The 230,686-nt window shown below is 23.4% G+C and carries 260 protein-coding genes, 1 tRNA gene, 3 pseudogenes and 1 riboswitch (2 of these 265 only partly in view); of the genes and pseudogenes, 136 read left to right on the forward strand and 128 right to left on the reverse strand.

The annotated features are described in order from the left end of the window. From AACK83_RS05795 to AACK83_RS05815, 5 genes are all read left to right on the forward strand, one after another. Positions 1 to 371: the 3' portion of a hypothetical protein gene (locus AACK83_RS05795; protein ID WP_338956770.1), read on the forward strand. 646 nt of this gene lie to the left of the window's left edge; the window shows 371 of its 1,017 coding nt (coding positions 647-1,017); its start codon lies beyond the left edge, outside the window; the stop codon is at positions 369 to 371. A 203-nt stretch (positions 372 to 574) separates the two neighbouring features. Next, on the forward strand, positions 575 to 2,299 hold the full coding sequence (ptsP, locus tag AACK83_RS05800; protein WP_422397103.1) for a phosphoenolpyruvate--protein phosphotransferase: 1,725 nt from the start codon (positions 575 to 577) through the stop codon (positions 2,297 to 2,299). An 84-nt stretch (positions 2,300 to 2,383) separates the two neighbouring features. Then, complete coding sequence (locus AACK83_RS05805; protein WP_338956773.1) at positions 2,384 to 2,893, forward strand: glucose PTS transporter subunit IIA; 510 nt, start codon at positions 2,384 to 2,386, stop codon at positions 2,891 to 2,893. Positions 2,894 to 3,000: 107 nt separating this feature from the next. Beyond that, positions 3,001 to 3,954 carry an alpha/beta hydrolase gene (locus tag AACK83_RS05810; RefSeq protein WP_338956775.1) on the forward strand — a complete coding sequence of 318 codons (954 nt, stop codon included), beginning with the start codon at positions 3,001 to 3,003 and terminating at the stop codon, positions 3,952 to 3,954. A gap of 193 nt (positions 3,955 to 4,147) precedes the next feature. After that, entirely contained in the window at positions 4,148 to 4,630 is a 483-nt protein-coding gene (locus tag AACK83_RS05815; RefSeq protein ID WP_338956777.1) for a hypothetical protein, read from the forward strand. Between the two features lie 46 nt (positions 4,631 to 4,676). Here the strand turns inward: AACK83_RS05815 and AACK83_RS05820 are convergent, their stop codons facing one another. The 6 genes from AACK83_RS05820 to AACK83_RS05845 all read right to left on the reverse strand — a co-directional run bounded on the left by AACK83_RS05820 (position 4,677) and on the right by AACK83_RS05845 (position 10,974). Beyond that, positions 4,677 to 7,487, reverse strand: coding sequence for a hypothetical protein (locus AACK83_RS05820; RefSeq protein ID WP_338956779.1), 2,811 nt, complete (start codon positions 7,485 to 7,487; stop codon positions 4,677 to 4,679). Beyond that, positions 7,450 to 8,751 (reverse strand): hypothetical protein, encoded by a 1,302-nt coding sequence (locus AACK83_RS05825; RefSeq protein WP_338956781.1) that lies wholly within the window; start codon positions 8,749 to 8,751, stop codon positions 7,450 to 7,452. Before AACK83_RS05825 ends, AACK83_RS05820 begins: the two co-directional genes overlap by 38 nt. 3 nt (positions 8,752 to 8,754) lie before the next feature. After that, positions 8,755 to 10,107: a phage terminase large subunit gene (locus AACK83_RS05830; protein WP_338956783.1), complete on the reverse strand. Its 1,353-nt coding sequence runs from the start codon at positions 10,105 to 10,107 to the stop codon at positions 8,755 to 8,757. Beyond that, on the reverse strand, positions 10,101 to 10,334 hold the full coding sequence (locus AACK83_RS05835; protein WP_338956785.1) for a hypothetical protein: 234 nt from the start codon (positions 10,332 to 10,334) through the stop codon (positions 10,101 to 10,103). Before AACK83_RS05835 ends, AACK83_RS05830 begins: the two co-directional genes overlap by 7 nt. Next, positions 10,265 to 10,495 carry a terminase small subunit gene (locus AACK83_RS05840; RefSeq protein ID WP_338956787.1) on the reverse strand — a complete coding sequence of 77 codons (231 nt, stop codon included), beginning with the start codon at positions 10,493 to 10,495 and terminating at the stop codon, positions 10,265 to 10,267. The genes AACK83_RS05835 and AACK83_RS05840 overlap by 70 nt, the downstream gene beginning before the upstream one ends. A 161-nt stretch (positions 10,496 to 10,656) precedes the next feature. Further along, on the reverse strand, positions 10,657 to 10,974 hold the full coding sequence (locus tag AACK83_RS05845) for a hypothetical protein (protein ID WP_338956789.1): 318 nt from the start codon (positions 10,972 to 10,974) through the stop codon (positions 10,657 to 10,659). Positions 10,975 to 11,193: 219 nt separating this feature from the next. Here AACK83_RS05845 and AACK83_RS05850 point away from each other — a divergent pair, with 219 nt between their 5' ends. From AACK83_RS05850 to AACK83_RS05945, 20 genes are all read left to right on the forward strand, one after another. Then, the gene (locus AACK83_RS05850) at positions 11,194 to 12,381 is read left to right on the forward strand and encodes an Mbov_0401 family ICE element transposase-like protein (RefSeq protein WP_338956791.1); all 1,188 of its coding nucleotides are present in this window, start codon (positions 11,194 to 11,196) and stop codon (positions 12,379 to 12,381) included. An 844-nt stretch (positions 12,382 to 13,225) separates the two neighbouring features. After that, positions 13,226 to 13,357: a hypothetical protein gene (locus AACK83_RS05855; protein ID WP_338956793.1), complete on the forward strand. Its 132-nt coding sequence runs from the start codon at positions 13,226 to 13,228 to the stop codon at positions 13,355 to 13,357. A gap of 12 nt (positions 13,358 to 13,369) precedes the next feature. After that, positions 13,370 to 13,888, forward strand: coding sequence for a hypothetical protein (locus AACK83_RS05860; protein ID WP_338956794.1), 519 nt, complete (start codon positions 13,370 to 13,372; stop codon positions 13,886 to 13,888). A gap of 134 nt (positions 13,889 to 14,022) precedes the next feature. After that, entirely contained in the window at positions 14,023 to 14,226 is a 204-nt protein-coding gene (locus AACK83_RS05865) for a hypothetical protein (protein WP_338956796.1), read from the forward strand. Positions 14,227 to 14,234: 8 nt separating this feature from the next. Beyond that, positions 14,235 to 14,711 (forward strand): hypothetical protein, encoded by a 477-nt coding sequence (locus AACK83_RS05870; protein WP_338956798.1) that lies wholly within the window; start codon positions 14,235 to 14,237, stop codon positions 14,709 to 14,711. Next, entirely contained in the window at positions 14,701 to 14,994 is a 294-nt protein-coding gene (locus AACK83_RS05875) for a hypothetical protein (RefSeq protein WP_338956800.1), read from the forward strand. Before AACK83_RS05870 ends, AACK83_RS05875 begins: the two co-directional genes overlap by 11 nt. Before the next feature lie 3 nt (positions 14,995 to 14,997). Continuing rightward, the gene (locus AACK83_RS05880; RefSeq protein WP_338956803.1) at positions 14,998 to 15,159 is read left to right on the forward strand and encodes a hypothetical protein; all 162 of its coding nucleotides are present in this window, start codon (positions 14,998 to 15,000) and stop codon (positions 15,157 to 15,159) included. Further along, entirely contained in the window at positions 15,159 to 15,314 is a 156-nt protein-coding gene (locus tag AACK83_RS05885; protein ID WP_338956806.1) for a hypothetical protein, read from the forward strand. Before AACK83_RS05880 ends, AACK83_RS05885 begins: the two co-directional genes overlap by 1 nt. A 144-nt stretch (positions 15,315 to 15,458) precedes the next feature. Next, positions 15,459 to 15,593 (forward strand): hypothetical protein, encoded by a 135-nt coding sequence (locus AACK83_RS05890; protein WP_338956809.1) that lies wholly within the window; start codon positions 15,459 to 15,461, stop codon positions 15,591 to 15,593. Continuing rightward, the gene (locus tag AACK83_RS05895) at positions 15,593 to 15,829 is read left to right on the forward strand and encodes a hypothetical protein (RefSeq protein WP_338956812.1); all 237 of its coding nucleotides are present in this window, start codon (positions 15,593 to 15,595) and stop codon (positions 15,827 to 15,829) included. Before AACK83_RS05890 ends, AACK83_RS05895 begins: the two co-directional genes overlap by 1 nt. Positions 15,830 to 15,840: 11 nt before the next feature. Then, complete coding sequence (locus tag AACK83_RS05900) at positions 15,841 to 16,662, forward strand: hypothetical protein (protein ID WP_338956814.1); 822 nt, start codon at positions 15,841 to 15,843, stop codon at positions 16,660 to 16,662. 16 nt (positions 16,663 to 16,678) lie between these two features. Next, a complete protein-coding gene (locus tag AACK83_RS05905; RefSeq protein WP_281747961.1) occupies positions 16,679 to 16,837 on the forward strand; it encodes a hypothetical protein in 159 nt (52 codons plus the stop codon). Positions 16,838 to 16,871: 34 nt separating this feature from the next. Next, positions 16,872 to 17,063, forward strand: coding sequence for a hypothetical protein (locus AACK83_RS05910; RefSeq protein WP_338956818.1), 192 nt, complete (start codon positions 16,872 to 16,874; stop codon positions 17,061 to 17,063). A 16-nt stretch (positions 17,064 to 17,079) separates the two neighbouring features. Beyond that, on the forward strand, positions 17,080 to 17,460 hold the full coding sequence (locus AACK83_RS05915) for a hypothetical protein (protein WP_338956820.1): 381 nt from the start codon (positions 17,080 to 17,082) through the stop codon (positions 17,458 to 17,460). A gap of 18 nt (positions 17,461 to 17,478) precedes the next feature. Continuing rightward, positions 17,479 to 18,663 (forward strand): hypothetical protein, encoded by a 1,185-nt coding sequence (locus AACK83_RS05920; protein WP_338956822.1) that lies wholly within the window; start codon positions 17,479 to 17,481, stop codon positions 18,661 to 18,663. Positions 18,664 to 18,678: 15 nt separating this feature from the next. Continuing rightward, entirely contained in the window at positions 18,679 to 20,376 is a 1,698-nt protein-coding gene (locus AACK83_RS05925; protein WP_338956824.1) for a hypothetical protein, read from the forward strand. Positions 20,377 to 20,379: 3 nt separating this feature from the next. Beyond that, positions 20,380 to 22,968: a hypothetical protein gene (locus AACK83_RS05930; RefSeq protein ID WP_338956825.1), complete on the forward strand. Its 2,589-nt coding sequence runs from the start codon at positions 20,380 to 20,382 to the stop codon at positions 22,966 to 22,968. Between the two features lie 144 nt (positions 22,969 to 23,112). Continuing rightward, on the forward strand, positions 23,113 to 23,754 hold the full coding sequence (locus AACK83_RS05935) for a hypothetical protein (protein WP_338956828.1): 642 nt from the start codon (positions 23,113 to 23,115) through the stop codon (positions 23,752 to 23,754). Positions 23,755 to 23,758: 4 nt separating this feature from the next. Further along, positions 23,759 to 24,358, forward strand: a complete 600-nt coding sequence (locus tag AACK83_RS05940) for a hypothetical protein (protein ID WP_338956831.1) — start codon at positions 23,759 to 23,761, stop codon at positions 24,356 to 24,358. Continuing rightward, a complete protein-coding gene (locus AACK83_RS05945; RefSeq protein ID WP_338956833.1) occupies positions 24,303 to 26,330 on the forward strand; it encodes a hypothetical protein in 2,028 nt (675 codons plus the stop codon). The genes AACK83_RS05940 and AACK83_RS05945 overlap by 56 nt, the downstream gene beginning before the upstream one ends. 130 nt (positions 26,331 to 26,460) lie before the next feature. Here the strand turns inward: AACK83_RS05945 and AACK83_RS05950 are convergent, their stop codons facing one another. Together AACK83_RS05950 and AACK83_RS05955 are read right to left on the reverse strand one after the other, a co-directional pair. Further along, on the reverse strand, positions 26,461 to 26,802 hold the full coding sequence (locus AACK83_RS05950; protein WP_338956834.1) for a hypothetical protein: 342 nt from the start codon (positions 26,800 to 26,802) through the stop codon (positions 26,461 to 26,463). Positions 26,803 to 26,861: 59 nt separating this feature from the next. Further along, complete coding sequence (locus tag AACK83_RS05955; RefSeq protein WP_338956837.1) at positions 26,862 to 27,161, reverse strand: hypothetical protein; 300 nt, start codon at positions 27,159 to 27,161, stop codon at positions 26,862 to 26,864. 298 nt (positions 27,162 to 27,459) lie between these two features. On the opposite strand from AACK83_RS05955, the gene AACK83_RS05960 reads away from it, so the two are divergent. Beyond that, positions 27,460 to 28,581, forward strand: coding sequence for an Mbov_0401 family ICE element transposase-like protein (locus AACK83_RS05960; protein ID WP_338956840.1), 1,122 nt, complete (start codon positions 27,460 to 27,462; stop codon positions 28,579 to 28,581). Positions 28,582 to 28,804: 223 nt separating this feature from the next. On the opposite strand, the gene AACK83_RS05965 is transcribed toward AACK83_RS05960, so the two are convergent. The 5 genes from AACK83_RS05965 to AACK83_RS05985 all read right to left on the reverse strand — a co-directional run bounded on the left by AACK83_RS05965 (position 28,805) and on the right by AACK83_RS05985 (position 33,427). Beyond that, the gene (locus tag AACK83_RS05965; protein WP_338956843.1) at positions 28,805 to 29,083 is read right to left on the reverse strand and encodes a hypothetical protein; all 279 of its coding nucleotides are present in this window, start codon (positions 29,081 to 29,083) and stop codon (positions 28,805 to 28,807) included. Next, on the reverse strand, positions 29,076 to 29,921 hold the full coding sequence (locus AACK83_RS05970) for a site-specific DNA-methyltransferase (protein WP_338956845.1): 846 nt from the start codon (positions 29,919 to 29,921) through the stop codon (positions 29,076 to 29,078). The genes AACK83_RS05965 and AACK83_RS05970 overlap by 8 nt, the downstream gene beginning before the upstream one ends. 131 nt (positions 29,922 to 30,052) lie before the next feature. Continuing rightward, the gene (locus AACK83_RS05975) at positions 30,053 to 31,150 is read right to left on the reverse strand and encodes a nicotinate-nucleotide adenylyltransferase (RefSeq protein ID WP_338956847.1); all 1,098 of its coding nucleotides are present in this window, start codon (positions 31,148 to 31,150) and stop codon (positions 30,053 to 30,055) included. Further along, positions 31,150 to 32,049 carry a deoxyribonuclease IV gene (locus tag AACK83_RS05980; protein WP_338956850.1) on the reverse strand — a complete coding sequence of 300 codons (900 nt, stop codon included), beginning with the start codon at positions 32,047 to 32,049 and terminating at the stop codon, positions 31,150 to 31,152. Before AACK83_RS05980 ends, AACK83_RS05975 begins: the two co-directional genes overlap by 1 nt. A gap of 19 nt (positions 32,050 to 32,068) precedes the next feature. Further along, positions 32,069 to 33,427 (reverse strand): DEAD/DEAH box helicase, encoded by a 1,359-nt coding sequence (locus AACK83_RS05985; RefSeq protein WP_338956852.1) that lies wholly within the window; start codon positions 33,425 to 33,427, stop codon positions 32,069 to 32,071. A 282-nt stretch (positions 33,428 to 33,709) separates the two neighbouring features. Here AACK83_RS05985 and AACK83_RS05990 point away from each other — a divergent pair, with 282 nt between their 5' ends. From AACK83_RS05990 to AACK83_RS06015, 6 genes are all read left to right on the forward strand, one after another. After that, positions 33,710 to 33,901 carry a hypothetical protein gene (locus AACK83_RS05990; protein ID WP_338956855.1) on the forward strand — a complete coding sequence of 64 codons (192 nt, stop codon included), beginning with the start codon at positions 33,710 to 33,712 and terminating at the stop codon, positions 33,899 to 33,901. A 91-nt stretch (positions 33,902 to 33,992) separates the two neighbouring features. Next, on the forward strand, positions 33,993 to 34,202 hold the full coding sequence (locus AACK83_RS05995) for a hypothetical protein (RefSeq protein WP_338956857.1): 210 nt from the start codon (positions 33,993 to 33,995) through the stop codon (positions 34,200 to 34,202). A gap of 69 nt (positions 34,203 to 34,271) precedes the next feature. Further along, on the forward strand, positions 34,272 to 34,787 hold the full coding sequence (locus AACK83_RS06000) for a hypothetical protein (protein ID WP_338956858.1): 516 nt from the start codon (positions 34,272 to 34,274) through the stop codon (positions 34,785 to 34,787). 217 nt (positions 34,788 to 35,004) lie between these two features. Next, entirely contained in the window at positions 35,005 to 35,289 is a 285-nt protein-coding gene (locus tag AACK83_RS06005) for a hypothetical protein (protein ID WP_338956859.1), read from the forward strand. A gap of 117 nt (positions 35,290 to 35,406) precedes the next feature. Continuing rightward, a complete protein-coding gene (locus tag AACK83_RS06010; RefSeq protein WP_338956860.1) occupies positions 35,407 to 35,553 on the forward strand; it encodes a hypothetical protein in 147 nt (48 codons plus the stop codon). Positions 35,554 to 35,671: 118 nt separating this feature from the next. Next, a complete protein-coding gene (locus AACK83_RS06015) occupies positions 35,672 to 35,836 on the forward strand; it encodes a hypothetical protein (RefSeq protein WP_338956862.1) in 165 nt (54 codons plus the stop codon). 14 nt (positions 35,837 to 35,850) lie between these two features. Here AACK83_RS06015 and typA read toward each other — a convergent pair whose 3' ends face one another. Together typA and AACK83_RS06025 are read right to left on the reverse strand one after the other, a co-directional pair. Further along, positions 35,851 to 37,695: a translational GTPase TypA gene (typA, locus tag AACK83_RS06020; protein WP_338956865.1), complete on the reverse strand. Its 1,845-nt coding sequence runs from the start codon at positions 37,693 to 37,695 to the stop codon at positions 35,851 to 35,853. A 177-nt stretch (positions 37,696 to 37,872) separates the two neighbouring features. Beyond that, positions 37,873 to 38,616: a hypothetical protein gene (locus AACK83_RS06025; protein WP_338956867.1), complete on the reverse strand. Its 744-nt coding sequence runs from the start codon at positions 38,614 to 38,616 to the stop codon at positions 37,873 to 37,875. A 326-nt stretch (positions 38,617 to 38,942) separates the two neighbouring features. On the opposite strand from AACK83_RS06025, the gene AACK83_RS06030 reads away from it, so the two are divergent. After that, positions 38,943 to 39,605, forward strand: a complete 663-nt coding sequence (locus AACK83_RS06030; protein WP_338956870.1) for an FMN-dependent NADH-azoreductase — start codon at positions 38,943 to 38,945, stop codon at positions 39,603 to 39,605. A 97-nt stretch (positions 39,606 to 39,702) separates the two neighbouring features. Further along, entirely contained in the window at positions 39,703 to 40,683 is a 981-nt protein-coding gene (locus tag AACK83_RS06035) for a BspA family leucine-rich repeat surface protein (protein WP_338956872.1), read from the forward strand. A 74-nt stretch (positions 40,684 to 40,757) separates the two neighbouring features. Here the strand turns inward: AACK83_RS06035 and AACK83_RS06040 are convergent, their stop codons facing one another. Continuing rightward, the gene (locus AACK83_RS06040) at positions 40,758 to 42,023 is read right to left on the reverse strand and encodes a rod shape-determining protein (protein ID WP_338956874.1); all 1,266 of its coding nucleotides are present in this window, start codon (positions 42,021 to 42,023) and stop codon (positions 40,758 to 40,760) included. 311 nt (positions 42,024 to 42,334) lie between these two features. On the opposite strand from AACK83_RS06040, the gene AACK83_RS06045 reads away from it, so the two are divergent. The 6 genes from AACK83_RS06045 (at position 42,335) to AACK83_RS06070 (ending at position 46,608) form a co-directional block, all read left to right on the forward strand. After that, positions 42,335 to 43,693, forward strand: coding sequence for a fructose PTS transporter subunit IIA (locus AACK83_RS06045; RefSeq protein WP_338956876.1), 1,359 nt, complete (start codon positions 42,335 to 42,337; stop codon positions 43,691 to 43,693). A gap of 806 nt (positions 43,694 to 44,499) precedes the next feature. Further along, positions 44,500 to 44,838, forward strand: coding sequence for a hypothetical protein (locus tag AACK83_RS06050; protein ID WP_338956877.1), 339 nt, complete (start codon positions 44,500 to 44,502; stop codon positions 44,836 to 44,838). A 146-nt stretch (positions 44,839 to 44,984) separates the two neighbouring features. Continuing rightward, the gene (locus AACK83_RS06055; protein ID WP_338956880.1) at positions 44,985 to 45,449 is read left to right on the forward strand and encodes a hypothetical protein; all 465 of its coding nucleotides are present in this window, start codon (positions 44,985 to 44,987) and stop codon (positions 45,447 to 45,449) included. Positions 45,450 to 45,496: 47 nt separating this feature from the next. Then, positions 45,497 to 45,754, forward strand: a complete 258-nt coding sequence (locus AACK83_RS06060) for a hypothetical protein (RefSeq protein WP_338956883.1) — start codon at positions 45,497 to 45,499, stop codon at positions 45,752 to 45,754. 60 nt (positions 45,755 to 45,814) lie between these two features. Beyond that, positions 45,815 to 46,093, forward strand: a complete 279-nt coding sequence (locus AACK83_RS06065) for a hypothetical protein (RefSeq protein WP_338956885.1) — start codon at positions 45,815 to 45,817, stop codon at positions 46,091 to 46,093. 278 nt (positions 46,094 to 46,371) lie between these two features. After that, positions 46,372 to 46,608 carry a hypothetical protein gene (locus AACK83_RS06070; RefSeq protein WP_338956888.1) on the forward strand — a complete coding sequence of 79 codons (237 nt, stop codon included), beginning with the start codon at positions 46,372 to 46,374 and terminating at the stop codon, positions 46,606 to 46,608. 68 nt (positions 46,609 to 46,676) lie between these two features. Here AACK83_RS06070 and AACK83_RS06075 read toward each other — a convergent pair whose 3' ends face one another. The 4 genes from AACK83_RS06075 to mgtA form a co-directional block, all read right to left on the reverse strand. Further along, positions 46,677 to 47,237 (reverse strand): hypothetical protein, encoded by a 561-nt coding sequence (locus AACK83_RS06075; RefSeq protein WP_338956890.1) that lies wholly within the window; start codon positions 47,235 to 47,237, stop codon positions 46,677 to 46,679. After that, positions 47,209 to 48,915, reverse strand: a complete 1,707-nt coding sequence (locus tag AACK83_RS06080) for an AAA family ATPase (RefSeq protein WP_338956892.1) — start codon at positions 48,913 to 48,915, stop codon at positions 47,209 to 47,211. Before AACK83_RS06080 ends, AACK83_RS06075 begins: the two co-directional genes overlap by 29 nt. Before the next feature lie 217 nt (positions 48,916 to 49,132). Then, entirely contained in the window at positions 49,133 to 50,512 is a 1,380-nt protein-coding gene (locus tag AACK83_RS06085; RefSeq protein ID WP_338956895.1) for a hypothetical protein, read from the reverse strand. Between the two features lie 146 nt (positions 50,513 to 50,658). Continuing rightward, positions 50,659 to 53,382, reverse strand: a complete 2,724-nt coding sequence (gene mgtA / locus AACK83_RS06090) for a magnesium-translocating P-type ATPase (protein ID WP_338956898.1) — start codon at positions 53,380 to 53,382, stop codon at positions 50,659 to 50,661. 424 nt (positions 53,383 to 53,806) lie between these two features. Here mgtA and AACK83_RS06095 point away from each other — a divergent pair, with 424 nt between their 5' ends. From AACK83_RS06095 to AACK83_RS06200, 22 genes are all read left to right on the forward strand, one after another. After that, a complete protein-coding gene (locus AACK83_RS06095) occupies positions 53,807 to 54,109 on the forward strand; it encodes a hypothetical protein (RefSeq protein WP_338956901.1) in 303 nt (100 codons plus the stop codon). After that, positions 54,106 to 54,660: a rolling circle replication-associated protein gene (locus AACK83_RS06100; RefSeq protein WP_422397104.1), complete on the forward strand. Its 555-nt coding sequence runs from the start codon at positions 54,106 to 54,108 to the stop codon at positions 54,658 to 54,660. The genes AACK83_RS06095 and AACK83_RS06100 overlap by 4 nt, the downstream gene beginning before the upstream one ends. Before the next feature lie 186 nt (positions 54,661 to 54,846). After that, the gene (locus AACK83_RS06105) at positions 54,847 to 55,533 is read left to right on the forward strand and encodes a hypothetical protein (protein ID WP_338956906.1); all 687 of its coding nucleotides are present in this window, start codon (positions 54,847 to 54,849) and stop codon (positions 55,531 to 55,533) included. Between the two features lie 207 nt (positions 55,534 to 55,740). Then, positions 55,741 to 56,028 carry a hypothetical protein gene (locus tag AACK83_RS06110; protein WP_338956908.1) on the forward strand — a complete coding sequence of 96 codons (288 nt, stop codon included), beginning with the start codon at positions 55,741 to 55,743 and terminating at the stop codon, positions 56,026 to 56,028. A 49-nt stretch (positions 56,029 to 56,077) separates the two neighbouring features. Next, entirely contained in the window at positions 56,078 to 56,272 is a 195-nt protein-coding gene (locus AACK83_RS06115; RefSeq protein ID WP_338956910.1) for a hypothetical protein, read from the forward strand. Between the two features lie 14 nt (positions 56,273 to 56,286). Beyond that, positions 56,287 to 56,430 (forward strand): hypothetical protein, encoded by a 144-nt coding sequence (locus AACK83_RS06120; RefSeq protein ID WP_338956912.1) that lies wholly within the window; start codon positions 56,287 to 56,289, stop codon positions 56,428 to 56,430. Positions 56,431 to 56,545: 115 nt separating this feature from the next. Then, positions 56,546 to 57,094 carry a hypothetical protein gene (locus tag AACK83_RS06125; protein WP_338956914.1) on the forward strand — a complete coding sequence of 183 codons (549 nt, stop codon included), beginning with the start codon at positions 56,546 to 56,548 and terminating at the stop codon, positions 57,092 to 57,094. Further along, positions 57,084 to 57,383, forward strand: a complete 300-nt coding sequence (locus AACK83_RS06130; RefSeq protein WP_338956916.1) for a hypothetical protein — start codon at positions 57,084 to 57,086, stop codon at positions 57,381 to 57,383. Before AACK83_RS06125 ends, AACK83_RS06130 begins: the two co-directional genes overlap by 11 nt. 1 nt (position 57,384) lies before the next feature. Beyond that, positions 57,385 to 57,684: a hypothetical protein gene (locus AACK83_RS06135; RefSeq protein ID WP_338956918.1), complete on the forward strand. Its 300-nt coding sequence runs from the start codon at positions 57,385 to 57,387 to the stop codon at positions 57,682 to 57,684. Then, positions 57,671 to 57,796 carry a hypothetical protein gene (locus AACK83_RS06140; protein WP_338956920.1) on the forward strand — a complete coding sequence of 42 codons (126 nt, stop codon included), beginning with the start codon at positions 57,671 to 57,673 and terminating at the stop codon, positions 57,794 to 57,796. The genes AACK83_RS06135 and AACK83_RS06140 overlap by 14 nt, the downstream gene beginning before the upstream one ends. Beyond that, positions 57,796 to 57,984 (forward strand): hypothetical protein, encoded by a 189-nt coding sequence (locus AACK83_RS06145; RefSeq protein WP_338956923.1) that lies wholly within the window; start codon positions 57,796 to 57,798, stop codon positions 57,982 to 57,984. Before AACK83_RS06140 ends, AACK83_RS06145 begins: the two co-directional genes overlap by 1 nt. Position 57,985: 1 nt before the next feature. After that, positions 57,986 to 58,186 carry a hypothetical protein gene (locus tag AACK83_RS06150; protein ID WP_338956925.1) on the forward strand — a complete coding sequence of 67 codons (201 nt, stop codon included), beginning with the start codon at positions 57,986 to 57,988 and terminating at the stop codon, positions 58,184 to 58,186. 33 nt (positions 58,187 to 58,219) lie between these two features. Continuing rightward, positions 58,220 to 58,480 carry a hypothetical protein gene (locus AACK83_RS06155; protein WP_338956927.1) on the forward strand — a complete coding sequence of 87 codons (261 nt, stop codon included), beginning with the start codon at positions 58,220 to 58,222 and terminating at the stop codon, positions 58,478 to 58,480. Between the two features lie 12 nt (positions 58,481 to 58,492). Beyond that, on the forward strand, positions 58,493 to 58,861 hold the full coding sequence (locus AACK83_RS06160) for a hypothetical protein (protein WP_338956929.1): 369 nt from the start codon (positions 58,493 to 58,495) through the stop codon (positions 58,859 to 58,861). Between the two features lie 2 nt (positions 58,862 to 58,863). Next, positions 58,864 to 59,067 (forward strand): hypothetical protein, encoded by a 204-nt coding sequence (locus AACK83_RS06165; RefSeq protein WP_338956931.1) that lies wholly within the window; start codon positions 58,864 to 58,866, stop codon positions 59,065 to 59,067. Between the two features lie 2 nt (positions 59,068 to 59,069). After that, positions 59,070 to 59,261 carry a hypothetical protein gene (locus AACK83_RS06170; protein WP_338956933.1) on the forward strand — a complete coding sequence of 64 codons (192 nt, stop codon included), beginning with the start codon at positions 59,070 to 59,072 and terminating at the stop codon, positions 59,259 to 59,261. A 2-nt stretch (positions 59,262 to 59,263) separates the two neighbouring features. After that, on the forward strand, positions 59,264 to 60,322 hold the full coding sequence (locus AACK83_RS06175; protein WP_338956935.1) for a hypothetical protein: 1,059 nt from the start codon (positions 59,264 to 59,266) through the stop codon (positions 60,320 to 60,322). A 9-nt stretch (positions 60,323 to 60,331) separates the two neighbouring features. Then, a complete protein-coding gene (locus AACK83_RS06180) occupies positions 60,332 to 61,180 on the forward strand; it encodes a hypothetical protein (protein WP_338956937.1) in 849 nt (282 codons plus the stop codon). Between the two features lie 221 nt (positions 61,181 to 61,401). Next, positions 61,402 to 61,935, forward strand: coding sequence for a hypothetical protein (locus tag AACK83_RS06185; RefSeq protein ID WP_338956938.1), 534 nt, complete (start codon positions 61,402 to 61,404; stop codon positions 61,933 to 61,935). Positions 61,936 to 62,065: 130 nt separating this feature from the next. Continuing rightward, positions 62,066 to 62,473: a hypothetical protein gene (locus tag AACK83_RS06190; protein ID WP_338956939.1), complete on the forward strand. Its 408-nt coding sequence runs from the start codon at positions 62,066 to 62,068 to the stop codon at positions 62,471 to 62,473. 22 nt (positions 62,474 to 62,495) lie between these two features. Beyond that, complete coding sequence (locus AACK83_RS06195) at positions 62,496 to 63,023, forward strand: metallophosphoesterase (protein WP_338956940.1); 528 nt, start codon at positions 62,496 to 62,498, stop codon at positions 63,021 to 63,023. A 78-nt stretch (positions 63,024 to 63,101) separates the two neighbouring features. After that, the gene (locus AACK83_RS06200) at positions 63,102 to 63,446 is read left to right on the forward strand and encodes a hypothetical protein (RefSeq protein ID WP_338956942.1); all 345 of its coding nucleotides are present in this window, start codon (positions 63,102 to 63,104) and stop codon (positions 63,444 to 63,446) included. Positions 63,447 to 63,502: 56 nt separating this feature from the next. Here the strand turns inward: AACK83_RS06200 and guaB are convergent, their stop codons facing one another. The 12 genes and pseudogenes from guaB to AACK83_RS06265 all read right to left on the reverse strand — a co-directional run bounded on the left by guaB (position 63,503) and on the right by AACK83_RS06265 (position 78,229). Then, positions 63,503 to 64,969 carry an IMP dehydrogenase gene (guaB, locus tag AACK83_RS06205; protein WP_338956943.1) on the reverse strand — a complete coding sequence of 489 codons (1,467 nt, stop codon included), beginning with the start codon at positions 64,967 to 64,969 and terminating at the stop codon, positions 63,503 to 63,505. Positions 64,970 to 64,972: 3 nt separating this feature from the next. Next, positions 64,973 to 66,514, reverse strand: a pseudogene (guaA, locus tag AACK83_RS10625) (glutamine-hydrolyzing GMP synthase). A 200-nt stretch (positions 66,515 to 66,714) separates the two neighbouring features. Beyond that, a complete protein-coding gene (locus tag AACK83_RS06220) occupies positions 66,715 to 68,346 on the reverse strand; it encodes an APC family permease (RefSeq protein ID WP_338956949.1) in 1,632 nt (543 codons plus the stop codon). Between the two features lie 299 nt (positions 68,347 to 68,645). Next, positions 68,646 to 69,650, reverse strand: a complete 1,005-nt coding sequence (locus AACK83_RS06225; protein WP_338956951.1) for a hypothetical protein — start codon at positions 69,648 to 69,650, stop codon at positions 68,646 to 68,648. Between the two features lie 517 nt (positions 69,651 to 70,167). Beyond that, the gene (locus AACK83_RS06230) at positions 70,168 to 72,354 is read right to left on the reverse strand and encodes an ATP-dependent helicase (protein ID WP_338956952.1); all 2,187 of its coding nucleotides are present in this window, start codon (positions 72,352 to 72,354) and stop codon (positions 70,168 to 70,170) included. A gap of 35 nt (positions 72,355 to 72,389) precedes the next feature. Beyond that, positions 72,390 to 73,085, reverse strand: a complete 696-nt coding sequence (locus tag AACK83_RS06235) for an RDD family protein (RefSeq protein WP_252320210.1) — start codon at positions 73,083 to 73,085, stop codon at positions 72,390 to 72,392. Between the two features lie 4 nt (positions 73,086 to 73,089). Then, positions 73,090 to 74,088, reverse strand: coding sequence for a glycosyltransferase family 2 protein (locus tag AACK83_RS06240; RefSeq protein ID WP_338956955.1), 999 nt, complete (start codon positions 74,086 to 74,088; stop codon positions 73,090 to 73,092). A gap of 73 nt (positions 74,089 to 74,161) precedes the next feature. Further along, positions 74,162 to 74,977, reverse strand: coding sequence for a hypothetical protein (locus AACK83_RS06245; protein ID WP_252320214.1), 816 nt, complete (start codon positions 74,975 to 74,977; stop codon positions 74,162 to 74,164). A 442-nt stretch (positions 74,978 to 75,419) separates the two neighbouring features. Further along, the gene (locus AACK83_RS06250; protein ID WP_338956959.1) at positions 75,420 to 75,770 is read right to left on the reverse strand and encodes a hypothetical protein; all 351 of its coding nucleotides are present in this window, start codon (positions 75,768 to 75,770) and stop codon (positions 75,420 to 75,422) included. A 33-nt stretch (positions 75,771 to 75,803) separates the two neighbouring features. After that, entirely contained in the window at positions 75,804 to 76,418 is a 615-nt protein-coding gene (locus AACK83_RS06255; RefSeq protein WP_338956961.1) for a hypothetical protein, read from the reverse strand. A 201-nt stretch (positions 76,419 to 76,619) separates the two neighbouring features. Beyond that, a complete protein-coding gene (locus AACK83_RS06260) occupies positions 76,620 to 77,357 on the reverse strand; it encodes a YhgE/Pip family protein (RefSeq protein WP_338956964.1) in 738 nt (245 codons plus the stop codon). Between the two features lie 50 nt (positions 77,358 to 77,407). Next, a complete protein-coding gene (locus tag AACK83_RS06265; RefSeq protein WP_338956966.1) occupies positions 77,408 to 78,229 on the reverse strand; it encodes a hypothetical protein in 822 nt (273 codons plus the stop codon). Positions 78,230 to 78,316: 87 nt separating this feature from the next. Here AACK83_RS06265 and tpx point away from each other — a divergent pair, with 87 nt between their 5' ends. After that, complete coding sequence (gene tpx, locus AACK83_RS06270; RefSeq protein ID WP_252320221.1) at positions 78,317 to 78,823, forward strand: thiol peroxidase; 507 nt, start codon at positions 78,317 to 78,319, stop codon at positions 78,821 to 78,823. A 76-nt stretch (positions 78,824 to 78,899) separates the two neighbouring features. On the opposite strand, the gene AACK83_RS06275 is transcribed toward tpx, so the two are convergent. The 4 genes from AACK83_RS06275 to AACK83_RS06290 all read right to left on the reverse strand — a co-directional run bounded on the left by AACK83_RS06275 (position 78,900) and on the right by AACK83_RS06290 (position 80,913). Beyond that, positions 78,900 to 79,085, reverse strand: coding sequence for a hypothetical protein (locus AACK83_RS06275; RefSeq protein WP_338956969.1), 186 nt, complete (start codon positions 79,083 to 79,085; stop codon positions 78,900 to 78,902). 20 nt (positions 79,086 to 79,105) lie between these two features. After that, on the reverse strand, positions 79,106 to 80,116 hold the full coding sequence (locus tag AACK83_RS06280) for a DUF1360 domain-containing protein (RefSeq protein ID WP_338956971.1): 1,011 nt from the start codon (positions 80,114 to 80,116) through the stop codon (positions 79,106 to 79,108). Beyond that, positions 80,058 to 80,375 (reverse strand): hypothetical protein, encoded by a 318-nt coding sequence (locus AACK83_RS06285; protein ID WP_338956973.1) that lies wholly within the window; start codon positions 80,373 to 80,375, stop codon positions 80,058 to 80,060. The genes AACK83_RS06280 and AACK83_RS06285 overlap by 59 nt, the downstream gene beginning before the upstream one ends. 373 nt (positions 80,376 to 80,748) lie before the next feature. Further along, on the reverse strand, positions 80,749 to 80,913 hold the full coding sequence (locus AACK83_RS06290) for a hypothetical protein (RefSeq protein ID WP_174481083.1): 165 nt from the start codon (positions 80,911 to 80,913) through the stop codon (positions 80,749 to 80,751). 291 nt (positions 80,914 to 81,204) lie between these two features. Here AACK83_RS06290 and AACK83_RS06295 point away from each other — a divergent pair, with 291 nt between their 5' ends. Then, positions 81,205 to 81,672 (forward strand): hypothetical protein, encoded by a 468-nt coding sequence (locus AACK83_RS06295; protein ID WP_338956975.1) that lies wholly within the window; start codon positions 81,205 to 81,207, stop codon positions 81,670 to 81,672. A 1-nt stretch (position 81,673) separates the two neighbouring features. Here AACK83_RS06295 and AACK83_RS06300 read toward each other — a convergent pair whose 3' ends face one another. The 3 genes from AACK83_RS06300 to AACK83_RS06310 form a co-directional block, all read right to left on the reverse strand. Then, on the reverse strand, positions 81,674 to 82,387 hold the full coding sequence (locus AACK83_RS06300; protein WP_338956976.1) for a sugar phosphate nucleotidyltransferase: 714 nt from the start codon (positions 82,385 to 82,387) through the stop codon (positions 81,674 to 81,676). A gap of 10 nt (positions 82,388 to 82,397) precedes the next feature. Continuing rightward, positions 82,398 to 84,836 (reverse strand): leucine--tRNA ligase, encoded by a 2,439-nt coding sequence (gene leuS / locus AACK83_RS06305; protein WP_338956978.1) that lies wholly within the window; start codon positions 84,834 to 84,836, stop codon positions 82,398 to 82,400. A gap of 459 nt (positions 84,837 to 85,295) precedes the next feature. Continuing rightward, positions 85,296 to 86,414 (reverse strand): Mbov_0401 family ICE element transposase-like protein, encoded by a 1,119-nt coding sequence (locus AACK83_RS06310; protein ID WP_338956980.1) that lies wholly within the window; start codon positions 86,412 to 86,414, stop codon positions 85,296 to 85,298. A gap of 297 nt (positions 86,415 to 86,711) precedes the next feature. On the opposite strand from AACK83_RS06310, the gene AACK83_RS06315 reads away from it, so the two are divergent. Then, the gene (locus AACK83_RS06315) at positions 86,712 to 86,945 is read left to right on the forward strand and encodes a hypothetical protein (RefSeq protein WP_338956981.1); all 234 of its coding nucleotides are present in this window, start codon (positions 86,712 to 86,714) and stop codon (positions 86,943 to 86,945) included. 87 nt (positions 86,946 to 87,032) lie between these two features. Here the strand turns inward: AACK83_RS06315 and AACK83_RS06320 are convergent, their stop codons facing one another. The 22 genes from AACK83_RS06320 to AACK83_RS06425 all read right to left on the reverse strand — a co-directional run bounded on the left by AACK83_RS06320 (position 87,033) and on the right by AACK83_RS06425 (position 100,206). Further along, positions 87,033 to 89,159 (reverse strand): hypothetical protein, encoded by a 2,127-nt coding sequence (locus AACK83_RS06320; protein WP_338956984.1) that lies wholly within the window; start codon positions 89,157 to 89,159, stop codon positions 87,033 to 87,035. Further along, the gene (locus AACK83_RS06325; protein WP_338956986.1) at positions 89,104 to 89,286 is read right to left on the reverse strand and encodes a hypothetical protein; all 183 of its coding nucleotides are present in this window, start codon (positions 89,284 to 89,286) and stop codon (positions 89,104 to 89,106) included. The genes AACK83_RS06320 and AACK83_RS06325 overlap by 56 nt, the downstream gene beginning before the upstream one ends. A 160-nt stretch (positions 89,287 to 89,446) precedes the next feature. Then, on the reverse strand, positions 89,447 to 90,349 hold the full coding sequence (locus AACK83_RS06330; RefSeq protein WP_338956988.1) for a hypothetical protein: 903 nt from the start codon (positions 90,347 to 90,349) through the stop codon (positions 89,447 to 89,449). Positions 90,350 to 90,367: 18 nt separating this feature from the next. Further along, positions 90,368 to 90,490 carry a hypothetical protein gene (locus tag AACK83_RS06335; RefSeq protein WP_255495924.1) on the reverse strand — a complete coding sequence of 41 codons (123 nt, stop codon included), beginning with the start codon at positions 90,488 to 90,490 and terminating at the stop codon, positions 90,368 to 90,370. A 4-nt stretch (positions 90,491 to 90,494) separates the two neighbouring features. Continuing rightward, positions 90,495 to 91,994: a hypothetical protein gene (locus AACK83_RS06340; RefSeq protein WP_338956991.1), complete on the reverse strand. Its 1,500-nt coding sequence runs from the start codon at positions 91,992 to 91,994 to the stop codon at positions 90,495 to 90,497. Then, positions 91,936 to 92,847 (reverse strand): hypothetical protein, encoded by a 912-nt coding sequence (locus AACK83_RS06345; RefSeq protein WP_338956993.1) that lies wholly within the window; start codon positions 92,845 to 92,847, stop codon positions 91,936 to 91,938. Before AACK83_RS06345 ends, AACK83_RS06340 begins: the two co-directional genes overlap by 59 nt. 3 nt (positions 92,848 to 92,850) lie before the next feature. Next, positions 92,851 to 94,548, reverse strand: a complete 1,698-nt coding sequence (locus tag AACK83_RS06350) for a hypothetical protein (protein WP_338956996.1) — start codon at positions 94,546 to 94,548, stop codon at positions 92,851 to 92,853. Positions 94,549 to 94,562: 14 nt separating this feature from the next. After that, positions 94,563 to 95,744: a hypothetical protein gene (locus AACK83_RS06355; protein WP_338956999.1), complete on the reverse strand. Its 1,182-nt coding sequence runs from the start codon at positions 95,742 to 95,744 to the stop codon at positions 94,563 to 94,565. 18 nt (positions 95,745 to 95,762) lie between these two features. After that, the gene (locus AACK83_RS06360) at positions 95,763 to 96,137 is read right to left on the reverse strand and encodes a hypothetical protein (RefSeq protein ID WP_338957002.1); all 375 of its coding nucleotides are present in this window, start codon (positions 96,135 to 96,137) and stop codon (positions 95,763 to 95,765) included. 17 nt (positions 96,138 to 96,154) lie between these two features. Further along, the gene (locus AACK83_RS06365) at positions 96,155 to 96,340 is read right to left on the reverse strand and encodes a hypothetical protein (protein ID WP_174480219.1); all 186 of its coding nucleotides are present in this window, start codon (positions 96,338 to 96,340) and stop codon (positions 96,155 to 96,157) included. 17 nt (positions 96,341 to 96,357) lie between these two features. Continuing rightward, positions 96,358 to 96,546, reverse strand: coding sequence for a hypothetical protein (locus AACK83_RS06370; RefSeq protein ID WP_338957011.1), 189 nt, complete (start codon positions 96,544 to 96,546; stop codon positions 96,358 to 96,360). A 41-nt stretch (positions 96,547 to 96,587) separates the two neighbouring features. After that, positions 96,588 to 96,746: a hypothetical protein gene (locus AACK83_RS06375; RefSeq protein WP_338957013.1), complete on the reverse strand. Its 159-nt coding sequence runs from the start codon at positions 96,744 to 96,746 to the stop codon at positions 96,588 to 96,590. A gap of 15 nt (positions 96,747 to 96,761) precedes the next feature. Beyond that, positions 96,762 to 97,571 carry a hypothetical protein gene (locus tag AACK83_RS06380; protein WP_338957014.1) on the reverse strand — a complete coding sequence of 270 codons (810 nt, stop codon included), beginning with the start codon at positions 97,569 to 97,571 and terminating at the stop codon, positions 96,762 to 96,764. Further along, a complete protein-coding gene (locus tag AACK83_RS06385) occupies positions 97,558 to 97,758 on the reverse strand; it encodes a hypothetical protein (protein WP_338957016.1) in 201 nt (66 codons plus the stop codon). Before AACK83_RS06385 ends, AACK83_RS06380 begins: the two co-directional genes overlap by 14 nt. A 121-nt stretch (positions 97,759 to 97,879) precedes the next feature. Further along, complete coding sequence (locus AACK83_RS06390) at positions 97,880 to 98,125, reverse strand: hypothetical protein (RefSeq protein ID WP_286640816.1); 246 nt, start codon at positions 98,123 to 98,125, stop codon at positions 97,880 to 97,882. Next, positions 98,125 to 98,379 (reverse strand): hypothetical protein, encoded by a 255-nt coding sequence (locus AACK83_RS06395; protein ID WP_338956667.1) that lies wholly within the window; start codon positions 98,377 to 98,379, stop codon positions 98,125 to 98,127. The genes AACK83_RS06390 and AACK83_RS06395 overlap by 1 nt, the downstream gene beginning before the upstream one ends. A 221-nt stretch (positions 98,380 to 98,600) precedes the next feature. Then, positions 98,601 to 98,744: a hypothetical protein gene (locus tag AACK83_RS06400; protein ID WP_338957025.1), complete on the reverse strand. Its 144-nt coding sequence runs from the start codon at positions 98,742 to 98,744 to the stop codon at positions 98,601 to 98,603. Positions 98,745 to 98,747: 3 nt separating this feature from the next. Continuing rightward, complete coding sequence (locus AACK83_RS06405; protein WP_338956663.1) at positions 98,748 to 99,041, reverse strand: hypothetical protein; 294 nt, start codon at positions 99,039 to 99,041, stop codon at positions 98,748 to 98,750. Further along, positions 99,031 to 99,468 (reverse strand): hypothetical protein, encoded by a 438-nt coding sequence (locus AACK83_RS06410; protein ID WP_338957028.1) that lies wholly within the window; start codon positions 99,466 to 99,468, stop codon positions 99,031 to 99,033. Before AACK83_RS06410 ends, AACK83_RS06405 begins: the two co-directional genes overlap by 11 nt. A gap of 3 nt (positions 99,469 to 99,471) precedes the next feature. After that, positions 99,472 to 99,879, reverse strand: a complete 408-nt coding sequence (locus AACK83_RS06415) for a hypothetical protein (RefSeq protein ID WP_338957031.1) — start codon at positions 99,877 to 99,879, stop codon at positions 99,472 to 99,474. A gap of 16 nt (positions 99,880 to 99,895) precedes the next feature. Continuing rightward, on the reverse strand, positions 99,896 to 100,048 hold the full coding sequence (locus AACK83_RS06420; protein WP_338957033.1) for a hypothetical protein: 153 nt from the start codon (positions 100,046 to 100,048) through the stop codon (positions 99,896 to 99,898). A gap of 14 nt (positions 100,049 to 100,062) precedes the next feature. Further along, entirely contained in the window at positions 100,063 to 100,206 is a 144-nt protein-coding gene (locus AACK83_RS06425; RefSeq protein ID WP_338957035.1) for a hypothetical protein, read from the reverse strand. 719 nt (positions 100,207 to 100,925) lie between these two features. Here AACK83_RS06425 and AACK83_RS06430 point away from each other — a divergent pair. After that, the gene (locus AACK83_RS06430) at positions 100,926 to 101,963 is read left to right on the forward strand and encodes an amino acid permease (RefSeq protein ID WP_338957038.1); all 1,038 of its coding nucleotides are present in this window, start codon (positions 100,926 to 100,928) and stop codon (positions 101,961 to 101,963) included. Between the two features lie 25 nt (positions 101,964 to 101,988). Here the strand turns inward: AACK83_RS06430 and AACK83_RS06435 are convergent, their stop codons facing one another. Then, positions 101,989 to 102,237 carry a hypothetical protein gene (locus AACK83_RS06435; protein ID WP_338957041.1) on the reverse strand — a complete coding sequence of 83 codons (249 nt, stop codon included), beginning with the start codon at positions 102,235 to 102,237 and terminating at the stop codon, positions 101,989 to 101,991. Positions 102,238 to 102,308: 71 nt separating this feature from the next. Next, the gene (locus tag AACK83_RS06440) at positions 102,309 to 103,355 is read right to left on the reverse strand and encodes an energy-coupled thiamine transporter ThiT (RefSeq protein WP_338957044.1); all 1,047 of its coding nucleotides are present in this window, start codon (positions 103,353 to 103,355) and stop codon (positions 102,309 to 102,311) included. Between the two features lie 61 nt (positions 103,356 to 103,416). Further along, positions 103,417 to 103,504, reverse strand: a riboswitch (TPP riboswitch). A gap of 203 nt (positions 103,505 to 103,707) precedes the next feature. Here AACK83_RS06440 and AACK83_RS06445 point away from each other — a divergent pair. After that, positions 103,708 to 105,384: a hypothetical protein gene (locus tag AACK83_RS06445; RefSeq protein ID WP_338957047.1), complete on the forward strand. Its 1,677-nt coding sequence runs from the start codon at positions 103,708 to 103,710 to the stop codon at positions 105,382 to 105,384. 156 nt (positions 105,385 to 105,540) lie between these two features. Here the strand turns inward: AACK83_RS06445 and AACK83_RS06450 are convergent, their stop codons facing one another. After that, a complete protein-coding gene (locus AACK83_RS06450; protein WP_338957050.1) occupies positions 105,541 to 105,780 on the reverse strand; it encodes a hypothetical protein in 240 nt (79 codons plus the stop codon). A gap of 78 nt (positions 105,781 to 105,858) precedes the next feature. Next, positions 105,859 to 107,367, reverse strand: a complete 1,509-nt coding sequence (locus AACK83_RS06455; protein WP_338957053.1) for an ATP-binding cassette domain-containing protein — start codon at positions 107,365 to 107,367, stop codon at positions 105,859 to 105,861. 175 nt (positions 107,368 to 107,542) lie between these two features. Between AACK83_RS06455 and AACK83_RS06460 the strand changes: the two genes are divergently transcribed. Next, positions 107,543 to 107,920, forward strand: a complete 378-nt coding sequence (locus AACK83_RS06460) for a hypothetical protein (RefSeq protein ID WP_338957056.1) — start codon at positions 107,543 to 107,545, stop codon at positions 107,918 to 107,920. 190 nt (positions 107,921 to 108,110) lie between these two features. Further along, a complete protein-coding gene (locus tag AACK83_RS06465; protein WP_338957059.1) occupies positions 108,111 to 108,602 on the forward strand; it encodes a hypothetical protein in 492 nt (163 codons plus the stop codon). Positions 108,603 to 108,686: 84 nt separating this feature from the next. On the opposite strand, the gene lon is transcribed toward AACK83_RS06465, so the two are convergent. From lon to AACK83_RS06485, 4 genes are all read right to left on the reverse strand, one after another. Then, positions 108,687 to 111,071 (reverse strand): endopeptidase La, encoded by a 2,385-nt coding sequence (gene lon, locus AACK83_RS06470; RefSeq protein ID WP_338957061.1) that lies wholly within the window; start codon positions 111,069 to 111,071, stop codon positions 108,687 to 108,689. A gap of 260 nt (positions 111,072 to 111,331) precedes the next feature. Beyond that, complete coding sequence (gene tig, locus AACK83_RS06475; protein WP_338957063.1) at positions 111,332 to 112,642, reverse strand: trigger factor; 1,311 nt, start codon at positions 112,640 to 112,642, stop codon at positions 111,332 to 111,334. 15 nt (positions 112,643 to 112,657) lie between these two features. Beyond that, positions 112,658 to 113,419, reverse strand: a complete 762-nt coding sequence (locus AACK83_RS06480; protein ID WP_252319707.1) for a DUF3196 family protein — start codon at positions 113,417 to 113,419, stop codon at positions 112,658 to 112,660. Between the two features lie 36 nt (positions 113,420 to 113,455). Next, positions 113,456 to 113,531 (reverse strand) — tRNA-Arg (locus tag AACK83_RS06485). 283 nt (positions 113,532 to 113,814) lie between these two features. Between AACK83_RS06485 and AACK83_RS06490 the strand changes: the two genes are divergently transcribed. From AACK83_RS06490 to AACK83_RS06515, 6 genes are all read left to right on the forward strand, one after another. Next, on the forward strand, positions 113,815 to 114,285 hold the full coding sequence (locus AACK83_RS06490; protein ID WP_338957067.1) for a hypothetical protein: 471 nt from the start codon (positions 113,815 to 113,817) through the stop codon (positions 114,283 to 114,285). Between the two features lie 195 nt (positions 114,286 to 114,480). Continuing rightward, positions 114,481 to 115,149 carry a hypothetical protein gene (locus tag AACK83_RS06495; RefSeq protein ID WP_338957070.1) on the forward strand — a complete coding sequence of 223 codons (669 nt, stop codon included), beginning with the start codon at positions 114,481 to 114,483 and terminating at the stop codon, positions 115,147 to 115,149. A gap of 233 nt (positions 115,150 to 115,382) precedes the next feature. Further along, the gene (locus AACK83_RS06500) at positions 115,383 to 119,732 is read left to right on the forward strand and encodes a PolC-type DNA polymerase III (RefSeq protein ID WP_338957072.1); all 4,350 of its coding nucleotides are present in this window, start codon (positions 115,383 to 115,385) and stop codon (positions 119,730 to 119,732) included. A gap of 86 nt (positions 119,733 to 119,818) precedes the next feature. Continuing rightward, positions 119,819 to 120,580 (forward strand): Pr6Pr family membrane protein, encoded by a 762-nt coding sequence (locus tag AACK83_RS06505; protein WP_338957074.1) that lies wholly within the window; start codon positions 119,819 to 119,821, stop codon positions 120,578 to 120,580. Between the two features lie 83 nt (positions 120,581 to 120,663). Beyond that, positions 120,664 to 121,098 carry a class II fructose-bisphosphate aldolase gene (locus tag AACK83_RS06510; protein WP_338957076.1) on the forward strand — a complete coding sequence of 145 codons (435 nt, stop codon included), beginning with the start codon at positions 120,664 to 120,666 and terminating at the stop codon, positions 121,096 to 121,098. Further along, positions 121,052 to 121,504: a class II fructose-bisphosphate aldolase gene (locus AACK83_RS06515; RefSeq protein WP_338957077.1), complete on the forward strand. Its 453-nt coding sequence runs from the start codon at positions 121,052 to 121,054 to the stop codon at positions 121,502 to 121,504. Before AACK83_RS06510 ends, AACK83_RS06515 begins: the two co-directional genes overlap by 47 nt. 169 nt (positions 121,505 to 121,673) lie before the next feature. On the opposite strand, the gene AACK83_RS06520 is transcribed toward AACK83_RS06515, so the two are convergent. From AACK83_RS06520 to AACK83_RS06540, 5 genes are all read right to left on the reverse strand, one after another. Further along, complete coding sequence (locus AACK83_RS06520) at positions 121,674 to 122,795, reverse strand: site-2 protease family protein (RefSeq protein WP_338957078.1); 1,122 nt, start codon at positions 122,793 to 122,795, stop codon at positions 121,674 to 121,676. Positions 122,796 to 122,819: 24 nt separating this feature from the next. Beyond that, complete coding sequence (locus tag AACK83_RS06525; RefSeq protein ID WP_338957080.1) at positions 122,820 to 123,833, reverse strand: phosphatidate cytidylyltransferase; 1,014 nt, start codon at positions 123,831 to 123,833, stop codon at positions 122,820 to 122,822. Between the two features lie 34 nt (positions 123,834 to 123,867). Continuing rightward, the gene (locus AACK83_RS06530) at positions 123,868 to 124,410 is read right to left on the reverse strand and encodes a ribosome-recycling factor (protein ID WP_252319733.1); all 543 of its coding nucleotides are present in this window, start codon (positions 124,408 to 124,410) and stop codon (positions 123,868 to 123,870) included. A 136-nt stretch (positions 124,411 to 124,546) separates the two neighbouring features. Next, positions 124,547 to 124,795, reverse strand: a complete 249-nt coding sequence (locus AACK83_RS06535; protein WP_338957106.1) for a hypothetical protein — start codon at positions 124,793 to 124,795, stop codon at positions 124,547 to 124,549. A gap of 156 nt (positions 124,796 to 124,951) precedes the next feature. Continuing rightward, the gene (locus AACK83_RS06540) at positions 124,952 to 125,305 is read right to left on the reverse strand and encodes a hypothetical protein (protein WP_338957110.1); all 354 of its coding nucleotides are present in this window, start codon (positions 125,303 to 125,305) and stop codon (positions 124,952 to 124,954) included. Positions 125,306 to 125,864: 559 nt separating this feature from the next. Between AACK83_RS06540 and nusA the strand changes: the two genes are divergently transcribed. The 5 genes from nusA (at position 125,865) to AACK83_RS06565 (ending at position 130,838) form a co-directional block, all read left to right on the forward strand. Further along, entirely contained in the window at positions 125,865 to 127,040 is a 1,176-nt protein-coding gene (gene nusA / locus AACK83_RS06545; RefSeq protein ID WP_338957112.1) for a transcription termination factor NusA, read from the forward strand. 18 nt (positions 127,041 to 127,058) lie between these two features. After that, positions 127,059 to 127,349 carry an RNase P modulator RnpM gene (gene rnpM / locus AACK83_RS06550; protein ID WP_338957115.1) on the forward strand — a complete coding sequence of 97 codons (291 nt, stop codon included), beginning with the start codon at positions 127,059 to 127,061 and terminating at the stop codon, positions 127,347 to 127,349. A 27-nt stretch (positions 127,350 to 127,376) separates the two neighbouring features. Next, complete coding sequence (gene infB, locus AACK83_RS06555) at positions 127,377 to 129,206, forward strand: translation initiation factor IF-2 (protein ID WP_338957117.1); 1,830 nt, start codon at positions 127,377 to 127,379, stop codon at positions 129,204 to 129,206. A gap of 1 nt (position 129,207) precedes the next feature. Then, on the forward strand, positions 129,208 to 129,567 hold the full coding sequence (rbfA, locus tag AACK83_RS06560) for a 30S ribosome-binding factor RbfA (protein ID WP_252320089.1): 360 nt from the start codon (positions 129,208 to 129,210) through the stop codon (positions 129,565 to 129,567). Positions 129,568 to 129,719: 152 nt separating this feature from the next. Next, entirely contained in the window at positions 129,720 to 130,838 is a 1,119-nt protein-coding gene (locus tag AACK83_RS06565) for an agmatine deiminase family protein (RefSeq protein ID WP_338957121.1), read from the forward strand. 161 nt (positions 130,839 to 130,999) lie between these two features. Here AACK83_RS06565 and AACK83_RS06570 read toward each other — a convergent pair whose 3' ends face one another. From AACK83_RS06570 to alaS, 5 genes are all read right to left on the reverse strand, one after another. Next, on the reverse strand, positions 131,000 to 131,146 hold the full coding sequence (locus AACK83_RS06570) for a hypothetical protein (protein WP_338957123.1): 147 nt from the start codon (positions 131,144 to 131,146) through the stop codon (positions 131,000 to 131,002). Positions 131,147 to 131,405: 259 nt separating this feature from the next. Then, on the reverse strand, positions 131,406 to 132,833 hold the full coding sequence (locus AACK83_RS06575) for a hypothetical protein (RefSeq protein WP_338957125.1): 1,428 nt from the start codon (positions 132,831 to 132,833) through the stop codon (positions 131,406 to 131,408). A 376-nt stretch (positions 132,834 to 133,209) separates the two neighbouring features. Then, on the reverse strand, positions 133,210 to 133,341 hold the full coding sequence (locus AACK83_RS06580; protein WP_338957126.1) for a hypothetical protein: 132 nt from the start codon (positions 133,339 to 133,341) through the stop codon (positions 133,210 to 133,212). A gap of 107 nt (positions 133,342 to 133,448) precedes the next feature. Further along, a complete protein-coding gene (locus AACK83_RS06585; protein ID WP_338957128.1) occupies positions 133,449 to 134,573 on the reverse strand; it encodes a DUF3626 domain-containing protein in 1,125 nt (374 codons plus the stop codon). Between the two features lie 409 nt (positions 134,574 to 134,982). Then, the gene (alaS, locus tag AACK83_RS06590; protein ID WP_338957131.1) at positions 134,983 to 137,709 is read right to left on the reverse strand and encodes an alanine--tRNA ligase; all 2,727 of its coding nucleotides are present in this window, start codon (positions 137,707 to 137,709) and stop codon (positions 134,983 to 134,985) included. A gap of 892 nt (positions 137,710 to 138,601) precedes the next feature. Here alaS and AACK83_RS06595 point away from each other — a divergent pair. The 24 genes from AACK83_RS06595 to AACK83_RS06710 all read left to right on the forward strand — a co-directional run bounded on the left by AACK83_RS06595 (position 138,602) and on the right by AACK83_RS06710 (position 155,774). Further along, positions 138,602 to 138,892, forward strand: coding sequence for a hypothetical protein (locus AACK83_RS06595; RefSeq protein WP_338957133.1), 291 nt, complete (start codon positions 138,602 to 138,604; stop codon positions 138,890 to 138,892). Between the two features lie 338 nt (positions 138,893 to 139,230). After that, positions 139,231 to 140,358 (forward strand): hypothetical protein, encoded by a 1,128-nt coding sequence (locus AACK83_RS06600; RefSeq protein WP_338957136.1) that lies wholly within the window; start codon positions 139,231 to 139,233, stop codon positions 140,356 to 140,358. A 70-nt stretch (positions 140,359 to 140,428) separates the two neighbouring features. Further along, positions 140,429 to 141,118 carry a hypothetical protein gene (locus AACK83_RS06605; protein ID WP_338957139.1) on the forward strand — a complete coding sequence of 230 codons (690 nt, stop codon included), beginning with the start codon at positions 140,429 to 140,431 and terminating at the stop codon, positions 141,116 to 141,118. A gap of 506 nt (positions 141,119 to 141,624) precedes the next feature. Further along, complete coding sequence (locus tag AACK83_RS06610; RefSeq protein WP_338957142.1) at positions 141,625 to 141,945, forward strand: hypothetical protein; 321 nt, start codon at positions 141,625 to 141,627, stop codon at positions 141,943 to 141,945. A 653-nt stretch (positions 141,946 to 142,598) separates the two neighbouring features. Then, complete coding sequence (locus AACK83_RS06615; RefSeq protein ID WP_338957035.1) at positions 142,599 to 142,742, forward strand: hypothetical protein; 144 nt, start codon at positions 142,599 to 142,601, stop codon at positions 142,740 to 142,742. A gap of 14 nt (positions 142,743 to 142,756) precedes the next feature. Further along, complete coding sequence (locus AACK83_RS06620) at positions 142,757 to 142,909, forward strand: hypothetical protein (RefSeq protein WP_338957033.1); 153 nt, start codon at positions 142,757 to 142,759, stop codon at positions 142,907 to 142,909. Between the two features lie 16 nt (positions 142,910 to 142,925). Further along, positions 142,926 to 143,333 (forward strand): hypothetical protein, encoded by a 408-nt coding sequence (locus AACK83_RS06625; protein ID WP_338957031.1) that lies wholly within the window; start codon positions 142,926 to 142,928, stop codon positions 143,331 to 143,333. 3 nt (positions 143,334 to 143,336) lie between these two features. Further along, the gene (locus tag AACK83_RS06630) at positions 143,337 to 143,774 is read left to right on the forward strand and encodes a hypothetical protein (RefSeq protein ID WP_338957028.1); all 438 of its coding nucleotides are present in this window, start codon (positions 143,337 to 143,339) and stop codon (positions 143,772 to 143,774) included. Continuing rightward, positions 143,764 to 144,057 carry a hypothetical protein gene (locus tag AACK83_RS06635; RefSeq protein ID WP_338956663.1) on the forward strand — a complete coding sequence of 98 codons (294 nt, stop codon included), beginning with the start codon at positions 143,764 to 143,766 and terminating at the stop codon, positions 144,055 to 144,057. The genes AACK83_RS06630 and AACK83_RS06635 overlap by 11 nt, the downstream gene beginning before the upstream one ends. 3 nt (positions 144,058 to 144,060) lie before the next feature. Then, a complete protein-coding gene (locus tag AACK83_RS06640) occupies positions 144,061 to 144,204 on the forward strand; it encodes a hypothetical protein (protein ID WP_338957025.1) in 144 nt (47 codons plus the stop codon). Positions 144,205 to 144,425: 221 nt separating this feature from the next. Beyond that, on the forward strand, positions 144,426 to 144,680 hold the full coding sequence (locus AACK83_RS06645) for a hypothetical protein (RefSeq protein WP_338956667.1): 255 nt from the start codon (positions 144,426 to 144,428) through the stop codon (positions 144,678 to 144,680). After that, a complete protein-coding gene (locus AACK83_RS06650; RefSeq protein WP_286640816.1) occupies positions 144,680 to 144,925 on the forward strand; it encodes a hypothetical protein in 246 nt (81 codons plus the stop codon). The genes AACK83_RS06645 and AACK83_RS06650 overlap by 1 nt, the downstream gene beginning before the upstream one ends. 121 nt (positions 144,926 to 145,046) lie before the next feature. Continuing rightward, the gene (locus AACK83_RS06655; RefSeq protein WP_338957016.1) at positions 145,047 to 145,247 is read left to right on the forward strand and encodes a hypothetical protein; all 201 of its coding nucleotides are present in this window, start codon (positions 145,047 to 145,049) and stop codon (positions 145,245 to 145,247) included. Continuing rightward, the gene (locus AACK83_RS06660) at positions 145,234 to 146,043 is read left to right on the forward strand and encodes a hypothetical protein (RefSeq protein WP_338957014.1); all 810 of its coding nucleotides are present in this window, start codon (positions 145,234 to 145,236) and stop codon (positions 146,041 to 146,043) included. Before AACK83_RS06655 ends, AACK83_RS06660 begins: the two co-directional genes overlap by 14 nt. A gap of 15 nt (positions 146,044 to 146,058) precedes the next feature. Beyond that, positions 146,059 to 146,217 carry a hypothetical protein gene (locus tag AACK83_RS06665; protein ID WP_338957013.1) on the forward strand — a complete coding sequence of 53 codons (159 nt, stop codon included), beginning with the start codon at positions 146,059 to 146,061 and terminating at the stop codon, positions 146,215 to 146,217. 41 nt (positions 146,218 to 146,258) lie between these two features. Continuing rightward, positions 146,259 to 146,447, forward strand: a complete 189-nt coding sequence (locus tag AACK83_RS06670) for a hypothetical protein (RefSeq protein WP_338957011.1) — start codon at positions 146,259 to 146,261, stop codon at positions 146,445 to 146,447. Positions 146,448 to 146,464: 17 nt separating this feature from the next. Further along, positions 146,465 to 146,650, forward strand: a complete 186-nt coding sequence (locus AACK83_RS06675; protein WP_174480219.1) for a hypothetical protein — start codon at positions 146,465 to 146,467, stop codon at positions 146,648 to 146,650. A 17-nt stretch (positions 146,651 to 146,667) separates the two neighbouring features. Then, entirely contained in the window at positions 146,668 to 147,042 is a 375-nt protein-coding gene (locus AACK83_RS06680; protein WP_338957002.1) for a hypothetical protein, read from the forward strand. A gap of 18 nt (positions 147,043 to 147,060) precedes the next feature. Continuing rightward, positions 147,061 to 148,242, forward strand: coding sequence for a hypothetical protein (locus AACK83_RS06685; protein WP_338957144.1), 1,182 nt, complete (start codon positions 147,061 to 147,063; stop codon positions 148,240 to 148,242). Between the two features lie 14 nt (positions 148,243 to 148,256). Further along, the gene (locus tag AACK83_RS06690) at positions 148,257 to 149,954 is read left to right on the forward strand and encodes a hypothetical protein (protein WP_338957146.1); all 1,698 of its coding nucleotides are present in this window, start codon (positions 148,257 to 148,259) and stop codon (positions 149,952 to 149,954) included. Between the two features lie 3 nt (positions 149,955 to 149,957). Continuing rightward, positions 149,958 to 151,847, forward strand: coding sequence for a hypothetical protein (locus AACK83_RS06695; protein WP_338957147.1), 1,890 nt, complete (start codon positions 149,958 to 149,960; stop codon positions 151,845 to 151,847). Positions 151,848 to 152,314: 467 nt separating this feature from the next. After that, positions 152,315 to 152,437 (forward strand): hypothetical protein, encoded by a 123-nt coding sequence (locus tag AACK83_RS06700; RefSeq protein WP_255495924.1) that lies wholly within the window; start codon positions 152,315 to 152,317, stop codon positions 152,435 to 152,437. A gap of 18 nt (positions 152,438 to 152,455) precedes the next feature. Next, complete coding sequence (locus AACK83_RS06705) at positions 152,456 to 153,703, forward strand: hypothetical protein (RefSeq protein ID WP_338957148.1); 1,248 nt, start codon at positions 152,456 to 152,458, stop codon at positions 153,701 to 153,703. After that, entirely contained in the window at positions 153,648 to 155,774 is a 2,127-nt protein-coding gene (locus tag AACK83_RS06710) for a hypothetical protein (RefSeq protein WP_338957151.1), read from the forward strand. The genes AACK83_RS06705 and AACK83_RS06710 overlap by 56 nt, the downstream gene beginning before the upstream one ends. 87 nt (positions 155,775 to 155,861) lie before the next feature. On the opposite strand, the gene AACK83_RS06715 is transcribed toward AACK83_RS06710, so the two are convergent. Further along, positions 155,862 to 156,095, reverse strand: coding sequence for a hypothetical protein (locus tag AACK83_RS06715; RefSeq protein ID WP_338956981.1), 234 nt, complete (start codon positions 156,093 to 156,095; stop codon positions 155,862 to 155,864). 296 nt (positions 156,096 to 156,391) lie between these two features. Here AACK83_RS06715 and AACK83_RS06720 point away from each other — a divergent pair, with 296 nt between their 5' ends. After that, the gene (locus AACK83_RS06720) at positions 156,392 to 157,510 is read left to right on the forward strand and encodes an Mbov_0401 family ICE element transposase-like protein (protein ID WP_338956980.1); all 1,119 of its coding nucleotides are present in this window, start codon (positions 156,392 to 156,394) and stop codon (positions 157,508 to 157,510) included. 358 nt (positions 157,511 to 157,868) lie between these two features. Here AACK83_RS06720 and AACK83_RS06725 read toward each other — a convergent pair whose 3' ends face one another. The 11 genes and pseudogenes from AACK83_RS06725 to AACK83_RS06775 all read right to left on the reverse strand — a co-directional run bounded on the left by AACK83_RS06725 (position 157,869) and on the right by AACK83_RS06775 (position 171,091). Further along, entirely contained in the window at positions 157,869 to 159,089 is a 1,221-nt protein-coding gene (locus AACK83_RS06725; protein ID WP_338957154.1) for a hypothetical protein, read from the reverse strand. Between the two features lie 17 nt (positions 159,090 to 159,106). Further along, a complete protein-coding gene (locus AACK83_RS06730; protein WP_338957157.1) occupies positions 159,107 to 161,095 on the reverse strand; it encodes a hypothetical protein in 1,989 nt (662 codons plus the stop codon). Positions 161,096 to 161,545: 450 nt separating this feature from the next. Beyond that, positions 161,546 to 161,830 (reverse strand): HNH endonuclease signature motif containing protein, encoded by a 285-nt coding sequence (locus AACK83_RS06735; RefSeq protein WP_252319983.1) that lies wholly within the window; start codon positions 161,828 to 161,830, stop codon positions 161,546 to 161,548. 88 nt (positions 161,831 to 161,918) lie between these two features. Continuing rightward, on the reverse strand, positions 161,919 to 164,321 hold the full coding sequence (locus AACK83_RS06740) for an extracellular solute-binding protein (protein ID WP_338957159.1): 2,403 nt from the start codon (positions 164,319 to 164,321) through the stop codon (positions 161,919 to 161,921). Beyond that, positions 164,321 to 165,424, reverse strand: a complete 1,104-nt coding sequence (gene potB, locus AACK83_RS06745) for a spermidine/putrescine ABC transporter permease (RefSeq protein WP_338957161.1) — start codon at positions 165,422 to 165,424, stop codon at positions 164,321 to 164,323. Before potB ends, AACK83_RS06740 begins: the two co-directional genes overlap by 1 nt. 1 nt (position 165,425) lies before the next feature. Continuing rightward, entirely contained in the window at positions 165,426 to 166,478 is a 1,053-nt protein-coding gene (gene potA, locus AACK83_RS06750; protein WP_286640486.1) for a spermidine/putrescine ABC transporter ATP-binding protein, read from the reverse strand. 20 nt (positions 166,479 to 166,498) lie between these two features. Next, a complete protein-coding gene (locus AACK83_RS06755; protein ID WP_338957168.1) occupies positions 166,499 to 167,032 on the reverse strand; it encodes an XRE family transcriptional regulator in 534 nt (177 codons plus the stop codon). A 287-nt stretch (positions 167,033 to 167,319) separates the two neighbouring features. Beyond that, positions 167,320 to 167,826, reverse strand: coding sequence for a hypothetical protein (locus AACK83_RS06760; protein WP_338957170.1), 507 nt, complete (start codon positions 167,824 to 167,826; stop codon positions 167,320 to 167,322). 182 nt (positions 167,827 to 168,008) lie between these two features. Then, positions 168,009 to 169,011, reverse strand: a pseudogene (locus tag AACK83_RS06765) (NAD(P)-dependent oxidoreductase). Between the two features lie 29 nt (positions 169,012 to 169,040). Beyond that, positions 169,041 to 170,252: an AEC family transporter gene (locus tag AACK83_RS06770; RefSeq protein ID WP_338957172.1), complete on the reverse strand. Its 1,212-nt coding sequence runs from the start codon at positions 170,250 to 170,252 to the stop codon at positions 169,041 to 169,043. Between the two features lie 182 nt (positions 170,253 to 170,434). Beyond that, positions 170,435 to 171,091, reverse strand: a complete 657-nt coding sequence (locus AACK83_RS06775; RefSeq protein WP_338957174.1) for a hypothetical protein — start codon at positions 171,089 to 171,091, stop codon at positions 170,435 to 170,437. 710 nt (positions 171,092 to 171,801) lie between these two features. Between AACK83_RS06775 and AACK83_RS06780 the strand changes: the two genes are divergently transcribed. From AACK83_RS06780 to AACK83_RS06875, 20 genes are all read left to right on the forward strand, one after another. Continuing rightward, entirely contained in the window at positions 171,802 to 171,945 is a 144-nt protein-coding gene (locus AACK83_RS06780; RefSeq protein ID WP_338957035.1) for a hypothetical protein, read from the forward strand. A 14-nt stretch (positions 171,946 to 171,959) separates the two neighbouring features. After that, positions 171,960 to 172,112 (forward strand): hypothetical protein, encoded by a 153-nt coding sequence (locus AACK83_RS06785; RefSeq protein WP_338957033.1) that lies wholly within the window; start codon positions 171,960 to 171,962, stop codon positions 172,110 to 172,112. Positions 172,113 to 172,128: 16 nt separating this feature from the next. Next, a complete protein-coding gene (locus tag AACK83_RS06790) occupies positions 172,129 to 172,536 on the forward strand; it encodes a hypothetical protein (protein WP_338957031.1) in 408 nt (135 codons plus the stop codon). 3 nt (positions 172,537 to 172,539) lie between these two features. Next, a complete protein-coding gene (locus AACK83_RS06795) occupies positions 172,540 to 172,977 on the forward strand; it encodes a hypothetical protein (RefSeq protein WP_338957028.1) in 438 nt (145 codons plus the stop codon). After that, entirely contained in the window at positions 172,967 to 173,260 is a 294-nt protein-coding gene (locus AACK83_RS06800; protein ID WP_338956663.1) for a hypothetical protein, read from the forward strand. Before AACK83_RS06795 ends, AACK83_RS06800 begins: the two co-directional genes overlap by 11 nt. A gap of 3 nt (positions 173,261 to 173,263) precedes the next feature. Further along, a complete protein-coding gene (locus AACK83_RS06805; protein ID WP_338957025.1) occupies positions 173,264 to 173,407 on the forward strand; it encodes a hypothetical protein in 144 nt (47 codons plus the stop codon). Between the two features lie 221 nt (positions 173,408 to 173,628). Further along, positions 173,629 to 173,883 carry a hypothetical protein gene (locus AACK83_RS06810; RefSeq protein WP_338956667.1) on the forward strand — a complete coding sequence of 85 codons (255 nt, stop codon included), beginning with the start codon at positions 173,629 to 173,631 and terminating at the stop codon, positions 173,881 to 173,883. Next, positions 173,883 to 174,128 carry a hypothetical protein gene (locus AACK83_RS06815; RefSeq protein ID WP_286640816.1) on the forward strand — a complete coding sequence of 82 codons (246 nt, stop codon included), beginning with the start codon at positions 173,883 to 173,885 and terminating at the stop codon, positions 174,126 to 174,128. Before AACK83_RS06810 ends, AACK83_RS06815 begins: the two co-directional genes overlap by 1 nt. Before the next feature lie 121 nt (positions 174,129 to 174,249). Beyond that, positions 174,250 to 174,450, forward strand: a complete 201-nt coding sequence (locus AACK83_RS06820) for a hypothetical protein (protein ID WP_338957016.1) — start codon at positions 174,250 to 174,252, stop codon at positions 174,448 to 174,450. Beyond that, positions 174,437 to 175,246, forward strand: a complete 810-nt coding sequence (locus tag AACK83_RS06825) for a hypothetical protein (protein WP_338957014.1) — start codon at positions 174,437 to 174,439, stop codon at positions 175,244 to 175,246. Before AACK83_RS06820 ends, AACK83_RS06825 begins: the two co-directional genes overlap by 14 nt. Before the next feature lie 15 nt (positions 175,247 to 175,261). Continuing rightward, on the forward strand, positions 175,262 to 175,420 hold the full coding sequence (locus AACK83_RS06830; protein WP_338957013.1) for a hypothetical protein: 159 nt from the start codon (positions 175,262 to 175,264) through the stop codon (positions 175,418 to 175,420). Positions 175,421 to 175,461: 41 nt separating this feature from the next. Further along, positions 175,462 to 175,650 (forward strand): hypothetical protein, encoded by a 189-nt coding sequence (locus AACK83_RS06835; protein ID WP_338957011.1) that lies wholly within the window; start codon positions 175,462 to 175,464, stop codon positions 175,648 to 175,650. Between the two features lie 17 nt (positions 175,651 to 175,667). Continuing rightward, positions 175,668 to 175,853, forward strand: a complete 186-nt coding sequence (locus tag AACK83_RS06840) for a hypothetical protein (RefSeq protein ID WP_174480219.1) — start codon at positions 175,668 to 175,670, stop codon at positions 175,851 to 175,853. A 17-nt stretch (positions 175,854 to 175,870) separates the two neighbouring features. Next, positions 175,871 to 176,245, forward strand: coding sequence for a hypothetical protein (locus AACK83_RS06845; RefSeq protein ID WP_338957002.1), 375 nt, complete (start codon positions 175,871 to 175,873; stop codon positions 176,243 to 176,245). An 18-nt stretch (positions 176,246 to 176,263) separates the two neighbouring features. Further along, on the forward strand, positions 176,264 to 177,445 hold the full coding sequence (locus AACK83_RS06850; RefSeq protein WP_338957176.1) for a hypothetical protein: 1,182 nt from the start codon (positions 176,264 to 176,266) through the stop codon (positions 177,443 to 177,445). Between the two features lie 14 nt (positions 177,446 to 177,459). Beyond that, positions 177,460 to 179,157 carry a hypothetical protein gene (locus tag AACK83_RS06855; RefSeq protein ID WP_338956996.1) on the forward strand — a complete coding sequence of 566 codons (1,698 nt, stop codon included), beginning with the start codon at positions 177,460 to 177,462 and terminating at the stop codon, positions 179,155 to 179,157. A gap of 3 nt (positions 179,158 to 179,160) precedes the next feature. Beyond that, a complete protein-coding gene (locus AACK83_RS06860) occupies positions 179,161 to 181,512 on the forward strand; it encodes a hypothetical protein (protein WP_338957178.1) in 2,352 nt (783 codons plus the stop codon). 4 nt (positions 181,513 to 181,516) lie between these two features. After that, positions 181,517 to 181,639: a hypothetical protein gene (locus AACK83_RS06865; RefSeq protein ID WP_255495924.1), complete on the forward strand. Its 123-nt coding sequence runs from the start codon at positions 181,517 to 181,519 to the stop codon at positions 181,637 to 181,639. 18 nt (positions 181,640 to 181,657) lie between these two features. Continuing rightward, positions 181,658 to 182,905, forward strand: coding sequence for a hypothetical protein (locus AACK83_RS06870; protein ID WP_338957148.1), 1,248 nt, complete (start codon positions 181,658 to 181,660; stop codon positions 182,903 to 182,905). Beyond that, positions 182,850 to 184,976: a hypothetical protein gene (locus tag AACK83_RS06875; protein WP_338957151.1), complete on the forward strand. Its 2,127-nt coding sequence runs from the start codon at positions 182,850 to 182,852 to the stop codon at positions 184,974 to 184,976. Before AACK83_RS06870 ends, AACK83_RS06875 begins: the two co-directional genes overlap by 56 nt. Before the next feature lie 87 nt (positions 184,977 to 185,063). Here the strand turns inward: AACK83_RS06875 and AACK83_RS06880 are convergent, their stop codons facing one another. After that, complete coding sequence (locus tag AACK83_RS06880; RefSeq protein ID WP_338956981.1) at positions 185,064 to 185,297, reverse strand: hypothetical protein; 234 nt, start codon at positions 185,295 to 185,297, stop codon at positions 185,064 to 185,066. Positions 185,298 to 185,593: 296 nt separating this feature from the next. On the opposite strand from AACK83_RS06880, the gene AACK83_RS06885 reads away from it, so the two are divergent. Further along, positions 185,594 to 186,712 carry an Mbov_0401 family ICE element transposase-like protein gene (locus tag AACK83_RS06885; RefSeq protein ID WP_338956980.1) on the forward strand — a complete coding sequence of 373 codons (1,119 nt, stop codon included), beginning with the start codon at positions 185,594 to 185,596 and terminating at the stop codon, positions 186,710 to 186,712. A gap of 574 nt (positions 186,713 to 187,286) precedes the next feature. Here the strand turns inward: AACK83_RS06885 and AACK83_RS06890 are convergent. Beyond that, positions 187,287 to 187,538: a hypothetical protein gene (locus AACK83_RS06890; RefSeq protein WP_338957180.1), complete on the reverse strand. Its 252-nt coding sequence runs from the start codon at positions 187,536 to 187,538 to the stop codon at positions 187,287 to 187,289. 175 nt (positions 187,539 to 187,713) lie between these two features. Then, complete coding sequence (locus AACK83_RS06895; RefSeq protein ID WP_338957182.1) at positions 187,714 to 188,316, reverse strand: hypothetical protein; 603 nt, start codon at positions 188,314 to 188,316, stop codon at positions 187,714 to 187,716. A 513-nt stretch (positions 188,317 to 188,829) separates the two neighbouring features. Between AACK83_RS06895 and AACK83_RS06900 the strand changes: the two genes are divergently transcribed. The 3 genes from AACK83_RS06900 to AACK83_RS06910 all read left to right on the forward strand — a co-directional run bounded on the left by AACK83_RS06900 (position 188,830) and on the right by AACK83_RS06910 (position 192,870). After that, positions 188,830 to 190,380: a hypothetical protein gene (locus tag AACK83_RS06900; RefSeq protein ID WP_338957184.1), complete on the forward strand. Its 1,551-nt coding sequence runs from the start codon at positions 188,830 to 188,832 to the stop codon at positions 190,378 to 190,380. A 91-nt stretch (positions 190,381 to 190,471) separates the two neighbouring features. Continuing rightward, positions 190,472 to 191,482, forward strand: coding sequence for a hypothetical protein (locus tag AACK83_RS06905; protein ID WP_338957186.1), 1,011 nt, complete (start codon positions 190,472 to 190,474; stop codon positions 191,480 to 191,482). 26 nt (positions 191,483 to 191,508) lie between these two features. Then, the gene (locus AACK83_RS06910) at positions 191,509 to 192,870 is read left to right on the forward strand and encodes a Sapep family Mn(2+)-dependent dipeptidase (protein WP_338957188.1); all 1,362 of its coding nucleotides are present in this window, start codon (positions 191,509 to 191,511) and stop codon (positions 192,868 to 192,870) included. 52 nt (positions 192,871 to 192,922) lie between these two features. Here AACK83_RS06910 and AACK83_RS06915 read toward each other — a convergent pair whose 3' ends face one another. Both AACK83_RS06915 and AACK83_RS06920 read right to left on the reverse strand, forming a co-directional pair. Continuing rightward, a complete protein-coding gene (locus AACK83_RS06915; RefSeq protein ID WP_338957190.1) occupies positions 192,923 to 193,180 on the reverse strand; it encodes a hypothetical protein in 258 nt (85 codons plus the stop codon). Next, complete coding sequence (locus tag AACK83_RS06920) at positions 193,146 to 193,946, reverse strand: hypothetical protein (RefSeq protein WP_338957192.1); 801 nt, start codon at positions 193,944 to 193,946, stop codon at positions 193,146 to 193,148. Before AACK83_RS06920 ends, AACK83_RS06915 begins: the two co-directional genes overlap by 35 nt. 239 nt (positions 193,947 to 194,185) lie before the next feature. Between AACK83_RS06920 and mnmA the strand changes: the two genes are divergently transcribed. Both mnmA and AACK83_RS06930 read left to right on the forward strand, forming a co-directional pair. Beyond that, positions 194,186 to 195,301, forward strand: coding sequence for a tRNA 2-thiouridine(34) synthase MnmA (gene mnmA, locus AACK83_RS06925; protein ID WP_338957195.1), 1,116 nt, complete (start codon positions 194,186 to 194,188; stop codon positions 195,299 to 195,301). A gap of 298 nt (positions 195,302 to 195,599) precedes the next feature. Further along, positions 195,600 to 195,872, forward strand: a complete 273-nt coding sequence (locus tag AACK83_RS06930; protein WP_338957197.1) for a hypothetical protein — start codon at positions 195,600 to 195,602, stop codon at positions 195,870 to 195,872. A gap of 73 nt (positions 195,873 to 195,945) precedes the next feature. Here AACK83_RS06930 and AACK83_RS06935 read toward each other — a convergent pair whose 3' ends face one another. The 4 genes from AACK83_RS06935 to AACK83_RS06950 all read right to left on the reverse strand — a co-directional run bounded on the left by AACK83_RS06935 (position 195,946) and on the right by AACK83_RS06950 (position 200,575). Further along, positions 195,946 to 196,419, reverse strand: a complete 474-nt coding sequence (locus tag AACK83_RS06935) for a hypothetical protein (RefSeq protein WP_338957199.1) — start codon at positions 196,417 to 196,419, stop codon at positions 195,946 to 195,948. 186 nt (positions 196,420 to 196,605) lie between these two features. Then, the gene (locus tag AACK83_RS06940) at positions 196,606 to 197,478 is read right to left on the reverse strand and encodes a hypothetical protein (RefSeq protein WP_338957202.1); all 873 of its coding nucleotides are present in this window, start codon (positions 197,476 to 197,478) and stop codon (positions 196,606 to 196,608) included. Between the two features lie 222 nt (positions 197,479 to 197,700). Further along, complete coding sequence (locus AACK83_RS06945) at positions 197,701 to 198,558, reverse strand: hypothetical protein (protein WP_338957204.1); 858 nt, start codon at positions 198,556 to 198,558, stop codon at positions 197,701 to 197,703. Positions 198,559 to 198,814: 256 nt separating this feature from the next. Continuing rightward, positions 198,815 to 200,575, reverse strand: a complete 1,761-nt coding sequence (locus AACK83_RS06950; RefSeq protein WP_338957206.1) for an APC family permease — start codon at positions 200,573 to 200,575, stop codon at positions 198,815 to 198,817. 342 nt (positions 200,576 to 200,917) lie between these two features. Here AACK83_RS06950 and AACK83_RS06955 point away from each other — a divergent pair, with 342 nt between their 5' ends. Further along, on the forward strand, positions 200,918 to 202,411 hold the full coding sequence (locus AACK83_RS06955; protein ID WP_338957208.1) for a YfcC family protein: 1,494 nt from the start codon (positions 200,918 to 200,920) through the stop codon (positions 202,409 to 202,411). 73 nt (positions 202,412 to 202,484) lie between these two features. On the opposite strand, the gene AACK83_RS06960 is transcribed toward AACK83_RS06955, so the two are convergent. Then, positions 202,485 to 202,949, reverse strand: coding sequence for a hypothetical protein (locus tag AACK83_RS06960; protein WP_338957210.1), 465 nt, complete (start codon positions 202,947 to 202,949; stop codon positions 202,485 to 202,487). Between the two features lie 405 nt (positions 202,950 to 203,354). On the opposite strand from AACK83_RS06960, the gene AACK83_RS06965 reads away from it, so the two are divergent. Beyond that, entirely contained in the window at positions 203,355 to 204,287 is a 933-nt protein-coding gene (locus AACK83_RS06965) for a hypothetical protein (protein WP_338957213.1), read from the forward strand. Between the two features lie 117 nt (positions 204,288 to 204,404). Here the strand turns inward: AACK83_RS06965 and AACK83_RS06970 are convergent, their stop codons facing one another. Together AACK83_RS06970 and AACK83_RS06975 are read right to left on the reverse strand one after the other, a co-directional pair. Further along, the gene (locus AACK83_RS06970) at positions 204,405 to 204,947 is read right to left on the reverse strand and encodes a hypothetical protein (RefSeq protein WP_338957215.1); all 543 of its coding nucleotides are present in this window, start codon (positions 204,945 to 204,947) and stop codon (positions 204,405 to 204,407) included. Continuing rightward, positions 204,880 to 205,131, reverse strand: coding sequence for a hypothetical protein (locus AACK83_RS06975; RefSeq protein WP_338957216.1), 252 nt, complete (start codon positions 205,129 to 205,131; stop codon positions 204,880 to 204,882). The genes AACK83_RS06970 and AACK83_RS06975 overlap by 68 nt, the downstream gene beginning before the upstream one ends. Before the next feature lie 397 nt (positions 205,132 to 205,528). Here AACK83_RS06975 and AACK83_RS06980 point away from each other — a divergent pair, with 397 nt between their 5' ends. Continuing rightward, positions 205,529 to 206,104 carry a hypothetical protein gene (locus tag AACK83_RS06980; RefSeq protein WP_338957219.1) on the forward strand — a complete coding sequence of 192 codons (576 nt, stop codon included), beginning with the start codon at positions 205,529 to 205,531 and terminating at the stop codon, positions 206,102 to 206,104. Here AACK83_RS06980 and AACK83_RS06985 read toward each other — a convergent pair. The 8 genes from AACK83_RS06985 to AACK83_RS07020 all read right to left on the reverse strand — a co-directional run bounded on the left by AACK83_RS06985 (position 206,097) and on the right by AACK83_RS07020 (position 211,110). After that, positions 206,097 to 206,714, reverse strand: coding sequence for a ribonuclease HII (locus tag AACK83_RS06985; RefSeq protein WP_338957221.1), 618 nt, complete (start codon positions 206,712 to 206,714; stop codon positions 206,097 to 206,099). The genes AACK83_RS06980 and AACK83_RS06985 overlap by 8 nt on opposite strands. Continuing rightward, positions 206,704 to 207,606 (reverse strand): ribosome biogenesis GTPase YlqF, encoded by a 903-nt coding sequence (ylqF, locus tag AACK83_RS06990; protein ID WP_252319417.1) that lies wholly within the window; start codon positions 207,604 to 207,606, stop codon positions 206,704 to 206,706. The genes AACK83_RS06985 and ylqF overlap by 11 nt, the downstream gene beginning before the upstream one ends. Before the next feature lie 85 nt (positions 207,607 to 207,691). Then, a complete protein-coding gene (rplS, locus tag AACK83_RS06995) occupies positions 207,692 to 208,057 on the reverse strand; it encodes a 50S ribosomal protein L19 (RefSeq protein WP_252319419.1) in 366 nt (121 codons plus the stop codon). A 3-nt stretch (positions 208,058 to 208,060) separates the two neighbouring features. Next, entirely contained in the window at positions 208,061 to 208,822 is a 762-nt protein-coding gene (gene trmD / locus AACK83_RS07000) for a tRNA (guanosine(37)-N1)-methyltransferase TrmD (RefSeq protein ID WP_338957232.1), read from the reverse strand. Further along, positions 208,815 to 209,330 (reverse strand): ribosome maturation factor RimM, encoded by a 516-nt coding sequence (gene rimM / locus AACK83_RS07005; protein ID WP_252319423.1) that lies wholly within the window; start codon positions 209,328 to 209,330, stop codon positions 208,815 to 208,817. The genes trmD and rimM overlap by 8 nt, the downstream gene beginning before the upstream one ends. 1 nt (position 209,331) lies before the next feature. After that, the gene (locus tag AACK83_RS07010; RefSeq protein WP_338957234.1) at positions 209,332 to 209,559 is read right to left on the reverse strand and encodes a KH domain-containing protein; all 228 of its coding nucleotides are present in this window, start codon (positions 209,557 to 209,559) and stop codon (positions 209,332 to 209,334) included. 43 nt (positions 209,560 to 209,602) lie between these two features. Then, positions 209,603 to 209,977, reverse strand: coding sequence for a 30S ribosomal protein S16 (gene rpsP / locus AACK83_RS07015; RefSeq protein WP_308699597.1), 375 nt, complete (start codon positions 209,975 to 209,977; stop codon positions 209,603 to 209,605). 260 nt (positions 209,978 to 210,237) lie between these two features. Further along, on the reverse strand, positions 210,238 to 211,110 hold the full coding sequence (locus tag AACK83_RS07020; protein ID WP_338957240.1) for a hypothetical protein: 873 nt from the start codon (positions 211,108 to 211,110) through the stop codon (positions 210,238 to 210,240). Positions 211,111 to 212,212: 1,102 nt separating this feature from the next. Between AACK83_RS07020 and AACK83_RS07025 the strand changes: the two genes are divergently transcribed. Both AACK83_RS07025 and AACK83_RS07030 read left to right on the forward strand, forming a co-directional pair. After that, complete coding sequence (locus AACK83_RS07025; protein WP_338957242.1) at positions 212,213 to 213,190, forward strand: hypothetical protein; 978 nt, start codon at positions 212,213 to 212,215, stop codon at positions 213,188 to 213,190. A gap of 181 nt (positions 213,191 to 213,371) precedes the next feature. Beyond that, a complete protein-coding gene (locus AACK83_RS07030; protein WP_252320582.1) occupies positions 213,372 to 213,716 on the forward strand; it encodes a hypothetical protein in 345 nt (114 codons plus the stop codon). Between the two features lie 66 nt (positions 213,717 to 213,782). Here the strand turns inward: AACK83_RS07030 and lpdA are convergent, their stop codons facing one another. The 17 genes and pseudogenes from lpdA to AACK83_RS07120 all read right to left on the reverse strand — a co-directional run. Further along, positions 213,783 to 215,279: a dihydrolipoyl dehydrogenase gene (gene lpdA / locus AACK83_RS07035; protein WP_338957249.1), complete on the reverse strand. Its 1,497-nt coding sequence runs from the start codon at positions 215,277 to 215,279 to the stop codon at positions 213,783 to 213,785. Positions 215,280 to 215,295: 16 nt separating this feature from the next. Further along, positions 215,296 to 216,597, reverse strand: a complete 1,302-nt coding sequence (locus AACK83_RS07040; RefSeq protein ID WP_252320586.1) for a dihydrolipoamide acetyltransferase family protein — start codon at positions 216,595 to 216,597, stop codon at positions 215,296 to 215,298. Between the two features lie 30 nt (positions 216,598 to 216,627). Then, entirely contained in the window at positions 216,628 to 217,668 is a 1,041-nt protein-coding gene (locus tag AACK83_RS07045; RefSeq protein WP_286642632.1) for an alpha-ketoacid dehydrogenase subunit beta, read from the reverse strand. A 2-nt stretch (positions 217,669 to 217,670) separates the two neighbouring features. Next, on the reverse strand, positions 217,671 to 218,828 hold the full coding sequence (locus tag AACK83_RS07050; RefSeq protein WP_252320590.1) for a thiamine pyrophosphate-dependent enzyme: 1,158 nt from the start codon (positions 218,826 to 218,828) through the stop codon (positions 217,671 to 217,673). A gap of 363 nt (positions 218,829 to 219,191) precedes the next feature. Then, positions 219,192 to 219,632, reverse strand: a complete 441-nt coding sequence (gene msrB, locus AACK83_RS07055; RefSeq protein ID WP_338957257.1) for a peptide-methionine (R)-S-oxide reductase MsrB — start codon at positions 219,630 to 219,632, stop codon at positions 219,192 to 219,194. A gap of 29 nt (positions 219,633 to 219,661) precedes the next feature. Then, positions 219,662 to 220,857 (reverse strand): annotated as a pseudogene (locus AACK83_RS10630) (NADH-dependent flavin oxidoreductase). 1 nt (position 220,858) lies between these two features. Continuing rightward, positions 220,859 to 221,896: a lipoate--protein ligase gene (locus AACK83_RS07070; protein WP_338957261.1), complete on the reverse strand. Its 1,038-nt coding sequence runs from the start codon at positions 221,894 to 221,896 to the stop codon at positions 220,859 to 220,861. A gap of 37 nt (positions 221,897 to 221,933) precedes the next feature. Further along, positions 221,934 to 222,302 carry a hypothetical protein gene (locus AACK83_RS07075; protein ID WP_338957263.1) on the reverse strand — a complete coding sequence of 123 codons (369 nt, stop codon included), beginning with the start codon at positions 222,300 to 222,302 and terminating at the stop codon, positions 221,934 to 221,936. Positions 222,303 to 222,341: 39 nt separating this feature from the next. After that, entirely contained in the window at positions 222,342 to 222,797 is a 456-nt protein-coding gene (locus AACK83_RS07080) for a prolyl oligopeptidase family serine peptidase (protein ID WP_338957266.1), read from the reverse strand. A 159-nt stretch (positions 222,798 to 222,956) separates the two neighbouring features. Then, complete coding sequence (locus AACK83_RS07085) at positions 222,957 to 223,406, reverse strand: hypothetical protein (RefSeq protein ID WP_338957268.1); 450 nt, start codon at positions 223,404 to 223,406, stop codon at positions 222,957 to 222,959. 257 nt (positions 223,407 to 223,663) lie between these two features. Then, the gene (locus AACK83_RS07090) at positions 223,664 to 224,110 is read right to left on the reverse strand and encodes a hypothetical protein (protein ID WP_338957270.1); all 447 of its coding nucleotides are present in this window, start codon (positions 224,108 to 224,110) and stop codon (positions 223,664 to 223,666) included. Positions 224,111 to 224,625: 515 nt separating this feature from the next. Continuing rightward, the gene (locus AACK83_RS07095; RefSeq protein ID WP_338957272.1) at positions 224,626 to 227,211 is read right to left on the reverse strand and encodes an endo-beta-N-acetylglucosaminidase; all 2,586 of its coding nucleotides are present in this window, start codon (positions 227,209 to 227,211) and stop codon (positions 224,626 to 224,628) included. A 6-nt stretch (positions 227,212 to 227,217) separates the two neighbouring features. Next, the gene (locus AACK83_RS07100) at positions 227,218 to 228,096 is read right to left on the reverse strand and encodes a hypothetical protein (RefSeq protein ID WP_338957274.1); all 879 of its coding nucleotides are present in this window, start codon (positions 228,094 to 228,096) and stop codon (positions 227,218 to 227,220) included. A 32-nt stretch (positions 228,097 to 228,128) separates the two neighbouring features. Further along, positions 228,129 to 228,782, reverse strand: coding sequence for an ABC transporter ATP-binding protein (locus tag AACK83_RS07105; RefSeq protein ID WP_338957277.1), 654 nt, complete (start codon positions 228,780 to 228,782; stop codon positions 228,129 to 228,131). 2 nt (positions 228,783 to 228,784) lie between these two features. Next, a complete protein-coding gene (locus AACK83_RS07110; protein WP_338957280.1) occupies positions 228,785 to 229,513 on the reverse strand; it encodes a hypothetical protein in 729 nt (242 codons plus the stop codon). 88 nt (positions 229,514 to 229,601) lie between these two features. Next, positions 229,602 to 230,594: a lipoate--protein ligase gene (locus AACK83_RS07115; protein ID WP_338957282.1), complete on the reverse strand. Its 993-nt coding sequence runs from the start codon at positions 230,592 to 230,594 to the stop codon at positions 229,602 to 229,604. Between the two features lie 7 nt (positions 230,595 to 230,601). Continuing rightward, on the reverse strand, positions 230,602 to 230,686 hold the 3' end of the coding sequence (locus tag AACK83_RS07120) for an alpha/beta hydrolase (protein ID WP_338957284.1). It continues 1,052 nt past the right edge of the window; 85 of the gene's 1,137 nt are visible here — the last part of the coding sequence; the start codon falls outside the window, past its right edge — the gene reads right to left on this strand; its stop codon occupies positions 230,602 to 230,604.

The raw sequence follows: 230,686 nt of genomic DNA on the forward strand, positions 1-230,686 counted from the left end.
GAATTCAATTTAAAGAAACATTTCCAAAATTAGGAATGGTATTATCAGCACTTGGTGTAACTAGTTCTGATTTATATAATTTAACAAATAAAATGAAACCAGCTTTTAAATTAATATATAAGCAAGAAGAGCAACAAAAGATTATTGATGAAGTATTATCTGAATTACCAAATATAATAAATCAAGCAAATGGGAATGCTGCTAGTGATGGAAGAGATTTTCTTACTAGAAGAATAAATGGTCATATTAATAATATTAATGAATGAGATGAAAATGATGTGCAAGATATAAATAACTCAGATAGAGAATATCTTATTCCTAATAATAATCGTAATCATGATCGTTCTCTTATCCAATGCGTAACTATCTAATTATATTAATATAGTGAAAAGATTCCTACTTTTAATGAAATTAAAAGTAGGAATTAACATATATGAAAATATTTAAAAATATTAAAATCATTTTTATTTACAAAAAGTTTAAATTATAATAAATATTTTATACAATATTTCATTTTTTTTATTATAATTTAGTAGACTATTAATAAACATATTTTATAAGGAGTGAAATATATATAATGTTAAAAATGAAAGGTATTGGTGCTAGTAATGGCATTGCTCTAGCCAAAGCATTAATCTTAAAACATGAAACTATCAAAACTAATCCTAAAAAAATTAATGAAAAAGAAATAGAAGGAGAAGTTAAAAAGTTACATGATGCCTTAAAAATAGCAGGTGATGAAATTAAACAACTCATCCAAAATACAACAAAAACTTTAGGTGAAGAAAAAGCCGCTGTTTTTGAAGCTCATTTTTTAGTAACAACTGATCCAGTATTAATTGAAGATACTGAAAAGTTAATTAAAGAAGAAAAATATAATGCTGCTAATGCTTTAGAAAGTACTGCTAATAAAGCAATTGCAACATTGCAAGCAATGGATGATGATTATTTTCGTGAACGTGCTGCTGATGTTATTGATGTTCGTGATCGAATTTTACGTAAAATTTTAAATATTAAAACTATTGATTTAAGTGCAATTAAAGAAGAAACAATTATTGTTAGTCATGATCTAACACCTTCAGAAACAAGTCAATTGAATCCTAAATTTGTTAAAGGATTTTTATGTGATATTGGTGGTAGAACTTCTCATGCAGCAATTATGGCTCGTAGTCTTGGTATTCCAGCAGTTCTTGGGTTAAAAAATGTTACTACAAAAGTAAAAAATAATCAATTTTGTGTATTAGATGGTAATACTGGTGAAATTGAAATTGATTTAAATAGTAGTGAAAAAAATAAATGAGTTGCTAAACAAAGCGCATGAATTGAAGAACAAAAAGAATTATTAGTATTTAAAGGTAAATTAACTAAAACCAGTGATAATCATGAAGTAAAGTTAGAAGCAAATATTGGTTCACCCAAAGATATGATTAAAGCAATTGAATATGATGCACAAGGAGTAGGACTTTTTAGAAGTGAATTTCTTTATATGGAAAGTAGTGATTTTCCAAGTGAAGATATTCAATTTGAAGAATATAAAAAAGTATTGTCTGCTACTAAACATAAAGTTGTTATTAGAACTTTAGATATTGGTGGTGATAAAGAATTATCATATTTAGATTTATCAAAAGAAATGAATCCTTTCCTTGGTTATCGTGCCATTCGTTTGTGTTTAGATCGTAAAGATATTTTTAAAACTCAATTACGTGCTTTAATTCGTGCTTCAGCTTTTGGTAAATTAGCTATTATGTTTCCAATGATTGCCACTGTTGAAGAATTTAAAGCAGCTAAAGCATTATATGAAACTTGCAAAAAAGAATTAATTAAAGAAAAAGTTAAAGTTAGTGATGATATTCAAGTTGGAATGATGATTGAAATTCCAGCAGCAGCAGTTAATGCCGAAATATTTGCTAAATATGCAGATTTCTTTTCAATTGGAACTAATGATTTAATTCAATATAGTTTAGCCGCTGATCGTATGTCAGAAAAAGTGTCTTATTTATATCAACCATATCATCCATCAATTTTACGTTTGATTAAGATGACAATTGATGGTGGGCATAAATATAATCGTCCTGTTGCCATGTGTGGTGAAATGGCTGGTGATAAAATTGCTGTTCCACTACTAGTTGGTCTAGGGCTAGATGAATTTTCAATGTCTGCATCTAGTGTTTTAGAAACTAGAAAAATTATTAGTACTTTAAATAAAAAGGATACAGAAATATTAGCATCAAAAGCATTACAATGTGAAACCAATGAAGAAGTTAAATCATTAGTAGAAAAATTTTTATCAAAAAAATAAAAATATTATTTATTTTTAAAGTTACATTATTTAATGTTAAAATTATAAACATCTAATTTACATAATTTTGAGGAGAATCTACATATGTTTTTCAAGAAAAAAAAACAATTACCTTTATTAATTTATGCGCCAGTTACTGGTAAAGTTATTAACCTTAGTAAAGTTGAAGATCCAGTATTTGCTCAGGAAATGTTAGGGACTGGTTTTGCTATTATTCCTGAATATAAAGATAAAGATGGAGTTGAATTTGTATCACCATTTGATGGAAAATTAGCAACAGTATTTAATACAGGACATGCTTATGGTATTAAAGATGTAAATACAGGTATTGAATGTTTAGTTCATATTGGTATTGATACTGTTGAATTAGCTGGTAAGGGCTTTTATATTAAAGTTGAACAAGGTAAACCAATTAAAAAATCAGAAGTAATGGTAGTTGCTAATTTACAAGAAGTTAAGAATAAAGGTAAAAAAGTAACAACACCAATTGTTTTCACTAATGAAACAATGGAAGGTTATGTTGTAAAGCAAGTAGTAAAAGATGATGAACAAGTAACGGTTGGTCAATTAATTGCTGAAGTCACTAAGAAATAAATATTTTTATTAAAACAAAACCTTAAATGGTTTTGTTTTAATAAAAACAAAATTAATTTGATAAAATATTAGTAAGTATTTATATATTATTGGAGGTATCATTTATTATGGATAATTTTTGGCAACATTATTGATGAGCAGTACTTATTGTAGTTTTAGCTATGTTAATAATACTTTATATTTTATATAGAATTTATCAAATTTTCCATATTGATTATCACTGAGAACTGAATCGTCATTTTCCACAATGAAGTAATGAGGGAATCATTACTAGGGATAACTATTTTTTACATACTGAATTTAAATTTGTTGATAATAGTAAATATATTATTATTGGTATTCATGGTATGGGTGCCTCTTTAACAGACTTTAAAACAGCTGCTAAGTTTTTTACTAAACATGGTATTTCATTTTTAAGTTTTGATCAACGAGGTTGAGGAGAAAATGAAAAATGAAAATATCATACTTTAGGAACAACTATTAAAGATATTATAACGGTTTTGAATGAACGTTATCCTAATAAAAAAATTTTATTAATGGGTGAATCATTAGGTTCAGCATTAACAGCATTAGCAATTAAAAGATTACCAAAAATGATTGATGGTGCAATTTTAACTAATTTTGTTACTAAGAAACAAATATTTAAAATAAAACCTTCATTAGTTTGTCATGCAATTTGAGGATTTCTATTTTATAAACATCATCCATTACCTATTACTTTTGATATGGAAACAATTTCTATTAACTCTAATTATATTAAAAAAGGGAAAATTAGAGCAATGACTAATATGAAATTTACATTATTATTTTCTTTACAAGCACAAAAATTAAGTAAACAAGTACCAAAAAATCTTAATAATGCTAAATGTCCGGTTTTGATTGTTCAATCTGCAAAAGATATATTTGCCGATTTTGATAAAATTGAAAAAAATAATAAACGTTGAAGACAGGGGATAACTTATAGTTTTTATGAAGAAGGTAATCATGCGATTTTAAATGAACCCAATATTAATATTATTTTAGAAGATGTTTTAACTTGAATAGAAAAAGAACATATATAATGATTATTTATGTTATTAGATCAAAAAAATAATTAGAAAATTTAAAAATAGTAAATAATAGTTGATTGAGTAATTTTTACTTTATAGTTATAATAGTATTTATAATTTAATAATTGTTCATACCTAGTATAGTAATTTAACTATACTAGGTTTTATTAAATTAAAATTATATGTGAAAAGGAAGATAAAAATTATGAATATTATTGCAGATCAAAAAGAATTAATGAATAGAATTGAAGGTTTATTAGAAGAAATTGAAAATAAAATTGAAGTAGAAAGAAGAATTGATAAAACTAAAAAAGAAATATTAGGTGATATTTCAGATTCTGTAGGTACTCCTGCCTATATGCAAACAGCTGGACTAGTACAATATATTAAACAACAATTAAACGAGGAGAAGTCAAAAACAAATCCTAATATTAAACAATTAATGTCAATTATGTCAGAACTTAATGAAGTAAAAGAAAAAATAGATGTCACAGGTAAAGAGCATAATTGACGTAATGCTAGAAAATATCAAACATCTAATAATCCTGAATTTTTAAAAAGAATTGAAAAGCTTAAAGTTGAGTGTTTAGAAATTCACGAAGAATATTTAATTAATAATTCTAATCAAATGGCAGAAAACCAATCATCAGCATCTAATCAAAGTACTGTAAGACAACATTCATTGTAAAAATAGTGCCTTAATTAAGGCATTATTTTTTATATATTAATTTTAATTATTTTTTAAATTGAAAACTAATATTATCTAAATCAATTGCTAAACTACAACCAGCAATTAAATTTGGTGATGAAGTAACACGTGCATTTCATTGATAATAAATATTATTATCATCATGGTATACATAAAGATCAATAATTGGAAGTTGAATAATAAGATCAGAAATTGCTACAACATTATAAGGATTTTGTAGTTCATATTTAATATTTTTATTAATTAAAGAAGCAGTTTGAGTTGGGTGTAATCCATCATTTTGAGAATTATTTACATTAAATATTCAATTATTATTACTATCATTATGATTTCCAGAATTATTATTATAAGTATTATTATTATCTTGAAAAAGAGCAGTATCATTTTGATTATCTGGTAAATTACCAATATCACTTAAATTTATTTTAATAGGTGTAATTCAATTTTTAGAATTAATATAATCATCACTTACAGTTGTTAATCTTCATTTAGTATTCATATTAAAATTAAAATTAAATGTTATACTTTCATAATCTTCTTTTAATTTATCAACATTATCATAACCATATTGATTTACATAAATACCAATACTATTATGAAATTTACCTTTAACATCTTCTAAAGTATGTGGTCTCATTTGATAAGTATCTTTTGAAGTGTTAAGAGTACTATTAATATCATTATTAATTCCATACTGACTTTGATTACTTAAATCAATAAATATAGGATGCGCTCTTTCTATTAATGGTGGTGGTTGTATTACTTGTGGATAATTAAATGGTTGGTCAAATTTAAAAGTATTATTTGCTAAAATAAATGTATTTTGAATTAATCTACTATTATTACTTGCTTTACCAACTGTTTGATAAGTACCACTTCAAATACTAAAATTATCATTAACAGCACCATTTCTATTATCTGGCATTGAATAAAATGTTATTTTAAAATTACTTTTACCAACAACTTTAATATCAATCATATCAATTGCTCATTTAACAATATTTGTATTATTAAAATTTGGAGCATTTAATAATGGAGTTGAACTATCTTCTTTTGCTAATAATGAAATTGTATCTTTACCACCAGCACCATTTTGAACTAAATTTACAGTATCATAAATTCCTTGTGAAGAAATACTTCCATCATTAATATCAAAATTTTGTAAATTAATCATATCAGTTAAATTAAATGTAAATGATGTCATATGACTTGCTGTTCCAGCAACTGCTTGTATAGCATCTGGAGTATCATTTCTAAATACATCTAATGGAATTAATGCTGGATTAGTACTTTGTGAACTATATAATAATGTTGTATAAAAATTATATAATTCAGCAGAAATTAAGCCATTTATATAAGGAAATTGAGGTATTAATAAATTACTTGATAATTTAGCACCAATATCTAAACCACCAACAAAAGCATTCATAAATGAGCCAAATATAGGTATTGTATTAAGATTAATTTTAATTGTTTCTCGTACTGTTAACGATATTTCACTAATAGGATTATAAATAAAATAATGTAATGCATTAATAGTATTTAATTGCTTAAATTTATTATTATTCATATTATAATGAGTATTACCAATAAATTTTTTATTATTTTTATTATAATATTGAAAATATGGATTACCAGCAGTTGCATAATTATAATCTTCAATTTCAGCACCATTTAAAAAATTATTATCTCAATAATTTACTAATCTATTTGAAACATCAACTTTATTAGTATTTTTAGTTTTTTCAACATTAGTTCTTAAATGACCTTCATAATGTTTAGTTGCACCATCATCATAATTTGGAGAAATTACTTTTTGTCAATCTTGATAACTATCCATAACTGATTGTCCTTGAACAGTTAAAACATAATTAGTTTCTGGTAATGCTTGAAAACTTACTGGGTCATAAGTTGAACATTGATATTGTCATGGAAATAATAATTTACTTGGATATTGTCTATATTTATGCTGTTTAGTATTAATAGGATTATTATCAATATCTCTACCTCATAATGCTATACTAATAGGTTTTACTGAACCATAAAAAGAAATTTGACAATGAGTAACTGGTAATGGTGTTAAATAATTATCATCTAAAACAATATTATTATTTTCATCTAATGCTGGTAATGCTACTGGGTCACCGGGCGCACCTAATTGCACATATTGATTAATTGCTAATCCACTATGTGCTAATTTATCATTTAATGAACTAAAAGTACATTGAATATAAGCCAATTCTTTATTTTCTGGATTATAAGTTTTAGTTGCAACTTCAAGAATATATCATTGTCTATCAACTTTAATTGATTTATCAGTATTTATAACTTTATTAATTTCTGGAATCATATAAAGTTTATAAAGATTTGAAACAATATTATTAATAAAATTAAAATTCTTTTTTTCATTTGGAATATTAATAACTACATTTTTAATTGCTTGTTCTTGAATAAAAGCATTATTTGCTGGAGTTGCTGAATAAGTAATACCTAATTGGTCACTTACAATATTTCCATAAAATACATCACCAATTTGTAATTGTTTATATGCTTCATCTGGATTATCTTTATTTTGAATAGGAAAATAAGAGTGGTCTCATACTGCTTGTATGGCTTCTCTACCAGTAAAAATTTTACTAAATGAAGTATAATCATTAGGAATACTAGTTGGTGGTTTATATCCCGTTTCTGTTGAATTTATAGCACCTAAAATAATAGTAAAAGGACATACACGAAATTGTAAATCTTTATTTTGTGTAAAATCTTTTTCAATTTCACCAGTTGATTTTCAAACCGTTTTAATTAATTGATGATTCTGTTTTGGTGTCATTCCCATTCTTAGTTTCTCCTAAAAAAGTATTATTAAATTCAATTTCTTCTTTTTGATATTTTCTATTTTCATCAATAATTTGTTGTGCTTCTTCTTCACTAACACCATATCTTTTAACTATAATTCTTTTAATATTAGTAATTCCTAATCTTAATTCTGCTTCATCAATTTCAAGTGATTTTAATCTATCTGTAATAGTATTTTCTTTAATTTCAAATGTTCATTTAGATTTATCACCATCTAATCCCATTAATATAAAACATCTTTGAAATATTTCATTTCAATCACTTTGATTTAAAGTTCTTTTAATTCTTGTAGTTTCCATATCTCTTGAATTAGTAATTAATACTTCTGCTTCAGTTTTTTGACTTGTAGTATCATTTACTGGACTATATCCACTACCTTCAAATGCTTTATCAATAATAAATTGTATAAATTCAGCATATTTATCTAATATTGGACTACCTTGTAAAATAGCAATTGGTGGTGTTCCACTAGTACTTCCTAAACTTCTTAAATTTGCTTGTAAAATAAATTTACCTATTAATTTTTTTAAATCAAAAGCAGTTTTAGATTGATTTATCTCTTGTTCAGTAATATCTAAAAATACACGAGTAACATTAAATTCAAGTTCATGGTCAATTGATTCAAATGTTTTATTTAATAATTCTTGTAATTTTTTAATTGGAGTCATATCTGGATAATAATCACCAATAACTCCACCAAAAAAATTCTTTTTAGGTAAATTTTGCATAAATTTAACTGGAATAATACCTAAATTATGATTTTCTATTAATGGTAATTGTAAATCTTTACTTATCTTTTCTTGTAAACCATCTAAAGTAACATAATCACTTGTAAAATATCTAATTATTTGATTTTGAGTATATGTTGTTTTAACATAAATACTTTGGTCATCATACTGTACTCTTGACCATGTTGATGCACTATATTCAGTTTCTAATACTCTTGCAACTCTTGATTGAGCATATGGCTGAGCAAAATTTAATGATATTCTACCAGTTTTACTTTTATCAATTTGAACAATACTATAACCATAACCAGATTTAATATGACAATCTTGATAAAACAAACTATCAAAATTATTTCATTCTTTTATTTTTTCAATTGCTCTTTTATATTCTTCATGTTCACTTGTTAAAGTATAACCATTACCCCATAATAATTTACTTGCATGATTTGCTATTATTTCTTGAAGATTAATCATACATCACTTAGGAATTAATATTTCAGTATTATGATTATTCATATGTTACTTCCTTTCAAAATAAGGATTTATATTTGCACTTAAATTTCTAATATATGGCTCAATTGCATAATCAAATGCATCACGTAAATGGTCATTACCCGCTAATGGTATTTGTTTAATACTTTTAGGGTCTCATACAGCCAATCTAAATTCATCTAATAATGCTTGTGCATTCATACTAATATTTAAGCGTTCTGATGCCATTAAAGCCACATTCTTACCTATTCTAAACTCAAGTCTTAATTTCACACAATCTTTAAAATATAGCCATGAATTAACTTGATATTTAATTGCTGTATCATTAAGCATTTCAATAAATGTATAATTACTAAAATCACAATATACAGTTAAACCATATTCATATAACAAATTATTTTCTTTTGCTAATTTAATATAAAACTCTACTACTAATCTTGCTAATTGTTTATTATCATATCTAACTAACTTATTTTCTATTTTTAAACAATCAATAACATTAACAAATTTAAAATTATAATCAAAACCTATTAATACACATGCTAAAGCATCATCTTTAAACCCATAATCTAATCCAGCACTAAATCTATAACTTGGTTGTAATAAGCGAGATATCTTATGAATAAGATGTGAATATATACCACCAGATTCATAACCTACTAAACCATGACTTCTTACTCTTGCAGATATTGGGTCTAGAACTTCTATTTCTAATAATTGTTGTTTATCACTATCTTTTAAATGAGTATTTAATTTTCAATTTTGATAATGATAAATAGTATTATCAATAATAATAAATTGTTCATATTCATTAATAATTTGCTTTTCATTTTGAGGACAAGCATTTATAGTTTTTTTAATAAATTCATTTAAAATACTTCAAGGATTACAACTTTCAATTTCTAATAATTGATTTGCACCACGAATAGCATCTTTTAAATCTTGATAATCATTTTCAGTAATTTCATATCTTTCATCACTTCATATAATTACATAATCATATAAATAATTACTTGCTAATCCAGTTAATTTAACATTACTATTATCTTGTGAATGTAAATATTTACAAGTTATTTTACTACCATTAAATTCAATAGTTTTTTTAGTTTCACTAATAATAAAATTAATACTAGGATATGTTGCTCTAATAATTTGTTTTAATTCTTGTCAACTATCATTTAATTGTTTTGACATATTACGAATTAAATAAGCATGAATATTAATATTATCTAACATTAATAAAATACCAAGAAATTCAATTTCACTAAATGTTTTACCAGATTTACGACTACCTAATTGTTTAATTTTATTAATATTTAAAGGTTGTTTTAAATACATTCTTTTAGCAATATCTAATAAATAACCAAAATTACTTAACATTTATTCTTACCTTTATTTTCTAAACTAATTGCTATAGGGGTGGTATTATCATTATTTTTAATATCAATTTTTGTTGATAAATGATATTTATTAACATATGCTCTTTCTAAATATCATGAAGAATTAGAAGAGTGTGACTTTAAATATCTTTGTAAATTTAAGTGTTCAATTTGAGAATGCGCTCAATTAATTTGTTGTAAAAAAGTATTTCTCTTTTTTCTTTTCATTTTTTTAAAGTATTTTCAGTTATATCTAAATAAATTAACATTCCTAATTTAGTAGGTATTTCATCAAAATCTTTACAATGAATAAAATAATTTTCTAATGATTCTTTTAATTTTGTAGCATCATTAAAAATTGTTCTTATTTTTATTTTTTCTTCTTGCACATAAAAATCTCCTTTCATATGCTTTAAAAACGCAAAAATTTATGCTATAATTAATATAATATTTAAGTTAAAACTTCCGCGTAATAACTTATTAACTTTATTAATTACTTCATATATTTTTTTATTTAATTTTTATAATATAATTATAACAAAAAATAGCATTATACTACTATTTTTTTATTTCTTTTCTTAAATTTAAAATTAAATTTAAACAATTTCTTAATTTTATTTCCTAAACCTTTTCAAAATTTATATTCGGGATGTTGTGATTTATACATAATCATAGCACCAATAATATTTAGAGAAATAGTAAACAATACAATTCCAAAAGGATTACTTTTTTCACATAACTCTCATCCTAAATTAATTAAATGAAGAGCAAATGCTATTCATGCTAAGGATAAAGGAACTAACATAATATAAAATACAGTCATAGGTGGGTCTACTTCTTTTATTTCAGTTAACAATAAATAATCCATTTTTATTTTCCTTTTCTATTTATATTTTCCTTTATTGTACATTATTTTATTAAAAAAGAAAAGATAACTAATAAAAGTTATCTTTTAAACGTAAATAGAATTTTCAAGTTATTAAACGTTTGTTAATATTATACTCTAAAACCAAACATTTTTCAACAATATTTTAACAAATTTGTTAGAATAGTTAGGACAAAAAATCAATAGAAAGGTGTCGAAAAAATGTTTAGTTTTAAAGAATTTCTAAAATCTGAAATCACTAATATTTTAGCAAAATATTTTCAAAAAATCCATGATTTTGATGAATATTTTTTTCAAAATAGAAATAAAAATCAATATAAAATTGATTCAAGAGTTAATAGAACAGTAAATACTCCAATTGGAATAGGAACTTTTAGACAAAGAGTTTATTGAGATACAATTAATAAACAATATTATTATCCAATTTATGAAGAATTTGGTATTAAAAAAAGAGCAAGAATTACTAATGATTTATATTTTGATATATTAGATAATTTAATTGAAAATTTAATAAATAAAAAAGGTTATTTTAATATTCAATCAGAATTTAAATATACTTCTTTTTCTAAAAATCTTATTTCAAGAATTTTTAAAAATGCAAAAATTGCAAAATGAATACCAGAAGAAAAATTTAAAGTATTAGATAATGAAAAATTAAATATATGTGCAGATGATGCTTATATAACTTGTTGAGATGAAAATGGTTTAAAACAACAATATTGTTGTAGACTTTTAACTTATAATTTAGGAAGAAAAGAAATTTATTCATATAGAAATAAATTAGATAAGAAAATAACTTCATTTATGTTATTTAAAACTAATAATGCACCAAAACAAGAAGAATTACATAATTTTACAATACAAACTATTAATAATCATTATGATATTAAATTAAATATATTTGCTATTAATTGAGAATATAATAATTATAATTTAGTAGTTGCTGGTGATGGTGCATTATGAATTAGAGCAATGGCTAGTTGATTAGGTTGTTATTATATTTTAGATAAATATCATGCTTTTAGTTATTTATGAAAATCTTTTGTTAATGTTCGTGGTAAACATCAAAAGAAAGCACTTGATTGAACAAAGTATTTAGATGTAACAACTACTTTTTCAAATGGTAATTATAATGGATTAATTACTATTTTAGAAAATAATCATAATAAAGTTACTAAAAAAACTTATAATTATTTTAAAAATAATGAACAAGGAATTATTAATCAAAATGCTGATTGAAATATTGGATGTTCTGCAGAAAGTGATGTATATCATTTTTTAAAATCTTTAACTAATGGAGCAAAAATATATAATTATCAAACATTAAATAATATGTTAATAGCAAAAGCAAATTATTTAAATTATAGAAGTTATCTTAATAGTACTTAAATTAATACAATTTAATATTTTTAAAAACTAATTTTAAGATTAGAATTTTTGTGTTATTTAAATGTAATTTTGTAATTATATTTTTTAACATTTTTAAAATTTATGGTATAATTTAATTAACAAATCATAGAATTTTCAAGTTATATTGTAAATGTTATTGAATTCTATGGGTTAAACTTATACGTCCTTGTCGTTACGAAATAATTTATTATCATATTAGTAACTTATTTCCAAAAATGAATTATTTGAAAAATAATGAAAATTAGACAAAATTACTCTCTTTTCTTAAAACATTAAATTTATATTTTATATTCGACGTATTTAAAAAAAATAAAATATACATTTTGTAAGTTAAATTAAAATTATCAACAAGGAAAAAGACAAGAAATAATCTTGTCTTTTTTTGTAATTGTAAAATTTTAAAATTTTTAATAACAATCTTTAGCACTATTATCAACACGTGTTAGGGAACTAAAAAAGTGAACTACAACACAGTTGTTAAAAATAGTAGCTAGCATGTGGACTTGCATGGATAAATAAAAAGTGGAGTGATACCTAATAAAATATACTAACCATTAATGGTAATTCTTGGGGTGGGAGCGAATTGGAAACTAGTATATATAGACCTGTTGTAGGGACCCATTGTATTAATTCTATTCTTTATTTAACCAACCTTGCCACTCCCCAGTGAGCAAGTGTTGGTTTTATTTTTTATTTATTTTAAAAAATTTTTTTGGGCGAGAAAATAAATTTCAAACTTGTAAAAAAAATTGAGCGGGACCGGTTCAATTAAAATATTAATTTGCTAAACACAAATTAAATAAATATTGAATCGAATGCCTCAATGTTTTTTAAAATTTCACAATTTATTTTTGAGCCCAGTTTTCATGGAATGAATAAAACGAATAGTAGTAGTATTAATAATCTAAATATCAAAATATATGTTCTTTATGCTAGAAGCAACAGAACATATTAGGAAAGGATTATTATGCAAATAGAATTTAAAAAAGAACAAATTGTTAAAGATAAACCACAATCTATTCTTATTGATTATGTTGAATATAAATTATCACTTCCAAAATGAATGATTAAAAATAATTCTTTTATTGTTGATAACAGTTACACATATTGAGTTTTTAATTTAGAAAATATTAAAAGAGAATTAAGTGGTAATGAATTAATAAAATTATTAGAACCATATATTAAAGACCAAAAAATAACTGTTAATAAACCAATTACTCCAAAAGAATATTATCTTAATGATATAAAACTTGAACCATTAACATTTTATGAACAGCATAATAGTTGATTTATGGGTGAAATAACTGATAACAAAACTAAAATTACTAATCCTTGTTTTAAATATAACATTACGTGAGAAGAAAACAGAAAAGGTTTTAAAATAAATAATCCATATAAGCATAATGATTTAGCAATTAATTATATAGTTACTTCTTATAAGGAAATTTCAAATCATAATGAAAAAGTATTTTTGTTGAACATGTAAACAAAATAAATTAGATTATTTATTCTTTAATACTAATGATATAAAAACAAGAAAATATTTTTTAAGAGATAAAAATAGTAAAGCAATTTGTTATGACTGTATTTTAAATATTAAGTTAATTAGGAGGTATAAATATGGATAAAGAATATTTAACTAAAAGAGAAACGATTTGCATACCAGACAGTGATGATATTGAATTTAAAATAGGGCTAATTAAACTGATTGATGATTTAAAAAAAGATAATTTAGTTTGTGGTCATAAAGAATTTATTGAAGAATGTAAATATTGTTGATGTAATTGTGATTTAGAAATTATTAAAACGGTTATTAGAGGTTAACTTAATTAATGCAATATGACTTAATTATTGGAATTGACCCTGCTGGAATTGGTAATAATGGAATGGTTATATATTCAAGTGAAACTAATAATATTGTTTTTAATGAAACATTTAATACATTAACTGTTTTATGAACTAAAAATATGTATAAAGAAAAATTGCAATTAATTAAAGAAAAATTTATTGATAAAAAAATATTAGTTATTGTAGAAAATTTCTTTTTAAGTTCAAAACAATTATTAACTAATCCATTATCAACACCTAAAATTATTGATGCATTAATGGTATTAGTTCAAGATGTTTTTAACTGAGATTATTTCGAAAATCACCCAAAAAATAAAAATAAAATAACAGATTATAAAGGAAATATAAAATTAACAAAACATGAACAAGATGCTTATAAGCATATTCAATATTATTTAAAAAATCATAAGAAAATATTGATTTTTGATAATTATTTAAGGAATTCTAAAAATGAAAGATAAAGAAAATTATGTCAAATTAAAAGTAAAACTGAGTAACACTATTGAAGCAAAATATTACGAAAAAGGTAATAAGGAATTATATTATAGTGTTCGTGGTCAATGAAATGGATTAAATTATGTTACTTTAATTTTTAATAACCCAAAACTTTATAGACGCTGTATTTTATTAAACAAAAATGATGAAATTTTAGTAACTGGTCAAATCTTTAACACTTTAAACATTCCTAAAAATCGTGCATTTTGTTCAATCAATGTTAAATGATTTAAAAAATGAAAAGAGTAAAAAATGATATTATGAAAAATTTTATTGATAATACCAATATTAATAACATCTATAACACTAATAATAATTTTAATAATTATTATTAAAGAATTAAAAAATGAATATAAAGTATTAAAAATATTAAGTGAAATTGCTAATCAAATTAAAAATAAGGAGAAAAAATAATGATTAAACAAAAATTAATTGATTATATTGAAGAGGAATGAAATATTAATGTACATCATTGTGATTGTTGTGATTATTCTTATGAAAATGATAAACCAGAAAGAATTATGAAATTACTTGAATTAATAAGAAATGGAGAATTTGATAATGAGTAATAATAAAAATGAATTAAAAATTCCTAATTTTATTAAAAGTAATAAAGAATAATAAATGTGGTTATGGTAGATTTTATGCACATAAATGTAATAACTTTTGTAAACAAAAACAAAATAAAAGAGTTAGAAAAGAAAAGTTAAATTATGAATAAAGAAAAATTAATTATTTCTATGAAAGAAAGAATAGATTTATTAAATAATTCATTAATAGAATATTCATCCAAACTTTATGAGTTAGAAAACTGAATTATAAGACTTGAAAGAGGTGAATTTGACTAATGATAATATTACCTACTTTGTTTGAAAATAAAGATGAAATTGAAATATTATCACCATTTCCAAAAGCAATTCATACAAGTAATGATATTAAAGCAATTATTTTAAGACAATACCCAAATGTTAAATCCAAACACATAATTGTTTCTGACCCAGAAAGTAATGTTGCATTAATAGTTGGTGATAATGATTTTTATCAAGGTTGAATTAAAGTAACAATTAAAAAATTAGAAAATTAAAGGAGAATAAAATGCCAAGTATAGAAAATCAATCAAATTATACTTTAACTAAATTAATTAGAATTGGAATAAGTCCAATTTGTGCAATGATTGGTACAAGTGCTTATTATGGTCAAGTGATTGCAAATCCAGTATTAGGTTCAATTAATAGTTTATTATTTGGTAAAAAATTAGGTTTAGATATTTGAAATTTAAATCAAAGACCAAATACTAAAACTAAATTAATTAATAGTAGTAAAAAAATATTATTAGGTTTAGGAACAATTGGATTAGCAAATTATAGTAAATGAACAAAGAATAATATTACTCCAATTATTCCAACAACACCAATGCCAATAACTACTACAACTACAACTGAGGGTCCTCCATGATTACTATTAAATAAACAAGAAAATCAGTCATTAATGGATTGAGATACATATATTAGTTTAAATGCTTATGGTATATCAAATCTTATTAGTGGATTAACTGAGTTAATACCTAATAAATTTGAAACAATAAGAAAGATTTGTAATATGGCAACTGGTGGATGTTTGATTTCAAGTGGTGTAGCAATGGGTATAAATAATGATTTTAATAATGCTTATGCAGTACCTACCATAATTGCTGGTGCAAGTGAAATAATCCATAATTTATTACCTATTGAAATTAATCATGATACTGAAATGCAAGAAACTTCATTTACAAATGAAACTGCAAATCTTATTAATGATAATAGATTCACAATTAATAGTGAAACAACTAGTCAATATGGTAGTGATAATATGAGCGAAGTTCCATTAAATCATGATAATGCTTCACTAAATTGAGATTATAATCACATGAGTTTATAAAGGAGGTGAATAATTTATGAATAAAGAAAAATTACTTGAATATTATAATAATGAAATTCAGACATATAAAGAGAGAATGGAACAATTAAATAAAGAAATTGCCTTATTAGTAAGCATTATAAGTAATTCAAAATCTATGATTGAAAGAATTAATGGTGGTCAATTTGATGAATAATTAAAAAATAAATAATTGAAAGGAAAATATTGAAATGAAAGAATTTTTACATGAATTAATAATTATTGGAACAAGTGTTGGAACATTAATTTGCAGAGAAATTATTGTTTTATTAAAAAGATTTATCACAACTCCAAAACATATTAGAAGAAATAATAAAGTGATGAAACATCAAAAAAAATTAGCAAAACTTAATGAAAAAATTAATGGAAAAGAAAATAAATAATAAAGGTGTGATTTAAATGTTAGAAAATGAAACTAATGTTGAACAAAATACTGAACCTTTAACTGAAAATAATAATTTACAACAAGAGCAAGAAATTAAGATTGTTGAATTAGAAAATAAGTTAAATAAACTTAATCAAGAAATTAAAGAAAAAGAAATAATTAATATATTTAAAAAATATCAAGTTAAAAAAGAATTTTATGAATTTTTAAAATTTAAAACTAATAATTTAGAAAATTCAAAAAAAATTGAAGAAACTATTAAAAAAATAATTAAAGAACAACCAGTATTTAAAGAAACAATTAATACAGGTGGCAATAAACAAATAATTATTAATAATAAAACAAATGATAAAGAAAATTTTTTAATTAATTATAAAAAGAAAAATTATTTATAAACGAAAGGAAGAAATAAAATGTCAGTACCATTTAATCAAAATTTAGATAATACAGAGAGATTAGTAGAAGCACCAGAATTTATAGAGTTTTTTAAAATTTCAAATAGTCCATGGGCAAACTTTTTCCCTACTGAAATTGTTGATTCAGTAAATATTGAGTTTATTGTTAAAAAACCAAAAAAACCGGAAATAAAAATTATTGCTTGAGATGATAAAAGTAAAAGATATGAATTACCATATGTTGATACAGATAAAATTAGTAAAAAAATAACTAAAAAATATCTTGTAGGAGAAATTATTGCAGATGTAGATTTAAATGCAAATAATGGACAAAATTTATTAGATAGCATGCAATATGAAGTTGCAAATGATTTAGCAGATAAATTAGCAATTGATGATACACAAGCAATTGCAAAATCTGCTACTAAAATAGATATTGAAGATACAACGCCAATAGGATATTTAAAATCAATGTTATCTGCTTGAAATACTTTGTTTCAATTTAGAAACATTGCAAATAGTAAATTTTTTATTACTAATGGTCTTTATGATAGTTTAGTTTATTTAGCAGATAATAAAGGTTTAATCACCGATAATCAGTTAGCGCAACAATTACGTTTAAATGGAAATAATTTATATGTAAAAGGTGTATTATGTGAAATCGTTCTTGATGACTATATGATTTTTACTAATGATAAAAATGAACAACAACTAATGACTTTTGTTTTAGCAACACCAAGAGCAATGAAAAGATACATGTTAGAAAGAACAATTATTTATGTAGACTTTATTAAAGATGATAAAGCAGGAAGAGCATATAAAGTTGCTGGTGAAGTTGTTGGAGAATCAATACCTTATATTTCCAATAATGAAACAACATCAAGATGAATGTTATGCGGAATTATTAAAGCAGAGAAAACTGATTTAAAAACTAAAATTACAAATTTAACAACTGATATTACTGCAAATGTTAATAACAATAATAGTGAATTAAATACACAAATAAAAAGTACTAATGAACTTAAATCATTAAATCCTAATTTAACAAATCCAACTATTAAATATTTTAGTGATGCACAAGGTAAAACTAATGTAAGTAATCAAAAACAAAAAGCAGGTGATTTATATATAACTATTACTGCAAATGTTAATGATTTAAATTATAAAGGAACAACAAATCCAATTAAAATAACTCTTAAATAAAGGAAATTAAATGCCATGCCAATTGGTACAACTAGTACAGCAATACTTTTAAACATAAATAAACCAAAACATACTAGAACAAGTAACCAACAAGAAAATAAAAGTTTTTGATGAGAAATTTTAGAAATGATTGGTGTACAAGTAATTGCAGTAGCACTTGCTCCTTTTACTGGTGGATTAAGTGAAAGTGTAGCCCTTGGATTAGGTGCAAGTGATTTTATTGCAAGTACTATTAATTTTGGTATTTATGCTACAACTGATTTTACTATTAATCAAGTTTATGATTATTTAAAAGGAAATGTAACAAAATTAAATACTTTCTTAAATTTATTATCTGCATTTGCTGGACTTAATAAAATTAGTCGTGGTTATCGTACTACTAAATTTATTAAACTAGCACAAGAAACTAAAACATTAAAACAAGTTGGTATTAAAGAAGCCAAAAATTTACAAGAAGTTATTAGTCAAGTAAGTGGAAAAGAAATTTTAACAGATAAAATTATTGGTAATAAACGTTATTTAATGAATTATAGTTTTACTCCTAATCGTGAAACAGTATTACGAGATTTAGGTTATGTTGCTGAAAGACAATATAAAAATAATTTTCAAAAATTAGAAGCACAAGAATTAAAAGATTATTTATTATTACAAAATACATTAATAAAATTAAGTCCACAATTAACTCCTAAATTTAAAATTAAAGATATTGAAAAAGCAAATAACTTTTTAAAAAAATTTAATACTGATTTAAAAAAAGTACTATCTATGAACCAACATGATTGATTAAATTTAGTTCATACAATACATTCAGAAAATAGATATGGAAAAACTTTAATTTTAGATTTACAAAAAATTCGTGCTAATTCTATTAAATTTAATTTTAAAAATAATGTTATTCATCAACTTGTTTTAAAAGCAAATCAAAGTTTTAAATATTTTGATATTAGATTTTATTTAAAAAAAGGTTTAAATAAATTTTGAAAAGATACACCATATTTTGAAAAAATAAGAGAAAGTATATATAAATTACAAGAAAAATTTGAAAAGTTAGAAAAACAAGCATTTGAAAAAATTAATAAATTAAAAGAAAAAGCAACTGATTTATTTACTAGTGCAGAAAAAAGAGCAATTAAACATGCACAATTAATTCCATTAAATTCACCAGTATTTATGGGTTGTAAAATTCAACCTTTGTCATTAGATAAATGTGCAATTACTATTTATCATCGCAATACTAAATATAAACCAATTACAGTTGTTGATAGTATTCTTAAAGCAAAAACTTTTGTTACTCAAATACATCCATTTCATTGATATCGTTGATATAGTGGTTGATACATTGGTTATGGTATTAATCGTAATAAATGATTAAAAGCAATAGCATTTGCTCCACCAGTGGTACAACAAGTAATTAGAGATAGTTTTAAAGTATATAGAGAAATATTTAGAATAATAAGAACTTATCATAAAGTAGTAAATGTTATTAATAACCCTATTGAAAATATTAATAAATCATTTAAAAGTGTTGGTTTAAAATTTTCAGTTAATACTTTATTTGGCACTGGACTATTACATCATTTAAAAAAATTTGCATATAGTCAAGTTGTAGAAAAGGGTAAGAAAAAGTTGCAAAAAGAAATTGAGCATATAACACATAAAAAAACAAAAAAACATACTCATCATTATAAACAAGCATTTTTTAAGGAATGATAAATTATGATTAATAAACTTTGAACTGATGTCAGTCTTGAAAATTATAATAACTGATATCCATTAACTGGAAAAATTACAGAAACGCCACAGCAATACATACAAACATGACCTAATGTTAATGATTGATTTAAAACTTTTGCTATTCGTGCTCAAAATGTTATTAATGCTTATCTTGATTTTATTTTATCTAAATTTCCTTTTGATAGTTTTAAAGATGAATTAATTAAAGAAACATTAAGAGATATGGTTTATGTAATGGTTGAACATTGAGTATTTAATCGTACACCAATTGAATTTAATGTTGATGCTACTATTCAATTTAATAATGGTAGTCAATTTAGTGCAAGTAGTACTCCTACGATTAATGTTTGAGATTTAGCACCTAGTAGAATGAAAATATGAGCAAGATTAACAGAATTAAAACAAATATTTTCAAGTTATAATGATGATGAAATAGATATTGAAAAAATTGACTTAAAAGCATTTTATACTAGAAATCAAGTTGATGAATTAATTGAACAACAAAAAGAATTTACATTATCAAAACAAATTAAATTATATGATGATTTAGTTGATGATAATGAAAATGAAATATATAGAGGTCCTGTTAGTAAATTTGTTAATAAAGGTTATGTTGCAACAGATTATGATAAAGAAACTGAAACAATGATTTTAGATTGACCAGATGAAATTGGAACATTAACAACAGAAGCATTACAAAATAATCCACAAATTGGTGATTATACACATGCACCAACTTGTGATTTTTCTGCTAAACAACAAAAACGAATTACTACAAATGAAAATAATATAACTAAATTGAATGATGAATTAACTAAAACTAATGAAAGTATTGATGATATTAAAAATAATTGATTTAATATTGAAACTAGTCCATTATGAAAGAAAATTAATAATGATGATTTTTATTTAGATAAATGAACTATAATTCTTTGAGTAATTGATTTACAAGATAAAAATGATAAAAAAATAGTTAATACTCTTAAAAAAGAAATAAAATTTTTATTAAATAACAATGAAAGTTATAATACAAAATCAATCATTCAAATAATATCATGAGAAGAAATGACAACAGTAGCAGATGCTACTAGAAGCGTAACTTTATTTTATGATTATAGTACAAAAAAAATTTTATTCGAAGTTTCTCCTACTCCTCCAACAATAGAATTTAATACAAATGTAATTAATCAAATTGAAGTATATCAATATCAAGGAACTGGAATACCAACTGAATTTATAACAGAAGAAGGTACTGAACGTGATTATTATACAAAACTAGAAACTAATAATTTATTAGATAAAAAACAAAATAAATTAATTGCTGGTACTAATATAACTATTAATGAAAATAATAAAATTAGTGCTTCTGCTGGTAGTTCAGTTGATGAAAATAGAATATTTAATAATAAAGATGATAAAGAGAATACTACAAGATTAGTTAATGAAGTTATTAAAACTAATGTTGGTGGTAAAACTTTAATTTATAGAAATAATCCAGTTATAACTGATGATTTAGATATTCCAAATAAGAAATATATAGATGATAAAATACCTAATTTAGATAATTATTACATAAAAACAGAAGTAGATAAAAAATTAGAAGATACAGAAAAAAAGTTTCCAGTAGCATTTCAAATAAATGCTGTAAGTCAAAAAATTCCTAATTTAGAAACTACTAATAAAACTATTGGTGGTGCTATTAATGAATTAAAAGAAAAAATACCTAATTTATCTGATTATTATAATAAAACTGAGATAGATAAAAAATTAGCAGATTTTAAAATTATTAAATGAAAAGTAATAGGTAATAGAATTGATGATAAAACATGAAAAATTACATATGCACCATTATATCAATATATTTATCGAATATTTGTAACATGAGAAGTTGCAAATGAAAAACCATTAGACCAAGGTTATCAACAAGTTATATTTTTTAAATCACCAAGAGTAACGGGTACTGGTAATTGAAGAATTGCTTCGGGAAAAATTGGTAATAGTGATGCTACATTAAATATTAATTTTGATAATACAAATTGAACTTTAACTTTAAATGGTGGTAATGGTGGAGCAATTATTAATTTTGAAGTATTAGAACAAGCAGATGATAATGTTTATCAAATTAATAGTAAAACATTAAATATTATTTCACCTGAAAAAATTGATATAGAAAAACCTATTAAAATTAATTCATATAGTTTAGAAACTAATGAAATTAGAGAAAATGAATGAGATATTGAATTAAAAAATAATCCAACACCAAATATTCCACAATGAAAAGAAGTAGGAACAAGAGAAAAAAATAAATGAGATAATTGACAAATTACTTATGATTTTCAAGAGAATAAACATTATAGAGTTTATTATTCTTGAAGTATATATAATCCAGTTTATACTATTCAAGAATTTATTATAACTGATAAAAAAATTGCTGGTGTACAAATACAAACCTTTAATGATAGTGCTAATATAGTAATTTTATCAGTTCAACATGTAAAATGGATTACTATTTATACTGGAAAAGGTAATTTAAAAGGTAATGTATGAAAATTAGAAGAATTACAGGAGTAATATTATTTTTTTTAAAATTATAAAAATTATTTTAGGTTTAATAGGAGTAATTTTATCATCAGCAACAGCAGGTTTAATTATATTTATCATTGTAAAAATCATATTAAAAATTAATCAAATATTTTAAGAAAGGTGGTGAATATTATGTTAGGTAAATTTTTTAGAAAAGATAAAAGTAATATTAGTGATAATCAAAATGAAAAAGTAAAATTTTTAAATAATAAAAATAAAAGTACTCATGCTTCAATTTTAAATTATTTTGGTTTTAATGATTTTAATCATGAAACTTATTTCACTGATTTTGTAGCAGAAAATAATGCTAATTTATATAATGCTCCATTAGATATTAATAATGAAACTATTAAAAAATACTTAATTCAGCAAGAATTTTATAGAAAAAATTGAAATTCTATTTTTAAATTAAGCAAATTAGGAATTAGTGGTTATTTAATTTATATTGCTAATGATGATTTATATTTTCAAGTAGTAGATATACAACAAAGAGTTTATGATATTGGTGGTAAATTAATTCAATGTACTATTTTTTATGATAGTTATCAACAAAATGCACAAACTGTAAGATTATTTGAAATTTATACATTAAATAATGAACAAGTAATAATTAATCGCTCAATTTATAGTATTAGTGATAATAAAAAACAATTTCCATTAGATTTTAAATCATTTATTAATAATCCTAATCTATTACAAGAACAAACATTAAATATTAATTATATACCAATATCAATTATGCGAAATAAAGCAAATGAGTTAGCAGTGTGATAAAGTAATGGATAAAATTAAAGCATTAGATGTTATTTATGAACAAATTGTTTTAGATACCATTTTAAATTCACCTAAATTTATATTTAGTCAAACTTATGGTAATGTTCAATCAACATTAGAAGAAGCAGTAAGAACATTAGTTACTAAAAACTATATATTTAAAAGTGGTGGAGATAATAATGAACAAAACGAAAATATCAATATGACAAATAGTAATTTTAAAGGTAAAAATTTAACTGATATATACGATTGAAATGTTAATGAAATATTTAAACGTTGTGGTATTCATATACCAAGTCAAAAGAAATCTGCACAACAATCAGTTCCCGAAAGTACAGCTGTAAATATTTCAACTATTAATTATATTGAACAAAAATTATGACAATTTAATATTGATATTCTTAAATTTATTCAAATATTAGTAAGTGTTGATAAAGACTTATTAAATAGTAAAACCTTTAATATTAATGATGAACAAGAAATTAATAACTTAACAGTTAAATTAAAATTATTTAATCCCGAAAATAACCAATTAATAGGAGAGAACAATGGAAAACAACAACAAACCACAAACGAAGTTTCCACAGAAACAGAAACAAACTAAACTTAATCAGGCAGAAGTAGAAAATGATTATTTAATTGATAATATTCCTTATGATTTTACTAATATGATGAGTGCTACTAGTGACCCAGATATTAATAGAGCATACGATGAATTTAAAAAAAGAACTATATATATTTATGAAATTGAACGTTTATTTAAAAATAATGAAAATAATAGTTTAAGATTTTCAGCAAATACTATTAAAATAGGTTTTATTGATATTGATAAAGTATTAAAAACTATTGCAGTTGAAACATCAGACTTTACTATGCAATTAAATCAAAGAGCTAGCACAAATATTAATGATAATACTATTGAATATAGTATGACTGATATTAAAAATTTAATATTTCAAGAAATAAATTTATTAAATCAATTTAAGTTATATGCAGTATCTATTAATGAACCATTAACTGAAAATAATATTGATAACTTATATATAATTAATAATTATTCACAACCTTATCAAAATCCAAAAACAAGAAGTACTAAAAGTATTACTATTATTAAAATTAAAGATTTTAAAACAAGAGATGGTTATCCCATTATTATTAAATTACAAAAACCATTAGATAAAGATACAAAAGTTATCGGTTTAAAAATTAAAGCCCCTAGAAGCATGATTTTCGATAATATAAAGGTACTTGGTGAAGTTGACAATATGGAAGTATACCCAAAATTATTTGTTAAAGATAAGATAGCATTTCCCCTATTATCAATGCCTATTGAAACTCAACCAAAAGTTAGAATATTACAACAATGATTTAGTGAACAAATATTACCTTGACATTTAGCAAAACAATTTATAGAACAAGAAAAATCAGTTTTAGATTTAATTGCTATTGGTGGTGGAAGTGAAACAAGAAAAGAAATTATTAATAATGCAAGAGTAACTAATGCTAAAATTGGTTATGATGTTACTAAAAATTCAAAAGTATGACCATTATCTGATGAACTAGAATTAAAAGATACAAAATTAGAGTCATGATTTTTAGCAGGTAACTATAATTTATTTATTTCTACAACTAATAAATTTCATGATGTTGAACTAGAAATAAATGATAAACCACCAATTGATAGTTTACAACAACTATTATTAGACATGTTAAGTTACACATATAATTATAATCGTAATTTTGATGGAGCATCATTAGACCCAACAAAATCACCAAATAAAATGGACATGTTAAGAGGAAAGTTTGAAAATCAAAAACCCGATGAAGTAATAACTAATTTATTTAAGCAATGAAAATTAGATTATCCTAATTATATTAATTTAGAGCAAGTGAAAATATTTAAACAACTAATTATTATGTTATCAAATAATATTTATTCAAGTATGTCAATTAATAAAGGTTTAAATGATGATAATAAAATATTGTTACCTTATTATTTTGAATTAAAATCAAATCCAATACATCCTACTAAGGAAGATATTTGACAATTTAAAAATGCAAAAGTGATTTTAAAATCAGCATATTTTGATTTTACAGATATAAATAACATTAAACTAAAAAATAATGATATTAGTCAAAATGAATTATTTAAACTAGATAATAATCAATTTAATTGATTATCTATTACAAATGAATTAGAAAGTAATAATATTCCATCATTAATTCCAGCAGATTGAACACTAGGTAATGGAGAATATGGTAAATATTTTACAAGAGCAATTATTGATAAAAATAAAATTAAAAATGCTTTAAATTTATATGGTTCAAATAAATCTCAATTATTTTCTAAATTAGAATTTTATAAAGAAATTATAAAAATTGATAATAATAATGAATTTGAATTACAAATTGAAAATCCGATTAATAATTTAAATCGGATTGAAATTAGTGGGATATTTGGTGCTGGTAATTATAATTTAATTTTAATAACAGATAAAGAAGAAATAGACTTAAAAAATATTAATTTATTTGATAAATATAACGAAAATATTTCTTATATAAATTTAGAAGTTTAATTATCAAAGTAACCTTTTCAATATTTTCCATTTCATTTAATATCTACATCATGTAACTTTTTATTTGAGCAGTATAAAGAATAATAAGAACCATTATACATATTAACTCATATTGGAGCATTACATAATACTACTGTATGGTCTGGTTTTTCATAAGAATTAAATTTGTTATTTTCATGGGTAAGCAGCCCCCCATGATTAATCCTATTGTTCCAGTTGTAGCACCAGTTAGTGCTAATGCTAATGTTATTTTACTTAAATTTGCTTTTATTCATGTTTTCATAATAAATTTCTCCTTTTTATTTTTTCTTAATTTTTCAGAAGTTTTTAATCATTTTGGTAATAATTCATGTTCTAAATTAATTGCATGATTTTCACAAAGAAAAAGACTAAATGTTGTTGATTTTAATTCTAATAAAACAATATTACTTCATTTGTTATTACAATTTTTACTTTGACAAACAACATTCATTTTTCAAAATCTTTTTTAAAGATTTTAAATTAGTTACAACTTTTAATGATTTTCCTTTACTATTTTGCATTTAAATTCTCCCTTTTTAAAATTTCTTTTCCTGTTTGACTAAAACTAACTTTGGGATTTATTTTTTTATTTTCTTGGTGAATAAACTCTGCTGCTTTTAAATTAACAAATTCTGTATGTAATTTTGGATATTTTCTTCATTTTTCTATTGTTGCATTTGGAATTCATTGATTACCAATAAAATCTGTAAATTTAATATTATGCTCATTACAAAAAATATCATATTTTTTATTAAAAAATTCTTTTCTTTTATTACAATTTATTATTAAACATTTATTTATTTTGCTCATTTAATTACTCCTTTTTTCCTTGATTTTACTTATAAATTGTACTATTTTTGATTATTTTTACAAGTATGCTTTTAAACTCAAAATAATGCCTAAATTAAAGGTGTTTATTTTGTGATACCTATACTATTAATTATATTGAAATTGTTTGTTATATTTTAAATATGAAAGTGGTTTTTTAAATAATTTTTATTTTATTTAAAATTACACTTATATATTTATATAATAATTAAGTAAATTAATTTTTTAAATATATTTACAATAAATTTAGATTTTTTTAAAATAGTTAGGAGAAGTAAATGTGAATTTTAATTATAAATGAAATTTTAGAGAACAAAGTGCAAAAATTGATAAATTAGTTTTAGAACATATAACAAAAAAATGAGAAAAATGAGATTGAAGAATAAAAAATACAAGAGATAAAAAGAAATATAAAATTGTTGATTATCAATATCGAACAAGAAAAATAATGTATGGATTAGTAACTTATAAAAGAAGAATTTATGAATATTTTGATGAAAAATTACAAAAATGAGTTCGTGTTTGTTTAGTTGATGAATGACTAGAATTACCTAAATATAAAAGAATTGGTGAAGATGTTGAACAAACTATTATTGAATATTTTGCTGATGGAAAAAGATATCATGATATTTGTGCTATTTGTAAAAAAGCAGGTATTAGTGTTAGTACTGTTCATAGAGTTTTTAAAAATTTAGAAGTAATTGAAGCAAATCCAGTAAAAGTAAAATTAGAAAAAAATCAACCTATTTTTGTAGCAATTGATGATGGACATCGAAAGTTTTGAGATTTTAAACGTAAAGGTATAAAACACTCTATGAGATTAATAACAACATATACAGATAATATTAATCATAAAGTACAAAATAAAAGAGTAAAAGCAATTATTAGACCAACAAGAACAGCAATTGGAGTTAAAAAAACTGCTGAATTTGTTAAAGAACATTGTCAAAAATTTTATGAAAATGTTGAACAAGCAAAAATAATTATTTGTGGAGATAGTGCTGGATGAATTAAAGATGTAGCAGATTATCTTGGTGCTGAGTTTGTTTTAGATAAATTCCATTTAATTAGAACATTATATCTTGGTATAATGGCGGGAAATAAAGGAAAATATTGAAGTGAATATAATAATTGTAAAGATTTCATTAATAATGGTCAATATGAACAATTAATTGATTATTTATATAAAGAATTAGATAATCATAAAAAGTTAAAAAAACAATATTTTAAAAATAATAAAAAAGGTATTGTTAATCAAGGTGCAAAATGAAATATTGGTTGTTTTACTGAAACAAATATTTGACATGTTTTAAAAGAAATGATTGTTAATAGAACATATAGTATTTTTATTTATATAAAAATGGTTATTTTTAAATGTAATCAAATAAATTTAAAAACATAATTTTACTTATTTTAAAATAAAAAATTAAAAAAACTTATTAAATTAAAAGTTAATAAGAATTTTTGTTATATATTTATGTTAATTAAATTATTAAAATGTTTTTATAATTTATAAAATTGAGTATTTTAATTGTAATATTTTTAAATTAGTAGTAAGATAAATTTACAATTTCATAAAAATCCAAATTATTTCTTGTCTAAATTTATAATAAGACTACAACGATTTAATTTATTCCGGATTTTTGATAATCTCCCAACAAGTTTCAGTTTAAATTGTGGTGTTTTTCTAAATAAACATAGATTGCATGTTTTTTGAAAATATTAGCAACATGTTCTCCCATATAAAACAATTCAAATGCATCATTTCTTTTTAAATTGTGAATTCCAATCATATTTTTAATTTCATAATTTTCCTGTTTTTTAAAAAATGAATATAACTCTTTTTCTCCTTCAAAAGCGAGACCAGTTTTTGTATTTGCACCACCTATTCCATTTTTAACCATTATTATCATCCAATCTTTTTTTTGCTAGATTAAAATATTCAATATTATTTTCAATTCCTATGAAATTTCTATTGTGTATTTTACATGCAAGACCAGTTGTGCCACTGCCCATAAACGGATCTAAGACAATATCATTTTCATTAGTACAAGCAATTATAATTCTTTTTAAAAGATCTAATGGTTTTTGTGAAGGATGTTTACCATAAATTTTTTCAAATGGTTTAGGGGTGGTTATTGCTCAAACACTTCGCATTTGCTTATCTTCATTCTTAAAATTATCTTCTTCTCATTTAGAATATTTCATATCTTTGTAATTAAAAACATGTTTAGAATTACTATCTTTTTTTGCTCATATTAATGTTTCATGACTAGCAGTAAAATTTCTACAACCAATATTAGGTGTACAATTAGGTTTGTATCAAACTATGTCATTAAGAATGTGAAAATTTAGTTCTTGTAAAATAAAACCACAAATATAAATAGAATGATAAGTTCCAGTAATTATTAAAGTTCCATTTGGTTTTAAAATTCTTTTGCATTCTTTAATTCATTTTTGATGAAATTTATAATTTTCAAGAAAACCTTTACTTTTATCTCATTCACCTTTATTAACAGATGTTCTTTTGCCAGCGTTAACACTATAACCATTATTTGATAAAAAATAAGGTGGATCGATAAATATAAAATCAACTAATTCATTTTTCATTTTTTTCATTTCAACAAAACTATCTCCAAAAATAAGATTTATTTTTTTAACTTGATTTGAATTTGAATTATCTATTTTAAGTTTAATTGTTTTTCCATTTTTGGTTTCTAATTCTTTACTCACTAAACTCATTATTAGTACTCCTTAGTTACAATTATTTGTTTATATTATTACAATACTATTTAGTTTATTATACTTCCCTTTTCTTTAATATTATATATTAAATAATTAATAAATAAGTATTTTACTGTAGATACTATTTGTTAATTTTTATTACTTCACGTTTCATATATTGTTAAAAACTTATTATTTAATGGTTTTTTTTGTTCTAGTAAATGCTTTTTTAAAATTTCTAGATAGTATTTAAAAGCAACAGTTAAATCTTGGAAGGCAAGTTTTCTTAATTCTTCAACATAATAATGGTTACGTTCAATTGATATTTTATCTGCTAATAATACTATTAATTCTAAAGGTTTCATTTCAGTTGCACCAGTAGTATGTTTAGCAATTGCATGAAGAACTAAATCATCATGGTACTGATAATGATTTTTTAAATACAATGCTGCTACATAACCATGTCAAATTGGAAATGGTTCTTGTAAAATTTCTTTATTATATTTTGTTAAAAATTTAGTCATTTTATTTTTACTTCATTGTTTGCAAAGGTCATGATAAGTTCCTGCAATTAGGGCTTTATTAGCATCTTCGTTATAATGGATTGCTAATTTAACAGCCATTTTACCAACATTAATACAATGTTCAGTTCTATTGTTATCCAAATTTGCTTTTAAACGCTCATAACTATATATTAAATTATTGTTAATATAATTATTAATTTTTATATCAATTTGATTAATAATTTCACCATTTCTAATTTTGGCAGAGCTAATATCACTACTTGGTCGAACTACTAAATTTTGACACTTGTATTTTGACATTAGTTCTAATGTTTTACGATAATGAGGGCGATTAACAACAATAATTTTAACTAAATTAATTAACTGTTCAATTCCTTGTCATTTATTTAAGGTATATAAATTATCAGAACCGATAATAAAAAAGAATTTGTGATTTGGATAGTTTTCAATAAAGTAGTTAATAGTATTAATAGTATAACTAGGTTGTTTACTTGTTAGTTCATAATCATTTAATTTTATTCAAGAATAGTTTTTAATAACTAAATTAATCATATCGACTCTTTGTTGATCGCTGGCACTGACACTGTCTTTTAACGGATTTTGTTTTGTTGGTAAAATTCAAACTTCATCAAGTGAAAGTTTATGATAAGCTGTATTTGCAATGTTTAAATGTTGATTATGAAATGGATCAAAAGTTCCACCAAAAATGCCAATTCTTTTCATTATTTGCTAGTTCCTAATGATTCTAAAATTTCTTTATTATATTTTTTTGTTCTTATCATTTTAATTTCATGTAAATAAGGTGGATGTCCATTAATTCATGGCGTTTCTAAAATTTTTATTTTAGTAAGCAACAATGGATGATAAATAATGTTAATTAAAGTTTGAAAACCAAGGTAACCCATTCCTAAGTTAGCATGACGATCTTTATGAGCATTGATTGGGTTTTTAGAATCATTAACATGAATAACTAATAATTTATCTAATCCAATAAGTTGATCAAATTGTTGTATTACTTGTTCTAAATTATTATTAAGATCATAACCAGCATCAGATAAGTGACAAGTATCTCAACAAACACCAATTAGTTCGGGTCTTTTTACATTATTAATAATATATTGAAGTTGTTCAAAAGTAGTTCCTACTTCACTACCTTTTCCTGACATTGTTTCCAAAGCAATTTTTACAGTTTGTTTTTCTAAACATGCTACATTTAGTCCTTTAACAATTTGATCTAAAGCAGTTTGTGGTAAAGCACCAACAGCGCTACCTGGATGTAAAACCAAAGTTTTAATGCCAATATCTTGACAGCGAATTATTTCTTGTCGTAAGAAATCTACTGCTAATTGATAAGTACTTTTATTAATACTATTAGCCAGATTAATAATATAAGGAGCATGAACAATAAGATTATTAATATTAATATTTTTTTCAATTAGTTTTTCTGTAAATTCTTTAATAAATAATGCTTTGGTTGGTTTACGAATTGTATTTTGTGGAGCACCTGTATAAAACATAAACGTATTTGCATTATAACTTAGAGCTTCTTCAAGAGCACCTAATAAATATTTTGGTGCTTTCATTGAAACATGAGATCCAATAATTAATTTGTCATTTTCCATCTTGCTTCCTCTTCCATTATTAATTTTCATCAAAAAGTTTTTTTCTTCTTGCAATTGCTTGTGTTTTTTTAATTTTCTTAATTGATGCTTTAATGTGTTGTTTTCTTGTTTCTTTTTTTATTGCTTCTAAATCTTTATTAAATTTTTTCTTATAACCAGGAGTTACATTTTTATTTTTTTTAAAGCGATTAATAACATATTGCTCTTCTTTATTTCTTTCTATTTTTCGTTTATGAGCAATGATGTTGTCATTAGTAATTTCTGGTAGTAACTTATTATCTTTAATTTTATAGTATTCTATTGGAACGTTTAAATTTTTTAACTTATGAATAGTAGAATTATCACTCTTATCATAAAATACATAAGAAATACCTGAATAGTTAGCTCGTCCTGTTCGCCCTGCTCGATGAAAATAATATTCTAGATTATTTGTCGGTAATTGTAAAGAGATAACATGAGATACCCCTTCAATATCAATACCACGTGCTGCGATATCTGAACAAACAACATATTGATATTCAAAATTTTTAATACGTTTAAAAGTTTGAGAACGTTCTCGTGCTGGTAATCCACCATGTAAGATTGCTACTTTTTTATTTTCTTCAATTAAGACGTTTGCAATTTCTTCAATATTTTCTTTGTTATTAACAAAAATTAAACATAAATAAGGATCAAACATTGTTAATAATGATTGTAGTTGTTTTTTACTATCTTGATGATGACGATTAATAAAAATATGTTGAATTTTTTGAGATTTGTTATCAATACTAATTGTAGTAGCATTAGTAATATATTTTTTTAATCAAGTAACTAGTTGGGGTAATATTGTTGCTGAAAAAGTCATAATTTGAGTATTTTTATTCATTTTAGTAATTAAAAAATCTAAATCTTCCATGAATCCCATATCAAATAACATATCACATTCATCAATAACTAAAGTGTTAGTAGTAGTAATTGCTAACATATTAAGTTCATATAAACGTTTTAATCTAGTTGGAGTGCCAATTACAATTTGTGGTTGATTATTACTTAAATTATTACTTTGACGAATAATATCTTTGCCACCCATTAAACAAGCAATGCTAATATTTTGATCTTTGATTAAAGCTTTTAAAAAATTGAACGTTTGTTGAGCAAGTTCACGAGTAGGTGTAATAATAACTGCTTGTGTTACTTTTAAAGTAACATTACAATTATTTAAAATTGGAATTAAATAAGTATGAGTTTTACCACTACCAGTAGCACTTTTAATAATTAAGTTTTTATTAGTTAATGCTAAAGGAATGATTTCGGTTTGGACTGGTGTTGGATTAATTAGTTTTTCTTTTTTTAAATTTTCAATTAGTCATGGTTGTAAATTAAATTGTTGAAATGACATACGTTCACCTTTTTCTTTAATGCAATATTAATATTTTATCTTATTTTTACTAAGTTCTTTAAAAAATAAGATAAAAAACTTTATTAAAAGTAATAATAATTACTATTTTAATGTTTAAGATTATTAATTTTCAAAAAATAAAAAAATACATCAGTAATTTATACAACTAATTGTTTATCTAAATTTCTAATCTAATAAAAGTAAAATGTCAATAGATTATTTTTAATCATGTAAAATTAACTTAGAAAAAATTTAAGGGCTTAGAAAAGAGGTTTGTAATTTATGTCAGAAGAAGATGAAGAAGAAAAGAAAAAGAAGAAGAAATCAACAAAAATTATTGCTGGTCTTATCGGCTCTGTAGCTTTAATTGGAGCCACCATTGCTGGTGGTATGACAGCTATTGCTGAAACAGAAGGAGAAAAAGAAGAAGAAGAGGAAGAAAAAAATAAAAAAATCAAATGGTTCGATCTCTAAACAATCATCAATTAGTGATAATAAACGAATTTTAGCAGTAATTTTAAAAAGCAAAACAAATTTGCAATTAAAAACTGAAGACAAATTGAAAATGACAAGTCCAGAAACTGTAAAGGAGGTTATTAAAGAGAGACTAATTGAAAGTAATCCACAATCAAATTTAATAAAAGAAAAAATTATTTTAGGTAATTTAAAATATAATAATATGAACATTAAACCAGCTACTTTAACAGTTGAAATGACTTATGATGACCCTTTAGTTATTGGAAGTGTAATTTTAAATGTAATTTATCCAAAATAAAAGATAAGAAGAACTTGTTTATAAAATGACGCAAATTTATATATTAAGAAAATTTAGGGGGTTATTTATATGCAAAATAATTTAAATATAATGTTTTTAGTTAATTGATCAGATTTTTCAATAAAGGACTGAATAATCATAGGATTATCAATATTATTATTAATAATAACTTTTATTTTTATTTTAGTTATTTTTCTTTTTAAAAGAAAAAGATTTAAGTTTAAAATAAACAATATTATAAGTGATAATTTAGTAAAAATAGGTAAAAATAATTATAAATTTTCAAGTAGAAATGCTTTTATACTCTTTAATGAAATTAAATCAATAATTTTAGATAAGCGTTATAAGTATTTTTATAAATTTAAAAAGAGATATAAAGATGGTAGTTTAAATAATGAACTTTTTGATATAGTTCAAAAATATTATTTAAAAAACGAAAAAGAATTAAAGAAAAAACCAAAACCTTTATTTGAAAATAAAAAAAATGATAAACCCAGTGATGCTGTTAATAAAAAAGATGATAAAAAAGTTAAATTTGTTTTTGATGATCAAGAAATGACAGTAAAAATTGAAGAAGATAAATAAAACTACTCAACTGAGTAGTTTTATTTATTTATAACTATTTTTTATCTTTTAAAAATATGTATAAAAATTTAACACCAAATATTCTAGATATTATGATATAATTCTTTAAACTTAATTTAAGTTTTCAACTCATTATTTTATTTTTTAAAGTATATATAAATTAATTGCTGAAATTAAAGAAGAAATAAAACTTCCAGAAGGATTTGAAGAAAGAAAAATGTACCATGCTTGAGTACAAGAACCACTTTGCAATGTTTTAGATACCACTTGATATCATGAAATTGATATAAAAACTCAAAATATTGAAAAGAGATTAAAAAATAATATTAATAAAACTAGTTTAAAAGAAATCAAAATAGAATTGGAAAAAATAACAAAAGAAATTGATCAAAAAAATGGTTGAGATATAGAAAAAGATAATAATTTTATTGATGAAATAAATAAAATAAGTTTATCAATCCAACATAAAACTAAAATTAATAATAAATTTATAGCAAAATAAAAATAGTTACCAAAATGGTAACTATTTTTCTAAATTAAAAAAGATGATAAAATCAAGAACATAAACTTAATATAAGTTTATAAATACACTATTTATTTTAAAAAGGAAATATAAAATATGGATATAATTTTAGAGAATAACAATAACGAAAAAACAAAAAATGAATCTATTTTTGTACCTTCTCCCGCTATTTTTGTAGAAATTTCATTTGAAAACATTAAAACTAAAAAACAAAAACATGCAGAAAGACAAAAAAATATTTAGAAAAAAATAAATCAAATCCTGAATTTATTAGAAAAAAAGAGAAGGAGAAAAAAGACGGAGAAAAAAATATATTGAAAAGAAAAAAAATAAAGAACTTATTGATAAGCAAATTCAATTAATGATTAATGAAGTTAATAACTTTGCTAATTATGAAACAATACAGATAGAAGATATATTGCAAGAAAATCAAAAAATTCTGTCTTTAAATGATATTATTGATATTGAATCAGAATATTGAGTATCTACAGTTAACTGTGTAAATTATAATCCTTTTAATCTTTAAAAAAATCGTAAGTATTACTTACGATTTCTATTTTGTTTACGTTCATTTTCAGTCAAGAATTTTTTACGCATACGAATATTTTGTGGTGTTACTTCAACTAATTCATCGCTAGCAATAAATTCTAAAGATTCTTCTAAACTAAAAATAGTTGGTGGTGTTAATCTAACAGCTTCATCATTACCTGAACTTCTAGTATTTGTTAATTGTTTTGCTTTGCAAGGATTAACATCTAAATCTTTATCACGATTACTTAAACCAATAATCATTCCTTCATAAACTTTAGTTTGTGGTTTAACAAATAAAGTACCACGTTCTTCTAAAGAATTTAAAGCATAAGGTAATGTTGTCCCTGTAATCATACTTACTAGAACGCCATTTCTATTATTATTAATTTCGCCTTTTAATGGTTCATATGTAAGGAAACTACGAACCATAACACCAGTTCCGCGAGTAATATTAACGTATTGACGACCAAATCCAATTAATCCTCTTGTTGGAATATGAAAAATAATTTTATCACGAACATTATCAGAATCCATATTAGTCATAATACCTTTTCTTAGATTTAAATTATTAATAACAGTACTACTATATTCAGTAGGATGATTTAAAATAATTTCTTCGACTGGTTCAGTGGTGTGTCCTTTTTCATCTTTTTTAAATACTACTTCCGGTTTAGAAATACCTAATTCAAAGCCTTCGCGACGCATATTTTCAATTAAAACAGATAAATGTAATTCACCACGACCAAAAACTTTAAAACCATCAGCATTACTTCCAGATAATTGTTCTATTTTTAAACCAACATTAGTTTCTAATTCTCTTGTTAAACGTTCTTTAATTTTATTACTAGTTACTAGTTTACCTTCAGTTCCAGAAAATGGTGAATTATTAACAAGGAAATTCATTGACATTGTTGGAGCCTGTATTGTAATTGGTTCCATTGGCACAACATTATCTTTATCACAAATAGTATTACCAATTGTTATATTTTCAATACCCGCTATGCAAACAATATCACCAGCAACAGCGTTTTTAACAGCTACTCGTTTTAATCCTTGATAAACAAATAAATATTTTACTTTAGCTTTTCTTTTTAAATCATAATCATCAACAACAATTATTTCTTGTCCTTCAGAAATAGTACCTTGAAATAATCTACCAATTCCAATTCTGCCAATAAAACTATCATAATCTAATGAACTAATTTGCATTTGTAAAGGCTCATTATATTTTACTAATTTAGAAATTTTAGCATGTTTAATAATTGTTTCAAATAATGGTTCTAAATTTTCACTTGGTTGATTTAATTCATATTGGGCAATACCTTGTTTAGTAATTCCATAAAGTGTTGGAAAGTCTAACTGTTCATCATTTGCATTTAATTCCATAAAAAGTTCTAATACTTCATCTTTTACTTCTTCAATTCTTTGGTCTTTTTTATCAATTTTGTTAATCATTAAAATTGGATTTAAGTTATGTTCTAGTGCTTTTTGCAATACAAAACGAGTTTGTGGCATTGGTCCCTCAACACTATCAACTAGTAAAATAACACAGTCTACTGTTTTCATAATTCTTTCAACTTCAGAGGAAAAGTCAGCATGACCAGGTGTATCAATAATATTAATTTTTGTATTACCATGCATGATTGAACAATTTTTAGAATAAATAGTAATTCCTCGTTGACGTTCTTGATCATTACTATCCATTATTTGTTCAACAATAACTTGGTTTTGATGAAAAATATTTGATTGCTTTAATAAAGCATCAACTAATGTTGACTTTCCAACATCGACGTGTGCTATCACTGCAATATTAATAATTTTTTGTTCAGCAGAAACTTTTTCTTGTTCAGACATTTTTCATTCTCCGTTATTCTTAAATTTTGACATTATATAAATTATACGCAATATTTTTAAATTTAGTAAAATAATTAAAAAAATAATTTATTTAAAATGATTTTTTTGACATATAATAATTATTTAAATCTTATGATTTGTGATTTTTTTTCATTTTCATGAGTTTTATTTCTATATTTACTTTTTTCAATTATTATTTAAAAAATTATTTTGTTGTATTTGTTCGGTTAATAAATATGTTTGTATATCATTAAAATTATTTGTATATATAAAACTACTACTAGGTTTTGATATTTTTATTTCGATAAATAAACTGTCTTTAGTGTGTGTTTCTAATGTATTAGTATAATGTTTTTTATTAATTAAAGATGTGTTAATTTTTGTTGTTAATTCTCATATTTGATTTTTATTTGGTAATGATAAATCTAATGGTTCTTGTTGCAGTCTTTGTTTTTTACTTGATAGTGATAAATCTAATGGTTTTTCATTTTTTAATTGTTCTGAAAATTGATGAGATATTGTAAATAAATATTGTAATTCTTCATCTGTTATGTTTTCTTGATTTATTAATTCACCTACAAATAAATTTAATTCACTTAATATTTCAAATAATTGTTGAGGTTCTTTTTTATATTTATTAATAAAAAAACTAAATTTTTTTATTTGTGCTAAATATTTGTTTAAAATTTTATTTAATTTCTTTTTTATCTTTTTGTTTTTATTAAATTTTCTTTGAATTTTATTTCTGTATTTTCTAATATTTTCTAATTCTAAAAAATATTTTTGTTGTTTATATAAATCATTATTGATACTTGCAATTGCATTAGTTATTTCAGAAATTTTAAATTTGTAATTAATTAAAGTACTAATTTTTAAATTTCTATTCATCAATTCAAGTAATTTTTGTCTTCTTTCATTCATATTTTTGCCTCTTTCTATATTTTTGATAGTCTAATCTCAAATTTCTTAATAATTATAATTTGTGTACAAATACTAAAATTTCTATAATAACTACTTATATCTATTTTTTAGAATTAATATCTATTTAATTTAAAATTTTTCTATAAACTTTTTTAAAAGTTTTACACACTTTAATGATAACACTTTATAGAAATTGATAAAATTATAATAAATATTTCATTTTTTTATAAAACTATATTTTTATTTATTATTTTTTAAAAAATAATAAATAAAAACTGATAAAATCAAATTATAAAGTTATTTTAGATATTTCGGAGGCAAAAATAATGGCAAATAAAATATTAGTAATTCGTTCTTCTATGATTAAAAAAGAACTATCTTATTCTGAAAGTTTAGTATCTCGTTTTGTTAAATATTATCGTGAATTTCATCCAGAAGATTCAATAATTGAATTAGATTTAAATCAAATACCAATGGCAAGTATTACTATTACGCAAAAAAACTTTACTTCATATTTTAATGAAAAAGATTCTGATTATTATATTAATCAACTAAAAAATGTTAATAAAGTTATATATACAACACCAATGACAAATTTTAATGTTACTAGCATGACAAAAAATTATTTAGATCACATCTTAGTTGCTGGTAAAACTTTTGATTATAAATATACCAAACAAGGTGAAGCTAGAGGATTATTACCACATTTAAAAGTTCAAATTTTGGCGACACAAGGAGCACCATATGGCTGATATTTATGAGGTAATCATGCAACTTATTTAAAAGGGACATGAGAATTTGTAGGTGCTAAAGTAGTAGAACCAATTCTTATTTGTGGTACTAAGGTTCAAGAACTTCATCAAAATGATGCTAATTTACTTATTGGTTCTAAAATATTAGCAAAAGGTGGAGGTTTGTCAGCATTAGGGCCAGAAAAAACGATGGATAAATTTGAACAGTATATTAAAGAAGCAGCAAAAAAGTTTTAACTTTAAAAAATATAATTTTTGTGAATTTGTCTTCAAAAAGTAGTAAAGTAAAATTGACTTCTTAAATAAAGTCAAAATAAAATAGAAGGATGGAAAAATGAAAAAAATATTAACAGCATTAAGTGTTTTAACATTTGCATCAACTATAGGAAGTTTAACTGTAACTGTCTTAAACACAAGTTCACAAAAAAATGATGTTTTAAATAATAAAACTCAACAAGACACTATTTACATTGATGAAAATGGCAAAAAAGTAATAACTAATAAGCATAATCTATCAGATATAAAAACTACCAAAATTACTCAAATTGGATTTTATAAAAATGATCAGGGAGAAATTCAAGTTGTTAATATGCCAAGAACAATTAAAGAAGTTCCAGAACAATTACCACCAGAAATAACTTCTTTGAGTTATATGTTTACTCATACAACATCATTTAATCAAGATTTATCAAAATGAAATGTATCTAATGTAACAAATATGAGTTGAATGTTTTCCGCTGCAAATGCATTTAATCAAAATTTATCATCTTGAGATACTTCAAATGTAACAAATATGAGTTATATGTTTGCTGATGCGACATCATTTAATCAAGATTTGTCAAAATGAGATGTATCTAATGTAACAAATATGAACAATATGTTTAGTAATGCATGAGTATTTAATCAAGATTTATCAAAGTGAAATACATCAAACGTAATAGATATGAGTTGAATGTTTTGCAGTACTTTAAAGTTTAACGGTAATATTTCAACTTGGGATACTTCAAAAGTAAAAAATATGAGTTGAATGTTTTCCGCTGCAAATGCATTTAATCAAAATATATCAACTTGAGATACTTCAAAAGTAAAAAATATGGGTTGAATGTTTTCATGCGCTTTTTTATTTAATGGAGATATTTCATCTTGAGATACTTCAAATGTTACGAATATGAATTTAATGTTTGCTCATGCTTTAAAATTTAATCAAAATTTATCAAAGTGAAATGTATCAAATGTTATGAAATACGAAAGTTTTTCTTTTGATTCAGGACTTCATAACTCAAAAAAATTACCAAAGTTTAAAAAAAATTTTTAATAATTTAAAATACTAATTTAAAAATAGTGCTGATTAGCACTATTTTTAAATTAATTTAAGATTTTTATAGTTTTTTATCCTAAATCTTCGTCCTTTATTAGAATTTCACGATTAGGATTTTGTTCAATTATTAATTGTTTGTAAATTGTATCACGATATTTTACACAACCATCAATAACATTATCTAAAGGATTTAGAGCAGTCCGCACTTCAAAAAGATCTCCTTCATATTTTTGACGCATTGGTTTTGTACCTTTTTCAGTTTTAACTTCAATATAATATTCTTTAGCTAATTCTTCTTGAATAAATTTATCAACTTTTTTAATATAAGCTCCACCACCACAAATTGTGATTCCCTTACCTTTTTTCTTTAAATCACTAATACTTCCAGCAGCCTTGTCACCAGCAGTTCTTAGTACTCTGCGAATGGCTGGAATAATATGTTCTTTGAATTGAACTTGCATAACATTTTCACGAATTTCTTCTGGTGTAATTTCAATAGTTTTAGAAATTGACATTGTTTCTCCTGGTTGAGAATTTAATCTAGGTAATGAAAAACCCGAAATTGTGTATGGTTTTTCATCTTGATATTTCATAAGTGAGCCAATATTTTTAATAACATCTTCAGCTTCTTTTATTCCAACTTTTAAGGCATGTTTTTTTATAATATATTCTTGAACTTTTTGTATTAAATAGTCACCAGCACAATGTGTTGTATATGAATATAATATTGAATTATTACTAATAATAGCAACATCAGTACTGCCACCACCAATATCAATACACATAATTGCACTTCCAAAAATATCTTGCCCTGAACCTAAGGCTGCCATTTTTACTTCTTCTTGTACAAATCCACGGAGTGCTCCTAAACGATATACAATATTTTCTAAAGCTTCTTTTTGTACTGAATTAATTTCACTTGGTGTTGCCATCAACACAATCAAATTACGATTTTTATCTAATTTTTCATGTTTTTTTATAGAATTGTTATTAATTTCTTTTAAATTTTTAATTTCAAGTCTGAAATCTTGAAAAATTTTAGTAAGAATACGTTGTAAAGCATCTGGATCAGCAATATTACCATCACGAACTGGACGTTTAATAATAACGTTTTCATTTGTTTTGTCAGTTAAAGCCTTAGCCTCTTCACCGTAAAGAATTCTATTTTTTTCATAGTCTTCAGCTAAATAGGTTGGAGCATCATATCTAAGACCTATATTAATATGTCTAGCTTTAAAGTTTTCTGTTCCGATATCTAAAGCTAATCATTGATAATCAGTTATTGATTTAAGTTTGTTATTTTTCTGATTTAAATTTTCTTTTCTTGTTTTAAACATTTCTCTAATTTTCCCTTTCTTTAAATACTTAAATTTTATTAAATTTTATCTAAATTAATTTTACATTATTTTATAAATAAGTTATTTATTTATATTAATTTATAAGGAAATATGGGATTAATGTTGATAATTTTTATTTATTATATTTTGTTTAAAAAACAGCAAAAACTTTGAAGTATGTAATATATCTAATTTTATAAATATTAAATTTAATTGAATAAATAGTTAAAAATATATTTTAATTATCTGAAAAAATCTCTGGTTTTTATTAAAAAAAGGAGATAAAATAATCATTGGAAAGGAAGGTAAAATTGAAAATAACTAATGATTTATTAAACAACTCACATATTATTTTTGAATCTAATATTAAAAATCAAATAGAAGCACTAACTAAAATTACTGATTTGGCATTTTCATTAGGTTATATTACTAATCGTGATGAATTACTAAAAGCATTTCTTGCTCGTGAACAAGAATCATCAACAGGTTTTGAAGGTGGAATTGCAATTCCACACGCTAGAATTAAATCAATTAAAAAACCTGCAATTCTAATATTATGTAATAATAATGGTGTTGACTGAAAAGCAATAGATGGACAATTAACAACTTTTATTATTGCTTTAATAATTCCTGAAACACAAGCAAAAAATTTACATTTAGATATTTTAAGTACACTTGCAATTAAACTTGTAAATGAAGATTTTCGTAAAAAATTAAAAAATGCAAAAAATTCACAAGAAATAATATCGCTTATTAATGATGAAACAGTTAAAAATAGTACTAAAAAAGAAATAAAAACAATGAAAAATAAGGAAACAAAAAAAATTATTGGAGTTTCTTCTTGTACAACTGGAGTAGTTCATACTTACATGTGTAAAGAATTATTAGAAACCGCAGGAAAAGAACTAGGCTATCAAGTACATATTGAATGTCAAGGTCAAAAAGGACCAGAATATGTACTAACAGAACAAGAAATTAAAGAAGCGGATGTCGTTATTTTAGCAACAGATGTTGCAATTGACTTAGAACGTTTTATTGGTAAAAAAACATATACTTGTGGTACAAAACCAGTAGTTAAAGATGCTAAACAAACTATTAAAGAAAGTTTAACAAAAGCAAAAATATACGCTGAACCTAATGGTAATAGTGGTGATTTCATTTTAAATGCTTCGAAAGGTAAACCAGCAATTTTAAAACATTTATTAAGTGGAGTATCATATATGATACCATTTGTTGTTTTTGCTGGTTTAATTTTTGCTATTGTTGGTGGTATCGCAAAAGGTACTTTTGGTAATGGATTTGAATTTAAAAATTCATGAGAAGAACAACTTGTTTGATTAAAAACAAATCCACCAGGAGTTAATTCTGGATTAATTGGTGGTACAACGCTAATGCATGTATTAATGATTATCAATAACATTGCTGGTATTGGCTTTACATTGATGATACCAATCATGGGCGCTTATATTGCTTATTCAATCGCAGGACGTCCCGGTATTGCTCCAGCAATGATTATTACATTTTTATTAGTATCACCCCTGGTACGGGAATGTGATTTGGATGAGGAGTATTTAATCTTACTGCTAGTTCTAAAATTGATGCAAGTCAACCTTTTCAGGGTAACGCTAATGTTTCATGAACATTATTTGGTGCTCTTTATGGAGGACTAATGGCTGGTTATTTAGTTAGATTTGTAAATTCATGAAAAGTACCAAAATGATTATTACCAATTATGCCAATTATTATTATTCCTGTTTTTTGTACAGCAATTATTGCAATTCCAACCGCTTTCTTTTTAGCAGCACCGTTTGGATATGTAATGGGTGCATTGGATTATGGTTTAAGTTGAATGGGGTTACATCCAAATATAGGGTTTTTAGTTGGATTATTATTAGGAGCAATGGTTGGATTTGATATGGGTGGTCCAATTAATAAAACAGCTGTTCTTGTTGCAACATCATTAATGGTACAAGATGGTGGTCGATTAATGGGACCAGTAGCAGCAGCGATTCCGATTGCACCATTGGGTTGTGCATTAACATCAACAGTATTTAGTCGTAAATTATTTACAAAACAAGAACAATCATTAGGGTGAAATGCCTGATTATTAGGGTTTATGGGAATTTCTGAATCTGCTATTCCATTTGCAGTGAGAGATACATGAAGAACAATAGTTGCTAATGTTATTGGTAGTGCTGTTGCGGGTGCTTTAGCATTTGGTTTTGGTGTACTTGGTCATGTTGGGGCTTGAGGTTCTTTTATTATTGCTTTATTTGGTGGTGTTACTAATATTGATGGTAGTTATATTGGTATTTTATGATATGCAGTAGCTATTATTATTGGTACGGTAGTACAATCTATTATTTATACTTCACTTTTATTGCAAAAGCAAGGATTATATAGATCTTCAATTTTAACGTTATTAAATAAAATTGGAATTAAAACTAAAAATAAAAAAAGAAAATAATATTAATATATGAATAATAAAAAAAATTGATGATTTGAAAATCAATATAGTCGAAGTTCAATAACTATTGATGATAAAAAAATAACTATTTATCATAAAGGATTAACAACTTTTAGTTTAAAAAAACAAACTAAAAATATTATTATGATTAATAATATTAATTATTTAGTTCTTAGAAAGCCAACTTTTTGACAGTGTGGGTACCTTTATTTTGTTTTAAAAAATGAAATTGAAAAAACTAATAATCAAGAAATTTTATTATCTAATTTATGTATAGCCTTCAAACGAAAAAATGAATTTAAAGAAGCAGAAGAAATTAAGAGTATTATTGATAATTTAACTATTTAAACTAAAAAAAGCATTTTAATTGACACATTAAAAAAAATAATTTACAATTCTAATTATAATTTAATAGATGTCCAATCCTAATATAGATATTTCTCTATATTAGGATTTTTATTAAATTAAAATATTTGAAAGGAAGATTAAAAGATATGCCTAAAAATATACAAAATATACAAATGACAGAAAAAGAATATAAAAATTTTAAAAATTATAAAAAACAAAAAGCAATTCAAGAAGAAATGATATTAAAAACAAAAAGTACAGCAAAAAAAGCGGGGAAAATTGCTATTAATCCTGCGCCAACAATAGGTGGTACGTTGGGGTTTTTAGCGGGTGGATTTGGTGCAGGACTTACTGATAATAATTATAATACTATTTTTGATATACCTGTTGCAATTTCTTCAGGTGTTGGTGGTGCAATAATTGGATCTGTTGTAAAACAAAATTACAAAGCTAATATTGCTGAAAAAAAAGCAAAACGACAAGAAAAATTACAATACATGCTATTAGAAAATATAAATAATTCATCAGATTCAGAATCCGAAGAAGAATCAGAACAAGAATTTGAACAAAACAAAGAAAATAGTTTGTATACTGATTTTGAAAAAAAATAACATTAAAAGAAGAAGCAATAAAAAAGAGAGAACTTTTATTACGAAACATGAAATTAGATGCAAAATTTCAAAAGCAAGAACAACAATTAAAAGAATTGAGTATTCAAAATAATTCAGTCGATGATATTCTTACAAAAGAATTAGCAAACACATTATCTACTGTTCCTATGACTTTTGCTACTTTAAATAAGGGTAATCCTATTTCTCAAGATGTAATAAATGCTGCTAATTTAATGTCTATAAGTCCATCTTCAAAACCTGTTGCTGATAAACAAGAAAACCAAAAACCTCTTATTTCTATGTAATATCATATACATTAATGAAACAAATAATAAAATCAGATATAGTTTAAAGGAGGATTACTTATGCATTTTGATCCTATCGAAGACTTGTTTAATGATTTAGGTTCACAGTTTCAGTCTTTTGGAAATGATACTGAAACTTTATTTAATAATTTTGGTGATAATATAAGTTCAGAATTTGAAGTATTTACAAAAGATTTAAATACTAATTTTCAATCTTTTAGCAATGATGCAAGTAATGTCTTTAATGATCTAGGTAAGGAGCTTCAATCTCTGGGTAATGAGATTAGTGAAGGTTTTCAAATTGTTAGTAATGATGTAGAATTTTTTTTAATGATCTAGGTAAGGAGTTTCAATCTCTGGGTAATGAGATTAGTGAAGGTTTTCAAATTGTTAGTAATGATGTAGAATTTTTTTTAATGATCTAGGTAAGGAGTTTCAATCTCTGAGTAATGAAATTAGTGAAGGTTTTCAAACATTTGTTCATAATTTTGAAACTGCCTTTAAAGATTTTGGTAATAATATAAAAACTTTTTTTAATAATATTGGTAATAATATTGAATCATTTTATAACGGTATTACTTCATTTTTTTTTAGGAATTGAAAATTTAATTAAAATTATGCCCTATGCAATTGGTGGAGTAATTGGATCAGTTATAGCATTTAAGATTTATAAAGCAAGAAAGTCAATGTTAAAAAATGAAAGAATAAGAAAAATATATAAAATTTGTAAAAATCAAGAACTAAATAATGATATTAAAAATGTTAATTTTGATAAATTAAAACCAGTAGTAAATAATACAAAACTTACAACAAGTAAATCAAAAAAGTTTACTAAAAAAATTTTAGTAAAATAAAAAATAAAATGCACCGTAATTAGATTATAAAATCAATATGGTGCATTTTTCATTTTAAAATATAAATTTTACTTAACTTCACTAAAGTAGTCATCCATTTTAAAATAATCAATACTATGATCAAAAGTTGATGAATAAATGATTTTAAAATTTAAAGAAATGCGATGTTCTTTATTTAATTCATCAACTTTATTATTTAATTTCTTTTTAATTCTTTTGATATTTCTAATATTACGATCAGTTTCTCTTCTAATATTAAATACAAAAAAACATTTAATTTTGTCAAAAGAAATTTCATGTTTTTTATCAATATTATGTTGAAAACAAATAAAGGTATCAGTAAATTTTTTTGATAAATCATTAATAATGTCTTCATGAAAATGTTTTTGAATTTTAAATTCAATGAATAAAAATTCATTTCTTTTATTATAAGTGATAGCATCAATTGATTTAATACCACGTGAATGACTACAACATAAAAGTTTAAGATTATCACCATCAATTGCATATTCTTCAGATTCTGAAGAATATGTTTTAGAAGCAGTACTATAAGATAACAAACGAAATGTTTTTTTATTTTTTTTATAAATAAATATTAAATTATTTTTTAATGTCTCATTTAAATTCATATTCGTCTAACTCCCTATATGGATAACTTAAAGCTTCATTAATGTGATCTAAACTATTCTCTTCAATTATACAAGAATCAAAATTTTTATCTTTGTTAATAAAATTATATTTAAAATTTAAGTTTTTAAAGTCACGACTTGCTAGTGAAGTTATTGTTTCAAGAATATATGGACTATGTGTTGAAATAATTAATTTAAAATTAATTATTTTAGCAATATTTAATAATAGTTTAGTAAATAAATATTGTCATTCTGGATGAATATAGGCTTCAGGTTCATCAATAATTACTAAGTTACCTTCTTTAAAAAAGTCACTTTTAACCATTTCTTTAAATGATTCAATAATTTTTAATCCACGTGAGGAGTTAGCAAGTTTAATAGTAATACCATTCTTAGTTAAACTACCATTTTCAAAGTTAATTTTATTTTCATTACCAAAATAGTTTTCAAGTTCTTGATTAATTTTTTGTTTAATTAATACTAATTTCAAATTACTATACTGTTCAATATTTTTTTGAATATTAATTTTATTTTTAAAATCATCTAAGTAGTGACACTTTTTAAATTTGAAAATGTTATTTAATGATAATTTTAATTTTTCACTCTCTAACATATATGATGATTGTTTTTTACTAAGACTTTCTTCAATCATTAAATTTAAAATTTGGTCAGTATCACTAATATAAGTAGCATCAATTATTGGGTTTTCAATAATATTTTCTAAGTAATTAAACTCATGTTCTAAAGAAAATTTATTATTTTCATTAATATTAATTGTTAAACTTTTGTTATTGTCTAAACTAAGTTTTAAATAACTATCTTTATTATTATATTTTTTATTTCTTAAGTTTTCACCATGAAAGTTTTCACGAAGAATATTAGCCATTAAATATGAAATGATATCAGTATCTTTATTATTAAATAATTCTAAGGTTTGTAAAATATCATTATTAATAATATTAATTGTATATTTAATAATTTTAATTTTGTAACTATCTTTATTAGTATCTAATTCAATTCTTTGTAATGTTTTGGTAATTAAATCATCATTTATTTTTAGCAATTGATGATAGTCTGTTAATAAATTAATTCAAAAATTATTAAATTTTTCAATTTTATAATTAAAATTTGTTATTCATTTTTGCATAAATGTTTTATTATTTAAATTAATATTATTATAAATAGATTCAATTTCTTTAAATAAAGCACTTTCTTTTTCACTACTATTAAAATTTGTTTCAAAAAAATTACTACCAGTATTTTCAATTTGTGTAAAATTATCTTCAGCAAAGTTAAAAAAATTCTTAATTATTTCTGACTTAATATCACTAGTAGCAATTTTTACCATTGCAAAAACTAACCTACTTAAGTAACTTTTACCAGTGTCATTAACACCAGCAATAATAGTAATATCGCCAATATTTAAAGAAGTATCATTAAAAGGACCAATATTTTGACTTATATAACATACGTATTTTGGTGAATATTCTAAAATATGATATATGCTGGTTGTAGCTAATATTTGAAATCCATTTCTTTCTATATTTTCAAACTTTAACATTGTTTGATTACGCATATGAGAATGATAATCACAAAAATCTATGAGAATTAAACCAGAAATTATAAGTAAAATAGTTAAAATAAATAATAATATTGTTATTATTTGTATTTTTTTCATTTCTTTTTACTCCCTTAAATCTAATATAATAAAGAAAATTAATATATATTTTGAAAAATAAAAATATTTTTATTTATACAACGTAACAATATTAACAAATTTAATTAACTTTACAATAATTTTTATCTATTTTTATAAATAATACGGAAACTATTTACTATTATTTTGCAGTTATTTTTATTAAAATATTAATTTTTAAGAAAAGTTTTAGCAGTAGTTATGCAATTGATAACTTTCTTCTTTTTTTGCTATCATTTTTTTCTGTATTTTCTAATTTACGCTTTTCTTTGTTAACTTCTTCTTTTGTTAATCATTCTTTTACTTTATTAAAATCTGTTTTCTTTTCTTCTGATCAATTTGTATCATCTTCATCTAATATTGCATCTAGGTATATCTTAAAAATTGCTTTTTCATTATCAGATAAATTTTGATCAGTTTGATATTTTTTGAAATTATGGATAACAGTTACTCGTTGTTCTAAAACATCTTTTTGTAATTCATTAAAATTAGGACAATTTGGAAGTTTTTTAATAGATGTTATAATTTTTGAATCAACATATGATAAATCATCTAACATACTATCTACTTCTTCTTTTATCTCATTATCAAAAAGATAATTTTTATTTTTAAAAGGATTACTATCTATTTTGTTAATATCAGTTAATACACTATTAACCAAATAATTAGTAACTTCTTTTAAGTTATATTTAATAGTTAAAGTTCATCAAGTTAATCCTTCTCTAGTTATGTAATTATTATAATTACATTCATTTGTTATTAAGAAATCAATAATCATCATTTCAATTTGATTTTGATTTCTTGGTAATTGATGTAATCAATCAATTATCATATCTTCAAATTTAAAAGGTTTTTCATTATTTTTATTTTTAATATCAAAATTAATTTCTAAATCACCATTTTCATTTTTTAATAGTAGTGTTCTTATAATTTTTTTATTATTACTTTTAATTGCTCTATGTAATATAGTGTTATTAAACTCATCAATAGGTGTATTAATATTAAAATGAGAATTATTTTGAAAATCATTAACTAATTCACGAATTTCTTCATTTGTCGGATATGCATCATCTTTATTAATCTCTTGTATTAATAATTTGCAAAATGGGGTTTCATTTTGCAAATTTACTAAATTGGGATTAACTTGTGAATTATTAATTAGTTGTTTTGATATATTTTTAAACTCTCCTCCAAGTTTTCAGTCTACAATATATTGTTTCATAATTGCTAAATGTAAGGGTGAATTTCCTTCAATATCTTGTTGATTTAAAAAATTTTTATCATTTTTTTTAAAATTTATTAATCAATTAATAAGTTTTATTTTATTAGTTGTAAATTCTATTAATTCACTTGAAGTTTCTCAACCTTCCTCATGTGGATCATAGTTATATTCATCTTCTATTTCTGCTCCTTCATCTAAATCTAATAAAAAACTATTATGAAGGGCATTTCTATTGTTATTATCTAAACTAATAACTTCCTCATCACTAATGTTTGGATTATTCATAAAATCTTCAATAATAGAAAATTGAATTCTTTTCTTTTGAAATTGATCAATAAGGTAATTTAATGTTAGCATACTTTTATCTGTTCCTATCTATAATATGAAATTCCTGTTACTTTATTAAAAGTAACAGGAATACAAAAACTTTCTTTAGTTTTACATTTATTTGTATCATAATTTTAAAAAAATCCAATACATTTTTCTTAAAATTAAAATTTAGTTTATAATCAGCGTTTATTAACCTTTATATATATCATTTTTAATAATTGACTAGCAATGAAATAAACAATGACAACACCAGCTAAATAAGCATAAAAAATTAAAGGAATTGGTGTTAAACCAATAGTAGCTCCTAATTGTGTATATGGAATACTAATGCCAATAATAGTAATTATAATTGTTGTTAAAAATAACTGATGAGATGGCATACTTTGAATAAAAGGTACCTTAGAAGTTCGTAATAATTGTACAATTAATGTTTGTGAAGTAACTCCTAAAATAAATCATCCAGTATGAAATAATGATTGTTGATATATGCCAGCATCACTATTAGGATCTACATTAGCAAAATTGGCAAAGATATGTAAACCATATCCTAAAAATAAAAAGGTGGTTATATCAAATATTGAACTTAGCCGTCCATTCCAGAATGCAAAAGGTAAAATACTTTTTGCATTTCATTTTTGTGGTTTTTTAATAAAGTCTTCATCAACCCTATCTCAAGGAATTGCTAATTGAGAAATATCATATAATAAATTTTGTAGTAAAATTTGAATTGCCATCATTGGTAAAAAAGGTAATCAAATTGAAGCAATTAAAATACTTAATGAATTACCAAAATTAGAAGAAATAGTAATTTTAATATATTTTAAAATATTACCAAAAGTATTTCTGCCACTAATCACTCCTTGTTCTAAAACATCTAAATCTTTTTCTAATAAAATAATATCAGATGCTTCTTTGGCAATATCAGTAGCACTATTAACAGATATTCCAACATCAGCGTGATGCAAAGCAACAGCATCATTAATACCATCACCTAAAAAGCCAACAGTGTGACCATTTAACTTTAAAATATCAATAATTCTTGATTTTTGTAATGGATCCATTTTCGCAAAAATAGTAGTTTTATTTACTAATGCTTGTAAATGTTGATCATCCATATCTTCAATGTCACTACCTAATAAAGGAATTCCTGGCTCTAATCCCACCTTTTTACAAATTGCTTTAGTAACAATTTCATTATCACCAGTCAAAATTTTAACATCAATTCCGTGTTGATTAAGAGTTGTTATTGCTTTAATAGCACTAGGTTTAGGTACATCTAAAAAACCTATATATCCTAATAAAACTAAATTAGATTCATCTTCTATTTTAAAAACTGTTTTGTCACTAGCAAAATCTTGATAGCCAATTGCAATTACTCGTAAACCATCATTATTTAATTCCGTACTTAATTTTAAAACATTTTCTTTAATTTTATCAGTTAAGGTAATTACTTTCCCTCCAATTTCAACTTTAGTACAAATTTTTAATATTTCTTCTACTGCTCCTTTGCAAATTAAAGTATTATTAATTTTATCTTTTGAAACTACTATTGACATTCGTCTTCTTATAAAATCAAAAGGTATTTCATCAATTTTACGATAGGGCATTTCAACTATTTTATTATGATGAGCTTTAATGTGTTGGACAATTGTTTTATCAATATTATTTTTTAATCCAGTTTGTAAAGAACTATTTAAATATGCCATTTCTAAAACTTTGTTTGATTCAACACCTTCTGGAACTAAGTGTTTAACTAACTCAATTCTATCCTCAGTTAAAGTACCGGTTTTATCAGTGCATAAAACATCCATTGCACCAAAACTTTGAATACTAGTTAAATTTTTAACAATTACTTTTTTATGTGATAATCTAATTGCACCTTTTGCTAAGTTAGCACTAACAATCATTGGCAGCATTTCGGGGGTAATACCAACAGCAACTGATATTGAAAATATTAACGCTGTTAAAATATTATTTTTAGTAATTACATTAACAATAAATATTAATGGTACCATTACACACATAAAACCAATAAGAATGTAGGTAACTTTTTTAATACCTTTACTAAAACTAGTAACAGGACGTTTACTAGTTACTGCACTAGCAATTGATCCAAAATAAGTATTAACACCTGATGCAATAACAATAGTAATAGCACCGCCCGAAACAATACTAGTACCCATAAAACATATGTTTTCTAATTCTAGGATACTACTTTTTTTATTATCATCTTTAGTATTAATAGCATGTTTTTCAACAGGAAATGTTTCACCAGTTAGTGCTGATTGATTAATAAATAGATCGGTTGAAACTAAAATTCGAACATCAGCAGGAATCATATCACCAGAAGATAAGAAAATAATATCACCTGGTACTAAATTTTCAATTAATACTTCTTTTGTAAAATTGGCAACACTATTTAAAGCATTAAAATCAATTTTTTTATTTTTATTACTAAATCGAAAAACACTGGCTGTTGTTTCAATTAATTGTCGTAATTTTTCTGAAGATTTATAGGAACGATAATCTTGAAAGTAAGATATAAAAACACTCAAAATAATCATTACTAAAACAATAATAGCACTGTACAAATCAACATTTTTATCAGTATTAGTATCAGTAATACTGTAACTAATAAAATTATAGATAACTATTATCATTAAAACAATAATAAAAGGATTAAAAATATTGTGCATTAATTTTTTGTATCAAACAAATCGTTTATGAGAAAAAACATTTTTACCATATTTTTTAAGTCTGTCTTCTACTTCTTCCTTTTTTAATCCGTACATACTACCATCTAATTGTTGGATAACTTCTTCTTTCGATAGTTGCGAAAATTGTTTAAACATGGTTGTTGTTTTTTGTTCTATATGCTTCTTTTTAAAAAATTGCATTATCAACCAACCTTTCTTCAAACGTATAATTTAATTGTATACTAAAATCAAAAGAACTTTATTTTAGTGAATAAAGTTCTTAAAACTACCAAATATTTAAGAATAATATTCTTCTATTTTCAATAAAAAATTTGTATTATTTTTAAATACAAATTATTTATATCAAAAATAGGAGTAAACATCAATGATTTAAAAGGAGTTGAAATATAATTATAAATCTTCTAATCAATTTTCTATATTTATTAATCAAATATGATAGTATTTAGTTAAACTTGATTAAGTAACACAATTCACCGCAAGATAATTTAATTAAGTAACACAATTCACCGCAAGATAATTTATTAATTATTTTATTTTTTATGTTATGATTATTTTGTTATTAAATTATATAAAATAAAAAAAGATACTTGCAGGTGTTTTATATATGTGTGTTCAAGATAATTTTTATATTAAAAAAATTTATTATGGTGCTTATGTTAAGAATGTAATTTTACCTATGAGTGCTATATTAAATAATAAGCGTAATGAAGTTGGTATTAAAAATTTAGGTATTAATGATAAAAAGTTACGTAATAGTACTATTCGTACTAAAACAAAATTAATACATAAAGCATATCATAATTTTTATAATTCAAAAGTTTTAAGTTTTGTTACTTTGACTTATAAAGATAATATGCAAGATATTAATAAAGCAAACATGATATTGCTATATTTTTTAAACGTTTAAAACGTTGATGAAATGACCCTAAACGTGCTAAATATTTAGGTCAATTAAAATATATGTATGTTTATGAATATCAAAAACGTGGTGCTATTCACTTTCATATATTATTTAATAGAAAAATACATAAGAGTATGTTGCCACAATGATGACTATTTGGTTTTAATGATGTAAGAGTTGTTCAAAAAGGTACTAATGAAAATATAGTTAAGTATTTAAGTAAATATGTTGTAAAAGTACAAAATGATATAAAATCTCAAAATCAATATGATTTAAGTATTCGTGCTTATGCCTTTTCTCGTAATTGTTCTAATCCAAAAGTGATTAAAGGTCAAAAAATAATGTTATATCAACGTTTAATTGATGCTTCTGTTAATGCTTTACATACACAATTTTTTAAAAAGAAAATTGATAATTTAGGTCGTACTATACTTTTTGGTGGAAGTTTTGATACCACCGTTTTCGGTGATAATTTTAAAGATTATGATGAATATGTTTCAATTGATAGTATTAGGTTTAGAAATGCAATTAAGCGTGTACCAAGAATTTTACATTAACGAATTTTTTTAAAATTATTATTAAGTAATAAAATCATTAATTTTTTGAAAAAACATATAAATTTTATGAATTAGTAGTTTATATTTATTTTAAAATATTTAATTTTATGAAAAGTATTTAAAAATTTAAGTATTAATGATAAAATAATACTTTAAAAATAATTAAGAAAGTAAAATTATATTGTAATGAAAGCTGTTTTTTATTTAATTATTGGTGCTTTTATATCTAGTTTAGTTGGAATATTTTTTTCTGTTATTGCTAATTGATTTAAAAATAAAATGTTTTTGGTCAATTATTATATAAAAAGTAAAGAAGTATATTTTAACATTGAACAATTAAATTATATAGCAAATACTTATGCGAATGAATTATTAAAAATATTTAAAGATAATGAAATAATAATCACACATATAAAAAAACAAATTGAGAATTTAAAGTTAAATTTTAAGTTCTCAAGAGAATTTTTAATTATATGTTTTTGAAAAGATTATTCAAACATGATTAATCCATTTGGTAGTAACTATGACGATGAATATAGAAAGTTATGAAGTAAGTTTGAAAAAAAACTTAAAGAAAAATATTTTCTAAAATATGATGTTGTTATGTATATTAAAAATTCAGACTTTGAACAATATAGATTAATTAATATTTTAAAAGAATTTATAAAATATTCTAACTTTAATACTAAGTTTAAATATTCAGAGGAGTTAGAAAATATTTTTATTAAATGAGAACGTTTTATTAATGATAATGATGTAATTGATTTATATAAAAATTATAGTAATAAAAAATATAATAAAAAAATGGAAAAAATAAAACATATGTTTCTTTTAAAGAAGAAAATGTATAAAAAAATTAATAAATGGATTTAAAAAATTATTAAGAAAATACTTGTATATATATATATATATATATATAATGATTATTAGCAAATACATAAAGTTTTTACCTGCAAGTAGGCTTTTTGTTTTTGCTTTTTTTATTGTAAATTTTATTTTTTATGTTATATTATAAGTAATAATGTTTTATTACCGACATTATTAATCTAATCAGAAATGATTTACTTGCAGGAGGTTAAGATGTATTTTTTATGTCAATTGACAAAAATTAGAAGTAATGAAGTAATTAAAGATGAAAAAAGTGGTAAGTTCAAAAATTATGATGTACTTACTTTTTCGCCGTTTTATGTTACTGATAAAGGTATTAAAATATCAACTGGTGAAAAATCTAAGGATAAATGAGTTTTACATGATAGTGAATTATTTACTAAACTTTCTAAAATGAATTTAAGTCTTGGTTCTTATTATGATGTTGAAATAACATGAGAAGCAAAAATTATTGACATACATAATTTAAAAACTAAATAGTTATTTATTATAGGGTAATTGTTAAATAATTATTTAAAGGATTTAATTTATGTCAAAAATTAATAATTGTGCTTGTGAACAACATTTTCATTTAGCAATGTATGTATGCAAACTTTGTGACCAAGTAATTTGTCCTAAAAGAGTTTTACAAAATTTATATACTGGAAAATATTATTGTCCAAATTGCATATTAGATATTGCTTTGGTTAAACAAAAAGAACAATTACAACAAAAAGAAAATTAAGGTGGTACATAAAAGTGCAAGATTTAGAAAAACGTATTGAAGAATTAGAAATTATTGTTAATGATTTAGTTAAATTTCAAACTTTACTTTTACATTTTTTTAATTATCTTGGTAAAGATGAAGAGAAATTTAAAAATAATATTAAACGTTTAAAGTAATATTTTAAAAAAAACTAAATAGGGAGCATATATATACTTTTTTGTGTACTTTGCTCCCATGTTATACAAATTAGTATAAATATGCTCCTTATTAAATAAGTAAGGAGTTTTATTTATGCCTAATGAGTTAGAACAAACTAGTAATTATACTTTAACTAAAATTTTAAGAACTGGATTAAGTCCATTAAGTGCTATGGTAGGTGTTAGTGCTTATTATGGTCAATATTTAAAAGACCCAATTTTAGGTTCTATTAATTCTTTGTTATTTAGTAAAAAGTTAGGAATTGATATATGGAATATTAATCAAAGACCAACTACTAAAAATAAAGTTATTAATAGTTATAAAAAGATATTTTTAGGTTTAGGAACAATTGGTTTAATTAATTATGCTAAGTTTGTTCAGTATGTAGATAAGTCTGTGTCTTTATTAAGAGATGAACCATGTTTTTGACCACCTTGCCCTACTGAACCACCAATTCCTACTCCAGTACCAACACCTAAGCCAATAGTTGATAAGGCTTTTGTAGATTGAGATACTTATATATCTTTAAATAGTTTTGGTATAGCAAATGTTATTAGTGGATTAACTGAATTAATACCTAATGGATTTGAAACTATACGTAAAATAGCGAATATGGGTACTGGTGGTTGCTATGGGTATTAATAATGATTTTAATAATTATTTTGCTATTCCTACGATTATTGCTGGTGCAAGTGAGATTATAAATACTTTATTGTTACCATTTGGGAATACTAATAATGTTGTGCAAATGCAAGAAGTATTTACTGATGAAAAAGCAAGATTAATTAATGCTAGTGTTAGTGATTATCAAAGTACAAATGACAGTATGGTTGATGTTTATTTAAATGATGATAGTATGTCGGAGATTAATTTAGATAGAGCAAGTTTAAATTGGGATTATTCTTATGCTTATACGTTAGGTGGTGTTTAAAATGGAATTTAAAGAAAAGTTAAAAGAATATTTGAAACGCCGTCAAGATATTATGAGAACTACTTTTTTAGATTGATGTTCTTTGATTATATTTGTTTTTTCTTTTAGTGTTTTAGGTTCTAAATTAAGCATGATTATGGATAGTTCTTTTACAAATGGCGATATTGTTGCTTTAGTTTTGTCTTTGGTGTTTGTTATTTTAACTATTAGTTATATTATTTTTGATTTGGTTAAAACTAAGAAAAATATAAAAAAATTAAATAATGAGTTTGGAGTAACTGATGAAAATGAAAAAAGATAAATGAAAAAATATGCCAAGACAAAAGTTGCATAAGAAAAAAGCAAAAAGAAATTTTGAACAGAGATTATATGAAAATATGAGTTTTGATAGTTTTTTAGGAGGTAAAAAATAATGGTTAAATGGATAGTTGTGATAGTTGCTGTGCTTAGTACTGCTTGGGCATTTAAAGGTACTATTAAAAAGTTAGTTTGAAAATTTAAACATAGAAAACACAATGTAGTTGACCCAGATTGTTGATATTGTAAAGAACAAAAACGTAAAGAAAGAGCAAGAAAAGAATTAGAGGAGGGAGGTGATTAGTATGCCAAAAGGTTTAAGTGCTTTAATAGAAATGATTGGAGGTATTGGCCAAAAATTATTAGAATCTTTTAGTTATGTGTTTAATTGAGTATTTGCCGGTGATTCTATAATGACAAACTGACCAGTATTAATTCCAATATTTATGATGGTATTAGTATTTATTAAAGAATTTATTGGACATATTATTCGTGGATTTAGATAGAAATTATTAGGTTGTTTTTAGGAGGTAATAGTTATGATTAAATTATTTTTTGCAATAATTTTTGTTTTTCCTTTATTAGGTAAACTTTTACCTTCTTTAAATAATATTGTGCAAAATATTTTGCAAAGTTATATTACTGATTTTTCTGGTTTACATAATTTGTCTTTGATTATTAAAAGTTTTATTTTTGGTGATAGTTCACAACAAATAGTTTCAATGCCAGCACCATTGTTAGCAATTATTTTAGTGCTTTTTACTTTTTCATTAATTTTAAAATTATTAAAAATAATATAGGAGTAGTTTATTATGGGTGTTGCTTTTATTTCAAAAGTTTTAGAACTATTTGGACAAATTTTTATGAAATTTTGAAATTTGCCAATGGCAGATTTAGGTTTTAATTTGGGAACTTTTGTTGTTTTTATTCTTTTAATAAAGTTTGCTATGTCAGTTTTTTTAAATATTGACATTCAGCCAGTTTCTACATCGGGGACTGTAAAGCAAAGTTATAGAAATATTAAAGGTAGTTCAAAATTTGTTGGTAAAAAAATTGCTAAGGTTCATAGTAAACGTATTGATAAATTAAAAGAAAAAAATAAAAAACAAGGTAAGTTTAAAGGTGGTGCTGGTGGTAATAAATTTACTGGAACATCTAGTGGTTGAGGAGTTGGTAATTAATTATGAGTGATTTTGTGAATAGTATATTGCATTTAATTTTTATATTTTCTAGTAATGATATTAGTATATTTTTAAATCAAACTAATATTACTGATGAAGTTTATATTTTGTTTAATTTGACTTTTTGGTTGGTATTAAGTGTATTTTTAATTTTATTTATCGTAGTATTAAATTTATTTTTAGGTCATTGTTTGGGTAGGTGTTAAGTATGAGTGTTTGAGATATTTACAATAAAATACATCAATGTATAGTTGATTATTGAACTATGTTTATAGGAAGTCCAGTTGACCAATTTACTACTATTTTATGAAATTTAGTAGTTTATGGAACGCAGTTTTTTATTGGATTTATTATATTTTATGGTTTATGATGAGTTTTAAGATGTTTGTTTGGTAAATAATTATGTGATTTAAATTTGCTAAATTGTTTTTTGTTGTAAATACTTCTGTTCAAGCACCAACTAGTTTAATTGCTTCAAATGACCCTAATGTCGTTAATTATGATATTACAAAAGAAATGGTTAAACATGTTAAGTATCATAATTTTGATGATTGAGCAACAATACCATGAAATTCTGCTTATTTTGATGTTGACCAACCGGATTTAAAATTAGTAAGTGGTGAATTTATAGGTAATAATGAAGGTTTATATACGTGTTATTATTATAGTGATACAGTTGGTGTTCCGTCACAAATGATAGATATGGGAACTGGCGTTTATACTTTTAATAGAAAACAATTAGATGAATTTTCACGTATTATGTTTAATCATAATTATGTTGCAAAGAATAATACTAATAATTTAAATTTTGTTAATACTGGGTTAAGTATTATAAATTTTCAAACACAGTTAAATTTTGAAATTGATAAACCTTTGAGTTTTTATATTCAAGGTTTTATGTTTTATTTTGAATATGAATATTTTAAAACTTTTACTGCTAATTTTACTTTTAGTTTTTTAGATTATGTTGGTGATACAAAATATGTTTTTAAAGGTAAAGTGGATAATGATATTTATCAACAAGATTTATATAATTTTGTTACTATGCCTATTCGTGTTCCAAATTTAAGACATTTAACAGTATTTTTTGATGTTCATGGTGAATCAACTAGACCAACTTTTTCACCACAGTTGAATTTTGGTCAAATCAATATTTTTTCAAGTGAAAATATAACACCAGTGCCACCAAATAGTCCTTTTAATCCCGAATATGAAAGACCAAGTTGATATGATGTCTTTGGACATTTACGTAATGCTTTTAGATGAGTACTTTATGGTGTTGTTGGTAAAGTTTTACCAGTTGAACCATTAAGACAATTTCTTTTTACAACAGATAGTTTATTACGACATATTTTTTCAGATACGATTAGTACTGCTTTAAATGTTGATATTGTTAGTGGAATAGAAAATATTATACCTTTATGATTATTTGTTAGAGCAATTAGTTTAATTATAGGTTAGGAGTTTATTATGCCTTGATATGGTTATGTGTTATTAGTTATAGGTTTGATTATAATTATTTATCCAATTCTTATAACTATTCGTAATGTTAAAATTTTAAAACGAGTTGGTAGTTATATTATTTCAGCACCTCCAAGAACTGGCAAATCTGCCCTTGCTTGTTGTTTAGCACAAACTCATAAGAAACGAGTAGTTAGTCCTTTCCCTATTAAGTTAAAGACTGGTTATTCTTATTTGGTTAATTATAACGATGTTTTTACTTTTAATCAGTTAGCAAGTAATTATGCTTTTGAGGAACAAGATTTAATAATTTTAGATGAATTAGCATTAAAAATAAATTCTAATGATTTAGGAGTGCAGTTTAAAAATCAACAAGAAAGTTTAGGACAATTTTGTAAGTTAATAGGTCACATGTTTAATGGTACAATGTATTTGATTGAACAACACCCTAATAGAATACCAGTACAAGCAAGAGAAAAAGTAGAATATGTTGTTCAAGTTAAACGTATGCGTTTTTTGGGCTTTGTTGTTATATTTAATCTTAATCTATATACGAATATTGACGATTATAATAAAGTAGTGTTTTCACGTCGTAGAACAAAGAAAATGATTAAGAAAGGCATAATGCCTCCAAGTTATAGTGGTGAAGCAATGGCTATGACTTTATTTTTTCCTAGACATTGGTTGAAAAGGTATAATTCTAGGGCTTTACATTATGTGCATGAACTTAAAAGTGAATTATCACCTAAGAAATACCTTAAAGAAGCAAGTAGTATTGATATGACTTATAGTGATATTAAATCTGCTGGTTTGGATAAATTGGATAATATTTTAAAGAAAAAGGGAGATAAAAATTAAAAAAATGGCCAGAACCAACAAAGAACCTTTTGTTGGGTTGGCCGCGGGGTTTAGCCCCGCTGGGGTGAGTTGCGAAGCAACGAGGGGCAAAGCCCCTATTACTTGATATGAGTTTTTAACCTATTATTTTTATTTAAAAATAATAGTTTTTTATTTAGAAAAATGAAAGGAAATATAAATTAATTATTTTTTAAATAATTAATTTATAAAGGGTAGTTAAAATGACTGAAAAACAGAAAATAGAAATTAATCAACTAAATTTAGAAATTAAAAAATATCATGAATCAATATGAATTCTTATCGACAAATTTAATGAATTAAATAATCTTTATAAACAGCAAAAAATAAAAATATCAAATACTAAAAAAGAACAAGAAAAATTATATTCTAAATATAAAATAATACGTAATAAATATTTAATTGAAGATAATCCAGAATTAAGTAAAAAATGAGGACAAGAAATGAAAATTAGTGGACAAAGACATACAATGAAATGAAAAAAAGTAATGGAGCAAGAAAAAAGAGCACTAAAATTAAAAGAAGAATGCCAAATTTTGGAAAAAGAAATTAATGAATTAGAAATAATACTTAACCAAAAATTAGATAAAATACCTATCATTCTTAATGATAATTTTAATCATATAAAAAATAAGGCAAATGATGAAAAAATAGATAATTTACAAAATATACAACATACAGTAAAAGAATATAAACCAAATTTACCAATTTTATTAATTTATTACACATATATCTAATTTCTTATATCTTTTATTTTTTCTGATATAGTACTTAATTGTAAACTGAATATAAGTTTTAAATTTTAACCATTACTTTAGTTTAAAAGTAAATGGTTTTTTATATTTTAAAAAGGAGATAAAAAGAAAAATGAAAATACAAAATAAAATTATACTAAGTTCAACCATTTTCGGTGAAGTTATAGGAAATATTGCTGGATGATATTCAATCCCAACAATGATTGCTGAATGATTAGATATTATGGAATATGATTTTATTGATAATTATATAAACAATGATTTTAATCCATATCGTTCTACAGTTAAAGGTGTTTTAATATGAGGTTTAATTTCAGCAGTAACAATGGCAATAACTTCAACTGTTAGTGTAAAAACTGTTGAATATGTAAAAGTACTTTATAAAAATTGAAGACAAACAAATAGTAGAGAAATTGATGAAACAACACCTTTACTATCACAAACACAAATAAATTCAATAAATAATAATGAAGTAGAACCACCATTAGTATTAAATCCAGCAATAAGTGTAAGTTTATAATTAATATGGAGCGGAAAAAGATATGAAAAAAATATTATTACTACTTGCAATAAGTAATACTTTATCAATGACCAATAGTAATTTTTCTTATAATATTAATTCAAATTTAACAAGCACAATAAAAAGTAGTGATGAAATTAATTTTTTAGCTACAGCAGATATTCATGCTGGATATCCTCAATCAGTTAGTGACAAAACAATTAGTGTCCTTGCTAAACATTTACCAGAAAATAATAATAGAGGTGTTATTATTTCTGGTGATTTAACAGGTTATGTTAAATATACAGGGAATTTATTTTCTTATAAATTAATGTTAGCATCAATCTCTAATCATCTTTTAGCAGGTTTTGGTAACCATGATTCTGATACTACTTGTAAAGTTAACCAAACTTGACTTAACCAAAATATTGTTAAACAAAATGCTATGACAGCAGCTCACTTACTCTATTATACTTCAAAAAATGAAGTTCCTGTATATTCTTGAAATTGATTAGGTATACATTTTGTTCAATGCAGTTTAGCGCCAATTAATAAAGATACTTCAGGTTAAAATTTTGGAAGAAGTGATCCTGGGCCAGCATTAACTGAATTACAAAAAGATTTAGAAATAAATGTTGGTTTGAGTAATATGCCAATTGTTTTAGCTTTTCATTATGGATATGATGATTTTTCAATTGATCAAGAATGATGAAGTAAAGAACAAAGAACTGAATTTGAAAATGAAATTTTAGCAAAATATAATGTTATTTTAATGTTAACTGGACATCAACACTTTGTATCAACCAAATATGATGAAAAAATAATTGCAGTTAATGTTGGTAAAAAGACAATTTATGATGTTTTAAGTGGTACTGCACTTTTTGGTGGTTATTCTGAAATTTCTATAAATAAAACTAACAAAGAAATTACAATTAAGCGTCATAACGTACAACAAAACGATGAAATTGTTATTAATAAAAAAATTAAATATTAATTAAAATTAAAAACTAAGTTTTATTAAAACTTAGTTTTTTTAAATATACAAATTTTTTATTTATTATAATTTGGTGCTTCTTTTGTTAGTTCAACATCATGAGGATGTGTTTCTCTTAAACCAGCACTTGAAATTTTTACAAATTTAGAATCTTGGATTAAAGATAAAATATTTTTAGCACCAACATAACCCATACCACTTCTAATACCACCAACTAATTGAAAAACAACATCTTGTACTTTTCCTTTAAAAGGAACGCGTGCTTCAATTCCTTCTGGCACTAATTTTTTAATTCCTTTTTGAAAATAACGATCACTACTACCACGTTTCATGGCAACTAATGAACCCATACCAACATAATTTTTATATTTTTTACCATTGACAATAATTTCCTCACCTGGTGATTCTTCTGTTCCAGCTAAAATGCTACCTAACATTACACAATTGCTACCAGCAGCAATTGCTTTTACAATATCACCAGAATATTTAATACCACCATCAGCAATGACAGTTACGTTTTTATTTTTTGCTCAATTATAAACATCATTAATAGCAGTAATTTGTGGCACACCAACTCCTGCTATTATTCTAGTAGTACAAATGCTACCAGGACCAACACCAACTTTAATACAATTTGCGCCAGCTTCATAAAGTGCTTGTGCTCCAGCTGCAGTACAAATATTTCCAGCAATAATATCTAATTTTGGATAAGTTTTACGAATTATTTTAACTGTTTTTAAAATCCCTAAACTATGACCATGTGCTGAATCAACAACTAATACATCAACTTTTGCTTTAACTAATGCCTCAACTCTTGCTAAAGTGTCTTCACCAACACCAACAGCAGCACCAACTCTTAATCGTCCTTGATCATCTTTACAAGCATTTGGATAATCAATAGCTTTATCAATATCTTTTGTTGTAATTAAACCAATCAATTTATTATTTGAACCAACAATTGGTAGTTTTTCAATTTTATTTTTTAACATAACTTGTTTTGCTTGTTCGATTGTTGTTGTTTTATCACAAACAATTAAATTTTTGGTAGTCATAATATTTTTAACTAATGCATTATCATTATCAAGATATTTTAAATCACGATTAGTAACAATTCCAATTAGTTGATTTTCTTCATTTACAACAGGCAATCCAGAAATTCGATAAGTACTCATAATTGATTTTGCTTCACTAATTAAAGTTTGAACACCAATAGTAATTGGATCAGTAATAAAACCTGACTCATTTCTTTTCACTTTTTGTACTTCTAAAGCTTGTTCAGCAATTGATAAATTTTTATGAATAATGCCAATACCACCAACTCTTGCCATGGCAATTGCTAGATCAGATTCAGTAACTGTATCCATAGCAGCAGATAAAATTGGAATATTTAATTCAATTTTATTTGTTAATTTAGTTTTTAAAGAAACTTGATTTGGTAAAACTTCTGAATATCCTGGAACTAATAATACATCATCAAAAGTAATTCCTTCACATATTATTTTTTGATTTAAATCTTTATTCATAGTTTACTCCCATTCTATAGTACCTGGTGGCTTTGATGTAATATCATAAACTACTCTATTAACACCATCTACTTTATTAATAATCTCATTTGCAACTTCATCTAGAAATTCTCATGGTAAATGTGAACTTGTTGCTGTCATAAAGTCAATTGTATTAACACTTCTTAAACTAACAACATAATCATAAGTGCGATTATCACCCATTACGCCCACAGTTTTAACTGGTAGCAAAGTGGCAAATGCTTGTGATACTTGATTATATATATTTTTTTCTTTCAATTTGGTAATAAAAATATGATCAACTTCTTGTAAAATTAAACATTTTTCTTTTGTTACTTCTTCTATAACTCTAACTCCTAAGCCAGGACCAGGGAAAGGATGACGATTAATTAATGTTTCAGGTAATCCAAGTTTTAAACCAATTTCTCTTACTTCATCTTTAAATAAGGTTTTTAATGGTTCTAACAATTTAAATTGTAAATCATCAGGTAAACCACCAACATTATGATGAGTTTTAATTGTTTTTGAACTTGCATGTTTACTTGAAGATTCAATAATATCCGGATAAATTGTTCCTTGTGCTAAAAAATCAGCCGTTTTAAATTTTCTTGCTGCTGTTGTAAATACATCAATAAATTATTTACCAATAATTTTTCTTTTTTCTTCAGCATTTTTAACACCTTTTAAAGCAGTAAAAAAATGTTTACTTGCATCAATCATTTCAAGATTAAGTTTAAAATTTTGTTTATAAATTTCCATGACATCAATTGCTTCATTTTTTCTCAATAAACCTGTATCAACAAAAATGCAAGTTAACTGTTTACCAATTGCCTTAGAAATAATGGCAGCGGCAACTGAAGAATCAACTCCACCACTTAAACCTAAAATAACTTGTTTATCTTGGACTTTATTTTTAATTTCTGAAATTTGATTACTAATAAAATCATCTAAACTTCAATCTTTTGTACAATTTGCTATTGTAAATAAAAAATTTTCGATTATTCGCTTACCAAATTCTGAATGGGTAACTTCAGCATGAAATTGGATACCATAAATTGGTTTAGTCAAATGTGCAATTGCTGAAATTGAAGAATCAGAATGAGCTATTTGTATAAAATCTTTTGGAATTTTTGTTACATGATCAGCATGACTCATTCATACTTTTGATTGATTAGCAACTTTTTTAAATAATTTATTATTTGGTTGATCAAGATATAAAATTGATTTTCCAAATTCTTGTTCATCTGCCAATTCTACTTTCCCTTTAAAATGATTTGTTAATAATTGCATGCCATAACAAACTCCTAAAATGGCAACTGGTAAATTAAAAATCGCTTGATCAATTTTATAAGCATTTTGTAAATAAACACTTGATGGTCCACCAGATAAAATAATTGCTTTTAAGTTGGGATATGTTTTTATTTTTTGATAACTAATATTAAAAGATAAAACTTCAGTATAAACATTTGCTTCTCTTACTCTTCTTGCTAATAATTGTGTATATTGACTTCCAAAATCTAAAATCAATACTTGTGTATTTATCATTTTTTTTCCTCCAAATATAATAGTAATTAAATCATTTTTTAACAAAAAATAAAATAGATTACAGTAATAATTATTTTATGATAGATTTTAATTTCTTTAAAATATAATTAAAAATATTGATATTAATGATAAGAGCATATGAAAAAGAGTAATCATTTATTAATGATTACTCTTAAAAGTTAAAATATAATTTAAAGAAATTAAGTTGTAACTGATCTGGCTTCATTTTCATGAATTTTAATTCGTTCTAATTCTGTTTCGGGTTCATTAAGTAAATATTTTATTGCTTCTTCTTCAGTCATTGGTATGAATTCTTGATCTAATTGATTTTGATAATCTAAATTTGATGCTAAACGCATTTTTAATTTTGGTTGATAATAAATAAAATATCAAATAACAGCAATTACAATAAACATTCAAAACATTAAGAATTCAATAATAACAGCTATTAATACTTCCCCTCTTTTATTAATCATGTCATTAATCATACCATAGTTAAAAACAACAAACTGACTAAGTAAAAATAAACCACAAGCAACAAAAACAATTCATTCTCAAATTTTAATTTTAATTTGTTTACGATAACCCATAACACACGTGGAAGCTAACACAAAAATATATACAGCAATAGTAATGTTAGTAGAAAATCCTAGTACTGTATTAAAATCAAAAGGTGCACCAATTAAATCTGGGATTATTAACATAATAATACAAGCAATAATAGTAATAATTAAATTAGCTGTACTAGCACGCATTGCAATATTTTCTTTATTTAATTTGGCTAATTTTTCGGTAATATATCCTTCTTTGGCTAATGGTTGAATCATACCACCAGAATATAAAGAATTTTGCATAGCACCATTTAATTTCAATGATAAAGTAGAAATAACTAGTACAATCATACCAGTAATACCAGCAATTCCTGATATAACATTATTTGGATTATATTCATTAGTAGCTCCAGATCAACCATTTTGGCCATTTGTACCGTCAATAGTAATGGCACCAAATACTAATACTGATACAGCTAAATAAAAAATAGTTGATAATAATAAAACTATTAAAATACCTTTACCAAAGTTTTTGGTTGGATTTTTAACATTTTTTCCAACAACAATAAAAGTTTCAAAACCAATAAAGAAATAGAAGAAGCCACTAAATGCATTATTAATTTTTGGTAAAGTTAAATTAATGTTTTTTGTTCCTTCAGCCGCTTGTGAAAATGCTAAACCTTTATTAGTTACTACCAAAATAATAGCACAAACAATTAAAAACAAAGCAGAACCTCATTTAATAATACCAGAAATATTAACAAATCAACGAAATCCCTTCATTCCAAAATACATGCAACTAGCAACAGCAGCATAAATAAAAATACCAATACTATCAATCATTAAACTCGATCATCGTTCAGGAACTCAATTAAAAATTGATAATTGATCTAAATTCACTCGAAACATAGAAATAATAGTTACAATAATTGTTGAAGGTAAAGTAATATATTGAATAAAACCAATTATTCATCCTCAAAAACGACCAAAAACTCCACGAACATAAACATAAGCACCACCATTAGTGTCATGATAAACACGACTACATTTAGTAAAAGCAAGTGCAGTTCCCGCAGCAATTAAAGCACATAATAAAATAACTCATAGCATATGTAAACCAACGCCACCATTATTTCAATAATAAATGCCAATTAATGCCATTGGAAATGCAATACCACAAGTATAGTTAAAACCAATTCATATTAATTCATTAAGACTAATTTTTTCATTATTAGCACGAGATGATTTTGCTCAAAATTTTAATTTTTTTAAATTAAACATTCAATTAGTAATTCCTTTCAAAAAATAAATTATTTTTAATTATAACTTAAAAAAAATATTTTTTATCATAAAAATATTTTTATTTTTTAATTATCAAAATTTTATGATATTAGAACAAAAGTAGTTTTAAAGTGATTAGCAAATTGAACAATAAAATATAACAAATTATAATAATATAATTTGTTATATAAATAATTACTAATTATTTTAGGTTTAATTTTCCCTAAATAATGAGTAAAAAAACTTAATTTCTTTTTATTTAAATTTTGATATTTTTTATAATAATTATCAAAAAAACATTAAACTTTACGAACTGGACTTTTTACTCAATAAGTTCAATTACCAGTAAAAACATTTGAAAAATCACCTTCATTTAAATATTTTAATCCGTGATTATTTGTTCCTCAAACTTCATCTATCTTACCATTACTATCACGATTTAGTGATCATATTCTAATGTTTGCTAATTTATTTGTTTGTGCTCAATTATATAAATCTTTAGCATCTTCTAAAGTAAAATAGTTATTATTTACATCATTAATACCAATCATTGGTGTAATACCTAGTTTTTGATAAACATCAGTAAGTAATAAATTAGACTTTGGAAAATATTGTTTTATTAATTCAAAATATTGGTTAGCAGTACTTTTAATTGCTTGTTTAGCAATATCAAAAAAAGTTAAACCTTTATCAATTACTTCTTGTCCAACAATTTCACCATAATCCATAGCCATAATGTTAATTGTAAATAAATCTTCAACTTTTAAATCTGCTTTTTGATATATTTCTAAAGCTATTTTAATAACATTCTCAATATCTCTACCAACTAGCCCCGTTGGCATTACTGGTAATGTAACACTAAAGTTTCAATTTTGATTATTTCTTTTCATTTTTGTTAATGTAGTAAATAAAACCTTCATTCCATTAATATGATCACTATCAAAGTTTATACCTTCAATATCTAAGTCTAAATTTAACGGCATATCTTTAGTTTCAAAACCTGCAAATTTAGTAATTCGTTCTTGATACTCAATCAAAGCTGGTTGTAACATTGCTACTGCTTTATTAATATCTTTATTAGATAGCCCATATGCAACATCTCATGGATTATATCCAACCGCTGAAGCAGCTCCACCATATGCAACAACAATATTATTAAAGCCATCATTCTTTACTAAAGGTTTAAGCACTTCTGGTTTTAATTTATTTTCTACTCAATAATCATATCCAGCGCCCAAAGACTGTCCAGCAATAGTTAATTCTAACTTATCTTTAATTGCAATTGCTTGCTGAACAAAAGACAAAGTAATAGATTTTAAATCTTTTATTTTATTAAAAACTTTTTTACCATCATGTAATATAATTTCTTTACCATTAATTAAGTCTCTAGGAGTTGTTCCTATTCATAATCCTCCATCATAATAAGGTTGGAATAAATAGTTAGCATGTTGTTTAACTTTATTAGTAACTGATTGACCATCACGATTGGGGTTAACTTCAATTTAATTACGAATTAAACCTTTTCACGCTTCTAAATTTATTTTTATCATAATTACTTTTTTCCTTTCATTAAAATAATAAGATTTATTAAAATATTAATTTTTCTAAAGTTATTTCAAAATAAAAAATAATTGGCAATTTAGCACCAATTTTAAAATGTTATTAGGAAAATTAAATTAAAATAAATCTTAATTCTAATTTTATACTTGAAAAAATTAATATGTAATAAAAAATTTCTTATAAAAAAATATTTTTTTATAAGAAATTTTTTAACAATACTTAAAAATGTCCAAAAAATAGACATTTTTAATAAAAATAAATTTATACAAATTTTTTAATAGCAATATGATTAGAACTAATAATTCTAATACCACCATGATTTTTATGAAAAGCAACTTGAATTTTATCACCAATTAATTTAGTAATAATACCTTTTCCAAAAATTTCATGAATAATTATATCTCCAACATTTCAATTATTAGTTATTTCAACCTTATCTTTATTATCAGCTTTATAGTAATTAAATTTAGAATGATTACGATTTTGATAAGTTGCTGCCATTTCTTGGTGTTCGTTATTAATGATTTTTAAATATTTAAGATCTAAATCTTTTAAGAAACGAGATGGTTGTTTCATACGATCCAAGATATATGAATATCCACTGGCACTAGATAAAAATAATCATTTTTTTGCCCTAGTAATTGAAACATAAAAAAGTCGTCGTTCTTCTTCAATTTTATCTAAGTTTTCTATACTAAATTTACCTATTCCAGGTAAAATACCTTCATTAATGCCAACTATAAAAACAACATCAAATTCTAGACCTTTAGCACTGTGAATTGTCATTAAGTTAACGGCTTTATTAGTACTATTTTCATCTAAATCAGTATATAAACTTACTTCTTGTAAAAATGACGTTAATAATTCTTCGCCTTGTAATTCATTATTACTACTATCATATTCAAGCAATTGTTCTAATAATTGTTGAACATTTTCAATTCTTTCTTTTTCAAGATTATCTTCTAGTTTTTTTAAATAATTAGTTTTATTTAATAAATTTTCAACCATGTTATGTAAAGAGGTAACATCTTTGATATTAGTTTGCATCTCATTAATTAAATTAATTAAAGGTTGTAAATGTTGACGATAATTTTTTGGTAATCCATACTGAAATTTAAATAAGTATTCATTTAAAGTTAGTAATTGTTCATTAGCAAGTAATAATAAGTTATCAATAGTTTTTGGTCCAATTTTAGGTGTTGCATTTAAAATTCTAATCATTGATATATTATCATTTCAAACAATAATTTTTAAATATGCCAAAATGTCTTTAATCTCTTTACGTTCAAAAAATTTATAACCACCAAAAATTTTATAATTTATATTATTATTAATCAAAGCTTGTTCTAAATCTTTTGATAAATAATTATTACGATAAAGAATAGCAATTTTATTCAAATCTAAATGATATTTTAAATGAATTTTTTTAACAGTTGTTGCAACTCAATGTGCTTCTTGATCACTACTACTAGCATGATACATAACAATATCATTACCAAGATCATTTTTAGTAAACAGTTCTTTTTCAATACGTTGAACATTATTTTTAATTAAACTATTAGCTGTATTTAAAATCTTAGTTGTTGAACGATAATTTTGATTTAAAATAAATGTTTGTGTATTAGGAAATTGTTTAGTAAAATTCAATATTAAATTAATATTTGTTCCTCTTCAACTATAAATAGTTTGATCAGGATCACCAACTACAGTAATATTTTTATGATTTTTAGCAAGTGATAATAAAATATTATATTGAATATCATTAGTGTCTTGAAATTCATCAACTAAAATAAAATCAAATTTCTTTTCTCATTTTGTTAAAATATGTGGAAATTCTTTAAATAGACGTTCAACTAATAATAATAAATCATCAAAATCTAAACATGAATTAATAAATTGATATTTTTTATACGATTCAAAAACTTTGATACGTAAAATTCACTCATCTTGATTTTGATAATCAGCTAATAATTGATCTTGAGAAAGATAATTATTTTTTCAGTTAGAAATATTAGAACTTAATAATCTTAACTCCTGCAATTCAGCTTTATGTGAAAATTCTTTTTGAAAAATATCTTTTAATATTTTTCGTTGATCTTCTTGATCAATAATATTAAAATTATTATTAATATTTAAATGATGAATATCTCTTCTTAATATTTTGGCACATAATGCATGATAAGTAACAATATTAACATTAATGTTAGTATCATTTAAAAGTTGCATTATTCGTTCTTTCATTTCACGTGCTGCTTTATTAGTAAAAGTTAATGCCAATATTTTTTCACTAGCAATTTTAATTACATTAATTAAGTAAGCAATCTTATATGTTATAACCCGCGTCTTTCCAACTCCAGCCCCCGCAATAATACGACATGGGCCATCAACATTAATAATTGCTTGTAGTTGTTGTTCATTTAGATTTTCTAAAAGTTTTGTTTTATACATGTTATTTATCCTTAAGTTAGTAAGAGTATATACTATTAAAGACTATTTATATTTTCTAATTCGTCATCATTAATATTTCCTGGTTGAGAATAAACTAAATGAATATGTGGATCATTAACGTTAGTTGATATCTTCCTTTTATTAGTTGCAAGTGGTTTCTTGTTAATGACAAAAGTTTTATGATAACGATCAAAGAATAGCTGATGATATTTATCAATTTTAGTGACGATCATAATCCCACAATACCAAGCAAAATCAAAACTAACTACAGAACGAATAAGAATATTTAATCAAGAATTTAAAGTACTATTGCTATTAATAGTAGCAATGTTTTCATTAAAAGTCAATTTCATAAAAAGAATTATTGAAGTGGTTAATAATAGAGGAATAAAAACTAAAAATAGTTCACGATAAAAAAAATGTTTTAACTTTAAATCTTGATTTTTTTCATTTACTAATCTTATTTGAAAAATTAATTTTCCCAAAGTTTGACCCTTACATTTTCATGGGATAATAACAAAATATATAATGACAACAATTATATTAATAATAAAAATAATTATTAATTGTCATGATTCTTGATTACCTTTATTATCTAAATAATGGATTGCTAATCCAATTATTAATGGGATTAAACTAACAAAAATCACGTCAAAAATACGTGCAATAATACGTTTTCATGTTTTAGCTATTATATATGTTTCGGTTGTATCTAATTTTTTAATATTCATTTTTTTACTCTCAATATTTTGAATCATCTCTAATATTATTATCTTTAAAATATTTCTTAAAATAAGTACTTAGATCAGGAGCATAAGTGGTAAATTTATCATTTGGATTAATAGTATTAAAATAAGAATTTTTTTTAAAATTTTTAAATTTAAATTCAATAATTTCTTTGACACGATTATATGTTTTTTCAATTAATGCAGGTTTTTTAGAAATACTAATAAATCTTAAAAGAGTATATAGATAGTATCTAACAAAAGCATATTCCAACTCTTCATATAAAACTTTTTTAATTTTATAATTATTATAATAGTTTAAAATATGTATTCATTGATGCATTAGTTCAAAAATATTATCATTTTCCAATGTGTTATTTTTAGACGTTAATAATGTTTCATTAATTGCATAATATGTTTTACAATGTGCTAAAAATGAGTATAAAAATAAACTATCAAATTGGATTTCTTTACGAAATTGTAAATTATATTCATTAATAATACTAACTTTCATGATTTTTGTTGTTAAAACTGGTGTTGTTAAAGCAAAGACTATTTTTCCTTGTGTTGTATTTAAATTATATATTTTATTAACTTCAGTTCTAATTGTTGAATGAAAAACATTATTTATATCAAATTCATAACGAACACAATATTCAATACAATCTAAATCCTTATTATTATCTAAAATTTTATTAACTGTTTCAACAAAATTAACGCTAAGAATTTCAGTTGGATTTAAAATAACTACATATTGTCCGGAAATATATTTAAGGCCAAGATTACGACTAATGGCAATACCTGATACTTGATAATTAGTAATCATTTTTAAATTTTGTGGATATAATTTAAAATATTTACTAAATATCTCCAAATTTTCATTGTTAATGCCATCATCAACAACAACAACTTCAAAATTAGTTTTTTTATTTACAAAAATCTTTGCTAAAAAAGAATCTAAGTGCTCGGATTCAAATGAAGTTGTATATAAAATAAAACTTAGTAGCATAATAAATATTTCCTCTCTTTTATAAATAATTATAACACTTCTTTACCAATTTTAAGTGAAGGTTTATCAACATTTATTTTTTATTTTTTTGATTACTATTTTTAAGTTTATTTTTAGATACTAAAGTAGATTTTTCTATATTATCTGTTTCTTTAATAACTTTAACAGTCATATTTTTATGATCAAAAATAGTTTTTAAATTACCTTCAATAATAACAGTTTCAGTATTATTAGGTTTAATAACGTTTCGTTTTGCGGGCTTGCTAACTTTTTTCTTTTTTTGTCCTTTTAATATTTCTGCTCTTAATAAAGCACGTGTTTTTCTAATTTCAAATTTTTCAAATTTAAAAAGAAATGATTTAATAAACTTTTTATACGAATTAACAAAATATCGAAGTCTTTTCTTGCTTCGAGCATGATTATCATATTTTAATAAAATACAAACATAGTTTAATTCATTTCTTGCTTCTGATTCAATTAATGAATTAAAAAAACTGTGATAATTATGACTTAAGTTATATGGTTGACCAGATATTGGGCTTTTATAAGGAGTAAAACCTAGATTACCAGTAGTTTTATAATACTTAAAATCAGCAACTCGTGTTGTCATTTGTCCCTTAGGATGCTCTGGTGATTTAATTTCTGATATTTTAAAAATATTATTTGTATCAAATTCTAAAAAATAGCAATATACCTTATGAACAAAGTTACCTGCAGTTTTAAAAGCAATATATAAATCTACTTTTGCTTCATAATTTAAATTATCAAAAATACTAACGTATGGTTGATAAAAATCATATTTTTTATCAATAATTTCTCATCCTTGTTTTTTAATAGTAAGTTCAATCTCATCAGCACAAATATTTGGATTTAAAATAATTTTCTTCATTTTCTACTCCTAACTCTAATATTTTCTAAGTCTATTTTATCAAATTATATATAAAGTGTGGTCTAAGAAAATTTTTCACTTTGATTAATAATTAAAGTACTTTTATTTTTACTATTAAACAACTAACAATACATCATAAAATTATCTTTAAACTATATGAATATATCATATATTTCTGCACATATTAAAGTTATTCTTTTTTAAAAACTTTTAGCAAAAATTATATTAAACTTTATTTATTACTTTTTCTAAAATAATATAGAAATGATGAATATATTATTAATAAATAAATAAAATACTAGAAAACTATATATTAATTAAAAAAGAATACTAACATTAATATTAGTATTCTTTTTTAATTAATAATTTTTCTTCATCTATAACTTATTTCTTTTATTTTTTTGCAAAAAAATAAAAGAAATAATAAAAATATCTAATTTACTTAATCTGAAAAATAAACACCATTACTACTTCCAATATATATTTTTTTAGTTGCACAATTGAATATTAATTTTTTAATACTAATATTAACTTTAAATTGAAGTTTATCAAAGGTTGATGATCCATAACTTTTTCAAAGATTACCAGTATTATCACCAACATATATACAGTTATCATTATTAATGACAATAGATGTTAAACAATTTGATAATGGATGTAATTGAAATCTAAAAAAAGAATTCTTATTATTATCTTTTTTTCAAACTTGCCCTGACATCTCAGTAGCATAAACATTACCTAAATTATCAAATGTTAAATCAGTAATTTTACTACCAGTAGTAAGAAGTTCCACAAATTTTTGATCACCACTAATAGTTTTATAAATTTAACCATCAGTAGTAGCAGCGTAAATACATTTATCATTGTTATTATCTTTAATTATTGCAGAAATTTTTCCTTTAGTTCCAGGAATAGTTTGCAATCATTCTTGTCCAAATGATTGATAATATGCTTTAACATCATTATCTGTACCCATATAAAGATATTCTTCACCATCATTAGAAGTATAGACTATCATTGATAATAAGTTAAAATCAAATTTTTCAAGTAGTTTAAAATTATTACTATCATTATTTTTTATATAAATTTTTGTTTCATTTTTTGTTTCTTTTATAGCTACATAAACATTACCATTATTAGAAGTTGCTATTGCTTGAATAATACCTTCACTTTTAAATATTGGTTTAATATCTTTATTATTTTCACTAATATAATAAATAATACCTTCATCATTAGCAGCATAAACATTGCCTTTTTGATCACTAGTTATTGATTGAATTACACCACTAGTTCCTTCCAATTTTGAAAATGTTTCATGGTTATTAACCAAACAATTTTTAATTAATTTGTTATTAGAAACATGAGTATTAATTGAAAGCATAGTCCCTGAACTAGCAAAAAATGTTATAGTAAACATTGTTAATAATTTTTTAAAATGCATAAGTTTTTTCCTCTTTTACTTTTTTATTATTTTTTTTAAATATTTATGTTTTTTATTTTATAAATTAATATCTACAAAAGATATATCTTTTGTAGATATTAATTTAAGTTTATAATTGAAAAAAATAATATACAACATTCTTTTAAATACTCTATTTTTATTAGAAAGTATTAATAAAAAGGACACCTAAAAATATAATGTTTAGTTCTCATCAGTAGTAGTTTTATTTTTTAATGATGAAGAATCATTAACAACTAATTTATTTTTTTTATTTCCAACTTCATTTTTTGCATCTTTATGATCATGTCATCAATTAAGTAACAACGATAATGGTACTAAAATAATAATAAATATTAATAAACAACCAATACTTCATAAAATAGTCATTGGATTAGGATTAATAAGAATTTCTCTTAATCCTTTTATTGCATAACTAAATGGTAAAAAATTATACATTACTTGAAAAAACTTGGGTTCTAATTCAACAGGAAAAGTACCACTTGATGAAGAAAGTTGTAGTATTAAAAGAATAACAATTAAAAATCTACCCAAATCATGATTACGAAACATGTGAGCAATTGATTGAACAACCAAATCAAAAATAATTGCTATTAATCACATGTATAAAAACATTTGTCAAAATCGTTGTCATAAATCAATATTATTAAATAATAGTAATAATGAAGTTACTAAAATTGTTGACTGAATTAAACCAAAAATAATCATTCATGCTGATTTAGCTAAATAGTTTGATCAAAATTTAGTTTTTGGAATATCTTTATTTCTAATAAAAGTAAAAGTTAATAATAAAGTACCTACTCACATTCCAATACACATGAAATATGGACCCAAACCAAATCCATAAGGAGATTTATCTTGACCTTCAATATTAATATTAAAATTAATAAAGTTAATAGGTGCCAATAAAGTATGATTCATTCAATAATCATGTTCTAAAACTTTAATATGTTTAATCTCTTCGTTTCTTGTTACACACTATCAATATTATCATTAAATTGTTCAGCATGAGGACCTAAACCAGGAACAGCAATTGAAAGAATACCATAAATTTCTTTTAAAATTGGTTGTAAATGGTGATAACCTGAATCAGAAGCATCTTTATCTCAATAATCAAATACTTGATCACTAATAACAACAGGTAAAAACTTACTAAAAATATTATCTTTTAATGCATTTAAAGCAAAATCATTAATTTCACCTAAAATCGGACTAACTTTATATGAAGCTTGTAAACTAATTTTTGGTCTAATAGTAATTTGATTAATAAGATTCCAAATTCTTTCTGGAGTTTTAATATTATCAATAACTACTTTAAAAGCTTGTTTAAAAAAATCATTAAAATCCTTAGTAAAACAACTATCAATAATAATTTCAGTTAAAAAAGTTTTGTCATTTTGATGTTGATAATAACTTTTTCAATCATCATAATAATAAACAGTAAATGTTTTTTTCTCATTGTTAATTTGTAAATCATTAATTTTAAATTCATAAGCACCACTACTATTAGGATTTTCATTATCCAAATTTAAATTATGTCGATTAATAACACGATTAATTCCTACTGCAGAACTATCGTTATTAACTAAAGCAATTGGTAAACGATTAATATTTCCCAATGGATTAAAAAAAGCTCATAAAGCAATAAAAGCATATAAAAATGGAATAAAACATAGTGCAATACTTTTAATAATTGTTCTTTTATTTTTATAAATGTGTTTAGTCCCCACTGCTTTAAAAACCATTTTAAATTCTTGAATAGCAATTTTAAATTTATTTAAAATTTTTAACACTTTGTTACTCCTTAATAGATTATCTTTAATAAATTTAGTTATAATAATATTATAAATACATTTGATAAAAAGGGAGAAAAAAATATTATGTTGCAATTAACAATTAAAGGTAAACCCGTTCATATTAAAAATGAAATAATCAAAGTTGGAGATACTTTATCATTTTCTGCAGTTAATAAAACAATGGATAATATGAATTTAGAACAATTCACTAATAAATTTAAAATTATTTCTAGTGTACCAAGCATTGATACTAAAACTTGTGCTTTACAAACTATACACTTTAATAAAGAGGCTACTAAATTAAAAGATTTAGTTATCATTACTATTTCCAAAGATTTACCATTTGCTCAAAGTCGCTTTTGTGAAAAACTAAAAATGAATAATAATTTTCATATTTGAAGTGATTATCGTAATAATGAAAATAATTTTAGTAATACTACTAATTTATTAATTGATGAAATCCAATTATTAGCACGTACTATTATCATTGTTGATAAAAATAACAAAGTTATATATTTACAAATTGTTAAAGAAGTAACATTAGAACCAAACTATGATGAAGTTCTAAAATTTATTAAAACTTTAACATAAAAAAAATTAGGTAATATTTTTAAAATAAGTATTACCTAACTTTTTTTTATTTATCAGTAGACTTTTAAAAAACTATTTATTTTAAAAATCAACTACGACTTTTTGAAGTCTTATTTTGTTTTTCAGATTTTTCTTTTTCTACTTTTTCTTTATTAGCTTTTTCTATATCTTCGCGTGTTAATCTTTTTTCCATATTTGCAACTCTTCGTTTAGCTGATTTATTAAGTTCTTTTTCTACTTTTTCTTTTTCTACTTTATTCATAACTTTATTTCCTTTTTAGATTATAAAGATATTTGTCTCATCTTTCTACTTGGTGACTTTTCTCTAACATCTTCTTTCACAAGATTATCACTTTTTTTATTATTTTTCAAAATTTCTTCTATTTCATTGGTAAAAGCAACAACTTCTTTCTCAAAAATTCTTAAATCGTGTTCATCAGATTGAGGTTTTTGATTTTCTTTTTCAATTACACTTGCCACAAAAGTAATCATTTCTAATTTATTTTGTATTGCTCCATTTTGCTCTGCACTTAAATCTTTTTTTGCTGCTTCTACTTGTTCTTGTAATTCATCTTTTCTTTTATAAATATTTTCCAAATTTTGCTGTTTTAATTCTCTTTTATTTTCTTCAAATCTTTGACTTAATTCATTTTGCATATCCATAAAATTTTTATTTTTATTATTATTTCAAATTTGTTGAAAACTATTCAAAATTCTTTGTTGTTTTGCTTCTGGAGGTAAGCTTAAAAATAATTCTTCTTGTTGTTCTCTTTTTAATAATAATCTTTGTTCTTGTAGTTTATTTTCTAGATTTATTTCACTTTTTGATTTTCAATTAGGCAAAAAGAATTTTTTTATTTTTTCTTTATACTTTTCTCATCCTGTAACAACTCCACCAACAATAACTCCAGAAATTAAAGCACATATTGACAGTGCATAAAAAGTTGCTACAACAGGAGCTACTAATGGAGTAACCACTAAACTACTTAAAATACCAATACCAGCCCAAGCAACTACAAATATTGTTATTTTTAATACTTGTCATAAAACTTTTCTTACTTTTTTATTTTTTATATCTACTTGTTCTTCTTTTTGTTTCTCATTAAGGTTATTAATGAAATCAAAAAATGGTATTCTAATAATAGTTGTATCCTTATTTTCTTCTAATTTAATAAAACTTTCATCATTTTTTACTTCATTAGAAAATTGTTCATAACTTAAATGTCTAATTTGTTTAATTACTTGATCTGCTTCAAGATAAATTAGTTGTTGTCAAATTTCTTTTTTTTTCATCATCATGAATTTCTAATAATAAAACTGGTTTATTATTAATTTCTATTATTTCATCATAAACAAAATACTCTTTACCTCCCTCTACTATAGAAGTTTCAAATTGAAAATATTTTAGTTCATTATCTTCACCTGATTGATTTTCAAACATAAACGTTTCACCATTATGTCAATTTTCATTATTTTTCTTGAATTTATTAGTGAACTCACTTTCTGCAGTTTTGAATTGTTCTGCAAGAATTGTTTTTATTGGTAAAGCCATTTTGGTATCTCCTTTTAATTAAAAAACCCATTTACTTTAAAATAAAGCAATGGGTAAAAAACTTATATGTTTAATATTTACATTTTATCAAATATTATATAATTTACAATATTTTATTTAAATTAATATTTATTTAATTTATGAAAAATATCTATTGTCAGTAAGTATATTAACATAGTAACTAAGCTTTTAATTATTTTAATTTATGGATATTTTTTGAATTTATAAATGTTATTTAATTTTTCTGAATAACCTTTAATTTCAATATATTTATTTTTAAAATAAAAAAAATAATAAATTTAAAATTGTATTAAAACTATATAAAATTACAATTTTATTACATGAGTTTTTATCTAAAATTAAATAATGAAATTTAAATTTTCGGATTTCTTGATTTATGTTTGTTTATTTGTTTTTCTTCTTCAATTTTTTTTAATGTCTCTTCTTGTTTTTTAGCTTTTGCAAGTAATAAATCAAGTTTTCTACTTTCTTGTTCTACATCATGTAATAATTTTGCTGCTTTTTCTTTTTCATTCATAATATTTTTTCTCCCTTTCTTTTAAATATTTATTTTTAAAAATATCCAAAATACAGTATAAAATTTTTCATAAAAATTAAAAGATAAAATAAATATTTTTAAATAAAATTATGATTTATTAACTCAAAAGTAAGGATGTTATTTTTTTTAATTGTTGTGCTTAAAAATTGAAAATATGTTATACTAACATCATAATAAACTAAATTATTAAAGACCATTAGGTTCGAGTTATTCTTTTTTATTAAATAAGTGGAACCTAATTATTTTTAAATAAAAAAGGATGTGAAAATTATGTCAGCACAACAACAGCAACAACCAAGTAAAGAAATTTTTGATAAATTACAAGGTGAAAAAGATAAAAAAGAAAAAGCAACTTCTTCTGGTGGTGGTAGTAGAAATTGAATTGTAAAATTTGCAAAAGATGTCGCTTATATTTCTTTTTTTCCATACATATGATTAAAAAAACTTTTAGTTTCACTATTTAATAATCGAACTAAAAAGCCTAAACTAAATCAATCAGTTAATATTATTAAAAATAAAGATAATGTTAATCAAAAAAATAATGTTTCTACAAATAGTAATGGACAAGTTAGTTTTAAAGAAGTAGATGCACTAGATCCAGAAAATGAATCAATAGCAGAAGCACTAAAATTAAATGGTAATACTACTAATCCATTCCAAAATGTTGCACATAGTTGTAATCGTGAAGAAATTCCAGTAGTTTCAACAACAACTTCTGGAAAAAAATTAACTACTTAAATTATTTAAAATATTTATTAGTTCGTTCTAAATCAATAATATTATCAACATCCCAATGACAATCAAATGATAAAACATAAGGTTTTAATTCAAAATTATGTTTAATACTATTACTAATTAAATATTTACCAACCATTGTTGTTTGCAATACAAGTTCTTGTTGTGGATTTATTAAATCTTCACCAAGAACTTTTGCTCATTTTTTAGTAATATAACTTCATTCTCCCGCCAAGAAACTATCCTTTTTTTTACTTTTAATAATATCAATAATATTACCATTCTTGTTTAATTTATAACTTCAATCTTCTTTGATATTATCATGATCACGCTTAATAGCGGCCATCATATTAGTTGAAAAATTATTTAAAAAAATATTTTTTGTACTAATCATATCACCAGAAATAATAAAAATATCATCTTGACCATTAAAATATGATGATACTAATGTCAAAGCATAACCACTATTATAATCAAGGAAATGTTGATTATTTATTAAGATTAATTTTGAATATTTATGAGTAAGAAAATTAAATTCATCTTTTAAATGACCAGTAATGACAATAATTTTTTTTAAATCATGTATTTCAATTAAATGATTAATTATATGTTCAATTAAAGTTAAACCTTTAAATTTAATTAACGATTTATGAACATTATTTGAGACAGGTTGTAATCTACTGCCAATTCCTGCTGCAAAAATAATAGCAACTTTCATTATTCCTCCTTTACTTAACAACAAAATTAACAATCTTATTTGGTATACAAATTGTCTTAATAATTGTTTTATCTTGCAATCAATGTTTTACTTTTTCTTCAATATTAACTGCTTTTAAAAGTTCTTGATTATTTAAATTTTCTTTTACTACTAAAGTTATTTTTGTTTTACCATTAATCTGAATAGCAATAGTAACTTCACTAGTAATCAAAAATTTTTCATCATAACTTGGAAACTGACTTTTATTAATACTTTCTTTATTACCAAATTGAAATCATAATTCTTCAGCAATATGTGGAGCAAATGGATTTAATAATTTTAAAAAATTAACTAAATATTGTTGATAAATAGTTGGTGCTTTATAACAAGCATTGATAAAAATCATAAGTTGTGCAATAGCAGTATTAAAATTTAAATCATTAATATCATTAGTTACTTTTTTTACAGTTTGATGATAAATTGTATCTAATGATTTATCATTCTTAGTAGTAATTTTTATTTTATACTCATCTTTATTAACAAGACGATAAATACGCATTAAAAACTTATAACAACCAACTAAACCACTATTTAATCACGGTAAAGATGCTGTTAATGGCCCCATAAACATTTCATATATTCGCAAAGTATCAGCACCATATTCATTAATAATATCATCTGGATTAACAACATTACCGCGTGATTTAGACATTTTTTCATTATTTTCACCAAGAATCATACCCTGATTTACCAATTTTAAAAATGGCTCTTTAACATTAACTAACTTTAAATCATATAGCACTAAATGTCAGAAACGAGCATACAATAAATGTAAAACAGCATGTTCTTGACCACCAATATATAAATCAACCGGTAATCAATAGTTAAAACGTTTTTGCGCAATAGCACTATTAAAATCACAATAAGTACCATCATCATTTTTTAAAATATATGCTAAATAATATCAACAACTACCTGCTCATTGTGGCATTGTATTAATTTCTCTTTTTCCTTTTACACCATCTTTTCTAGTTACATGTAATCAGGAATTTGGTGCATTAGTTAAAGGTGCATTCCCCGAATTAGATGGCTTAATATTAGTCATTTTTGGTAATAATACTGGTAATTGTTGTTCATCTACTGTTGAGATTGTACCATCTTCTCAATAAATTATCGGAAAAGGTTCACCTCAATAACGTTGACGAGAAAAAAGTCAATCTCGTAACTTATATGCAGTATGTACTTTTCCTTGTTTTAAAGTTAGTAATTTTTTAACAATTAAATTAGTAGCTGTTTCTAAATCCTTACCATTAATAAAATCAGAGTTAATATATTCACTAGTACCCAAAAATGGTTCATTTTTATTATTAGTTTTCATAATAAAATTGATTGGTAACTTTTTATTTTTAGCAAAAATAAAATCACGACTATCATGTGCAGGAACACCCATAATGGCTCCTGTCCCATAATGATTTAAAACATAATCACCAACTCAAATTGGTAATTTACTTTTAGTAAAAGGATGAATAGCATAACTTCCAGTAAAAACACCAGATTTTAAAGTATCATCTCCTTGACGCATTAAATCTGTTTTAGTTTTAGCAGCTAAACAGTATTGAGTAACTGCTTGCGAATATTCACTAGTTGTTAAATCATGAATTAATGGATGTTCAGGGGCAAGTACTAAAAATGAAACACCAAAAATAGTATCAACCCTTGAAGTAAAAATAGAAACCTTACATTTATTATTTTCAACTATAAAATCAACTAGTGTTCCAACACTTTTACCAATTCAATTACGTTGTAATTCCTTAACACTATTTGGTCAGTCTAAATCATCTAATCCTTTTAATAATTTTTCAGCATACTTAGTAATTTTTAAAACCCACTGACGCATTGGTTTTTTAATAACTGGGAAATTACCACGTTCAGAAACCATATGACCATTAATGTTAATTATTTCTTCATTAGCTAAAACAGTTCCTAACTGTTCACAAAAATTAACTTCAACATCTTTAATTTCAGCTAACCCTTGTTCATAAAGTTTAATGAAAATTCATTGTGTTCACTTATAATATTGAGGATCTGTAGTATTAACTTCTTTATTATAATCAAAACTTAGACCAATACTTTGTAATTGTTTACGAAAATTATTAATGTTTTGTTTAGTAAATGTCTCTGGATTATTACCTGTATTTAATGCATATTGTTCAGCTGGTAAACCAAAAGCATCTCAACCAATTGGATGCAAAACATTAAAACCATTCATTATTTTAACTCGTGAAATAACATCAGTAGCACAATAACCTTTAGGATGGCCAACATGTAAACCTGATCCTGAAGGATAAGGGAACATATCAAGAATATATGATTTTGGTTTTTTATTATCATCAATGTTTGTTTTAAAAGTTTCATTTTTTAATCAATACTGCTGTCATTTTTTTTCTATTTGTTGGTGATTATAACTCATGTTTTTCTCCTTTAATATGTTCAGGTAAAGTAATCATAAAACCATAATATCATAATCATTTAACAAGTTGCAATGTTTACTTATTGATTAAATTATATTTTAAATATTTTGTTAATTATCAATCAATGTTATTAAACTATTTACTAATATTTATTTTCTACAAAAATGAAATAGTTTTTATTGTATTTCAAATAAAATATACTATATAATTATCGTTAGGGACGGTAACAAAAACGGAGGATATAATTACTTTTTAAACATTTCTTTTAAATTATAGACAAGAAATAATTGTAATTATATGCAATTGTAAGTAAATATTACTACTAAATTAAATTAATTTCAATTAAAATACAAATATTAAAAAATCAATAAGAAAATTTAATATAAATACACAACAAAAATTCTTATTAACTTTTAATTAATAAGTTTTTAATATTTTAATAAAAATAAAAATTTTGATTATGTTTTAGAATTGACAAGATTACACTTAAAAATAACCATTTTAATATAAATATCTATGCTATATGTTCTATTACCAAGCATTTCTTTTAAAATATATCAAATATTACTTTCAGCAAAAGTACCAATATTTCATTTTGCACCTTGATTTTCAATTCCTTGTTTATTATTTTTAAAATATTGTTTTTTTAATTTTTTATGATTTTTTAATATTTCATTCATATACTTTATTAATTCATCATATTGACCATTTTCAATAAAGTTTCTACAAGTATTATATTCTTCAAAATATTTTCCTTTGTTTCCAGCAATAATTCCTACATACAACTTTTTAACTAAATGGAATTTATCTAAAACAAATTGTGCATCTAAATAATTAGCAACATCTTTAATTCATTCTGCACTATCACCACAAATAATGATTTTTGCTTGGTCAAAATTTTCAAAAAATCTATTTCCTTGTTCTAAAATAAATTCAGCAGTTTTTTGAACTCCAATTTTAGTTTTTGTTGGTCTTATTATTACATCTACTCTTTTATTAACTAATTTATGATTAACATTATCTGTACAAAATAACACTAAACGCATTGAATATTTACCAGAATTTCGTTTAAATTTTCAAAACTTTCGATGTCCATCATCAATACTAATATAAATAAATTGATTTGGTTCTAATTTTATTTTAGGAACATCTAATTTACTAACTTGATATTCTTGAAATAATCTACTAATACTTGTTGTGCTAAATTTTGTTTGTTTCATAGTATGTAAAATGTCAATATACCTTTTTCCATCTGCAAAATGTTCAATAACATTATTTTTGATATCCTGACAAGTCCTTTTGTATTTAGGTAATTGCAATTTTTCATCTAATAAACAAATAGGAACTCATTTTTTTAATTGTTCATCATAATATTTATAATCACGACATTTATAAGTAACAAGACCATTGATAGTATTTCTAGTTCTTGTTTTAATTTTAACGGGGATATATTTTCTATCTCTTTCTTTTAAGATTCTTCAATCTGTTTTTTCTCATTGATTTTTTACATCATCTCTAAATGATTGATACATTCTTTTTGTTGCTTCTTTTAAAGTTCATAAATAATTAAAACTCATATTTTTTCTCCTAACTTTTTTTAAATTTTAAATTTATTGTAAATATATTTAAAAAATTAATTTACTTTTTTATTATAAACATATATAAGTGTAATTTAAAATTAAATCAAAACTTTTTAAAAAACGACTTTCATATTTAAAATATAATAAACAATTTCAATATAATTAATAAGTATAGGTATCATAAAATAAACGCCTTTAATTTAGGCGTTATTTTGCATTTAAAAGCATACTTGTAAAAATAATGAAAAATAGTACAATTTAGAAATAAAATTAAGAAAAAAGGAGTAATTAAACATGAATGAACAAAATTCTGAATTACATTATGCTAAAAATATAGCAAAACAAAGAAAAACACAAAGGAATATATTTATTGGTATATCTACATTTATGACTGTATTATTTATTATTTCAGCAACAGCATTAGGTCTTGCTTGTAAAGACGGAAGACAAAAATTAAGTTTTTATTTAAAACCCGACCATACAGCAGTCTGGGGGGGCAACTATATGAGAACATCGTTATGACCATAATATAATTTCATTATATTTTGCAAATAAAAAAGGTGATAAAACAGATATCAAATGAGATGGTACTTATCCTAATGGATATTTTAATAATTAAATTTCAATATTAATATAAGATAATGTTTCATCATTTGAATTAAATAATTGAATATTATTAATATTTATGGTTTTACTTTCTGTTTCTAGCAGAATATCATAATTACCAATACCAAAAATTCCGGAAATTTCTAGTTTATGTAAATTAGAAATTTCTTTTTCTATATTGAATTTAATTTCATTACTAAAATAATCTTTTTGCACGAAATTAAATCAATCTCAACTTGAAAAATATTGTTTTTGACTATTAAATAATTTTAATAACTCTAAAACGTTATTAATTATACTTTTAACCATATATTTACCATATTCACCATTATTTAAACTAATATCTTGTGGTAATAATGAAGGTATGTTATTACTTTCTAGATTATTAGTTAATGATAATCAATTAAATTGGTTATTACTTAGTTTAAATCATTCATTTTGACTAATATTCTTATTTTTAACTTTAATATTATTAGGGTCAGTAAAATCAAAATACTCAGATTTTAAAACAACATAAACATTATCAAAACTTCATCTATCATGACTTGATTTTCTTGTTGGTTTTGATTTTAATTCAAAGTAATAAGGTAATAATAATTTATAGTCATCATCTAAACCTTTATTAATTGATAAATAAGAAAGTATACAATTTGATAACATCATAATTACTTGTTTAAAAATTTTTACTTTTGAATTATTAATAAAATTAGGATTGTCTAATTTTCATTGTTCAAATAAATTATTAATTACATCATGTGGTTTTTGATTTTCAAACTCATTTCTTAATTTTGTAATATCAGGTGTTTCTTTAACATCTGGATTTGCATCATATTTTGGGTCATAACCTTTAAAATTTGCTTGATAATTATAAGTATAACCTAACATATCCATTAATAATTTTCCCAATGTTGTAGTTGGTTTAATTTTATCGTAAGTTAAAACTACACTATCAATTTCATTGATTTTTCAATGTGTTTGTGCAGTTGCTTGTCCTTCTGCAACTTTAATAGTTCACTTTTTATTTTCTAATAATCTAGGACAGTTAGGACCACATGAAGTATCAGTATCTGCTGAAATATAACTACTTTCATCATTTTTTGAAAAAATAAAATTCATTTCTTTTTGAATATTAGTTTGTTGGTTTTTTTCATTAGTAACGATTGTTTCAACATTTTTTAATTCAATTTTTTTAACGTGTTTAAATTCTTGTGATGGTGGATTAGGTATAATTTCACCAATATCTAAATATTCTAAAATAGAATTTTGATTAATGAAATTTTTAGCAATATTTCACTCTAAAATTTGGTCACTAAATCATTGTTGTAAAATATTAACTTTTGGTTGAGTTTGAATTGGTAAAGCATATAATGGAAATAATTGGTTATCATCAGCAATTAATAAATTTGGTGATACTTTTAATCCATCAATTTCACCATTTACTTTTATATTGCCAAATAACATTGTTTTAAGAAATTTTAAAGTTATACTTTTAACCTTGGTATCTTTGTCTAATGGTTTTTGTAATTTAATAATAATTGGATAACCATCTCTTGTTTTAAAATCTTTAATTTTAATAATAGTAATACTTTTAGTACTTCTTGTTTTTGGATTTTGATAAGGTTGTGAATAGTTATTAATGATATATAAATTATCAATATTATTTTCAGTTAATGGTTCATTAATAGATACTGCATATAACTTAAATTGATTTAATAAATTTATTTCTTGAAATATTAAATTTTTAATATCAGTCATACTATATTCAATTGTATTATCATTAATATTAGTACTTGCTCTTTGATTTAATTGCATAGTAAAGTCTGATGTTTCAGCAGCAGTAGTTTTTAATACTTTATCAATATCAATAAAACCTATTTTAATAGTATTTGCTGAAAATCTTAAACTATTATTTTCATTATTTTTAAATAAACGCTCAATTTCATAAATATAAATTGTTCTTTTTTTAAATTCATCGTATGCTCTATTAATATCTGGGTCACTAGTAGCACCCATCATATTAGTAAAATCATATGGAATATTATCAATTAAATAATCATTTTCTACTTCTGCTTGATTAAGTTTAGTTTGCTTCTGTTTCTGTGGAAACTTCGTTTGTGGTTTGTTGTTGTTTTCCATTGTTATCTCCTATTAATTGGTTATTTTCGGGATTAAATAATTTTAATTTAACTGTTAAATTATTAATTTCTTGTTCATCATTAATATTAAATGTTTTACTATTTAATAAATCTTTATCAATTTTCACTAATATTTGAATAAATTTAAGAATATCAATATTAAATTGTCATAATTTTTGTTCAATATAATTAATAGTTGAAATATTAACTGCTGTACTTTCGGGAACTGATTGTTGTGCAGATTTCTTTTGACTTGGTATATGAATACCACAACGTTTAAATATTTCATTAACATTTCAATCATATATCAGTTAAATTTTTACCTTTAAAATTACTATTTGTCATATTGATATTTTCGTTTTGTTCATTATTATCTCCACCACTTTTAAATATGTAGTTTTTAGTAACCAAAGTTCTTACTGCTTCTTCTAATGCTGATTGAACATTACCATAAGTTTGACTAAATATAAATTTAGGTGAGTTTAAAATAGTATCTAAAACAATTTGTTCATAAATAACATCTAATGCTTTAATTTTATCCATTACTTTATCACAATCTGCTTGTTCATTTGCTTTATTTCTCATAATTGCTATTGGTATATAGTTAATGTTTAATGTTTGTTCTTGTGATAAATTAGGATTATTAATGTATGATTTAAAATCTAATGGAAATTGTTTTTTATTATCACTAATACTATAAATTGCACGATTAATTGTTACTTGTTCATTATTTAATGTATAAACTTCGAATAATCTTACAGTTTGTGCATTTTGTTGATAACTATCATAAAAAATAGTACATTCAATTAATTTACCAGTAATATCATAAACTCTTTGTTGTATATCAACTACTTGAAAATATAAATTATCATTTGCAATATAAATTAAATAACCACTAATTCCTAATTTACTTAATTTAAAAATAGAATTTCAATTTTTTCTATAAAATTCTTGTTGAATTAAATATTGTTTAATGGTTTCATTATTAATTTCTAATGGAGCATTATATAAATTAGCATTATTTTCTGCTACAAAATCAGTAAAATAAGTTTCATGGTTAAAATCATTAAAACCAAAATAATTTAAAATAGAAGCATGTGTACTTTTATTTTTATTAGTTAAAAATTTTAATTTTTCACTTTGATTATCATTAATATTATTTTTTTCTTTTCTTTTAAATAAACTTAGCATAATATTCACCACCTTTCTTTAAAATATTTGATTAATTTTTAATATAATTTTTACAATAATGAATATAATTAAACCAGCAGTTGCTGATGATAGAATTACTCCAATTAAACCTAAAATAATTTTTATAATTTTAAAAAACATAATATTATTCCTGTAATTCTTCTAATTTTCATACATTACCTTTTAAATTACCTTTTCCACTATAAATAGTAATCAATTTAGCATGTTGAACTGATAAAATTACTATATTAACACTATCATTAAAGGTTTGTATTGGTACACCAGCAATTTTGTTATCCGTTATAATAAATTCTTGAATAGTATAAACTGGATTATATATACTTCAAGAATAATAAACTCTATAATGTTTATTAACTATAAAATCATAAGTAATTTGTCAATTATCTCATTTATTTTTTTCTCTTGTTCCTACATCTTTTCATTGTTGATTATTTGGACTTGGTGTTGGATTATCTGGTAATTCAATATCTCAACAATTTTCTTCAACTTCATTTGTTTCTAAACTTTTTGAATTAATTTTTATTTTTGGTGTAACATCAACTTTAATTGTATTTTGTAATTCTTCTAATGAAAGAATAGCACCATAATTAATATCTCCACCTTTTAAATATAAACTACAATTAAAACTACTTTCTCTAACAGTTAAAGTTAATATTACATCTTCATCTTTAATTTTAAATTTTGCAAGTAAATAATCTCCACCTAAATAATTACCAGTTTTAAATTCTACTTTATGCTTTATATTTGCTTGATTTACTGGTAATTCATCTAATGTTATAATTACTCTATATACAGTATTAAAATTAATTTCAAACGTATCTCATTCACGATTATTTTTACTTTTACTTATTACTTTTCATATTTCTTTATCTTGTTTTTTATCAATATTTGCTTTATTTTCATTAATAGCACCAGCAACAGTTTTATTAATAGTTTCTAAATTAGGGATTTCTTGACTTACAGCATTCAATTGAAATGCAATAGGGAATTGTGACTTTACATCTTCTAATTTTTTATCAATTTCTGGTTTTGTATAATATTTAGTTGGGTCAACTCCACCACCACTATCTTTAATTCATTGTTTAATAAATTTAGTTGGTGGAATATCTAAATCACCCGTAAATAAACCAGTTCCTAATTCTCTATATTGTAAAACTTTATAAGTAATATCTTCTTTAATTAAAGATAATTTATCTTGTTTTTTATCTAATAAATTATTAGTTTCTAGTTTTGTATAATAATCACGTTCAGTATTTTCTTCTGCTATAAATTCAGTTGGTGTTCCAGTACCTTGATATTGATATATATTATGAATTATTGGTGTATACTTTTTTGTGCTATTAGCAACAATAAATTTTATTAAATTATCATCATATAATAACATTACTTTGTCAATATTAACATCAATTTTTTCAATTATTATTTGTCTATTTTCTATTTGATGATTAGTAATTCTTATATTAGATTTAGTTAATTTATTATTACTTATAATAAGTTGTTTACTATCGATAAAATAATATGTTCAATCAATAATATATCATATATCTGTTTTAATATTTTCATTTTTAACTTTTTTTTCATAAAGGACTAGTTTCAATATTAAATCAATTATTTTTAATATCATCAATATTTTGTTTATTAATATCAACTTTATTTTCTAATAATTTAATACTATTTTCATTAGTAGTAATTCTTTTTTGTTGTTTAGCAGAAAAGTCAGCAGTCGCAGCATGAGTAAAATCACCAATTTGTGGATTATTTTGTAATGCTTCTGGTGGTAATGTACCAATTTCATCAGGTCAATCTAAAATCATTGTTTCAGTTTTTGGGTCATAATCAGTTGCAACATAACCTTTATTTATAAAGTTTGTAACACGACCCCTATATATCTCATTTTCGTTATCATTAACTAAATCATCATATAATTTTATTTGTTTTGATAATGTAAATTCTTTTTGTTCTTTAATTAATTCATCAACTTGATTTCTAGTATAAAATACTTTTAAGTCAATTTTTTCAATATCTATTTCATCTTGATTATAATTTGAAAATACTTGTTTTAATTCTGTTAATCTTGCTCATATTTTCATTCTACTTGGTGCTAAATCTCAAACATTAATTGTAGGAATACTACTTGCATTAAATGATGTACCATTATTGAATTGAATAGTAGCATCAACATTAAATTCAATTGGTGTACGATTAAATACTCAATGTTCAACCATTACATAAACCATATCTCTTAATGTTTCTTTAATTAATTCATCTTTAAAACTATCAAAAGGAAATTTAGATAAAATAAAATCAAGATAAGCATTAATATCATTTTGAGCGCGAATAGCAAAAGTTGTAAATCAGTCTTTTACATTAGGTCATGTATTTATATATTGCGGTGGAGTTTCTGTAATTTTTCCAGTTAATGGATATCAGTTATTATAATTTTCAAGACTGACATCAGTTCAAAGTTTATTAATCATAATTTATCATTCCTTAAAAAATGCTTTTTTATAATGTTTAGTTTTTGTTTTAGTTTTCCTATGTGATATATGGATAATTTCTTTTTGTAATTTTTTCTTACCTTTTTCTACAACTTGACTATATGCAAATTTTTCTAAATGATGTAATAGTCCAGTACCAAATAAAGTATTAACTGAAAATTTTAAACCAACACTTTTAAATGATTTATTAATATTTTCAATAGGATTATTAATAACATTTACTACTTTATGATAAGTTCTAATAGTTCTAAATATTTCTCTATATACTTTAAAACTATCTCTAATTACTTGTTGCACCACTGGTGGAGCAAATGCTATTGCTTTTAATCATTTATTACGATTAACACCATAACCAATGTATCAACCACTATATCAACGATATCAATGAAATGGATGTATTTGAGTAACAAAAGTTTTTGCTTTAAGAATACTATCAACAACTGTAATTGGTTTATACTTAGGATTACGATGATAAATAGTAATTGCACATTTGTCTAATGATAAAGGTTGAATTTTACAACCCATAAATACTGGTGAATTTAATGGAATTAATTGTGCATGTTTAATTGCTCTTTTTTCTGCACTAGTAAATAAATCTGTTGCTTTTTCTTTTAATTTATTAATTTTTTCAAATGCTTGTTTTTCTAATTTTTCAAATTTTTCTTGTAATTTATATATACTTTCTCGTAATTTTTCAAAATATGGTGTATCTTTTCAAAATTTATTTAAACCTTTTTTTAAATAAAATCTAATATCAAAATACTTAAAAATTTTATTTGCATTTAAAACAATTTTATGAATTGAACTATTTTTAAAATTAAATTTAATAGCATTAGCACGAATTTTTTGTAAATCTAAAATTAAAGTTTTTCCATATCTATTCTCTGTATGTATTGTATGAACTAAATTTAATCAATCATGTTGGTTCATTTTTAATACTTCTTTTAATTCAGTATTATATTTTTTTAAAAAGTTATTTGCTTTTTCAATATCTTTAATTTTAAACTTTGGAGTTAATTGTGGACTTAATTTTATTAATGTATTTTGTAATGATAAATATTCTTTTATTTGTTGTGATTTTAAAGATTTAAAATTATTTTTAAATTGTTTTTCAGCAACATAACCTAAATTTTGTGTTATTGTTTCACGATTAGGTGCCAAACTATAATTAAATAAATAACGTTTATTACCAATGATTTTATCTGTTAAAATTTCTTTTCCACTTACTTGACTAATAATTTCTTGTAAATTTTTTGCTTCTTTAACACCAATTTGTTCTAATGTTTTAGTTTTTTGTGCTAACTTAATAAATTTAGTAGTACGATAACCACGACTAATTTTATTAATTCCAACAAATGCAGGTAATATATTAAAAAAAGTATTTAATGGTGTTACATTTCCTTTTAAATAATCATAAACTTGATTAATAGTAAAATCAGTTGTAGCATAAATACCAAAATTAATAGTACTTGCAATAAAATCACTTGCACCTAATCCAAGTGCTATACTTTCACTTAAACCACCAGTAAAAGGAGCAAGTGCTACTGCTATTACTTGTACACCAATCATTTCTAAAATTTCTCATCAAAAACTTTTATTTTCTTGTTGGTTACTTGTTCTAGTATGTTTTGGTTTATTTATGTTTAAAAGTATTGCTGTACTAGTTGTACCAATTGGCATGATATTAATTTCCTTTATTTAAGAGTTATTTTAATTGGATTTGTTGTTCCTTTATAATTTAAGTCATTAATATTTGCAGTAATAGTTATATATAAGTCACCTGCTTTTTGTTTTTGATTACTTACATTAGTTTTTCCTTGTGCATCACTAAAATATTTAATAGTTGGATTTGTTAAATTTGGATTTAATGATTTAAGTTCATTAGTACTTTTTATTTCTGTATTTAATTCATTGTTATTGTTATTACCATTTGCAGTAATATCAGTTGTTAAATTTGTAATCTTAGTTTTTAAATCATTTTTATCATTATTAACAATTGCACATAACATTCAGCGTGAAGTTGTTTCTTCATCTGTTATATAGGGTATTGATTCACCAGTTACTTCTCCACCAACTAAATATCTTCTTCCAACTTTACCATCAGCAATATCTTGAACATATACAACTGTATTTTGTAACATATATCTTTTCATTGCTCTTGGTGTTGCTAAAACAAAAGACATAATTTTAGTTTCATTATTATCAGTAAATGTCATATAATCATCCATTACAATTTGACATAGTACACCTTTAATATATAAATCATTTCCATTTAATCTTAATTGTTGAGCAATCTGATTATCAGTAATTAATCCTTTATTATTAGCTAAATAAACAATACTATCATAAAGATTATTAGTAATAAAAAAACGACAATTATTACTATTTCTTAGTTGAAATAAAGTATTTCAAGCATCTAACATTGATTTTAAATATCCTACTGGTGATTTATCAGTAATGTCTATTTTAGTTGCATATTTTGCAATTACATTTGTATCATTATTTGCTAAATAATCTGCTAAGTCATTAGCAACTTCATATTGCATTGTATTTAATAAATTTTGTCCATTTTCAGCATTTAAATCAACATTAGCAATTATTTCACCCGCAACTGCTTCTTCTTTAATTTCTTTTAAAATTTTAATAGTTTCAGCATAACTAACATCTAATACTTTGCTTTTATCATTTCATTTTAATACTTTAATTTCTGAATTTTTTGGTTTTTTAACTATAAATTCAATTTTTGTTGAATTAACCATTTCGATAGGAAAAAAACTTGCTCATGGTGAATTTGATTGTTTATAAAATTCTATAAACTCTGGTGCTTCTACTAATTTTTCGGTATTATCTAAATTTTTATTGAATTGTATTGCCATTTTTTGATTTCCTTTCTGTTATAAATTATTATTTTTTTTATAATCCAATAATGTACTTTTTATTGAACTTGGTTGATTTGTTATTATTGTTTGTGGTTTGCCACCTGTATTAATTGTTTCTTTAAATACTGGTTGTTCTTTAATGATTTTTTTAATAGTTTCTTCAATTTTTGAATTTTCTAAATTATTAGTTTTAAATTTTAAAAAATCATAAAATTCACTTTTAACTTGATATTTTTTAAATATATTAATTATTTCTTTTTCTTTAATTTCTTGATTAAGTTTATTTAACTTATTTTCTGCTTCATTAACTTTATTTTCTATTTCTTGTTGAGCATTATTTTCAGTTAAAGGTTCAGTTGTTTGTTGAACATTATTTTCATTTTCTAACATTTAACATTCTCCTAATCTTATCCCAATAATCAATCTTTAACTAATTGTGGCATTTCACTTATTAGTTTTTTATAATCATTAACAGCATTTTCTAATGTATTGATATCAGAAAATTTAAAACAATTATCAATATGTAAATCAAAATCTCTATCAATACTGATATCTTGTTTTCTATATTTTTCATTAAATTCAATTTTTGTCATATTATTTTTCTCCTTTATTATTTATTTTCTTTATTAATCTTTTCATTTAATTTTGCTAATTTTTTTTGATGTTTGATAATTTTGTTATTTGCTCTAACATGTTTTGGAGTTGTAATAAATCGTTTTAATAAAACAATAATTTCTCTGCAAATTAATATACCAGTGCTTATTCCAATTGTTTCAAGTGCTTTTAAAAATTCTTTCATTTTTATATTTTCCTTTCAATTTTTTATTTTTTTATTTTTGATTATTCATCAAATTCACCTTTATTAATTTTTTCAATCATATATTTTGTGTCTATTAAAATATTTTTAGCTATACCTTCATTCAGTCGTATTTCTTGTAAATCTTTTTCATGTTGTTTTAATTTATCATTGTAATATTCAAGTAATTTTTCTTTATTCATTATTTTTCACCTCCTTTATAAACTCATGTGATTATAATCTCAATTTAATGAAGCATTATCATTATTTAATAGTGCTTCGCTTATATTACCACTACCATATTGACTTGATGTTTCACTATTAATAGTAAATCTATTATCATTTATTAATCTTGCAGTTTCATTTGTAAATGAAGTTTCTTGCATTTCTCTATTATGATTTGTTTCTATTGGAAGTAAATTATGGATAATTTCACTTACACCAGCAATTATGGTAGGTACTGCATAAGAATTATTAAAATCATTATTAATACCCATAGCAACATCACTTGATATTAAACATCCACCAGTTGCCATATTACAAATTTTTCTTATTGCTTCAAATTTATTAGGTATTAATTCTAGAATTCCACTAATAAGATTTGATATACCATAAGCATTTAAACTAATATATGTATCTCAATCCATTAATGACTGATTTTCTTGTTTATTTAATAGTAATCATGGAGGACCTTCTGTTGTAGTTGTAGTAGTTATTGGAGTTGGTGTTGTTGGAATAATAGGATTAATATTATTTTCTGTTCATTTACTATAATTTGCTAAACCAATTGTTCCTAAACCTAAAATAATTTTTTTAGAACTATTAATTAATTTAGTTTTTGTATTTGGTCTTTGATTTAAATTTCATATATCTAAACCTAATTTTTTACCAAATAATAAACTATTAATTGAACCTAATATTGGATTTGCAATTACTTGACCATAATAAGCACTTGTACCAATCATTGCACAAATAGGACTTATACCAGTTCTAATTAATTTAGTTAAAGTATAATTATTTGTTTCCATTTTTTTCTCCTTGTATTTCTAATTGTAATAATTTTTCTAAAACATAATTATTTTTATCAAATTCTCTAATAAGTCATTTTTTTGTTTCTTTTCTATTATTAGTACAAAGAATTAATCTTTCTATCATATTAATTAATTCTTTTTTATCTGCTCTATCAAAAATTACTTTTAAAATTTCATCTAACATAATTTATTCTCCTTTATTTGTTTTTATCAGTTCTCTTATAACATCTAATAAGGAATCTACTACATAAGAATTTAATTCAAATTCATAATTTCTAATTTTAATTTTTTCCTTTTGCATTTGTTTATTCTCCTTTAATTTCTAATTTTTTAACTGTTACTTTAATTCAACCTTGATAAACATCATTATCACCAACTATTAATGCAACATTACTTTCGGGGTCAGAAACAATTATGTGTTTTGATTTAACATTTGGATATTGTCTTAAAATAATTGCTCTAATATCATTACTTGTATGAATTGCTTTTGGAAATGGTGATAATATTTCAATTTCATCTTTATTTTCAAACAAAGTAGGTAATATTATCATTAATGAAGTTCTCCATTTTCTATAAACTCAATTAATTTATAATAAGCAGTAAGTTTACCTGCTTCTTTTAATGAATCACATAAACAAATACTAATTTGCTTATTCAATCAGATAATTAATTTTTCATTATATTTATTAATTACTTTTTGTTTAAACTCTTCTCTTAATTTTTCTATATTATATAAATGTTCTTCAGTTATTTCTTTATTACGTTTTTTATTATATTCATTAATAATTTCTTGGTCTTTATTCACTATCTATTTCTCCTTATTTTTATTTAAATTATTAACTATTATTTCTAAACATGTCATACATCAATTTTTACTTAATCAGATTCTTTTATTACATTTTTTACATTTATTCATTATTAAATTCACCATTAATTATTTTTTACAATAAAATATCAAGTATCAAATCTATTTCTGTACCGTTATAGTATTTTTGTTGTTTTTTAATATAATTAATTAATTTTTCTTTATTCATTATTTAGTTCTTTCATTAAATTTTTATGTTTTTCAATGATTTCATTATGTTTTTTTAGTTCTTCTTTATAACTATCACTTTCAATAATTTTTAAAGTTTCTTTTATTTTTTTCATGTATCATTCATCAAAATTCATTATTTATTCCTTTCATTTTTTAAATCATTTAACATTAATTGAACAAAATGCACGATTTTTAGGAATATTTAAAGTATTAAAGATTTGACCAGTTACTATAATTTCATCATTTTTGTTTAATAAAATACATCGTTTATAAAATTTTGGGTTATTAAAAATTAAAGTAACATAGTTTAATCCATTTCATTGACCACGAACAGTATAATATAATTGTTTATTACCTTTTTCATGATATTTTACTTCAATAGTATTACTAAGTTTTACTGTTAATTTAACGTAATTTTCTTTATTTTTCATTTTTATAATTCCTTAAATAATATTGAATATGTTTATAAGCATCTTGTTCATGTTTTGTAAATTTTATATTTCCTTTATAATCTTCTATTTTATTTTTGTTTTTTGGTTCATTTTCATGATAATCTCAGTTCATAACATCTTGTACTAATATCATTAAAGCACCAATAACTTTTGGTGTTGCTAATGGATTAGTTAATAACTGTTTTGAACTTAAAAAGAAATTTTCTACAATAACTAATATTTTTTTATTTTTAAATTGTTTTTTAATTAATTTAAAATATTCTTTATATATATTTTTACTTTCTAAAACTGTTTTTGCTTTAAATGTTTCATTAAAAATAATATTATTAGTTTCATTTGAGTATATAACAATTCCATTATTACCAATACCAGCAGGGTCAATACCAATGATTAATTCGTATTGCATTTATTAATCATCTCTACATCAATCACAAACATATCCATATGATTTTGTATAATCTAAATGTTTTTCAATATCATAATTATCTTCATATTTTTTAGTATTATGTTGTTCTGCTTCTAATTCTGTTTTAAAGTGATAAAGCATATTGATTTTGTTATCTTCATATAATTCATTACATTCAACACATCTTTTTCTTCTTTTTTTAGTTTTATTCATAATCAAAATATCCTTTTCAATTATTTTTGCTGTTTGTTTAAGGTATTTAGGTAGTTTGTGATAACAACTGTCACATATTAAATAAGGTATTGGTCAATTTTTATATTTAATAGTTTTAGTAGAATTATTAATACAATCTTTTCAAACTTTATTTTTACAAATTCTTAATTCACATTTTTTATTTTCATTAATATTCATAACTTTATTTATTTCTTTAATTTTTACTTACAGTAATTAATAAAATTATTAATCCAATTAAAGTTGAAATTAAAGTAATAATTATTTTTATTTTTAATCACTTTTTTTGATGTTCTTTTGCTATTTTGATTTTTTGTTCTATTAATTCTTTCTTTTCTTTTTCTTCCATTTTTACTTTCTTTTCTAATATATTCTGTTGCTTGTAGCATAAAGAATATATATTTTTATTTTTATATTATTAATACTATTAGTTTTATTCATTCCAGAAATTCTGGGCTCAAAAATAAATTGTGAAATTTTAAAAAGAAATCGAGGCATTCGATTCAATATTTATTTAATTTGTGTTAAACAAATTAATATTTTAATTGAACCGGCACCGCTCAATTTTTTTTACAAGTTTGAAATTTATTTTTTCGCCCAAAAAAATTTTCAAAAAAAATAAAACCAACGCTTGCTCACTGGGGGGTGGCAAGGTTGGTTAAATAAAGAATAGAATTAATATAGTAGGTTCCCTAGTAGGTCTATATATACTAGTTTCCAATTCGCTCCCACCCCAAGAATTACCATTACTGGTTAGTATATTTTATTAGGTATCACTCCACTTTTTATTTATCCATGCAAGTCCACATGTTTTGGCCACTATTTTTAACAACTGTGTTGTAGTTCACTGTTTTAATTCCCTAACACGTGTTGATAATAGTGTTAAAGAGGGTTATTAATTATTAACTTTCTCCTACTTGGTCACTGCGTGTAGTAGATATTTAAAGGGTGTTAATAATAAAAATTTTAAAATTTTACAATTACAAAAAAAGACAAGATTATTTCTTGTCTTTTTCCTTTGAGAATAATTTTTATTTTATCTTATAAAATCTATATTTTTTAAAATACGTCGAATATAAATTTAAGGGTAAAAGAGAATTTAATTTGTCTATCATCATTTTGAAATGGTAATATTCAAAAGAATTTATTTATCTAGTAATTTATCTTCCTACGTTTTTGGGAACCTCCCAAGTTTATCTATTTTGGATTAAGAGGTTTTCGTTGATTTGTTAATATTTCAGGAATCATTAAATGACTGTCAACTTGTTTTTTTGATTATTTGTGCCATTATTCTGGTAATCAAAAATGGCACTATAGTTTATCAACAAGCATTTGTTGGTACTAAACATATTCATTTTACAATTAATATTTTTAATAATGCTTTTAGCAATTTTTTCTACTTTTTCCTTGGTTTTGAGACCTTTACTGTTATTGGAAAAAATGTTAAAAATCCTAATAAAAATTTAGGTAGGGGAACAATTATTGTCTTATTTTTGAGAACTATTTTTTATTTAATTATTACAATTTTAATTATTGGTGCCATCAGTTCACAGGGACCTAATGGTAATAACGGATGAGCAAATGGTGATAATAATTATAATCCAAATAATGTTATTGTTGGGATTGCTGGTACAACAGGTATCATTTTACTAGTTATTTGTACTTTATCAATTAAATTGAATGGTGTAATACAAGTAGCGCTATATTCTGGAGCTATGCTACAACCATTAGCGAAAGAAGGATACATTAGTGAAAAAATAGCCAAATTAAATAAAGAAAATATTGCAATGTATGGTAATACTATTAATTTTATAATTACAATTATAGTTTGTATTATTATGCTAATAATTCCGGATTTAATTGGAATTAGTTTTAATTACAACCAAATGTTGGGATTTACAACTAATATAACAATCTTTGTTTATCTTTTTGTTATAACAGCAACTTGTGTTATGGGTTATTATAAAAAAATAAAAATAAAAGTTATCGAATGAATTATGTTTATTATCTGTTTATTATTTTTAATTAGTCAATTCATTATTTTTAATTATAATATGATTCATGATTTAGTAAGCAACAGAGGAATCATATTAATTGCAATTACAATTAAGTTTTTAATGTTTTGAGTATTTATTATAATTGCTACTATTATTTATTTTACTTATTATAAACCAAAACTAAAACAAAGATTAATAACAAATCCAGAATATCAAAATCAATTAGATAAAGAATTTATTTTTAATTCTCATCTAGTAGTTAATTAAATTATTTAAAAATTATATTATCTTATTATCGTCAAAAATAAACTAAATGAGTTGCTGGTTTTTTACAAAAACAAGTACCAGTAGTAGTTGTACTTTTTAATTTAGCATATGCTTGAAAATGTTCAGATCAACCAATATCAATTGTATGTTGAGCATGTTTTCCTAATTCAATTGCTGCTAATACAACCTTTTTCTCATTTAATGCTTTATTCATTAATTTAATATTACCATCCATAATAATAATATCTTCTTTGATTATTTCATCATTTTTCATTATAATCACCCTTTCTATCAATTAATATTATAACGCTATTTAAAAAAGAAATAGTAATTGGAATTACTATTCTAACGATATCTTTCTACATAGTGACTAACTAAACCACGATAAATAAAAGGTATTGTTAATTGCATAATTGGATAAGTAAACAAAAAAATATGAATAAAATTGTAAACTAATGAGTAAAAAAGAGGATTAAATCCTGATCAAATATTTTTACTTCCATCAGCATTAGTAATTTGTGATCAAATAAAATATCCTGCTATTGTTTGTCAAAAATAAATAATTAAACAAACTAAAAAACAATGTAAAAAATAATTAATATAAGTAAAAATTGATTTATCAGATTTTAAATTAAAACGTAATAATGAAATAATAGCGGGTGTTGTCATTGGCAAAAAATAATCTAATAAATAACTTCAAGCACTAATAACATAACCACCACTAATAAATAATAATGACATTAAAGCACTAATCATACCCGTTAATCATCCACCTGCAAAGCCAATAATATAACTAATAACCATTAAAGGTATATATTTAATAGCAATACCGCCGCCGTATGGCATTTTTGGTAATAAATTTTGTTCAATAAAAGCACAAGCAATAGTTACACCAGTAAATAAACCAATAATTGTATAATCAATAACTAATCATCGTTTAATACCAAATGCAAATTTAAAATTAGTTCATCATCTTGTTTTTAAAATGGCAAAAGTTTCTTCTTTTTGTCATTGATAATGTTTAATTAAATTAAAAATTAATGCAATGGGATTGATACTAAAAATTGATAGTAATGTAACAATAACAATATTTTTATGAATATCTTCTATTTTAACTGTTCATGTAATAACAGATAATAAAATTGATGAAATTAATAATAAACAAAGAATTAATATTAAATAAATTTTACTGCTATAAAATTGTCAACCAGTAATAGTAGTAACTTTAAAAAAGTGATTAATACTACTAGCAGGTAAAATACTAATAATAACTGTTAATGTTAGAAGAGTAATTAAACTAAAAATGGCTGATGCTTTAATTAACATTCCTACCTCCAGTTTGCTTTTAACTTTATTATAATTGATAATTGTTAATAGTTGTTCTTTAAACATAATAAAATGATAACTCCTTTAATTTATCTTACATAACAAAAAAGGAGTTATCATTTTTTAAAATATAAAAAATAAAGTCTCCCTCCGCTAGTACTAACTAGATCAGGTTATAGGGTATTTCTCAGGCAATGCCACCCCTGCTTTATATAATATATGCAAATTAATCCATATTTACTACTATTATAACATTCAAAATATTTTTTTAAATATAAAATATATTTTTTTTATGATTTTTAGTTTAAATTAAAATTTGCTCTATTTTTATTTGAAATTTATTTGAAAAAAAATAAAATATATTCACTTCTTAAAAATAAGAAGTTATTGGGAAAAAATAAAAAGGAGTTTTTAAAATATGAAAAAGATATCAACACTAATTACAACAACAATTTTAGCAATAGCAAGTACAAACAGTTTAAATACCTTATTTATCAATAACACAAATAATAAAATTAAAACAAGTATTAAAAATGAAAATAATAATTGAAAAATAAATGAAATTAAGTCTTTAACAACTGATAGAAATAGAAATATTTATGCACTTGCTAATAATACTGTTTATAAATGTTTAGCAGAACAAACAGAGTTCAAACAAATGATAGTACCTAAAGAATTTGCTAATGGTAAATTTATAAAAACTGATAAAGATAAAAATACTTATGTCGCAACTAATAATAATATTTATAAATGTCTTGCAACACAAACATATTTTCAACAAATGATAATACCTAAAGAATTAGAAAATATTAGATTTTTAAAAATTAATGAGAGAGACGGAAATGTTTTTATAATAGCTAATAATAATATTTATAAATGTTTAGCGGGAGAATGAGAATTTAAAAAAATGACATTACCAACTAATATTAATTTTCTGAGTCACATAAGTATTGATAAATATGGAAATATTTATATCACTGCTAATAATACTCTTCATGTTCCTTTTGCGAATAGTATTTATAAGTGTTTAGAAAATGACAACGAATTTAAACAATTAAATATAGATACAAATAAAGAAACACTACAAATTTCTCTTTTAACAACTGGTAAAGACGGACACATTTATGTAATTGCAAATAATAGTATTTATAAATGTCCAGCAGAACAAACAGAATTTATAATAATAAGTGAACATTGAGGACTACCTGTTAATGCTATTTTAGTAACAGATGAAAATGGAACTATCTATATTGCAGATAATAATAATATTTATAAGTATTCAGTAAAACAAAAAGACTTTAAGAAAATAAATAATTCATCAATAGATGGAATAATCAAAAAAATAATAATAAATAATAAAAATATTTATATAATAACTAATAATAACTCTGTAATAAATAAAGTTTATAAATTTGATTTTTTACAATCAAATTTTATTGAAATGAAAGTAATTGATAATGATACATATGATGTTAGTAATATTACTTTTGATAGTAATAAAAATATTTATGTTTTAACTATTAATGGCATTTATAAATGTCCAGTAGAACAAACAGAATTTAAAAAAATGACAAAAATATGATGAAAAACAACAGAATTTCATTTTAATAACGGAAAACTAACTGATATAAGTTATTGAAAACAGACTAGAAATAATTCATTTATCCATACATTTGAATGAAATACAGAATATGGTTTACCAATTGATTATCGATATATTACTTTTTTTAATGAAAATGGTACAGAAGATTATGTAGATTCATCTTATAGTTGAGGTGATACAGGATATCCAACTATTAACATTAATCAAGTTGTTAAAAATCTAAATTTTCAAAAATATTTAATAAATGCAAAAGTAACAAAAAATGGACCTATTAACCCAGCAAATTTTTGTAATATTATCATATGTAATAATAAAGAAAATTTCCTACTTGCCAGTTTATTAATAACTATTAAATTAGGGTTAACTTTTTATGAAGAAAATGGAAAATGATTTTTTCAAATTATCATTGTTCATTATGGTGAAACATGAGGATCTGAAAGTGGAGGACAAATTAAAACAATTTTAGGAAACGGTTTTCGATTATACTCATAATTTATTTTTTTAAATATTCATACTCCTTTAAAAATAAATTTAAAGGAGTATTTTTAATAAACCTATTGTTTCAAAATATTGTTAATATATAAAAAATCTAATTATTTATAAAAAATAATTAGATTATAAATTAATAAAAATAAGTAAGTTATTATATTAAAACATTTTCAATTTTTGATTTAAATTTGAAACATTTGCCAAATATTTATTTTCTAATTGATTTATTACTTTAGTATTTAACTTATCACTTTGTTTTAAATAGTTTTGTTGAGATGCAACTTCTGACAATAGTTCTAAATTTTCAAATTTATTTTGATTATCTAATCATGCTTTAACTTTATCAAAATAATTAATTGGTTGTTCATCAATAACATAATTTCTTATATTTTTAGGCATTGTATATTTTCACTCCTTTGTTATTTTATAATTCATTACATACTTTTATAAAAATTAATCAAATCATTTAAATAGTTTTTAAGTTAAATAATAAATGCCACAACTAATAAGATTTAAAGCAATAAATATACCTACTAAAATACCAACAACAGCACCAACACCAATACTTGAAACTAATCCTTCACCAATAAGACTAGCTAAAAAGTAAGTTAAAATAATTAATGGTGCAACAATTAATAAACTAGTAAATAAACTAACAATTGCTTGTCCAGTACGACTTTTAATAATAACTGACATTAGCAAAGCAATACTAGTAATAGTAATAGAAAAAAATAATGTAAATAAAATAATAATTAATAATTGTCAATTAAAAATGGAACTAATCATTCCAGATAAAGGAACAACATAACCAATAATAATAACACCAATAAAAATAATAATATCAGAAATTAAAACTAAAGCTAAATTAAATATTGATGTTATAATAATAAAGTTGGTTTTGCTAATTCTTGTTAAACCAATGCGTCGATAAACTACGCTTTGTTTTAAATCTAATAAAATAGCTAAAAAAGTTTGAATTGAAAAGGAAGCAGTTTGTGTCAATCAAATAATCATCAAAATAAATCGTCCAATGTTTTTACCAGCAGGTGATGATAATATTTGATTATTTCCACCAATTGATGCACCAATAAAAATCAATGGTGAAACGAAAACTGAAAAAATAATAATTGAACGATTACGTTTTAAATAACTTCAAAATAAATTAAGAAGAGATCAATCGTTATTTTTGTTTTTTAAGGTGTTTTTTCAAGACTTAGCTCATTTTTCATTATTTTCCCCTCCTAATCTTTTTAATAACGCTTCGCTATCATACATACCTATTTTATATTCTTTAAATTTAGTTTTAACATATTCTTCAATACTTCCATATTCTTTAACAACAGTTTTAACATCATTTATACTAATAATTGAACCTTCAAACATGAAGATAATTTGTTGACAAAAACGTTCAATTTCTTGCATATTATGTGAAACAATTAATACTGAAAGATTAGGTTTAATAAAAACTTCTTTTTCTAGTAATTCATAAATTCGCTCACGTACCTCTAAATCTAATCCCGTAGCTAATTCATCTAAAATTAATAAATCTGGTTCAACAATTAATGCTAATAAAATATTTATTTTTTGTTGTTGACCACCCGATAAAGTAATAATAGGTTTATTAATAAATGCTTCGGCGTCCAAATAGTACAATAACTTTTGAATGTCTTCAACAGACTTATTTAAACAATAAGCTCTCATATAATATTGGGCCATATCTCAACCAGTTAAACCACGAGGAAATTTAGTTTCTTGTAATTGCATGCCTATTTTTAAATCAGATTTAATATTAATAGTACCTGTTGTTGGTTTACGAAGTTGGGAAATCATTTCACATAATGTTGTTTTTCCAGTACCATTGGGGCCAACAATACCAATTTTGGCACCAATAGCAATATTCAGACTAACATTTTTAATGACTTCATTACTATCATAGTTTTTACTGACATTAATGATTTCAACATTATTTTTTTTATCTTTAATCATAATTACTTCCTTCCTATAACTTTATAATTTTATCATAATTACTACATAAATATTACTTGTTTTTTAAGATATAAAAATTAAAATATTATATAATATAATGTAAATTTCATTAGGTTTTTACTCATTATTTTCATAAAAAGTAAATGAGTTTTTATTTTTAAAAAAGGAGAAAATTATGAAAAAAAATGTACAAAAAAAAGAAATAAAAAAATTAAAAAAAGAGAAAAAAGAATTAGAAAAAAGTTTGAATCCATTTAACAAAAATTTTAGTCTTAATAATAAAGAAAAGGTATTAAAAGAAATTGCTTTAATCAATGAAAAAATTATTAACTTAAAACAAAAATTATTAGTAGATTATGAAGAAGATTTAGATGAAATTGAAAATGGAAATCTAGAATTTAATTTTAATATCCAACAGTTAAATAATGAAGATCAATATTTAAAAGATAGTACTTTTCTAATAACTAATGATGATATAAATAGTATAAATTCAGAAGAATTAATTAATATGCAATATGGTAAAAAATGTTGTCCACCATGCACAATTTTCTAATTTTAAACATTTTTATATAAAAGTTTAAATAATTATTAATAACAACACTTTTATTATTTATAATTTAATTTTTGAATTATAAAATTAAAATAATATATAACATAAAAACAAACTTGTTCAAAGTTTTAACCCATTACTTTATTTTAAAAGTAAAGGGTTTTTTATTTTTTAAAAGAGGAGACATTAAAAAATGGATATTAATGACTTAGAAAGAGAAGTTAACTTTATAGCAGATAACTATCATATTATTAATCTTTATTTACATTTTCCAATTGAAACTTATAGTAAAGATTACAATGATATTTTTGACTTTTGAGAAAATAATAAAAAAAATACTCAAAATCATTATCAATTTTTAAATAAAAAAATAAAAACTTTAGAATCTTTAAAAAAATTAGAAAATAATTTTATAAATTCAATAAATAACCTATCAAAAAAATTAAATAATAAAAAAATAAATAAAATAATAAAAGTACTTACTATTGGATTATTTAATTGAAATAAAAAAATAAAAACAAAAATAACTATTTTAACAAAAATCAAAGAAATTAAACAACAAAATTTAGTAAAAATAAATGAACTAATATTACGAATTAACAAAAAAAATATAATTAATAATGTAAATTCAGAAATTAATTTTTCTGTAACAAATAAAAGCAAATCAAATTTATCACAAATATAAAAAAATTTTATATAAAAAAAGTAAATACTTGTTTTTAGTATTTACTTTTTTTAAAGTTATAGTTATTAATAATTTAATTAGATTTTAACCTTCATCAATAATACTTGAAGTTGGTTTAATATTATTAATAGGTGAGTGAATTTTTGATTTATGTTTATTAAAAATAAAATCATATACTTCAGAATAAAATTCAACTGAAACAATATTTAATTTTTTCTTTACTTCTTCTGGAATATCTTCTAAGTCTTTTATATTAGCTTTTGGAATTAAAATTGTTTTTAGTCCACTACGATGAGCAGAAATTGATTTTTCTTTTAATCCACCAATTGGTAATACATGACCACGAAGTGTAATTTCACCTGTCATACCAATATCTTTTGATACAGGTCTACTTGTCAGAGCAGAAATAATTGCAGTTGTTAAAGTAATACCAGCACTTGGACCATCCTTTGGCACTGCTCCTTCAGGAACATGAATATGAATACCATGTTCTGCAAAGAAAGTATCAGGAATATTGAAAGTAATAGCATTTGCTTTAATATAATCTAAAGCAATAGTAGCAGATTCTTTCATGACCTCACCTAATTTACCAGTTAATACTAAATTACCTTTTCCTTTAAAGTAGTTTACTTCAATTGGTAAGATATCACCGCCATATTGAGTATAAGCAAGACCAGTTACCACTCCAATTTGTGATTCATTTTCTTTTTTAGTATAATCGAAAATTTGTTTTCCTAAATAATCTTTAACATTATCAGCAACAATTTCTTCAGTACTAATTTTTTTATTTAAAAGTTTAACAATAAATTTACGAGCAATTTTATTTAATAATCTTTCTAACTGTCGAACACCTGATTCTCTTGTATAATATTTAATTATTTCTTCAATTGAATTTGGTTTAAATTTTAACATTTTATTATTTAAACCAGTAATTTCAATAACACGAGGAATTAAATATTTTTTTGCAATTTCAAGTTTTTCTAATTCTGTATATGAAGAAAGTTCAATAATTTCCATTCGATCTTTTAATGGTTCAGGGATACCTTCCATATAATTAGCTGTTGCTAGAAACATAACTTGTGATAAATCATAATTTTCTTCAATATAATGATCTGAAAAATTAGCATTTTGTTCAGGATCTAATACTTCTAACATAGCACTAGCTGGATCACCACGATAATCAGATGACATTTTATCAATTTCATCTAATAAAAATAATGGATTAATAACTTTAGCACGTTTCATACCTTGGATAATTCTTCCTGGCATCGCACCAATATAAGTTTTACGATGACCACGAATTTCAGATTCATCTTTAACTCCACCAAGTGAAACTTTAACGAAAGTACGCCCCATCGCTTCAGCAATTGATTTAGCTAAAGAAGTCTTACCAACACCAGGAGGGCCAACTAAACAAATAATTTGTCCTGGCATTGCCTTAGCCATTTTTTTAACAGCAAGATATTCAATAATTCTTTCTTTAACTTTTTCTAAACCATAGTGATATTTATCAAGAATTTTTTTTGCATTAATTAAATCAAATTTTTCTTCACTTTTTTGAAATCAAGGTAAAGTCATCATTCAATCAATGTATGTACGAATTATATTTGATTCACTTGAAGCTTGCGGCATATCTTCATAACGACTAATTTCTTCTTTAACACGCGTTTTGATTGCTTCAGGAAACTCTTCTGTTTCTAAGCGTTCTAAATAACATTTCATTTCATTAGACTTACCATCAATTTCGCCTAATTCTTCTTTAATAGCACGCAATCTTTCTCGTAAATAATATTCACGTTGTTGTTCATCAATACGATCTTTAATTTTAGCTGTTAAATCCTTTTCAATGGCACCAACTTGTTTTTGACCACCAACATCTTTCAATAATAAATCTAAACGTTTATTAATATCAGTTTCTTGTAAAATTTCTTGGCGTTTATTGATAGTTAAAAATGGTAAAAATTGAGCCATTTTATCAATAATTTCACTAGCTTTCATTCCATCGGTGATTTGACTAATTACACCTTGTGGAATTGAACCATGAACATCTAAAATCTGTTGTAAATTATTTACAATTCTTTGAATCAACTCTTCTTCTAATGATTTTGAAACATTAGGACTAACTAAAGTTTCAGCATCTCCTGTATAAAATTTATCATCATAAAACTTAGAAACTTTAACTCTTTGTTGTCCATAAAAAGATACGGTAAGTGTACCATCATTATGACTTTTTTGAATTTGCACTTTACACAAAGTACCATGATTGTAGACTTCACTTAATTGCGGATTATCTACTTTCGGATCCTTTTGCGAAACTAAAATAATTTCTGAATTAAACTTAGCTACCGATTCATTAATTGCCGCTACTGATTTATGTCTGCCAACTTCTAGTTCTATTTCAACTGTTGGGAAAACAAAACTTCCTCTTGTTACTAGTACTGGAATATTAGTAATATTTTTTATCTTCATTGTCTCACCTCAAATAATGTATTAACTGGATTATAATATAAAACATTAGCACTTGCAATAGTTAATTGCTAAAATATCTAATTTTTGATTTATACTATACTATTACAGCAGCACTTATTAATTCATATTTAATTTATACTAGTAGTATTTTATTACATTTATTTTTTTTTTGATAATTTTTACTTTTTGAAAAAAATAAACGATAAAATAACCTAATTATTAAATTGGTAATTAGGTTATATAATAATTATCAAATTAAATTAAGCACTTGTTGTTTGCTTTTGGTTTTTACCGTTACTTTCTCATAATAAATCAAAGGCTTTATTACGTTTTAGGGTAGTAGTAACTAAACTTAAATCTTTAATATTTGCTTTAACTTCTTCAATACTTATTTTAAATTGGTCGGCAAATGTTGTTAATTGTTTTTGAACTTCTTCTTCGGTAATTTCTATTTTTTCTTGTTTAATAATTTCTTCAATAACTAAAAAATTCTGAAGTTGCATAATTGCATCCTTTTTTATTTCATTAATAATTTCTTCATGAGATAAACCAGTTGCTGCCATATAGTTTTCAATTGTAAAGTTTTGATTAGCTAATTGTTTTTTAAATTCATTTTCTAAACGTTCAGTTTCATTTTTAACAGCAAAATTTGGAATTATTATTTTTGAATCTTTAACAATTTTAGCAATAAGTTCTTCCATAAATTGTTCCTTAATTGTCATTGTTTTTTGTACTTCAATTTGTTTTTTAATATTTTCTAATAATTGTTCAGTAGTAGTAAGATCTGGAATGTTAACATCTTTTACTAATTCTTCTAAATCTTCATTAATAACTTTTGTTTTTATTTCGTTTAATTCAATTTCAAATTGTACTAATCGACCTTTTAAATTTGGAACATGATAATCTTCTGGGAAAGTTACTTCAATAGTTTTTTTAGATTTAGGTTCCATACCGATCATTCCTTCTTCAAAACCAGGAATAAATTTACCAGAACCAATTTCTAATTCCATGTTTTTAGCTTCACCGCCAGGGAATTTTTTACCGTCTAAAAAACCAGTGAAATTAAAAACTGCAGTATCATCTTTTTCTAATTTTCCTTTTTCTTTTGGATTAAAAATAGCAAAACGATCTTGTAATAGTTTAATTTGAGTATCAATTTCTTCTTGATTAACAGTTGCTACAGGTTTTACTATATCAATACCACGATATTTACCAATAGTAATTTCTGCTGGTAAATCAAATACAAACATTATTTCACACTCTTTAATAGTAGATTTTTCCACATTAACTTCGGGTTGATTAGTAGGCATTAAGTTAGGTTTTTGTTTTAAGGCAAAATCATAAGCAATAGTAATAACTGCTTTAGTTGCTGTTTGTAAAGTTTGTTCTTCAGTTACATGTTTTTTAGCCATTTTAGTAGGAACTTTTCCTTTACGAAATCCAGGAATTTCTACTTGTGCAATCAATTTATTTTCAGCTTTTGCCAATTGATCTTTTCAAGTTTTAGCATCAATGGTAACATGTCATTTTCCAAGACCATTTTTTTCATCTTTTATAATATTTAATGTCATTTTTCAAATCTCTCCTTATGTAATTTGTTGTTGAATCATAATACTTAAGTATTTTTTTATTAAAGTAGTAGTAGTTTTAAATTTTTTAGCACTTTCTACCAATTTTACACTAATAAACTGGAAACTACAAGCACGAATATACAAAGCAGCTGCTAATGCTGCTGCTTGATTTTTATTAGGTAATGTTGGAAACAAATTCTCAAAATAACTATCCAATAAAAATAAGCAAATACCATAAATACCTGGATTATCAATATGAACTTCATCTTCAAATATTTTTGTAATTTTTAAATAAACGAGTGATTCTTGTCATTGTGTTATTTTTTTTGGATTAATTTTAAATGTATCATGACCTTTTATTACTTCTATTTCTTCATCAATACCTTGATTATTTAATATAAATAATAGTTGTGTTTTATTTATATTATTTATATTTTTATTTGTAAGATAAATCTTAATTGTTGGCAAAATTAACCTAGCATTATGACTTTGTAAATAATAAAATGCCACCGGATGAAGATCTTCATCAAATGGATTCATTAATACACGACTTATTCTCTCTAAATTTCACTCATGACTTTCATTTTTACTATTTAATCTAATATGAGTAGTAATATTATGATGTAACTCTTGTAATGTAATTTCATGATGAATAGGAATATAAGGCATCTCTAATTCATGTTTGACCAACTTCATTGCTTGATCTCATTTATTTTCACTAATGAGGTGGTTAATTTTACCAATAATGTCTTGATAATAATTGTCATGATTTATCATTATTTAGTTAAACCTTCTTAGTATTTTAAAATTTAATGGCGCCCACGAGAAGATTCGAACTTCTGACCCCCGCCTTAGAAGGGCGGTGCTCTATCCACTGAGCTACGTGGGCATAACATTTACCATAAGTAATCTTAACTTGTTTGATTAAAAAATGCAATTATTAATTGGTTACTTTTCAATAAAAAAATAATATTATTATATTTAATATTATTTTGATATTTCATTATGTACTTTTAAACAATAATTTTTTTTAAAAAAATAAAATATTTTCATTTTTTTATATTATAATAATTTTTGTAATTTAATAATTATTCATTCCTAATATAGAAATTATTTCTATATTAGGATTTTTATTAAATTAAATATTGAAAAAGAAAAGGAAGAAAAATATTATGTCTAGTGAAATAAGTACAAAAAGAAAAATAATTGCTGGTGTCACAATAACTACAGGAACATTAACAACAACCGCAGGAATAACAGCAGCTTGTGTTGCTGCAGCACCTATGACTGGTGGTGCTTCATTATTACCAGCTGCTATTGGTGGAATTGCTGTTGGTACAACTTTAATAGCTAGTGGAATGGCTACTACTACAAATTTTGAAAGAAAAGAATCAAGAATTAACAAATTTTTAAGAACAAATCCTACTATCCCCACAGTAAGAGTATCAAAAGAAAATGTTAATCCTAATGACATTAAAGAATCACGATTTAACGAATTTTTAAGATTAAGTGGTTTTGTTTCTACAAAAAGAGTATCAAAAGCAAATATTACTCCTGATTACATTAAAGTATCTAATGAACTAGCAAATTCATCAAAAGAACCAGTTATGAGAACCAGAAGTTTAACAGTAACTTCTGTCTAAAAAGAAAACAAATTACATATTCATTTAAAAAACATTAAATTATAATTCATAAAATGCATAATATAACAAAAATAATTAATTTATATTATAATTACTTTATATTTTAATAAATGTTCATACCTAATATAGAAATAATTTCTATATTAGGATTTTTATTAAATTAAATTTAAATGAAAAGGACAAAGATTAAAAGATATGCCTACAAAAAATCAAATATTATTTAGCAAAGCAGAACTTAAAGGGCTTACTAAAACACAAATACAATCATTTACAAACACTGTCAATAAACAAGAAATTGATAAATTTATTTTAAGTATCATTAAAGCAAATGATAATAATGGGTTACCAATTTGAAGACAATTATTGCAACTATTAAGTCCATATCAAGTTTCAACAATTAACACCAACTTAATTCCCTTATTTACAAAAAATAATTTACTGCTTTATGCTTTTTCAAAAAAACAAATGAAAGCACTTACAAAAAAACAAATTCAAGCATTTACAACAGAACAAATAAAAAATTTCAGTTATAATAAGTTTTCGCTACTAGAAAAAGGAATGAGAAAAGCATTAAAAACAATTAATAATCAATTAACAATAGAATATGATTTTTATGAATTTAAATTTCAAATTGAATCATTAACTCCAAAACAATTAGAATGATTTACTTCTAATCAAAATGCAGCATTTACCAAAGAACAAATACAAGTTTTTACAAAAGAACAAAAAAAAGCTTTTAATAAACCATCTATACAAACAAGAAATCAACAATTAAATTCAAATTTTAATGTGAATAATATAAATGCTATTTTTGAAACTGAACCATTACCTAAAACAAATAATTCAATAATACCTTCATGATAAAAAGTAATGCCTAATATTTAGGCATTACTTTTTATTGCAATTAAATTATTTTGTTTTTATTTTTTATAACTAAAATTTCATACTTTTTTTATATAAGAATAAGAATAAGAATTTTAATTAAGTTATAATTAAAATATGAAATTTGATTAAACATTAGAATAATGATTTAATATATTTTAATTAAAATATAGTTATTATTGTCAATTATTTAGTATTAAGAGAGGGAAAAATATATGAATCAAGATTTACAAAAACTTTTCCATGAAATGGATTTTAATGATGTTAATAATGAATTTAATCATGCTACTATTAAAAAAGTACAATATTTTCATCATAATCAACAAGTAATAATTACCATCAACTTACCTAATTTTCTAACAACTACTACTTTAAAAAGTTTTGAACAACATTTTGAAAAATTACCTGTTTCGAATATTAGTGTCGATTTTAATGTTTCCCTTACTGCTGATGAATCAACTGTATTAACATATTTTCATTATATTAAAACTCATAAATTGCAACTATTAGCTGGCATTTATTATTCTTTACCCGACTCAGCAATTAATTATAAAAATAATATTATTACCATTACCATTCATAATAGTATTGAAGAAAAATTAATAACTAATGAATTTTTACAATTTATTAACTACTTTCAACAATATGGTTTTAAAAAAATTCAATTAAAAATTAAAATAAATAAAGCAGAGCAACCATTTATTAGTTATGAAAATGAATCTAAAGCAGAAATTAGCAAAATTACTAACAATTTAAAAACTAAAATTCCTAACAATAATATAAGTAAAAATTTTAATACAACTACTTATCGCAAAAAAGCAAAAGTTAATTTAGAAATAACAGACCCAACTCATAGCATTAAAGATATCATTGGCGATGAACCCAATATTATTATTAGTGGTAAAGTTTTTAAAATTAATAAATTTTTAACTAAAACTCAAAAATGATTTTATTCATTTTGAATTACTGATTATAGTGATGCAATTACTTGCAAAGCATTTATTAATAGCGATCAACCAGATGAGAAATTTGATAATATTAAAGTTGATGATTGAATAAAAATTAATGCTAATAGTCGTTATGATAATTATAGTAAAGAACAAGTACTATGAATTGATGATTTAATTATTGATTTAAATAATAAAAATACTAACAATAATGATGATGCTAAAACTAAAAGAATTGAATTTCATACTCATACTAAAATGAGTGCTATGGATGGTATTACTTCAGCAAGTGATTATATTAATCAAGTAGCTAAATGAGGACACCAAGCAATTGGTTTTACTGATCACTTAAATGTACAAGCATACCCAGATATTGCTAATGCCGCTAAAAAACATCCAAACTTAAAAGTAATGTATGGTGTTGAAATGGATTTAATCCCCAATAATATTAGTATTACTAAAAATAATATTAATACATCATTATTAGATTTAGAATACATTGTTCTTGACTTAGAAACAACTGGTTTATCAACCAATTACCACGAAATTATTGAATTTGGTTATACAATTGTTAAAGACAATATGATTTTAAAACAAGATACAATTTTAATTAAACCAAATAATCCCGTACCTGAACATATTACTGAACTTACTAGTATTACCAATGTTATGTTAAAAGATAAACAAACATTACAACAAATATTGCCAACAATTATTGAAATAATTGGCAATAAAACAATAGTTGCTCATAATGCTAACTTTGACTTTGGTTTTTTACAAGCAGCAATGAAACAATTGGGTTTCATGCCTTTAAATAATCCTGTCATTGATACTTTGCAATTATCTAGAGCAATTCTACCACAACTAAAATATTATCGATTAGGTACTATTTGTCGTACTTATGGCATTAAATATGATGATGAAATTGCCCACCGTGCTGATTATGATGCTAATGTATTAGCACAAGTATTTTTAAAAATGTTACAACAATTAAAAACAGAATTTAATTGTATTAATTTACAAGAAATTAATAACTTAATTAATGAACAAATTAATTTTAAACTTCGTGGTGAACATATTACTATTTTTGCAAAAAATCAATTAGGATTAAAAGATTTATATCAATTAGTTTCACTATCTCATACAAAGTATTTTTATAAAACACCAAAAATCATATCAGAAGCAATTAATGAAAATAGAAAAGAATTATTAATTGGTAGTAGTTGTATAAATGGTGCTGTTTTTGAAACAGCATTAAATAAAAGTGAAGAAGAACTAATTAAAATAATGAAATGATTTGATTTTATTGAAATCCAACCACCTGCTGTTTATAAACACTTAATACAGTTAGGAAATATTACTAAAGAACAATTACATGATACTATTAAAAAAATTATTAATAATGCTCTTAAATTGAATAAATTAGTAATTGCTACTAGCGATGCCCACTATTTACATCCCCATGAAAAAATGTATCGTGATGTTATTATTAATAGTAAAGCAATTGGTGGTTTGTTACACCCATTATTTGATCGTAAAGGTAAAGTTACATCATATCCCGATCAACATTTAAGAACTACTAATCAAATGTTAACAGAATTTAACTTTTTAGATGACCCTAATTTAATTAATGATATTGTTATTAATAATCCTTTGCAATTAGCAAAACAATTTGAAATGGTTAAACCAATTAAAGATGGCTTATTTACACCAAGTATTGTTAATGTTGATACTAAATTACGTAATCTTTGTTATGAACAAGCATGAAATCGTTACGGTAATCCATTACCAACATATGTAGAAAAACGTTTAACTCGCGAATTAGATGCAATTATTACTCATGGTTTTGCTGTTGTTTATTGAATTGCACACAAATTAGTAGAAAAATCTTTACAAGATGGTTATCTTGTTGGTAGTCGTGGCTCAGTTGGTTCATCTTTAGTAGCTACTTTTGCTAACATTACTGAGGTTAACCCACTACAACCACACTATTTATGTCCACAATGTAAAACTAGTGAATTTATTAGTAATGGTTCTTATAAGTGTGGTTATGATTTACCAAAAAAAATATGTTCACAATGCAATATTGATTTAATTACTGATGGTCATGATATTCCTTTTGAAACATTCTTAGGATTTGATGGTGATAAAACACCTGATATTGATTTAAACTTTTCTGGTGAATATCAAAATAAAGCTCATGATTTTACTAAAGAAATGTTTGGTGAAGAAAATGTTTTTCGTGCTGGAACAATTTCAACAATTGCCAATAAAACAGCTTATGGTTATGTTAAAGCTTATGCAGAAAAAATTGGTCAATCAGATATGCGTGCAGCAAAACTAGAGTTACTAAGTCAAGGATGTGTTGGTATTAAAAGAACAACTGGTCAACATCCTGGTGGTATTATTGTTGTACCAAAAGAATATAATATTAACGATTTTACACCAATTAATTTTCCAGCTGATGATACTAGTTCTACATGAAAAACTACCCACTTTGATTTTAATGCTATTCATGATAATTTATTAAAATTAGATATTCTAGGTCACGTTGATCCAACAGCATTAAAAATGTTAGAAAATTTAACTGGTATTGATCCAAAAACTATTCCTAATCAAGATGAAAAAGTTTTATCATTATTTTCTAATTTAAGTGCCTTAAATATTACTAGTGATGATTTACTTGGCGAAAAAACAGGAGCAATTGGTATCCCTGAATTTGGTACTGGTTTTGTTCGTAAAATGTTAAGTGATACATTACCTACTTCATTTTCTGAATTAGTACAAATATCTGGTTTATCACATGGTACTGATGTTTGATTAAATAATGCTGATGAATTAATTTCACAACAAGGTTTAAAACTAAAAGATGTAATTGGTTGTCGTGATGATATTATGACTTATTTAGTATATCAAGGGTTACCAGCAAAAATTGCCTTTAACATTATGGAAGATGTCCGTAAAGGAAAAGGCATTAAACAAGAATATGAAAAGTTAATGCAAGAAAAGAAAGTTCCTAATTGATACATTAAATCTTGCAAAAAAATTAAATATATGTTTCCTAAAGCACACGCTACTGCTTATGTATTAATGGCATGAAGAGTAGCTTGATTTAAAGTTTATTATCCGCATGAATATTATGCTACTTATTTTACAACAAGATGTGAAATTTTTGATATTAAAACTATGTTACAAGGCATTGGTGCTATTACTAATAAATTAAAAGATATTAATAACAGATTAAGAAAAAATGATGGTCAAAAAAATACAGTTACTACTAAAGAAAAAGATTTAATCCCATTATTAGAAGTAGCATTAGAAATGAATGCTAGAAATATTAAATTTAGCAATATTAGTTTAGAACATTCTGATGCTAAACTTTTTCAAGTTAAAGTAATAAATGGTGAAAAACAAATTTTACCACCTTTTATTACTTTAGATGGATTGGGTGAAATTGTGGCTAATTCAATTGTTAAAGCAAGGAGTGAACAAGCAATTACTTCAAAAAATGATTTACAACTACGAACTAATATTACTAAAACTAATTATCAACTATTAAATGACTTAGGAGTATTAGAACATTTAGAAGAAAATACACAATTAATGTTAGAATTATAATACAAAGAAAAAAGAAAAAATGTGGGATTATTATGTATAAATTAAGTAACAAAGCCAACTTTTATATACGTTTATCTGCATTAATAATGATAATTTTATTTTTAATTATTGATTTAATTAGTGCAATATATTATCCAATGGAAAAATTTGAAGATTTAGGATATGGTGAACGAGTAAGTAACTACTATGCTTTTTTTACTACTGAGAGTAATTATATGGTTGTTATTTATTTTTGTGTTTATTTATTTGATTCTTATTTTCGTGGTACTAAACCAAGTTTTCAAACTCGATTAGCAGTAACTGTTTATATTACTATTACGATGTTAGTATTTTGAATAGGTATTTTCACTGCTGAGCAAGATCCAAAACAATACAGTGCTTATAATTGAATTGCAACATTAATTTTACACTTATTAATGCCAATAATTATGATTACTAGCTTTATTGTTACATCAGGTCATCAATATATTAATATGAAACAACAACATAAAATATATTTATGATTAATTGTTATTTATCCAGCAATTTATTGTATTGTTATTCTAATTAGAGGTCATTTACGTTATTTAGATTTTATAGAAACTGGTCATCCACCAAGAGATACATGATATCCATATTTTTTCTTTGATTATTCAAATGGTGAATATGGATGATTAATCGCTGCTAGTGCCGTTGTTTTTGTTTTTGGTTTAGTTTTCAGTTTACAATATTTTTATATTTGAATTAATAACTTAATGTTCAAACGTTATCAAACTTCTGAACATCGTTTATATGATTTTTATCAAAAAATATTACGTCAACTTAATAAAAAAAAGAAAAGCAAAATTAAAAAGAAAAGAAAAAAGTAAAAATTTAAAATATATCTTATATTCCTTACATGATAAATATTATTGATATAATTAAATAAAAAAGAAAAGTTAGGTGATTTTAATTGAAAATTAACTTGAAAACAATGTTAAAACATGCACAAATTAACAAATACGCAATCCCAAGTTTTAACTTTGATAATTTAGAAATGTTAATTGCAATTACTAATGCAGCCGAAAAACAAAAAGCACCAATATGTTTAATGATAACACCTAACACTATTAATTGTATTGATTTAAAATATGTACTTGCTATTACTAACAATGTTATTAATCGTGCAAAAGTACCAATTTTTTTACAACTAGACCACTGTCTTGATCCACACTTTATTAAAACTAAAATTACATCTGATTTTAGTTCAGTTATGTTAAATTACAGTAACTATCCAATTAAAGAAAATATTGAAAAAACTAAAGACATTGTTCATTTTGCTGCTCCTTTGGGTATTATTGTTGAATCAGAGATTTTTTACAATAATACCCAAAGGAGATATTACTAATGATATTAATTTAATTGAACAAGCAATATTATTTAGAAATAAAACTAATATTAATGGTCTTGTATTTACTGCTATCAATAGTCATCATCAAGATAATAGACAAGATTTAAAAATTTCTCTAATTAAAGAAATTGCTATTAAAATGCTTGAAATTTTTTTAGTATTACATGATAATGTTACTATTAATAATGAACAATTAACTCTAGCAATTAAAGCTGGTATTACTAAAGTTAATATTAGCAGTGATTTAAGAAAGATTTATGTTGAAAGTCTAAAAAAAAGTTTGCAAACTAACTCTAATTTATCTAATATTAATACCTTAATAGAAAATGCAATGATAGCTATTCAGAAATTTGTTGAAGAAAAAATAATTCTCTTAGGAGCAAATAATCGATATAAATTTTAGTTTTTATACTTATAGATTTTATTTCAAAATAAAAAGTGAACAATATTGTTCACTTAAAATAGTTACTATTTTATTTTTTTAAAATATAAATAATTAAGAAAATTGCTCAAAACTTTTTCATTCAAATTTATTATCCTATTTATAATAGGATTTTATTATAAAGTAAAGATTAAAAAAATATATCTTTAATAGTAATAGCAATAAAGATAACTAAAAATAATATAGCTCCAGCAATACTGACAATAATTTTATATTTTTCATTTAATTTTTTTCTTGTTACCGCTTCAACTGCATTTTCAACAAATTTATAACCATCCAATGGCGGAATTGGTAACATATTTAATAAAAATAAATTAGATGATAATAATGCTGCTCAACGAAAATATGTACTTGCTGCTTGTGTTGATGATAAATCAGGATTTAAAAAACTATTAGTTGATTTAACAATACCAACAGGTCCTGATAAATTTTGTCAATGAAAAGTAACTAATTGTCCTAATGCTTGTAAAAGACTGTAACTATCTTTAAAAGTATCAATGATACCATTACTAATAACTTGCCCTGCATTTAAATAATAACTACCTTGACTAACACCAATGAATAATACTCCTTTTTGTTCTACAGGTTTAAAAGTAACAGTTTTATCATCTTTACTATCAAAAGTAATTTTGTAGTCAGCAATAACTGTACCATTAGTAGTCTTTTTATTATATTTACTTAATCATGTTTGTAAATCATAATATGATTTAATTGATTGTTTAGATTCAATATCACCAGTATTATAAATACCAGTAATAGCATCAGTATCTAAAATTGGTAAACTTGGATTATCTTTATTATATTTTTGAACAGCTTCATATAATGGTCCTGTTGTTGCATAGGTTGGTGGCAAGTTAGGATCATATTTATGTGGATAAATTCCATATCCAATCATTAATAAAATAAAAGCTAATAATAAATTCATTAGTGCACCTGCACTAATGAAAGCTGCTTTTTTACCACGTTGCAAGTTTTCCATCATTCGTTTACTATCAATTACTTCATCTTCTCGTCCTTTAGGAGCATCAGCAATTTCTGAAGCAATAGAAACATAACCACCCAATGGTAATAGTCTTAAAGTATAACGTGTTTCTTTTTTACCTCACTGCAAAAGTTTTGGTCCCATACCAATAGCAAATTCATATACATATGCTCCTGATAATTTAGCAATTACAAAATGAGCAAATTCATGCAAGGTAATTAAAAATAATATTGTAAATAAACCAATTAAAATGGCTAAAAATATATACATAACTTCATCCTTAAATTTTATATATTAAGCAATAGCTGCTAGAGTAATTAGAAAACCAAAAATAACTACTGTTGAAAATGAATCTAAACGATCTAATAATCCTCCATGTCCAGGTAGAATATTTGAAAAATCCTTAACATGATAATTACGTTTCAAATAAGAAAATAATAAATCACCCATTTGACTAGCAATTGAAAGAATAAAACTAGTAGCAAAATAAGCAATATAGATTGGTGCTTTACTATTAACTTCTAAAAAAGGTAAGGGATTATAATTACTTGTTTCTAAAAAAACAGTTACTGTTATCATACTTAAAATAATTGCTGTTATTAAACCAGTAATAGCACCTTCTCAAGTTTTATTTGGTGATACACTTGGTGCCATTTTTGTTTTACCATAAATTATACCACCAATAAAAGCACCAACATCATTAGACATAACAATAATGAATAAAAACAATAATGTTGGTCATCCTAGTTTTGAAAGTTTAATTTCTGATAACATTAAAAAATTAACAGCTTTAACAACAAACACTAAATAAATAATTCAAGTAAAAATAAAAATAACATCACTTAATTGAAAATTTTTACTTCGTCAAGCAATTAAAATAAACATACAAATGAAAAGTAATAAAATTAATAAAGTCATTCAAGTTTCAAATCAATAATGATTATAAATATATGGACCAAAAGTTTCTTTACCAAGCGGAACTCATAAAAGTATGATTCCTGTTAAAATTATAGAAATTTTAAGTACAATTGATCAATTTGATTCTTTTTTTAAATTAATAATTTCTCATAAACAACCAATAAAAATTAAAGTATTAATTATCATAAATGTATACGCTGATCACTGTGGTTTATTACCAAAAATTGGTTCTAAATAAACTGCCCCAATAAACATTCATAATACACCACAAGCAATTAACATAAAGCTTGTAAGAATACGATTTCGATAGGTTCTAAAAAAATTACTAAGTTTTGCAAAAAAAGAAACTTTAGATTTTATATTTTCTTTATTTATTATCTTTTTTTTCACAATATTTAACCCCTAACTATTTATTGCTTTATTGCTAAATTTTCATTAAATCGGCTTTTTTATTGTTTTCTATTAATACAAGTTCTTTAATTTTACTATCAGTTAAATCTTGAATTGTAGTTTCTGCATGCTTTTCTTGATCTTCTGGTAATTTTATTTTTTTCAGATTTTGAACAGCATCACGTCGACAATTACGGATTTTAACTTTATATTCTTCAGTTTTTTTACTCAAATCTTTAACTAAAGTTTTACGAACGTCTTCTGTTAATTGTGGGAAAATTAAACGTATATTCTCTGCTTCGCTTTTAATTTGTAATTTCAAATCAGCTTTTGTAACAGCTTCTGTAATGTCTTTAATTAAACTACGATCATATGGTTTAATTAATAATTGATGTGCTTCTGCTACTTTAACTTGGGCAATATTACTTAAACTATCAACACCACCATAACATCTAACATTAATTCCTTCTAAGATATTAGGATTAGCTCTTCCGGTGCGAATTTTGTTAATTTCATTTTTATAACGTAAAATTATTTCATTCATCAGATTTGTGGCTTCTAAAATAATAACTTCCATATTTGTTTTCCTCCTAGTTAATAATTTTAAGTTGTTTTTAAATCAAACTATAAAAATTATATAATAATTTTTATTAAAACCAATGGAAAACTATTTAAAAAAATAAAAAACATCATTAATTAATGATGTTTTTTTATTAATATCTTTGGATTTTATTTTCATCATTGTTTAAATCAACTAATATAAAAATACCACCAATAATACCTAATGCAGCACCAAAGATAATTCCTAATATTGCTAAAGCAATTTTTTGATCAGTAGTCGCTTCACCTTTACTTACTTTTTTGTATAAAATAAAACCGTGTATTGTTCATAATAAAGGAATTATAAATATTGATTCTAAAATAAAAACAATAAATATTAATATACTTCCTGCTTTTAACATTTTTTTCTCCTTCTTTAATTTTTATAATTAATAATATCACTTAATAAAATTGAAATATACAATTGTGTCCTCATTTAAAGTTTAGTTTTTTAACTTATCAATGTTATCACTTTAATTACTATCGATTTCAAATGTCTAATTATTAATAATTTTCATTTATATTAATAAGGATGTTCAAAATTTTTTTAAATTTGGATAAATTTTTTCATAATTTTTAATTCGATTTTCTAATTCTATCATTTGATAAGAATATTCTATTTCTTTACTTTTTTCTAAATTAAAATAATTTTTTTTATATTTTAAATATTTATTTGTCAATATAATAGTAGTTAAAATTGAAACAATAATTATAGAAAATATAATAATTATAGTTATTCAAACATTATTAACAATTCATTTTTCTAAACCTTTAAATAATGACTTAATCAAAAATATAATAGTGATAATAATTATTAAACAAATAAAAATTATAATACCAATATTTTCATTCTTTTTCTTATTTTTACTCATAATATTTACTCCAAATTTTTATTATTTAATAAAATTTAATAAATAAATCTTAACATTTTTACTAATGTTTGAAAATATTTTAAAAAAATGTCTAATCTTTGATAAGCAGAATATATAGGAGATTAATATCAATATAAGAACAAATTAGTATTGAAAAGCAATTTAGTTCCCATTGATTTTAAAAAATAGAAACTTTAAAATGAATGTTATATCTTTCAATGATAATAGAACAAAAACAATTACTACTATATAAATAATTATATTTAATCAGTTTAAAACTTGAAAATTACCATTAATATAATGAAAGATATTTATACAATATAATCTACGATAATAAAACTCTATCATTTAATAAATTTCTATTGTTTTCAAATTAATAATATTGTATAATGAACAATGAATTAGAATTATAGCAAGACAGCTACCAGCTGTCTTTATTATTTCTAGTGTAATATATTTTATTTTTTTATTTAAGTATATTTTCATTTTGAAATAAATCTATTTCAAATACTATTAAATAATAAACAACAATGTTTATAAAAAACAAGGAGGAGAAAAAGTGGACAAAGAAATTAGTCAAATCATTTTAAATGCCATAAATGAAATTGCTGAAGAAAAACAAATAGCAAAAGAAGATATCATTGAAGCTTTAAAAGAAGGACTAAAAAAAGCATATGAATATCAAAGTCATCGTGATGATAGTACAAATATCAGAATTGAAATTGATCAAAATAAAGGTACTATTAAAATTTTAAAGGATTTAATTGTTGTTCCAAAAGTTGAAGATCCTGAATTAGAAATTGCACTTTCAACTATTAAAACAAAGAATCCCGGCTTAACAATTGGTGATACATATACGCAAATAATTCCTAGTGATCAATTCTCTCGTTTATCAATTTTTAAAGCTATTCAAGTAGTGAAACAATCAATTCGTGAAGCAGAAAAAACATCAATTTATGATGAATTTATTGATAAAAAAGATCACATATTAATTGGTACTATTGAAAGCGTTGAAGAAACTTATATGTTAATTAAAATTGGTAGAGCCTATGCTTTCTTACCAAAACAAAATCAAATCCCTAGTGAGATCTTACCAAAAAATAAACCAATCGCTAATAATACTTACATCAAATTTTATGTTGAAGATATTATTAAAAATAAAAACTATGGTCAAATTTTAGCATCAAGAACTCACGTTAATTTTTTACGTTGTTTACTAGAATTAGAAGTTCCTGAAATAGCACAAGGTGTAATCGAAGTTAAAGATATTGCTCGTATTCCTGGAATTAGAGCTAAGGTTGCAATTGTTAGTCATGATCCAAGCATTGATGGTATTGGTGCATGTATTGGTCCAAAAGGCGAAAGAACAAAATTAATTACGCAAGAATTAAGTGGCGAAAAAATTGACATTATTGCCTGAAATCCTAATATAAAAGAATATATAATTAACGCTTTAACACCAGCTAAAGTTATTTCAATTGATATTAATGAAGAAGAAAAACAAGCAAATATTATTGTTCCTACTGAACAATTATCATTAGCTATTGGTAAAAATGGTATGGCTGCTAAATTAGTTGCCGGTGTAACTCACTGAAATATTAATATTACTTCATTAGAACAAGCAAATGAAAATAATATTAAATTTACTTGAAATGGTAATATTAAAGAAAGTGAATATGAAAAGTTTATATCTGAATTATTAAAAAAAACACAATGAAAAAATAAAAATCAATAAACAATAAAGTAGGTCGTTATGAATAAAATACCTTTAATTCAACGTAAAAAAATACCAATGCGTAAATGTATAGTTACAAATACTATTTTACCTAAACGTGAATTAATTAGAATTGTTATTAATAAAGAAGGACAATTATTCATTGATAAAACTGGCAAACAAAATGGTCGAGGTGCCTACATCCAACCTAAACTTGAATTAATACCTTTGCTTATTAAAAATAAGGCATTAGAACGAGCATTAAAAACAAAAATTCCAAATGAATTTTATGAACAATTAATTAATGAAATTAAAAAAAATTGAGATTAATTTTCCCAAGCGAAAGGCGGGATGCAAATGGCAAAAAAACGAATATCTCAACAAACACAAAATATTAATCAACAACTAAAACAAAAAACATCTCAAATTAATGAAAAAGGAGTATTTTTATATAACGAACCTTTAACTATTTCAGAATTTGCTAAAGCATTGCATCATCCAGTAACTGACATTATTAAATACTTCATGAAACAAGGCAAACTATTTAATCAAAATCAAATATTAACTCAAGAATTAATGCTTGAACTTTGTTTGGAATGAAATATTGATTTTGAAAAAGCTAAAGTGGTAACATATGAAAACTTATTAGAAAATATTAATCTAGAAGATGATAAAAAAAATTTAGTAACTCGACCACCTGTTGTTACAATTATGGGCCATGTTGATCATGGAAAAACAACACTATTAGATACTATCCGTAATTCTAAAGTTACTAATCAAGAACACGGTGGTATTACTCAACATATTGGTGCTTATCAAATTAAAACTAATAATAAATTAATTACTTTTATTGATACCCCAGGTCATGAAGCATTTACTGAAATGCGTTCACGTGGTTCTAAAATTACTGATATTGTTGTTCTAGTAGTTGCTGGTGATGATGGTGTGATGCCACAAACTCGTGAAGCAATTGACCATGCAAAAGTAGCTGGTGTTTCAATTATTGTTTTTGTTAATAAAATGGATAAACGAAATGTTAATACTGATCGCATTATGAATGAACTAGCTAATTGTGATTTAACTAGTGAAGAATGAGGTGGCGATACTATTTTTGTTTATGGTAGTGCTTTAAAAAATCAAGGAATTGATGAATTATTAGAAGCCATATTAGTAATTGCTGAATTAAAAGAACTAAATGCTAATCCAAATCGATTTGCTAATGGAACTGTTATCGAATCTCATCATGATAAAAATGTTGGTTCAATTTGTACTTTATTAATACAAGGTGGAACACTAAAAGTTACTGATATTGTAGTTGCTGGTAGTGTTAAAGGAAAAATTAAACGCCTTATTAATGATACTGGTAAAATAATTACTAAAGCTGGACCTTCAATGCCTGTTCAAGTTTTAGGATTTGAAACAGCCCCTACTCCTGGTGAATCTTTTATTGTTTTTAATGATGATAAATTAGCAAGAAAAGTAGCACTAGTACGACAAACAGAAGAAACAAATAAAATTAGAAATAATCGACAAATTAGTTTAGGTAATTTAACACAAGATGTTGCTACAGGTGAATTAAAACAAATTAATGTTATTTTACGAGCAGATACTCAAGGTTCAGTGCAAGCAATCGTTCAAGCAGTAAATAAAATTAATGTTAATGATATTACTGTTAAGTTTATTAGAGCAACTATTGGTGGTATTAGTGAATCAGATATTAAACTTGCTCAAACTTCAGGAAGTATTATTTATGGTTTCAATGTTCGTCCCAATCATGTTATTCGTGAAGCTGCTAACAATGCCGGTGTTGAAATTAGATTACATAATATCATTTATAAAATAACTGAAGAATTAGAATTGGCTGCTAAAGGTTTATTAGAACCAACTTATGAAGATAAAATTCTTGGTCAAGCACGAGTTATTAAAACTTTTCATTTTTCAAAAGTAGGAACAATTGCTGGTTGTGTTGTCATTAATGGTTTCATTCAACGTAATAGCAAAGTTCATATCATTCGTGATGATGTTGTTATTTATAACGGTGAAATCAGTGGTTTAAAACATGAAAAAAATGATTTAAAAATTGCTAAAAAAGAAACTCAATGCGGTATTACTATTAAAAATTTTAATGACTTAAAAGAAAATGATATTATTGAATCATATTTAGTAGAAGAAGTGGAGACAAAATAGGATGTCTATCATTAAATTTGAACAACAAGAAAGTTTCTTAAAAAAAGAAATTACTAATATATTAAAAAAAGAATCAAAAAATATTCTTTTCAAAGATATCACTATTACTAATGTAAAAATAACAAAAGATAACAGTTATGCTACCATTTATTGAACAGTTTACTTAGATAATTTAGATATTAAAACTATTAGTAATGCTTTAGAAAAAGCGAAAGGTTTTTGTCGAAGCGCACTTGCCAAAACAAGTAATAAATATAAAGTTCCAGAATTACGCTTTAAATATGATAATACCAACACTAGAGTTAAAAACATTGAAGAAATATTAAAAAATATCAAAAATAATAATTCTTCAAATGAATAAAAAAAATTAAAATTTTTTTATAGTAATTATTTAATAATTACTATAAAACACTATTTAAAAAAATAAAATTATTAGTATAATAAAAAAGGAATCATCAATAAAATAAGGGAATTATTCAGTAGCTACTAAGTAAGAAAGGAAAGCTACTATTAATGGCACAAAAAATTTATTCAACACCAAATAGTGATGATTTTTATGTTATTCCTGAATTTTTAGAACATCAACAATGTTGAATGGTATGACCAGAAAGAACTGATAATTGAAGATTAGGCGCTAAACCAGCACAAGAAAAAATAAGTAAACTTGCTAATATTATTAGTGAACATGAACATGTAAATATGATTGTTAGTAAAAATCAATTTAATAATGCTAGAAATTTATTAAATAAAAATATTACAATTATCGAAATGTCTACTAATGATTGCTTTATTCGTGATTATGGTCCAATCTTTCTTCAAAATAAAGAAACAAAGAATATTAGAGGCTTAAAATTTAATTTTAATGCTTGAGGTGGAGAAATAGCAGGTATTTATTCACCTTGAAATTATGATGATATGGTAGCATACAAAATATTTGAACTACAAAAAATTGATTACTATTTTCTACCAATCATTTTAGAATCTAGCATGATTATGTTAGATGGTGAAGGTACTTGTTTTGCTAGTTATGAAGGTATTTTATGCCAAGAACGTAATCCTAATTTATCACAAGAACAAATAGAAATATATTTAAAAGACTATCTAAATGTTGTAAATATTATTTGAATACCTTATGGATTACCATATGATGAAACCAGAGGAAGATTAGATAATATCATGTGTATAGTTGATAGTAATACTATTTTATTAAGTTGAACAGAAAATACTATTGATGATCGTTATCTTGCTGTTAAAAATTGTTGAGATGTATTATCAAAATCAATAAATGCTCATGGCAAAAAATATAAAATTATAAAAATTCCTTTACCAAAAAATGACGTTCGTAATAGTGATGATATTAAAATGATTGATTTTAACATTTATCATAATCGTATCCTAGCAAATCAAAAACTTGTCACTAGTTATCTTAACTTATATATAAGTAACAAAGTTGTTATTATTCCTACTTTCAATGATGAAGAAAGTGAAACTAAACTTCTAGATATTTTATCAAAAACAAATGTATTTAATAATAAACAAATTGTTTTATTTGATGCTCGAGAACTTATTCTTGGTAAAAGTGGTATTCATAGTTTAATTTGTCATCAACCAGCTTTAATATCTACTACATAATTTTATAAACTTTTATCTTATTCTTTATCTTTAAATTAAAAAAAATTTAACTAGTTAAAACTTAATTATTTTAACTAGTTATTTCTATTTAAAAAATATAAAATTTATTAAATTTAATTTAAATTTTTAAAGATACTAAAACTAGAAAATAAATTTCAATCCTAATATAAATTCTTTTTAGTTTCATTTTTCTTTCTATACTGTTCTTCTCGCATCTTCATCTCGTTTTCTATTTTTTTACATTCTTCTCTTCATTTCTTTGCTTCTTCTCCGTGTTTTTTTTCTTCTTCTATTCTTTTGTTATCCATAATAATACTCCTTTCAAGTATAAAATTTTAAATTATTTTTTTTCTAACTCTTAAAAAATATCTAAGAAAAGTATATATTTTTTTAAAAAAATAAAATATATAATCATAAAAAATCACTCTTATAAAAAGAGTGATTAATATTAATTTAAACTAAACTATATCACAGTATATCGTGAATCTGAAAAATGCTCACTTACTGATGGTTGTGTTTCATTGATTTCATTTATATTAAATGAATTAAATTTTTTAAATAAACCATTTAAATTTGTTTTTTTGCTTCAGTTATTGCTTGTTGTTCTAATAAATCTTTTATATCATTTTTAGGATTATTAATAACAACTCCATCTTCAACATTATCATTATTTATAGAACCATATCCATTATCATTTTCATTATTTATACAACATGATTTTGTTTTAGTTCAAATTCATTTTGCTCCATTTAGAATTGGTTGTAATAGTGGTTTTTTATAATTATCTAACTGTAAATTTAAACCATCTGTTATTGACATTGCTGTAGCTGTTCCCAACATTCCTAAAGTAAAAAATTTATTAGGGAATATCAAACAACCATCTGTAAACCCATTTTCAGCAACAAGTGATGCTAAAGTTTTAAGTGCATTACTACTAAATGTAATTGCACCAAAACTAACAAGTGCAATAAAACCTTTTAAAGGGTAACTAGTTGTCATAGCATAAAGTCTAGCAATAGTAGATAAGATATTAAATTTATCAATTAATTTTCAACCATAATTTGGTCAAGTAAAACTATCAAGAGTATACATTGCAGCAGCAGTAACAACTACATGATTACTAAATGTTGATCAAAGATGAATTAATGATGTAATAAAGTATGAATTATTAACAGGTGAATTAGCAACACTTATAGTTTGACAACAAGGACTAATAACCTTACGCGATCATTTAAAAATTTCACCAGTAAGAAGACTAAAAATAATATCAGCACTTGCCATCATAAGATTATGTTGTGTTTTTTCATTAGTAACGTCAAGAATATTAGTTATTCAATCATTAGATGGATGAGGTTTATTATCTGTAATATTAACTGAAAATACTCTTTGTGTAGTTCATGCAAACACAACAATAGGAATAATTCCTAATGCAGCGATAATAAAATATCAATTAATAGGTGTTTTTTGTTTTATTTCTGTAAAAGTACTTAAATCTAATGATTTTAAATCACTAAGGTATGCATTTTCATTTTCATATATTTTAAATTTTTGTTCAAATTGATTATTTTCATCTAAATTTGATAATTCTAAAATCACTCTACCGTTTTTCAAACGAATAGTTTTCTGTCATTTTAAATCATTAGAAATATCAATAACATTTTCATGAATCATTATACCAGAATATACTACACCAGGTTCAAATCTCGTACGATATTTTCAACGTTCATTAATATCCAATCTTTTTTGTGTTATTCCACCATAACAACTATTAGTATCATTTATTCACTCTTCTTCATCGCTTGTTGAAAATTGATCTTGACTTTCTGTTCTTGTGTAATTAATATTGTCTTTATTTCTAACTTCTAAATTTTCTTGATGATATCCATTAACATGTTCTTGACTTGTTGAAGGTTGATCTTGATTTTTGATTGCATTGTAATTATTGTTATTTTTATTTAATAAAGGTGTTTGTTCTGAATTCTTTTTTGTTTTCATTTTTCCCCCTTTTAATTATAAAAGTCCTGCTTTACTTTTAATAAGTAAAATAGGACTACTTAAACATACATTTCAATTGAATGACATTCTCTTTTAATACTTATAAATAAAAATTATAATTAATAAACTAGATTGTTACTAAATTATTTTTATTTTTTTACAATAAAAGAGTGTAAATAAAAATTAGAAATTTTAAAAAATTTTAATAGTAACTAATACTAACTATGATATATAATTTTTATGATTTAACTTTACCATATTTAATTAAAAAAATAGAAAAATAATAATATCAGTATGGTTATTAAAATGGTTCAATATATATTTTATTAAAGAAGATTTTGTTGTGAATTTGAATAACTGTTTAAAAAGGGATTATTTAATTCTTCATCATTTGCTGATTGTTTATCAATTTTTTTTCATCAGTTACTTTTTGATCTTGTAATAATGGCATAGTTTCCGTTGAAATTAATGGTGAATGTGGTGTTTCATTATTTTTTATCTCTAACAACAAATTTTTAATTTCAATATTTTTAGCATTTATTATTTCTTTAATTTCTTTATTTTTATTAATACATCCAAAACTAAAAACTTTAATAACAAAATTTAAAATTGGATTTATCTTTTTTTCTCTAACTTGACAATATCACTTTTTAATTTTGTTATTTTTTCTTGTTTTAATGATAATTTATCTTCTAAATGTCTTTCTTCTTGTTTTATTTTATATTCTTCTTCAGTTATGAATATAATAAATGAAGATCCTAAACATGAGTTTATTTCATTTATTTTTTCTAATATTTGTTTTTGTTTATTAGGTGGATGAGTATCAAATTCCGCTTTTGATAAGCAAATTTGTTTTATATCACGTGCAAATAAGATTCTAGAATAAACATGAGCCTCTATATAATTTCCTTCACTTTTACCATAATTACGATGAGGAACAAAATTTTTTCCATTAGCTTTATTAATTAAACTTTCTAAACAATTATATCCAAATAAATCATTTTGACAATATCTTATCAATCTTGGGAAGTGTAAAAAAGTAGATATTTTATCTTTTAATTTCCCACCACTGAACGTAGGTGGTGAATACGTATCATAAGGACTATATGTACAATTATGTTTTACATAATCTTTTAGTATAATAAAAGATTTTCCATACATAGGAGCTCCACCCATAGGATTTTCCAAAAAATCTAATGCTGCATAGCAAGGTCTACTTGTTCACTGAAAATTAGCACTTCTTTTTGTTTGATCGCCAGTAGGGGTTGAAAAACGTCCAAATTTTTCATACTTACTATTATCAAATAATTGATTTAGATAAAATGCAACTTCCTCTATACTTGCTCGACCTACATTATAGTTAGAAATTTCATTTGGTTTTTCCTTATAAGCAAAACAGTTTAAAACCTCTGGTCATTTATTATTAATATCGTATATTTTTGAAAAATCAAAATTAATTGTTAACCTTGATGATTGTAATATTTTAGTAATCTTTTCTAATAAATCTTTTGCATTTTCTTGACTCATCTTGCATTTTTTAGATAATATTTTTAAAGCAGATTCATAATCTTCTTGTTGAGAGGATTCGCATAGTTCATAAATTTGATGTAAAATTTCACTTCTAAACAATTGACCATAAATCTCTTTTTTTAATCTTTCTTCATCTTTTGAATTATTTGATGAAGTTGAAGGCAAACCACCATTAATATGTGATAAATCAGATTGTTTGTTATATGTCATAATATTTATCTCCTCTATACTTAAGATGGACATTTGAAATCTATTTTATTGGTTTAAGCAATAGAGTATTTCTAATACACCTATTGTATTTTTTATGTTTTTTATTTATTAAATACAATAAAAACTCATTTATTTTTAAATTAAAATAATGAGTTAAAAAACCAATATTTAGTTTACACTTAGTTATTTTATTAAATTTTAGAAAAAATACAAGTTATTAATTAAAAAATGTATTTTTTCTAAAATTATTATCACTACTATTTTCTATATTTCATCAATAAGAAATTATAAAAGATTATGCAATTACTGTAATAATGTTATATATGATTGTAAAACATTATTGATGTTGAACATATATTATTGTATATCATATAATATTTATATAAATTAATACATATAAGCATTAAGTTTAATATATAATTTTATTAATTTCTTTTTCTGTAATAAACTTATCAATCTTCCCTTGCGCTAAGATTGGGCTACCGCCACCCTTACCATTATATGTTTTTAATATTTTTTGTAAAATATTATTACTTTGATACTGTTTATTATTATGCAATTCTTTACTTGAAGCAACTAATACTAAATATTCTTGATTATTAATTTTATTAATAAAAATAATAATAATATTTTGATATTGATTACGATAATGTTCAATTATTTCTCTTAATGTTTTAATATCTAAATTTTCAAAATTTGCAATTAATAGTTTATAAATATTTTCATTTTTTGGAACTAAAGTTAAATATTTTTTCACTATCTTCTGACGATTTAATTCTTCAAAATTAATTTGTCATTTTTTAAATAAACCATGTAATTCTAGTAATAACATTTTTCCTTTTCTTCAATCAGCAGCTACCACTTTTAAATTATTAATAGCATCATATATTTTTTCAATTTCTTCTTCTTGCATACAATTATCTTTATTTTTTTGATATTGAATAAATAAACTATTGCTTTGTTCTTTAATCATCATTATTTGTTGTGTTAAGTATTCATTAATAGTTTTTAATGATGTTAAAGCATGAATTCGATAAGAACCAGATCCTTTTGACTCAACATTAGTTATTAATAATTGTTCTACTTCTTGTGAATTATAACAATGAGTACCCCCACAAAGTTCAATTGAAAAATCACCAAACTTAATTACTCGAACTTTTTCTTCATATTTTTCACCAAAAAAAGCTAAAGCTCCAATTTTGATTGCTTCTTCATATGTACAATAAATAATTTCACAAGGATATTTACCTTTAATTCATTTACTTACTTGTTGTTCTATACTTATAATTTGTTCTAAAGTTAACATTTCATAATGACTAAAATCTAATCGTAAATATTGATAATTATTAAAACTTCCAGATTGCATAACATGTAAACCTAATAATTTTCTTAAAGCAGCATGTAATAAATGAGTTCCTGAATGATTTTTTCTTGTATAAAAACGATGTGAACTATTAATTTGTGCTTTAACAATTTCTGTTTGTGTTAATTCACCTTTTACTTCCACTTGATGAATATGCTGTTTTTGTGGTCCTTGTTGTACATCAATAACAGAGGCCGTTCCATTTTCTCCTTTGATAATACCATCATCAGATGCTTGCCCCCCCTTTTCTGCATAAAAAGGTGTTTCATTTAAAATTAAATAACCTTTTTCATTTTTTAAAAATTTTACCTCATGCTCTGATTTAAACATAAAAACAATATTTGTATTTATTTGTTCTTTATCATAACCAACAAAGGTTGAAGGAACTTTTAAATTAGTTAGTAATGAAGATTGAATTGTTAATGCTTGATGATTAATTCTTACCTTTCTTGTATTATCTTTACTGTTATCCAATAACTTTTGAAAACCTTTTAAATCAACAGTCGCATTTTCTTCATTTGCAATCTCTAATGTTAATTCAATAGGATAACCATAGGTATCAAATAATTTAAAAGCCGCAGTTGCATCTACTTTTTTATTATCTTTAATAACTTGTAATAATAATTGTTTTCCTGTTATCAATGTTGTTCAAAATTTTAATTCTTCGATTTTAATAATATTAGTTACTAAATCGACTTTTTTATGTAATTCTTGATAATGTTGACCCATAACTTTGATAATAATTGAAACTAACTTAAACAAAAATGGTTCATTAATATTAAGTTTTTGTCCATATACAACAGCTCTTCTAATCAATCTTCGTAATACATAACCACGATCTTTATTACTAGGAAAAACACCATCACTAATTGCAAAAACTAAGCAACGAATATGATCAGCAATAATTTTAAATGCAGTATTAATAGTTTTTTGTTTAATCTCTTGTGTAAAATAATTATTAATATCATAACGAAAATTTGTCAATTTTTCACATTCATGAATAATATTTTGAAATAAATCAGTATCAAAGTTAGTTGGCACATCTTGTAAAATTGCTACTAGTCTTTCTAATCCTGCACCAGTATCAATATTTTTTCTTGGTAAATCAGTATAATTATTTTTGCCATCATTATTAAATTGTGAAAAAACAATATTTCAAATTTCAATATAACGATCATTTTCAATATCATCTTTTAATAATTTAATACCAATATTTTTAGGATCATATTTAATACCACGATCATAATAAATTTCAGTATTAGGACCACAAGGACCTTGACCCATATCTCAAAAGTTAGTAGATCTTGTACCTTTAATAATACGTTCTTTTGGTAATTTAATAATATTTAATCATAAATTATATGTTTCTTCATCTTCATTAAAAACTGTTACATATAATAAATTAGCATCTAAATTTAATCACTTTTTACTAGTTAAAAATTCTCATCCTCAAACAATAGCTTCTTTTTTAAAATAATCACCAATTGAAAAATTACCTAACATTTCAAAAAAAGTTTGATGTCTTGCTGTAATACCAATATTTTCAATATCATTAGTTCTAATTGCTTTTTGTGAATTTGCTAATCTTTTAGCAATTGGGGTTTGTCGTCCATCAAAATATGGTTTTAATGTAGCAACTCCAGAATTAATCCACAATAGTGAAGGATCATCATTTGGAACAAGTGATGCACTTTCTAAAATGTGATGATCATAACTTTTAAAAAAATTTAATCAAGTTGTTCTAACTTTATCTGTTGTTCATTTTATTGACATAATAATTTCTCCTCAAAATAATAAAAATTCCTATCAAAATAGGAACGTTTTTTAACGCGGTACCATCCTAATTCACTTACAAAGTAAATGCACTTAATTAATGATTAAAATTGTTAAATTAGGAGCTTCTAATTAATAATGGTTAAGTGCTTACACTATTCACTCTCGCTGAAAACTAATTATTATTAATTATACTTATCTAATTTAGATTAATATAAATATTAATTTCAATTTTAATATTAACCATAAATATTAGTTATTACAAGCAAAAAGATAAAATTATGAAATATTTTTATAAATTAAAAAGAAAAAAATATTAATTATTAACTTTATAGAATAAAAATTACAAGAAAGATTTTTTCTATTTAATCAAAAATATAATTTAACTGGTATTTTTTTTATTGTATATTCATTTTTTCAGATATAAACTTTAGTTAAGATTTGCTTAGAGTAATTTTTAAAAAATAAAAATTTATTATTAAATTATATAAAATTAATTCATTTAATTCAATATTATTTACTATTTAATATAGTAACTAATTTAATATATTAATGCATTTTTTATATTTTTAAATCTATAATTTTGAACAAAAAAATATTTTAAGTAAATCTTAAATATAAAAAATAAAAATGATAATTAATTGAAATTTTACAATTAAATCTAACATTAAAAATTTTATTAATTTATTAAAATTAATCTTTGTAAGAACAATAACTATTAAATTACTATTCATTTTTTTAAAATGAAATTTTAAACAATTGAATTTATTTATTATTTCAAAAAACAAAAAAATAATTTAATTTCTACTCTAAATTTGTGTTTTATTAACATATTACTATAAAAGGAGTCCAAAAATAAATCAAATTAATAAATAAAAAGGAGACAAATTTTATGTCAAGTAAACTAAATAATAATGAAATAGATAATACAATAAATGAATTTGAAGAAACTGAAGAGGAAGAAAAAGAAAATGTTGACACAGAATTAGAAAAAATTAAACAAGAAAAAGAAGAAATTCAATCTAAATTAAATGAAACACAAATTAAATTAGAAGAAGCTAACAAAGAAATCGAACAACTATTAGAAGAAATTGAAAACAGTAAAGATAGTGAACAACTACAAGAACTAAAAAATAAACTAGAAAATACAGAACTAGAAAAAAAGCAATTGAAAATAAATTAAATGAAATAGAATCTAAGTTAGAAGAAGCCAATAAAGAAATCGAACAACTAAAAGAAAATAAAACCGAAGATGAATTAAAAAATATTGAAAAAATAGAACAATTAGAAAAAAAACTAGCAGAGACAGAACTTGAAAAAAAAGAAATAGAAAATAAATTAGAAGAAACCAATAAAGAAAAAGAAGAAATTCAATCTAAATTAAATGAAACACAAATTAAATTAGAAGAAGCTAACAAAGAAATTGAACAACTAAAAGAAGAAAACAAAAACACTAACGATAATGAAAAAATACAAGAACTAAAAAATAAACTAGAAAAAACTCAAAATGCAAAAGAAGAAATGCAAACTAAATTGAATGAAGCTAGTAAAGAGATCCAAAAACTATTAGAAGAAATTGAAAACACTACCGATAATGATAAACTACAAGAACTAAAAAATAAACTAGAAGAAACTAACAAAGCAAAAGTAGAAATGCAAACTAAATTAGAAGAAGCTAATAAAGAAGTCCAAAAACTATTAGAAGAAATTGAAAACACTACCGATAATGATAAACTACAAGAACTAAAAAATAAATTAGAAGAATTAGAAAAAAAACTAGCAGACACAGAAGTTGCTAACAAAGAAATAGAAAATAAATTAGAAGAAACTAACAAGGCTAAAGAAGAAATAGAATCTAAGTTAGAAGAAGCCAATAAAGAAATCGAACAACTAAAAGAAGAAATTGAAAACACTAACGATAATGAAAAAATACAAGAACTAAAAAATAAATTAGAAGAATTAGAAAAAAAAGTAGCAGACACAGAAGTTGCAAAAAAAGAAATAGAAATTAAATTAGAAGAAACTAATAAAGTAAAAGAAGAAATAGAATCTAAGTTAGAAGAAGCTAACAAAGAAATCGAACAACTAAAAGAAGAAAGCAAAAACACTAACGATAATGAAAAAATACAAGAACTAAAAAATAAAATAGAAGAAACTAACAAAGCTAAAGAAGAAATGCAAACTAAGTTGAATGAAGCCAATAAAGAAATTCAAGCATTATTAAACGAAATTGAAGAAATACAAGAACTAAAAAATAAGTTAGAAGAAGCTAACAAAGAAATCGAACAACTAAAAGAACAGATTAATGGTAAAAAAAGTGATGAAGAACTAAAAAATATTAAAAAAAGAGAAGAATTAGAAAAAAAATTAATAGAATTAGAAAAAAAATTATCAAAAAAAGAACTAGAAATTGAAGAAATAAAAACTAATTCAGACACAATAGAAAATATTGAAGATCATATTGAAGAAAAAGAAGCAATTGAAAAACAAATACAAAATATTAAAGATCAAATAAATAAATTAATTGAAGAAGAAAAAAATAGAGTTCATTTAATCAATTGTCAAGATCTATTAAAACAATTAAATGATATAAAAGATTCAATAAAAAATAATTATGAAATGATAGAAAAACTTAATCAAAAAAAATAATAATGATAAATCAAAACAAGAGTTTGATGAAACAATACAACAAGAAATCAAACAATTATTACAAATATTAGTGGAAAATGAAAATACTATTAATGAATATCAAAAGAAAATTGAAAACCTTAAAAATAATAAAAATAATTGTGATAAAGAAAATAAAGGAATTGAATTTTATCAAAATTTAATAAATGATAAAAATAATGAAATATTAAAAATTCACGAAAGAATTAATCTATTAAAAAATACTAAAAATTGTAATAATAATGAAAATGACATTAATTGTTGCAAAGAAATTAAAGAAAAACTAGCACAATTGGTTGATATAGAAGATGAAAAAATGAAAAAAATTGATCAAATTTATCAATGACAAAAAAATGAAAATGAAAAAGAAATTTGAAAAGAAATTGATGAACTAGCAAAAACAATTGATGAACTAAAAAAACAAAAAGAAAATATTATTCCTGACGAAATTAAAGAAAAAATATCAAAAATTGAAAATATAAATAATGAAATTCTTGATAATAATCACCAAATTTGTCTATTAGAAAAAGAACTAAATCAAGATCCAAATAATGAAAGTATAAAAGATTTTATTAAAAATCTAATAGAAATAAATGATAAACTTGCTGATGACAAAAATACAATTATTAATAAAAACAATGAAAACGAAAAAATTATTACACAATTAAAAGAAATTGAAAAAAAACTAGAACAAAAAACAAATAGAAAAAAAGAATTAGAACAACAATTAACACAGAAATAAAAATATTTAAAATAAGATTTTTAAAGATTAGTATAAGAAAAATTATCAAAAATATAATACAAAAAACTAAAGATAAAACACAAGAAAAACTAATAACTATGAGATTTTATTTACTATTAGAATTAATTAAATATTTAGTTTAATCTTGTGTTTTATCAACTTATTTTTCATAAAGGAGAAAAAACTAATATGAAAGAATTAACTAATGAAAATGAAAAACTAAGTAACGAAAAAATAGAATTACTTAAAAGACAATTAAAAGAACTTGAAAAAAACTAACAATCAAAGAAATAGAAATTGAAGAAATAAAAAATAATCCAGATACAATAGAAAACATTGATTATCATATTGAAGAAAAAGAAGCTATTGAAAAACAAGTTCAAAATGTTAAACATCAAATAAATAAATTAATTGAAGAAGAAAAAAATAGAATACGTCTAATTAATTGTCAAAACCTATTAAAACAATTAAATGATATAAAAGATTCAATCAAAATTAACTATGAAATGATAGAAAAAATTAATCAAAAAAATAATAATAAACAAGAACAAGAATTTGATAAAACAATACAATTAGAAATAAAACAACTACTAAAAATATTAGAAGAAACCGAAAATACTATTAATGAATATCAAAAGAAAATTGAAGACCTTAAAAATAATAAAAATAATTGTGATAAAGAAAATAAAGGAATTGAATTTTATCAAAATTTAATAAATGCTAAAAATAATGAAATATTAAAAACTCAAGAAAGAATCAATCTATTAAAAAGCACTAAGAATTGTAATCAAGAATTATGGGATGTTCCCAAAAACGTAGGAAGATAAATTACTAGATAAATAAATTCTTTTGAATATTACCATTTCAAAATGATGATAGACAAATTAAATTCTCTTTTACCCTTAAATTTATATTCGACGTATTTTAAAAAATATAGATTTTATAAGATAAAATAAAAATTATTCTCAAAGGAAAAAGACAAGAAATAATCTTGTCTTTTTTTGTAATTGTAAAATTTTAAAATTTTTATTATTAACACCCTTTAAATATCTACTACACGCAGTGACCAAGTAGGAGAAAGTTAATAATTAATAACCCTCTTTAACACTATTATCAACACGTGTTAGGGAATTAAAACAGTGAACTACAACACAGTTGTTAAAAATAGTGGCCAAAACATGTGGACTTGCATGGATAAATAAAAAGTGGAGTGATACCTAATAAAATATACTAACCAGTAATGGTAATTCTTGGGGTGGGAGCGAATTGGAAACTAGTATATATAGACCTACTAGGGAACCTACTATATTAATTCTATTCTTTATTTAACCAACCTTGCCACCCCCCAGTGAGCAAGCGTTGGTTTTATTTTTTTTGAAAATTTTTTTGGGCGAAAAAATAAATTTCAAACTTGTAAAAAAAATTGAGCGGTGCCGGTTCAATTAAAATATTAATTTGTTTAACACAAATTAAATAAATATTGAATCGAATGCCTCGATTTCTTTTTAAAATTTCACAATTTATTTTTGAGCCCAGAATTTCTGGAATGAATAAAACTAATAGTATTAATAATATAAAAATAAAAATATATATTCTTTATGCTACAAGCAACAGAATATATTAGAAAAGAAAGTAAAAATGGAAGAAAAAGAAAAGAAAGAATTAATAGAACAAAAAATCAAAATAGCAAAAGAACATCAAAAAAAGTGATTAAAAATAAAAATAATTATTACTTTAATTTCAACTTTAATTGGATTAATAATTTTATTAATTACTGTAAGTAAAAATTAAAGAAATAAATAAAATTATGAATATTAATGAAAATAAAAAATGTGAATTAAGAATTTGTAAAAATAAAGTTTGAAAAGATTGTATTAATAATTCTACTAAAACTATTAAATATAAAAATTGACCAATACCTTATTTAATATGTGACAGTTGTTATCACAAACTACCTAAATACCTTAAACAAACAGCAAAAATAATTGAAAAGGATATTTTGATTATGAATAAAACTAAAAAAAGAAGAAAAAGATGTGTTGAATGTAATGAATTATATGAAGATAACAAAATCAATATGCTTTATCACTTTAAAACAGAATTAGAAGCAGAACAACATAATACTAAAAAATATGAAGATAATTATGATATTGAAAAACATTTAGATTATACAAAATCATATGGATATGTTTGTGATTGATGTAGAGATGATTAATAAATGCAATACGAATTAATCATTGGTATTGACCCTGCTGGTATTGGTAATAATGGAATTGTTATATACTCAAATGAAACTAATAATATTATTTTTAATGAAACATTTAAAGCAAAAACAGTTTTAGAAAGTAAAAATATATATAAAGAATATTTTAAATTAATTAAAAAACAATTTAAAAATAAAAAAATATTAGTTATTGTAGAAAATTTCTTTTTAAGTTCAAAACAGTTATTAACTAATCCATTAGCAACACCAAAAGTTATTGGTGCTTTAATGATATTAGTACAAGATGTTATGAACTGAGATTATCATGAAAATGAACCAAAAAACAAAAATAAAATAGAAGATTATAAAGGAAATATAAAATTTACAAAACATGAACAAGATGCTTATAAACATATTCAATATTATTTAAGGAATTATAAAAATGAAAAATAAAGAAAATTACGTTAAATTAACAGTAAAACTTAGTAATACTATTGAAGTAAAATATCATGAAAAAGGTAATAAACAATTATATTATACTGTTCGTGGTCAATGAAATGGATTAAACTATGTTACTTTAATTTTTAATAACCCAAAATTTTATAAACGATGTATTTTATTAAACAAAAATGATGAAATTATAGTAACTGGTCAAATCTTTAATACTTTAAATATTCCTAAAAATCGTGCATTTTGTTCAATTAATGTTAAATGATTTAAAAAATGAAAGGAATAAATAATGAATTTTGATGAATGATACATGAAAAAAATAAAAGAAACTTTAAAAATTATTGAAAGTGATAGTTATAAAGAAGAACTAAAAAAACATAATGAAATCATTGAAAAACATAAAAATTTAATGAAAGAACTAAATAATGAATAAAGAAAAATTAATTAATTATATTAAAAAACAACAAAAATTCTATAACGGTACAGAAATAGATTTGATACTTGATATTTTATTGTAAAAAATAATTAATGGTGAATTTAATAATGAATAAATGTAAAAAATGTAATAAAAGAATCTGATTAAGTAAAAATTGATGTATGACATGTTTAGAAATAATAGTTAATAATTTAAATAAAAATAAGGAGAAATAGATAGTGAATAAAGACCAAGAAATTATTAATGAATATAATAAAAAACGTAATAAAGAAATAACTGAAGAACATTTATATAATATAGAAAAATTAAGAGAAGAGTTTAAACAAAAAGTAATTAATAAATATAATGAAAAATTAATTATCTGATTGAATAAGCAAATTAGTATTTGTTTATGTGATTCATTAAAAGAAGCAGGTAAACTTACTGCTTATTATAAATTAATTGAGTTTATAGAAAATGGAGAACTTCATTAATGATAATATTACCTACTTTGTTTGAAAATAAAGATGAAATTGAAATATTATCACCATTTCCAAAAGCAATTCATACAAGTAATGATATTAGAGCAATTATTTTAAGACAATATCCAAATGTTAAATCAAAACACATAATTGTTTCTGACCCCGAAAGTAATGTTGCATTAATAGTTGGTGATAATGATGTTTATCAAGGTTGAATTAAAGTAACAGTTAAAAAATTAGAAATTAAAGGAGAATAAACAAATGCAAAAGGAAAAAATTAAAATTAGAAATTATGAATTTGAATTAAATTCTTATGTAGTAGATTCCTTATTAGATGTTATAAGAGAACTGATAAAAACAAATAAAGGAGAATAAATTATGTTAGATGAAATTTTAAAAGTAATTTTTGATAGAGCAGATAAAAAAGAATTAATTAATATGATAGAAAGATTAATTCTTTGTACTAATAATAGAAAAGAAACAAAAAAATGACTTATTAGAGAATTTGATAAAAATAATTATGTTTTAGAAAAATTATTACAATTAGAAATACAAGGAGAAAAAAATGGAAACAAATAATTATACTTTAACTAAATTAATTAGAACTGGTATAAGTCCTATTTGTGCAATGATTGGTACAAGTGCTTATTATGGTCAAGTAATTGCAAATCCAATATTAGGTTCAATTAATAGTTTATTATTTGGTAAAAAATTAGGTTTAGATATATGAAATTTAAATCAAAGACCAAATACAAAAACTAAATTAATTAATAGTTCTAAAAAAATTATTTTAGGTTTAGGAACAATTGGTTTAGCAAATTATAGTAAATGAACAGAAAATAATATTAATCCTATTATTCCAACAACACCAACTCCAATAACTACTACAACTACAACAGAAGGTCCTCCATGATTACTATTAAATAAACAAGAAAATCAGTCATTAATGGATTGAGATACATATATTAGTTTAAATGCTTATGGTATATCAAATCTTATTAGTGGAATTCTAGAATTAATACCTAATAAATTTGAAGCAATAAGAAAAATTTGTAATATGGCAACTGGTGGATGTTTAATATCAAGTGATGTTGCTATGGGTATTAATAATGATTTTAATAATTCTTATGCAGTACCTACCATAATTGCTGGTGTAAGTGAAATTATCCATAATTTACTTCCAATAGAAACAAATCATAATAGAGAAATGCAAGAAACTTCATTTACAAATGAAACTGCAAGATTAATAAATGATAATAGATTTACTATTAATAGTGAAACATCAAGTCAATATGGTAGTGGTAATATAAGCGAAGCACTATTAAATAATGATAATGCTTCATTAAATTGAGATTATAATCACATGAGTTTATAAAGGAGGTGAAAAATAATGAATAAAGAAAAATTACTTGAATATTACAATGATAAATTAAAACAACATGAAAAAGATTTACAAGAAATACGACTGAATGAAGGTATAGCTAAAAATATTTTAATAGACACAAAATATATGATTGAAAAAATTAATAAAGGTGAATTTGATGAATAATCAAAAATAAAAAAATAAAAAATTGAAAGGAAAATATAAAAATGAAAGAATTTTTAAAAGCACTTGAAACAATTGGAATAAGCACTGGTATATTAATTTGCAGAGAAATTATTGTTTTATTAAAACGATTTATTACAACTCCAAAACATGTTAGAGCAAATAACAAAATTATCAAACATCAAAAAAAATTAGCAAAATTAAATGAAAAGATTAATAAAGAAAATAAATAATAAAGGAGAAAAATAATATGACAAAAATTGAATTTAATGAAAAATATAGAAAACAAGATATCAGTATTGATAGAGATTTTGATTTACATATTGATAATTGTTTTAAATTTTCTGATATCAATACATTAGAAAATGCTGTTAATGATTATAAAAAACTAATAAGTGAAATGCCACAATTAGTTAAAGATTGATTATTGGGATAAGATTAGGAGAATGTTAAATGTTAGAAAATGAAAATAATGTTCAACAAACAACTGAACCTTTAACTGAAAATAATGCTCAACAAGAAATAGAAAATAAAGTTAATGAAGCAGAAAATAAGTTAAATAAACTTAATCAAGAAATTAAAGAAAAAGAAATAATTAATATATTTAAAAAATATCAAGTTAAAAGTGAATTTTATGATTTTTTAAAATTTAAAACTAATAATTTAGAAAATTCAAAAATTGAAGAAACTATTAAAAAAATCATTAAAGAACAACCAGTATTTAAAGAAACAATTAATACAGGTGGCAAACCACAAACAATAATAACAAATCAACCAAGTTCAATAAAAAGTACATTATTGGATTATAAAAAAAATAATAATTTATAACAGAAAGGAAATCAAAAAATGGCAATACAATTCAATAAAAATTTAGATAATACCGAAAAATTAGTAGAAGCACCAGAGTTTATAGAATTTTATAAACAATCAAATTCACCATGAGCAAGTTTTTTTCCTATCGAAATGGTTAATTCAACAAAAATTGAATTTATAGTTAAAAAACCAAAAAATTCAGAAATTAAAGTATTAAAATGAAATGATAAAAGCAAAGGATTAGATGTTAGTTATGCTGAAACTATTAAAATTTTAAAAGAAATTAAAGAAGAAGCAGTTGCGGGTGAAATAATTGCTAATGTTGATTTAAATGCTGAAAATGGACAAAATTTATTAAATACAATGCAATATGAAGTTGCTAATGACTTAGCAGATTATTTAGCAAATAATGATACAAATGTAATTGCAAAATATGCAACTAAAATAGACATTACTGATAAATCACCAGTAGGATATTTAAAATCAATGTTAGATGCTTGAAATACTTTATTTCAACTAAGAAATAGTAATAATTGTCGTTTTTTTATTACTAATAATCTTTATGATAGTATTGTTTATTTAGCTAATAATAAAGGATTAATTACTGATAATCAGATTGCTCAACAATTAAGATTAAATGGAAATGATTTATATATTAAAGGTGTACTATGTCAAATTGTAATGGATGATTATATGACATTTACTGATAATAATGAAACTAAAATTATGTCTTTTGTTTTAGCAACACCAAGAGCAATGAAAAGATATATGTTACAAAATACAGTTGTATATGTTCAAGATATTGCTGATGGTAAAGTTGGAAGAAGATATTTAGTTGGTGGAGAAGTAACTGGTGAATCAATACCCTATATAACAGATGAAGAAACAATTTCACGCTGAATGTTATGTGCAATTGTTAATAATGATAAAAATGATTTAAAAACTAAGATTACAAATTTAACAACTGATATTACTGCAAATGGTAATAACAATAACAATGAATTAAATACAGAAATAAAAAGTACTAATGAACTTAAATCATTAAATCCAAATTTAACAAATCCAACTATTAAATATTTTAGTGATGCACAAGGAAAAACTAATGTAAGTAATCAAAAACAAAAAGCAGGTGACTTATATATAACTATTACTGCAAATATTAATGACTTAAATTATAAAGGAACAACAAATCCAATTAAAATAACTCTTAAATAAAGGAAATTAATATCATGCCAATTGGTACAACTAGTACAGCAATACTTTTAAACATAAATAAACCAAAACATACTAGAACAAGTAACCAACAAGAAAATAAAAGTTTTTGATGAGAAATTTTAGAAATGATTGGTGTACAAGTAATAGCAGTAGCACTTGCTCCTTTTACTGGTGGTTTAAGTGAAAGTATAGCACTTGGATTAGGTGCAAGTGATTTTATTGCAAGTACTATTAATTTTGGTATTTATGCTACAACTGATTTTACTATTAATCAAGTTTATGATTATTTAAAAGGAAATGTAACACCATTAAATACTTTTTTTAATATATTACCTGCATTTGCTGGACTGAATAAAATTAGTCGTGGTTATCGTACAACTAAATTTATTAAATTAGCACAAAAAACTAAAACATTAGAACAAATTGGTGTTAAAGAAGCAAAAAATTTACAAGAAATTATTAGTCAAGTAAGTGGAAAAGAAATTTTAACAGATAAAATCATTGGTAATAAACGTTATTTATTTAATTATAGTTTGGCACCTAATCGTGAAACAATAACACAAAATTTAGGTTATGTTGCTGAAAAACAATTTAAAAATAATTTTAAATCTTTAAAATCACAACAAATAAAAGAATATTTATCATTACAAAATACATTAATAAAATTAAGTCCACAATTAACTCCAAAGTTTAAAATTAAAGATATTGAAAAAGCAAATAACTTTTTAAAAAAATATAATACTGAATTAAAAGAAGTATTAAAAATGAACCAACATGATTGATTAAATTTAGTTCATACAATACATACAGAGAATAGATATGGAAAAACTTTAATTTTAGATTTACAAAAAATTCGTGCTAATGCTATTAAATTTAATTTTAAAAATAGTTCAATTCATAAAATTGTTTTAAATGCAAATAAAATTTTTAAGTATTTTGATATTAGATTTTATTTAAAAAAAGGTTTAAATAAATTTTGAAAAGATACACCATATTTTGAAAAATTACGAGAAAGTATATATAAATTACAAGAAAAATTTGAAAAATTAGAAAAACAAGCATTTGAAAAAATTAATAAATTAAAAGAAAAAGCAACAGATTTATTTACTAGTGCAGAAAAAAGAGCAATTAAACATGCACAATTAATTCCACTAAATTCACCAGTATTTATGGGTTGTAAAATTCAACCTTTATCATTAGACAAATGTGCAATTACTATTTATCATCGTAATCCTAAGTATAAACCAATTACAGTTGTTGATAGTATTCTTAAAGCAAAAACTTTTGTTACTCAAATACATCCATTTCATTGATATCGTTGATATAGTGGTTGATACATTGGTTATGGTGTTAATCGTAATAAATGATTAAAAGCAATAGCATTTGCTCCACCAGTGGTGCAACAAGTAATTAGAGATAGTTTTAAAGTATATAGAGAAATATTTAGAACTATTAGAACTTATCATAAAGTAGTAAATGTTATTAATAATCCTATTGAAAATATTAATAAATCATTTAAAAGTGTTGGTTTAAAATTTTCAGTTAATACTTTATTTGGTACTGGACTATTACATCATTTAGAAAAATTTGCATATAGTCAAGTTGTAGAAAAAGGTAAGAAAAAATTACAAAAAGAAATTATCCATATATCACATAGGAAAACTAAAACAAAAACTAAACATTATAAAAAAGCATTTTTTAAGGAATGATAAATTATGATTAATAAACTTTGAACTGATGTCAGTCTTGAAAATTATAATAACTGATATCCATTAACTGGAAAAATTACAGAAACTCCACCGCAATATATAAATACATGACCTAATGTAAAAGACTGATTTACAACTTTTGCTATTCGCGCTCAAAATGATATTAATGCTTATCTTGATTTTATTTTATCTAAATTTCCTTTTGATAGTTTTAAAGATGAATTAATTAAAGAAACTTTAAGAGATATGGTTTATGTAATGGTTGAACATTGAGTATTTAATCGTACACCAATTGAATTTAATGTTGATGCTACTATTCAATTCAATAATGGTACATCATTTAATGCAAGTAGTATTCCTACAATTAATGTTTGAGATTTAGCACCAAGTAGAATGAAAATATGAGCAAGATTAACAGAATTAAAACAAGTATTTTCAAATTATAATCAAGATGAAATAGATATTGAAAAAATTGACTTAAAAGTATTTTATACTAGAAATCAAGTTGATGAATTAATTAAAGAACAAAAAGAATTTACATTATCAAAACAAATAAAATTATATGATGATTTAGTTAATGATAACGAAAATGAGATATATAGGGGTCGTGTTACAAACTTTATAAATAAAGGTTATGTTGCAACTGATTATGACCCAAAAACTGAAACAATGATTTTAGATTGACCTGATGAAATTGGTACATTACCACCAGAAGCATTACAAAATAATCCACAAATTGGTGATTTTACTCATGCTGCGACTGCTGACTTTTCTGCTAAACAACAAAAAAGAATTACTACTAATGAAAATAGTATTAAATTATTAGAAAATAAAGTTGATATTAATAAACAAAATATTGATGATATTAAAAATAATTGATTTAATATTGAAACTAGTCCTTTATGAAAAAAAGTTAAAAATGAAAATATTAAAACAGATATATGATATATTATTGATTGAACATATTATTTTATCGATAGTAAACAACTTATTATAAGTAATAATAAATTAACTAAATCTAATATAAGAATTACTAATCATCAAATAGAAAATAGACAAATAATAATTGAAAAAATTGATGTTAATATTGACAAAGTAATGTTATTATATGATGATAATTTAATAAAATTTATTGTTGCTAATAGCACAAAAAAGTATACACCAATAATTCATAATATATATCAATATCAAGGTACTGGAACACCAACTGAATTTATAGCAGAAGAAAATACTGAACGTGATTATTATACAAAACTAGAAACTAATAATTTATTAGATAAAAAACAAGATAAATTATCTTTAATTAAAGAAGATATTACTTATAAAGTTTTACAATATAGAGAATTAGGAACTGGTTTATTTACGGGTGATTTAGATATTCCACCAACTAAATTTATTAAACAATGAATTAAAGATAGTGGTGGTGGAGTTGACCCAACTAAATATTATACAAAACCAGAAATTGATAAAAAATTAGAAGATGTAAAGTCACAATTCCCTATTGCATTTCAATTGAATGCTGTAAGTCAAGAAATCCCTAATTTAGAAACTATTAATAAAACTGTTGCTGGTGCTATTAATGAAAATAAAGCAAATATTGATAAAAAACAAGATAAAGAAATATGAAAAGTAATAAGTAAAAGTAAAAATAATCGTGAATGAGATACGTTTGAAATTAATTTTAATACTGTATATAGAGTAATTATAACATTAGATGAATTACCAGTAAATCAAGCAAATATAAATCATAAAGTAGAATTTAAAACTGGTAATTATTTAGGTGGAGATTATTTACTTGCAAAATTTAAAATTAAAGATGAAGATGTAATATTAACTTTAACTGTTAGAGAAAGTAGTTTTAATTGTAGTTTAATATTTAAAAGGTGGAGATATTAATTATGGTGCTATTCTTTCATTAGAAGAATTACAAAATACAATTAAAGTTGATGTTACACCAAAAATAAAAATTAATTCAAAAAGTTTAGAAACAAATGAAGTTGAAGAAAATTGTTGAGATATTGAATTACCAGATAATCCAACACCAAGTCCAAATAATCAACAATGAAAAGATGTAGGAACAAGAGAAAAAAATAAATGAGATAATTGACAAATTACTTATGATTTTATAGTTAATAAACATTATAGAGTTTATTATTCTTGAAGTATATATAATCCAGTTTATACTATTCAAGAATTTATTATAACGGATAACAAAATTGCTGGTGTACCAATACAAACCTTTAATGATAGTGTTAATATAGTAATTTTATCAGTTCAACATGCTAAATTGATTACTATTTATAGTGGAAAAGGTAATTTAAAAGGTAATGTATGAAAATTAGAAGAATTACAGGAATAATATTATGTTTTTTAAAATTATAAAAATTATTTTAGGTTTAATTGGAGTAATTCTATCATCAGCAACTGCTGGTTTAATTATATTCATTATTGTAAAAATTATATTAAAAATTAATCAAATATTTTAAAGAAAGGTGGTGAATATTATGCTAAGTTTATTTAAAAGAAAAGAAAAAAATAATATTAATGATAATCAAAGTGAAAAATTAAAATTTTTAACTAATAAAAATAAAAGTACACATGCTTCTATTTTAAATTATTTTGGTTTTAATGATTTTAACCATGAAACTTATTTTACTGATTTTGTAGCAGAAAATAATGCTAATTTATATAATGCTCCATTAGAAATTAATAATGAAACCATTAAACAATATTTAATTCAACAAGAATTTTATAGAAAAAATTGAAATTCTATTTTTAAATTAAGTAAATTAGGAATTAGTGGTTATTTAATTTATATTGCAAATGATAATTTATATTTTCAAGTAGTTGATATACAACAAAGAGTTTATGATATTACTGGTAAATTAATTGAATGTACTATTTTTTATGATAGTTATCAACAAAATGCACAAACTGTAAGATTATTCGAAGTTTATACATTAAATAATGAACAAGTAACAATTAATCGTGCAATTTATAGTATTAGTGATAATAAAAAACAATTTCCATTAGATTTTAAATCATACATTAATAATCCTAATTTATCACAAGAACAAACATTAAACATTAACTATATACCAATAGCAATTATGAGAAATAAAGCAAATGAACAAGCAGATTGTGATAAAGTAATGGATAAAATTAAAGCATTAGATGTTATTTATGAACAAATTGTTTTAGATACTATTTTAAACTCACCTAAATTTATATTTAGTCAAACTTATGGTAATGTTCAATCAGCATTAGAAGAAGCAGTAAGAACTTTGGTTACTAAAAACTACATATTTAAAAGTGGTGGAGATAATAATGAACAAAACGAAAATATCAATATGACAAATAGTAATTTTAAAGGTAAAAATTTAACTGATATATATGATTGAAATGTTAATGAAATATTTAAACGTTGTGGTATTCATATACCAAGTCAAAAGAAATCTGCACAACAATCAGTTCCCGAAAGTACAGCAGTTAATATTTCAACTATTAATTATATTGAACAAAAATTATGACAATTTAATATTGATATTCTTAAATTTATTCAAATATTAGTGAAAATTGATAAAGATTTATTAAATAGTAAAACATTTAATATTAATGATGAACAAGAAATTAATAATTTAACAGTTAAATTAAAATTATTTAATCCCGAAAATAACCAATTAATAGGAGATAACAATGGAAAACAACAACAAACCACAAACGAAGTTTCCACAGAAACAGAAGCAAACTAAACTTAATCAAGCAGAAGTAGAAAATGATTATTTAATTGATAATATTCCATATGATTTTACTAATATGATGGGTGCTACTAGTGACCCAGATATTAATAGAGCATACGATGAATTTAAAAAAAGAACAATTTATATTTATGAAATTGAGCGTTTATTTAAAAATAATGAAAATAATAGTTTAAGATTTTCAGCAAATACTATTAAAATAGGTTTTATTGATATTGATAAAGTATTAAAAACTACTGCTGCTGAAACATCAGACTTTACTATGCAATTAAATCAAAGAGCAAGTACTAATATTAATGATAATACAATTGAATATAGTATGACTGATATTAAAAATTTAATATTTCAAGAAATAAATTTATTAAATCAATTTAAGTTATATGCAGTATCTATTAATGAACCATTAACTGAAAATAATATTGATAATTTATATATCATTAATAACTATTCACAACCTTATCAAAATCCAAAAACAAGAAGTACTAAAAGTATTACTATTATTAAAATTAAAGATTTTAAAACAAGAGATGGTTATCCAATTATTATTAAATTACAAAAACCATTAGACAAAGATACCAAGGTTAAAAGTATAACTTTAAAATTTCCTAAAACAATGTTATTTGGCAATATAAAAGTAAATGGTGAAATTGATGGATTAAAAGTATCACCAAATTTATTAATTGCTGATGATAACCAATTATTTCCATTATATGCTTTACCAATTCAAACTCAACCAAAAGTTAATATTTTACAACAATGATTTAGTGACCAAATTTTAGAGTGAAATATTGCTAAAAATTTCATTAATCAAAATTCTATTTTAGAATATTTAGATATTGGTGAAATTATACCTAATCCACCATCACAAGAATTTAAACACGTTAAAAAAATTGAATTAAAAAATGTTGAAACAATCGTTACTAATGAAAAAAACCAACAAACTAATATTCAAAAAGAAATGAATTTTATTTTTTCAAAAAATGATGAAAGTAGTTATATTTCAGCAGATACTGATACTTCATGTGGTCCTAACTGTCCTAGATTATTAGAAAATAAAAAGTGAACTATTAAAGTTGCAGAAGGACAAGCAACTGCACAAACACATTGAAAAATCAATGAAATTGATAGTGTAGTTTTAACTTACGATAAAATTAAACCAACTACAACATTGGGAAAATTATTAATGGATATGTTAGGTTATACTTATAATTATCAAGCAAATTTTAAAGGTTATGACCCAAAATATGATGCAAATCCAGATGTTAAAGAAACACCTGATATTACAAAATTAAGAAATGAGTTTGAAAATCAAAAACCACATGATGTAATTAATAATTTATTTGAACAATGAAAATTAGACAATCCTAATTTTATTAATAATTCAAAAGTAAAAATTTTTAAACAAGTAATTATGATGTTATCAAATTGTATACTTTCTTATTTATCAATTAATAAAGGTTTAGATGATGACTATAAATTATTATTACCTTATTACTTTGAATTAAAATCAAAACCAACAAGAAAATCAAGTCATGATAGATGAAGTTTTGATAATGTTTATGTTGTTTTAAAATCTGAGTATTTTGATTTTACTGACCCTAATAATATTAAAGTTAAAAATAAGAATATTAGTCAAAATGAATGATTTAAACTAAGTAATAACCAATTTAATTGATTATCATTAACTAATAATCTAGAAAGTAATAACATACCTTCATTATTACCACAAGATATTAGTTTAAATAATGGTGAATATGGTAAATATATGGTTAAAAGTATAATTAATAACGTTTTAGAGTTATTAAAATTATTTAATAGTCAAAAACAATATTTTTCAAGTTGAGATTGATTTAATTTCGTGCAAAAAGATTATTTTAGTAATGAAATTAAATTCAATATAGAAAAAGAAATTTCTAATTTACATAAACTAGAAATTTCCGGAATTTTTGGTATTGGTAATTATGATATTCTGCTAGAAACAGAAAGTAAAACCATAAATATTAATAATATTCAATTATTTAATTCAAATGATGAAACATTATCTTATATTAATATTGAAATTTAATTATTAAAATATCCATTAGGATAAGTACCATCTCATTTGATATCTGTTTTATCACCTTTTTTATTTGCAAAATATAATGAAATTATATTATGGTCATAACGATGTTCTCATATAGTTGCCCCCCCAGACTGCTGTATGGTCGGGTTTTAAATAAAAACTTAATTTTTGTCTTCCGTCTTTACAAGCAAGACCTAATGCTGTTGCTGAAATAATAAATAATACAGTCATAAATGTAGATATACCAATAAATATATTCCTTTGTGTTTTTCTTTGTTTTGCTATATTTTTAGCATAATGTAATTCAGAATTTTGTTCATTCATGTTTAATTACTCCTTTTTTCTTAATTTTATTTCTAAATTGTACTATTTTTCATTATTTTTACAAGTATGCTTTTAAATGCAAAATAACGCCTAAATTAAAGGCGTTTATTTTATGATACCTATACTATTAATTATATTGAAATTGTTTATTATATTTTAAATATGAAAGTCGTTTTTTAAAAAGTTTTGATTTAATTTTAAATTACACTTATATATGTTTATAATAAAAAAGTAAATTAATTTTTTAAATATATTTACAATAAATTTAAAATTTAAAAAAAGTTAGGAGAAAAAATATGAGTTTTAATTATTTATGAACTTTAAAAGAAGCAACAAAAAGAATGTATCAATCATTTAGAGATGATGTAAAAAATCAATGAGAAAAAACAGATTGAAGAATCTTAAAAGAAAGAGATAGAAAATATATCCCCGTTAAAATTAAAACAAGAACTAGAAATACTATCAATGGTCTTGTTACTTATAAATGTCGTGATTATAAATATTATGATGAACAATTAAAAAAATGAGTTCCTATTTGTTTATTAGATGAAAAATTGCAATTACCTAAATACAAAAGGACTTGTCAGGATATCAAAAATAATGTTATTGAACATTTTGCAGATGGAAAAAGGTATATTGACATTTTACATACTATGAAACAAACAAAATTTAGCACAACAAGTATTAGTAGATTATTTCAAGAATATCAAGTTAGTAAATTAGATGTTCCTAAAATAAAATTAGAACCAAATCAATTTATTTATATTAGTATTGATGATGGACATCGAAAGTTTTGAAAATTTAAACGAAATTCTGGTAAATATTCAATGCGTTTAGTGTTATTTTGTACAGATAATGTTAATCATAAATTAGTTAATAAAAGAGTAGATGTAATAATAAGACCAACAAAAACTAAAATTGGAGTTCAAAAAACTGCTGAATTTATTTTAGAACAAGGAAATAGATTTTTTGAAAATTTTGACCAAGCAAAAATCATTATTTGTGGTGATAGTGCAGAATGAATTAAAGATGTTGCTAATTATTTAGATGCACAATTTGTTTTAGATAAATTCCATTTAGTTAAAAAGTTGTATGTAGGAATTATTGCTGGAAACAAAGGAAAATATTTTGAAGAATATAATACTTGTAGAAACTTTATTGAAAATGGTCAATATGATGAATTAATAAAGTATATGAATGAAATATTAAAAAATCATAAAAAATTAAAAAAACAATATTTTAAAAATAATAAACAAGGAATTGAAAATCAAGGTGCAAAATGAAATATTGGTACTTTTGCTGAAAGTAATATTTGATATATTTTAAAAGAAATGCTTGGTAATAGAACATATAGCATAGATATTTATATTAAAATGGTTATTTTTAAGTGTAATCTTGTCAATTCTAAAACATAATCAAAATTTTTATTTTTATTAAAATATTAAAAACTTATTAATTAAAAGTTAATAAGAATTTTTGTTGTGTATTTATATTAAATTTTCTTATTGATTTTTTAATATTTGTATTTTAATTGAAATTAATTTAATTTAGTAGTAATATTTACTTACAATTGCATATAATTACAATTATTTCTTGTCTATAATTTAAAAGAAATGTTTAAAAAGTAATTATATCCTCCGTTTTTGTTACCATCCCAAAATTATTTTATAAAAAATATCTGACTAATCTATACTAAATATAACACTTTATTAATTTTATTTAAGAAGATTAATAAAATGCTTATTTTAAAAACTAAATTTAGTATGTAAGTACTTAATTTCATTGAGAAATACTTTTAATATAAAATGTATTAATTAAAGAAGGATGTCATATATCTGTACCATAACAGTCAATATGAATTATTATTCCATTAACACCCACATTATTTAAAAATTTTGTTAAATTATCTTTAAATATAGAATTTCAAAAATTTTTAAAAGTTCAATTATCACCAATTTCATGCTCCATATTACTATAATCAAATAAGTTTCCATTAATAAAATACTTATAAATTACATCTCAATTATTTTGATTATTAATTAAATAATATAAATCCTGATAATTAATATAAATATCACCTGTATAATCAACTGAAGCAAAAGGACCAGGACTAACATGAGTTTCAAAATTACTTGTATTACTTTTTTCGTAACTATAATGATTATAATTTAACTCAATAATATTATTATTATGATCAAAAATATAACTAATGACATAACTTGTATCATCATTTGAAAATGGCATATTTAACATAAAATTATAAACGTATTTATTATTAATAATTAAATCAATAATTTTAGTAATTAATTCATTATTAATTTTTCCTTTTAAACTACTTTGTGCTATAAAATATATTCCCAAATTAATAGCAACTGACTGACTAATCTTATTTTCAATTACTGCTTTAGCAATATAATATAAACCTGATGTTTCGCTTAAACTATTGCTATATTCAACTTTATCAGCACCTACTTGTTGTGAAATATCAATATGTTTTTCAACTCCACCAAATTGCAAATATTGTCAATCAGTATTATCACCACTAAAATCAGTAGATGAATACTGACTATTACTATAAGAATTGTAATTTGCTTTAACTGTAGTTATTTTTTTATGACTAATCATTTCTTGCATCGTATTTTCAATATTTAATTTTTGATCAGCAGGAATAATAACATCAGGATTATAAATTAAAGTTCCTTCATTATTTACTAAAAAAACATCTCTTGCATTAGCAAAAGTATAACTTTTTAAAGCTGATGTGTCATAACTATAAAACTTATGATCAGTTATTGATTGATTAGTTATTATATCACTATCATTTAAATAGCCATATTGATTATTAAATAATGAAGTTACAGAATCACTTATTGATGATTTATTTGCTAATAATTTATTAATGGTAGTATTAGTATCATCAATAGTATTAATAATACTATTACTTGCCAAAGTTAATGTTGTTAATGTACTTAAAATGATTAATAATTGTTTCATATTACTTTTTCCTTTTTTTAACTTACTAACTGGAAATTAAAATTAAAATTAAAATCAGGGAATGTTAAAGTAGCACGATCACTAATAGTTTTGCCAGCAAACCTTTCTGATAAATCAAGAGTATAAAGTGTATTATCTTTAGTTGGTTGTGTTTCGCTGTCAGTAAATACTAGTTTTACATTATTTAACTCTCAACCCGATTTTGTTGTTACTGCAACATCGGTTTCTAGAAAAATACTTTTTGTTTGAGTAATTAAATCTCAGAAATTATTTACCTTACCACCTTTAATATCTTTACTAATATCAACTGACATACCACTTGGTTTTGTGTCACCATCTAATAAATAATTCATAGTGAACTGTCCAGTAAATGCATTCTCAACTGGACGATAAGAATTGTTATTAATTGTATTTAATAAACTATCTTTATTAGTAATTCAATTACCTAATAAATTATCTTGTTCATAAAAATGTTGACCTTCTTGTAAAATATTTGCATCTTGACCATCTTTTAATCAAATACCTTTTAATGCAAAATCTTTTGGCGAAGGATAATTACCAGTAATATTATTTTTATTATGACCATGAACAATAGCTTTAGCACTTAAAGAACCATCTAATTTATAACTATTATCAGCAGCTTTTATTGTTATTTCAATATTTTTACCTAATTTATTATTAAAAATATTATTACCAACATTTAAATTTGTTGATATTGTATAATCACTATCTTTAATATTAAGATCTGAATAATTTTTTTGGAAATAAGATTGACAAATCTTCTTTACACTCTCAATAATTTGACTATTAACAAATTTAACATCTTCTTCTGATAATTTACTATCGGCATTAATAAAATTACCATTTTTATCTTTTTGATTATCTAAAGTAATTTGAAAGTTTTTATTATCTTTATCATTATTATATTGTGTTTCAATTTCATTAGTTAATTCTTTCATGCTACTTAAATCAGCAATATCATTTTTAACATTTATAGTGCAATTATCTTTTTTTCCTGTAAAGTTTCAAGGATTATTATCTAAAGACGTAATTGAAAATTGAACAGGAACAGATGTAGTAAAATTTTTTGGTTCTGAACTATTTTGAAATTCAATTTCGTAATAATTATGTTTAATTTCTTTTTTGGGTACATTTAATGCTTTACTTAAAGTTGTTTCAAATTGATCTTGAATTGTTGGAATTAATCATTTATCTTTTATTGAATCAATAGTAGCATTTTCAGGATTAGTAATATTAATAATTTTATCAGGAAAGTTAACTGGTAAACTAGCAATATTAATTGCAACTTGATTTATAATATTAATATTAATTTCGATATTAACGTTAGTATTTTCAATACCAAAAATTGATGCTTGATCATTAGTTGTTAAATTTAAAACATAACTTTTAGACTCATTAAAGTTCTTTGGCAAAATAAAAGAAGTATTAGTTATCGGCTTTTTATCCTTACCAACAGTAAACTTAACTGCTGGATTATAATTAGCATTTAAGAAAAAATTAATTGGTAATAAAGTTAAATTATCATTATCAATATCACTTTCAATTTTAGGAACAGTTTTTTGTAAATTATTATCAATACTACTTAAAACATTTGTAAAATCAATATTACCATTATCAGCAGCATTTTCAATAACATTAAAATTAACAATATTTGTTGATTTACTAAAATAAGCAATAGTAGAATTTAAACTAATAGGTTTAGAGTTACGATGATGCTTTTGATAATAATCATCTCATAATTTATTATTAGAATTCGGATTAAATTCAGAATTATTGAAAGCAGCAGTAGTATGTAAGAGTAATATCGTAGTAACTGTTGTAGAACCAAATGCTAATAAATACAACGAAAATAATAAGATTCTTTTCTTCTTATTTTTTTTAACATTAATTGTATATATTGAATTAGATCCTGTTTTTATTTTTTTATGTTTATCCTGATTAACCATATCTTTACTCGGGCTATTACTATTTATTTTATATTTCATTTTAACAATCCTTTCCTAGCATTATTTTTAAAATAATCTAAAGTGAAAAATATAGCTTAACGCTTTAACTTGCTATTTTTAACTAAAATATTAAAATAGGAAAAAATATTAAAATAGTTTAAACCTTAGTTTTAATAAAATAAAACTAAGGTTTAAAGTAAACCAATTAAATTTAGTTTTTATATTTTAATATTAATAATTTTAATAATCATATAAACTTTGCTATACACCTATTAAAATTATAAGGAAAGAAATACTCTGTCCTTAAAAATAATATTACACTTATTATAAAAAAAGACAATATTCTTTTTAAAAAAAGATTGAATATTTTTAATTAAAAAGAACACTAATAGTAAAATAATTTTCAAAATAATTTTTCTTAATTAAGATAAAAATTAAATTAAAAATTCAATGATTAAATTAAATAGTCATTGAATTTTTAAATTATGATTAATTTTTTTTAATATTACATTCAACATGCATTGGTTGTAAATTTTCTAAACTATTATTATTTGGATCACCATCAATGTGATCAATATTTCAAGCAAATGCTGAAGTTGGTTGTTCACCTTGATAAGCACCTTTTATCATTGGCAAACAACACCACGGACAAGGAGCTTGCACATTCAATGTTCAAAATTCAGATAATCCTTTAAAATATTTCTCCATTTTTTGAATAGAATAGTTTCATATTTTTTCTTTGTCTTCTTTTTCTCACTTTTTACGACGTGCCACAATGAATTAACCCCTTTCGTATTAAATTATACTATAAGTTACAATATTTTTTTATATTTTTTTAAACTTAATATTACAATTTATTTTATTAACGTGCTAATAATCTATTATAAGCAGTTTGCATTTGTGGGTCAAAACTACGAGTATATAAACCGTTAAAATATCCTTCATGATGCTTACTTGGATCTAATGGATCGGGTAATTGGCCATTTTTTGGAATATATACATGCTTTCAAATTTCTGCTGAAAAATTAGTACTAACTTCATCCATTGCTGCTTGTAAAGGTGAGGTATAACCAAATTCACTACTTAAATCAACTTGTGTTTGTTTTTGCATTATATAATTAATAAATTTAAAAGATAAATCTTTATGAGGAGAATCTTTACTAATTACCATATCATCATTTCAAACATTAGTCCCCATATATGGTCTAACAACAAGGTACTTACCATTATAAGAATCAGGATCATCAGCAATTGCAGATAATAAATCACCGTTATACATCATTGCTACATCCCACTTATTTTCATTACTAATTTCATCAACAATATCATCATTTAATAATTTTGTATTTTTATTTTTGATAACTGGTTCTAACCAGTCACTTGCATCTTTAATTTCAATTGGACTATGAGCATTAATATTATCACTAAATTCATTTCCTACTTGATTATATTGACCTGAACCGTTATTTTCTCCTCATTTATTTTTATAGTGTAAATCAGTAAGCGCAGTCATAAATAAGTTATGCATATCATCATTTAAAACGATACGTTTACCTAATTTTGCAGCATCTGTTAAAACACTTCATTGAACATTTGAACCATCAGCTTTAATACCAAGATCACTAAGATTATTTGTATTAGTAGTATTAATTACTAATACAACATCACCTCAAAAATAAGGAATACTATAACTATTTAAACCAAATTCATTTAAAATTCCATCACTATTTTCAACTCGATAATTATTCATTAATTCATATAAATCATGATTAATATCTTCTTTGGGATTAAAATCAATTCTACTATCATACTCAATATCACCTACAGAATTTTTTGATGCAATTGGAAAAAGTCTATCTTCACTTGCTAATTTAGCCACCATATAATCACTAGGAACCATTACATCATAACTAGTAGTATACAATTTAGCATACAATGATTCATTATCATCAAAAGTTGAATATTTTATTTTAACTTGATATTTATTTTCAAATTCTTTTAAAATATTGGGATTCATATATTCGCCTCAATTAGCAATTGATAAATCATAAACATTAGTATAAATGTAGAAAGCACCCAAACTAATAAAACTTGATAATAAGATGATACTAATCATAATTAATTTTCACGGTCATAGTAAAAAACGATATTTCTCTCTTCTTGATTTTGAGCGTTCTTCTTTTAACTCTTTCTTTTTTTTAATCTTATTCTTTATATGTTCAATTCAAATTGATTCCATCTCAAGTTTTGCTTCAAGTTTAGAAATTTGATTAATAAGTTTCGGGTGATTTTTAATATAATCCTGAATTTTAATAATATCTTGCTCAGTTACAATTTCAAAATTACCATCACTATATAATGATTTACGTTTTCTACCTTTACTCTTAACCTTTTTATAGTTAAAACCATTTAATTGTAAATAATATTTAGTTAACAACTTCTCAGTTTTAATAATTTTTTTATCATGATAAATACCTTTATCAATTTTTTCATTACGTTGTTTAATTTGTTTTTTGCAAAGAACATAAGTATTTCAAGAAATAATAAGTACTGCAATTAATAAAATAATTATTGTTGAAAAAGCATTAATATAAGGCTTAATTCGTTTTAAAGAATAAATAAAAGTTGAAACGTTAGAAGTATTACCGCCAGTAAAATAAGAAATTAAAAAATCATCAAAACTCATAGCAAACGCAATAGCTGCTCCAGCAATAATTGCTGGTTTAATTGTTGGTAATACAATTTTGCGTAACGTATATCAAGGTGTCGCACCTAAATCTTGACTTGCTTCTAATTGTGACATATTTATTGATCTAATTTTTGGTAAAACAGTAATAATAACATAAGGAATATTAAAAGAAATATGAGCGAAAATTAATGTTCCAAGACCAAAACTAAAACCAAATGCCATAAATAATAACATTAAAGAAACAGCAGTAACAATATCAGCATTAACTAAAGGAATATTAGTAATCCCTAAAGTAATATTACGTGTTATTTTTTTTGTTTTACTTAAACCCAAAGCAGCAAACGTACCAATAATAACAGCAACAAAAGTAGAAATAAAAGCAACAATTAATGTTACACTAACCGATTCTCAAAGTTCACTTTGTTGAAATAAATCGTAATAAGGTTGCAATGATCAAGAATTTCAACTACGAACTGAATCGCCACCATTAAAAGAGAATATCATTAAAACTAAAATTGGAGTATAAAATAATAAAAAGATAATAGCTAAATAACTATTTTTAAAAAAAGATCTCATTAATTAATACCTCCTATTTTTTTACCAGTAGCTCAACTACCAATCGCTTTTAAAGTAAAAATAATAATTAAAACAATAATACCTAAAATAACAGAAATAGCAGCACCATAAGCAAAATTAGCACCACGATAAAAATATGATTCAATAATATTTGCAATTAAAATAGTTTTTCCTTCACCAATATATTTAACTACTACTAGTGAAGTCATAGCACTTAACATCATTAAAGTAAAACCAGAAACAATACCAGGCACTGAAAAACGAAAGGTAACTTTTCAAAATGTTTTCATCTTAGAAGCTCCTAAATCTTGACTTGCTTCTAATAAATTGCGATCTGTTTTTTCTAAAGAATTATAAATTGGTAAAATAACGAAAGGCATAAACATATAAACCATTGCTAAAATAATACCAATTGGAGTTCCTAATAAAACATTAGGACCTAAAATACTAAAAATAATTTGTAATCCAATTGTACGTAATAAAATGTTAATTCAAATTGGTAAAGTAACTAAAACTCAAATATTTTTTGAAGCAATTTTTGTTGACATAAAAGCCATAATATAAGCAATGGGATAACCAAAAATAACAGCAATTAAAGTGGCAACAAATGAATAACCAATTGAACGTAATAAAACCATAACATAACTATTTTCTTTAAAAAAAACATTAAAATTACTAAATGTAAAACGAAATATTCAAGCATTATTAGTTGCTTTAATAATTGAATATAAAATTACAATTAATAATGGCAATACAATTAAAATTACCATCACCAATAAATATGGATAAGCAAGCGTAACTCATGATTTAAAACCAAAATTTACTGATTTATCTTTGATTTTATTTTTAATAAAACTTATTTTTTGGTTTGTTTTTTTTCAACATAACAATGCTTTTTTCTTTTTTACTCGTTTCATTTTCGATTTATTTTTTGCTACTTCTTGTAAAGAAACATTATTTTTTTTAAGCTTAAACCATTTTTTAAATCTATACTTTTTTTTATTTTGATTATCAATAATTTTTTCTGGATTTGAATTATTAACTAACATATCTTGTGATTTTAAAATTTGTGTTTTAATATTACGTTTAAACAAATTTTTCATTTTACTCTTCAATTTCCTTTCACATAACATGAATATCTTCAACATTTCATTTTAAACCAACACGGTTACCTACTTCAAAATTATCAGTAGTATGAACTATCCATTTGCGTTTATTAGCAATAATTTCAATTTCTCATAATAATCCTTTAAAAGCAATAGTTTTAATAGTTCCATCAAAAAAACCACTACCTGCATTAACTAAATCAATATCTTCTGGTCGAATAACAATATCAATATTACGTTCTTGTTCACCAAAACCAGTATCAGAGCATGCAAATTTTTTACCGTCAAAACGAACACAATAATCATTAACAAATACACCATTTTCAATAACATTCGAGCTACCAACAAACTGTGATGTTCATTTATTTTCAGGCTCATTGTAAATATCTTGTGGTGTCCCAATTTGTTGAATTTGACCTTGATTTAAAACAACTACCCGATCTGACATAATAAATGCTTCTTCTTGATCATGAGTAATAAAGATAAAAGTAATATTAATTTCTTCTTGAATTTTTTTTAATTCTACTTGCATTTGTTGACGTAATTTCAAATCCAAAGCAGCAAAAGGTTCATCTAATAATAAAATTTTAGGATTAAGAACTAATGCTCTAGCTACTGCTACTCTTTGTTTTTGACCACCAGATAAATCATTAACATCTTTATCTTCCATACCATTTAATTTAACCAAATCTAAAGCTTTTTTAACTTCTTTTTTGATTTTTTCACGATCAATTTTTCTTAACTTTAAACCATAAGCAATATTATCAAAAACATTTAAATGTGGAAATAAAGCATAATTTTGAAAAATAGTATTTATTTCTCTTTTATGAATTGGAATTTTAGTTAAATCCTTACCTTTAAACAATAATTGACCATTGTTTGGTTGTTCAAAACCAGCAATAATCCTTAATAATGTTGTTTTACCACAACCACTAGGACCAAGAATGGTAAGAAATTCACCTTCATGAATATTTAAACTAATTCCTTTTAAAACAACTTTACCATCATATTCTTTGGTAATATTACGTAATTCTAAAATATTTACACTCATAATTTCCTCCTTTAAATGGTTTAAAAAATTGGTGGATTTGAAACTCATAAAATAGTTGCAATTGAATTATTGGGATTTTCTAAATAATGTTTTTCATTACCTTTAATATAAAATGCTTCATTAGCTACTGCTTTTACTCTAGTTGCACCATAATGAACAAATACTGTTCCACTTAATACATATCCAAAGATCTGACCTTGAAATGGCGGAATTTTATTTGAATTACCAAATGGTTTTAAACTTAAAATTACTGGTTCTAATGTTAATTTTTGAGCATTAGGAATAATTCATTTTATTTGATAATCTTCTTCGTCACTAACAGTAACATCTTGTGATTTAAAAACTATTTTTTCTTTTACTTCACCAGCAAAAAAGGTTGATAATGGACAATCAAAAATGTCTAAAATACTTTTTAGTGTTTCAATACTAGGTGAAGAAACATCATGCTCTAACTGACTAATAAATCCCTTTGATAAATCACAACGTTTCCCTAACTCTTCCATAGTTAAATTGTGTTTCAATCTTAAAGTTTTTAACTTTCTTCCAATTTTCATATTGATTATTTTCTCCTTTTGTTTATTTATACTAAACTTTAAGTTAAATAATACAAATAAAATTATATAATATTTTTTAAAAAAAACAATTATTTATTTTATTTTTAATAAATAAAATAAATATAAAATTATTAGTGTAAAAATGTGTAATAAAAAGAATATTTTTTTCATTTTTCTACTATAAAATTAAAATAAAATTTATTACTTTATTTTAAAGTAATAAATTTAAAAAATATATTTTATTTTTTTAGTAAAGAAGAAATTGATGTGTTTTAATAAATTACCTTTTACATTGTTGATGTATTAGAATTGTATACACTTGTTGAAGAATATAAATTTTCTAAATTTGAATTTATAATTTTTTTTGAACCTTCAAAATCTAATTTTTGCTCTTCTTGTTTTTCATCATCTTTTTTTGCTAACATTTGAGTTATTTCAAAACCACCATCGATAGCACCACTAATGGCACCAACAGCAGCTCCAACAGCAACTAAACCAATAATAGTAGGAGTACCAAGAATAGCAACCCCTCCGGCTGCACAAGTAATAGAGGCTACATTAGTAACAATATTAGCAACATCACCCCCATCATCACCAGTAACAATAGTAGCAGCATTAGCAACCGTAGAGGCAACTAAATTAACAGCCGCAACACCAATACCAACAACTTTTGCAGCACCAGTAACAACTCCAATAGTACTACCCGCTGCAACACCCGCTGCAATAAGTTCAATGGGAGTAACATTATTTTTTACTTTATTATTTAATTTTTCTCTTTTTTCCATAATGGGCATATCTTTTAATCTTCCTTATTTGAAATTTAGAATAAAAAACCTATTTACTTTAAAATAAAGTAAATAGGTAAAAAACTTATATTAAGTTTGATGTTATTATAACATAATACATTAGTATATATTAATATTCATATTATTTTTTTCATATACAATATGTAAAATAACTATAATCAATTATTAAATTAAATTTTATTTTTACATTCTTGACCAGATAAAATTACTTTTAAATTTTCATAAGTAATTTCAATCATATTTTTAACAGCTTCATCAGTATACGATCCAATATGTGGTGTCACAATAACACGTGGATATAATGATAATAATTTATTTGTAATATTATCGGGAGTTGGTTTTCCAGCAAAATCTTTAAAAAAACTTTGCTTTCATTTTCTAAAACATCCAAACCAACACCTTTTAAATGACCACTTTTAACTGCATCATAAACTGCTTGTAAATCCATTAATTCACCACGAGCTACATTAATTAAAACTGATCCAGGTTTCATTTTTGCTAAAAAATTCTTGTCAACTAAATGGTAATTTTCTTCTTTAATATATGGACAATGTAATGAAATTAAATCCGATTCTTTAAGTAAAGTTTTTAAATCACAATAAGTTAGAATACTTTTTGCTTGATCACTTTCATAAATATCATATCCTAATACCTTTGCTCCCATTCCATGTCATGCCTTAGCTGCTTGATAACCAATGCGGCCAGTTCCAATAATTCCTATTGTTGAATTACGAATTTCTTTGGCAAACATAAAATCATCAATTTTAAAATTATGATTTTGTTGATGATTAGCACTATAAAATAAATTTCGAAGTAAGCCGTTTCCCATACTTACTGCTAATTCACTAACAGCATTGGGCGAATAACCAGGTACATATGCCATTTTAAAACCTAATTCATGAGCTTTTTTTAAATCAATATGATTATAACCAACAGTTCTAGTTAATAAATATTTAACGCCATATTCTTTCATTTTTAATAAATTTTGCTCATAACAGTCACAATTAGCACGAACCATTACTGCTTCATGTCCCTTTGCCGTTTCAATATTATCCTTTGTTAAATACTCTTCAATTAACGTTAAATCATATCCATAATTTTTATTTAATGTTTCAAAAAAAGCTTTTCTGTTTTACGAACACCATAACAAACCATTTTAATTTTTTTTGCCATATTTTTATTCCCTTTCTTTTGTTTATATTTTAACTAAATAACGGTGTTGCGCCAATCGCTGTAGTAATAATTACTCAAAATGGTAATGAAATAATTGAAAATAATGTAGCAATTAATGTTAAATTACTTGTTAACAATGGCTGTTTTTTGTAAGCAATTGAATAGGCAACAATAACTGATGCTGGGAGGGCTGCTAACATAATTACAATAACGCCTAATCCAACAGTATCTAATTTTCATGCTCCGGTTTCTTTTCCAATTGCCGCAACTGCACAAACTAATGCTAATCCAAATAATGGTGCAAAAATAATTTTCATTACCATTCCAAATCATACTTTTTTATCTTGTGCAGCATCTTTAAAATTACCTTTTGCTAAAGTAATTCCAATTGCCAATCATGCTAATGGCGTACATAATGCCTCTAAAGTTTTTGTTACTTTAAACAATGGTGGAAATGTATTATCTAATCGTAATGGTGAAAAATGTTGACCACTAGTAATATCATTTTGATCAGGAACAATAGCAATTCCAGGAATTAATTGTGTAACTCAAAAAATAAATCCAACCATAGTTGCAATTAAAATTGGATTTAAAAAAATCTGCTTTACATTCTTTATTAAATTTTCTCTTTTTATTACTTTCATTTCTGATTTAATTTGTGCATATCCATCAGTATTTAGTTTTGTATCAACAATAAAATCAGCACCAGTTTGTCCTTTTGTTACTACTGCTGCTTTAATAGGTTTGCTCATTACAATAAACCCTAATGAATATAAAAATATTCGATATGGAATATTAAAAATATTAGCTGGTAAGGTGGCAGCTCCATTATCAAATAGTGCTGTTACTACAGGAATTCCAAAAAATGTTGTTGAAGCAAATACAGTACACATTGCTAATGTATCTTGAATATCCTTATCATATTTAATATAAAAATATTTAGCAACTATTCCCAGTATCATATAGAATAAAAAACCAACTAGTAAAATTGCAACTTGCGTTTTAACTTGCTCTGTTGTTGTATTTGTCATAAAACCATCAAAAGCTAAAGATGGTAAACCAACAACCATAACAATTTTAATTAAAACTGCTTCTCAGTCTTTTTTAAATGTCCCTCTCTTCGTTAAAAATCAACCTAAAAAAATTACAAATATCGTTGCTAAAATTGCACTTCAAAATCCTCAAGCTTTTAATGTATTTATAACAGCTTGACCAACATCAGCTTGTAAATAAAATTGCATATTTCTTTCTATTTCTCCCTTCTTTAATACTTTCTCCTTTCTCTAAAATCTAAGTATTTTGTAACTACTTATGTGTTATTATATAACTTTCAAATAAAAAATAAAACTAATTTACCAAATTTTCAATATTGTGTATAGAGTAATAAATTTGGTAAATTAAAATTATAATATTTTTTTTAAAGTTATAGACCCATTCTTTTCATAGTTCTAGCTGGTGATTTTTGTCTATTATCTTCTTCTGGAATAAATCCATTTACTCTAGTTTCACTAGCTTCTTTTTCTAATTCTTTTAGTTTATTTTTTCATTCTTGAAATTCTGATCATATTTCTTTTGTTTTTTCTTCGGATTCAATTTGATACTTTTCTTTTTTATTTTCAGTAAAAACATCTTTTATTTTTTTTATATGTTTAGGTTCTAAATATTTTGAAAATGCAATATTTTCTTGTCATTTTTCGTTTCATTGATTAATTGATTGGTAATATTTTTTTGAAAACTTATTTCTTTTAAACTTTCGATTTAATTCTTTTTTTAAAGTTTTAAAAGTTTTTGGTTCATTTTTTTCTCTAGTTTGTTGCAAACAATTTAAAATTCTTTTTTCTATTGCTTCTTTTGAATTTAAAGATATGTCTTTTAAAAATTGAATTTCTTCTTCTAAATTATTTGATCTATTTTCTAGTTTTTTTATTTTCTGTTCTAATTCAAGTTGATACTTGTCTTTTACATTTGAAAACATTACTGTTCTTAATTTTTTAACACATTCACATAAAATTTTGTAACAAATACCAGCAACAATACCAGCAATAGTAAAAGTTAATCAACCCATAATAGCACTTGACACAACAAATGTACTAATTATCGGTGTTATTGGGAGGTTCCCAAAAACGTAGGAAGATAAATTACTAGATAAATAAATTCTTTTGAATATTACCATTTCAAAATGATGATAGACAAATTAAATTCTCTTTTACCCTTAAATTTATATTCGACGTATTTTAAAAAATATAGATTTTATAAGATAAAATAAAAATTATTCTCAAAGGAAAAAGACAAGAAATAATCTTGTCTTTTTTTGTAATTGTAAAATTTTAAAATTTTTATTATTAACACCCTTTAAATATCTACTACACGCAGTGACCAAGTAGGAGAAAGTTAATAATTAATAACCCTCTTTAACACTATTATCAACACGTGTTAGGGAATTAAAACAGTGAACTACAACACAGTTGTTAAAAATAGTGGCCAAAACATGTGGACTTGCATGGATAAATAAAAAGTGGAGTGATACCTAATAAAATATACTAACCAGTAATGGTAATTCTTGGGGTGGGAGCGAATTGGAAACTAGTATATATAGACCTACTAGGGAACCTACTATATTAATTCTATTCTTTATTTAACCAACCTTGCCACCCCCCAGTGAGCAAGCGTTGGTTTTATTTTTTTTGAAAATTTTTTTGGGCGAAAAAATAAATTTCAAACTTGTAAAAAAAATTGAGCGGTGCCGGTTCAATTAAAATATTAATTTGTTTAACACAAATTAAATAAATATTGAATCGAATGCCTCGATTTCTTTTTAAAATTTCACAATTTATTTTTGAGCCCAGAATTTCTGGAATGAATAAAACTAATAGTATTAATAATATAAAAATAAAAATATATATTCTTTATGCTACAAGCAACAGAATATATTAGAAAAGAAAGTAAAAATGGAAGAAAAAGAAAAGAAAGAATTAATAGAACAAAAAATCAAAATAGCAAAAGAACATCAAAAAAAGTGATTAAAAATAAAAATAATTATTACTTTAATTTCAACTTTAATTGGATTAATAATTTTATTAATTACTGTAAGTAAAAATTAAAGAAATAAATAAAGTTATGAATATTAATGAAAATAAAAAATGTGAATTAAGAATTTGTAAAAATAAAGTTTGAAAAGATTGTATTAATAATTCTACTAAAACTATTAAATATAAAAATTGACCAATACCTTATTTAATATGTGACAGTTGTTATCACAAACTACCTAAATACCTTAAACAAACAGCAAAAATAATTGAAAAGGATATTTTGATTATGAATAAAACTAAAAAAAGAAGAAAAAGATGTGTTGAATGTAATGAATTATATGAAGATAACAAAATCAATATGCTTTATCACTTTAAAACAGAATTAGAAGCAGAACAACATAATACTAAAAAATATGAAGATAATTATGATATTGAAAAACATTTAGATTATACAAAATCATATGGATATGTTTGTGATTGATGTAGAGATGATTAATAAATGCAATACGAATTAATCATTGGTATTGACCCTGCTGGTATTGGTAATAATGGAATTGTTATATACTCAAATGAAACTAATAATATTATTTTTAATGAAACATTTAAAGCAAAAACAGTTTTAGAAAGTAAAAATATATATAAAGAATATTTTAAATTAATTAAAAAACAATTTAAAAATAAAAAAATATTAGTTATTGTAGAAAATTTCTTTTTAAGTTCAAAACAGTTATTAACTAATCCATTAGCAACACCAAAAGTTATTGGTGCTTTAATGATATTAGTACAAGATGTTATGAACTGAGATTATCATGAAAATGAACCAAAAAACAAAAATAAAATAGAAGATTATAAAGGAAATATAAAATTTACAAAACATGAACAAGATGCTTATAAACATATTCAATATTATTTAAGGAATTATAAAAATGAAAAATAAAGAAAATTACGTTAAATTAACAGTAAAACTTAGTAATACTATTGAAGTAAAATATCATGAAAAAGGTAATAAACAATTATATTATACTGTTCGTGGTCAATGAAATGGATTAAACTATGTTACTTTAATTTTTAATAACCCAAAATTTTATAAACGATGTATTTTATTAAACAAAAATGATGAAATTATAGTAACTGGTCAAATCTTTAATACTTTAAATATTCCTAAAAATCGTGCATTTTGTTCAATTAATGTTAAATGATTTAAAAAATGAAAGGAATAAATAATGAATTTTGATGAATGATACATGAAAAAAATAAAAGAAACTTTAAAAATTATTGAAAGTGATAGTTATAAAGAAGAACTAAAAAAACATAATGAAATCATTGAAAAACATAAAAATTTAATGAAAGAACTAAATAATGAATAAAGAAAAATTAATTAATTATATTAAAAAACAACAAAAATTCTATAACGGTACAGAAATAGATTTGATACTTGATATTTTATTGTAAAAAATAATTAATGGTGAATTTAATAATGAATAAATGTAAAAAATGTAATAAAAGAATCTGATTAAGTAAAAATTGATGTATGACATGTTTAGAAATAATAGTTAATAATTTAAATAAAAATAAGGAGAAATAGATAGTGAATAAAGACCAAGAAATTATTAATGAATATAATAAAAAACGTAATAAAGAAATAACTGAAGAACATTTATATAATATAGAAAAATTAAGAGAAGAGTTTAAACAAAAAGTAATTAATAAATATAATGAAAAATTAATTATCTGATTGAATAAGCAAATTAGTATTTGTTTATGTGATTCATTAAAAGAAGCAGGTAAACTTACTGCTTATTATAAATTAATTGAGTTTATAGAAAATGGAGAACTTCATTAATGATAATATTACCTACTTTGTTTGAAAATAAAGATGAAATTGAAATATTATCACCATTTCCAAAAGCAATTCATACAAGTAATGATATTAGAGCAATTATTTTAAGACAATATCCAAATGTTAAATCAAAACACATAATTGTTTCTGACCCCGAAAGTAATGTTGCATTAATAGTTGGTGATAATGATGTTTATCAAGGTTGAATTAAAGTAACAGTTAAAAAATTAGAAATTAAAGGAGAATAAACAAATGCAAAAGGAAAAAATTAAAATTAGAAATTATGAATTTGAATTAAATTCTTATGTAGTAGATTCCTTATTAGATGTTATAAGAGAACTGATAAAAACAAATAAAGGAGAATAAATTATGTTAGATGAAATTTTAAAAGTAATTTTTGATAGAGCAGATAAAAAAGAATTAATTAATATGATAGAAAGATTAATTCTTTGTACTAATAATAGAAAAGAAACAAAAAAATGACTTATTAGAGAATTTGATAAAAATAATTATGTTTTAGAAAAATTATTACAATTAGAAATACAAGGAGAAAAAAATGGAAACAAATAATTATACTTTAACTAAATTAATTAGAACTGGTATAAGTCCTATTTGTGCAATGATTGGTACAAGTGCTTATTATGGTCAAGTAATTGCAAATCCAATATTAGGTTCAATTAATAGTTTATTATTTGGTAAAAAATTAGGTTTAGATATATGAAATTTAAATCAAAGACCAAATACAAAAACTAAATTAATTAATAGTTCTAAAAAAATTATTTTAGGTTTAGGAACAATTGGTTTAGCAAATTATAGTAAATGAACAGAAAATAATATTAATCCTATTATTCCAACAACACCAACTCCAATAACTACTACAACTACAACAGAAGGTCCTCCATGATTACTATTAAATAAACAAGAAAATCAGTCATTAATGGATTGAGATACATATATTAGTTTAAATGCTTATGGTATATCAAATCTTATTAGTGGAATTCTAGAATTAATACCTAATAAATTTGAAGCAATAAGAAAAATTTGTAATATGGCAACTGGTGGATGTTTAATATCAAGTGATGTTGCTATGGGTATTAATAATGATTTTAATAATTCTTATGCAGTACCTACCATAATTGCTGGTGTAAGTGAAATTATCCATAATTTACTTCCAATAGAAACAAATCATAATAGAGAAATGCAAGAAACTTCATTTACAAATGAAACTGCAAGATTAATAAATGATAATAGATTTACTATTAATAGTGAAACATCAAGTCAATATGGTAGTGGTAATATAAGCGAAGCACTATTAAATAATGATAATGCTTCATTAAATTGAGATTATAATCACATGAGTTTATAAAGGAGGTGAAAAATAATGAATAAAGAAAAATTACTTGAATATTACAATGATAAATTAAAACAACATGAAAAAGATTTACAAGAAATACGACTGAATGAAGGTATAGCTAAAAATATTTTAATAGACACAAAATATATGATTGAAAAAATTAATAAAGGTGAATTTGATGAATAATCAAAAATAAAAAAATAAAAAATTGAAAGGAAAATATAAAAATGAAAGAATTTTTAAAAGCACTTGAAACAATTGGAATAAGCACTGGTATATTAATTTGCAGAGAAATTATTGTTTTATTAAAACGATTTATTACAACTCCAAAACATGTTAGAGCAAATAACAAAATTATCAAACATCAAAAAAAATTAGCAAAATTAAATGAAAAGATTAATAAAGAAAATAAATAATAAAGGAGAAAAATAATATGACAAAAATTGAATTTAATGAAAAATATAGAAAACAAGATATCAGTATTGATAGAGATTTTGATTTACATATTGATAATTGTTTTAAATTTTCTGATATCAATACATTAGAAAATGCTGTTAATGATTATAAAAAACTAATAAGTGAAATGCCACAATTAGTTAAAGATTGATTATTGGGATAAGATTAGGAGAATGTTAAATGTTAGAAAATGAAAATAATGTTCAACAAACAACTGAACCTTTAACTGAAAATAATGCTCAACAAGAAATAGAAAATAAAGTTAATGAAGCAGAAAATAAGTTAAATAAACTTAATCAAGAAATTAAAGAAAAAGAAATAATTAATATATTTAAAAAATATCAAGTTAAAAGTGAATTTTATGATTTTTTAAAATTTAAAACTAATAATTTAGAAAATTCAAAAATTGAAGAAACTATTAAAAAAATCATTAAAGAACAACCAGTATTTAAAGAAACAATTAATACAGGTGGCAAACCACAAACAATAATAACAAATCAACCAAGTTCAATAAAAAGTACATTATTGGATTATAAAAAAAATAATAATTTATAACAGAAAGGAAATCAAAAAATGGCAATACAATTCAATAAAAATTTAGATAATACCGAAAAATTAGTAGAAGCACCAGAGTTTATAGAATTTTATAAACAATCAAATTCACCATGAGCAAGTTTTTTTCCTATCGAAATGGTTAATTCAACAAAAATTGAATTTATAGTTAAAAAACCAAAAAATTCAGAAATTAAAGTATTAAAATGAAATGATAAAAGCAAAGGATTAGATGTTAGTTATGCTGAAACTATTAAAATTTTAAAAGAAATTAAAGAAGAAGCAGTTGCGGGTGAAATAATTGCTAATGTTGATTTAAATGCTGAAAATGGACAAAATTTATTAAATACAATGCAATATGAAGTTGCTAATGACTTAGCAGATTATTTAGCAAATAATGATACAAATGTAATTGCAAAATATGCAACTAAAATAGACATTACTGATAAATCACCAGTAGGATATTTAAAATCAATGTTAGATGCTTGAAATACTTTATTTCAACTAAGAAATAGTAATAATTGTCGTTTTTTTATTACTAATAATCTTTATGATAGTATTGTTTATTTAGCTAATAATAAAGGATTAATTACTGATAATCAGATTGCTCAACAATTAAGATTAAATGGAAATGATTTATATATTAAAGGTGTACTATGTCAAATTGTAATGGATGATTATATGACATTTACTGATAATAATGAAACTAAAATTATGTCTTTTGTTTTAGCAACACCAAGAGCAATGAAAAGATATATGTTACAAAATACAGTTGTATATGTTCAAGATATTGCTGATGGTAAAGTTGGAAGAAGATATTTAGTTGGTGGAGAAGTAACTGGTGAATCAATACCCTATATAACAGATGAAGAAACAACTTCACGCTGAATGTTATGTGCAATTGTTAATAATGATAAAAATGATTTAAAAACTAAGATTACAAATTTAACAACTGATATTACTGCAAATGGTAATAACAATAACAATGAATTAAATACAGAAATAAAAAGTACTAATGAACTTAAATCATTAAATCCAAATTTAACAAATCCAACTATTAAATATTTTAGTGATGCACAAGGAAAAACTAATGTAAGTAATCAAAAACAAAAAGCAGGTGACTTATATATAACTATTACTGCAAATATTAATGACTTAAATTATAAAGGAACAACAAATCCAATTAAAATAACTCTTAAATAAAGGAAATTAATATCATGCCAATTGGTACAACTAGTACAGCAATACTTTTAAACATAAATAAACCAAAACATACTAGAACAAGTAACCAACAAGAAAATAAAAGTTTTTGATGAGAAATTTTAGAAATGATTGGTGTACAAGTAATAGCAGTAGCACTTGCTCCTTTTACTGGTGGTTTAAGTGAAAGTATAGCACTTGGATTAGGTGCAAGTGATTTTATTGCAAGTACTATTAATTTTGGTATTTATGCTACAACTGATTTTACTATTAATCAAGTTTATGATTATTTAAAAGGAAATGTAACACCATTAAATACTTTTTTTAATATATTACCTGCATTTGTTGGAATTAATAAAATTAGTCGTGGTTATCGTACTACTAAATTTATTAAGTTAGCACAAAAAACTAAAACATTAGAACAAATTGGTGTTAAAGAAGCAAAAAATTTACAAGAAATTATTAGTCAAGTAAGTGGAAAAGAAATTTTAACAGATAAAATCATTGGTAATAAACGTTATTTATTTAATTATAGTTTGGCACCTAATCGTGAAACAATAACACAAAATTTAGGTTATGTTGCTGAAAAACAATTTAAAAATAATTTTAAATCTTTAAAATCACAACAAATAAAAGAATATTTATCATTACAAAATACATTAATAAAATTAAGTCCACAATTAACTCCAAAGTTTAAAATTAAAGATATTGAAAAAGCAAATAACTTTTTAAAAAAATATAATACTGAATTAAAAGAAGTATTAAAAATGAACCAACATGATTGATTAAATTTAGTTCATACAATACATACAGAGAATAGATATGGAAAAACTTTAATTTTAGATTTACAAAAAATTCGTGCTAATGCTATTAAATTTAATTTTAAAAATAGTTCAATTCATAAAATTGTTTTAAATGCAAATAAAATTTTTAAGTATTTTGATATTAGATTTTATTTAAAAAAAGGTTTAAATAAATTTTGAAAAGATACACCATATTTTGAAAAATTACGAGAAAGTATATATAAATTACAAGAAAAATTTGAAAAATTAGAAAAACAAGCATTTGAAAAAATTAATAAATTAAAAGAAAAAGCAACAGATTTATTTACTAGTGCAGAAAAAAGAGCAATTAAACATGCACAATTAATTCCACTAAATTCACCAGTATTTATGGGTTGTAAAATTCAACCTTTATCATTAGACAAATGTGCAATTACTATTTATCATCGTAATCCTAAGTATAAACCAATTACAGTTGTTGATAGTATTCTTAAAGCAAAAACTTTTGTTACTCAAATACATCCATTTCATTGATATCGTTGATATAGTGGTTGATACATTGGTTATGGTGTTAATCGTAATAAATGATTAAAAGCAATAGCATTTGCTCCACCAGTGGTGCAACAAGTAATTAGAGATAGTTTTAAAGTATATAGAGAAATATTTAGAACTATTAGAACTTATCATAAAGTAGTAAATGTTATTAATAATCCTATTGAAAATATTAATAAATCATTTAAAAGTGTTGGTTTAAAATTTTCAGTTAATACTTTATTTGGTACTGGACTATTACATCATTTAGAAAAATTTGCATATAGTCAAGTTGTAGAAAAAGGTAAGAAAAAATTACAAAAAGAAATTATCCATATATCACATAGGAAAACTAAAACAAAAACTAAACATTATAAAAAAGCATTTTTTAAGGAATGATAAATTATGATTAATAAACTTTGAACTGATGTCAGTCTTGAAAATTATAATAACTGATATCCATTAACTGGAAAAATTACAGAAACTCCACCGCAATATATAAATACATGACCTAATGTAAAAGACTGATTTACAACTTTTGCTATTCGCGCTCAAAATGATATTAATGCTTATCTTGATTTTATTTTATCTAAATTTCCTTTTGATAGTTTTAAAGATGAATTAATTAAAGAAACATTAAGAGATATGGTTTATGTAATGGTTGAACATTGAGTATTTAATCGTACACCAATTGAATTTAATGTTGATGCTACTATTCAATTCAATAATGGTACATCATTTAATGCAAGTAGTATTCCTACAATTAATGTTTGAGATTTAGCACCAAGTAGAATGAAAATATGAGCAAGATTAACAGAATTAAAACAAGTATTTTCAAATTATAATCAAGATGAAATAGATATTGAAAAAATTGACTTAAAAGTATTTTATACTAGAAATCAAGTTGATGAATTAATTAAAGAACAAAAAGAATTTACATTATCAAAACAAATAAAATTATATGATGATTTAGTTAATGATAACGAAAATGAGATATATAGGGGTCGTGTTACAAACTTTATAAATAAAGGTTATGTTGCAACTGATTATGACCCAAAAACTGAAACAATGATTTTAGATTGACCTGATGAAATTGGTACATTACCACCAGAAGCATTACAAAATAATCCACAAATTGGTGATTTTACTCATGCTGCGACTGCTGACTTTTCTGCTAAACAACAAAAAAGAATTACTACTAATGAAAATAGTATTAAATTATTAGAAAATAAAGTTGATATTAATAAACAAAATATTGATGATATTAAAAATAATTGATTTAATATTGAAACTAGTCCTTTATGAAAAAAAGTTAAAAATGAAAATATTAAAACAGATATATGATATATTATTGATTGAACATATTATTTTATCGATAGTAAACAACTTATTATAAGTAATAATAAATTAACTAAATCTAATATAAGAATTACTAATCATCAAATAGAAAATAGACAAATAATAATTGAAAAAATTGATGTTAATATTGACAAAGTAATGTTATTATATGATGATAATTTAATAAAATTTATTGTTGCTAATAGCACAAAAAAGTATACACCAATAATTCATAATATATATCAATATCAAGGTACTGGAACACCAACTGAATTTATAGCAGAAGAAAATACTGAACGTGATTATTATACAAAACTAGAAACTAATAATTTATTAGATAAAAAACAAGATAAATTATCTTTAATTAAAGAAGATATTACTTATAAAGTTTTACAATATAGAGAATTAGGAACTGGTTTATTTACGGGTGATTTAGATATTCCACCAACTAAATTTATTAAACAATGAATTAAAGATAGTGGTGGTGGAGTTGACCCAACTAAATATTATACAAAACCAGAAATTGATAAAAAATTAGAAGATGTAAAGTCACAATTCCCTATTGCATTTCAATTGAATGCTGTAAGTCAAGAAATCCCTAATTTAGAAACTATTAATAAAACTGTTGCTGGTGCTATTAATGAAAATAAAGCAAATATTGATAAAAAACAAGATAAAGAAATATGAAAAGTAATAAGTAAAAGTAAAAATAATCGTGAATGAGATACGTTTGAAATTAATTTTAATACTGTATATAGAGTAATTATAACATTAGATGAATTACCAGTAAATCAAGCAAATATAAAGCATAAAGTAGAATTTAAAACTGGTAATTATTTAGGTGGAGATTATTTACTTGCAAAATTTAAAATTAAAGATGAAGATGTAATATTAACTTTAACTGTTAGAGAAAGTAGTTTTAATTGTAGTTTATATTTAAAAGGTGGAGATATTAATTATGGTGCTATTCTTTCATTAGAAGAATTACAAAATACAATTAAAGTTGATGTTACACCAAAAATAAAAATTAATTCAAAAAGTTTAGAAACAAATGAAGTTGAAGAAAATTGTTGAGATATTGAATTACCAGATAATCCAACACCAAGTCCAAATAATCAACAATGAAAAGATGTAGGAACAAGAGAAAAAAATAAATGAGATAATTGACAAATTACTTATGATTTTATAGTTAATAAACATTATAGAGTTTATTATTCTTGAAGTATATATAATCCAGTTTATACTATTCAAGAATTTATTATAACGGATAACAAAATTGCTGGTGTACCAATACAAACCTTTAATGATAGTGTTAATATAGTAATTTTATCAGTTCAACATGCTAAATTGATTACTATTTATAGTGGAAAAGGTAATTTAAAAGGTAATGTATGAAAATTAGAAGAATTACAGGAATAATATTATGTTTTTTAAAATTATAAAAATTATTTTAGGTTTAATTGGAGTAATTCTATCATCAGCAACTGCTGGTTTAATTATATTCATTATTGTAAAAATTATATTAAAAATTAATCAAATATTTTAAAGAAAGGTGGTGAATATTATGCTAAGTTTATTTAAAAGAAAAGAAAAAAATAATATTAATGATAATCAAAGTGAAAAATTAAAATTTTTAACTAATAAAAATAAAAGTACACATGCTTCTATTTTAAATTATTTTGGTTTTAATGATTTTAACCATGAAACTTATTTTACTGATTTTGTAGCAGAAAATAATGCTAATTTATATAATGCTCCATTAGAAATTAATAATGAAACCATTAAACAATATTTAATTCAACAAGAATTTTATAGAAAAAATTGAAATTCTATTTTTAAATTAAGTAAATTAGGAATTAGTGGTTATTTAATTTATATTGCAAATGATAATTTATATTTTCAAGTAGTTGATATACAACAAAGAGTTTATGATATTACTGGTAAATTAATTGAATGTACTATTTTTTATGATAGTTATCAACAAAATGCACAAACTGTAAGATTATTCGAAGTTTATACATTAAATAATGAACAAGTAACAATTAATCGTGCAATTTATAGTATTAGTGATAATAAAAAACAATTTCCATTAGATTTTAAATCATACATTAATAATCCTAATTTATCACAAGAACAAACATTAAACATTAACTATATACCAATAGCAATTATGAGAAATAAAGCAAATGAACAAGCAGATTGTGATAAAGTAATGGATAAAATTAAAGCATTAGATGTTATTTATGAACAAATTGTTTTAGATACTATTTTAAACTCACCTAAATTTATATTTAGTCAAACTTATGGTAATGTTCAATCAGCATTAGAAGAAGCAGTAAGAACTTTGGTTACTAAAAACTACATATTTAAAAGTGGTGGAGATAATAATGAACAAAACGAAAATATCAATATGACAAATAGTAATTTTAAAGGTAAAAATTTAACTGATATATATGATTGAAATGTTAATGAAATATTTAAACGTTGTGGTATTCATATACCAAGTCAAAAGAAATCTGCACAACAATCAGTTCCCGAAAGTACAGCAGTTAATATTTCAACTATTAATTATATTGAACAAAAATTATGACAATTTAATATTGATATTCTTAAATTTATTCAAATATTAGTGAAAATTGATAAAGATTTATTAAATAGTAAAACATTTAATATTAATGATGAACAAGAAATTAATAATTTAACAGTTAAATTAAAATTATTTAATCCCGAAAATAACCAATTAATAGGAGATAACAATGGAAAACAACAACAAACCACAAACGAAGTTTCCACAGAAACAGAAGCAAACTAAACTTAATCAAGCAGAAGTAGAAAATGATTATTTAATTGATAATATTCCATATGATTTTACTAATATGATGGGTGCTACTAGTGACCCAGATATTAATAGAGCATACGATGAATTTAAAAAAAGAACAATTTATATTTATGAAATTGAGCGTTTATTTAAAAATAATGAAAATAATAGTTTAAGATTTTCAGCAAATACTATTAAAATAGGTTTTATTGATATTGATAAAGTATTAAAAACTACTGCTGCTGAAACATCAGACTTTACTATGCAATTAAATCAAAGAGCAAGTACTAATATTAATGATAATACAATTGAATATAGTATGACTGATATTAAAAATTTAATATTTCAAGAAATAAATTTATTAAATCAATTTAAGTTATATGCAGTATCTATTAATGAACCATTAACTGAAAATAATATTGATAATTTATATATCATTAATAACTATTCACAACCTTATCAAAATCCAAAAACAAGAAGTACTAAAAGTATTACTATTATTAAAATTAAAGATTTTAAAACAAGAGATGGTTATCCAATTATTATTAAATTACAAAAACCATTAGACAAAGATACCAAGGTTAAAAGTATAACTTTAAAATTTCCTAAAACAATGTTATTTGGCAATATAAAAGTAAATGGTGAAATTGATGGATTAAAAGTATCACCAAATTTATTAATTGCTGATGATAACCAATTATTTCCATTATATGCTTTACCAATTCAAACTCAACCAAAAGTTAATATTTTACAACAATGATTTAGTGACCAAATTTTAGAGTGAAATATTGCTAAAAATTTCATTAATCAAAATTCTATTTTAGAATATTTAGATATTGGTGAAATTATACCTAATCCACCATCACAAGAATTTAAACACGTTAAAAAAATTGAATTAAAAAATGTTGAAACAATCGTTACTAATGAAAAAAACCAACAAACTAATATTCAAAAAGAAATGAATTTTATTTTTTCAAAAAATGATGAAAGTAGTTATATTTCAGCAGATACTGATACTTCATGTGGTCCTAACTGTCCTAGATTATTAGAAAATAAAAAGTGAACTATTAAAGTTGCAGAAGGACAAGCAACTGCACAAACACATTGAAAAATCAATGAAATTGATAGTGTAGTTTTAACTTACGATAAAATTAAACCAACTACAACATTGGGAAAATTATTAATGGATATGTTAGGTTATACTTATAATTATCAAGCAAATTTTAAAGGTTATGACCCAAAATATGATGCAAATCCAGATGTTAAAGAAACACCTGATATTACAAAATTAAGAAATGAGTTTGAAAATCAAAAACCACATGATGTAATTAATAATTTATTTGAACAATGAAAATTAGACAATCCTAATTTTATTAATAATTCAAAAGTAAAAATTTTTAAACAAGTAATTATGATGTTATCAAATTGTATACTTTCTTATTTATCAATTAATAAAGGTTTAGATGATGACTATAAATTATTATTACCTTATTACTTTGAATTAAAATCAAAACCAACAAGAAAATCAAGTCATGATAGATGAAGTTTTGATAATGTTTATGTTGTTTTAAAATCTGAGTATTTTGATTTTACTGACCCTAATAATATTAAAGTTAAAAATAAGAATATTAGTCAAAATGAATGATTTAAACTAAGTAATAACCAATTTAATTGATTATCATTAACTAATAATCTAGAAAGTAATAACATACCTTCATTATTACCACAAGATATTAGTTTAAATAATGGTGAATATGGTAAATATATGGTTAAAAGTATAATTAATAACGTTTTAGAGTTATTAAAATTATTTAATAGTCAAAAACAATATTTTTCAAGTTGAGATTGATTTAATTTCGTGCAAAAAGATTATTTTAGTAATGAAATTAAATTCAATATAGAAAAAGAAATTTCTAATTTACATAAACTAGAAATTTCCGGAATTTTTGGTATTGGTAATTATGATATTCTGCTAGAAACAGAAAGTAAAACCATAAATATTAATAATATTCAATTATTTAATTCAAATGATGAAACATTATCTTATATTAATATTGAAATTTAATTATTAAAATATCCATTAGGATAAGTACCATCTCATTTGATATCTGTTTTATCACCTTTTTTATTTGCAAAATATAATGAAATTATATTATGGTCATAACGATGTTCTCATATAGTTGCCCCCCCAGACTGCTGTATGGTCGGGTTTTAAATAAAAACTTAATTTTTGTCTTCCGTCTTTACAAGCAAGACCTAATGCTGTTGCTGAAATAATAAATAATACAGTCATAAATGTAGATATACCAATAAATATATTCCTTTGTGTTTTTCTTTGTTTTGCTATATTTTTAGCATAATGTAATTCAGAATTTTGTTCATTCATGTTTAATTACTCCTTTTTTCTTAATTTTATTTCTAAATTGTACTATTTTTCATTATTTTTACAAGTATGCTTTTAAATGCAAAATAACGCCTAAATTAAAGGCGTTTATTTTATGATACCTATACTATTAATTATATTGAAATTGTTTATTATATTTTAAATATGAAAGTCGTTTTTTAAAAAGTTTTGATTTAATTTTAAATTACACTTATATATGTTTATAATAAAAAAGTAAATTAATTTTTTAAATATATTTACAATAAATTTAAAATTTAAAAAAAGTTAGGAGAAAAAATATGAGTTTTAATTATTTATGAACTTTAAAAGAAGCAACAAAAAGAATGTATCAATCATTTAGAGATGATGTAAAAAATCAATGAGAAAAAACAGATTGAAGAATCTTAAAAGAAAGAGATAGAAAATATATCCCCGTTAAAATTAAAACAAGAACTAGAAATACTATCAATGGTCTTGTTACTTATAAATGTCGTGATTATAAATATTATGATGAACAATTAAAAAAATGAGTTCCTATTTGTTTATTAGATGAAAAATTGCAATTACCTAAATACAAAAGGACTTGTCAGGATATCAAAAATAATGTTATTGAACATTTTGCAGATGGAAAAAGGTATATTGACATTTTACATACTATGAAACAAACAAAATTTAGCACAACAAGTATTAGTAGATTATTTCAAGAATATCAAGTTAGTAAATTAGATGTTCCTAAAATAAAATTAGAACCAAATCAATTTATTTATATTAGTATTGATGATGGACATCGAAAGTTTTGAAAATTTAAACGAAATTCTGGTAAATATTCAATGCGTTTAGTGTTATTTTGTACAGATAATGTTAATCATAAATTAGTTAATAAAAGAGTAGATGTAATAATAAGACCAACAAAAACTAAAATTGGAGTTCAAAAAACTGCTGAATTTATTTTAGAACAAGGAAATAGATTTTTTGAAAATTTTGACCAAGCAAAAATCATTATTTGTGGTGATAGTGCAGAATGAATTAAAGATGTTGCTAATTATTTAGATGCACAATTTGTTTTAGATAAATTCCATTTAGTTAAAAAGTTGTATGTAGGAATTATTGCTGGAAACAAAGGAAAATATTTTGAAGAATATAATACTTGTAGAAACTTTATTGAAAATGGTCAATATGATGAATTAATAAAGTATATGAATGAAATATTAAAAAATCATAAAAAATTAAAAAAACAATATTTTAAAAATAATAAACAAGGAATTGAAAATCAAGGTGCAAAATGAAATATTGGTACTTTTGCTGAAAGTAATATTTGATATATTTTAAAAGAAATGCTTGGTAATAGAACATATAGCATAGATATTTATATTAAAATGGTTATTTTTAAGTGTAATCTTGTCAATTCTAAAACATAATCAAAATTTTTATTTTTATTAAAATATTAAAAACTTATTAATTAAAAGTTAATAAGAATTTTTGTTGTGTATTTATATTAAATTTTCTTATTGATTTTTTAATATTTGTATTTTAATTAAAATTAATTTAATTTAGTAGTAATATTTACTTACAATTGCATATAATTACAATTATTTCTTGTCTATAATTTTAAAGAAATGTTTAAAAAGTAATTATATCCTCCGTTTTTGTTACCGTCCCTAATTTTAGCAATAGGAGATGTAGCACCCCACGCAATAAAAAATATTAAACCATGAAAAATCTTTCATATAAACCTTTTAAAAATTCAATATTTATCTTGTACTTCTTCTATAATATTTTCTTGTTTTTGATTTGTAATAGTTCTTACAAATTCTAAAAATGGTGTTCTAATGATAGTTGTATGTTTAGATTCTTTTTTTATAAGCTCTTCATTATTTTTAATTTCATTTAAAAATTGCTTATAACGTAAATGTCTAATTTGTTGAACAATTTCATTATTTTCAAAATAAATTAATAATTCTCAAACTTTTTTTCTTTTATCATCATGTAATCTTAATAAAAAAAGGTTTTATCTTTTATTTTTACTATTTCATCATAAATAAAATAGTTTTCATTATTTGGTTTTTCGATAATTGTTCTAAATTGAAAACATTTTTTATCTTTTTCATCAAAATGATTTTCAAATTTACATGTTTCACCATGATGTCAATTTTTATGACACCTAATAAAATTTTTAGTAAATCATGTTAAATCTTCTACATTTCTTAATTCTTCTTCAATAATAGTTTTTGTTTGTAAACTCATTTTGATTCCCCCTTATTTAAATAAAAACCCATTATTTTAAAAATAAAAAACAATAGGTTTATTTAGTTTACACTTATTTTTGCTAAAGTTTTAAAATTATGCAATAAACTTTTTAATATTTTACAAATATAGAAAAAAAGATTTCAATTGAAATCTTTTTTCCATATAATATTTTTTACAAGTTTGGTAAGTTTAATTTAGATTTAACTGTTGATGATTGAGTTTGTAAATCAATTGCACTAATTTCTTTTTTTTCGATGTCATCAAAATCACTATCACATTCTAAATTACTTTCTAATTCATTAATTTTGTATTTTAATCTTTCTGCCAAATTCATATTGGAACTTTCAATATCATTTATTTTAAATCATTTTCCATCAAATAATAATTCATATACTATTGTTTCTTCAGATTTATCATTTGTATTTAATAAACCAGAATAATTAGATTCCTCTTTATTTGGATTTTTCAAAGTAACACTTAATTTATACATACCAAATGATAAACATAGTTCATCAAGGGGTAAAGAAATATTTTTAGTTCAAATTATTTGCTTAGAATCTTTATTAATACAGTTCAATACTACTGATTGTAAACATTCTTTTTCTAATCCTAATAATTGCTTTGAAATAGTTATTTCTGTTGTTAATTCTTTACGAAATACTTGTGTTGCTGCTACTCAAAGTATTTTTAACGCAGCCGCTTTTTTATTAGGTGATGTTTTTAACTTTAATCTATCTAAATGACTAATCTTTGTTTGACTTTTTTCTTTATTCATAAATTTTCTCCATTCAAATTAATAATCTTATTTAATTTTATTATATGACCAAGTTCTCCATTAATACCTAATATTTTAACTATTAATAAATTCATTATTTAAATAACATAGTTATTCGAAAATTATTATTTTTATTTATTTTACTGTTTTATTTAACATATCTTTTTATCTTCCTTTTCTCTAAAACTTTAATTTAATAAAAATTCCTAATATAGATAAATTTCTATATTAGGAATTAACTTTATTAAATTAGTAATTAAAATTATAGTTTATTTTTTTAGTCTATCAATAAATATGCTTATTACTAATTTTATTAACACTATAAAATGTAAGTAAATATTATCATCTTAATAAAAAGACTTTCATTTTATTTAAAAACTAATATTAATAGTCAATAATATATTAATATTATTCATTTTTCCAGTCCAATTAATTACACGACACTATCTTAATTTTTAATTTGATATAATTATAAAAAGAGTAAGTATATTAAAAATAGATTGGGGTATTTTTATGATAGAGGAAATAAATTCTAGTTCAATGAAAGAACCAAAAATTTATCGTATTGGTCTATATAGCAAATTAACAATTCTTATTAATGGCCTTCTAATTACTACGAGTTTAATGATAGGTTGGGCTTTATGAGCAACTATTGGTCGAGATGCAATTGATAACTATATTAAATGATTCAATAATCCACAACAACCTAATTCTAATTTACAAATTAGTTTCAATATAATAAGTATTATTGTTTTCATAGTCTCTGGTTTATCTTTAGCATTAGTAGTCGTACCTTTTATTTTTTTAAAAACTAAAAATAGTGTATCAGCACTTTTTTGTTTAATAAGTTTTATTTTTTCAGCAATATTTGTTATCTTTCTTATTGTATTTTTTATTTTTAGATTTAAAACTTTTACTTTCTTAGCTAATAAAAAAGACGGCGAAATAATAAATACAACTGGTAACTTTCTAATAGCTTTTTTACCATGAATGTTGGCTGAACTATTTGCAATACTTTTATTAATCCACAGTCTCTGATTAATTATTAATATTTCCTCTAAATACAAATCAAATACACTATTAATGCCTATTGCTAAACCAAAAGCAAAACAAGAAACAGTAATAGCAAAACAAGAAGTTGATGATACGATAACGCTTCCTAACGTCGTACCAATACCAGTACCTCAAAATAATGAAGAACAACAAGTAGCAAACCAAGAAACTAACAATACTGTTCTTAAGCAAGATCTAACACAAGAAAAAATAATCACTAACCCTTCAACAGCAACTGTCCATTATACTAATCATGAACTATCACAAACACCAACGCAAGGTGCTTATCATGCCGAAACTGTTTCACCAACACCAGGTACTCTTACTAATCTTAAATCCGAATCTATTACAAATGAAGAAGAAATTAATGATAATATCGAAAATGCAACAATATATTCAGAACCAACAGTTGAAAAAACAAGTGTAGAAGATACAACAATATATTCAAAATCACCAACAACAGAAAGTAATATTAATAGCGAAACTAATTACCAACCAAAAAATCAAGGTGGTTTTGATGTTAAAGACAGTAGTTATTCTGAATCTGAAACATCTAATTTTAATGAACAAGCAACAACAATAACTGTTGAAGAAACACAACCAATAATAGAGAAAACAAATACAAATACAAAAAAAGAAACAATCGAAGTGCAAAAAGTTACTACTCACCATTGAACATTAGAACAAATTGAAGCTGTTTGAGAAAAAGCGGAAATAATTGATGGTGTTAGTGATAAATTATATCGTAAAGATTATGCTGGTGCTTGAATGTTTCGTGATTCATTTACCACTGATTATAGCGCAGCAGATAACTTAGAAACTTACTCTTGAACTATTGTTCTACATCGTCCTACTAGTCAACAAGGAACAACTGAATTATATAATCTAGATCCAATGAATATTGTTAATGCAAAAAGTAAAGGTGAAAATTACCCTTCTTGAAAAACTAAAATTTCTTCAAAAGGAAATAAAAATATTGCAAAAGAACAACATTGAAAAGCACGAACATAAATATAATAAAAAAGATTTATTTTAAAATAAATCTTTTTTATTATATTTAATATTTAATAGTAATTTAAAATAAATATAGTATCATTTATTTATGAATACACAAACTACCATTGAACATTTATATATAGAAATACCTAATTTTAAACATGAAGTAAATACTAACTATTCTTATTTTATAGAAAGTATTAAAAAAGAATTAACAAAAATAATAAATAAATACCAATTAAACTTAAAAACAATTTATCTTGCTAACAAAAATAAGTCAGTTTTACCAATTAATTTTTTAGAGCAATTATTAATAATACTTAAACCATTGACAACCATTATCAAAGAATACAACTTTGAATGTACTATTAATAATACCAATTTCACAACTCTACAATTATTTTCCAAATTTCAAATTAATCGTTTAATTTGAAAAATAATTAGTTTTCAAAATCAATTAAATAACAAATTTAATTATCAACAAAGTATAAAAATTATTAATGATGCTATTAACTTAAAAATTAATAATTTCTCAATTGATTTAAAATATAATCTTCCTCATCAAACAGTAATTGATGTTAATAATGATTTACAAATATGTATGCAATTAAAAACACCTCACATTAGCTATGATAGTTATAATCACAAACAAAATCTTACTATTAAAAGATATATTAATAATTTCTTAAAAAAGCACAAATATGATAACTATGAATACTATAGTTATAGTAAAAATACTAATAATCAATCAAAATATATTATTGCATATTGTTTATTAGAAAACTATTATGGAATTGGTCCAAATGCTGTTTCATATATTAAAACAGAAGATAAAGCAATAATAATTACTAATAGCAATAACATTAATAATAACAATCAAAAAAATAGTATTTTATCAACAAATGAAATTTTAATCCAAAAATTAATACAAGGTTTATTACTAAAAAAGGGAATAAAATTTAACAAAAATGATAATATTCTAGAGCAGCCACTGATTAGTAAATTAATCAAAAATAAACAAATAAAAATAAAAAATAATCATTTATCTTGCACAAATAGTTCCTGATTATTGTTAAATGATTTAATAGTTGATATTATAACTAATACTACTATTTAAATTTATATATCAAGGAGTGAATAAATATGGAATTCAATGAAAAATTGCTAAAAGAAAAATATTTTCCACAAGCACTAACAAAAATAAAAGAAATTGTTAAAATTCAATCATATGCTCAACCACCCACAACAGCAGCACCTTATGGGCCTGGTGTTAAGGAAGTATTAGATTATGCTATTAATTTAGGACAAGAATTAGGTTTTAAAACTTATCGTGATAAAAACAATAAGTATGGATATTTAGAATATGGTGATGGTAAAGAAATATTTGCCATGTTAGGTCATCTTGATGTTGTACCACCAGGTAATTTAGAAGAATGAAAAATTCCACCTTTTTCGCCAGAAATTATTAATGATATTTTATATGGACGAGGTGTATTAGATGATAAAGGTCCAACAATTATTATTCTATACTGTTTAAAATATTTAAAAGATCATGGCTATCAACCAAATCGTCGAATTAGAGTTATCTTTGGTTTAACTGAAGAAACAACATGAGATTCAATTAACACATATATGAAGCAAGAAGGTACTCCAACTTTTGGTTTTACTCCTGATGGTATGTTTCCGCTAGTATATGCTGAAAAAGGAATTATTAACTTAGATATTATTGGTACAGGTCATAAATCCATTGTTATTAATGCAGGTGATGCTTACAATGTCACTTGTTCTACTAGTAATATTAATGGTGTTGATATTGAATCATTTGTTAAAATTGGGAAAAATAAGAAATATCGAATTGAAAATAATAATCAACAAATTACCATTCATGGTAAACCAGCACATGGGTCACGACCAGATGAAGGAATTAATGCAGGATTAAGAAGTTTATTAATTTTAAATGAACTTAAAGTTGAACATAATCTAATTAAATTTGTTGGTGATATTTTACAAGAAGATACTGCTTTAACAAAATATTTTGGTGATTTAGATGATGAATCTGGAAGTTTTACTATTAATGTTGGCATTGTTGAAATTAATAGCAAAAGTTCAAAATTAGGATGTAATATCCGTATTCCAGTTAAAACTGATTTACAAGAAATTTTAAATAGATTAACAAAAATATTAAAACCTTATAATTTAACAATAAAACAACAACATTATGATAAACCATTATATATGCCACAAGAATCAACAATTGTTATTAAATTAATGGAAATTTATCAAGAAGTTACTGGTGATAAAAAAGCAAAACCAATTGCAATTGGTGGTGGAACTTATGCTAGAGCAATGCCAAATTGTGTAGCATTTGGTGCGATATTTGATCATACTAACTCAACTGAACATCAATATAATGAATGTATTAAAGTTGACGAATTATGAAAATCAATTTTAATTTATGTACGTGCTATTAGTACACTGGGAAGTTTAGAAATTGGTAAATTATAAAAAAAGTTAGAATAGTTTATTCTAACTTTTTATATTTTCATTCAAATAAATTTTATGCAATTGAAAGAGTTCTAGAACAACCAACAAAAGCAGGACCATTAATACTATTAATAACACTTACCAATTCATCATTAAAGTTATTACTTAATTGTCGTTCATCACTACTATTAATACTCATATAATTACTATTAGTTACTATTTCCTCTAATTCATTATTTGGAGTAGACGTAAAAAATTTCTGTCATTGTTTTTTAGCATATTTATTTAATACTTTATTACCAATAGTATCATTGATAATTAAACCAAACATAATTTAAAAGACTCATACATTTTGATTGTTGAGAAAGTAATGATTCTAACTCATCATTTTCATTATTATTATTTAAACAATTAAAATATCTTTTGAAAGCAAACCACATATGTGTTTTTGTTAAATATTCTATACCCTTATCTATTAAGATAGAAGTATAACATAAAACTTCTGCTCGTATAATTGTTGATAAAATATTTGGGCCATAAATAATTTTACTTCAATATTCAGCTAAACTAGTTAAAGAACCAACTGAATACATACTAGAAGCCGTAATCATAAAATGATTCGAAATTCAATATCCAGCTTTTGCTATTAGCATTTTTCCAAAGATAGCTGTTTTTGAAAGACATGAATAACCTTCTTCAACACCAATTTCGGGATATAAAGATAAAAGCGGACTCATTTCTTGATCAGCAGTTCTATTAAATATTGTTCTTCCCTCTTGTCAAATTTTTTCTGCGCCCCATTTTCATAAATTCATTGCTTGTGTACTAATTACCAATTGTACTGGAGTTACTCCAAAATCAACTAAATTATTTAAAGGATTTACTTTATTTCAATCAAATGATCCAATACTAGTAACTGCTACCTGAAATACTCGTTGTACAGTTTTCAAACCAACTGCTGCTGTTAATAAACTAGCTGTTCCAATTATTTTTTTAGTATCTGATCATATTAAACTACTTCAACTATTATTAATAGTATTTGCTTCTATATTGCTATCTATATCATTATTTATTAATAACTCTTCTTCTTGTGGCATTTTTTCTTTTCTCTCTATTTCTTTATTAAAACATAAAAAACACATTAGTAACAAACTTTACAAAAGTGGTTATAAACCATATTTTGTTAAATTGCTTTTATGTGTTTTAACATTAGTATAAAGGATTATCACTTAATAATCAATATATAAATTCAATAATTTAAAAATATTTATTTGGGTATTTATTATATATTTGTTACAATTATTAAGCATTTATGAAAAGTATTAAGGAGTAAAAAATGACAGAAAAAAAACGCATTGTTGTTGGTATGAGTGGTGGTGTTGATTCATCAGTAACAGCAGCACTTTTACAAGCAGAAGGCCATGAAGTTATTGGTCTTTTTATGCGTAATTGAGATTCACTTTTAAATAATGATTTACAAGGTAACAATAATCAAGATATTTGTCCACAAGAACAAGATTATCTTGATGCTTTAGCTGTTTGCCAAAAATTAAATATTAAATTAGAAAGAATTGATTTTGTTAAGGAATATTGAGATAATGTTTTTACTTATTTTCTTGAAGAATTTAAAAAAAGTCGTACTCCTAATCCCGATATTCTATGTAACAAATATATTAAATTTGATGCTTTTTTAAAATATGCACAAAAAAATTTACAAGCAGATTATATTGCAATGGGGCACTATGCACGAATTAACTACAATCCAATTACTAAACAATATCAGTTATTAAAAGGAATTGATGATAATAAAGATCAAAGTTATTTTTTATGTCAATTAACACAAAAACAATTAAAATATAGTTTATTTCCTTTAGGTAATAAAACTAAAACTGAAGTTAGGGAATTAGCAAAAAAATATAATTTACCAACAGCAACAAAAAAAGATTCTACTGGCATATGTTTTATTGGTAATCGTAATTTTCAGACATTTTTAACAAATTATTTACCAGCTAATCCTGGCAAAATTGTTGATATTAATACCAAAACTACTATTGGTAATCACAATGGTGTTTACTACTATACACTTGGTCAAAGAAAAGGTATTAATCTTTCAGGAATGAAAGTTCCGTATTTTGTTGTTGAAAAAGATGTTACTAATAATATCCTTTATGTTGCTAATGATAATGAAAATAAATGACTAATGAATAGCGGTTGTACTGTTAAATCATTGAATTGAATTAATAATAGTACATTAAAAAACTCTTTAAAATGTAATGCAAAATTTCGCTATCGTCAATCTGATATTGCTGTTATTATTAATTTTATTAATAACGATGAAATTAAGGTTGAATTTTCAGAAAAGATACGTGCTATTACGCCCGGTCAAACCGCTGTTTTTTATGATGGTGATATTTGTCTTGGTGGTGGAGTTATTGATCAAATATTTCGCTAATCAATTATTAAAAAACTAATATAAATGATAAAATTTTTAATTGCATATTTTTTTATAATTTTCAAGATTCAAAAATTACTATTAAACTATTTTTTTAGTTTTTAGATACTTTTATTGCATTTTCTTTTTTACGTTTTTAAAATATAAAATAACCTATTATTATAAAAGTTATAGAAAAAAACAAAAAGAGATTTTAATGAAAAAAAATATTAACAATATTAACTACCTTAGCATTTACAATAACTATTGAAAATTGTATTAGTAATTTTAACTTAAGCACAATCACATTACAAAATGATTGTTTAAAAAAAATAATGTTCATCAAAGCAATAATGATTTTATTTTTTCTGATTTATATAAAAATAATAAAGGCAAAATATATGTAATAACTAATGATGGTATTTATAAATATACTAATGATAAAAATACATTCATAAAAATGAAAGGCATAAATGGATTAATAATAAGTTTAAAATTTGATGCAAAAGATAAGATTAATGCTTTAAAAACTAATGACATTTATAAATGTCTAGTCAATAAAAATGATAATATGGGAATATTTAATCAGTAAAACCTAATTATAATTAAGCAATATTTAGTTTTTATTTTGATATTTTTTTCTAAAATTAAATTTTAAAAAAATATTAATTTAAAATTCGTGGTTTAGATTGAAAAGTATTACTAATACCATTATTACTACTATTACTACTATTACTATCAACAGTATTATTTATAATTGGCTTAATACGCATATCAAATATAGTAATAGCAACATTTTTAATACTAATAAAAAATTGCTTTAAAAAATCTAATTGTTCAAATGTAAAATTTAGTTCTTGATTAGTAATCAAATCATTAATTTTTTTAATATCATAATTATTTTCATAATACACAGCAAAATTATCACATTGATTTTGTTTGATCAACATAAAAAAAGAATTAATAGTATTATTATCCAACTCTTCAATTGGTAATGCTTTTAAAATTTTAGGTTCAGTATCATTATAAGTTGTTGTTACTTTATATAAAATTTTTAAATCATTATCAATTTTATATTTTTCTAATTTATAATTTTTTAATTGATTGTTATCATTAACATAATATGATTTGTTTGCCATTTGATTACCACCTTTAAATAAAATAAATCCTTTTTCAATTTAAATAAATGAAAAGAGATTTAAAAAATCAAGTATTAGTTCTTATTTAATTTTACAACTAAATTATTTAGAAATAAAGTAAATCTATAATAAAATAATATATTTTATTATAGATTTAAATTTAATTTATATTAATTAGAAAATTTATTATTTACCTGGAGTTCCAACAGCCATTTTTTGTGCAAGAATAACACTATCAAAATGTAACTGTAAAAATGCGGGTTCACCATCATTAAAAGTTTTTATTTCTTCTGTGCCGGTAGGTGAACTAAAAAAATGAGTTGTAAAAGATGTATTTAATACTTTAAGTAAAGACTCAAACTTTGTTTTGTTTAATTCATCAGTAAACTCTAATTTAAAACCAGAAGTTGGCTGATCGGCCTTGAATCCTTGATCAGCAGTTAGTTTTAAATCAGTTAAAGGTTCTTTTATAATATTACTTGTTATTACCTTTGAAACATTTAAATTTGCTGCCTTTATATTAATATTATAAGATTTAACAAGCTTAGCAGCAGTTTTGCTACTCATAATATCAATTTGACAAATACCATCCGCTACTTTAAAGTCAGTTGTGTCAGCAACTGATATTTCACCTGGAGCAGCAGTTTTAATTGTAACAATTAAATTGGTAATAGCATCAACATCGGATTCTGAATAATCATTATCTTGATTACCAGATGTAAATCCCAATTCCCTTAAAAAGGTTGCAGCATCAACATCTTTTGCTTTCCATTTACCAGCAGCAGAACCTTCAACTAATAACTTTTCTTTAAACAAATTATCTTTAATAAGATTAGTAGAGTCAGCAGTGATAATACAAGTTCCAAGATTATCAAAATTTATTACTTCATCAATTATACTTGTATTTTCATCACTATATCATCCTAATAATTCTGCATATTTCCCATTTAATTGCGGATTATTAGGAATATTTGAACCATTATTACCGCACGCAACAACTGAAGGAGTTGCTCCTACTGTTAATGCAAGGGCACCCATTAATCTTAACATATTTTTCATATTCACATATACCTCCAATAATATTCTTTAAACTTATTATAATAACTATAAATCAATAACTTAGTTACTTTTTTTAATATAACATCGTATAATAAGTTCTCCAATATTTATTATATACTATATGTTTATAATGTTTAAAAATATGAAAAATAAACATTTTTTAAAAATAAAATACTCCTTTTAATTTAAAAGGAGTAATAATATTATTTTTATTTTATAAAATTATGCAACCGTTAATGTAGTTTTTACAGTAGTAGGATCAAAATTAACATCACCTGTTTTATAACTTATTTCTAATTTTTTACCTTCTGCTCATGTTCCTTCAGCATCAGTCGATTCCATTTGTGCAGAAATTTTTAAGCCAGTTAACGTATTTAAAGCCATAAATTGTTTTCCATTATCTGTTTTATCAACAATACTTATTGCTGCTCCTTGTTTAGCACCTTCGGGAATAGTTCCATCTTTTACAAATAAAATATTTGAATTTGTAACAACATCAGTATCTGCTATTGTAATTTTACCAGCTATTGCAGCAAGACCAGCAGCAATAACACCTTTTGTTTTATCAGCTTTTAACTTAATGCCATAAACATCACCAAGTGCCTCTTCACCTTTTTTAAATTGGAAGTTAAAAGTACCACCAGTAATAGCATAATCTTTACTATCATCCATTTTAGCTAATTCTGGTTTAATATTAGTAACTTCAGCAGTTATTGCGTCTAATACAGCTTTTTCAAAAACTCCATCAGCAAAAGTAGTTCCCTCTTTTGGTTTAACTTTTAATACATTAGTAATAAAATCAAAACATGCTTGATTTGCCGCTTTATCTCCTTCTCCTAATAATTTACCAGCTTTAATTGCTGATGCTTCAGCAACAGCTCAACTAACATTATCCTTGACAGTTGTATCAAGTGAAGCTGTTTGTACACCTTCTCCTTTTTCATCTGTTAACCCTAATTGTTTTGATACTTCTACGTTCATGGCTACACCAGCTTTATCACCACAAGCAACAACCGAAGTAGTAGCTGCTGTTGTTAATGTTAATGCACCCATTAATCTTAATATATTTTTCATATTCATATATAGTACCTCCAATAATATGACTTTTGAACTACAAATACAATAACCACAATTTAGAATTACTTCTAAACATAATATTGAAATGAATCCAATTAACATTATACATCATATTTTACTTTCTACCATCAATATACTTTATAATAATATAAAAAAATATTCATTATTAACACCTTTAATATTACTATAAAAATTTGTCAAAAATAATAAATACTAAAAATGTATTAGTTATAATAACCAATACATTTTTAAACTTTTTTTATTCTTCGTCTTCACGCCATTCGCCTTCTGACATCAATAATTCTTTACGTACATTTTTAGCAATCGTATAATTAGGGTTTTTATCATCACCATTAATTAAAACATTACGTACTAAATAATTTTCAATTTCATTTTGTAGATTTTTTGCAACAAAAGGTCAATCATCTTTCACTCTAAATTCGCTATCCAATTCTTCTTGTAATTTAGGATTTGTAAGCATTCTTTTTCTTTGCATTGGTTTATAATAAGCAAAGTATCAAATTAGAGCAAACGCAATGCTAGCAATTAAATAAACTAATTGTAAAACATTAGAAGTTATATCAGATATTCCTTTTGTAGTATCAGTTCCACCTTTACCAATAAGACTTGCACCCGAAATTAAACCATTGATTAAAGATCTTAATCATTCTTCAAATTGTCAAACTAAGAAAAGTGTTGCTGCAAGTCAAATAATAATTTCAAAAATATTTTTTTTCAATTTCTTTTCTATAGATAGTTTAATTGCAATGGAAAGTACAAAAACATAAATAATAACCATAATAATACCGGCTTCAGCAGTTAATGTTCCATAATTAACAATCGAACTTAAAACTAATTGTCCATCCTTATAAACAGGATGTAACGTATCAACTATTACTCCAATAATATCAGGTAAAATTAATCATACAAAAGCTGAAGAAAAAGTAATAATTAAATTTAATCTAGAAGCTTTAAATGGAATGTTATCTTTTGATAATTCTTTATATTTAGGTGAAATATATCCCTCAACAGATAATGGTTCTAAAATAGCACCACTATATAAAGCATTTTGCATTCCAGCATTAGACTTTAATGAAATAGTACAAATTAACATTACAAGGATACCAATTATTCCTAATCATTGTGCATGAGCTTTATCACCTAAAATTTTAAAAATACTTAAGTTGGGATTATCTGAAAAATTACCAGCAACAGCACCAATCATAAGGATTGTTACTGTCATATAAAAAATAGTAGATAAAATCATAACAATAACTAATGAACGACTAATATTTTTTTCAGGATTTCTAACATTTTTACCAATTGTTGAATAGGTTTCAAATCCTAAAAAGAAAAAGAAACACATGGCAAAAGCTTGTGAAAAGTTATTGGCAGTTAATTGTTGATGAGAAGTAGTCATATCTCAATTTGAAGTTCCTGCCATCACAAATAATATAATAGTTGCTATGATTAATAAAAAAGTTGTTCCTCATTTTAAATAACTAGAAATATTCACAAATTTTTTAAATGCAGCCATTCCTAAAAATAATACACAAGAAGCTAAACCATAAATTAGAATTCCAATCAAATCTAATCCTAAATGTTGTCATACTCCTCAATTAGCATATAAAAAAGAAGATGGATCAGTAAAGTTAATTCTAATCATTGATACAATTTGTGAACTAACTATAACAGGTAAAGTAGCATACTGTAAAAAAGAAATTAATCAACCTCAGAAGCGACCATAACTACTTCTAACATAAATATAAGCAGCACCATTATTACCCGGATGTACTCTTGAAAGTCTTGAGAAAGCTCAAGCACAAGTTCCTGCAATTAATCCTTCTACTAAAAAAATTCAAATCATATGAGAACCTAAATTTAAACTATCTTTATTAATTAAAATTGCAAAGTTAGCAGTAAAAGTAATTCCAACAGTATAATTAAAACCAAACCAGACTAATTCTGATAAAGTTAATTTATGATTTGTCCTTTCTTTTTTCTTAAAAAGTTTTAACATAATATTCTCCTTTCAATTATAATAATTATATACCTTTAAAGTGATTTCATTAATTAATGAAATAGTCAATAAAATCAAAAAAATAAAAAAATATATGTAATTTATAATAACTAATTTTATTTTAAAATACTACTAATATTTAATTAAATTTTCAAATAATACTAATAAAAAAATAACATTTTTTTAAAAACTATTATTATAATAATGTTACTTAAATAAAAATACTACTTTTTTAATAAGTTATTTTAAAAAATAAGCTTAAACATCTTTTATTCTACATGATAAATAGTGTATTATATAATAATACTTTTAAAAAAATAAAGAAGGAGGTATTAATCATATATGGGAATTACCAAAAAGAAAAAATTTCGTTTATTTCCATTTAAAATGCCAACAGCAATTACAGTCTTATTCTTTATTATTGCTCTAATTATTATTATTTCTTGGATTCCAGGAACAACAGGTAAATGATTAGAAGATGAATCAAAGCCTGTAAGCACTGATAATCCCTGACAAGACGGTGGGCCATTAGGTATCATGGACTTATTTTTGGCTCCAATTAAAGGTTTCATTGGTAGCAGTGATATTATTGTTTTTGTTTTAGTAATTGGTGGATATATTGGCATAGTTATGAAATCAGGTGCACTAGATGCAGGAATTGGTCGTTTAGTTAAACGTCTAAACGGAAAAGAAATTTGAATTATTCCTTCAATTATGACTATCCTATCGATTGGTGGAACAGTTGAAGGAATGTGTGAAGAAACTATTCCTTACTATTTAATTATTATTCCAGCAATGTTAGCTGCTGGTTTTGATGTTGTTACAGCTGTATTAATGATTTTATTGGGTGCTGGTGTTGGTGTTATGTTTTCAACACTTAATCCCTTTGCTATTGCCACAGCTTCACAAGCTAGTGGTTTAAATCCGGGTGATGGAATCATCTGACGTTTAATTTGTTGATTTTTAGCAACTATCGGTACTATTGCTTTTGTTATGTGATATGCAATCCGTGTTAAACGTAATCCCGAAAAATCAGTTGTTTTTCACTTACATAGTGAGCATCATGAAGAATTTATTAATAAAGAAGAAATACCTGAATTTACTAAACGTCGTAAAATTATTTTAGCACTATTTGGATTAACATTTTTAATTATGGTGCTTTGTATTATTCCATGAGGTAAAATTACAGGAACAACTATTTTTGATGATTTTCACAATACATTAATTAAATATTTTCCATATTTCACAAGTCAAATTAATGCATTTGGTGACTGAAATATTGAAATGTTAGCTTTCTTATTTTTCTTTGTTTCAATTATCATTGCAGCAATTGATTGAAAAGGCGAAGAACAATATGTTCGTAATTTTATTAGTGGTTCTTCAGAATTATTAGGTGTTGCTTTAATAATTGCTGGTGCTGGTGGAATTGGCTGATCATTACAACATTCAGGAATGCAACATGTTGTTGTTGGTCAATTGCAAAGTATTGATAAATTGCCAAGATTTGCTATTGTTATTATTGGTTTTTTTGCTTTTCTTTTGATTGCCTTTGTTATTCCTTCAACATCAGGATTTGCAAAAGCTGTTTTCCCTATTGTTTCAAAAATAGTAATTCCTTTAGGATTAGGTTCAGGAATGATTACTACTTTTGTTATGGCTAGTGGTTGAATTAATTTATTTGCACCAAGTGCAGGTGTAATGATGGCAGGACTTGCCATTGCTAAAGTTCCCCTAACAAGTTTTTATCGATCAATCTGACCATATACTATTGGTATTACTGTCTTTGCCTTAATAATGTTAAGTATTGGAACTTTATTACCTCAATCAATATTTTAGTAGAATTTAAAGCACTATGTTAATTAAAACTTTTCTCTAATTAGAGAAAAGTTTTTTAATTTTTATTTCATTTTTATAAAATTAAACATCGTTTGGGAAAACATTCACTTTCACGATCTGTTTGCGTTTGTTCATTATTTAGTAGACTTAATTGATCATCTGCTAATTCTGAAATTTCTACAACTTCATCTTCTGGTAAAAAAATTTGTTCTAATATTTTATTAATATTATTTCAATCATTTACAAAATTTTCACTCATTTTACTGTCTCTAATTATTTTTCCAGTAGCAGGATCATATTCTGTTGATTGACAAGAATTTAACAACATTTCTTCAACAAAAGCAGAAACTTTATAAATAATTAATAATTTTTGGTTAATATTATCATCACTTTTTTCTTTCTGTAATTGCTGTTTATACTTACTTAATTCATCTCATAATGATTTAATATTTTCCTTTTTTGCTTCTATTTTTCTAAAAATTTCTATAATTTCTTTATAATCAACTTTTATTTCAGATAGTAAAGATTTTAAATTCATATTTTTCCCCTTTCAAAATAAAAAACCTACTTGCTTAAAACTTAAACAATAGGTCAAAAACTTATATTTTTTTATTTATAAAAATATTATACTTTATTATTTTTATTTTTTTCAGATATTACTTTATAACAATAAATACTAATATGATTTTAATTTTTAATTAAAATCTTAAATATTTTTAATATATTTTGATTATATTAAAAAATAAAATTATAAGTGTTTTTTATTTAATTTTACTATTAATAATTTATAAATACACTCTTAAAGGTGTAAAAAAACCATAAAATTTTTTTTATGTATTATAATAGTATTAGTGAGTTATTTAAAAAAATATGTTTTACATAAGATTATTGAAGATAATTTCTCACATCTATTCTAGATTTAACTGAGGAGGTTAAGAAAAAAATGAGGAATATGAGAACATTATTAAAGTTATTAGGTGCTAGTGTCATAACAACAGTGCCAGTAACTACTGTTATAGCTTGTGGTAACAACAAAGAAGATCAAGTAAAAATATTACTAGATCAAGTATCAATAAATTTAGATTTAACAAATGATGAAGGAAACGGTTTAAAAACTATTAGACTTGATTGAGAAAAAGATACATCCTTTTTCTGAATTGATAATTCCGATATTTTAGTTACTAAATTATTAGAAAATGAGGCAACTACTGGTCAAGTCAAAGCTAAAGATAAAGACAGTTTCTATTTTTTAAAATCTGTTTTACAACAGAAATTAACATCAGGAACAACACCTGAAGATGGTACTTTTGATGCAGCGGAAGTTGCTAAAATTAAAAATAAAATATCTAATATAAAAGTTTCTACTAGTAAATTTGTAGAACCAAATGATGATGAAAAACTTGTAGTTGGTGATGGGACATATAATTTACAATTCTTTAAAGAAGATGGTAAAACAAATTTAGGGGATAAATATACAGTAAAAGTAATGACTGGAACTGATGCTTTATTTAATATTTTTGCAAGTGATAGTCCTGCTAAGTTAAGTTATAATGAATTTGTTTATGAAGGAAGTTCTATTGAGCATTTCCAAGCGGGTTATAAATTAGAAGAAACTGTTAATAAATGATTAAAAGATAAAACAGAAGTACCATTAATAAGCAAAAGCAGAACTGAAAAAGCTATTAAATTTAATAACTTTGAACAATTAGTTGGTTGAAAAGCAAAATTTAATGTTATAAGTTTTGAAAGAAGAGGAGCATTCCCTCGTCCAAATAATTTAACAGACGGAGATGAACTAACACTTTCTATTGCTTTAGTAAAAAACCAAGAAACTATTTCTTTAAAGTCAACAATAATAATAAGAATAAACAATTAATAGTAAAATAATAATGATATGATTAGCATAAAATCATTATTCAATTTTTCTAAAATATATTAATTAAGGTAATACTAGTCTAGTATTACCTTATTTTTTACTTCAAAATAATATATATTATTTTAATTCTTCGCTATTAACTTTCATTGCTGAAATTTGTTTTAATTGAAATTGTTCATGCACTACTGCTTCAAATTCTAAAACAACACCTACTTTAAACTTAAGAAAAGCATCATTAACATATTTTTTATTATTAAAAATTAAAACTGCCAATTGTTCAAAAGCATAATTTAAAATTTTATCAGAATTTGGTTCTAAAGAAAGATAACAAAATATTTGTTCATTCCTTAAATATTGCGATATCCCAAAACTATTATTTAATTTATCTAATTGTTTTCATAAACATGGTGTTAAAATAATTTTAGCAATACCATTAGCACTATACTTAATACCATATCTTTCGTAAGAAAAACCATTATTAAAAATAATGGTGTTCATTCCTAATTCTTTATAATTAATAGTATATTCGGTTATTAACTCTGCAAAAATATTCTCGTTACCTACTCAATCAGCGCTAAATTCTAGATTTTTATTAACAGTAATAATAAGAGCATTTGTTATTTTTTTTACTTCATTGTAAAAATAGTTCTCATTGTTCAAGAATAACAAAAACTATTTCATCAATCAAAGTATATGGCATTGAAGATTCTTCTGCTAAAGCTGAAATTTTAGAAACAATATTACTACTTAACAAATTAGATAATAATCTTACCTTATCACTTATTTGTAAATTTTTATTTTTCTTGTAAATTTTAATAATACGTTTACATGTACTTTTTTTCAAAACTAATTTAGCAGTACCGCGACGTTGATTTGAAAAATATACAAATGCTAATAAATTATAACCAATCTCTTTGTCATTATAATTCCCCTGACTATCTTAAATTATAAATTAAAAACTATTTTACTTTAAATTAATATACTTTAATTATAACAGAACTAGAAAATTTAATAAACATATAAGTTTATTTCAAAAAAATTAAATTAAAAATCTCAATAAGATTTGTCCATAATCATTAAGAAAAGCAATAATAAAAAATAAATAGTAAAAATAAATAGTATTATTTCATATTTTTAGATATAATTATTCTAATTTAATAAATGTATATACCTAATATAGCTATTTTTCTATATTAGGATTTTTATTAAATTAAATATCCAAATAAAAAAGGAAAAATAAAATGTTAAAAAAAATATATAAAGAAATATTTTCAACTATGTTAGTAATTGATAATAAAGATAATAAATTTTGTTTTAAAATAAATATAATTAAAACTTCTAATAAAATTAGACAAAAATACAATATTAAAAAAGAAATAATCAATGACTTATTATTACCATATAAAAATGTTACTAGTTATTCTACTGAATTATTTCCACTACACTATTTATTAGAAAATATTAGCAAAGACATTATTAACAATAATGCCTTTCAAAAAATATTAAATAAAAATATAATAAATAAAATAGAAAAAATCTATAAAAAATATCAAGATTTTGACCATGACTTTCAAAAAAGATTCTTTTATTTAGAAGTTGCCTATAATATTAAAACACCTACAAGCCAATTAGAAAAGAATTTACAAAAAATTGGACTTCAATCATTTAAAAATATTTTAATAAATCAAGGAACTAAACCAATTAAAGAAATTTTTAATATTCAAAATAATAAATTATTAGCAACAGATATAAATAAATTAGATAATAACTTATTACCAGTAAATAATTGTAATAATAAAAGTTTCTCTATTATATAATTCCGCTATATTTTTTAACGGGCGCACAACTAATACGATGAATATCACAAATACCATAATTTTGTAATGCTATCTGATGATTTTTTGTATAATACCCTTTATGATTTTTAAACCCATAATTAGGATATTGAGTATCATAATCAATCATAATTTTATCTCTTACTACTTTAGCAATAATCGAAGCGCTAGCAATATTAAGTGATTTTTGATCACCTTTAACTATTGCTTCAACTTTTTCTAGAAAATTAGGAAATTGCGGTTTTTCAAAATCAACTAAACACACATCAGGTACTATTTTTAATTTATTAAATGCTTCTATCATTGCTAAAATACTAGTCTGCTTAGGATTATGAATATTAACAAATTGATGACTTTTAATACTAACAACAACTGTTAGTGCATTATCAATTATAATTTGATACATTGCTATTCGTTGTTTTGCTGATAATTGTTTTGAATCTTTAATTAAAGGATGATTAAAGTTTGGTTTAAGAATAACGCTTGCAACAACAATTGGTCCTGCAATAGCTCCCCTTCCCACTTCATCAAAACCAGCAATTAATGTTCCTGATGAATAATTATCAATTTCGTATCGTAAACTACTTTTCATGTTTTAAAATCTTAGGTGGTATTTCAAATGAAATTAATCCTAGTTTCCCTACTTGTAAATCATTAATAAATAAATTCATGGCACGATGAGTATTATCTTCATCATTAGCCAATTTTAAATGATATTTTTGTGCTAATTTCTTAAAATAAAGAAATAATGTTTCATCATTAATATTTTTAATTTCAAAATTAATATTATAATATTTTACTAATCTTTCATAATAATTCTCAAGTAAAAAGGTTAAAGCAAAATTAGCCATTTCTTCTAAAAATAAATGTTTAACAGGAATTGCTTTAATTAAAGCTAAAATCATTACTACTTTTTGATCATTCATTTTTGGTGGTAAAATACCAGGACTATCTAACAAATCAATCGTTGGATTTAATTTAATTCATTGTTGACCTCTAGTAACACCAGGTATATTAGCAGTTTGTGTTACTTTACGTTGCAATAAATTATTGATAAATGTTGATTTACCCGTATTTGGTAATCCCATAATTAATACCTTAATTTTTGGATTAACAATACCTTTTGCCAATTCTTTTTCCATTTGCGGTTCCATTAATTTAGTAATTAAATTTAACAACTGTGGTTTCATTTTTGTAGTTAATGATTTTGCCAATAAAACAGAAAAACCTTGACTTTCAAAAAAAGTAACTCATTCTTTAGTAAAATTATCATCTGCTAAATCAACTTTGTTAAGAACAATAATTCTTATTTTTTTCTCTAATAAACGATCTAATAAAGTACTTTTTGTTGCTAATGGTGCTCGTGCATCTAAAACTTCAATTGCAACATCAATAATTGGTAACTTAGTTTCAATTGCTTTAATGGCTTTCATCATATGACCAGGGAATCAATGAATTTGATTATGGGTACTTTCATTAGGCATTTTTTTAACTCCTTTAATACATTTTATTATTATTTTATATCAATTTAGAAAACCACCATTGATTTTAATAACGGTGGTTTAATTATTATTTAACGGGTTTTACTGTTTTAATTTCTTTAATTCTAGCAGCTTTACCGCTTAATTTACGTAAGTAGAAAATACGTGCTCTTCTTACTTTACCCTTACGAATAACATTAATTTTATCAATTAATGGTGAATGTAAAGCAAATGTTTTTTCGACACCTTTACCACCAACAGTTTTACGAACAATAACATTTTGCGTAATTCCTGAACCTTTGCGAGCAATAACTACTCCTTCAAACATTTGAATACGTTCTTTTTTTTCTTCTTTAATTTTAGAAAAAACTTGGATTGTATCTCCAGATTTAAAATTAGGAAGATTATGATTTAGTTGACTTTCGCTAACTAATTTAATAATTGCATTTTGCATGTTTTATTTCTCCTTTCGTTTATTTTTTTTAAGTGAAGATTTATATTCTTCAATTATTATTTTATCTTTTGCAGATAATTGATATTTTTTAAATAAATCAATTCTTTTTTTATAAGTATTAATTAATGCTTGTTGATGACGATATTCTGCTATCTTTTCATGGTGACCACCAATTAAAACTTCTGGAACTTTCATACCTAGTACTTCTTCTGGTCTTGTATATGTTGGATAATCCAATAATGAGTTATTAAAAGAATCATTAAGATGAGATTGATGTTGAATAACATTAGGAATTAACCTAGTAATACAATCAATAATAACCATTGCTGGTAATTCACCACCAGTTAATACATAATCACCAATTGAAATCTCTTCATCAATATAAGACATAATGCGTTCATCAATACCTTCGTAATGACCACAAACTAAAATATAATTAATATTTTTTTGACTATATTTATAAGCTAATTGTTGATTTCATTGTTGACCTTGTGGACTAAGTAAAATTGTTTTAGTCTCAGGATATTTAAGTTTTACGCTATTAATAGCATTAATTACTGGCATTGCTTGTAAAACCATACCATTGCCACCACCATAAGGAGCATCATCAACTTGTTGGTGTTTATTATTAGCAAAACTTCTAATATCAATAATATCAATGCTAATTTGTTTTTTAGTAATAGCTCGTTTGATGATTGATGTTTGCATAAAATCATTAAAAGCATTGGGAAATAAAGTTATAATTGTGAATTGGTTTTTAGTCATTATTAATTAATCCTTCAATAATATTAAAATAAACTTTTTGTTCTTCTTTATTAATTTTATTAATAAATACTTTATTATTAGGAATAAAAAAGGTTTTTTTATTAGTCATTTTTATTTCTCATAAACCTTGATGATTATTATCTAAGAAAGCAATAACTTTTCCTAAAAAAGCATTATTATTAGCATCAAATGCTTCATAATTTAGAATATCTTCATAAAATCAAGGTAAGTTGTCATTAATTATTTCTTCAGTATTAATAACTAAATTTTTATTTTTCATACCTTCTACTAACTCAATAGTATTATAATTTTCAAATGTTAATAATAAAAACTGCTTATGATTTCTTACTCTTGAAATAATTAAAGGTGTTAGTTGTTTAGTTTCTTCTAAATAAACTGTTGTTTTTTCTTTTCATGAAAATTTATTACCATAATAATTACATAAAACCTTAACTTCACCAATAAGACCATGAGTATTAACAATAGTACCTAATTCTAAATATTTCATCTTAAAACTCATTAATTACTAATTTAATAGTATTGTTTTCTAAATATGCTTTGCTTTCAATAATTGTTGATAATGCACGAATAGTATTTCCTTTTTTACCAATCAATACTGATATTAATGATTTTGGTACCATTAATATTAAATCATAGTGATTTTTTTCTACTAATTCGCGAATCTCAACTTCACAAATTTTATCAAGTAAAATTGGTTCAATTAAACCTTCTAACAATGTTACATACATATTAATTAATCACTTGTAGCATATTTTAATATTAAGTAGCGGGTGCTTCTTCTTTTTTAATAGAATCAGTAGTAGCAGTTTTTTTATTTTTTACAGTAACTTTTTTTGTTATTTTTTTAGGTTTGCTACTTTTTCTCTCTTGTCTTAAATTATGAAATTTAGTCATAATTCCTTCTGCTGATAATAAACTACGAACAGTTTCTGTTGGTTGAGCACCATTTGATAAAAATTTTAATGCTTTTACTTCATCGATAGTTACTTGTTTTTCTTTGCTTGTTGGATTATAAGTACCTAATTTATCAATATATCTACCATTTAGTTTTGTTCTTGCATCAATCGCAACAATTCTGTAACTAGGTTGCACTGATTTACTTTTTCCTGTTGGTATTAAGCGTAATTTAACCATAAATTACCTCCTTCTATTAATTTGTGGCAAATAAACCTTTTTAATAATATCTTATTCACATAATGATGTCAAGTTAAAATACTTAACAGATAAAAAGATTTTAAAATAATAATTTCTTTATTTTTACTAAGTTACATATTTTTTCTAAATAAATAAGTTTTTCTATTAAAAACACTTACTGATGTAAGTATTTAAATAATTTATTTATTAATATTTAATTATTAAAATTAACAATTATTTTAATAACTATATTTATCTATTTACATTTTTGGCAAAATTGGTTTACTAAAAATACTGGTTGATTGAGAACTTACGTCATCATCATTAATAAATGGATTTAATTTTTCTGGATAAGAAGATTCTTCACTATCGCTACTTGCATTTGAATCAAAACCACTATCTTGTGAACAAAATGAACTTCTTTTTTTACTTAGTACTTCAATTGCTTCCTCTGAAATTTCACATTCAGGTTCATTATTAGTTTTTTCACTGAGCATTTTTTTAAATTCTTCTTCTAAAATGTCAACTTCTGCAAGAACACTAGTTATTTCAAACATATTTTTCTTTAGTTTTTCAATCAAAATAGTAGTTTTTTCTTGTTTTAGTTTTTCATTTTCTAATTCTTTCCCTTTTATCAATTCTTCATTATTAATTTTATAATTTTCTAATTCTTCTTGTTGAACTGTTATTTTTTTATTTCAATCTCAAAAACCAAAAGTAATAATTTTTAAAAAATTATTTTTTCATTTAGTAATTTTTTTATTATTTAAACTTGCAATAATAATACTATATTTATTATTGACTACTAAATAATTATCAATAGTCTGTTGATTTTGATCTAAAATTTTGGCAATTTGTTCTATTTCATATTTATAATTTTCCTGATATTTTTTCTTAGTTTTTATTATTTCTTCTTTTAAAAAAATAAAAAAATTGTTATATTTTTGTTCTTGTTCTATAGTTATATTAAATAATGAAAAAATATTGTCTAATTTTTCAATTAATTCATTATATATTTCTATATTTTCTCTTATTTCATGATAATAATATTGTTGCATCAAATCTATACTATTAATATTATTTGTATTTAAACTTTTTATAAACTTATTTATATTAACTAAATCATTTACCATTCTTCTTTACCTCTTATTTTTTTTATTAATAAACCCATTTACTTAAAAAAAGCAATGGGTTAAAAACTTATATTAAACTTAATAATTATATTGTACATATTATTTTTTGTTTTACAAAATTTATTTATTTTTCATAAAATTAGTTTTTTTTACTCTTATTAAAGTCAAAATACTATAATTTTAATAATCTATTTTATAATTAATTTATAGTAAAAAATGCTTTTAATTAATAATTATCGCTAATACTAAAGTTTTTTATTACAATTAATAATAATTTCCAAAAAGAAGAAGTTTCAAATATTATGTGTTAGAATAAGAATACAAGATTCACACTATCACATCTTGTCCCATAAGTGTTTAACTAAGTTTTTGATTATAAAATTAATATTTAAAAAATTAGAAAAAATATAAAAGTTTATAAAAAACTTGCATAACAAATTATACTTATTTAAAAATTATTAGACTCCCTTGTATAAAGAATTTGAGATAAAATATGAGCATTACTTCAATTTTAAAGTATATGTTGATGTTATATAAATATAATAATAGTAACCTACTTTAAAATCATTAAATAATTTTAAAAATAACATTTTAGAATTTAAAGTTAATAATATTTTTTAACTTGTTTAAAAAATTATTAAAATTGGTAATTTTTACTAAAATTTAAAAAAGTCATTTATAATGATAGGAGATTAAAAGAGATAACTGACTTTTAAAATATATTTTAATTAAAAGTTATCAAATTATAAAAGAAAGTTAGGTGCCAAATAATGTTAATTAATATAACAACTAATAATTACATCATTAAAATAGAGGTTTTTTATTTCAATGTTTCATTGATGCAAACTTAACTATTGAACAAAAAAATACATCTGATTATCTAATGATTTAAAAAATTTTTAAATATTTTTTCAAGTGATTTAAAAATCTAAAGTTAATAGTCATTTTTTAACTTGTTTAAAAAAATTATTAAAATTGGTAATTTTTACTAAAATTTAAAAAAGTCATTTATAATGATAGAATATTAAAGAAGATAGTTGACCTTAAAACACTTTTTAATTAAATTATTAAAACTACAAAAAAGAAAGTTAGGTGCCAAATAATGTTAATTAACAAAACAGCTGATGAGTGTATCATTGAAACTGGCGGTGCTTTATTCCAATGTTTCGTTGATACAAATTTAACTGTTGTTCAAAAAAAAATGTGTATAAATTGAATTGTTTTATTTTTAAACTATCAAGATGCAGTTATTCTTTGTGATGAAGAAAAAATTAATAGTTTACAAAAAGAACTTTCAGAAACATTCACAACAGATTATTATAAAAATGCTTTAAAAGAATTTAATAATGCAAATCTTATATATAAAAAAACTATACTTACCAATTTTAAAAACGTATGTTTGGAAAATACTTCACAAGATATTATTAATATTATCACTCAATTCCATCAGTCATTTATTAAAACAATAGATGAACATAAAAAATCACTTACCTTTTTGAATTTAAATAAAATATATGAAAATCTTTTATTATTATTTTTTATAATTCACTACCATTTAGGCTATCAATTTAAACAAGAATTAATTCCAATCATTAGAAGTTTCACTAATATGATTAAAATTCCTATTTATATTGAACAAAATGATAGTCATGTTAAAATGTTATTAATGAAAAAAATTTTGCAAGATAATGAACAATTATTTGAAGAACTCGAATTAATTCAATTGAGAAACTTTATTCATAGTTTAGATGATATATTTGCTAATGGTCTTAATATTAGTAGTGCTATTGAAAAATTAATATTAACTAGACCACATAAAATAAAACATTCAATGAATATGTTATTTAAAAAACACGGTATTAAACTACAAGAAATACTTTGAAAAAATAATAAAGAAAGTAATCCTACCATTGGTAATATGATTATGCACTTATTTGCTTATGAAACATATTATGTGCAAAGAAATCACAACTATGAAACATATGAACAACTAGTATTAAATAATGTTTTAACAGATCCTCTTTTTCAAAAAATATTTATTGAATATAAAACAAAAAATCAAATCAATAAGGTTATTTAAAAATAATGATTACTTTAATTTTTTACTTAGAAAATTAAAGTAATTTTTTTACACTTTTTTTATTTATAGATCATATATAAATATTTTTAAATATCATTATAAAATTAACTTGTCACTACTATTGGTTTTTTATCCAAAGTGACATAATTAACATTTTTATCTCGAAAGGAACAATAATAAAATGTCAACAAATAAATATGATTTTGATATTGAAAAAGATAAAAATTGAGAACAAGCAGTGAAATGTAAAGAAAATATTTTTATTAAATGCCGAACAGAAAAAAATACTATTATATGCAAATTATTAGAAGATAAAGATAAAACAGAAATGCAACAAAATGAAGTAAAAACATTTCAAACACTATTTAAAAAAAGAACGTCAGAAAATAATAATTTATGTAATGAAAATTTAGAAAATATACAATTTGAACAAATAACTACATGAAATAAATATTTACAAAAAGAAATTAACAGTAATACCACTAATTATTTTTTTGATAAAAAAAGAAGAAGCAATACTTTTTAATCAATATTATATTAATTTTACAATAAAAATGTACCTTTAAATTTTTAGGTACATTTTTATTATTTTCTATTTTTTATTAACTTTGTATCATTCTAATTCTAAATCTTGTGCAACATCCATAACTACTTCTGACATTGTTGGATGTGGATGACAAGAAGAGGCTAATTCAACAATAGTACCTTCCGTTTGCATAATATTAACAATTTCAGCAATTATATCAGTAGCCGTTGAACATAAAATATGAGCACCTAGGATTTCTCCATATTTTTTATCAATAATTATTTTAACAAAACCATCAGTCTCACCATCAGCCAATGCCTTACCATTAATAGTAAATGGTATTTTCTTCATCAAATATTCTTTACCTAAAGATTTACATTCAGTTTCAGTTAAACCAACACTTGCCACTTCAGGGAATGAATAAATACAACTAGGCATTTTATTATAATCTACTTCTTGCTCTTTCAATGGCTGATTATCAGCATCCGTTCTACCTTCTTTAACTAAAATATTATTAAGTGCTGCTAATCCTTGTGTTGACGCAACGTGAGCAAGCATTCTTTGACCATTAGCATCTCCAATTACATATATATTATCAATAACATTATTGTTAGCATCTAAAGCTTCCAATTTATTATTTACGGCAAATGCTTGATTGGGTTTAATTTGAATTCCCAAATTAGTAAAACCTTCAGTAATTGGCGTTCTTCCAGTACTTAATAAACAATAGTCGCTAGTTACTGTTAATGGTTTTTTATGTTCTTTATCGGTTGCAGCATAATAAGTTAAAGTTTTATCCTTTAATTCATTAACACTATGACCAGTAATAATATTAACACCATTTTTTTCAAGAATTTTAGTTAAAGTTGTACTAATATCTTCATCTAGTAATGCTAAAATACGATCTAAATATTCAATAATAGTAACTTTAGTACCAAGTGTACTAAATAAACAAGCAAACTCAATTCCAATAACACCACCACCAATAATAGTTAGTGTTTTTGGAACTTCTTTTAAAGAAAGAATTTCAGTCGAAGTTAATAATGTTTGGTTTGTTTTTAAATCTTTTTCACTTAAACCTTGTGGACCATTAGGATTATCAAACATTTTTACTTTTGAACCAGTAGCAATTATCATATATTTAGTAGTATATTTCTTTTCTTTACCGTCTTTAGCTTTCATTAAAATCGTATTTTTATCAATAGCACTTCCAGTCCCTAATAATTGTTCAACTTTATTAGATTTCATTAAAAAGCCAACACCACCAGTTAAACCTTTAACAACACCAGCTTTACGATCTTGCATTACTTTTCAATTAATTTCAATATTTTTTTTATCTTTAATAGCAACACCATATTTATCAGCATTTTCAATATAATGAAAAACTTTTGCGCCCTTTAGTAACGTCTTAGTAGGAATACATCCAACATTTAAACAGACTCCACCTCAGTTATCTTTTTCAACAATTGCAGTTTTTAAACCCATCTTTGCTGCTCGAGCCGCTGTTACATAACCACCAGGACCTGCCCCGATAATTATTAAATCAAAATCATAGTTAGACATCTTTTACATTTTCTCCTTAAGCTAAAATTAATGTTGGATTTTCTAATAACTCTTTAAGTCGAGAAAGGAAATAACCAGCAGGTGCACCATCAATAACACGATGATCAATTGAAAGTGATAATGGAAAGAACTTATGTTCAACAATTTTACCATCAGCAATAATTAGTTTTTTTTGCATCATTCCTAGACCCAAAATTGCTACTTCTGGATAATTAATAACTGGTGTTCCCATTTCAATTCCTGCTGAACCAAAATTAGTAATAGTAAATGATCCACCTTGCATTTCATCACCTTTTAATAGCCCCTTACGAGCTTTATCACCCAATGAATTAACTTGTCTTGCTATTTCAAATAATGAAAGTTGATCAGCATTTTTAATAACAGGAACTACTAAACCCTTTTCAGTATCAGCTGCCATACCAATGTTATAATATTTTTTAACAAGAATTTCATTATTAGCCATGTTCAAAGTTGAATTAAGTAATTTAAATCGTTCTTCTTTTAACGCTTTAGCAACAGCCTTTACAAAGAATGGCATAAATGTTAATTTAGCACTACCATCTGGATCTTTTTCCGCTGGTTCTTTTAAAGTTGCACGTAATTGTACTAAGTTTTCAGCATCAACATTAATCATTAAACTAACATGTGGTGCTGTATAAACTGATAATGACATTTGATTAGCAACAGCCTTACGAATTCCTGATAATGGTAAATGTTCAACATTACCAAAACTTTCGATTTTAGTAACATTAATACCTTGTGAACTAATAGTTGTAGCAGAAACTGAAGATATTGAATTAATAGGTGTTGTTGATGCAGTAGCACTAGTTGTTGTACCACCATTCTTGGCATTTAATAAATCATCTTTTAAAATTCTACCACGAGGACCAGTTCCTTTAATTGTTCCCATATCAACACCTAAGTCACGAGCCATTCTACGTGCTAATGGTGTTGCTAATACTTTACCCGTTTGTTGAATAGGTTGCACATTTTGTTTTGGTAATTCAACTGGTGATACTGTAGATGTACTAGCAACTGATTCAGATTTTGGTGAAGAATTTGTTGATGAAGGACTTTTATTATCACTAATCGTCCCACCAAACTCAACAATAACAGCACCTGACTTAATACTATCTCCTTCTTTAACAAGAATCTTAGAAACTTTACCATCTGCTTCGGCTTTAATACTATCTGAAGCTTTATCTGCTTCGATATCAACAACATTATCACCTTTTTTTACATTATCTCCAACTTTAACATGAATTTGAGTTACAGTAACTTCATCTATTCCATCCATATCTTTAAACTTCAATTCCATCTTTTCACTTTCCTTTCTTTAAACAACTAACTAAACTGGATAATTCATCATTAGTTTAACTTTTTCCATAATTTTATCTGGACTAATTATAAATCATTTTTCACCTTTAGACAGTGGAACAGTAATATCATAACCCGTTAATCTTGTTGGAGGACATTCTAAATATTCAAAACACTTTTCATTAACAACGGTAATAATTTCTGAGGCAACTGAAAATGAACGAACCGCTTCTGAAACAACTAATAATCTTCCTGTTTTTTTAACAGAATTAACAACTGTTTCTTCATCTCATGGTTGTAATGTTTGTAAATCAATTAATTCAATTTTAAAATTTTCTTTTTCTTCTAAAATTTTAACAGCAGCTTCACAATCATAAACTTTTGAACCATAAGTTACAATCGTTAAATCAGGTTTTTCTTCAGCCTTATATTCTTTAAGAACTTTAGCTTTACCAAGAACAGCCACTTCATAAGCATCACTAACTTCTTCTCTAACATCATATGTATAATTATTGCTAGTATAACTATTGAAATAAGTTCCTAAACATTCTAAAACAATAACAGGATCTGGACTTTCAATTGCTGCCAATAATAATTTTTTAGTATCATTAGGTTTTGAAGTCATAACTACTTTTAAACCTGGAATATGACAAAATAAAGCTTCAATTGCTTCTGAATGATGCTCCAAAGCACCATTATTACCATTATTTCAATCATATGAAGGCATACGTACTACCATTGGACAAGTGAATCTACCACGAGAACGATTTCTCATTCGTGCAGCATGACATAACAATTGTTGAAAAGCAGGGAAAGCAAATCCTGAAAATTGCATTTCAATAATTGGATTTAAACCATTAATTGCCATTCCAACGGCACTACCAGCAATAACTGCTTCAGCAATTGGTGCATCAAAACAACGATTAACGCCAAATTTTGCTTGTAAACCTTTAGTTGCTCGAAAAACACCACCAACATTACCGGCATCTTCACCATAAACAACAACATTAGGATTTTTTTTCATTGCTAATTCTAAGGCTAAAGTAATAGCTTGCACATTATTTCTTTTCATAATTATTTTTTCTCTCCTTCATTGAAGAAAGCTTTTGCTTCTGCTTTTTGTTCTATTAATTGTGGTGTTAATTTTTCATATGTATAATCAAATATTTCATCAATTGAAACACTTTCATTTTTTAATGCTCAAGTAATTGCATCATTAACCTTTTTAGTAATTTGTTTATCTAATTCTGCTTGTTTGTTGTCATCTCAAAGTTTAATTGATTTTAAATATTCTCTAATACGATCGATTGGATCTTTTTTTAATCATTCTTGTTCAATTTTATAATCTTCAGCAGAAAAATAATCTTTTTTAATATCAAAAGCAGAATGCGCATTTTGACGATAAGTAACAGCTTCAATTAATGAAGGACCATTACCTTTTTTTGCTCTTTCAATTGCTTCTTGTGTAGCATAATAAACAGCAAAAAAATCATTACCATCAACACGAATATTAGGTACACCAAATGCTGTTCCTTTTTGTGCAAAAGTTGGACTCATTGTTGCTTTAGCAGTTGGTGTATCTAATGATCACTGATTATTTTCAACAAAGAAAACAACAGCTAATTTATGGATAGCAGCAAAATTAATTGCTTCAGAAAACTCACCTTCAGAAGTACCACCATCACCAATCGTAGTAATAACAATTCCTTTATCTTTTTTATATTTTTCAGCAAAAGCAATACCTGTTGCATGTGAATATTGAGTAGCAATTGGAATATTAACTGGTAAAATATTAACACCTTTCGGCATTTGACTTCCCATTTCATTTCCTAATCAATATTGAATTACTTTTTCAACTGGATATCCAGCAGTAATTCATGCTGCATTATTACGATAAGCCGGTACTAATCAATCAATACCTGGTCGTAAGCAACTAGCATAAGCAACTTCAACACCTTCTTGACCTTTTGAAGATAAAAAGTTAATAACTTTTCCGATTACTTTTGGAATTCCATTTACTAATTTAACTTGTCCTTTTTCATCTTTTTCATAGTTTAATTCCATTTGCATTTGTTCTTGTATTCGTGAAAAACACATGTTTTCATATGCTTTTAATAAAACCTTACTATCAAATTTTTTTAAATAATCAACAAAATTAGGATTAATTACTCCTTTTTCATTTAATATTTGAAAAATTTCTTTTTGGGGATTATCAAATTTCTCAACTCACATTTAAATTTTCCTCCTAAATATTTTAGTTAATTGCAGTTACACTTTTAATTATACTAATTTTTAAAATAATGAATGAACATACCTTTTCATTATACTACTAATAATTGTTGGTTCAAGATAATTTGTACTAAAATATTAATTTATCTCCGGTTTTATTAATATACTATTTTTTTTATTTCCTATTATCATGTAAAAATGAAAAATATATTCTAACAATAAACAAAACAGAAAAAATAATTTAAATCATAATATCATTGTTTATTTATTTTTTACAACATAAAGTCCTAATAAAATTAGGACTTTATAATAAAATTTATAATCATAAAACATTATCAAGATAATAAATATACAATAAAAATATTTTTATTTAATGTAAGATAAATATTCTTCATATCCTTCTGTAATCATTTCTGATAACGGAATAAAACGTAAAGCTGCTGAATTAATACAATAGCGTAAACCGCCTTCTTTTTGTGGACCATCCTTAAAAACATGTCCTAAATGAATATCAGTTTTTTTAGAACGTACTTCAGTACGCTGCAACATTAGGTTAGTATTATCTTCCTTTTTAAGGATAACTATTTCACTAATTGGTCTTGTAAAACTTGGTCAGCCATGACCAAAATTACATTTATCTGATGATGCAAATAATGGTTCACCTGATAAAATATCGACATAAATTCCCTTTTCCTTATTATCTCAATATTTATTTTTAAAAGGAAGTTCCGTTACTGAATTTATAATGACCTCATATTGTAAAGTAGTTAACTCATTAATAGTTTTAATTTTTCATTTTTGTTTCATATTTTTATTACCTTTTTCTAAACAAAATATTAATTTTTAATTGAATAATTATTTTCTAACTTTCTTAACTCATCCCTAGTATCCTTAGGTAAACTTTCACCATAATCCATAAGTTTAACCATTTCCTTAAAAGCAGCTTTAGGAATAGCTAATTTTTCAATATCTTTTTCAGTAATATGTAAATTAATTTTATCAATTTGCATAGTTTTTATTTTTCTAACAAAATCAGGTTCGGCTACAAAAACAGAAGATAATCCTATCATATCTCCATATTCTAAGGCTTCTAAACATTTATCAGGACTATTTATACCACCACTCACAATAACAGAAATACGTTGATTAATGTGTTGATAAACAACTTTATTCACTAATTGATTAAAATATTCCCCCTGAGATTGAACTTTATATTTATATATATTTCTTCCCCAACTAGCTAGTGCTAAATAATCAATTTTAATGTTTATTAATACTTGATCCATGAATTGTAAAAAATCTTCAATTGGATAACCTATTTCTTGACCTCTAGTTTCTTCAGCTGTAGCTCGATATCCTAAAATAAAATTTTCACTAGCATGCTTATCAATTGTTTCTCTTACTGCTTGTAAAATTTCTAATCCCAAACGTGAACGATTTTCTAAATTTTGATTACCATAAATGTCATTTCTTTGATTACTAATTACTGAAAAAAAGCTTGAATTAAAAGTTTTTGTGCTGAAGAAATTTCGACACCATCAAAACCAGCTTCAATAGCCCTTAAGGTATCTTTTTGATAATCTTTAATTAATTCTTTGATTTGCTTAATACTCAGTTCTTGAACTTCATGTGGAAAAGGATACATAAAAGATTGCTTAGAAGGTCCAACTACATAACCTAAACGATTTAAACTAATTATAGAAAAACGACCTGAATGTGCTAACTGTAAAATAGCTTTTGCACCTTTTGATTTCATAGCATTAGCAACTTGTTTTAATGAATCAATATGTTCATCATTAGCAGCAGAAAAACCAAATTCAAAAATTTGTCCCTCTAAATTAATATAAGCAGCACTAGATATCGCTAAGTATGCACTATGAGCTCTTTTAAGAGCATAATCAATATCTTCTTTACTAGCAAAACCATCATAACTAGAAACATTTAAGGTAATTGGTGAAAGCACAAACCGATTATCAAAAACAAAATTTTTAATTTTGATTGGTGAAAATAACTTAGAATATTTTTTATTCATGTTAACTCAAAATTAATTCTAAAAATTGGTCATTATCTATTTTCTTTAAAAAATATGAAGAAATATCCAATTCTTGTAATTTTATTTTTAAATCTTGTTTAATCATTTTAGTACCTTCAAGACCTTTCTCAAAAATAGTTAAATCTTTTGTAGCAAAAAAATCACCACTAATTTTGCAACTTTTAATTTTACCATTATCAATTATTAATGAAATATTCATTGTTCCAATTTCTAAACGTGCTTCACGATTATATTGATAGCGAGGACTTAAACCATAAACCCATTCTCAATTCTTATACTTTTGATCAACTAACTTGTCAATTTCTAGTCATTGCTCATTTGATAAAACGTATCGTTCAACATCTGCTATTTTTTCTACATTCATCAATCGTTTAATAATTTCATCTTTAAACTCAAAAATAGTTAATTTTTTGAATTGTTCATTAAGGTGATTTTTTAATTTATCTACTCTTTGATTAATTGATTTAATTCCTTTTGATTCAATTTTTTTACGACTTGGTTTAAGTGCCAAGATCATAGCATCCAAATCAATATCATAAAGTAATGAATAACCACCATAAATAATATTATCTTCTTTTAACATAGCTGCTCCAGAAACTTTTTTACCATTAATTGTCAAATCATTTTTTCCACTTTGCATGATATTTTTAATCCCCATATCTTTAAGCACTTTTATAATTGGCTTATAGAATTCTTGGTAATTAGCATAAATCGAATTAGTATTAGAATTTAATGGAATTAAAAAACAAAAATTTACTGAATTTGAATCAATAAAAATAGCTCCTCCTCCAGTATCACGACGCACAACTGGAATATTATTTTTATCCAAATATTCTTTATTAACTTCAACCTCTGGATTTTGAAAATATCCCAATTGAATATGAGGATCACAAATAAAAAGAAATATTATCGTTTTGTTTTTTACTTTTAAATTATGTAGTGCTCATACTTGAATCGCTAAAGCATAAGCTCCATCTTTGATATATTTACCATTTCTTATAGGTTCAATTAAAATCATAATATTCCTCCAATTTTATTAAATTTGTAAATCAATTTTAATTATCTTCAAGTTCTAAAAATTCTTTTTCAACTACATCTGTTAATTTCAAAATTCAATTATCTTTAGACTTTTTTGAATTGAAAAGAGTTGGATTTTCAATTGCTCTTTGATTATATTCCAAAACCTTTCCTGTTAGTGGACTGCGCGCATGCAAAATAGCTTTTGAAGCCTCTACTGTTAATACTAAATCATTTTTATTAACTACATCATTTTCTGTATTATATTTAACATAACACGCCATACCCATATCATCTTGTAATTTGGGTGTAGGACTAATTATGTATATATTATCTCTTTTTTCTATTATTAAACAATTTGCATTTTTTTCATTTTTACCCCCTAAAATAAAATAAGAAATGTTCAATGAATAAATTAAGACTATAGTAATTTTTCTTAACTCTATCTAATTATTATTCATTTCATATTTATTGATAAAATTTTTTATCTCATTAATATAAGTTTGATGAGCATTTGGCAAAGTTTCAACATGACCAATATTTTCTAAAAATAAATAATTATAATTTTTATTATTACCTTTAATTTGAAAATTATGAATAACATTAGCCATGAAAAATGGGACAAAATCATCTTTTTTACCATGAATTAATAAGGTAGGAACTTTAAATCCTGTTTTTAGTTTTTTTAATAAATCATATTCTAAAATATTTGTATTTGTAAATTTTTGATATCTTTTAGATATACCATTACTAATTAATCATCAAGGTTTTTTATAACGATATTGCATGACGTAACGAAATTGAACAAGTAGATTAGAGAATCCACAATCGGTAATTGCTCAATTAATTGAACTGATTGGTGCATAATTCAACAAATAATAATTAATTGTTGATGCACCCATACTATTACCAATTAAACCAATTGTTTCAACTTGATAATTAGTCTTTAATCAATTAATTAAACAATTAACATCTTGCGCACAAGTAAGACCAGTATCACTATATTGACCATAAGTTTTACCATGAGCAACACTATCAAATGTTAAAATATTATATCCTTCTTAATAAAATCAAGACACTAACCTTAAAGCTAAATATTTATTTTCAGTTCAACCATGAAAACCAATAACTCATTTGTTGCTTTTATTTTTTTGAATAACAGCTAAACAACTAATATCTTCATTATTATTATTTTTAATAACAAATTCTTGATAATTTTCTTTTTTTCAATCAATTGGATAACCATATTTATTAAGTTCTTTAATCTTACAATCATAATAATGATAATCAAAACTATTAATATCAACTAATTGATCATCATTAATTTTAACATTTCCTTCTTTTTGATAAGTAAAACAAAATTTAAAAAATTGTTTTTGATATTTTTTTGAATAAAAATAAACAAAAGGAAATAATAAAATAACTAATAAAATTTTGCTAAAAGAATAACAAAATTTTTGATAACCATTCATTAAAATTTCGTCACTAACAGAATCATTTATTACCTTCATTTCCCAGTCTCTCCTATCTAACAAATTTGTATCAAATCCATATTTGATTAAAAAAATAACTAGTTTTATTTCTTATATACCGTGTCCTTTTTTTGTTACAATCTAATTTTCCTTAAAAAATATTTTTTTTCAAGATCTATTTTTAAATTTCATAATTTTTCTTTTTTTAATTATAAAAATAATATATTATTCAATATTTAAATACACTTATTGAATATTTAAAAATTAAAAAATAAGAATATATTTTGTTTAATTGCTTATTTTCTAGTACCATGTAAAAAAGAAAAATATGATCCAACAGCAAACAAACCAATAAATGTTAGGCAAGAAAATACTGGTTGATAAATATTGGTGAATGATAGTTTATAATCAACTGAAGGAACAATCTGATAAAAATTATAATAATTTTTATCACTTTGACTATAAAAAATAAAATTAATTCAAGTTATATATTTTTGTGGTACAAAATATCCAATAATAATGGTTGGTGTTGAAATTGTATATGTCATATCAATAAAAAAATCACCAAATAAAATAGAAGTTAAAAAAATAATTATATTAATTGTTTGAATTATATAAGGATTTTTTATAGAACCAGAAATTAATAAAGCCAAGAAAAAAATAACAATAATATTTAGACTAATACTAAATATAAGACCAAATCATTGTGAAAAAGTTTTCATTGCTAATATTCATACTGTCATGATATTAGTTCCTTGTAACTGATCAAGAAAAAATAAATATCCAAGTAATATAAATACTGTACAAAAAGAAATAACAAAAATAACAATTAATAAACTTAAAATAAATGCAATCTTATTGATACCAAAATTGTGTAATTGTTTTTAAAAAACTGATTCGCGTCATTGACAAATAAGATGTCCAATTAAAAAAATATTAAATAATATTGGTAATAAAATATAACTAGAAACTATAATATAACGATTATATTTAATAATTGACTGTGATGTTAAAAAATAAACTAAACTAAGTAAAATAACAGGCATTATTAAAAAGTAAATATAAGTTCTAAATGTTTTTAAAATCGTTTTAAACATATAACTTATACAATGACTAAAAATTACTATACTATTTTTATTTTTCATATTTCACCTTTAAATTTCTATATTAAACACAAATGATTGTTGAGAAATAACATTATTGTTATAAACTGGTTTAATCATTAATTTTAACTGATTATGAATAGATTTTAAATTTTTTAAAAATAATAGTTTTGACTAGTTTCGCCAATACGATATCATTTTTTTTCATCAAAATAATAAATAGCATAATAACTTAAATTTTCAATATTAACAGCATCTCATTGAAAACGAGCATTGTATAATATTTGATTATTAACTGTTCGATTAATTACATATTCTGATTTTGGATTTGAAATTACTGTATTTTCTTTGATTTGATTATTAGTTGTTGGACTATTTATTTCAAATTCACCAACATTAAACTTAAAATTATTATTAGTTGCTTTAATTTGTAATCCTAATTTAGAAATACGATTAAAAGTATTAATACCACCAATTTTCTTTAAATCTAAAGTAATTTTAACTCAACCACCTTGTAACTTTTCTTCATTATTTGGTGAAAAAGTTTGACGGTTTGCTATTAACGATTTTTGATCAGTAGTAGTAACTAAAAAATTAACTTTAGCATTATTATCACTATTAGTATTATAAATAAAACTAATTTGATGGTCATTTTTAATTAAATTAGTTCCCATAATATCTCAATCATAAACTTTATTTGTATTTCAATCGCCATTAACTATACTACCTTCTTCATTAAAACCCGAACCAATAGCAATTGAATTTCCTTTTTCATACACTTGATCATAATCATAAAAACCAGAAATTTTAGAGATATCTAATGGTTGTTCTGGATGAGCATCATCATAAATTTTTCATTGATAAGTTGGTAAAATATCAGTTAATCTACGATTTGTTCATGGATAATCATTAGCAACAATACTATTACCATTTTGATCATGATTAACAAATTTAATACCACTACCCATTGAAAAATTAGTTTTCTTATTTAAAATTTGATTATCATCAAATAAAGTAGTTCGTTCTTTAACTAAATCACCAATGCCATAACTTGATGAGTTATAACCATTATTAGTTAAATAATTATAAATAGTATCTTTTACAAATGGATTTGGCTTTCCTTTAGTAACTGCAGTTTTTATTCTAGGATCCGATATAAATGCTGCCTCTTGATAATTATCACTTGCATTTCAACCTTGATAATCATTTGCATTATTATTTGCTTGCATACCAATATTATTATTTCTAATAAAAGTATTTGTTCCTGAAAATTGAATATTATTAAATAAATTTGTTGTTTGTGTCGCAAATAAATAAGCTCTAGTATCATTAACATTATGATTTTTAGCTCAATTATAAGCATACGATCCAAATGTTCCAGCACCATTATCTAAAAAATCAGAAATTCCAGTATACACATTTTTATTATATTGAGGTTTACCAGCAATCATTGTTTCTGCATAACCTAATTGTCGAAAATCATAACTTCCAAAAAATTGGGCATTAGCTCCAGCATCAAGAATAGTATTTAAATTTTTACCACTATAATTTGGATAATCTGTTAAAAATGATGTTGTTTTATCTGGTGTTTCACCAAAAGTTAATTGAATATCAGTTGGTGTAACTTCACCATTAGTTTTACGATAACCACTATCTGCCATTTTTAATGTTTCTATATCATTATATCCACTAACACTTTTTGAAACTGTAGCACCATTACGATAAAAAATTATTTTTAATGATTGAATATTTGGATCACTAGCAGTATCTACTTTATAATTAAACTCTTTAATAATTTCGGCCATAACATTATAATCTAAAACTGTACCATTGGGAGCAGCACCGTTTGGTTCATTATTAATAAATCAACCATCAAAGCCATTATAATTAGCAATATTAATTAAAATATCAACTATTTTATAAGTACCATCACTATTTTTACTAAGAAAATCTTTTAACATTTCTTTTGTTAAACCATGATATCCATCAAGAAAAAGATTACCAAATATTGGTGTTCCATTAATGTGTGCACTATCAATAACATCAGCTGGTGGTGGAACAATTGGTCCTTCAAATCAAGAACCTGACCAATTAATAAAATAATTAGTATATTGTCAATTTAATGGTGTATTTTCAAATGGATTTTTTGTCCCCACTATTGTATTATCAAAAGTACGATGTTTTCGTGTTGAAAATCCTAGTTGATTATAATTAATATTTTCATCTTGGTTACTTGAGTTGTATGTTGCTACAAATTGACGTTTCTGTAAAGGTACTGTTGCTCGATTATACTTTGCATCATAGTCTTTTTGTGGATTCCAATCTAAAATTGAATTCATTCTTAAATATTTTCGAGCTGAAGAAGTTATTCCAAAATCAGAAGCATAATTACCATTAGGCATAAAACCTTTATTTAAAGGAATGCCAGTCACTGCTTGTTTTTTAATGTTTTGTGTTCATTGAAAACCAGTATTAAATTTTGAATAATTTAAATAATGACCAGTATTGCTTGGTTTAACATTTCCCAAATCATTAATATTACCAATATTATTAATAACATTTTGCGAGTTAGTATTATCAAAATTAATACCATCTCCATAATCTGAATTTGTTCAGTCAAAATTTGGTAAACCATTTAAATAATCACTACCATCTAAACTACCAATATTACAAGCAACTACTAAACTAGCAGGAGCAGAAATTAAACTAAAAACACTAAAAAGTAATAATATTTTTTTCATCAATTTTTATCCTTTCATTCCTCAATTAAAAAATCTTTTTGATAAATAAGAAAACAACATAGTAAATATCAAGATTCCAATTAATGTTTGCCAAATACTAGTAAAAACAACAAATGATATTTCATTATAATTTTGAATAATTTGACTTATTCCTAGTGAATCTAAAAATTGATATGAAGTAATCAACATATTAAACCAAATAAAATATTTAGTTGGACACAAATAACCAATAACAATAAATATTAAATTATTGTTAGTTACTGTTGGTTGAATTAAAACATCCGAAAAAATAATGAAAAATATGGTAAAAATAGCAAGCATTACAAATGATAAATTAAACTTAGGAAAAAATGTTGTAATAAATATGTTAGCAACTGTTAAAAAAAATGTTAATAATATCATAGCAAATATATAGAAAATTCAAATAAATCATCTAATATTAGAAAGTAAATTTAGATGAAAATTAAATATTGAAATTAAAGAATAAATATTATAACAAATAATATTAATACTTACTGATAATGATACCATTATTAAATTTGATAAAAAAATTGTTAAAATAATATAATATTCATTAATACCAATTATTTTTATTCTTTTTAAAAAGTTTTTCTTTCGCCATTCAATCATAAATATTCCTAAATAAAAAGATGAAATAAAAACTGATATTGATAAAAAATTTAACAAAATGGGGGGTAAAATTTGATAATAACTATAATTATTTCATAATCACGATGATAATGCAGAAATTAAAAAACCTAATAAAAATACAAAAATATAAGTTCTAGGATTTCCAAAAATTACTTTTGAAATTAAAGAAAAAAGTCTTGAAAATTTAGAAACAGTACTTTGTTTGAATAATTCTTTAGTTACCATTAACTTCATTTTGATAATACTCCACCATCATTTTACGTAAACTACCATATTTTTTTTATAATTGCATCAATACTTTGGTCTTGATAAATTTCACCATTTTTTAAAATTACTACCCGATCACAAAGTAATTCAACTTCTTCTGGTGTGTGTGAAACAATTAATAAATTAATTTTTTTAATTTCTTTTCATGACTTAATAAAATTAACAAGTTTAATTTGCATTTTTAAATCTAAACCAGTAACTAACTCATCTAAAATTAAAATTTCAGGATCATTTAAAATTGATAAAAAACAATTAAATCTTTGTCTTTGACCACCCGAAAGTAAAGAAATTTCTTTTTTCAAAATATCATTTAACTCAAAAACATCAATTAATCCTTTGCCTTCTTCACTTTTAATATATTTTTTATTTTTATAAAATTTAATTAAATCAATAATTCGTGTACCAACTGGTCAATAACCTTCTTGAAATTGAACACCAATTTTCCGACTAACCTTTTTACCAACATCATCAAGAAATAATACTTTACCTGATGTTGGTTTTAAAACTTGTGAAATAATTTCAACCAAAGTAGTTTTACCAGAACCATTAGCACCTAAAATAGCAAGCGATTGTGAAGCAGGTATCTCTAAATTAATATTTTTTAAAACCTGATTTTTACCATAATTTTTACTTATATTTTCTAGAATAATCATTTTTATTTTCCTTGTAAATTATTATTTAAAATTTCTTCATATAATTGATTAAACATTTTTTTCATATCAGAATCCAAAATTAATAGTGGCTTTACTGTATTGTCACTGGGTGGTTTATTTCACATATATTCACCTTTGTTATTTCGTTCCACATATTTATCAAAAGTATAAAAATCAATATCAATTGATTTTTCAATTGTTCTACCTAAATCTTGAATTCAAATTTTTACTCATTGAAAATAAAAACCAGCTTCAAAATACTTCATAACTCATAAGTTTAAATATTCATTTGCATTAATATAATTACTACTTGGATCATTAATTTTATTAATAGTAAACTCAATAAAATATGTTCGCAATGTTAAGGCCATGTATATTTGCATTGATTGTGAATGAATAATTTTATTATTAATATAATCATTAATATCTGCTGTTGGTATACCAATTTCATCATAGCCAGGTTTACCAGCATTTTTACTTGCTGAATCACGGTATTTATCAAATTCAGCAAGATAAAAATTATTAAAACCATTAACAATATTATCATTAGTTTTACCTACTTTATCAATAGCATCTTGATATAAAAATTGTCAAACATTTAATTGATTTCTATCTTTTTTTGGTCAACCACGTGTTGGATAAAGAATATCATTTATACTATTTGTTTGATCAAAACTATTATTTACTAAAAATGTAATAACATTGCTAATTGGTGTTATAAAAATAAACATTATAAATAAAATCCATAAATATTTCTTCATATTTCCTCTTTAATATTAGTTATAAAAGTAAGGATATCATAAATAAGAATTTTATTCATTATTTTATGATACTTTTTATGATTTCTTCAGCAAGAAAATTTTCACCAAAAATTTCGTTAATATTAGCATTTTCAATGATATTAGTAATAGTTGCTACATTATATTTTTGTTTTTCTAGTTTTTTTTCTAAACTAGTAGTACCTGCTGAGCCTAGGAAATCACCATATATTTTAATATTTTCAATAATTCCTGCCTTAACATTCATTCAAACGTGAATAGTTCCTTTACTAGGAAAAAGTGTTTTATGTTTTAAATCAAAATCTGGAGATTTACCATAAACTCAATCTCAAGTTCGATATTTAGTATTTGCTAATGATTCAATATCAGCAATCATTTTTTCAGAAAATTCCATAATCTTTGTATTTTTTGTACTTTTTAATTGTTCAATAATTAAATTTTGAAATTCTTCAATTGTTATTGGTGGATTTAATAATGGTAAAATATTTGTTACTCGTGCTTGTACTGATTTAATACCTTTTGATTTTAATTTATCCAAATCAGGTTTTAATACTTTTGGTAACATTTGCATATCAACATTAAAAAGAATAGTACCATGATGTAAAATTCGATTTTTATATGTATATTGGGCATTACCCGATATTTTTTTATCATCAACTAAAATATCATTTTTACCACTAAATTGAGCATTTAAACCTAGATTTTGTAAAACATTAACTATTGGTTTTGTAAAAAGAGCATAATTACGAGCATTATCTTTATTTTTATCAAGAATAAAAGTAAAATTTAAATTTCCTAAATCTTGATAAACAGCTCCACCACCAGATAATCTTCGTACAACATTAACTTTTTTTGTTCTTACATATTCATTATTAATTTCTTCAATTGTATTTTGGTTTCTACCAACAACAATAGTATTATTATTTTGTCATAATAATAAGATTTCATCAGTTATATAAGGATTAGTAATCAAATATTCTTCGGCTGCTAAATTAAAATATGGGTCTTTGCTATTATTAATATAATAAATCATTATTAATTTAATCTCCTTTATCTTCGGTTTTAAAATTTGTTCATTTATTAACAAATTTTAAAGTAGTTTTGCAATATGTATCATAATCGGTA

Source organism: Spiroplasma endosymbiont of Tiphia femorata, assembly GCF_964020225.1.
In the GTDB taxonomy this organism is placed as follows: Bacteria; Bacillota_I; Bacilli_A; order Mycoplasmatales; family VBWQ01; genus Spiroplasma_E.